The sequence below is a fragment of the Caulobacter sp. FV1ye6ST genome, assembly GCF_058681225.1.
Window position 1 is genome coordinate 2,180,118 of the sequence record NZ_CM178733.1, and the last position, 224,125, is coordinate 2,404,242.

Annotated in this window: 212 protein-coding genes, 4 tRNA genes, 1 pseudogene and 1 riboswitch (2 of these 218 only partly in view); of the genes and pseudogenes, 136 read left to right on the forward strand and 81 right to left on the reverse strand. The window is 67.1% G+C overall.

Annotation, left to right across the window (positions count from 1 at the left end; genetic code table 11):
• Nucleotides 1–903: the 3' portion of a serine hydrolase domain-containing protein gene (locus ACW175_RS10740; RefSeq protein WP_492104466.1), read on the forward strand. It extends 387 nt beyond the left edge of the window; 903 of the gene's 1,290 nt are visible here — the last part of the coding sequence; the start codon falls outside the window, past its left edge; its stop codon occupies nt 901–903.
• A 61-nt stretch (nt 904–964) separates the two neighbouring features.
• Here the strand turns inward: ACW175_RS10740 and ACW175_RS10745 are convergent, their stop codons facing one another.
• A complete protein-coding gene (locus ACW175_RS10745) occupies nt 965–1,237 on the reverse strand; it encodes a hypothetical protein (RefSeq protein ID WP_492104467.1) in 273 nt (90 codons plus the stop codon).
• A gap of 156 nt (nt 1,238–1,393) precedes the next feature.
• A complete protein-coding gene (locus ACW175_RS10750) occupies nt 1,394–2,896 on the reverse strand; it encodes a Ppx/GppA phosphatase family protein (protein WP_492104468.1) in 1,503 nt (500 codons plus the stop codon).
• A 179-nt stretch (nt 2,897–3,075) separates the two neighbouring features.
• Here ACW175_RS10750 and ACW175_RS10755 point away from each other — a divergent pair, with 179 nt between their 5' ends.
• Nucleotides 3,076–4,101 (forward strand): phosphotransferase, encoded by a 1,026-nt coding sequence (locus tag ACW175_RS10755; protein WP_492104469.1) that lies wholly within the window; start codon nt 3,076–3,078, stop codon nt 4,099–4,101.
• A gap of 107 nt (nt 4,102–4,208) precedes the next feature.
• Here ACW175_RS10755 and ACW175_RS10760 read toward each other — a convergent pair whose 3' ends face one another.
• From ACW175_RS10760 to ACW175_RS10795, 8 genes and pseudogenes are all read right to left on the reverse strand, one after another.
• Nucleotides 4,209–4,595 carry a hypothetical protein gene (locus tag ACW175_RS10760; protein WP_492104470.1) on the reverse strand — a complete coding sequence of 129 codons (387 nt, stop codon included), beginning with the start codon at nt 4,593–4,595 and terminating at the stop codon, nt 4,209–4,211.
• Entirely contained in the window at nt 4,592–6,835 is a 2,244-nt protein-coding gene (locus tag ACW175_RS10765) for an RNA degradosome polyphosphate kinase (protein WP_492104471.1), read from the reverse strand. Before ACW175_RS10765 ends, ACW175_RS10760 begins: the two co-directional genes overlap by 4 nt.
• Before the next feature lie 121 nt (nt 6,836–6,956).
• Nucleotides 6,957–7,040, reverse strand: a pseudogene (locus ACW175_RS10770) (hypothetical protein); the annotation flags it as partial.
• A gap of 46 nt (nt 7,041–7,086) precedes the next feature.
• Complete coding sequence (gene hdaA, locus ACW175_RS10775; RefSeq protein WP_492104472.1) at nt 7,087–7,776, reverse strand: DnaA regulatory inactivator HdaA; 690 nt, start codon at nt 7,774–7,776, stop codon at nt 7,087–7,089.
• Nucleotides 7,777–7,866: 90 nt separating this feature from the next.
• Nucleotides 7,867–8,424: a hypothetical protein gene (locus tag ACW175_RS10780; RefSeq protein WP_492104473.1), complete on the reverse strand. Its 558-nt coding sequence runs from the start codon at nt 8,422–8,424 to the stop codon at nt 7,867–7,869.
• Nucleotides 8,411–9,292, reverse strand: coding sequence for a DUF4747 family protein (locus ACW175_RS10785; protein ID WP_492104474.1), 882 nt, complete (start codon nt 9,290–9,292; stop codon nt 8,411–8,413). The genes ACW175_RS10780 and ACW175_RS10785 overlap by 14 nt, the downstream gene beginning before the upstream one ends.
• Nucleotides 9,293–9,472: 180 nt before the next feature.
• Entirely contained in the window at nt 9,473–9,817 is a 345-nt protein-coding gene (locus tag ACW175_RS10790) for a hypothetical protein (RefSeq protein WP_492104475.1), read from the reverse strand.
• A 120-nt stretch (nt 9,818–9,937) separates the two neighbouring features.
• The gene (locus ACW175_RS10795; RefSeq protein ID WP_492104476.1) at nt 9,938–10,456 is read right to left on the reverse strand and encodes a hypothetical protein; all 519 of its coding nucleotides are present in this window, start codon (nt 10,454–10,456) and stop codon (nt 9,938–9,940) included.
• Nucleotides 10,457–10,568: 112 nt separating this feature from the next.
• On the opposite strand from ACW175_RS10795, the gene ACW175_RS10800 reads away from it, so the two are divergent.
• Nucleotides 10,569–11,315, forward strand: a complete 747-nt coding sequence (locus ACW175_RS10800; protein ID WP_492104477.1) for an EcsC family protein — start codon at nt 10,569–10,571, stop codon at nt 11,313–11,315.
• 26 nt (nt 11,316–11,341) lie between these two features.
• Nucleotides 11,342–11,497, forward strand: a complete 156-nt coding sequence (locus ACW175_RS10805; protein ID WP_492104478.1) for a hypothetical protein — start codon at nt 11,342–11,344, stop codon at nt 11,495–11,497.
• Between the two features lie 687 nt (nt 11,498–12,184).
• On the opposite strand, the gene parE is transcribed toward ACW175_RS10805, so the two are convergent.
• From parE to ACW175_RS10820, 3 genes are all read right to left on the reverse strand, one after another.
• Nucleotides 12,185–14,296: a DNA topoisomerase IV subunit B gene (gene parE / locus ACW175_RS10810; protein ID WP_492104943.1), complete on the reverse strand. Its 2,112-nt coding sequence runs from the start codon at nt 14,294–14,296 to the stop codon at nt 12,185–12,187.
• A gap of 117 nt (nt 14,297–14,413) precedes the next feature.
• Nucleotides 14,414–15,766, reverse strand: coding sequence for an amidohydrolase family protein (locus tag ACW175_RS10815; protein ID WP_492104479.1), 1,353 nt, complete (start codon nt 15,764–15,766; stop codon nt 14,414–14,416).
• Complete coding sequence (locus tag ACW175_RS10820; RefSeq protein ID WP_492104480.1) at nt 15,766–17,247, reverse strand: amidohydrolase; 1,482 nt, start codon at nt 17,245–17,247, stop codon at nt 15,766–15,768. The genes ACW175_RS10815 and ACW175_RS10820 overlap by 1 nt, the downstream gene beginning before the upstream one ends.
• 124 nt (nt 17,248–17,371) lie before the next feature.
• Between ACW175_RS10820 and ACW175_RS10825 the strand changes: the two genes are divergently transcribed.
• Nucleotides 17,372–17,725, forward strand: a complete 354-nt coding sequence (locus ACW175_RS10825) for a Kazal-type serine protease inhibitor family protein (RefSeq protein ID WP_492104481.1) — start codon at nt 17,372–17,374, stop codon at nt 17,723–17,725.
• Between the two features lie 56 nt (nt 17,726–17,781).
• Complete coding sequence (locus ACW175_RS10830; protein ID WP_492104482.1) at nt 17,782–18,183, forward strand: putative quinol monooxygenase; 402 nt, start codon at nt 17,782–17,784, stop codon at nt 18,181–18,183.
• 61 nt (nt 18,184–18,244) lie between these two features.
• Here ACW175_RS10830 and ACW175_RS10835 read toward each other — a convergent pair whose 3' ends face one another.
• The 3 genes from ACW175_RS10835 to ACW175_RS10845 all read right to left on the reverse strand — a co-directional run bounded on the left by ACW175_RS10835 (nt 18,245) and on the right by ACW175_RS10845 (nt 22,510).
• Nucleotides 18,245–20,422: a TonB-dependent receptor gene (locus ACW175_RS10835; protein WP_492104483.1), complete on the reverse strand. Its 2,178-nt coding sequence runs from the start codon at nt 20,420–20,422 to the stop codon at nt 18,245–18,247.
• Nucleotides 20,423–20,714: 292 nt separating this feature from the next.
• Entirely contained in the window at nt 20,715–22,124 is a 1,410-nt protein-coding gene (gene glnA, locus ACW175_RS10840) for a type I glutamate--ammonia ligase (protein ID WP_492104484.1), read from the reverse strand.
• Between the two features lie 47 nt (nt 22,125–22,171).
• Entirely contained in the window at nt 22,172–22,510 is a 339-nt protein-coding gene (locus ACW175_RS10845; RefSeq protein ID WP_047405922.1) for a P-II family nitrogen regulator, read from the reverse strand.
• Between the two features lie 234 nt (nt 22,511–22,744).
• On the opposite strand from ACW175_RS10845, the gene ACW175_RS10850 reads away from it, so the two are divergent.
• From ACW175_RS10850 to ACW175_RS10865, 4 genes are all read left to right on the forward strand, one after another.
• Complete coding sequence (locus ACW175_RS10850; RefSeq protein ID WP_492104485.1) at nt 22,745–24,295, forward strand: acetyl-CoA acetyltransferase; 1,551 nt, start codon at nt 22,745–22,747, stop codon at nt 24,293–24,295.
• Between the two features lie 3 nt (nt 24,296–24,298).
• Nucleotides 24,299–24,862 (forward strand): histidine phosphatase family protein, encoded by a 564-nt coding sequence (locus tag ACW175_RS10855; RefSeq protein ID WP_492104486.1) that lies wholly within the window; start codon nt 24,299–24,301, stop codon nt 24,860–24,862.
• A gap of 24 nt (nt 24,863–24,886) precedes the next feature.
• Complete coding sequence (locus ACW175_RS10860; protein ID WP_492104487.1) at nt 24,887–26,338, forward strand: NAD(P)H-hydrate dehydratase; 1,452 nt, start codon at nt 24,887–24,889, stop codon at nt 26,336–26,338.
• Between the two features lie 70 nt (nt 26,339–26,408).
• The gene (locus ACW175_RS10865; RefSeq protein WP_492104488.1) at nt 26,409–26,876 is read left to right on the forward strand and encodes an ion channel; all 468 of its coding nucleotides are present in this window, start codon (nt 26,409–26,411) and stop codon (nt 26,874–26,876) included.
• Between the two features lie 5 nt (nt 26,877–26,881).
• Here ACW175_RS10865 and ACW175_RS10870 read toward each other — a convergent pair.
• Nucleotides 26,882–26,964, reverse strand: a tRNA-Leu gene (locus tag ACW175_RS10870).
• Nucleotides 26,965–27,198: 234 nt separating this feature from the next.
• Between ACW175_RS10870 and tig the strand changes: the two genes are divergently transcribed.
• The 3 genes from tig (at nt 27,199) to ACW175_RS10885 (ending at nt 29,789) form a co-directional block, all read left to right on the forward strand.
• The gene (gene tig, locus ACW175_RS10875; RefSeq protein WP_492104944.1) at nt 27,199–28,557 is read left to right on the forward strand and encodes a trigger factor; all 1,359 of its coding nucleotides are present in this window, start codon (nt 27,199–27,201) and stop codon (nt 28,555–28,557) included.
• A 171-nt stretch (nt 28,558–28,728) separates the two neighbouring features.
• Nucleotides 28,729–29,370, forward strand: coding sequence for an ATP-dependent Clp protease proteolytic subunit (locus tag ACW175_RS10880; RefSeq protein WP_492104489.1), 642 nt, complete (start codon nt 28,729–28,731; stop codon nt 29,368–29,370).
• Nucleotides 29,371–29,483: 113 nt separating this feature from the next.
• Nucleotides 29,484–29,789 carry a hypothetical protein gene (locus tag ACW175_RS10885; RefSeq protein ID WP_492104490.1) on the forward strand — a complete coding sequence of 102 codons (306 nt, stop codon included), beginning with the start codon at nt 29,484–29,486 and terminating at the stop codon, nt 29,787–29,789.
• A gap of 35 nt (nt 29,790–29,824) precedes the next feature.
• On the opposite strand, the gene ACW175_RS10890 is transcribed toward ACW175_RS10885, so the two are convergent.
• Entirely contained in the window at nt 29,825–30,496 is a 672-nt protein-coding gene (locus ACW175_RS10890) for an HAD-IB family hydrolase (protein ID WP_492104491.1), read from the reverse strand.
• A gap of 339 nt (nt 30,497–30,835) precedes the next feature.
• Between ACW175_RS10890 and clpX the strand changes: the two genes are divergently transcribed.
• The 6 genes from clpX to ACW175_RS10920 all read left to right on the forward strand — a co-directional run bounded on the left by clpX (nt 30,836) and on the right by ACW175_RS10920 (nt 38,009).
• A complete protein-coding gene (clpX, locus tag ACW175_RS10895) occupies nt 30,836–32,098 on the forward strand; it encodes an ATP-dependent Clp protease ATP-binding subunit ClpX (RefSeq protein WP_492104492.1) in 1,263 nt (420 codons plus the stop codon).
• 398 nt (nt 32,099–32,496) lie between these two features.
• Nucleotides 32,497–34,896: an endopeptidase La gene (gene lon, locus ACW175_RS10900; protein WP_492104493.1), complete on the forward strand. Its 2,400-nt coding sequence runs from the start codon at nt 32,497–32,499 to the stop codon at nt 34,894–34,896.
• A 142-nt stretch (nt 34,897–35,038) separates the two neighbouring features.
• Nucleotides 35,039–35,317: an HU family DNA-binding protein gene (locus ACW175_RS10905; RefSeq protein WP_125158573.1), complete on the forward strand. Its 279-nt coding sequence runs from the start codon at nt 35,039–35,041 to the stop codon at nt 35,315–35,317.
• A 111-nt stretch (nt 35,318–35,428) separates the two neighbouring features.
• A tRNA-Val gene (locus tag ACW175_RS10910) sits at nt 35,429–35,503 on the forward strand.
• A 139-nt stretch (nt 35,504–35,642) separates the two neighbouring features.
• Nucleotides 35,643–36,530, forward strand: a complete 888-nt coding sequence (locus ACW175_RS10915; protein WP_492104494.1) for an SPFH domain-containing protein — start codon at nt 35,643–35,645, stop codon at nt 36,528–36,530.
• Nucleotides 36,531–36,797: 267 nt separating this feature from the next.
• Complete coding sequence (locus ACW175_RS10920) at nt 36,798–38,009, forward strand: glycosyltransferase family 4 protein (RefSeq protein ID WP_492104495.1); 1,212 nt, start codon at nt 36,798–36,800, stop codon at nt 38,007–38,009.
• Here the strand turns inward: ACW175_RS10920 and ACW175_RS10925 are convergent.
• The 3 genes from ACW175_RS10925 to ACW175_RS10935 form a co-directional block, all read right to left on the reverse strand.
• The gene (locus tag ACW175_RS10925) at nt 38,006–38,998 is read right to left on the reverse strand and encodes an LLM class flavin-dependent oxidoreductase (RefSeq protein ID WP_492104496.1); all 993 of its coding nucleotides are present in this window, start codon (nt 38,996–38,998) and stop codon (nt 38,006–38,008) included. The two genes, ACW175_RS10920 and ACW175_RS10925, sit on opposite strands and share 4 nt — an antisense overlap.
• An 82-nt stretch (nt 38,999–39,080) precedes the next feature.
• Nucleotides 39,081–39,157, reverse strand: a tRNA-Asp gene (locus ACW175_RS10930).
• 72 nt (nt 39,158–39,229) lie between these two features.
• Nucleotides 39,230–39,306, reverse strand: a tRNA-Asp gene (locus tag ACW175_RS10935).
• Between the two features lie 312 nt (nt 39,307–39,618).
• Here ACW175_RS10935 and ACW175_RS10940 point away from each other — a divergent pair.
• The 27 genes from ACW175_RS10940 to ACW175_RS11070 all read left to right on the forward strand — a co-directional run bounded on the left by ACW175_RS10940 (nt 39,619) and on the right by ACW175_RS11070 (nt 64,304).
• Nucleotides 39,619–39,996 carry an NADH-quinone oxidoreductase subunit A gene (locus tag ACW175_RS10940; RefSeq protein WP_125158569.1) on the forward strand — a complete coding sequence of 126 codons (378 nt, stop codon included), beginning with the start codon at nt 39,619–39,621 and terminating at the stop codon, nt 39,994–39,996.
• Nucleotides 39,966–40,580 (forward strand): NuoB/complex I 20 kDa subunit family protein, encoded by a 615-nt coding sequence (locus tag ACW175_RS10945; protein WP_492104497.1) that lies wholly within the window; start codon nt 39,966–39,968, stop codon nt 40,578–40,580. The genes ACW175_RS10940 and ACW175_RS10945 overlap by 31 nt, the downstream gene beginning before the upstream one ends.
• On the forward strand, nt 40,577–41,215 hold the full coding sequence (locus ACW175_RS10950) for an NADH-quinone oxidoreductase subunit C (RefSeq protein ID WP_492104498.1): 639 nt from the start codon (nt 40,577–40,579) through the stop codon (nt 41,213–41,215). Before ACW175_RS10945 ends, ACW175_RS10950 begins: the two co-directional genes overlap by 4 nt.
• Nucleotides 41,216–41,218: 3 nt before the next feature.
• On the forward strand, nt 41,219–42,469 hold the full coding sequence (locus tag ACW175_RS10955) for an NADH-quinone oxidoreductase subunit D (protein ID WP_492104499.1): 1,251 nt from the start codon (nt 41,219–41,221) through the stop codon (nt 42,467–42,469).
• A complete protein-coding gene (locus tag ACW175_RS10960; protein ID WP_492104500.1) occupies nt 42,466–42,813 on the forward strand; it encodes a nuclear transport factor 2 family protein in 348 nt (115 codons plus the stop codon). The genes ACW175_RS10955 and ACW175_RS10960 overlap by 4 nt, the downstream gene beginning before the upstream one ends.
• A 10-nt stretch (nt 42,814–42,823) precedes the next feature.
• Complete coding sequence (gene nuoE / locus ACW175_RS10965; protein WP_492104501.1) at nt 42,824–43,513, forward strand: NADH-quinone oxidoreductase subunit NuoE; 690 nt, start codon at nt 42,824–42,826, stop codon at nt 43,511–43,513.
• Nucleotide 43,514: 1 nt separating this feature from the next.
• Nucleotides 43,515–43,739, forward strand: a complete 225-nt coding sequence (locus tag ACW175_RS10970; protein WP_492104502.1) for a hypothetical protein — start codon at nt 43,515–43,517, stop codon at nt 43,737–43,739.
• Nucleotides 43,736–44,002 carry a hypothetical protein gene (locus ACW175_RS10975; RefSeq protein ID WP_492104503.1) on the forward strand — a complete coding sequence of 89 codons (267 nt, stop codon included), beginning with the start codon at nt 43,736–43,738 and terminating at the stop codon, nt 44,000–44,002. Before ACW175_RS10970 ends, ACW175_RS10975 begins: the two co-directional genes overlap by 4 nt.
• 3 nt (nt 44,003–44,005) lie before the next feature.
• Nucleotides 44,006–45,325, forward strand: coding sequence for an NADH-quinone oxidoreductase subunit NuoF (nuoF, locus tag ACW175_RS10980; RefSeq protein WP_492104504.1), 1,320 nt, complete (start codon nt 44,006–44,008; stop codon nt 45,323–45,325).
• 5 nt (nt 45,326–45,330) lie between these two features.
• A complete protein-coding gene (gene nuoG, locus ACW175_RS10985; RefSeq protein ID WP_492104505.1) occupies nt 45,331–47,391 on the forward strand; it encodes an NADH-quinone oxidoreductase subunit NuoG in 2,061 nt (686 codons plus the stop codon).
• On the forward strand, nt 47,392–48,453 hold the full coding sequence (gene nuoH / locus ACW175_RS10990; protein WP_492104945.1) for an NADH-quinone oxidoreductase subunit NuoH: 1,062 nt from the start codon (nt 47,392–47,394) through the stop codon (nt 48,451–48,453). It abuts the gene before it with no gap.
• Complete coding sequence (locus ACW175_RS10995; RefSeq protein ID WP_492104506.1) at nt 48,453–48,692, forward strand: hypothetical protein; 240 nt, start codon at nt 48,453–48,455, stop codon at nt 48,690–48,692. The genes nuoH and ACW175_RS10995 overlap by 1 nt, the downstream gene beginning before the upstream one ends.
• Nucleotides 48,693–48,766: 74 nt before the next feature.
• Nucleotides 48,767–49,258: an NADH-quinone oxidoreductase subunit NuoI gene (gene nuoI / locus ACW175_RS11000; protein ID WP_056051151.1), complete on the forward strand. Its 492-nt coding sequence runs from the start codon at nt 48,767–48,769 to the stop codon at nt 49,256–49,258.
• A 178-nt stretch (nt 49,259–49,436) separates the two neighbouring features.
• Nucleotides 49,437–50,054: an NADH-quinone oxidoreductase subunit J gene (locus ACW175_RS11005; RefSeq protein ID WP_099577600.1), complete on the forward strand. Its 618-nt coding sequence runs from the start codon at nt 49,437–49,439 to the stop codon at nt 50,052–50,054.
• Nucleotides 50,051–50,356: an NADH-quinone oxidoreductase subunit NuoK gene (gene nuoK / locus ACW175_RS11010; protein WP_099577602.1), complete on the forward strand. Its 306-nt coding sequence runs from the start codon at nt 50,051–50,053 to the stop codon at nt 50,354–50,356. Before ACW175_RS11005 ends, nuoK begins: the two co-directional genes overlap by 4 nt.
• An 8-nt stretch (nt 50,357–50,364) precedes the next feature.
• Nucleotides 50,365–52,440 carry an NADH-quinone oxidoreductase subunit L gene (gene nuoL / locus ACW175_RS11015; RefSeq protein ID WP_492104507.1) on the forward strand — a complete coding sequence of 692 codons (2,076 nt, stop codon included), beginning with the start codon at nt 50,365–50,367 and terminating at the stop codon, nt 52,438–52,440.
• The gene (locus ACW175_RS11020) at nt 52,437–53,939 is read left to right on the forward strand and encodes an NADH-quinone oxidoreductase subunit M (protein ID WP_492104508.1); all 1,503 of its coding nucleotides are present in this window, start codon (nt 52,437–52,439) and stop codon (nt 53,937–53,939) included. Before nuoL ends, ACW175_RS11020 begins: the two co-directional genes overlap by 4 nt.
• 7 nt (nt 53,940–53,946) lie before the next feature.
• The gene (gene nuoN / locus ACW175_RS11025) at nt 53,947–55,392 is read left to right on the forward strand and encodes an NADH-quinone oxidoreductase subunit NuoN (protein ID WP_492104509.1); all 1,446 of its coding nucleotides are present in this window, start codon (nt 53,947–53,949) and stop codon (nt 55,390–55,392) included.
• Nucleotide 55,393: 1 nt separating this feature from the next.
• Complete coding sequence (locus tag ACW175_RS11030; protein ID WP_492104946.1) at nt 55,394–56,149, forward strand: biotin--[acetyl-CoA-carboxylase] ligase; 756 nt, start codon at nt 55,394–55,396, stop codon at nt 56,147–56,149.
• Nucleotides 56,146–56,931 carry a type III pantothenate kinase gene (locus ACW175_RS11035; protein WP_492104510.1) on the forward strand — a complete coding sequence of 262 codons (786 nt, stop codon included), beginning with the start codon at nt 56,146–56,148 and terminating at the stop codon, nt 56,929–56,931. Before ACW175_RS11030 ends, ACW175_RS11035 begins: the two co-directional genes overlap by 4 nt.
• Nucleotides 56,931–58,610 carry a ribonuclease J gene (locus ACW175_RS11040; protein ID WP_492104511.1) on the forward strand — a complete coding sequence of 560 codons (1,680 nt, stop codon included), beginning with the start codon at nt 56,931–56,933 and terminating at the stop codon, nt 58,608–58,610. Before ACW175_RS11035 ends, ACW175_RS11040 begins: the two co-directional genes overlap by 1 nt.
• Nucleotides 58,607–59,851, forward strand: a complete 1,245-nt coding sequence (locus ACW175_RS11045) for a radical SAM/SPASM domain-containing protein (RefSeq protein ID WP_492104512.1) — start codon at nt 58,607–58,609, stop codon at nt 59,849–59,851. Before ACW175_RS11040 ends, ACW175_RS11045 begins: the two co-directional genes overlap by 4 nt.
• Nucleotides 59,852–59,862: 11 nt before the next feature.
• Complete coding sequence (gene mce / locus ACW175_RS11050) at nt 59,863–60,294, forward strand: methylmalonyl-CoA epimerase (RefSeq protein ID WP_492104513.1); 432 nt, start codon at nt 59,863–59,865, stop codon at nt 60,292–60,294.
• A complete protein-coding gene (locus tag ACW175_RS11055) occupies nt 60,294–60,560 on the forward strand; it encodes a DUF1467 family protein (protein WP_492104514.1) in 267 nt (88 codons plus the stop codon). The genes mce and ACW175_RS11055 overlap by 1 nt, the downstream gene beginning before the upstream one ends.
• A 441-nt stretch (nt 60,561–61,001) precedes the next feature.
• A complete protein-coding gene (proS, locus tag ACW175_RS11060) occupies nt 61,002–62,330 on the forward strand; it encodes a proline--tRNA ligase (protein ID WP_492104515.1) in 1,329 nt (442 codons plus the stop codon).
• The gene (locus tag ACW175_RS11065) at nt 62,330–63,610 is read left to right on the forward strand and encodes a lipoprotein-releasing ABC transporter permease subunit (protein ID WP_492104516.1); all 1,281 of its coding nucleotides are present in this window, start codon (nt 62,330–62,332) and stop codon (nt 63,608–63,610) included. The genes proS and ACW175_RS11065 overlap by 1 nt, the downstream gene beginning before the upstream one ends.
• Nucleotides 63,603–64,304 (forward strand): ABC transporter ATP-binding protein, encoded by a 702-nt coding sequence (locus tag ACW175_RS11070; RefSeq protein WP_492104517.1) that lies wholly within the window; start codon nt 63,603–63,605, stop codon nt 64,302–64,304. The genes ACW175_RS11065 and ACW175_RS11070 overlap by 8 nt, the downstream gene beginning before the upstream one ends.
• Nucleotides 64,305–64,317: 13 nt before the next feature.
• On the opposite strand, the gene ACW175_RS11075 is transcribed toward ACW175_RS11070, so the two are convergent.
• Complete coding sequence (locus tag ACW175_RS11075) at nt 64,318–65,526, reverse strand: hypothetical protein (RefSeq protein ID WP_492104518.1); 1,209 nt, start codon at nt 65,524–65,526, stop codon at nt 64,318–64,320.
• Between the two features lie 65 nt (nt 65,527–65,591).
• The gene (locus tag ACW175_RS11080; protein WP_492104947.1) at nt 65,592–66,551 is read right to left on the reverse strand and encodes a nucleoside hydrolase; all 960 of its coding nucleotides are present in this window, start codon (nt 66,549–66,551) and stop codon (nt 65,592–65,594) included.
• 168 nt (nt 66,552–66,719) lie between these two features.
• Between ACW175_RS11080 and sidA the strand changes: the two genes are divergently transcribed.
• From sidA to ACW175_RS11100, 4 genes are all read left to right on the forward strand, one after another.
• On the forward strand, nt 66,720–66,809 hold the full coding sequence (sidA, locus tag ACW175_RS11085; protein ID WP_099577629.1) for a cell division inhibitor SidA: 90 nt from the start codon (nt 66,720–66,722) through the stop codon (nt 66,807–66,809).
• Between the two features lie 35 nt (nt 66,810–66,844).
• Nucleotides 66,845–70,276, forward strand: a complete 3,432-nt coding sequence (gene dnaE / locus ACW175_RS11090; protein ID WP_492104519.1) for a DNA polymerase III subunit alpha — start codon at nt 66,845–66,847, stop codon at nt 70,274–70,276.
• A gap of 111 nt (nt 70,277–70,387) precedes the next feature.
• On the forward strand, nt 70,388–70,738 hold the full coding sequence (locus ACW175_RS11095; RefSeq protein WP_492104520.1) for a GFA family protein: 351 nt from the start codon (nt 70,388–70,390) through the stop codon (nt 70,736–70,738).
• A 585-nt stretch (nt 70,739–71,323) separates the two neighbouring features.
• Nucleotides 71,324–71,956, forward strand: coding sequence for a class I SAM-dependent methyltransferase (locus ACW175_RS11100; protein WP_492104521.1), 633 nt, complete (start codon nt 71,324–71,326; stop codon nt 71,954–71,956).
• A 42-nt stretch (nt 71,957–71,998) separates the two neighbouring features.
• Here the strand turns inward: ACW175_RS11100 and ACW175_RS11105 are convergent, their stop codons facing one another.
• Nucleotides 71,999–72,649 (reverse strand): haloacid dehalogenase-like hydrolase, encoded by a 651-nt coding sequence (locus ACW175_RS11105; RefSeq protein WP_492104522.1) that lies wholly within the window; start codon nt 72,647–72,649, stop codon nt 71,999–72,001.
• Nucleotides 72,650–73,006: 357 nt separating this feature from the next.
• Here ACW175_RS11105 and rpsB point away from each other — a divergent pair, with 357 nt between their 5' ends.
• The 15 genes from rpsB (at nt 73,007) to lpxB (ending at nt 87,929) form a co-directional block, all read left to right on the forward strand.
• On the forward strand, nt 73,007–73,891 hold the full coding sequence (gene rpsB, locus ACW175_RS11110; RefSeq protein WP_492104523.1) for a 30S ribosomal protein S2: 885 nt from the start codon (nt 73,007–73,009) through the stop codon (nt 73,889–73,891).
• Nucleotides 73,892–74,039: 148 nt separating this feature from the next.
• Entirely contained in the window at nt 74,040–74,978 is a 939-nt protein-coding gene (gene tsf / locus ACW175_RS11115) for a translation elongation factor Ts (protein ID WP_492104524.1), read from the forward strand.
• A gap of 186 nt (nt 74,979–75,164) precedes the next feature.
• A complete protein-coding gene (gene pyrH, locus ACW175_RS11120) occupies nt 75,165–75,905 on the forward strand; it encodes a UMP kinase (protein WP_099577639.1) in 741 nt (246 codons plus the stop codon).
• Between the two features lie 28 nt (nt 75,906–75,933).
• The gene (frr, locus tag ACW175_RS11125; protein WP_492104525.1) at nt 75,934–76,500 is read left to right on the forward strand and encodes a ribosome recycling factor; all 567 of its coding nucleotides are present in this window, start codon (nt 75,934–75,936) and stop codon (nt 76,498–76,500) included.
• 50 nt (nt 76,501–76,550) lie between these two features.
• Entirely contained in the window at nt 76,551–77,330 is a 780-nt protein-coding gene (gene uppS, locus ACW175_RS11130; RefSeq protein WP_492104526.1) for a polyprenyl diphosphate synthase, read from the forward strand.
• Nucleotides 77,308–78,138, forward strand: coding sequence for a phosphatidate cytidylyltransferase (locus ACW175_RS11135; protein ID WP_492104527.1), 831 nt, complete (start codon nt 77,308–77,310; stop codon nt 78,136–78,138). The genes uppS and ACW175_RS11135 overlap by 23 nt, the downstream gene beginning before the upstream one ends.
• The gene (gene dxr, locus ACW175_RS11140; protein ID WP_492104528.1) at nt 78,126–79,325 is read left to right on the forward strand and encodes a 1-deoxy-D-xylulose-5-phosphate reductoisomerase; all 1,200 of its coding nucleotides are present in this window, start codon (nt 78,126–78,128) and stop codon (nt 79,323–79,325) included. The genes ACW175_RS11135 and dxr overlap by 13 nt, the downstream gene beginning before the upstream one ends.
• A 21-nt stretch (nt 79,326–79,346) precedes the next feature.
• Complete coding sequence (locus ACW175_RS11145; RefSeq protein ID WP_492104529.1) at nt 79,347–80,543, forward strand: M50 family metallopeptidase; 1,197 nt, start codon at nt 79,347–79,349, stop codon at nt 80,541–80,543.
• A gap of 17 nt (nt 80,544–80,560) precedes the next feature.
• On the forward strand, nt 80,561–82,927 hold the full coding sequence (gene bamA / locus ACW175_RS11150) for an outer membrane protein assembly factor BamA (protein WP_492104530.1): 2,367 nt from the start codon (nt 80,561–80,563) through the stop codon (nt 82,925–82,927).
• 2 nt (nt 82,928–82,929) lie between these two features.
• A complete protein-coding gene (locus ACW175_RS11155) occupies nt 82,930–83,568 on the forward strand; it encodes an OmpH/Skp family outer membrane protein (protein WP_492104531.1) in 639 nt (212 codons plus the stop codon).
• A 50-nt stretch (nt 83,569–83,618) separates the two neighbouring features.
• On the forward strand, nt 83,619–84,644 hold the full coding sequence (gene lpxD / locus ACW175_RS11160; RefSeq protein ID WP_492104532.1) for a UDP-3-O-(3-hydroxymyristoyl)glucosamine N-acyltransferase: 1,026 nt from the start codon (nt 83,619–83,621) through the stop codon (nt 84,642–84,644).
• On the forward strand, nt 84,641–85,120 hold the full coding sequence (gene fabZ, locus ACW175_RS11165) for a 3-hydroxyacyl-ACP dehydratase FabZ (RefSeq protein WP_492104533.1): 480 nt from the start codon (nt 84,641–84,643) through the stop codon (nt 85,118–85,120). The genes lpxD and fabZ overlap by 4 nt, the downstream gene beginning before the upstream one ends.
• Entirely contained in the window at nt 85,117–85,908 is a 792-nt protein-coding gene (gene lpxA / locus ACW175_RS11170) for an acyl-ACP--UDP-N-acetylglucosamine O-acyltransferase (RefSeq protein ID WP_492104534.1), read from the forward strand. Before fabZ ends, lpxA begins: the two co-directional genes overlap by 4 nt.
• Nucleotides 85,909–85,917: 9 nt before the next feature.
• Nucleotides 85,918–86,760, forward strand: a complete 843-nt coding sequence (lpxI, locus tag ACW175_RS11175) for a UDP-2,3-diacylglucosamine diphosphatase (RefSeq protein WP_492104535.1) — start codon at nt 85,918–85,920, stop codon at nt 86,758–86,760.
• Entirely contained in the window at nt 86,760–87,929 is a 1,170-nt protein-coding gene (gene lpxB / locus ACW175_RS11180; protein ID WP_492104536.1) for a lipid-A-disaccharide synthase, read from the forward strand. Before lpxI ends, lpxB begins: the two co-directional genes overlap by 1 nt.
• On the opposite strand, the gene ACW175_RS11185 is transcribed toward lpxB, so the two are convergent.
• Entirely contained in the window at nt 87,888–89,630 is a 1,743-nt protein-coding gene (locus ACW175_RS11185) for an ATP-binding protein (protein ID WP_492104537.1), read from the reverse strand. The two genes, lpxB and ACW175_RS11185, sit on opposite strands and share 42 nt — an antisense overlap.
• A gap of 118 nt (nt 89,631–89,748) precedes the next feature.
• On the opposite strand from ACW175_RS11185, the gene fliK reads away from it, so the two are divergent.
• Nucleotides 89,749–91,491, forward strand: a complete 1,743-nt coding sequence (gene fliK / locus ACW175_RS11190) for a flagellar hook-length control protein FliK (protein ID WP_492104538.1) — start codon at nt 89,749–89,751, stop codon at nt 91,489–91,491.
• Nucleotides 91,488–91,751: an EscU/YscU/HrcU family type III secretion system export apparatus switch protein gene (locus ACW175_RS11195; protein WP_099577655.1), complete on the forward strand. Its 264-nt coding sequence runs from the start codon at nt 91,488–91,490 to the stop codon at nt 91,749–91,751. The genes fliK and ACW175_RS11195 overlap by 4 nt, the downstream gene beginning before the upstream one ends.
• A 57-nt stretch (nt 91,752–91,808) precedes the next feature.
• Here the strand turns inward: ACW175_RS11195 and gltA are convergent, their stop codons facing one another.
• Together gltA and gltX are read right to left on the reverse strand one after the other, a co-directional pair.
• Entirely contained in the window at nt 91,809–93,089 is a 1,281-nt protein-coding gene (gene gltA, locus ACW175_RS11200; protein ID WP_099577656.1) for a citrate synthase, read from the reverse strand.
• Nucleotides 93,090–93,172: 83 nt separating this feature from the next.
• Entirely contained in the window at nt 93,173–94,600 is a 1,428-nt protein-coding gene (gene gltX / locus ACW175_RS11205) for a glutamate--tRNA ligase (protein WP_492104539.1), read from the reverse strand.
• 162 nt (nt 94,601–94,762) lie between these two features.
• Here gltX and ACW175_RS11210 point away from each other — a divergent pair, with 162 nt between their 5' ends.
• Together ACW175_RS11210 and ACW175_RS11215 are read left to right on the forward strand one after the other, a co-directional pair.
• A complete protein-coding gene (locus ACW175_RS11210) occupies nt 94,763–96,904 on the forward strand; it encodes a ComEC/Rec2 family competence protein (RefSeq protein WP_492104540.1) in 2,142 nt (713 codons plus the stop codon).
• 72 nt (nt 96,905–96,976) lie between these two features.
• The gene (locus tag ACW175_RS11215; protein ID WP_492104541.1) at nt 96,977–97,732 is read left to right on the forward strand and encodes an isocitrate lyase/PEP mutase family protein; all 756 of its coding nucleotides are present in this window, start codon (nt 96,977–96,979) and stop codon (nt 97,730–97,732) included.
• 73 nt (nt 97,733–97,805) lie between these two features.
• Here ACW175_RS11215 and lexA read toward each other — a convergent pair whose 3' ends face one another.
• From lexA to ACW175_RS11245, 6 genes are all read right to left on the reverse strand, one after another.
• Nucleotides 97,806–98,510, reverse strand: a complete 705-nt coding sequence (lexA, locus tag ACW175_RS11220) for a transcriptional repressor LexA (RefSeq protein ID WP_492104542.1) — start codon at nt 98,508–98,510, stop codon at nt 97,806–97,808.
• A gap of 171 nt (nt 98,511–98,681) precedes the next feature.
• Nucleotides 98,682–99,473, reverse strand: a complete 792-nt coding sequence (locus tag ACW175_RS11225) for a class I SAM-dependent methyltransferase (protein ID WP_492104543.1) — start codon at nt 99,471–99,473, stop codon at nt 98,682–98,684.
• A gap of 76 nt (nt 99,474–99,549) precedes the next feature.
• Complete coding sequence (locus ACW175_RS11230) at nt 99,550–100,116, reverse strand: lysophospholipid acyltransferase family protein (RefSeq protein WP_492104544.1); 567 nt, start codon at nt 100,114–100,116, stop codon at nt 99,550–99,552.
• A 110-nt stretch (nt 100,117–100,226) separates the two neighbouring features.
• On the reverse strand, nt 100,227–101,015 hold the full coding sequence (trpC, locus tag ACW175_RS11235; RefSeq protein ID WP_492104545.1) for an indole-3-glycerol phosphate synthase TrpC: 789 nt from the start codon (nt 101,013–101,015) through the stop codon (nt 100,227–100,229).
• Nucleotides 101,012–102,037, reverse strand: coding sequence for an anthranilate phosphoribosyltransferase (trpD, locus tag ACW175_RS11240; RefSeq protein WP_492104546.1), 1,026 nt, complete (start codon nt 102,035–102,037; stop codon nt 101,012–101,014). Before trpD ends, trpC begins: the two co-directional genes overlap by 4 nt.
• 7 nt (nt 102,038–102,044) lie before the next feature.
• Nucleotides 102,045–102,641 (reverse strand): anthranilate synthase component II, encoded by a 597-nt coding sequence (locus ACW175_RS11245; RefSeq protein ID WP_492104547.1) that lies wholly within the window; start codon nt 102,639–102,641, stop codon nt 102,045–102,047.
• A gap of 116 nt (nt 102,642–102,757) precedes the next feature.
• Here ACW175_RS11245 and ACW175_RS11250 point away from each other — a divergent pair, with 116 nt between their 5' ends.
• Nucleotides 102,758–102,967 carry a hypothetical protein gene (locus tag ACW175_RS11250; protein ID WP_492104548.1) on the forward strand — a complete coding sequence of 70 codons (210 nt, stop codon included), beginning with the start codon at nt 102,758–102,760 and terminating at the stop codon, nt 102,965–102,967.
• Nucleotides 102,968–102,995: 28 nt separating this feature from the next.
• Here ACW175_RS11250 and trpE read toward each other — a convergent pair whose 3' ends face one another.
• Both trpE and ACW175_RS11260 read right to left on the reverse strand, forming a co-directional pair.
• Nucleotides 102,996–104,531 (reverse strand): anthranilate synthase component I, encoded by a 1,536-nt coding sequence (gene trpE / locus ACW175_RS11255; protein ID WP_492104549.1) that lies wholly within the window; start codon nt 104,529–104,531, stop codon nt 102,996–102,998.
• Nucleotides 104,531–106,492 (reverse strand): peptidylprolyl isomerase, encoded by a 1,962-nt coding sequence (locus ACW175_RS11260; protein ID WP_492104550.1) that lies wholly within the window; start codon nt 106,490–106,492, stop codon nt 104,531–104,533. Before ACW175_RS11260 ends, trpE begins: the two co-directional genes overlap by 1 nt.
• A gap of 139 nt (nt 106,493–106,631) precedes the next feature.
• On the opposite strand from ACW175_RS11260, the gene tpiA reads away from it, so the two are divergent.
• Nucleotides 106,632–107,393 carry a triose-phosphate isomerase gene (tpiA, locus tag ACW175_RS11265; protein WP_492104551.1) on the forward strand — a complete coding sequence of 254 codons (762 nt, stop codon included), beginning with the start codon at nt 106,632–106,634 and terminating at the stop codon, nt 107,391–107,393.
• A 132-nt stretch (nt 107,394–107,525) separates the two neighbouring features.
• Nucleotides 107,526–109,364, forward strand: coding sequence for an aspartate--tRNA ligase (aspS, locus tag ACW175_RS11270; RefSeq protein ID WP_492104552.1), 1,839 nt, complete (start codon nt 107,526–107,528; stop codon nt 109,362–109,364).
• A gap of 88 nt (nt 109,365–109,452) precedes the next feature.
• Here aspS and ACW175_RS11275 read toward each other — a convergent pair whose 3' ends face one another.
• The 3 genes from ACW175_RS11275 to ACW175_RS11285 all read right to left on the reverse strand — a co-directional run bounded on the left by ACW175_RS11275 (nt 109,453) and on the right by ACW175_RS11285 (nt 113,724).
• Nucleotides 109,453–110,325 carry a pentapeptide repeat-containing protein gene (locus ACW175_RS11275; protein WP_492104553.1) on the reverse strand — a complete coding sequence of 291 codons (873 nt, stop codon included), beginning with the start codon at nt 110,323–110,325 and terminating at the stop codon, nt 109,453–109,455.
• 94 nt (nt 110,326–110,419) lie between these two features.
• Nucleotides 110,420–110,911 carry a pentapeptide repeat-containing protein gene (locus ACW175_RS11280; protein WP_492104554.1) on the reverse strand — a complete coding sequence of 164 codons (492 nt, stop codon included), beginning with the start codon at nt 110,909–110,911 and terminating at the stop codon, nt 110,420–110,422.
• 71 nt (nt 110,912–110,982) lie between these two features.
• On the reverse strand, nt 110,983–113,724 hold the full coding sequence (locus ACW175_RS11285) for a TSCPD domain-containing protein (protein WP_492104555.1): 2,742 nt from the start codon (nt 113,722–113,724) through the stop codon (nt 110,983–110,985).
• A 279-nt stretch (nt 113,725–114,003) separates the two neighbouring features.
• On the opposite strand from ACW175_RS11285, the gene ACW175_RS11290 reads away from it, so the two are divergent.
• Nucleotides 114,004–114,399: an NADH:ubiquinone oxidoreductase subunit NDUFA12 gene (locus ACW175_RS11290; RefSeq protein WP_492104556.1), complete on the forward strand. Its 396-nt coding sequence runs from the start codon at nt 114,004–114,006 to the stop codon at nt 114,397–114,399.
• A gap of 5 nt (nt 114,400–114,404) precedes the next feature.
• On the forward strand, nt 114,405–115,070 hold the full coding sequence (locus ACW175_RS11295) for a DUF2155 domain-containing protein (RefSeq protein WP_492104557.1): 666 nt from the start codon (nt 114,405–114,407) through the stop codon (nt 115,068–115,070).
• Here ACW175_RS11295 and aat read toward each other — a convergent pair.
• From aat to aroQ, 4 genes are all read right to left on the reverse strand, one after another.
• A complete protein-coding gene (gene aat / locus ACW175_RS11300; protein ID WP_492104558.1) occupies nt 115,007–115,660 on the reverse strand; it encodes a leucyl/phenylalanyl-tRNA--protein transferase in 654 nt (217 codons plus the stop codon). The two genes, ACW175_RS11295 and aat, sit on opposite strands and share 64 nt — an antisense overlap.
• Before the next feature lie 13 nt (nt 115,661–115,673).
• Nucleotides 115,674–117,020, reverse strand: coding sequence for an acetyl-CoA carboxylase biotin carboxylase subunit (accC, locus tag ACW175_RS11305; RefSeq protein WP_492104559.1), 1,347 nt, complete (start codon nt 117,018–117,020; stop codon nt 115,674–115,676).
• Nucleotides 117,021–117,025: 5 nt separating this feature from the next.
• Nucleotides 117,026–117,535 (reverse strand): acetyl-CoA carboxylase biotin carboxyl carrier protein, encoded by a 510-nt coding sequence (gene accB, locus ACW175_RS11310; protein ID WP_492104560.1) that lies wholly within the window; start codon nt 117,533–117,535, stop codon nt 117,026–117,028.
• 61 nt (nt 117,536–117,596) lie between these two features.
• Nucleotides 117,597–118,037 carry a type II 3-dehydroquinate dehydratase gene (aroQ, locus tag ACW175_RS11315; protein WP_492104561.1) on the reverse strand — a complete coding sequence of 147 codons (441 nt, stop codon included), beginning with the start codon at nt 118,035–118,037 and terminating at the stop codon, nt 117,597–117,599.
• 78 nt (nt 118,038–118,115) lie between these two features.
• Here aroQ and thiS point away from each other — a divergent pair, with 78 nt between their 5' ends.
• A complete protein-coding gene (thiS, locus tag ACW175_RS11320; protein ID WP_492104562.1) occupies nt 118,116–118,316 on the forward strand; it encodes a sulfur carrier protein ThiS in 201 nt (66 codons plus the stop codon).
• A 45-nt stretch (nt 118,317–118,361) separates the two neighbouring features.
• Nucleotides 118,362–119,186 (forward strand): thiazole synthase, encoded by an 825-nt coding sequence (locus ACW175_RS11325; protein ID WP_492104563.1) that lies wholly within the window; start codon nt 118,362–118,364, stop codon nt 119,184–119,186.
• Nucleotides 119,187–119,296: 110 nt separating this feature from the next.
• Here the strand turns inward: ACW175_RS11325 and ACW175_RS11330 are convergent, their stop codons facing one another.
• The 4 genes from ACW175_RS11330 to ACW175_RS11345 all read right to left on the reverse strand — a co-directional run bounded on the left by ACW175_RS11330 (nt 119,297) and on the right by ACW175_RS11345 (nt 124,563).
• Entirely contained in the window at nt 119,297–120,037 is a 741-nt protein-coding gene (locus ACW175_RS11330; RefSeq protein WP_492104564.1) for a DsbA family protein, read from the reverse strand.
• A 48-nt stretch (nt 120,038–120,085) separates the two neighbouring features.
• Nucleotides 120,086–121,501: a M48 family metalloprotease gene (locus ACW175_RS11335; RefSeq protein ID WP_492104565.1), complete on the reverse strand. Its 1,416-nt coding sequence runs from the start codon at nt 121,499–121,501 to the stop codon at nt 120,086–120,088.
• A 142-nt stretch (nt 121,502–121,643) separates the two neighbouring features.
• Nucleotides 121,644–124,421: an Rne/Rng family ribonuclease gene (locus tag ACW175_RS11340; RefSeq protein WP_492104566.1), complete on the reverse strand. Its 2,778-nt coding sequence runs from the start codon at nt 124,419–124,421 to the stop codon at nt 121,644–121,646.
• Nucleotides 124,345–124,563: a hypothetical protein gene (locus tag ACW175_RS11345; RefSeq protein WP_099577706.1), complete on the reverse strand. Its 219-nt coding sequence runs from the start codon at nt 124,561–124,563 to the stop codon at nt 124,345–124,347. Before ACW175_RS11345 ends, ACW175_RS11340 begins: the two co-directional genes overlap by 77 nt.
• 437 nt (nt 124,564–125,000) lie before the next feature.
• Here ACW175_RS11345 and ACW175_RS11350 point away from each other — a divergent pair, with 437 nt between their 5' ends.
• The 3 genes from ACW175_RS11350 (at nt 125,001) to prfB (ending at nt 130,054) form a co-directional block, all read left to right on the forward strand.
• Nucleotides 125,001–126,197 carry an N-acetylmuramoyl-L-alanine amidase family protein gene (locus ACW175_RS11350; RefSeq protein ID WP_492104567.1) on the forward strand — a complete coding sequence of 399 codons (1,197 nt, stop codon included), beginning with the start codon at nt 125,001–125,003 and terminating at the stop codon, nt 126,195–126,197.
• Nucleotides 126,198–126,369: 172 nt separating this feature from the next.
• Entirely contained in the window at nt 126,370–128,736 is a 2,367-nt protein-coding gene (locus ACW175_RS11355; RefSeq protein WP_492104568.1) for a penicillin-binding protein 1A, read from the forward strand.
• A 195-nt stretch (nt 128,737–128,931) separates the two neighbouring features.
• Nucleotides 128,932–130,054, forward strand: a protein-coding gene (gene prfB / locus ACW175_RS11360) for a peptide chain release factor 2 (RefSeq protein WP_492104569.1) whose coding sequence is annotated in 2 segments (ribosomal slippage) — nt 128,932–129,000 and nt 129,002–130,054 — 1,122 coding nt in all. Because the reading frame shifts where the segments join, the coding sequence is not laid out codon by codon here.
• Between the two features lie 86 nt (nt 130,055–130,140).
• Here the strand turns inward: prfB and ACW175_RS11365 are convergent.
• From ACW175_RS11365 to ACW175_RS11385, 5 genes are all read right to left on the reverse strand, one after another.
• Nucleotides 130,141–130,632: a bactofilin family protein gene (locus tag ACW175_RS11365; RefSeq protein WP_492104570.1), complete on the reverse strand. Its 492-nt coding sequence runs from the start codon at nt 130,630–130,632 to the stop codon at nt 130,141–130,143.
• The gene (locus ACW175_RS11370) at nt 130,613–131,764 is read right to left on the reverse strand and encodes a M23 family metallopeptidase (RefSeq protein WP_492104571.1); all 1,152 of its coding nucleotides are present in this window, start codon (nt 131,762–131,764) and stop codon (nt 130,613–130,615) included. Before ACW175_RS11370 ends, ACW175_RS11365 begins: the two co-directional genes overlap by 20 nt.
• A gap of 248 nt (nt 131,765–132,012) precedes the next feature.
• Nucleotides 132,013–132,474, reverse strand: a complete 462-nt coding sequence (locus ACW175_RS11375) for a peroxiredoxin (RefSeq protein WP_492104572.1) — start codon at nt 132,472–132,474, stop codon at nt 132,013–132,015.
• Nucleotides 132,475–132,551: 77 nt separating this feature from the next.
• On the reverse strand, nt 132,552–133,889 hold the full coding sequence (gene tyrS, locus ACW175_RS11380; RefSeq protein ID WP_492104573.1) for a tyrosine--tRNA ligase: 1,338 nt from the start codon (nt 133,887–133,889) through the stop codon (nt 132,552–132,554).
• Between the two features lie 93 nt (nt 133,890–133,982).
• On the reverse strand, nt 133,983–134,033 hold the full coding sequence (locus ACW175_RS11385; protein WP_492104948.1) for a hypothetical protein: 51 nt from the start codon (nt 134,031–134,033) through the stop codon (nt 133,983–133,985).
• 43 nt (nt 134,034–134,076) lie between these two features.
• Here ACW175_RS11385 and ACW175_RS11390 point away from each other — a divergent pair, with 43 nt between their 5' ends.
• Nucleotides 134,077–135,183: an anhydro-N-acetylmuramic acid kinase gene (locus tag ACW175_RS11390; protein ID WP_492104574.1), complete on the forward strand. Its 1,107-nt coding sequence runs from the start codon at nt 134,077–134,079 to the stop codon at nt 135,181–135,183.
• Nucleotides 135,184–135,186: 3 nt separating this feature from the next.
• On the opposite strand, the gene ACW175_RS11395 is transcribed toward ACW175_RS11390, so the two are convergent.
• Entirely contained in the window at nt 135,187–136,482 is a 1,296-nt protein-coding gene (locus ACW175_RS11395; RefSeq protein ID WP_492104575.1) for an NAD(P)/FAD-dependent oxidoreductase, read from the reverse strand.
• A 126-nt stretch (nt 136,483–136,608) separates the two neighbouring features.
• Nucleotides 136,609–137,259, reverse strand: a complete 651-nt coding sequence (locus ACW175_RS11400; protein WP_099577728.1) for an alpha/beta hydrolase — start codon at nt 137,257–137,259, stop codon at nt 136,609–136,611.
• A 180-nt stretch (nt 137,260–137,439) separates the two neighbouring features.
• Here ACW175_RS11400 and ACW175_RS11405 point away from each other — a divergent pair, with 180 nt between their 5' ends.
• From ACW175_RS11405 to ACW175_RS11445, 9 genes are read left to right on the forward strand one after another with little or no spacing between them, the layout of a single operon-like run.
• The gene (locus ACW175_RS11405; protein WP_492104576.1) at nt 137,440–137,901 is read left to right on the forward strand and encodes an Rrf2 family transcriptional regulator; all 462 of its coding nucleotides are present in this window, start codon (nt 137,440–137,442) and stop codon (nt 137,899–137,901) included.
• Nucleotides 137,898–139,037 carry a cysteine desulfurase family protein gene (locus tag ACW175_RS11410; protein ID WP_492104577.1) on the forward strand — a complete coding sequence of 380 codons (1,140 nt, stop codon included), beginning with the start codon at nt 137,898–137,900 and terminating at the stop codon, nt 139,035–139,037. The genes ACW175_RS11405 and ACW175_RS11410 overlap by 4 nt, the downstream gene beginning before the upstream one ends.
• Nucleotides 139,037–140,506 carry a Fe-S cluster assembly protein SufB gene (gene sufB, locus ACW175_RS11415; protein WP_492104578.1) on the forward strand — a complete coding sequence of 490 codons (1,470 nt, stop codon included), beginning with the start codon at nt 139,037–139,039 and terminating at the stop codon, nt 140,504–140,506. The genes ACW175_RS11410 and sufB overlap by 1 nt, the downstream gene beginning before the upstream one ends.
• 2 nt (nt 140,507–140,508) lie before the next feature.
• Nucleotides 140,509–141,258 (forward strand): Fe-S cluster assembly ATPase SufC, encoded by a 750-nt coding sequence (gene sufC, locus ACW175_RS11420; protein ID WP_492104579.1) that lies wholly within the window; start codon nt 140,509–140,511, stop codon nt 141,256–141,258.
• Entirely contained in the window at nt 141,255–142,283 is a 1,029-nt protein-coding gene (gene sufD / locus ACW175_RS11425) for a Fe-S cluster assembly protein SufD (RefSeq protein WP_492104580.1), read from the forward strand. Before sufC ends, sufD begins: the two co-directional genes overlap by 4 nt.
• Nucleotides 142,283–143,509 carry an aminotransferase class V-fold PLP-dependent enzyme gene (locus tag ACW175_RS11430; RefSeq protein ID WP_492104581.1) on the forward strand — a complete coding sequence of 409 codons (1,227 nt, stop codon included), beginning with the start codon at nt 142,283–142,285 and terminating at the stop codon, nt 143,507–143,509. The genes sufD and ACW175_RS11430 overlap by 1 nt, the downstream gene beginning before the upstream one ends.
• 8 nt (nt 143,510–143,517) lie before the next feature.
• On the forward strand, nt 143,518–143,877 hold the full coding sequence (locus tag ACW175_RS11435) for an SUF system Fe-S cluster assembly protein (protein ID WP_492104582.1): 360 nt from the start codon (nt 143,518–143,520) through the stop codon (nt 143,875–143,877).
• A 14-nt stretch (nt 143,878–143,891) separates the two neighbouring features.
• Nucleotides 143,892–144,296, forward strand: a complete 405-nt coding sequence (locus tag ACW175_RS11440; RefSeq protein WP_492104583.1) for a HesB/IscA family protein — start codon at nt 143,892–143,894, stop codon at nt 144,294–144,296.
• Nucleotides 144,296–144,496, forward strand: a complete 201-nt coding sequence (locus ACW175_RS11445) for a hypothetical protein (protein WP_492104584.1) — start codon at nt 144,296–144,298, stop codon at nt 144,494–144,496. The genes ACW175_RS11440 and ACW175_RS11445 overlap by 1 nt, the downstream gene beginning before the upstream one ends.
• Here ACW175_RS11445 and ACW175_RS11450 read toward each other — a convergent pair.
• Nucleotides 144,493–145,287, reverse strand: coding sequence for a lysophospholipid acyltransferase family protein (locus ACW175_RS11450; RefSeq protein WP_492104585.1), 795 nt, complete (start codon nt 145,285–145,287; stop codon nt 144,493–144,495). The genes ACW175_RS11445 and ACW175_RS11450 overlap by 4 nt on opposite strands.
• Before the next feature lie 13 nt (nt 145,288–145,300).
• Nucleotides 145,301–145,861 (reverse strand): TetR/AcrR family transcriptional regulator, encoded by a 561-nt coding sequence (locus ACW175_RS11455; RefSeq protein WP_492104586.1) that lies wholly within the window; start codon nt 145,859–145,861, stop codon nt 145,301–145,303.
• A 99-nt stretch (nt 145,862–145,960) separates the two neighbouring features.
• Here ACW175_RS11455 and ACW175_RS11460 point away from each other — a divergent pair, with 99 nt between their 5' ends.
• From ACW175_RS11460 to ACW175_RS11470, 3 genes are read left to right on the forward strand one after another with little or no spacing between them, the layout of a single operon-like run.
• Nucleotides 145,961–146,935 (forward strand): glycosyltransferase family 9 protein, encoded by a 975-nt coding sequence (locus ACW175_RS11460; RefSeq protein WP_492104587.1) that lies wholly within the window; start codon nt 145,961–145,963, stop codon nt 146,933–146,935.
• Nucleotides 146,936–147,340 (forward strand): DUF6165 family protein, encoded by a 405-nt coding sequence (locus tag ACW175_RS11465; RefSeq protein WP_492104588.1) that lies wholly within the window; start codon nt 146,936–146,938, stop codon nt 147,338–147,340. It begins immediately after the preceding gene.
• Nucleotides 147,337–147,744, forward strand: coding sequence for an ACT domain-containing protein (locus ACW175_RS11470; protein WP_492104589.1), 408 nt, complete (start codon nt 147,337–147,339; stop codon nt 147,742–147,744). The genes ACW175_RS11465 and ACW175_RS11470 overlap by 4 nt, the downstream gene beginning before the upstream one ends.
• Here the strand turns inward: ACW175_RS11470 and ACW175_RS11475 are convergent.
• Complete coding sequence (locus ACW175_RS11475) at nt 147,731–148,546, reverse strand: enoyl-CoA hydratase/isomerase (protein ID WP_492104590.1); 816 nt, start codon at nt 148,544–148,546, stop codon at nt 147,731–147,733. The genes ACW175_RS11470 and ACW175_RS11475 overlap by 14 nt on opposite strands.
• 153 nt (nt 148,547–148,699) lie before the next feature.
• A complete protein-coding gene (locus tag ACW175_RS11480; protein ID WP_492104591.1) occupies nt 148,700–149,761 on the reverse strand; it encodes a GGDEF domain-containing protein in 1,062 nt (353 codons plus the stop codon).
• Nucleotides 149,762–149,953: 192 nt separating this feature from the next.
• Between ACW175_RS11480 and ACW175_RS11485 the strand changes: the two genes are divergently transcribed.
• Together ACW175_RS11485 and ACW175_RS11490 are read left to right on the forward strand one after the other, a co-directional pair.
• A complete protein-coding gene (locus tag ACW175_RS11485) occupies nt 149,954–151,411 on the forward strand; it encodes a coniferyl aldehyde dehydrogenase (RefSeq protein WP_492104592.1) in 1,458 nt (485 codons plus the stop codon).
• A gap of 46 nt (nt 151,412–151,457) precedes the next feature.
• The gene (locus ACW175_RS11490) at nt 151,458–152,609 is read left to right on the forward strand and encodes a glycosyltransferase family 61 protein (protein ID WP_492104593.1); all 1,152 of its coding nucleotides are present in this window, start codon (nt 151,458–151,460) and stop codon (nt 152,607–152,609) included.
• A 13-nt stretch (nt 152,610–152,622) separates the two neighbouring features.
• Here the strand turns inward: ACW175_RS11490 and ACW175_RS11495 are convergent, their stop codons facing one another.
• The 5 genes from ACW175_RS11495 to ACW175_RS11515 form a co-directional block, all read right to left on the reverse strand.
• Nucleotides 152,623–152,946: a hypothetical protein gene (locus ACW175_RS11495; RefSeq protein WP_492101776.1), complete on the reverse strand. Its 324-nt coding sequence runs from the start codon at nt 152,944–152,946 to the stop codon at nt 152,623–152,625.
• Complete coding sequence (locus ACW175_RS11500) at nt 152,943–154,049, reverse strand: IS5 family transposase (RefSeq protein ID WP_492101777.1); 1,107 nt, start codon at nt 154,047–154,049, stop codon at nt 152,943–152,945. Before ACW175_RS11500 ends, ACW175_RS11495 begins: the two co-directional genes overlap by 4 nt.
• Nucleotides 154,050–154,125: 76 nt before the next feature.
• Nucleotides 154,126–154,398 (reverse strand): hypothetical protein, encoded by a 273-nt coding sequence (locus tag ACW175_RS11505; RefSeq protein WP_492104594.1) that lies wholly within the window; start codon nt 154,396–154,398, stop codon nt 154,126–154,128.
• Between the two features lie 118 nt (nt 154,399–154,516).
• The gene (locus ACW175_RS11510) at nt 154,517–155,479 is read right to left on the reverse strand and encodes a hypothetical protein (protein WP_492104595.1); all 963 of its coding nucleotides are present in this window, start codon (nt 155,477–155,479) and stop codon (nt 154,517–154,519) included.
• A 154-nt stretch (nt 155,480–155,633) separates the two neighbouring features.
• Nucleotides 155,634–157,295 carry a DEAD/DEAH box helicase gene (locus ACW175_RS11515; RefSeq protein WP_492104596.1) on the reverse strand — a complete coding sequence of 554 codons (1,662 nt, stop codon included), beginning with the start codon at nt 157,293–157,295 and terminating at the stop codon, nt 155,634–155,636.
• A 203-nt stretch (nt 157,296–157,498) separates the two neighbouring features.
• Between ACW175_RS11515 and ACW175_RS11520 the strand changes: the two genes are divergently transcribed.
• Complete coding sequence (locus ACW175_RS11520) at nt 157,499–157,792, forward strand: FAD assembly factor SdhE (protein WP_492104949.1); 294 nt, start codon at nt 157,499–157,501, stop codon at nt 157,790–157,792.
• 4 nt (nt 157,793–157,796) lie between these two features.
• Nucleotides 157,797–161,264: a transcription-repair coupling factor gene (mfd, locus tag ACW175_RS11525; protein ID WP_492104597.1), complete on the forward strand. Its 3,468-nt coding sequence runs from the start codon at nt 157,797–157,799 to the stop codon at nt 161,262–161,264.
• 698 nt (nt 161,265–161,962) lie between these two features.
• On the opposite strand, the gene ACW175_RS11530 is transcribed toward mfd, so the two are convergent.
• Complete coding sequence (locus ACW175_RS11530; protein ID WP_099577774.1) at nt 161,963–162,478, reverse strand: GNAT family N-acetyltransferase; 516 nt, start codon at nt 162,476–162,478, stop codon at nt 161,963–161,965.
• A 141-nt stretch (nt 162,479–162,619) separates the two neighbouring features.
• Between ACW175_RS11530 and secG the strand changes: the two genes are divergently transcribed.
• From secG to ACW175_RS11590, 12 genes are all read left to right on the forward strand, one after another.
• A complete protein-coding gene (gene secG / locus ACW175_RS11535) occupies nt 162,620–163,174 on the forward strand; it encodes a preprotein translocase subunit SecG (RefSeq protein WP_492104598.1) in 555 nt (184 codons plus the stop codon).
• A 112-nt stretch (nt 163,175–163,286) separates the two neighbouring features.
• Complete coding sequence (pyrG, locus tag ACW175_RS11540; protein ID WP_492104599.1) at nt 163,287–164,939, forward strand: CTP synthase; 1,653 nt, start codon at nt 163,287–163,289, stop codon at nt 164,937–164,939.
• A gap of 115 nt (nt 164,940–165,054) precedes the next feature.
• Nucleotides 165,055–165,237: a 50S ribosomal protein L32 gene (gene rpmF / locus ACW175_RS11545; RefSeq protein ID WP_010919589.1), complete on the forward strand. Its 183-nt coding sequence runs from the start codon at nt 165,055–165,057 to the stop codon at nt 165,235–165,237.
• A gap of 219 nt (nt 165,238–165,456) precedes the next feature.
• Nucleotides 165,457–166,368 (forward strand): aspartyl protease family protein, encoded by a 912-nt coding sequence (locus ACW175_RS11550; RefSeq protein ID WP_492104600.1) that lies wholly within the window; start codon nt 165,457–165,459, stop codon nt 166,366–166,368.
• Nucleotides 166,369–166,484: 116 nt separating this feature from the next.
• Entirely contained in the window at nt 166,485–167,765 is a 1,281-nt protein-coding gene (eno, locus tag ACW175_RS11555; protein ID WP_492104601.1) for a phosphopyruvate hydratase, read from the forward strand.
• Nucleotides 167,766–168,124: 359 nt separating this feature from the next.
• Nucleotides 168,125–168,427: an FtsB family cell division protein gene (locus ACW175_RS11560; RefSeq protein WP_099577786.1), complete on the forward strand. Its 303-nt coding sequence runs from the start codon at nt 168,125–168,127 to the stop codon at nt 168,425–168,427.
• A gap of 166 nt (nt 168,428–168,593) precedes the next feature.
• Complete coding sequence (gene pdhA, locus ACW175_RS11565) at nt 168,594–169,625, forward strand: pyruvate dehydrogenase (acetyl-transferring) E1 component subunit alpha (RefSeq protein ID WP_492104602.1); 1,032 nt, start codon at nt 168,594–168,596, stop codon at nt 169,623–169,625.
• On the forward strand, nt 169,622–170,980 hold the full coding sequence (locus ACW175_RS11570) for a pyruvate dehydrogenase complex E1 component subunit beta (protein WP_492104603.1): 1,359 nt from the start codon (nt 169,622–169,624) through the stop codon (nt 170,978–170,980). The genes pdhA and ACW175_RS11570 overlap by 4 nt, the downstream gene beginning before the upstream one ends.
• A 143-nt stretch (nt 170,981–171,123) precedes the next feature.
• Nucleotides 171,124–172,413 (forward strand): pyruvate dehydrogenase complex dihydrolipoamide acetyltransferase, encoded by a 1,290-nt coding sequence (locus ACW175_RS11575; protein WP_492104604.1) that lies wholly within the window; start codon nt 171,124–171,126, stop codon nt 172,411–172,413.
• A gap of 24 nt (nt 172,414–172,437) precedes the next feature.
• Entirely contained in the window at nt 172,438–172,914 is a 477-nt protein-coding gene (locus ACW175_RS11580) for a glutathione peroxidase (protein WP_492104605.1), read from the forward strand.
• Nucleotides 172,915–172,997: 83 nt separating this feature from the next.
• Nucleotides 172,998–174,398, forward strand: coding sequence for a dihydrolipoyl dehydrogenase (gene lpdA / locus ACW175_RS11585; RefSeq protein ID WP_492104606.1), 1,401 nt, complete (start codon nt 172,998–173,000; stop codon nt 174,396–174,398).
• Nucleotides 174,399–174,418: 20 nt separating this feature from the next.
• Complete coding sequence (locus ACW175_RS11590; RefSeq protein WP_492104607.1) at nt 174,419–175,882, forward strand: DUF6880 family protein; 1,464 nt, start codon at nt 174,419–174,421, stop codon at nt 175,880–175,882.
• A 66-nt stretch (nt 175,883–175,948) separates the two neighbouring features.
• On the opposite strand, the gene ACW175_RS11595 is transcribed toward ACW175_RS11590, so the two are convergent.
• Together ACW175_RS11595 and ACW175_RS11600 are read right to left on the reverse strand one after the other, a co-directional pair.
• Nucleotides 175,949–177,502 carry an AMP-binding protein gene (locus ACW175_RS11595; protein WP_492104608.1) on the reverse strand — a complete coding sequence of 518 codons (1,554 nt, stop codon included), beginning with the start codon at nt 177,500–177,502 and terminating at the stop codon, nt 175,949–175,951.
• 108 nt (nt 177,503–177,610) lie between these two features.
• Nucleotides 177,611–178,645 carry an alpha/beta fold hydrolase gene (locus ACW175_RS11600; RefSeq protein WP_492104609.1) on the reverse strand — a complete coding sequence of 345 codons (1,035 nt, stop codon included), beginning with the start codon at nt 178,643–178,645 and terminating at the stop codon, nt 177,611–177,613.
• A gap of 83 nt (nt 178,646–178,728) precedes the next feature.
• Here ACW175_RS11600 and lipA point away from each other — a divergent pair, with 83 nt between their 5' ends.
• Together lipA and ACW175_RS11610 are read left to right on the forward strand one after the other, a co-directional pair.
• Nucleotides 178,729–179,706 carry a lipoyl synthase gene (lipA, locus tag ACW175_RS11605; RefSeq protein WP_492104610.1) on the forward strand — a complete coding sequence of 326 codons (978 nt, stop codon included), beginning with the start codon at nt 178,729–178,731 and terminating at the stop codon, nt 179,704–179,706.
• 4 nt (nt 179,707–179,710) lie between these two features.
• Nucleotides 179,711–180,163, forward strand: a complete 453-nt coding sequence (locus ACW175_RS11610) for a type II toxin-antitoxin system RatA family toxin (protein ID WP_492104611.1) — start codon at nt 179,711–179,713, stop codon at nt 180,161–180,163.
• Here the strand turns inward: ACW175_RS11610 and ACW175_RS11615 are convergent.
• From ACW175_RS11615 to ACW175_RS11625, 3 genes are read right to left on the reverse strand one after another with little or no spacing between them, the layout of a single operon-like run.
• Entirely contained in the window at nt 180,160–181,275 is a 1,116-nt protein-coding gene (locus tag ACW175_RS11615) for an FUSC family protein (protein ID WP_492104612.1), read from the reverse strand. The genes ACW175_RS11610 and ACW175_RS11615 overlap by 4 nt on opposite strands.
• Nucleotides 181,275–181,766, reverse strand: coding sequence for a CinA family protein (locus tag ACW175_RS11620; protein WP_492104613.1), 492 nt, complete (start codon nt 181,764–181,766; stop codon nt 181,275–181,277). Before ACW175_RS11620 ends, ACW175_RS11615 begins: the two co-directional genes overlap by 1 nt.
• Nucleotides 181,767–181,801: 35 nt before the next feature.
• Nucleotides 181,802–182,950, reverse strand: a complete 1,149-nt coding sequence (locus ACW175_RS11625; RefSeq protein WP_492104614.1) for a bifunctional 2-C-methyl-D-erythritol 4-phosphate cytidylyltransferase/2-C-methyl-D-erythritol 2,4-cyclodiphosphate synthase — start codon at nt 182,948–182,950, stop codon at nt 181,802–181,804.
• 178 nt (nt 182,951–183,128) lie between these two features.
• Between ACW175_RS11625 and dusB the strand changes: the two genes are divergently transcribed.
• From dusB to hflX, 8 genes are all read left to right on the forward strand, one after another.
• On the forward strand, nt 183,129–184,136 hold the full coding sequence (gene dusB / locus ACW175_RS11630; RefSeq protein ID WP_492104615.1) for a tRNA dihydrouridine synthase DusB: 1,008 nt from the start codon (nt 183,129–183,131) through the stop codon (nt 184,134–184,136).
• Nucleotides 184,133–185,260: a two-component system sensor histidine kinase NtrB gene (locus tag ACW175_RS11635; protein ID WP_492104616.1), complete on the forward strand. Its 1,128-nt coding sequence runs from the start codon at nt 184,133–184,135 to the stop codon at nt 185,258–185,260. Before dusB ends, ACW175_RS11635 begins: the two co-directional genes overlap by 4 nt.
• The gene (locus ACW175_RS11640) at nt 185,257–186,678 is read left to right on the forward strand and encodes a sigma 54-interacting transcriptional regulator (RefSeq protein WP_099577817.1); all 1,422 of its coding nucleotides are present in this window, start codon (nt 185,257–185,259) and stop codon (nt 186,676–186,678) included. The genes ACW175_RS11635 and ACW175_RS11640 overlap by 4 nt, the downstream gene beginning before the upstream one ends.
• Before the next feature lie 103 nt (nt 186,679–186,781).
• Nucleotides 186,782–189,025 carry a sensor histidine kinase NtrY-like gene (locus ACW175_RS11645; protein ID WP_492104617.1) on the forward strand — a complete coding sequence of 748 codons (2,244 nt, stop codon included), beginning with the start codon at nt 186,782–186,784 and terminating at the stop codon, nt 189,023–189,025.
• The gene (gene ntrX, locus ACW175_RS11650; protein ID WP_099577821.1) at nt 189,022–190,410 is read left to right on the forward strand and encodes a nitrogen assimilation response regulator NtrX; all 1,389 of its coding nucleotides are present in this window, start codon (nt 189,022–189,024) and stop codon (nt 190,408–190,410) included. The genes ACW175_RS11645 and ntrX overlap by 4 nt, the downstream gene beginning before the upstream one ends.
• A complete protein-coding gene (locus ACW175_RS11655; protein WP_492104618.1) occupies nt 190,411–191,274 on the forward strand; it encodes a D-amino-acid transaminase in 864 nt (287 codons plus the stop codon).
• A gap of 156 nt (nt 191,275–191,430) precedes the next feature.
• Complete coding sequence (gene hfq / locus ACW175_RS11660) at nt 191,431–191,679, forward strand: RNA chaperone Hfq (RefSeq protein WP_013079113.1); 249 nt, start codon at nt 191,431–191,433, stop codon at nt 191,677–191,679.
• A gap of 12 nt (nt 191,680–191,691) precedes the next feature.
• Complete coding sequence (hflX, locus tag ACW175_RS11665; protein ID WP_492104619.1) at nt 191,692–193,029, forward strand: GTPase HflX; 1,338 nt, start codon at nt 191,692–191,694, stop codon at nt 193,027–193,029.
• A gap of 21 nt (nt 193,030–193,050) precedes the next feature.
• Here hflX and mazG read toward each other — a convergent pair whose 3' ends face one another.
• The 3 genes from mazG to cobU form a co-directional block, all read right to left on the reverse strand.
• A complete protein-coding gene (gene mazG, locus ACW175_RS11670; RefSeq protein ID WP_492104620.1) occupies nt 193,051–193,890 on the reverse strand; it encodes a nucleoside triphosphate pyrophosphohydrolase in 840 nt (279 codons plus the stop codon).
• Nucleotides 193,847–195,259, reverse strand: coding sequence for an MFS transporter (locus ACW175_RS11675; protein ID WP_492104621.1), 1,413 nt, complete (start codon nt 195,257–195,259; stop codon nt 193,847–193,849). The genes mazG and ACW175_RS11675 overlap by 44 nt, the downstream gene beginning before the upstream one ends.
• 801 nt (nt 195,260–196,060) lie before the next feature.
• Nucleotides 196,061–196,579, reverse strand: a complete 519-nt coding sequence (gene cobU, locus ACW175_RS11680) for a bifunctional adenosylcobinamide kinase/adenosylcobinamide-phosphate guanylyltransferase (RefSeq protein WP_492104622.1) — start codon at nt 196,577–196,579, stop codon at nt 196,061–196,063.
• Nucleotides 196,580–196,615: 36 nt separating this feature from the next.
• Nucleotides 196,616–196,806, forward strand: a riboswitch (cobalamin riboswitch).
• 148 nt (nt 196,807–196,954) lie between these two features.
• On the opposite strand from cobU, the gene ACW175_RS11685 reads away from it, so the two are divergent.
• Genes ACW175_RS11685 through ACW175_RS11730 form a run of 10 tightly spaced genes read left to right on the forward strand, consistent with a single transcriptional unit; the run spans nt 196,955 to nt 207,185 of the window.
• Nucleotides 196,955–198,907: a TonB-dependent receptor plug domain-containing protein gene (locus tag ACW175_RS11685; RefSeq protein WP_492104623.1), complete on the forward strand. Its 1,953-nt coding sequence runs from the start codon at nt 196,955–196,957 to the stop codon at nt 198,905–198,907.
• A gap of 4 nt (nt 198,908–198,911) precedes the next feature.
• Nucleotides 198,912–199,925: a threonine-phosphate decarboxylase gene (locus tag ACW175_RS11690; RefSeq protein WP_492104624.1), complete on the forward strand. Its 1,014-nt coding sequence runs from the start codon at nt 198,912–198,914 to the stop codon at nt 199,923–199,925.
• Nucleotides 199,922–200,758 carry an ABC transporter substrate-binding protein gene (locus tag ACW175_RS11695; protein ID WP_492104625.1) on the forward strand — a complete coding sequence of 279 codons (837 nt, stop codon included), beginning with the start codon at nt 199,922–199,924 and terminating at the stop codon, nt 200,756–200,758. The genes ACW175_RS11690 and ACW175_RS11695 overlap by 4 nt, the downstream gene beginning before the upstream one ends.
• Nucleotides 200,755–201,753: a FecCD family ABC transporter permease gene (locus tag ACW175_RS11700; RefSeq protein WP_492104626.1), complete on the forward strand. Its 999-nt coding sequence runs from the start codon at nt 200,755–200,757 to the stop codon at nt 201,751–201,753. Before ACW175_RS11695 ends, ACW175_RS11700 begins: the two co-directional genes overlap by 4 nt.
• On the forward strand, nt 201,750–202,520 hold the full coding sequence (locus ACW175_RS11705) for an ABC transporter ATP-binding protein (RefSeq protein ID WP_492104627.1): 771 nt from the start codon (nt 201,750–201,752) through the stop codon (nt 202,518–202,520). The genes ACW175_RS11700 and ACW175_RS11705 overlap by 4 nt, the downstream gene beginning before the upstream one ends.
• Nucleotides 202,510–203,481: an adenosylcobinamide-phosphate synthase CbiB gene (cbiB, locus tag ACW175_RS11710; RefSeq protein WP_492104628.1), complete on the forward strand. Its 972-nt coding sequence runs from the start codon at nt 202,510–202,512 to the stop codon at nt 203,479–203,481. Before ACW175_RS11705 ends, cbiB begins: the two co-directional genes overlap by 11 nt.
• A complete protein-coding gene (locus ACW175_RS11715; protein ID WP_492104629.1) occupies nt 203,469–204,929 on the forward strand; it encodes a cobyric acid synthase in 1,461 nt (486 codons plus the stop codon). Before cbiB ends, ACW175_RS11715 begins: the two co-directional genes overlap by 13 nt.
• The gene (gene cobT / locus ACW175_RS11720) at nt 204,926–205,951 is read left to right on the forward strand and encodes a nicotinate-nucleotide--dimethylbenzimidazole phosphoribosyltransferase (protein WP_492104630.1); all 1,026 of its coding nucleotides are present in this window, start codon (nt 204,926–204,928) and stop codon (nt 205,949–205,951) included. The genes ACW175_RS11715 and cobT overlap by 4 nt, the downstream gene beginning before the upstream one ends.
• Nucleotides 205,952–205,953: 2 nt before the next feature.
• Nucleotides 205,954–206,709 (forward strand): adenosylcobinamide-GDP ribazoletransferase, encoded by a 756-nt coding sequence (gene cobS, locus ACW175_RS11725; protein ID WP_492104631.1) that lies wholly within the window; start codon nt 205,954–205,956, stop codon nt 206,707–206,709.
• A gap of 56 nt (nt 206,710–206,765) precedes the next feature.
• Nucleotides 206,766–207,185 carry a tyrosine phosphatase family protein gene (locus ACW175_RS11730; RefSeq protein ID WP_492104632.1) on the forward strand — a complete coding sequence of 140 codons (420 nt, stop codon included), beginning with the start codon at nt 206,766–206,768 and terminating at the stop codon, nt 207,183–207,185.
• A gap of 1 nt (nt 207,186) precedes the next feature.
• On the opposite strand, the gene ACW175_RS11735 is transcribed toward ACW175_RS11730, so the two are convergent.
• From ACW175_RS11735 to ACW175_RS11745, 3 genes are all read right to left on the reverse strand, one after another.
• Entirely contained in the window at nt 207,187–207,777 is a 591-nt protein-coding gene (locus ACW175_RS11735) for a DUF2939 domain-containing protein (protein ID WP_492104633.1), read from the reverse strand.
• Between the two features lie 48 nt (nt 207,778–207,825).
• Nucleotides 207,826–208,884, reverse strand: coding sequence for an alginate lyase family protein (locus tag ACW175_RS11740; RefSeq protein ID WP_492104634.1), 1,059 nt, complete (start codon nt 208,882–208,884; stop codon nt 207,826–207,828).
• 154 nt (nt 208,885–209,038) lie between these two features.
• Nucleotides 209,039–209,419 carry a hypothetical protein gene (locus tag ACW175_RS11745; RefSeq protein WP_492104635.1) on the reverse strand — a complete coding sequence of 127 codons (381 nt, stop codon included), beginning with the start codon at nt 209,417–209,419 and terminating at the stop codon, nt 209,039–209,041.
• A 349-nt stretch (nt 209,420–209,768) separates the two neighbouring features.
• On the opposite strand from ACW175_RS11745, the gene ACW175_RS11750 reads away from it, so the two are divergent.
• Nucleotides 209,769–209,993 (forward strand): hypothetical protein, encoded by a 225-nt coding sequence (locus ACW175_RS11750; RefSeq protein ID WP_492104636.1) that lies wholly within the window; start codon nt 209,769–209,771, stop codon nt 209,991–209,993.
• Nucleotides 209,990–210,175, forward strand: a complete 186-nt coding sequence (locus tag ACW175_RS11755; RefSeq protein ID WP_492104637.1) for a hypothetical protein — start codon at nt 209,990–209,992, stop codon at nt 210,173–210,175. The genes ACW175_RS11750 and ACW175_RS11755 overlap by 4 nt, the downstream gene beginning before the upstream one ends.
• Nucleotides 210,176–210,179: 4 nt before the next feature.
• Here the strand turns inward: ACW175_RS11755 and ACW175_RS11760 are convergent, their stop codons facing one another.
• The 3 genes from ACW175_RS11760 to ACW175_RS11770 form a co-directional block, all read right to left on the reverse strand.
• The gene (locus ACW175_RS11760; RefSeq protein WP_492104638.1) at nt 210,180–210,377 is read right to left on the reverse strand and encodes a hypothetical protein; all 198 of its coding nucleotides are present in this window, start codon (nt 210,375–210,377) and stop codon (nt 210,180–210,182) included.
• Between the two features lie 62 nt (nt 210,378–210,439).
• Nucleotides 210,440–211,255, reverse strand: coding sequence for a transglutaminase-like domain-containing protein (locus tag ACW175_RS11765; protein ID WP_492104639.1), 816 nt, complete (start codon nt 211,253–211,255; stop codon nt 210,440–210,442).
• A gap of 15 nt (nt 211,256–211,270) precedes the next feature.
• Nucleotides 211,271–212,233, reverse strand: coding sequence for a transglutaminase family protein (locus ACW175_RS11770; protein WP_492104640.1), 963 nt, complete (start codon nt 212,231–212,233; stop codon nt 211,271–211,273).
• A gap of 35 nt (nt 212,234–212,268) precedes the next feature.
• On the opposite strand from ACW175_RS11770, the gene ACW175_RS11775 reads away from it, so the two are divergent.
• From ACW175_RS11775 to ACW175_RS11790, 4 genes are all read left to right on the forward strand, one after another.
• A complete protein-coding gene (locus ACW175_RS11775) occupies nt 212,269–213,021 on the forward strand; it encodes an N-formylglutamate amidohydrolase (RefSeq protein WP_492104641.1) in 753 nt (250 codons plus the stop codon).
• Nucleotides 213,022–213,075: 54 nt separating this feature from the next.
• A complete protein-coding gene (locus tag ACW175_RS11780) occupies nt 213,076–213,420 on the forward strand; it encodes an ElaB/YgaM/YqjD family protein (protein WP_492104642.1) in 345 nt (114 codons plus the stop codon).
• Between the two features lie 240 nt (nt 213,421–213,660).
• Nucleotides 213,661–214,182: a hemerythrin domain-containing protein gene (locus ACW175_RS11785; RefSeq protein ID WP_492104643.1), complete on the forward strand. Its 522-nt coding sequence runs from the start codon at nt 213,661–213,663 to the stop codon at nt 214,180–214,182.
• A 244-nt stretch (nt 214,183–214,426) separates the two neighbouring features.
• The gene (locus tag ACW175_RS11790) at nt 214,427–214,720 is read left to right on the forward strand and encodes a DUF1003 domain-containing protein (RefSeq protein WP_492104644.1); all 294 of its coding nucleotides are present in this window, start codon (nt 214,427–214,429) and stop codon (nt 214,718–214,720) included.
• Here the strand turns inward: ACW175_RS11790 and ACW175_RS11795 are convergent, their stop codons facing one another.
• Together ACW175_RS11795 and ACW175_RS11800 are read right to left on the reverse strand one after the other, a co-directional pair.
• Nucleotides 214,721–215,626 carry an NAD(P)/FAD-dependent oxidoreductase gene (locus ACW175_RS11795; protein WP_492104645.1) on the reverse strand — a complete coding sequence of 302 codons (906 nt, stop codon included), beginning with the start codon at nt 215,624–215,626 and terminating at the stop codon, nt 214,721–214,723.
• 14 nt (nt 215,627–215,640) lie between these two features.
• Nucleotides 215,641–217,836 (reverse strand): catalase, encoded by a 2,196-nt coding sequence (locus tag ACW175_RS11800; RefSeq protein WP_492104646.1) that lies wholly within the window; start codon nt 217,834–217,836, stop codon nt 215,641–215,643.
• A 136-nt stretch (nt 217,837–217,972) separates the two neighbouring features.
• Between ACW175_RS11800 and ACW175_RS11805 the strand changes: the two genes are divergently transcribed.
• The gene (locus ACW175_RS11805; protein WP_492104647.1) at nt 217,973–219,601 is read left to right on the forward strand and encodes an ABC-F family ATP-binding cassette domain-containing protein; all 1,629 of its coding nucleotides are present in this window, start codon (nt 217,973–217,975) and stop codon (nt 219,599–219,601) included.
• 11 nt (nt 219,602–219,612) lie between these two features.
• Here the strand turns inward: ACW175_RS11805 and ACW175_RS11810 are convergent, their stop codons facing one another.
• Nucleotides 219,613–220,827 carry an NAD(P)/FAD-dependent oxidoreductase gene (locus ACW175_RS11810; RefSeq protein WP_492104648.1) on the reverse strand — a complete coding sequence of 405 codons (1,215 nt, stop codon included), beginning with the start codon at nt 220,825–220,827 and terminating at the stop codon, nt 219,613–219,615.
• A 790-nt stretch (nt 220,828–221,617) separates the two neighbouring features.
• Between ACW175_RS11810 and ACW175_RS11815 the strand changes: the two genes are divergently transcribed.
• Nucleotides 221,618–222,997, forward strand: coding sequence for an IS1182 family transposase (locus ACW175_RS11815; RefSeq protein ID WP_492102944.1), 1,380 nt, complete (start codon nt 221,618–221,620; stop codon nt 222,995–222,997).
• A gap of 830 nt (nt 222,998–223,827) precedes the next feature.
• Here the strand turns inward: ACW175_RS11815 and ACW175_RS11820 are convergent.
• A protein-coding gene (locus ACW175_RS11820; RefSeq protein ID WP_492102035.1) for an IS1182 family transposase crosses the window boundary here: on the reverse strand, nt 223,828–224,125 show its final stretch. 1,139 nt of this gene lie beyond the right edge of the window; the window shows 298 of its 1,437 coding nt (coding positions 1,140–1,437); its start codon lies off the right edge, out of view — the gene reads right to left on this strand; it ends in the stop codon at nt 223,828–223,830.

Below are 224,125 nucleotides of genomic sequence, written 5' to 3' on the forward strand. Positions count from 1 at the left end.
TCGAGCCTCAGCGCCCGGCTAGCGGCCGATGGAACCCTGTCGCTGACCGAGCCGCTGGTGGCCTTCAACACCAGCCTGCGCCTGCCGGGTGACGCGCAGAACTCCCTGACCGTCGAGGAACTGCTGTCGCAGCGCACGGGCCTGGGCAAGAACGCCTATGACGGCCAGCTGGAGGACGGTGTCGATCCGGCCAAGATCCGCGGCTCCTACGGCGCGCTGAAGACCGTCTGCCCGCCCGGCACCTGCCACAGCTACCAGAACGTCGCCTATGACACGATTACAGAAGTCATCCAGGGCAAGACGGGCGAGCCCTATGCCGCGACGGTTCAGCACAAGCTGTTCGGGCCGCTGGGCATGACCGGCGCCTCGATCGGCATGGCCGGCCTGACCTCGGCCGAGCGCTGGGCTAGGCCCCACGACCGCGCCCGCCGCGAGCTGAAGTTGTCCGAGGCCTATTACCGCGTGCCCGCCGCCGCGGGCGTCAACTCGACCATCGTCGATCTGGCCACCTGGATGCAGGCTCAGATGGGCCTCAAGCCCGATGTGCTGTCGTCGACCGTGCTGAACGAGGTGCAGCGTCCCCGCGTGGCCACCGGCAGGCCCTATGGCCGCCTGAACATCGCCCGCGAGCTGAAGAACCCCGCCTATGGCCTGGGCATGCGTAGCTTCACCTACAAGGGTCACCGTCTGGTCGGCCACAGCGGCGGGGTCTCGGGCTATCGCTCGACCATGATGTTCGACCCGGCGACCAAGACCGGCATCGTCATGCTGTGGAACAGCGACGCCAACCTGCCTTTCCGCTTCCAGGCCGAGTTCTTCGACCGCGTCTATCGGATCCCGTTCACGGACTATCTGGACCTGGACTCGGGTCAGCCGGGCGCGGAGGCCTCGCTGTCGGATTGAGGGTGAGGCGCTTACCGAAACCCTCTCTCAGAGAGAGGGAAGCGGTATGCGCCCCAGTATTCTAGTGATGCGCGAACTGGCTGAGCGCGCCGCCGGCGGCCAGGCCCAGGGCGCAGAAGACGCCGAGGTGGAAGACGACGCCGATGGCGACGGTGCGGCGGACCGACCAGGTGTTTTCCTGGGCGAAGACGCGGCCGATTTCCGATTGCAGGGTGCGGGCGGCGCTGGCCACCGGCGCGTCGTGATCGTTGGCGATGTGGAGCTCGGGACGCTTGCGGGCACTGGGAGCCGGAGCGATAGCATCCAGGTAGTCGACCTTACGCTTCAACATCACTGACCTCCGTTTATTTCGTTGAGGTCACGCTACGTAAGTAGTGTTAACGAAATGTGCAGTGTCGATGCCGATAGTCCGCGACAACTTGTCGATTTCCCCGTATCGGGGAAATTCAGAGCCGGTTAAGCATAAGGTCTGTCGGGTCTATACCTGAATTTACGCCGCGATAATCTTTGTCTTCAGGTTCAGGTGTTGGGCGGCGGTATTGGCGCGCTTGCTGGTCTGTTCGCCCAGCAGCAGATTGGCATAGCCGGGCTCGGCCGCCAGGATCAGATGCGTCTTGTCCAGGGTCAGGCGCGAGCGGGCCAGCAGGCTGGGGCTGCGGCCCGAAAGGTCGCAGGCCAGGCGGATCGTGGCGCCCAGGGCGCGGGCCCGCTTCAACTGGGCGGGGCTGAGCAGGCGCTCCAGGGTCGGCAGTTCGGGCGGGTGGAAGTTGGTGGCGTGGCGGGCGTGGGAGGCGACGGCCACGAAGCAGCGCTCGGCGTGGGTCTGGCCGGCGATCGGGGCGCGCAGCACCTGCTCGAACACCAGGTCGGCGCGATGGTCCGGGTGCAGGCGCGCGCCGACGTCCGACAGGCGGCAGGCGGCCGATACCAGGATACCGTCGCGCTCGCCGAACAGCGGGGGCAGGGTGCGGAAGGCCGGGGCGATCCAGGCGTCCAGGGCGGGGCCCAGCTCGTCGGCGACGCCCTGGCGGTGGCCCAGAGCGTAGCAACCCTCGATCAGCGGATCCAGGCTCCGCACGCGTGGCGGCATGGCCTCGAACAGCAGGCCTTCGCGCACGCCATAGGCCGAGATCTCGATGCGCTTGAGGTGCAACTGCTCGATCAGGGCCTCCAGCACCACGGCGGCGTAGGGCAGGGTCTCCGAGCGCTTCTTGCTCATGCCCTCGATACGTTCGAGCGAGCTCTTGGACTGGTGGGCGACCAGGCGGGCGGCGTCCATCGCCTCGCTGGCGCTGATCTCGTACTGGTGGACCACGTGCAGCGGGTAGCCGGACAGCCGCATGTGCAGTAGGGCGAGGTTGCGCCAGGCGCCGCCCACCGCGTGGAAGGTGTCGCTGCGGAAGTCGGCGGCCACCGGGGCCAGGCGCTCGCGGCACAGGCGGCGGGCGCGCTCGCCGTCGAAGCCGCCATTTACCGCGCCGTTGGGTCCGGCCAGGCTGAACGGGCCCAGCGGCAGGGTCACGCCGCGGCCCGCGCCGGTGGACGACAGCCGGACCAGTTCCAGGCTGGCGCCGCCCAGGTCGCCGACCACGCCCTCGGCGTCAGGGGCGCCGGCCAGCACGCCGACGGCGGCGTAGTGGGCCTCTTCCTCGCCGCTCAGCACGCGGACGGTGAAGCCGGTCTCGTCGCGGACGCGATCGATGAAGTTCTGGCCGTCCTTGGCGTCGCGGGCCGCGGCGGTGGCGACGACGAAGGTCTCGGCCGGATTAACCGCCTCCAGTACGGCGCGGAAGCGCTTCAGCGCCTGAAGGGTCTGGATGACGCCCTCGGGCGACAGGCTGCCGGTCTTGGCCAGGTCGCGGCCGAGGCCCGCCAGGACCTTCTCGTTGAAGACCGTCCAGATGGCGCGGCCTTCCAGCCGGTACACCACGAGGCGGACCGAGTTTGAACCGATATCGATCACAGCCGCGTCGCGCGGCGCCTGGAAGGGCATGGGGACGGTTTAGCGCATTCGCGGGTGGGGGGAAGCGTTCACGATCGTTTTCGATGGGGAAGAACGCGCGGAAAGGCTTGTCGGAAAACGCCTTGATGATTTTCGCCATTATTGCCCGGGTGATATTGACTCATATTATACCCGGGTAAATAAGGGGCGAGCTTCGAGAGGTTCCGCCGATGTCCGTTTCCCCCGATCCACTTTCCCCCGATCCACTTTCGCCCGATCAGCATCCCGATGTCCGCAAGGCCTTGCGCGCCACCTTCGGGACCGAGGTTCTCGACGGCTGGACGCCGGTGTCCGGCGGGCTGTCGGGGGCGGGGGTCTACAAGGTCCGGGTCGGCGGCATCGCCTATCTGCTGCGGGTCGAGGCTGGGCGCGAGGGGGCTGGGCGTGACGGGCCGCGCGATCCGCATCGCGGCTATGCCTGCCTGAAGCTGGCGGCGCTCGCCTGCCTGGCGCCGCGCGTGCGCTACGCCGATCCGGATGACGGGGTGGTGATCAGCGACTTCATCGAGGCCCGTTCCCTGGCCCTCGACTATGCCGGAACCCGCGCCGACCTCGTGGTCGAGCTGGCCCAGGCGGTGCGAGCGCTGCACGCCGTCGAGGGCTTTCCGCCGCTGGTCGACTATCTGGACGGTCTCGACGCCCTGGTGGGCGAGGCGGCCCGCGCGGGCGTGGTCCCGGTCGGGACCTTCGACGACTGGGCGCGCTTGCGGGAGGTGTGCAAGCGCCTGGCGCCGCAGCCGGTGTCCAGCCACAACGACCTCAATCCCGGCAACCTTGTCTATGACGGCCGGCGCATCTGGCTGGTCGACTGGGAGGCGGCGTTCCAGGCCGACCGCTATGTCGACCTGGCCGCCCTCGCCAACACCTACGCCGCCGATGCGGACGGGGAGGGCCTGCTGCTGCGGACCTATTTCGGGCGTGAGGCCAGCGCGGCCGAGCGGGCGCGGCTGTGGCTGTTCCGGCAGGTCAGCCACGTCTTCCACGCGGCGGTGTTCATCGCCCGTCTCGCGGGGCAGGCGAGGGCGGAGCATCTGGACGGGCCGGACCTCGACGCCCTCCACCAGCGCCTGGCCCTGGGCGAGCCGCTGCTGGCCACGCCGGAGGGGCGGCTGGCCTATGGCCTGGCGCGATTGCGGACGGTGGGGGCGAACCTGGCGTCCAGCGCCTTCGCCGAAGCCATAACCCTCGCACGCTGAGGTCCCGAAACCTCGCCCTTCGACAGGCTCAGGGTGAGGTTTCTACTTTCGGCCTCAGCCATGATCCTCATCCTGAGCCTGTCGAAGGACGAGGATCACGCACGGCCTCAAGGATTCACCCGGCACGCCACCGTGCGCCAGCGCGGGCCCTCGCGGCGGTGATAGCAGGTGCCGTAGCTGACCTGACGGCCGTGCGCCCGCTCGCCGCCCTTGGTCAGGGCCCAGGGCTCGGGGCCAAGCAGCAGCATGTCCGTGGTGTCGGCCCGGCGCGGGCACGGACCCCACCAGCGGATATGGTAGCCGCCGACCACGCCCGGGCCGTAGACCTCGGCGACCGCCTGGGCCTTTTGCTCGACACCGGGCGGGACGCCGAAGCGGTCGACGCCGGGGCGGGCGGGCAGGGCCTGGACGGCGCAGATCCGCGCCTGCCGCCCTGGCGCCGGTCCGCAAGCGGCCAGCAGTCCCAGGAGCGGCAGGACGAGAAGCGTCCTCAACGCTTGCGCTTGGTGCCGACGTGGTCGAAGGCCCGGGGCATGTCATTGGTCTTGTGGCCGCGGCCCGACAGGCTGGGATTGGTCATGAAGTAGTCGTGGGCCGAGAAGGCGCCCTTGGTCTTCCAAGCCGGATCGCGGGCATAGTCGCCCTCGCTGTCGAGGCGCCAGCTCTGGGCCTCGTCATTGAGGTTGGCGACCATGATCTGGTCCAGCACCTGCTGGTGCACGGTCGGGTTTTCCAGCGGCACCAGGGTCTCGACGCGGCGGTCCAGGTTGCGCGGCATCCAGTCGGCCGAGCTCATGAACAGGCGCGTCTGGGCGCTGGGCATGGCCGCGCCGTTGGCGAAGGCGATGATGCGCGCGTGCTCCAGGAAGCGGCCGACGATCGACTTGACCCGGATGTTCTCCGACAGCCCCTTGATCCCCGGACGCAGGCAGCAGATGCCGCGCACGACCAGCTCGATCTGCACGCCGGCCTGGCTGGCGGCGTAGAGGGCGTCGATGATCTGCGGGTCGACCACCGAGTTCATCTTGGCCCACACGCCGGCGGGCTTGCCGGCCCGGGCGTTGTCGGCCTCGGCCGCGATCATCTTCAAGAGGTCCGGCTTCAACGTCGTCGGCGAGAACGACAGCCGCTCCAGATGGCCCGGCTGGGCGTAGCCGGTGATGAAGTTGAACAGCTTGCCCCCGTCGCGGCCCAGGGCCGGATCGCAGGTGAAGAGGCTCAGGTCCGTATAGATCCGCGCCGTCTGCGGGTGATAGTTGCCGGTGCCGAAGTGGCAGTAGGTACGCAGGCCCTCGCCCTCGCGGCGGACCACCACCGACAGCTTGGCGTGGGTCTTCCAGTCGACGAAGCCGAACACCACGTGCACGCCCGCCCGCTCCAGGTCGCGCGCCCACTTGAGGTTATTCTCCTCGTCGAAGCGCGCCTTGATCTCGACCAGAGCGGTGACGTTCTTGCCGTTGTCGGCCGCCTCGATCAGGGCCGCCACGATCGGGCTGTCCTTGGAGGTGCGGTACAGCGTCTGCTTGATGGCCAGCACGTTCGGATCGCGCGCGGCCTGGCGGATGAACTGCACCACCACGTCGAAGCTCTCGAACGGGTGGTGAACCAGAATGTCCTTCTCGCGGATCGCCGCGAAGCAGTCGCCGCCGTGGTCGCGCACGCGCTCGGGGAAGCGGGCGTTGTAGGGCGGGAACTTCAGGTCCGGACGGTCCGGCGGGATCAGCTCCGACATCTGGGCCAGGCCCAGCTTGCCGTCGACCAGGATCACGTCCTCCGGCTCGGCGCGCAGGCCCTCGATGATGAACTCGCGCAGGTCCGGTGGCATGGTCGTCTGGATCTTGACGCGCACCACGCGGCCCAGGCGACGCTTCTTCAGCCGCGCCTCGAACTCGCGCACCAGGTCCTCGGCCTCTTCCTCGATCTCGAGATCGCTGTCGCGGTTCAGGCGGAACAGGCCCCGGCCCTCGACCTCGTAGCCGGGGAACAGGTGGTCCAGGAACAGGATGATGAAGCTTTCCAGCGCCATGATCTTGCGCTGGCGCTTGCGGCCGCGCGAGACGACGGAACTCAGCTCCCAGAACCGCCGCACCTGCGAGGGGATCGGGGCCAGGGCGTACAGGTGCTTGTCGTCGGCGATCCGCCGCAGCTTCAGCGCCAGGCAGAAGCCCAGGTTCGGGATGAACGGGAACGGATGGGCCGGGTCGATGGCCAGCGGCGTCATCACCGGGAAGATCTGATTGAGGAAGATCTCCTCGGCCTTGGCCCGATCCTCGGCCTCGATGTCCTTGGCGTCGAGCAGCTTCAGCCCCTCGTCCGACAGCTCGGTGCGGACCTGGCGCCAGATCTTCTGCTGCTCGCCCATCAGCTCGGCGGCCGAGGCGTTGATGCGCGCCAGCTGCTCGCCCGGCGTCAGGCCGTCCTGGCTGACCACCCGCACGCCCTCGCGCACCTGGCCCTTCAGGCCGGCCACGCGGACCATGTAGAATTCGTCGAGGTTGTTGGCGCTGATCGACAGGAACCGCAGGCGTTCCAGCAGCGGGTGGCGCGGATTGGCGCTCTCTTCCAGCACCCGCTGATTGAAGGCCAGCCACGAGGTCTCGCGATTGAAGAACCGCTCGGGCGAGGCCAGCAGCTCGCCGTCGAGCGTCAGGCCGGTCTGCGGGGCGGGGATCTCGGGCGCGGCGGGGGCCAGCGGCGCCAGGGGCGGGGTCGGAAGAGCGGCGGCGTCGGTCATGGGCCTCAGTCTAGCGCAGAGTTTTCCGCAGGGTGAACGCCCAATGGTGAAGGAAGGGCGTGACGCGGTGACGACAGTGTGTGTGCTGAGCAATCAAGGCTCATCCCTCATCCCTCACGTCGTCATCCCGCGCTTCATGCGCGGGACCCATCGTTCCGCCGCGGGTGCGGAGCGCAATAGTCCTCTCACGGGGAAGCTGAACCATGGGTCCCGCGAACATGTCGCGGGATGACGGGTGAGAGGCGGAGGGCCTACTCCTCCCCCTCGAACGCCCCCAGCACTTCCCGCGCCAAAGCCTTGTTCATCTCGCGATGGCCATCCGCCGCCGCCTCGGACAGCAGGGCCGCCGCCGCCTGGGCCTCGGCCGCCGAGCGGGGCAGGCGCGCGACCAGATAGGGATAGAGGTCCGGCTCGGGGTTCCAGAACGCCGCCGCGAAGGCCCGCTTCAGCACCGCCGCCAGCACCAGGTCGTCGGGCTCGTCGATCGCGGCGACCGACAGGGCGTTGAGCCGCGAGCGCAGGTCGGGCACGCCTGCGTCCCAGCCCAGCGGCGGCGTGCGGCCGGTCAGCAGCACGGTCCCGCCGTCGACCCCGGCCATGTTGAGGATGTGGAACAGCGCTTCGTCGCTGAGGCAGGCGCTTTCCGATCTCCGGTCGGCGTCCTCGACCAGCACGGCCCGGCCGCGCAGGGTGGAGAGGTCCACGGGCGGGGCCAGCGGATCGGCCGCCTCCACCGTCACCGCCCCGACGGCCCGCGCCCAGTCCCGCGCCAGGTGGGTCTTTCCGCACCCGGACGGCCCGATCAGCGCCAGCCGCCCCTCGGCCCAGTCCGGCCAGCCATCCAGCCGCGCCACCGCCGCCGCATTGCTCGGCGAGACGGCGAAGTCCTCCCGGGCATAGGTCGGCGGCGCGGCGAGCGGCAGTTTGAACTGGGTGGACAATCCCGAGGGTCCGGCGTGGTGAACGTCAGGGTAGGGATATAGGCCGCTGCGGCGGGAAGGGCGAGCAGGAGGGGCTGGGGATAGTGGGGATTAGGGTTGTGCGGGTGTGGAGGGAGTCTGTGGAGGCCCAGGCTGAGGCCGGATTTCCATCATCGTGAACACGGTGAGGACAGACCCGATAACCAAAAGTATTCCGTAGTTCATTGTCGCGACGCCGACGGCTGAAACCGCGACGTTCACATAGAATGCAAACCGCTCCGCGCCTTCAGGTGTCGGAAACGGTTTCGATGAATAAACTAAAGATATTAAAATCCCAATCGCTTGAACAATGGTCGCGTGTATAACGGTGCTTACGATCATGAGGAGGGGTGATCTTCCCTGATATTGCTGCTGCGGTTTTCGAAGCAAATTCTTGTGCTTGTCGCTGAGAGCGGAAAATATCAGCGCGTAGGCAGCGATGGAAAATCCTGCCAAGGTAGGCAGTATGGTTCGAGCCATTTCTGCCCACTTTTCGTCTGACCAAAGGCGCCATTCCAGGGTGCCTAGAGCGCCAGCAATTATAAAGTATGGCGATTTTACTAGGGCGCTCCATCCGCCATATTGATGGTAAAGGCGGTTCCAATTGGAGGGCTTCTTATTCTTGGCCACGAACTTGAGCTCTCGCGCTGCGAATTTTCTCGAATATATCACCCGCCATGCGAACAAAGAGGTTGAGGGCTGAATCGTCCGATTTGTGCTTCGTTACCTCCCTCAATGGTATTTCATCTGTTGAATGGGGCGTTACAACGCCGTTCTCAATTGTTTTAACTGAAAAAGTGCCATTTTCAGAGGCGACTTTCGCCAGTTTGTAGGATCGATCATTTGGAATGATCGAATCTTTATCTTTTGACTTTATAACTTCTTCATATTCATCGGCGTTTTGCTCGAAAAGAATATTCTCAATAAAATCTGCCAGCCCATTGTCGATATCGTCCGGATTTGGGCGTCGAATAATGAATCTTATTTCCTTCAATTTGGGGAGTCCTAGAAGCGAATCCGCTCCGTCGTAGCTTTTGATAATATCGGCCTGAACGTCTCCATACTGGGAAGAAACTTCCTTCCATTGGAGCGCATTTTTAAAATATTGCTCTACAGATCGTGTGCTCAATCCCTTTGACTCTGAGTAGAGTTCAAATGCGAGCGCATGTAGGTCGTTGTTTATCTTGAAATAAAACGCGGCGTGATTTGGGCGCAACTTTTCAGGTATGCTGATGGCGTTTTTATCTTCTGTTGATGCTCTGGAAAATTTTTCGAGATTAAACCAATCACCTTTTATATCTATCTCTGTATACTTAGAAAAAGTTCCAACGCGAGTTGCTTCGTTAAAGCTTTGAATGGCAACAAAAGTATCGCCATGAACTCTTACGCCTCTACGTAGGGAGGTTAGAAGAATTATCAGGCCTATATAATCTCTGTTTGCGTTACTTGGGATGCGTAGATTTATAGCCGCAACTTCGGTCTTAGAGTCTCTAGCCAATGGATCTTCCCTCCCCCAGAGGGCATATGATTCTTTTGCAATTTTCTCGCGAATTTTATCTGACGCGCAATCGATTTTTGTTCCTGTGCGCTTCTATTCCCCTCACTCCGGCATGAGCCGGACTCTTGTGTCACTAGACAATCAACACCTCGATTGACGGTGTTTGCGAGTTGGATTCGCCTAGGCATTCAGTATCTGCCTCAACACCAACAACACCACCCCCACCACGATCACCGGCCCGAACACCCGGAACGTGTGCCGCGTGCAGCGCTCCGGGAAGAAGGTGTCGTAGGGGCCGTCCTTGGTCGCGCCGTACTTCACGGCGACGGCGGTCAGGGGGCATTTGAAGCCGCAGGCGGCGAAGACGGCGCTCTCGATCGCCGTCAGGCCCAGCGCGACCCACAGCCAGGGACCGCGCGCCCCGGTGATCCCGGCGGCCAGCACGACCAGGGCGGCGCTGGCCATCACCACATAGATCACCGTGTGGACGGCGCGGACGAGGGTCAGGCGCTGGGCGTCGGTCATGGCGGGAGGGTAGCGGATGGCGCTGGCGGGGCCATTGCGGAAACGCCCTTAAGCTTACCCACGCTTGTCATCCCGGCCGCCAGGTTGCACGCGCGCTGAAGAGGGGAGCGTTCCGGCCGGCTACATCATCGCTTCGCAGTCGCCGAAGTTCGTGAACTCGAAGCGGGCGACCAGGTAGGTCTCGGTGGCCGAGACGGCGTCGGTCTCGAGCGTGATGGTCCGGACATCCGTCGGCAGAGTCGCGCCGCTGAGGAAATCCCACGACGCGACGGGCTTGCCGTCCTTTGCGTAGGTCCGGGAGGCGCCGTATTGCTTGTCCAGGGCGGCCCTCTGGATATCGAAAGCCGCGCGGACGCCGGCGCCGCTGGCGTCGTTATTGTGATAGCGACCAAGCGCGGCGACCCGGCAAACCCCCGTCTTGGCGCTGGCCGTCAGCATCAGAAGCTCAAACTCCGGGTGCGGCTTGGGAAGCGTTTCCAGCAGGTACTGCCGGACGGGCTTGCCGGCGTTCTCCGGCTGGAGTTCGGCGCCCAGCGCGGCCGGGTTGGAGCCCATTTTCACGCCGAAGGCGTCCGCCCATGCGGGCGAGGCGATCGCCAGGGCCAAGGCCACGCCGCCGCCGATCAACATACGTCCCATAACACTTCCCCCCAGACGGGTTGGCGAGGATGATCGACGGCCAACCCGATTCCGACCCGAGCTAAATCTTAGGTAGGAGGGTGCCGCCTGCAACCACCTTTGTTGGTCCCAAATGCCTCTCTCCCCCGACCTCCTCGCCTGGCGCGCTGACCTCACCAAGCCCGCCGGCCCGCTGAACGGCCTCGCTCGCGCCACCCAGACGCGGATCAACCGGATCATTCCCGAGAAGATCCACGCCGCCATCACCGCCGCCATCGAGGGGATGACGCGGGCCTTGCTTACGGGCGCGGACTTCACGACCGGCTCGCCGCTGGTCGGCCTCACCCTGGACGAGCGCCGGGCCAGGGCGGCCAAGGCGATCGACGGCTGGAAGAAGGCGGCGGCGGCCGAGGGCGGGGTCACCGGGTTCGGGGGCTTCCTGGCGGCGGCGGCCGACTTCCCGCTGCTGATGAGCTTCAAGATCAAGCTCTTGTTCGAGATCGCCGCCGTGTTCGGCCACGACGGGACGGACCTGCCCGAGCGGCTCTACATCCTGCACATCTTCGAGTTGGCGTTTTCGGACGGCATCCACCGCGCCCGGGTGCTGGCGGCCATGGACGACTGGGACGCCAAGGCCCATCCGGCCCACCTGGACGACTTCGACTGGCGGGCCTTCCAGCAGCAGTACCGCGACCACATCGACCTGGCGAAACTGGCCCAGTTCCTCCCCGTGGTCGGCGCGCCGCTGGGGGCCATCGTCAATTGGCGGCTGGTCGAGCGGCTGGGGCATACGGCGGTGATGGCGTATCGGATGCGGGCCGAGCAGGGGGCTGCTTCCGAAGCCCTCTCTCATGAAGAGAGGGAGGGGCCCGCCGCGTAGCGGTGGGAGGGTGAGAGGTTTCACCAGTGGCCGGCTTCTACCTTCCCCCTCTACAGTACAATTCTTGTCATCCCGGCCGCAGCGAAGCGGAGAGCCGGGACCCAGGGGCAACCGCGATGCGCCGGCCCCTGGGTCCCGGACAGCCTCCGCGAGGCTTCCGGGATGACAAGGGGGGGGATTGAGGGCGCTCTATCCCCGGCGTTCGCGATATGGAAATCCACGAAATCAAGTGTTTGTCGATTTTTCGCGCCCCTGCATCATCCGCGTTGAATCCGCCCCGATACTCAATGCGTCCCCGTCGCGGGGGAGGGCGTTTGGATCCGGCCCAAAACGGCGGCGGGGGTAGGTTGAGCGGGGCCGCTGGCGGTTCCCGGCGGTGTCGTCAGGTCGTGCGGCTTACTCTTTAGGAGCGCGTACGGGTGACGGGATCGTTGGGGCCAAAGCCGGCAGCGGAGCGACAGGGCGGTGATCGTACAAGCCGCCTATCGTGGATCGTCGGGGTCGAGACGGATGTAGCCGATCGACTTGGTCCGCGCCCGTCCGGGGGCAAATGGGGTCCCGAGCTGAAATACGCTCACGCCCCCCATCCTCACGGGCAAGAACAACCTGGCGGAGCGGTCAGCGAGCCGAAACACGAACAAACCTCACGGTATCCGGGTTCGCCCGGCCGCTCCGTCGCCTCCCCATACGCCTTCAGCGGCCGCGCCGCGTGAAGCGGCGGACGCATGTCTGACTCAGCACTGGCCCCCACCTGACCTGCTCACGCAGGTCTGTCCGCCCCCAAGCGGGGCGGAGAGGGGACAGGGAGCCTCTCCTCCCCCTTTTGGGGGAGGGGGACCGGCGAAGCCGGTGGAGGGGGTCGGCTCCGCCTACAAATCCAGATCCGCCGAAGCGAACTCCGCATTCTCCTGAATGAACCGGAACCGCAGCTCGGGCTTCCGCCCCATCAGGGTCTCGACCAGGCTTTCCACCGCTTCCTCGGAGCGCGGCAGGGTCACGCGGGCCAGGGTGCGCTTCTTCGGATCCATGGTGGTCTCCTTAAGCTGGGAGGCCATCATCTCGCCCAGGCCCTTGAAGCGGCCGATCTCGGGCTTCTTGCCCTTGAACACCGTGGCCAAGAGCTCGTCCTTGTGGGCGTCGTCGCGGGCGTATTCGCTCTTGCCGCCGTGGGCGATGCGGTACAGCGGCGGCAGGGCCAGATACAGGTGCCCCTGGCGGATCACGTCCGGCATGGTGCGGTAGAAGAAGGTGATCAACAGGCTGGCGATGTGGGCGCCGTCGACGTCGGCGTCGGTCATGATGATGATGCGGTCGTATCGCAGGTCTTCCTCGCGATACTTGTTCCCGCCCTGGGCCCCCAGGGCCAGCATCAGGTCCGACAGCTCCTTGTTGGCGGTGAACTTCTCGCCGGACGCGGAGGCCACGTTCAGGATCTTGCCGCGCAGGGGCAGGATGGCCTGGTACTTGCGGTCGCGGGCCTGCTTGGCCGAGCCGCCGGCCGAGTCGCCTTCGACGATGAACAGTTCGGCCCCGTCGACCGCGCTGCCGGCGCAGTCGGCGAGCTTGCCGGGGAGACGCAGCTTGCGGGTGGCGCTGGCGCGGGTGACTTCCTTGTCCTTGCGGCGCTTGAGGCGTTCCTCGGCCCGCTCGATGACGAACTCCAGCAGGGCCTGGGCGTTCTTCGGGCTGGAGCTGAGCCACAGGTCGAACGGGTCGCGCAGCGCCGCCTCGACGAAGCGCTGGGCCTCGGAGGTGGACAGCTTTTCCTTGGTCTGGCCCTGGAATTCGGGGTTCTTGATGAACACCGAGATCAGGGCGCCGGCCTGGGCGACGACGTCGTCGGCGGTGATGATCGTCCCGCGCTTCTCGCCCTTGAGGTCGGCATAGGCCTTGAGGCCTCTGGTCAGGGCGGCGCGGAAGCCGCTCTCGTGGGTGCCGCCTTCGGGGGTGGGCACGGTGTTGCAGTACGACTGCATGAAGCCGTCGTGCTCGCCGAAGCCCTGGGGCGTCCAGCTGACGGCCCACTCGACCGCGCCGGCCTCGCCCTGGCGCTCGATGCGGCCCGAGAAGCTCTCGGGCGTGACGGTGTTGAGCCCCTTGGTCCGCTCGGCCAGGAAGTCGGCCAGGCCGTTGGGGAAGTGGAACGTGGCCTCGGGCGGGGTCTGGTCATGGATGCGGGAGGGATCGCAGGACCATTTGATCTGCACGCCGCGGAACAGATAGGCCTTGGAGCGGGCCATGCGGTACAGGCGCGCCGGCTTGAAGCCGACATTGTCGCCGAAGATCTCGTCGTCGGGCTTGAAGCGCACCATGGTGCCCTTCTTTCGCGACGGGCCCAGTTGCTCGATCGGACCCAGCGGCTTGCCGCGCGAGAACACCTGCAGGTGCTCGAAGCCGTCGCGCCAGACGGTGACCTCGACGCGCTCGGACAGGGCGTTGACCACGGAGGCGCCGACGCCGTGCAGGCCGCCGGAGGTCTCATAGGCCTTGCCGGTGAACTTACCGCCGGCGTGCAGGACGGTCATGATGACCTCCAGCGCCGACTTGCCGGGGTACTTGGGGTGCGGGTCGACGGGCATCCCGCGCCCATCGTCCTTGACCGACAGGTATCCGTCGGCGTCCAGCTTGACCTCGATGGTCTTGGCGAAGCCGGCCACGGCCTCGTCCATCGAGTTGTCCAGCACTTCGGCGAACAGGTGATGCAGCGCCCGCTCGTCGGTGCCGCCGATGTACATGCCGGGGCGCTTGCGGACGGGCTCCAGCCCTTCCAGCACCTCGATGTCGGCGGCCGAGTACTCGCCCGGCGCGCTGACCTTGGCCGGCGCGGACGGCGGGGCCGGCTTGCTGGACGGCGGCGGGGGCGGCATCGGACGCGGAGTCGGCTCGACGTGCGGCTCCACGCTGGCCTGGAACGGCGCGGCGGGGACGGGCGCCAGGGCGTCGTCGTCGAACAGTGAGGGGGTCTTGTCGGAGGACATCAGGAGGAGTCTTAAGCGATTCGAACGCGGGGGCCTCGTATGGCCTCGCGACCGTCCCCTGAAAAGCAAAATCCGCCCCCAGCTTGGCCGGGGGCGGATCGCTAGGACCAGGCGGAAAGCCTAGCGGTAGGCGGGCGGATAACCGCTCTGGTCGGTGGCCGCGTAGCGGTCGCGCAGCTGGGTTTGGCGGCTGTCCTGCGGCTGCTCGACGCCGCCGATGAAGACGTTCAGCGGCCAGCTGGTGGTCTCCAGCGGATCGCCGTTCCAGACCACGACGTCGGCCAGCTTGCCCACTTCCAGCGAGCCGATCTTGCCGTCCTGGCCCCAGATCTTGGCCGGGACCAGGGTCACGGAGGCCAGGCCGGCCGCGTAGGGCAGGCCGTTGGCGACCGCCAGGCCGGCGTTCAGCCGCTCCTGACGCAGGTTGTTGAAGTCTCGCGAGCCGTTGATCGCCACCTTCACGCCGGCGGCGTTCAGGCGGGCGGCGTTGTCCAGCCGCGAGGCGAGGGTCTCGAAGCTGTCGGGCAGGTCGGCCTGCGGATCGACGATGACGGGCGCGCCGGCCTTGGCGATCTCGGCGGCGACCAGCCAGCCCTCCTCGACGCCTTCGAGGATGACCTTGATCTTCTCGTCGGCCGCCAGCTTCAGCGCCTGACGGATGTCGGCCGCGCGGGAGACGCGGATCAGCAGCGGGGTCTTGCCCTGCACGACGGGGATCAGGGCCGCCAGATCCAGGCGCGAGAGGCCGAAGTCCCGGGTCGCGCCCTGCTCGAAGGCCGCACGGCGGCTGGCGAAGGCGCGAGCATCCTCCAGGGCCGAGCGGATCAGGATCAGGTCCGCGCCGCGAGAACCGCCGGCCGCCCGCGCGCCGCTCTCGCCCAGCGAGACGGTGACGGCCAGCCTGGAGGCCTCGACGATGTCGCTCGCCCCGGACTTCAGGCGGATGAACGCCGCCTGGCCGCCGAACAGCGACGGGTCGCCGTCACCGGTCTTACCGGCGGTCATCTCCTCGACCACGCCGTCGTCGGCATGCTCGTGAGCGCCGCCGCCGGTCCCCGACAGCACGGGCACGACGGCCGAGCTGGTGATGCCCCCGTCCCGGGCGAACGGGATGAAGGTCGAGGCGGGGTTGATCGCGTAGCTGATGTCGAAGGCGGCGCTGAGCGCGTTGCCGGTGCCGTCGTCGCGGGTCTCGCGCACGCCGCTCACCTCGGACGCGCCGAGGTTCGAGGACGAGGCGACCAGGCCGGGGGTGACGACCCCGCCCTTGGCGTCGATCACCTTGGCGCCGGCCGGGACGGCGACGCTGGCGCCCAGGGCGGCGATCTTGCCGTCCTTGATGACCAGCGTGCCGGTCGGGATCGTGGGACCCGAGACTGGCTCGATGCGGGCGTTCGTGATGGCGACCGTCTCGGCCGCCGCGGGGAGGGCCAGCGCGCAGGCGGCGCTGGCGAGAAGCAGTGACCGGATCATCAGTTGAACGCTCCCTGGCCGGGTTGGCCGAGCTCGAAATCGGACTTGGGCTGGAAGCGCGCGTCCTTGCGGTCGTAGATCAGCGCGCCGTCGATGAAGACCTTCTCGGCCTGGGCGTAGACGCTGAATGGGTCGCGGCTCCAGACCACCAGGTCGGCGGCCTTGCCAGGTTCGATCGAGCCGGTCTTGTCGCCGATGCCCATGGCCTTGGCCGGGTTGGCGGTGATCCACTTGATGGCCTCGGCCCGGCTGATGCCGTAACCCAGCTTGTTGCCGGCGGTCATGGCGATGGCGGCCTCTTGATTGAGCCGCTGGGTCATGATCGGGTCGTCCGAGTGGATGACCACGCAGGCGCCGTTCTTCCACAGGATGGCGGCGTTGGCGTCGATGCCGTCCAGGCTTTCCATCTTGAAGCCCGTCCACGAGGCCCAGGTGGCCGAGCAGATGCCCTCCTTGGCCAGCAGAGGCGCGATCTTGTAGCTCTCCACAGCGTGGTGGAACATCGTGATCTTGTAGCCAAACTCCTTGGCGATATCGATCATCGTGGCTTCTTCGTCGGCGCGGTAGCAGTGGTTCTGCACCAGGATGTCGCCCTTCAGCACGCCGGCCAGGGTCTCCATCTGCAGATCGCGCTTCGGCGGATCGGCCTTTTCGCCCTTCTGCTGCTTGGCGCGGAAGTCGTCCCACTTGCGGGCGTAGTCCGCCGCGTCGATCCAGGCCTTGCGGTACCCGAAGACGTTGCCCATCGCCGTGGAGGGCGAACGACCCTTGCCACCGTAGACGCGCTTGGGGTTCTCGCCGCAGGCCATCTTCAGGCCGTAGGGGGCGTCGGGGAACTTCATGCCCTGCATGGTCAGGGCGGGCACATTCTTCAGCGTCACCGAGCGGCCGCCGAACAGATTGGCCGAGCCTGGGAGGATCTGCAGCGTGGTCACGCCGCCGGCGCGGGCCCGGTTGAAGCCGGGATCCTGTGGCCAGACCGAGTGCTCCGCCCAGACCTGGGCGGTGTTCGGGTCGGTGGCTTCGTTGCCGTCCGAGCGAGCCTGAACGCCGGGCGAGGGATAGACGCCCAGGTGGCTGTGGGCGTCGATGATGCCCGGGGTCAGCCACTTGCCAGTGGCGTCGACCTTGACGGCGTCGGCCGGGATCGCGGTGTCGGGGCCGCCGACGGCGACGACCTTGCCGCCCGAGGTGACGACCACGCCGTTGTCGATCTGCTGGCCGGTGGCGGTCAGCACCGTGGCGCCGACGAAGGCCGTGGCCCGCGAGGGGAAAGGCTTGTAGGTCGACGGGAAACCCGTCGACGCCTGACCGTCGAGACCCTTGGGCAGCGGCTTGGGCTCGACCTTCTCGGCTGGCTTGCCGCCCTTCTGGGCCGTCGTGGACGGTTTGGCGGGACCCCCGGTCCCGGTAGTCGCGCAGGCCGAAAGCCCCAGCGCGAGCAGGCTCACGGCCATCGCCGTGTAACGCCATCTGATCATGAAAAACCCCGACTCTCGAAGAGGCGGGAAGGACAGACGAAAAGAACCCCGTTATCAAGTTAAAGGAGATCGAGCCGACCTCCTCGTCGGCAAAATTGTTGCGCTTGTCCCAGGGAGGTCGTCCATGCGCCGTCTGCTCGCCTGTCTCGCCGTCGCGCTGCTGACCGCCTGCACCGCGCCGACCTCGCCGGGACCTTCGGGACCGCCGCGGCAGTCGCCGCGCGCCCCGGTCGCCGAGGGCGGCATGTGCGGCGGCTTCGCGGGCTTCCAATGCCAGTCTGGCCTGACCTGCCAGATGGAGGCCGGGGTCTGCGGGCGGGTCGCCGATGCGGCGGGCGTCTGCCGCAAGACGCCGCGAGCCTGCACGCGGATCTATCAGCCGGTCTGCGGCTGCGACGGCAAGACCTATGGCAACGCCTGCGAGGCGGGCGCCGCGGGAGTCAGCGTGTCGGCTCAGGGCGCGTGCAAGGCGAAGTAAGCTGCTGCCACTATCCGGACCGCGCTGACGCAAGGTGGGGCCGAGGGGAGAAGCCCATGACCCAAATCATCCGGCGTGACGTGCTGGCCGGCGGCCTTGCCGTCGTCGCGTTCGCGCCCGCCGCCCACGCCTCGAGTGTTTTGGTCCAGGAGAAGACGCCCATGTACGGACTGATCGGACAGATGCTGGCCGCGCCCGGCAAGCGCGACGAGCTCTTGGCGATCCTGGGGGAGGGGACCAACGACATGCCCGGCTGCCTCAGCTACGTGATCGCCAAGGATCCGACCAACGCCGACGCGTTGTGGATCACCGAGGTCTGGACCGACAAGGACGCCCACGCCGCCTCGCTGAAGCTGCCCTCCGTGCAAGCGGCGATCGCCAAGGGGCGGCCGATCATCGCCGGCTTCCCACAGCACTTCGAGACCATCCCCGTCATCGGCCACGGCCTGAAGGCTTAGAGACCAAAAGAAAAGGCCGCGGATCGCTCCGCGGCCTTTCCAGTCTCGGGACCCGAAGGTCTTAGAAGTTGGCGTTCAGCGAGACGCCGACGACGCGCGGTTCGTTGACGAAGGCGGTCAGGTTGTTGAAGTCGATCGCGCCCTTGATGTTGGCCTCGTTGGTGATGTTGCGGGCGAACGCCGCCAGCTCCCAACCGGCTTCCTTGTCGGCATAGCCTACCTTCAGACCGCCCTCGAAGTCGCCCTTCGTGTAGAACTCCTTCGACTGATAGAGGAACAGGTTGGTGTAGCCCTGAACCTTCCAGTCGGTGAAGGCGAACAGCTCGCCCGAGGCGATCGGGATCGAGTAACGGGCCGTGAAGTCGAAGGTGTACTTTGGCGCGTTCGGGAACGGGTTTCCGTCCACCAGCGCCAGGCCGGCGGCGTTCAGCTTGTCGGTCACGGTGCAGGCGGCGCAGGGGGCGACGGCCAGCGTGCTGTCCTTGATCTTGGTGTGGGCGTAGCTGTAGCCGGCCGTGACGACGAAGTTCGGGGTAACCACGAACTCGCTGTCCAGTTCCAGGCCGTAGGCCTCGCCCTTCTTGGCGTTGATCAGGCGGTTGGAGTTGCTGCCGCCGCCGACCGCGCTGAACTGCGGGTCATCGATGGTGTAGGTGAAGACGGCGCCGTTCAGGCGGACGCGACGGTCGAACAGCTCGCTCTTCAGGCCCAGTTCGTAGGACAGGATCGTTTCGGACTTGGCCGCCGAGGCCGGCGAACCGAAGGCGATATCGCGGCCTTGGATCGACGGACCGCGGAAGCCCGAAGCGACCTTGGCGTAGACGCTGACGTCCTCGTCGATCTTGTAGAACGCCGACAGGTCCCAGGTGACCTTCGAGTCCGAGACCGACACCGACGGGGCGGGGTTAGGGCCAGAGACGACGTTCATGTCCTTGTCGTCGTCGGTGTAGCGCAGGCCGCCGGTCAGGGTCAGCTGGTCGGTGACCTTGTACGAGGCCTGACCGAACGCGGCCCAGGCCTTGTTCTTCTGACGCAGCGTGGTGGCGGGCATGAAGAACGGGTCAGTGCGGATGTCGTACTTGGTGTCGAAGTAGAAGCCGCCGACCTGCCAGCTCAGCGGGCCGTCGGTATCGCTGGCCAGGCGCACTTCCTGCGTCCACTGGAAAAGGTTCTTGATGCCGTCCTGGGTGCTCGACTGGAAGGGGATGAAGCCCGGGCCGGTCGGGTTGCCCCCGTCGATGTCGCCCAGGCTGTAGCCGTGTGTGTTCTCATAGGCGGTGATCGAGGTCAGCTTCACGCCGTCGAAGTCGTAGCCGATGTTGGCCGAAGCGCCGTAGCCCTTGTACTTCTGCGGGTTGTTGGCGGTGTTGTCGAAGGCGACCTTGTCGCGCTGGTAGTTGCCGTTGAGCTTGTTCGAGCCCTTGGTCAGCACGTTGGCGCGGAACACGGCGGCGGTGCCGTCAAGGTCGCGGCCGTGGACGTTGAACAGGGCGCTCAGCTTGTCGTTCGGCGTGACCAGCAACTGAACACGAGCGGCCTTTTCATTGAAGCCGCCCAGGGCGTTTTCCTGCTTGGTGTAGGTGTTGTCGATATAGTCGTCGCGACGCTGGAGCAGGAACGAGGCGCGGACCGCGACCTTGCCCGGGACGATGGCGCCGCCGTAGCCGCCGTCCAGGGTGACGGTGTTGTAGCTGCCGTAGGTAGCCGCCAGGCGGCCCTTGGTCTCGTCGCTCGGCTTGATGGTGTCGAACTTGACGATGCCGGCCGTGGTGTTGCGACCAAACAGCGTGCCTTGCGGGCCGCGCAGGACTTCGACGTGGTCGAGGTCGTAGATCGGCGAGCTCTTGAGGACCACGTTCTCCAGGACGACGTCGTCCTGGATGATCGACACCGGTTGCGAGGCGGCCAGATCGAAGTCGGCGTTGCCCAGGCCGCGGATGTAGAAGCGCGGGGCGGCGCGGCCGTTCGAGGACTCGGCGTAGAGGCCAGGAGCCTTGCCCGACAGGGTCAGGATATCTTCGCCAGCGGCGAAGACCGACTGCAGGCGCTCACCGCTGATGGCGGCGACCGAGACCGGCACGTCCTGCAGGTTTTCGCTGCGCTTCTGGGCGGTGACGACGACTTCGCCGACGGTGGTGTCCTGCGCCATGGCGGCCGAGCTGGCGGCCAGCGAGGCCACGAGGGCGGTCAGGCCGCACGACACCGTGAGGGCGCGGCGGAAGGAGCGGTTGGGGTGCATGGAGACATCCTGTGCTGATGCGCGCCGTTCGCCGACTCTGACTGGGGCGTTAGCGACGCTTCTATTGCGCTGCGATAGGCGCAACTGAGGGGCTCCGGATATCTCGTGTGGCTGGAAAACGGCCGTTTGGAGCCGATTACGTCGGTTCTGTTGCGAACTTGCGACAATTTTGTTCAGGCGGCGCCTAGTAAGTAATAAGTCATTCTACTTACGAGCGGCCGATGACTTGGCGGCGCAACGAAAAGGGCCGGAGATCGCTCTCCGGCCCTTCGTTCGTCTGAGCGTTACGCGATCAGCACTTGTAATACATGTCGAATTCGACCGGGTGCGGGTGCAGTTGCAGACGCATAACCTCTTCCATCTTCAGCTCGATGTAGCTGTCGATGAAGTCGTCATCCATGACGCCGCCGGCCTTCAGGAAGGCGCGGTCCTTGTCCAGGCTTTCCAGGGCTTCGCGCAGCGAGCCGCAGACTTCCGGGATCTTCTTCTGCTCGCGGGGCGGCAGGTCGTAGAGGTTCTTGTCGGCCGGCGCGCCCGGGTCGATCTTGTTGATGATGCCGTCCAGGCCGGCCATCAGCAGAGCGACGAAGGTCAGGTAGGGGTTGCCCATCGGATCGGGGAAGCGGGCTTCCAGGCGCTTGGCCTTGGGCGAATCGACGTGCGGGATGCGGATCGAGGCCGAGCGGTTGCGCGAGCTGTAGGCCAGCTTCACCGGGGCTTCGTAGCCGGGCACGAGGCGCTTGTACGAGTTCGTCGTCGAGTTCGAGAACGCGTTGATCGCCTTGGCGTGCTTGATGATGCCGCCGATGTAGTACAGGCAGTCCTGCGACAGGCCGGCGTACTTATCGCCGGCGAACAGCGGCTTGCCGTCCTGCCAGATCGACTGGTGCACGTGCATGCCCGAGCCGTTGTCGGCGAACATCGGCTTGGCCATGAAGGTGGCCGTCTTGCCGTAGGCGGCGGCGACGTTGTGGATGACGTACTTGTAGAGCTGCATCCGGTCGGCCATGACGACCATGGTGTCGAACTTCAGGCCGAGTTCGTGCTGAGCCGGGGCCACCTCGTGGTGGTGCTTTTCCGGCTTCATGCCCAGTTCGCCCATGACGGCCAGCATTTCGCCGCGCAGGTCCTGAGCCGAGTCGACCGGGTTCACCGGGAAATAGCCGCCCTTCGGGCCAGGGCGGTGGCCCATGTTGCCTTCCGGATATTCCTTGCCCGAATTGCTCGGCAGTTCGCTCGAGTCGTACGAGTAGCCGGTGTTGTTCGGCGCGGTCGACCAGCGGACGTCGTCGAAGATGAAGAACTCGGCTTCCGGACCGAAGTAGACGGTGTCGCCCACGCCGGCCGACTTGACGTAGTTCAGCGCGGCCTTGGCGATCGAGCGCGGGTCGCGGTTGTACGGGGTGCCGTCATCCGGGTTCACGACGTCGCAGAACAGGGCCAGCGTGGTCTGCTGATAGAACGGGTCGATGATGGCGCTGTCCAGGTCAGGACGCAGCTTCATGTCCGACTCGTTGATGGCCTTCCAGCCGGCGATCGACGAGCCGTCGAACATCGTGCCGTCGTTCAGGAAGTCATCGTCGACCAGGTCGATGTCGAACGTGACGTGCTGCAGCTTGCCGCGCACGTCGGTGAAGCGGACGTCGACATACTTGACGTCCTTTTCCTTGATCAGGTTCAGGATATCCTTGGCGGTAGTCATTCCGTATCCCCTTTGTAGGCTCTCTAAGTGTTTGACGATCCGGCCCTTTAGACGGCGGCCGGGCCGTTTTCTCCGGTTCGGATGCGGATCACTTCGGTGATCTCCGAGACGAAAATCTTGCCGTCGCCGATGCGGCCGGTGCGGGCCGCGCGGGTGATGGCTTCCAGAGCGGGCTCCAGCTGGCTGTCCTCGACGACGACCTCGACCTTGATCTTGGGGAGGAAGTCCACGACGTACTCCGCGCCGCGATACAGCTCGGTGTGGCCCTTCTGGCGGCCGTAGCCCTTGGCTTCGAGGACGGTCATGCCCTGGACGCCCATGTCCTGCAGGGCCTCCTTCACCTCATCCAGCTTGAACGGCTTGATGACGGCTTCGATCTTCTTCATCGGTTCCACTTTCGGGCCCGGGCGGCGAACCGCTTCACTGAGCGGGCAAGCATCACGCTGGCCCCAGCGCCGCAAGCGAACGCCACGGACATTCATGACCGTTTGGTTGTCTCGCGAGCATGTGTTCGAAATCTAGGCGCCCGGCGCCGTGGAAATATACATTTCCGGAATGGCCGCCAAATGGCCTTGCGACGCGACGTTTCGCGCCTACGATCGCGCCCAACGAGCGTTTGAATGGGGGCGGAGATGCGCGACGATACACCGGTTTTGATCGGCGCTGGCCAGTTCACCTATCGGGGCGACGCGGCGACTTCACCGTCTCCGCTGGAACTGCTGAAAGTTGCGGCGGAAAAAGCGGTGCTGGATGCGGGCCTCAAAGGGTCGGTTCTTGCCGATCTCGATGCTTTGGCGGTCGTGGCGTTCAGTATCGATGCGCCGGGAGGTCTGTCGAAGCTGCCGCTGCCCCGGCTGGCCGATCCGCCGGCCTCGCTTGCGCGGGCTTTGTCGGCCTCGCCGGCCTGGAGCGTCTACACCGAAACCGGCGGCAACAGCCCCCAGCAGGCGGTCAATGTCGTCTGCGAGCGGATCGCGGGCGGCGAGTCGGACTTCGCCCTCATCACCGGAGCCGAGTTCCTGGGCTCGCTGATGAAGCGGATGAAGGGCGGCCAGGGCTTCGAAGGTTGGGGCGATGACATGACCAGCACGCCGCAACGGATCGGCGACCCGCGCCCCGGCGTGACCCGGCAGGAGGCCGCGCACGGCCTCGGCTATCCGGTGAACACCTATCCCCTGTTCGAGAACGCGCTGCGGGCGCGGGACGGACGATCGCTGGCGGAGCACCAGAAACAGCTGGGCGAATTCTTCGCGCCCTTCACCAAGGTCGCCGCCGCCAACCCCTACGCCTGGTTCCCGGTCGAGCGTTCGGCCGAGGAACTGGTCACGGTGACCGACCGCAACCGGATGGTCGGCTATCCGTACCCGAAGTACCTGAACGCCATCATGGAGGTCGACCAGTCGGCCGCCGTCCTGATCGCCAGCGTCCGCAAGGCGCGCGAGCTGGGCGTGCCCGAGGACAAGTGGGTCTTCCTGCACGGCTGCGCCGACGCCTCGGACCTCTGGTATCCGCTGGAGCGCCAGGACTATCACTCCAGCCCGGCGATGCGCCTGACCGGCGAGCGGGCCCTGGAGATGGCTGGGATCGGCGTCGAGGATCTCGACGTCATCGACCTCTATTCGTGCTTCCCGTCGGCGGTGAGGGTCGGGGCAGAGGAGATAGGCTTGGCGCTGGACGACCCTCGCGGCCTGACCATCACCGGCGGCCTGCCGTATTTCGGCGGACCGGGAAACAACTACGCCCTGCACGCCATCGCCGAGATGGTTGGCAAGCTTCGCGCGCGGCCCGGCGCCTACGGCCTGTCGACCGCCAACGGCTGGTTTCTGACCAAGCAGTCGGTCGGCATCTATTCGACCAAGCCGGTAGAAGGAAAATGGCGGCGCCAGCCGCCATCGGTGCTGCAAGCCCAGATCGACGCCTTGCCGCATCCCGAGATCGTCGAGCGCCCGGAGGGCAGGGCGACCATCGAGACCTATACCGTCGTCCACGGTCGCGAAGGCGTTCGGATGGGGATAGTCATCGGCCGGGACGGGCAAGGCCGGCGCTTCGTGGCCCAGACTCCAGACGATCCTGACGCGCTGCGCGATCTGGAAAGCCGCGAGGGCGTGGGGCGTACGGGCGCGGTCGGCCCGCATCCAGACGGCGTTCGCAACCTGTTCATCCCGGATTGAGCCATGGCCGTTGTTCACGTCATCCGCCACGGAAAACCCGCCGCGACCTGGGGCGAGAGCGACGAGGATCCTGGCCTCGACGCGGTCGGCAAGGCGCAGGCGAACGATGCCGCCGAGGCGATCCTGGCTCTGCCCGAGCGGCCGACCCGTGTGGTGTCATCGCCCCTTCGCCGGTGTCGCGAGACCGCCGAGCCGCTGGCGCGGGCGCTGGGGGTCGGGTTGATCATCGACCCGCGCGTCGGCGAGATCCCGACCCCGGCGGCGCTGTCGCATGACGAGCGGCCCGCCTGGTTGAAGCGGGCCTTCGAGGGGCGTTGGGACGAGATCCAGGGCGATCTCGACTACGTCGGCTGGGCGGAGGGCGTGGCGGCCGCGCTGCGAGAATATGCCGGCGCGGCGGTGTTCAGCCACTTCGTCGCCTTGAACGCGGCGGTCGGTGTCGCGACAGGCCAGGCTGAGGTCATGACGTTCCGGCCCGACCACTGCTCCCGCACCGTTTTCGAGATCGGCGGCGATCGCTTGATCCTGGTGGCGAAAGGGCGCGAAGCTCAGAGTCAGGTCCTTTAGGGCCAGTGCTTTGAAGGAGTAGGCGTGGCGCGAGAGATCCTGACCGTCGCCCAAATGGCCGCGGCCGACCGCGCCGCCGTCGCGGGGGGCGCGCCGACCCGCGCGCTGATGGAGCGCGCTGGCGACGCCGTGGCCGAGGCCGTCCGCGCCCGCTACTCCCGAACTCCAGTGGTAATCTGGTGCGGCCCCGGCGACAACGGCGGCGATGGCTATGTCGCGGCCCGCCACCTGCGCCGACGCGGCTGGCCGGTCGTGGTCGAGGCGGCTTATCCCCCGTCCAGCGACGCCGCCCGTTGGGCCGCCTCGCGCTGGAAGGGGGAGGTGCGGCCGCTGTCGCCCGCTCTCGCGCCGGGGACACTCTATATAGACGCCCTGTTCGGCGCGGGCCTGTCGCGTCCGCTGGAAGGGGAGGTCGCGAGGCTGGCGCGCGCGAGCCAGGAACAGCCGCTGACGCTTGTCGCGGTCGACACGCCGTCGGGAATCCATGGCGACACCGGCCGTCCGCTGGGCGATGCGGCGTTTCGCGCCGGCCTGACCGTCACCTTCCATCGCCGCAAGCCGGCTCACGTCCTGATCGAAGGTCGCAAGGCCTGCGGCGAGGTCGTGCTGGCCGATATCGGACTTTCGCCCAGCGAAGGCGTCGATCTGTTCGAGAACGGGCCAGACCTGTGGAGCAAGCGCTTCCCCTGGCCGGCGCTCGACGCCCACAAGCACACGCGCGGCCGGCTGAAGGTGGTCAGCGGCGAGATGTGGAGCACCGGGGCGGCGCGGCTGGCGGCGCGTGGGGGCTTGAGAGTGGGCGCCGGGGCGGTGACTGTCCTGTCACCGCCGGGAGCCTTGGTGGTGAACGCCGCCCATCTCGAGGCGATCATGCTGGCGCCGTTCGGCGCGGAGGCCGATCTCGCCGTCGCCGCCGAGGAAGCCGACGCGGTGATCATCGGTCCGGCGGCCGGGGTGGGGGAGGCGACCGCCCGCAACCTCCAGGCCCTGGCGAGCACGGGCGCCGCCCTGGTCGTCGACGCCGACGCCCTGACCAGCTTCCGCCACGACGTTGAAAGCCTGTTCGCGTGCCTCGACCGCGATGACGTGCTGACCCCGCATCCCGGCGAGTTCGAGCGAATCTTCCCTGGTCTGCTGGCGAGGTCGCCGGAGCGGATCACCGCGGCGCGCGAGGCCGCCAGGAGGGCCGGGGCCGTCGTCCTGTTGAAAGGTCCCGACACGGTGATCGCCGCGCCGGACGGACGGGCCGCCGTGTCGCTCAACGGAACGCCGTGGCTGGCCACCGCCGGCTCCGGCGATGTGCTGGCCGGCTTCATCGGCGGCCTGATCGCGCAGGGCATGGAAAGCTTCGAAGCCGCCTGCGCCGGGGCCTGGCTTCACGCCGAGTGCGGCGTGCGCCATGGGCCTGGATTGATCGCGGAGGACCTGCCGGGGCTTGCGCCGTCCGTGTTGGCCGCGCTTTACGCGAGGCGCTGATGCGAGGTCTCGCTTACGCCGCGATTGGAGCGCCAAAGCTCGCCGGGTCCATGCCTCCGGAAAACGCGCGATGAACATCACCGAGGGTCTGTGTCTCGCGCTTGTGGTCAGTTGCCTGGCGGTGCTCGTCCACTACGAGGCCTTGCGGCTGATCTCGACCTCGGTGATCGACCGAGGCGGCGTCTCGCGTCTGCGGGTCCTTGGCGTCATCTTCAGCCTGCTGGCGGCGCATGCGCTGGAAGCTGGCTTGTTCGCCGGGGGGTTCTGGCTGGGCGCGGATGTGCTGCACTTTGGGCGGTTCATCGGTCGCGCCCCGACGGACGTTTTCCAGTACTATTCGTTCGCCCTGGAAACCTACACCACGCAGGGCGTGGGCGATCTCTATCCGATCGGCGGCCTGCGTCTGCTGGCCAGCATCGAGCCATTGGTCGGGTTGATTCTGATCGGGTGGTCGACGTCGCTGACCTTCATGGTCATGGCGCGGGACTGGCGCGTGAAGCTTTCGCCGAACGCCCAAGGTGGTCCGAATCTCGATTGAAGGGATGGTGCGGCTAGAGGGACTCGAACCCCCACGGTCTCCCGGCGGTACCTAAAACCGCTGCGTCTACCAATTCCGCCATAACCGCGCGGAGGTCGACTTAGCGCGGGGTGAGGAGATTATCCATGGAAATTTGGCGGCGCCCACGGCGGGGCAGGCGGGACTTCAGTTTTCTCGCCGCCGCTCTTGGATGCTCGCGCACGTCGTGACATAAGGGCGGTCTTTCGCCGCCCCCGGCTCTCGCGGGCGGCGTCGATCTTTTGGACCCCCAGGGCGGAGCTCGGGCGCGCGGCGTCCCGGACCCGAGAAAATAAGAATGTCGATGCAGATCGTTGAAAAGTCGGGCGAAGGCCTCAGCCGCGTTTTTAGCGTCACGGTGCCCGCGAGTGAACTGGCCACGCGCCTGGAAGCGCGTATCGCCGAAGTCGCCCCGCAGATGAACGTGAAGGGTTTCCGTCCGGGCAAGGTGCCCGCCGCCCACGTGCGTCGCCTGTATGGCAAGGGCCTGATGGGCGAAGTCATCGAGCAAGCCCTGAACGAGACCACCCAGAAGGTCCTCGACGACAACAAGCTGCGTCCCGCCGGCCAACCCGAGCTGAACCCGACGTCGGACATGGACAAGGTCCTGGACGGCGGCCTCGACCTGGCGTTCGACCTAGCCGTTGAAGTGATGCCGGAATTCGAGCCGATCGACCCGACCACCATCGAGCTGGTCAAGCCGGTCTACAAGGTCGGCGACGAGGAAGTCGACGAGGCCCTGGAAGAGCTGTCCAAGCAGGCGCGCACCTATGAGCCGCGCACCGGCAAGAGCCTGAAGGCCAAGGATGGCGACCAACTGCTGATCGACTTCGTCGGCACGATCGACGCCGTCGAGTTCGCCGGCGGCAAGGCCGAAGGCGCTGAACTGGTCCTGGGTTCGGGTCAGTTCATCCCGGGCTTCGAAGAGCAACTGGTTGGCGCCAAGCCCGGCGACGAGATCGTCGTGAAGGTGAAGTTCCCGGAAGACTACCAAGCCGCTGAACTGGCCGGCAAGGACGCCGAGTTCGCCACCAAGGTCACCGAAGTCCGCGCTCCGGTCGACGGCAAGGCCGACGACGAGCTGGCCAAGCGCCTGGGTCTGTCGGACCTGGCGGCCCTGAAGGACCTGCTGCGCTCGAACCTGGGTAGCCGCTACGAGAACAGCTCGCGCTTCAAGCTGAAGCGCGCCCTGCTGGACGTGCTGGACACCAAGCACGACTTCCCGCTGCCGCCGCGCATGGTGGACGCGGAGTTCGCCGGCATCTGGCAACAGGTCGAGGCCGACAAGGCGCGGGGCGGTCTGCCGCCGGAAGACGCCGACAAGACCGAAGACCAGCTGAAGGACGAGTACCGCAAGATCGCCGAGCGCCGCGTGCGCCTGGGCCTGGTGCTCGCCGAGATCGGCCGCAAGAACGACGTGGTCGTGACCGACCAGGAACTGACCGACGCCATCATGCGCGAAGCTCGCCAGTACGGCGCGCAAGCCCAGCAGGTGTTCGACATGTACCGCCAGCGCGCCGACCTGCAGGCCGCTCTGCGCGCCCCGATCTATGAAGACAAGGTCGTCGACCTGATCTTCAACAAGGCCAAGGTCGAGGAAAAGGAAGTTTCCAAGGACGAACTCCTGGAAGAAGACGACCTGCCGGAAGGCTACGGCGGCTAAGGCCAGCCGAGGCTGAAAGAAACGAGGCGCGGTTCGCAAGGACCGCGCCTTTTTTCATGCCGCCACGAAACCGCCGGCTCCTTGCAACCTGTTAATCGCCACGCGATATGCGATAGCGACGGCGCGCGGGGGCTGATTCGTTTTCGCGCCGCCCAGCAAACACGACGAAGGGTGATCCCGATGATGTACGATCCGATGGCGACGGCCATGAATCTGGTTCCGATGGTGGTCGAGCAGACCAGCCGCGGCGAGCGCGCGTTCGACATCTTCTCGCGCCTGCTGAAGGAGCGGATCATCTTCCTGACCGGTCCGGTGGAAGATGGCATGGCGAGCCTGATCTGCGCCCAGCTGCTGTTCCTGGAGTCGGAGAACCCCAAGAAAGAGATCGCCATGTACATCAACTCGCCGGGTGGCGTGGTGACGTCGGGTCTCGCGATCTATGACACCATGCAATACATCAAGAGCCCGGTCTCGACGGTGTGCATGGGCATGGCCGCTTCGATGGGCTCGCTGTTGCTTCAAGCTGGCGCGCCGGGCCAGCGCATCGCGCTGCCGAACGCCCGCATCATGGTGCACCAGCCCTCGGGCGGTTTCCGCGGCCAGGCCTCGGACATCGAGCGCCACGCCGAAGACATCATCAAGACCAAGCGCCGCCTCAACGAAATCTACGTCAAGCACACGGGCCGCACCTATGAGGAAGTCGAAAAGACCCTCGATCGCGACCACTTCATGAGCGCGGACGAGGCCAAGGCCTGGGGTCTGGTCGACCATGTCTACGACACGCGTGAAGCGGCCGAGGCGGGCGCTGAATAAGCTCACCCTCTAAGACACGGAAGGCCGCCGGTCATCAGACCGGCGGCCTTTTTCGTGCGCGTTGCACGGCCTTCGCCCTCGACTTATAGTCGTATTGGTTGGGAGGGCGTCAGATGTGGAATGGGGCGAAGGCGCTGGCGGTTATCTTTGCTTCGGTCAGTCTGCTGGCGACGTCGGCCAGCGCGCAGTGTTGCATGTGGTGTCCGAACGGCAGCGGACCGGCCGAGTTCGCGACGGTCCAACGCGCCCAGGCCGGATGCCATGGTGACGAGATCGTCTGGGTTCAGGACCGCCCGCGCGTCTATCACAAGGCCGGCTGGCCAAAGTTCGGCAAGACGCCGGGCGGCAGCTTCATCTGCAAAACGTCGACGAAGCGGGTCGGCCTGCGTGAGGCCAATCTCTTCCAGCGCTTCCTGTAGCTTCCGGTCAGCCTCCACCCCTGCGACAAAAGCGCTCAGGTGGCGGGTTTGCCTCGGAAGATGCGGTAGCCCTTCTCGTCGGCGATCGCGAGCATCTCGATGTCGCCCGAAGTGTCGCCATAGGCGGCGGTGAGGTGAACGTCGGGGCCGAACACCTCGCGTAGGCGCTGCACCTTTTCCTTGGCCCGGCAGTTGTTTCCGTCAAGACCGCCCAGGATGCGGCCGTCCTCGTTGCTCATCAGCCGCGTGCCGATCAGCATGTCGGCTCCCAAGCCGCGCGCGAAGGGGGCGACGGTGATCTCTGGCGAGGCCGTCACGATCACAAGCTTCGCGCCCCTGGCGCGCCATGCGCGCCAGACGGCCAGGGCGTCTGGACGCAGCAGGGACCGCGCGTGGGTCTCGGCGAAGGTGCGGGCGTCGGTCTCGATCTGGGTGATCGTGGCGCCCTTCATGAACTCGCGTATCGCGGCGGCCTTGAGTTTGGCGCGGTTGCGATCGAACACATAGGCGATCAGCGACGGGGTCAGGCGGATGACGCCCCGCGTCCACCGGCGGCCCGCCCGCCACTTCAGGAACGCGTTGAAGCTGTCCTTGACGGTCAGGGTGCCGTCGAAGTCGAAGGCCACGAGCGCCGGCTCGAGGCCCATCTCGCCGGTCATCGGGCGCGAAGCGCTCAAACCCTTGGCCATCCACGAACGCTTGCCCATCGACCTTCCCAAAGAGCGCGTTTCCGCGCTCGACCTCGCATACGATTCCTGGCTTCGTCTTACGGGGTTCCACGGGCGGCGGTAAGGCCCAAGGCGCTCGACGCTTGCGCCGGAGCGCCAATCGCCCAAATTAGATGACGAGGCCATGACACGATCCGGCCGGTTTGGACGTTTGGCGCTTCAAAGGAGCCGCCAAGGGTTGTGAACCGCGCCCGGATCGGGGAATGTCAAGGATTAGACAACTCCCGGCGTATATCCTGTCTGCTTCGGTGGCGGTGTATGCGCTCGGAGGGGCGCCGCGGCGTTAAGCCGTAAGGCGCCATAGTGTGAGAAGCGATCATGACGAAAGCCGCGAGCGGCGACACCAAGAGCACCCTGTACTGTTCTTTCTGCGGAAAGAGCCAACATGAGGTGCGCAAGCTCATCGCGGGACCGACGGTGTTCATTTGTGATGAATGCGTCGAGCTCTGCATGGATATCATTCGCGAAGAGCACAAGATCGCTTTCGTGAAGTCCAAGGACGGCGTTCCGACGCCGCGTGAGATATGCGAGGTTCTGGACGACTACGTGATCGGGCAAGGTCACGCCAAGAAGGTGCTCGCTGTCGCGGTGCACAATCACTACAAGCGCCTGAACCACGCTTCGAAGAACAACGACGTCGAACTGGCCAAGTCGAACATCCTGCTGGTCGGTCCGACCGGTACGGGCAAGACGCTGCTGGCCCAGACGCTGGCCCGAATCATCGACGTGCCCTTCACCATGGCTGACGCCACGACGCTGACCGAAGCCGGTTACGTTGGTGAAGACGTCGAGAACATCGTGCTGAAGCTGCTGCAAGCCGCCGACTACAACGTCGAGCGCGCCCAGCGCGGCATCGTCTATATCGACGAAATCGACAAGATCAGCCGCAAGTCCGACAATCCGTCGATCACCCGAGACGTGTCGGGCGAAGGCGTGCAGCAGGCCCTGCTGAAGATCATGGAAGGCACTGTCGCCTCCGTGCCGCCGCAAGGCGGGCGCAAGCATCCGCAGCAGGAATTCCTGCAGGTCGACACGACGAACATCCTGTTCATCTGTGGTGGCGCGTTCGCCGGGCTCGAGAAGATCATCTCGGCGCGCGGCGCGGCGAAGTCGATCGGCTTCGGGGCCAAGGTGACCGACCCGGAAGAGCGCCGGACGGGCGAAATCCTGCGGAATGTCGAGCCCGACGATCTGCAGCGTTTTGGCCTGATCCCGGAATTCATCGGCCGTCTGCCCGTGGTCGCGACCCTGGAGGACCTAGACGAGCCCGCCCTGGTCAAGATCCTGACGGAGCCGAAGAACGCCTTCGTCAAGCAATACCAGCGCCTGTTCGAGATGGAGAACATCGGCCTGACCTTCACGGAGGACGCCCTGCACGGCGTCGCCAAGAAGGCCATCGTGCGCAAGACCGGCGCGCGCGGCCTGCGCTCGATCATGGAAGGCATCCTGCTGGAAACCATGTTCGAGCTGCCTAGCTACGAAGGCGTCGAGGAAGTGGTGGTCAATGCGGAGGTCGTCGAAGGCCGCGCCCAACCGTTGCTGATCTACGCCGAGAAGAAGGGCGGGGCGGCTTCGGCCTAAACTCCAAGCTTCATCGCGAAATCGAGGCGCGCCTTTTTGGACAAAGGCGCGCCTTTTTCGTGGATAAGCCGGCTTTGCCAGTCTGATGGACGACGAGTGAGGCTTCGGCGCCACGGAGAGCTTGAGCGAGCGAAACTCGCGAAAGGTCTAGGCCTTGGATGAACTTGCCCGTGTTACCGGTATTGGGGGCATGCGGGCGCCAGCTTCGCCGGTGGCGCGCGACTTGTCGCCGCTGTCAGGCGAGCGCGCTTGAACCCTGTTGTAAAACGTCCACATAAATAACGACCATTCGCCCAGTCCCGGGCGGACGGGTCGTTCGACTCAGGCGCATCGTCTGATGTTACGGCGGCCCGCATGGCCAGGCGTGCGAAAGCGCCGAGGCCGGGAGTATTGAGCACATGTCCGAACTACGTACGCTTCCTGTGTTGCCACTGCGGGACATCGTTGTGTTCCCGCACATGGTGGTGCCGCTCTTCGTCGGCCGCGACAAATCCGTGCGCGCCCTCGAGGAAGTGATGCGCGGCGACAAGCAGATCCTGCTCGTCACCCAGAAGAACTCGGCGGATGATGATCCGGCGCCGGGCGACATCTTCGACGTCGGCGTTCTGGCCACCGTCCTGCAGCTGCTGAAGCTGCCCGACGGCACGGTCAAGGTGCTGGTCGAAGGCAAGGGCCGCGCGGCCGTCGTGAAGTTCACCGACCAGGAGTCCTTCTACGAGGCCCAGATCGGCGAAGTCAGCGAAGACGAAGGCGTCGGCCCCGAGGCAGAGGCCCTGTCGCGCGCGGTCGTCGAGCAATTCGAAAACTACGTCAAACTGAACAAGAAGGTGCCGCCGGAGGCCCTGGCGTCGATCCCGCAGATCGCCGAACCCGGCAAGCTGGCCGACAGCATCGCCGCTCACCTGTCGGTGAAGATCGGCGACAAGCAGCACCTGCTGGAAATCTTCGACGTCGTGAAGCGCCTGGAAAAGGTCTTCGCCCTCATGGAGGGCGAGATCTCGGTGCTGCAGGTCGAGAAGAAGATCCGCTCGCGCGTCAAGCGCCAGATGGAGAAGACCCAGCGCGAGTATTATCTGAACGAACAGATGAAGGCGATCCAGCGCGAGCTGGGCGACCCTGACGACTCGCGAGACGAGCTGATCGATCTCGAAAAGCGCATCAAGAAGACCAAGCTCTCCAAGGAAGCTCGCACCAAGGCCGAGAGCGAGCTTAAGAAGCTGCGCAACATGAGCCCGATGTCGGCCGAGAGCACCGTGGTCCGCAACTATCTGGACTGGCTGCTGTCGATCCCGTGGGGCAAGGCCAAGACCAAGAAGATCGACCTGCTGGAGGCCGAGGAAATTCTCGACGCCGACCACTACGGCCTGGACAAGGTCAAGGAGCGGATCCTCGAGTACCTGGCCGTCCAGGCCCGGACCAACTCGCTCAAGGGCCCGATTCTGTGCCTCGTCGGCCCTCCTGGCGTCGGCAAGACCTCGCTGGGCAAGTCGCTGGCCAAGGCCACCGGTCGCGAGTTCGTGCGCATGAGCCTCGGCGGCGTGCGTGACGAAGCCGAGATCCGCGGTCACCGCCGCACCTACATCGGCTCGATGCCCGGCAAGGTCATCCAGTCGATGAAGAAGGCCAAGACCACGAACGCCTTCGTCCTGCTGGACGAGATCGACAAGATGGGCAGCGACTACCGCGGCGACCCAGCTTCGGCGCTGCTGGAAGTGCTCGATCCGTCGCAAAACTCGACCTTCGGCGACCACTATCTGGAAGTCGACTACGACCTGAGCCAGGTGATGTTCGTCACGACGGCCAACAGCCTGAACATGCCCCAGCCGCTGCTGGACCGCATGGAGATCATCCGCATCCCCGGCTACACCGAGGATGAAAAGCTGGAGATCGCCAAGCGGCACATCCTGCCGAAGCTGTCGAAGGACCACGGCCTGAAGCCGGCCGAGTTCATCGTTCCTGACGCCGCGATCCGCGACCTGATCCGCTACTACACCCGGGAAGCCGGCGTGCGGTCGCTGGAGCGGGAACTGGGCGCCCTGGCGCGCAAAACGGTGCGTGACCTGGCCCGCGAGAAGCTGGCCACGATCACTATCGACGACGAGCGCCTGGCCAAGTACGCGGGCGTCAAGAAGTACCGTTACGGCGAGACCGACGAGGTCGACCAGGTCGGCATCGTCACCGGTCTGGCCTGGACGGAGTTCGGCGGCGACATCCTGACCATCGAAGCCGTGAAGATGCCGGGCAAGGGTCGCATGCAGATCACCGGCAACCTCAAGGACGTGATGAAGGAGTCCATCGCGGCGGCCAACAGCTACGTTCGTTCGCGGGCGGTGCAGTTCGGCATCAAGCCGCCGGTGTTCGAGAAGACCGACGTGCACATCCACGTGCCGGATGGCGCCACGCCCAAGGACGGTCCGTCCGCCGGCGCGGCCATGGGCCTGGCTATCGTATCGGTTCTGACCGGCATCCCGATCCGCAAGGATATCGCCATGACCGGCGAGATCACCCTGCGCGGCCGGGTCACGGCCATCGGCGGCCTGAAGGAAAAGCTGCTCGCGGCTCTGCGCTCCGGCGTGAAGACCGTGCTGATCCCGCAGGAAAACGAGAAGGACCTCGTCGACGTGCCCCAGAGCGTCAAGGGCGGCCTGGAAATCATCCCGGTCTCGACCATGGACGAGGTGCTCAAGCACGGTCTCACCGGCCCTTTGACGCCGATCGAATGGAACGAGGCCGACGAGCCGATTGCTGCGACCGCGAAGAAGGATGAGGGCGACAGCGACGCTGTCCTCACCCACTAAACGCAACTAATCGTTGATAACTTAGGCGGCGCGGGAGATTCCCGCGCCGCTCTCGTTTGACGAGGCTTTTTCAACAGCCATAATCCCCGACGAGCCAAGCGCGGTAAGCAAAACGCGGCGCTGCTCAGGCTGGGAGAAAAACATGACCACAAAAGCCGAGCTCGTTACGGCGATCGCCGAGAAGGCGGGCATCAACAAGAACCAAGCCAAGGACGCTCTGGAAGCCTTCATCGACGCCGTCACCGACTCGCTGAAGTCAGGTTCTGACGTTCGCCTGGTCGGCTTCGGCACCTTCAAGGCCGTGACCCGCGCCGCCGGCACCGCCCGCAACCCTCGCACCGGCGAGACCGTGAACCGCCCCGCATCCAAGACCGCGCGTTTCCAGGTCGGCGAAGGCCTGAAGTCTTCGCTGAACGGCTAAACAGTTTCCGTTTAACAGAGGCGGGACGTCATCCTGGGGGCTGACGTTCCGCCTTTTCGTTTTTCGCGCTTTGCGTGAAGCGCTAGGGCGGCTAGACACGCCAACCCGAGAGGGCAGTTAGCTCAGCGGTAGAGCGTCTCGTTTACACCGAGAGGGTCGGGGGTTCGATCCCCTCACTGCCCACCAATCCCCTTCGATCATGCGCATCGTTTCCTTACGGCCAGGGCCAGGGTCAGAGCCGGCGCCGGCGCCGCATGGCCACGCTTCTACTTGTCGCCTGCGATCAAAGTGATATCATTTTGATCGCAACGCTGGAGGAGCGTCCATGTCCGAGACTCGCACCATCAATCCCACCACCGAGCGCGCCCATGGCGGCATGGCAGGCGGCCTGCCGCTACTGGCGCTGCCGCTCCTGCTCGCGGCCGGGGCCTGGGCGTTCACGCAGGCCGATAACGGTCCGGTCTATCCGGCGATCGGCGGCGCGCTGATCTTCCTGTTCGCCATGGTCGCCTGCGGCTTCTACGCCCTGCAGCCGAACGAGGCCTATGCGATCACCCTGTTCGGATCGTACGTCGGCACGGATCGCAAGACCGGCCTGCGCTGGATCCTGCCGTGGTACGGCCGCAAGAAGATCAGCCTGCGGGTGCGCAACGTCACCAGCGAGACCCTGAAGGTGAACGACAAGCGCGGCAACCCGATCGAGATCGCCGCCAACATCGTCTGGCGGGTGCGGGACTCGGCTCAGGCCCTGTTCGACGTCGACGACTACATCGCCTTCGTGAACATCCAGATCGAGACCGGCCTGCGCGAGGTCGCCTCGCACTACGCCTATGATCACGCGGAGGAGGGCGAGCCGACGCTCCGCGCCCACGCCGAGGAGGTCGGCGACCGGTTGCAGAAGGACCTGCAGCAGCGCACGGCCGTGGCCGGCGTGGCCATCGACGAGGCGCACCTGATGCACCTGGCCTACGCGCCCGAGATCGCCGGCTCGATGCTGAAGCGCCAGCAGGCCGAGGCCGTGCTGGCCGCCCGCCGCACGATCGTCGCCGGCGCCGTCGACATGGTCGAGAGCGCGCTGAGCCAGCTCAGCGAGCGGGGCGTCGTCACCCTGGACGACGAGCGCCGCGCCTCGATGGTGTCCAATCTGCTGGTGGTGCTGTGCGCCGACCGCGAGGCCCAGCCCGTGGTCAACACCGGCACACTGTACAGCTGACGTGGCGGGCGATCCGGCTGAACCGAAAAGCGGGCGGCGCGCGTTCCTGATGCGCGTCCGTCCCGAGGTGCTGGCTGCTGTCGAGCGCCTCGCCGGCGCTGAGTTGCGCAGCGTGAATGCTCAGGTAGAAGTACTGCTGCGAGAAGCGCTTGGGCGACGCGGTGTGTCCCTGAAATCGTCCGGGAACGGCGAGGAACCGTGAGTGTCGCAAAAGCTTTATCGTTCCAGGGCCGAATGGGGGGCCTAGGGTAGCGACGAGGAATCGGTGTGACGGATACGAGATCGACCCGGCCGGTCGGCCTGCGTGGTTTTCCTTCCGACATCGCTCCGTCGACTGACGGCGCCGTACGCCTCGTCGACACCACCATGCTCTACGCCCCGCGCAGTGGCGGCGTGCGTCGTTATCTGGCCTCGAAGCGCGCATGGCTGGCCGCCAATCGCCCGGACGTCCGCCATACGCTAGTGGTGCCGGGCGCGCGCGATTCCTATGACGGCCAGGGCCGGGTCTCGATCTACGCGGCGCCGCTGCCGTTCGGGGCCGGTTATCGCTGGCCCGTGGTCAAGGCCGCCTGGATGGACCGCCTCATCCGCCAACGTCCCGACATCATCGAGGCGGGCGATCCCTATACGCCGGGCCTGGCGGCGTTGCGGGCGGGCGACGCCCTGGGCGTGCCGGTCGTCGGCTTCTGCCATACCGACCTCGGCGCCTTGGCCGCCCTTCACATCGGCGAGTGGGCCGAAAAGCCGGTGCAGAAGCGCTGGGCGGCGATCTATCGCCAGTTCGATCAAGCCGTGGCGCCGAGCCGCTTCATCGCCGGCCGCCTGATCGAGGCCGGGGTTCACAACGCCATCGGTCTGCCGCTGGGCGTGGACACCGACCTCTTCCATCCCGCCCGGGGGGACCGCGACGCCCTGCGCAGGCGCCTCGGCATCGCGTCCGACGAGCGCCTTCTGGTTTTCGCTGGCCGCCCGGCGCGCGAGAAGAAGCTGGAAGTGCTGGTGGGGGCGGTCGAAAAGCTCGGCGCGCCCTACAAACTGCTGTTCGTTGGGGCCGGGGGCGGCGCGCCGGTCAGCGATCGCGCCATCTGCCTGGATTATGTCCGCGACCCCGCCGAACTGGCCGGGGTGCTGGCCAGCTGCGACGCCTTCGTTCACGCCAACGACAACGAGCCGTTCGGCCTGATCGTCTTGGAGGCCATGGCCTGCGGCTTGCCCGTGGTCGGCGTCGCCGCCGGCGGGGTGGCCGAGTCGGTCGACCACGAGGTCGGCCAATTGGCGCCCCGCTCCGAGCCCGCCGCCCTCGCCGAAGCGATCGAGGCCCTGTTCGCGCGCGACCTGGCCGCCGTGGGCGTCGCCGCCCGCCGCCGCGCCGTCGAGCGACACGGCTGGGACGCGGTGTTCCGCCAGCTGTGCGCCATCTATGGCGGCTTGAGCGGTCGGAGCGCCTTCGGTGGGCTGGCCCCTCTAAGGGACCACTAGGCTTTCAGACCCGCCAGGATCTCGTAGCTGTGCTTGCGGGCGCTGTGGTCGTAGATTTGCGAGGCGAACATCAGCTCGTCGGCTTCGGTCAGCTTCAGCACCTGTTCGACCTTGCGCTTCACGGCCTCGGGCGAGCCGATCGCGGAATACTGGAAGGTATGATCCAGGCCCGCCAGCTCGGCCGGCGAGGCATAGTCGCGGATGTCGTCGACCGGCGGCGGCAGCAGCCCCGGTCGTCCGCGCCGCAAAGCCAGGAACTGTTGTTGCGTCGAGGTCGCCAGGCGAGTCGCTTCGGCGTCCGTGTCGGCCGCGCAGACTCCGATGCAGACCATGGCGTAGGGCTTGTCCAGAACCTCCGACGGCTTGAAGTGCCGGCGATAGAGGAGGAGGGCGTCCAGCAGCGAGTCGGGGGCGAAGTGGGCGGCGAAGGCGAACGGCAGGCCCAAGGCCGCGGCCAACTGCGCGCTCCAGGTCGAGGAACCCAGCAGCCAGATCGGCACGTCCTGGCCTTCGCCCGGGACAGCGCGGACGCTCTGCTCGGGATCGGCCGGCTTGAACCAGTGCTGCAGCTCGACGACGTCCTGGGCGAACGAATCGACCGCCCCAGCATAGCGGCGCAGGGCGCGCATCGTCGGCTGGTCGGTGCCCGGCGCGCGGCCCAGGCCCAGATCGATTCGGCCGGGATAGAGGGCGGCGAGCGTGCCGAACTGCTCGGCGACCATCAGCGGGGCGTGGTTGGGGAGCATGACGCCGCCCGAACCGACCCGAATCGTCTTCGTCCCGCCGGCCACGTGGCCGATCACGACCGCCGTCGCGGCGGACGCGATTCCGGGCATGTTGTGATGCTCGGCCAGCCAGTAGCGGTGGAAGCCGAGGGATTCGGCGTGGCGCGCCAGATCCAGGCTGTTGTTCAGGGCTTGGCCGACGGGCGTGCCTTGCGGAACGGGCGCGAGGTCGAGGACGGAGAACGGCGGGTAAGCGGATGTCATGTCCGCTACATGGCGTGTGCTGACAGCAACTCAAGGCGTTGCTGAAACCATTGTCGATCTGGGAGGAAGAACCACTGGACGGTGGCGCGAATGACGGGACTCGAACCCGCGACCTCCGGCGTGACAGGCCGGCGCTCTAACCAACTGAGCTACATCCGCATCGTTGCGCCTGGGCGCGACGGTCGTCCGTAAACCGAGGGGAGGGTGCTTTCCGACCCCTTTTTTAAGGGGTGGCGCGAATGACGGGACTCGAACCCGCGACCTCCGGCGTGACAGGCCGGCGCTCTAACCAACTGAGCTACATCCGCATATCCCTTCGCCGAAGCGAAAGTGCGACCCGCCCTGCGGCGAGGGGCGTCTGATATGTCGGGCGAAGACTCGTGTCAACGGCCATATCGAAGAAGCGCCAAATAGCCCGGCGGGGCTGGGAGATTTCATGTGGATGGAGCCGAGCCGGGCCGCCGCGTCGGTCCTTTGAGGCACAGACGAAAGCCTTCGCGTGCAATCGATCGCCGTTAGGGGAAACAACTCTAGTTGCGATCGTTTCTCAATGTGGTTCCGGCGTTTGAAGCGCTGGCGACAGTGGGCTACAACCCGCTCGATTCAAGCCAAGGGCTGTCATGACCGCCTTCCTCCTCCAGTATCTTCCGATCGTGATCTTCCTAGGGATCGCGGCGGCCATCGGTATCGTCTTCATTCTCGCTGCCGCCGTGCTCGCGCCGAAGGCGCCGGACCCGGAAAAACTGTCCGCGTACGAATGCGGCTTCAACGCCTTCGACGATGCGCGCATGAAGTTCGACGTCCGGTTCTATCTGGTGTCGATCCTCTTCATCATCTTCGACCTTGAAGTGGCGTTCCTGTTCCCCTGGGCGGTCACGCTGATGAAGCTGCCGCACGACGTGGCCCAGTTCGCCTTCTGGTCGATGATGACTTTCCTGGGCGTGCTGACCGTCGGCTTTATCTACGAATGGAAGAAGGGCGCCCTCGAATGGGAGTGATCGTTCCCGCCAACTCGTCGCCCATCGGGTCTGGCGTTCCGGCGCTGTCTGGCGGCCGTTCGACGGTCGAGGGCTATGACCCCAAGCTGCACGACCCGTTCTTCGACGGCGTCTCGCAGCAACTGGCCGACAAGGGCTTCATCACGGCCGCCGCCGACGACCTGATCACCTGGGCCCGCACGGGCTCGCTGATGTGGATGACGTTCGGCCTGGCGTGCTGCGCCGTCGAGATGATGCACTCGGCCATGCCGCGTTACGATCTGGAGCGCTTCGGCTTCGCGCCGCGCGCCAGCCCACGCCAGTCGGACGTGATGATCGTCGCCGGCACCCTGACCAACAAGATGGCTCCGGCCCTGCGCAAGGTCTACGACCAGATGCCGGAGCCGCGCTACGTCATCTCGATGGGCAGCTGCGCCAACGGCGGCGGCTACTACTATTACAGCTATAGCGTCGTGCGCGGCTGCGATCGCATCGTGCCGATCGACATCTACGTCCCGGGCTGCCCGCCTACCGCGGAAGCCCTGGTCTATGGCGTGCTGCAGCTGCAGAAGAAGATCCGTCGCACGGGGACGATCGAGCGATGACCGACGTGGTTCCGACTGAAATCGCTATCTCGCCGCTGGAGGCCTTGGGGCAGGACATCGTCGCCCGCGCACCCGGCGTGCTGGGCCATTCGGTGGCCTTCGGCGAACTGACTATCGTGGCCAAAACCGCGACCGTGGTCGAAACCCTGACCTTCCTGCGGGACGACGCGGCCTGCCGCTTCCACCAGCTTGTCGACCTGACGGGCGTTGACTACCCCGAGCGCGCCGCGCGCTTCGACGTCGTCTATCACCTTCTGTCGATGGTGAAGAACGCCCGCATCCGCCTGAAGGTGATGACGGACGAGGACACGCCGGTCCCCAGCGTCACGCCGGTGTTCCCGGTCGCCGACTGGTTCGAGCGCGAGGCGTTCGACATGTACGGCATCTTCTTCGAAGGCCATCCGGACCTGCGCCGGATTCTGACCGACTACGGCTTCCACGGCCACCCGTTGCGGAAGGACTTCCCGATGACGGGTTATGTGGAAGTGCGCTACGACGACGAGCTCAAGCGCGTCGTCTACGAACCCGTCAAGATCACCGAGTTCCGCGCGTTCGACTTCCTGTCTCCGTGGGAGGGCGCCAAGTACGCCCTGCCGGGCGATGAGAAGGCCGAGAAGCGGCCAGGGGGCGCCTAAGCCATGACTGGAACGAACGCGCCCGCCGCGGCGACCGACTTCTTCCGCGACGAACCGACGACTCCGGCCATCCCGGAGACGCCGGTCCGCAAGTTCAATATCAACTTTGGTCCGCAACACCCGGCCGCGCACGGCGTGCTGCGCCTGGTGCTGGAGCTGGACGGCGAAATCGTCGAACGCGTCGATCCGCACATCGGCCTGCTGCATCGCGGCACCGAGAAGCTGATGGAAGCGCGGACCTATCTGCAGAACATCCCGTACTTCGATCGCCTCGACTACGTGGCGCCGATGAACCAGGAACATGCGTTCTGTCTGGCCATCGAGAAGCTGCTGGGCGTCGAAGTGCCCAAGCGCGGCCAGATCGTGCGCGTGCTGTTCTGCGAGATCGGCCGCATCCTCAACCACCTGCTGAACGTGACGACCCAGGCCATGGACGTCGGCGCCCTGACGCCGCCGCTCTGGGGCTTCGAGGAGCGTGAGAAGCTGATGGTGTTCTACGAGCGCGCCTGCGGCGCTCGCCTGCACGCCAACTATTTCCGTCCGGGCGGCGTCCACCAGGACCTGACCCCCAGCCTGATCGACGACATCGAGACCTGGGCGAAGGCTTTCCCCAAGATCTGCGACGACATCGAGGGCCTGATCACCGACAACCGCATCTTCAAGCAGCGCAACGTCGATATCGGCGTCGTGACCAAGGAAGACGCCTGGGCCTGGGGTTTCTCGGGCGTGATGGTGCGCGGTTCGGGCATCGCCTGGGACCTGCGCCGCAACCAGCCTTACGAGAACTACAACGAGTTCGAGTTCGACATCCCGCTGGGCAAGAACGGCGACTGCTACGACCGCTATCTCTGCCGCATGCAGGAGATGCGTGAGTCGACGAAGATCATCCTGCAGGCCGTCGCCATGCTGCGCGGCACGCCGGGGCCTGTGCTGACCGAGGACAACAAGGTCAGCCCGCCCCGTCGCGCCGAGATGAAGCGCTCGATGGAAGCCCTGATCCACCACTTCAAGCTCTATACCGAGGGCTTCAAGACGCCGGAAGGCGAGGTCTACGCGGCCGTCGAGGCGCCCAAGGGCGAGTTCGGCGTCTACGTGGTCAGCAACGGCACCAACAAGCCATACCGCTGCAAGATCAAGGCGCCGGGCTTCTCGCACCTGGCGGCCATGGACTGGATGAACCGCGGCCACCAGCTCGCCGACGTCTCGGCCATCCTGGGCTCGCTCGACATCGTGTTCGGCGAGGTCGACCGGTGAGTCTTGAAGCCCCTAATCTCGAAAGGGTCGCCCAAGCTCAGCTGGACGCCTATAACGCCCAGGACCTGGACGCGCACTGCGCCCACTTCGCCGACGACGTCGTCGTGGCGGGGCTGAATGGCGACGTGGCGCGCACGGGCCTTGACGCCTACCGCGCCTTCTACGCCAAGACCTTCGCCGAGTTCCCCAAGAACCAGGCCAAGCTGCTGAACCGCATCGTGGTCGGTGCGAACGTGATCGACCACGAGCATGTCGACCGCGGCAACGGCGAAGCGCCGTTCCAGGTCGCCGCCATCTACACCTTCAAGGGCGACAAGATCGCCCGCGTGGATTTCGCCCGATGAGCGCCCCCCAATGAGCGTACGCCGTCTCGCCAAGGAACAGCCCGCCAGCTTCGCCTTCTCGGTCGACAGCCAGGCCAAGGCCGACTGGTGGAAAGCCAAGTATCCCGCCGCCCGCAAGCAGTCGGCGGTGATCCCGATGCTGTGGTTGGCCCAGAAGCAAGAAGGCTGGATTTCCGAGCCGGCGATCCAGGAGATAGCCAAGCAGCTCGAGATGCCGGTCATCCGCGTGCTGGAAGTGGCCACCTTCTACGTGATGTTCCAGCTGCAGCCGGTCGGCAAGGTCGCCTTCGTGCAGCTGTGCGGCACCACGCCGTGCCAGCTGCGCGGCGCTCTGGACCTGAAGGCCGTGCTGAAGGCCAAGATCGGCGACGCCAACCACGTCTCGGCCGACGGCAAGTTCAGCTGGGAAGAGGTCGAGTGCCTGGGCGCGTGCTGCAACGCCCCGATGGCCGCGATCAACGACTACTACTACGAGGACCTGACGCCGGAGAGCCTGGCCCAGATCCTCGACGACTTCGCGGCCGGCAAGGACCCGAAGCCCGGCAGCTACGACGGCCGCGGCGCCTCGGAGCCGAAGGGCGCGATCCACACCCTGACGGATCCGAAGCTCTACGACGGTTCGTACGCCAAGAAGATAAAGATCCCTAACCTGCCCGAGAAGCCCAAGGCCACGAAGGCCAAATCGGAGCCGACCGCCTAACATGACCGCCGACGCCGCCCTTCAGAAGAAGCGCCTGACCGCGATGCTCGCCATCGACGTGGTCTGCTTCCTGCTGGCCGGCGTCTCGATCTATGGCGCGGTGTCGCTGGGACTGGGATGGGCCAAGCCCGTCTTCGTCCTGGCCATCGTGGCGGGCCTTGGGGCGCAAGTCTGGTTCATCCTGGGCTGGATGCGCGCGACCAAGGCGGAGGGCGCTTCGTCATGATCGACGACAGCGAACTCAACACCCGCCGCGCGGCCTATGCCGACACCATCCGGGGCCTGCATCGCCGTGAACGCGGCGTGGGCTTCGTGGCGTGCCTGCTGGGCGCGATCCTGCTGATCTGGGGTCGCACCGTGCAGGGGGCGCCGTTCTGGGCGGTCATCGCTGGTCTGGTCACGATTGCCGCCGGCTGGCTGCTTTTCGCCTATGTCATCATTCGTCGGACGCGCTATGTGCGCGCCCATCCATTCGATCCGCAAAGCTGAGTCATGGTCGGTATCCTCGAAGACAAGGACCGCATCTTCACGAACCTCTACGGTCTCCACGATTGGGGCCTCGAGGGCGCGAAGAAGCGCGGCTGCTGGAATGGCACCAAGGACATCCTGGACGCCGGGCGCGACTGGATCATCGACAACATGAAGAACTCCGGCCTGCGCGGCCGGGGTGGGGCGGGCTTCGGCACCGGCCTGAAGTGGTCGTTCATGCCCAAGGAAGTGAAGGACGGTCGTCCGCACTACCTCGTGGTCAACGCCGATGAATCCGAGCCGGGCACCTGCAAGGACCGGGAGATCATGCGGCACGATCCGCACCTCCTGATCGAGGGCTGCCTGATCGCCTCGCGCGCCATGCTGGCCCACGCCTGCTACATCTATATTCGCGGCGAATACGTCCGTGAGCGCGAAGTGCTAGAAGCCGCTATCAAGCAGGCCTACGAGGCAAAGCTGATCGGCAAGAACAACATCCACGGCTGGGACTTCGACCTCTACGTCCACCACGGCGCCGGCGCCTATATCTGCGGTGAAGAGACCGCCCTGCTCGAAAGCCTGGAAGGCAAGAAGGGCCAACCGCGCCTAAAGCCGCCGTTCCCGGCCGGCGCGGGCCTCTACGGCATGCCGACCACGGTCAACAACGTCGAGAGCATCGCCGTCGCCGGCACGATCCTTCGTCGCGGCGCCGCCTGGTTCGCCGGCTTTGGTCGTCCGAACAACGCCGGCACCAAGCTGTTCTGCGTCTCGGGCCACGTGAACCTCCCCTGCAACGTCGAAGAAGCCATGAGCATCCCCTTCCGTCAGCTGATGGAAGATCACTGCGGCGGCATCCGAGGCGGCTGGGGCAACCTGAAGGCCGTCATCCCGGGCGGCTCGTCCGTGCCGATGATCCCGGCCGAACAGTGCGAAGACCTGCCGATGGACTTCGACGCCCTGCGCAATCTCAAGTCGGGCCTGGGCACCGCCGCTGTCATCGTCATGGACAAGGACACCGACCTCGTCCGCGCCATCGCCCGCCTGTCGTACTTCTACAAGCACGAGAGCTGCGGCCAGTGCACGCCGTGCCGCGAAGGCACCGGCTGGATGTGGCGCGTCATGGAGCGCATGGCGACCGGCGAGGCCGATCCGAAAGAAATCGATACTCTGCTGGACGTCACGACCCAGGTCGAAGGTCACACCATCTGCGCCCTGGGCGACGCGGCCGCCTGGCCGATCCAGGGTCTGTTCCGCCACTTCCGCCACGAGGTGGAAGACCGGATTGCTTCCTATCGTAGCGGTCGCCTGCACGTGCAGGGCGCCAAGCTGATCGCGGCGGAGTAACAATTATGGCTATCGCCAAGGTCAACGGCGTCGAGGTCGAGTTCGAACCCGGCATGACGGTTCTGCAGGTCGCGGAATTGGCCGGGGAAGAGATCCCGCGCTTCTGCTATCACGAGCGCCTGTCCATCGCCGGCAACTGCCGGATGTGCCTGGTCGAGGTGAAGCCCGGTCCGCCGAAGCCGCAGGCGTCTTGCGCCCTGCCGGCCGCCGAGGGCCAGGAGATCTTCACCAAGACGCCGATGGTCAAGAAGGCCCGCGAAGGGGTGATGGAGTTCCTGCTCATCAACCACCCGCTGGATTGCCCGATCTGCGACCAGGGCGGCGAGTGTGACCTGCAGGACCAGGCCGTCGGCTACGGCCGCGATGACAGCCGCTACGACGAGAACAAGCGCGCGGTCGAAGAGAAGGCCATGGGCCCGCTCATCAAGACCGTGATGACGCGCTGCATCCAGTGCACCCGCTGCGTCCGCTTCATCACCGAAGTCGCCGGCTCGCCCGAAATCGGCCTGATCTCGCGCGGCGAAGACGTCGAAATCACGACCTATCTGGGCGCGGCGGTGACGTCGGAGCTCAGCGCCAACGTCATCGACCTGTGCCCGGTCGGCGCCCTGACCTCCAAGCCCTACGCCTTCGAAGCCCGTCCGTGGGAGCTGAAGAAGACCGAGAGCATCGACGTCATGGACGCGCTGGGCTCGTGGATCCGCGTCGACAGCCGCGCCGCCGCCGTGCTCCGCGTGCTGCCGCGCAACAATGACGACGTCAACGAAGAGTGGATCTCGGACAAGACGCGCTACGCCGTCGACGGCCTGGGCCGTCAGCGCCTGGATCGTCCGTACGTCCGCGTCGGCGGCGGCCTGAAGCCGGCCACCTGGTCCGAGGCCTTCGCCGCCGTCGCCGCCAAGATCAAGACGGCCGCGCCCGAGCGAATCGGCGTCATCGCCGGCGACCTGCAGGACGCCGAAAGCCTGAAGGCGACCAAGGATCTCTTCACCGCCCTGGGCGTGAAGAACCTCGACAGCCGTCAGGACGGCGCCGCCCTGGGGGTTGGCCCGCGCGAAAGCTGGTTGTTCAACTCGACGATCGCCGGCATCGAGAACGCCGACGTCGTGCTATTCGTCGGCGCCAATCCGCGCATTGAGGCCCCGGTCCTGAACGCCCGCTTCCGGAAACAGTGGATCGCCGGCAAGACGCGCTTCGGCGTCATCGGCGAGCAGGCCGACCTGACGTTCGACTACGACTACCTCGGCGCGGGCGCCAAGACCCTGTCGGGCCTGGCCAAGAGCAAGAGCGACTTCGTCGCGGCCCTGAAGGCCGCCGAGCGTCCCGCCATCATCATCGGCCAGGGCGCTCTGGCACGCGCCGACGGCGCGGCGATTCTCAAGGCCGCCGCCGGCCTGGCCAAGACCGTCAAGGTCGTCCGTGAAGGCTGGAACGGCTGGAACGTTCTGCACACCGCCGCCGCGCGCGTCGCCGGTCTCGACATGGGCTTCGTCCCGGCCGAGGGCGGTCTGGCCACGGCCGACATGCTGAAGCCGGGCGCCCTGGACGTCCTGTTCCTGCTGGGCGCCGACGAGTGTGAAACAGCCGCCTCGGACGCCTTCAAGATCTATCTCGGCACGCATGGCGACAACGGGGCCCACAAGGCCGACGTCATCCTGCCGGGCGCGGCCTACACCGAGAAGAACGGCCTCTACGTGAACCTCGAAGGCCGGGTCCAGATGGGCCGCCGCGCGGTGTTTCCGAAGGGCGAGGCCAAGGAAGACTGGTCGATCCTTCGTGCTCTCTCCGAAGTGCTGGGCTGCAAGCTGCCTTATGACAGCCTGGACCAACTGCGCGCCAAGCTGTTCGCCGACCATCCGACCTTCGGCCAGATCGACTACGCGCCGGGCTCGGTCGCGACCTCGTTCGATGTTGGAGACCTGGGCGCCGACGGCGAGATCTCCGACGCGCCGTTCGAAAGCCCGATCAAGGCTTTCCACCTGACCAACCCCGTCGCGCGCGCCAGCGTGACCATGGCCGAATGCGCGGCCGTGGCGTCCGGCGCCGCCAAGATCGCCGCGGAGTAAATCGTGGGCTCGACTTCTCCGCTTCTCTGGTTTGGCCTGACGACCGGCGGCATCCTGCTCGTCGTGATCTGGGTCCTGCTGAGCCTGGCCTTCCTGCTGCTGGCCGACCGTAAGATCTGGGCTGGCGTTCAGATGCGCAAGGGCCCCAATGTCGTGGGTCCCTTCGGCCTGCTGCAGTCCTTCGCCGACTTCCTCAAGTTCGTCTTGAAGGAGATCGTGATCCCGGCCGGCGCAGACAAGATCGTCTTCATCCTGGCGCCGCTGCTCAGCCTGGTCCTGGGCTTCGTGGGCTGGGCCGTCGTGCCGTTCGCGCCGGGCTGGGTCGTTTCGAACCTCAATGTCGGCATCCTGTACCTGCTGGCGATGAGCTCGCTGGGCGTCTACGGCATCATCATGGGCGGCTGGGCTTCTAACTCGAAGTACCCGTTCCTGGGGGCGCTGCGTTCGGCGGCGCAGATGGTGTCGTACGAAGTCTCGATCGGCCTGATCATCATCACCGTGATCCTGCTGGCCGGTTCGATGAACCTGTCGACCATCGTCGAGAAGCAGTCGGGCTGGTTCTGGAACTGGAACGTCTTTGGCGGCGGCCTGAAGAACCTGGTCCTGCTGCCGATCATGGTCGTCTCGATGGGCATGTTCTACATCTCGGCCCTGGCCGAGACGAACCGCCCGCCCTTCGATCTTCCGGAAGCCGAATCCGAACTCGTGGCGGGGTACCAGGTAGAGTACAGCTCGACCCCGTACCTGCTGTTCATGGTGGCCGAGTATTCGAACATCGTCCTGATGTGCGCCATGATCAGCGTTTTGTTCTTCGGCGGATGGAACCTGGGTATTCCGGTCGATCTGGTGGCCATGTGGGGATGGTGGGGCAAGTTCGCCCTGGCCTTGGTCTTCTACGCCAAGATCTGTTTCTGGTTCTTCATGATCGCCATGGCGAAGGCCATCGTGCCGCGCTACCGCTACGACCAGTTGATGCGCCTGGGTTGGAAGGTGTTCCTGCCCACCTCTCTGGTGCTGGTTGCCGCGGTCGCCGCCTGGCGCGTGTTCGGTCCGGGGGCCTGATGCGTCGCGCCGCGATCCTTGTGCTGGGTCTTTCCGGACTTGCCCTGACGGCCTGTGCGGGTGTCGCGGCGACGGATCGGTCCTATTCGCTGGGCGACGGGGTTGTCAGTTATGACGACCTCCGCCGCGAAGGCGACAAGTGCAAGGCCTCGGGCGGCGTGATCCAGGCCAAGCAGGACGGGGGCGACCCCGCTCAGCTGTCGAACTACACCTGCGTGATCCCGCGCGGGCCGAAATAGGGGCTTCAACGCCCAAGTCGAGACGGGGAGGGGCCAACGCACCTCCTCGGAAGTATAGGTTTAGGAGAGCTCTGGTGTTCCAGCGCATCACTCAAGCGGTCAAGGGCGCGGCCCTTCTGGACTTCGCGGGCGCCTTTGGCCTCGCCATGAAGTACATGATCGCGCCGAAGAAGACGGTGATCTATCCGAACGAGCGCGGCCCGCAGTCGCCTCGCTTCCGGGGCGAGCACGCCCTGCGCCGCTATCCATCGGGCGAGGAGCGCTGCATCGCGTGCAAGCTCTGTGAAGCCATCTGCCCGGCCCAGGCGATCACCATCGAAGCCGAACCGCGCGAGGACGGCAGCCGCCGCACGACCCGCTACGACATCGACATGGTCAAGTGCATCTACTGCGGCCTTTGCCAGGAGGCCTGCCCGGTGGACGCCATCGTGGAAGGTCCGAACATCGAGTTCGCGACCGAAACCCGCGAAGAACTCTACTACGACAAGGAACGTCTTCTCGATAATGGCGACCGCTGGGAGCGCCTGATCGCGAAGAATCTGGAGTTGGACGCGCCCTACCGCTAAAGACGGGCGCGAATCCGAAGGAGCGTGATAGCCGAAAGTGTTCGCGGTTTCGGCGACCATCACGCTCCCACTAAGCAACTGGGAATTTGCCGGCTCATAGAGCCGGAAAATTCCTAAAGGCGTTGCGCCGTAAGGCGTAGCGTCATCGACCGTAAGATTTCAGGGGAGCCCTGGGCCAATGCCCTTGCAGGCGATCGCTTTCTATCTGCTGGCTTTCACGACCATCGCGGCGGGCTTGCTCGTCGTGTCGGCTCGGAATCCCGTGCACTCGGTGCTCTTCCTGATCACCGCCTTCTTCTCGGCCGCCGGCCTCTTCGTCCTGCTGGGCGCGGAGTTCCTGGCGATGCTGCTGATTGTCGTCTACGTCGGCGCGGTCGCGGTGCTGTTCCTGTTCGTCGTGATGATGCTCGACGTTGACTTCGCCGAGCTGCGCCAAGGCTTCGTGCAGTACCTGCCGTTCGGCGGGGCGATCGCCCTGGTCATCGCCACCGAGATGGTGATGGTCGTGGCTGCGGTCGCCACCAACGGCGCGGCTTCGCGGAACGCCCTGCCGAACGCCTCGCCGGGCGGCGTCCCCAACACCGAGGCGATCGGTCGCGTGCTCTACACCGACTACGTCTTCTTCTTCCAACTGGCGGGTCTGGTGCTGCTAGTCGCCATGATCGGCGCCATCGTCCTGACCCTGCGCCACAAGCCGGGCGTCAAGCGCCAGGACATCGGCAAGCAAGTCGCCCGTACGCCGAAGACCGGCATGGAACTGGTCCAGATCAAGCCGGGTGAGGGGATCTCCGAATGATCGGCCTGTCGCACTATCTCGTCGTCGCCGCGATCCTGTTTACGATCGGCGTCTTCGGCATCTTCGTGAACCGCAAGAACGTCATCGTCATCCTGATGTCGATCGAACTGATCCTGCTCGCGGTGAACATCAATCTCGTGGCGTTCTCGTCCTTCCTGCACGATGTGGCGGGACAGATCTTCGCCATGTTCGTGCTGACCGTCGCCGCCGCCGAGGCGGCCGTGGGTCTGGCCATTCTCGTCACCTTCTTCCGAAACCGCGGCGACATCGCGGTTGACGACGCCAGCATGATGAAGGGCTAAGCGACGTCATGCAGACGCCAGTCACCCACATACTTGTCACCATTCTCGTTTTCGCGCCGATCATCGCCGCGGCCATCGCCGGCCTGTTCGGCCGCCGCATCGGCGACTTGGCGTCGCAGTCGGTCACCACCGGCGCGCTGATCCTGGCCTGCGGTCTCAGCTGGTACACCTTCAGCCAGTGGACGTGGGGGCACATGGAGGCCTTCACCGTCCACCTGCTGCCGTTCATCGACATCGGCGACTTCCAGGCCGACTGGTCGATCCGTATCGACGCCCTTTCGGCGACCATGCTGATCGTGGTCACGACGGTCTCGGCCCTCGTGCACATCTATTCCTGGGGCTACATGGCCGAGGACGACAGCAAGCCGCGCTTCTTCGCGTACCTGTCGCTGTTCACATTCGCCATGTTGTCGCTGGTCACCGCGGCCGACTTCATGCAGCTGTTCTTCGGCTGGGAAGGCGTGGGCCTGGCCTCGTACCTGCTGATCGGCTTCTGGTACAAGAAGCCGTCGGCGAGCGCTGCGGCCATCAAGGCGTTCGTGGTCAACCGGGTCGGCGACTTCGGTTTCGCTCTCGGCATCATGACCACCTTCTGGGCGTTCGGCACGATCCAGTTCGCCGAGCTGTTCCCGATGATCGCCAGCCACGCCGGCAAGACCTGGGAGTTCGCGGGCCACACCTGGCCGCTGATGGATATCGCCTGCTTCCTGCTGTTCATCGGCGCGATGGGCAAGTCGGCGCAGTTCTTCCTGCACACCTGGCTTCCGGACGCCATGGAAGGCCCGACCCCGGTCTCGGCCCTGATCCACGCGGCCACCATGGTGACCGCTGGCGTTTACATGCTGTGCCTGCTGTCACCGATGTTCGAATACGCCCCGGTGGCCAAGAACATCGTCACGGTGATCGGCGCGGTGACGGCCCTGTTCGCCGCCACGGTCGGCCTGACACAGAACGACATCAAGCGCGTGATCGCCTACTCGACCTGTTCGCAGCTGGGCTACATGTTCTTCGCGGCCGGCGTCGGCGCCTATCAAGCGGCCATGTTCCACCTGTTCACCCACGCCTTCTTCAAGGCGCTGCTTTTCCTGGGCGCCGGTTCGGTTATCCACGGCATGCATCACGAACAGGACATGCGGAAGTACGGCGCCCTGGCCAAGCTGCTGCCGGTGACCTTCATCGCCATGACGATCGGCACGATCGCCATCACGGGCCTCGGCTTCCCGCCGCTGCACCTGGGCTTCGCCGGCTTCTACTCGAAGGACACCATCATCGAAGCGGCCTTCGCGGTCGGCCAGAACAACGGCATCGGGATGTTCGCCTGGGTGATCGGCGTGCTCGTCGCTGGCCTGACCTCGTTCTACTCGTGGCGCCTGGCCTTCTTCACCTTCAACGGCAAGGCGCGCTGGGGTCATGACGACCATCACGCCCACGGTGGCGCCCCCGCCGCTCATGGTCACGACACCCACGCGCACGATGACCACGCTCATGACGATCACGGCCATGGTCACGATCACAAGCCGCACGAAAGCCCGTGGGTGATGCTGTTCCCGCTGATCGTGCTGTCGCTGGGCGCGGTCTTCGCCGGCTTCGTGTTCACAGACTACTTCGTCGGCCACCACCAGGAAGAGTTCTGGCGCGGCGCGATCTATAACGCCCCGACCAACCACGTGCTCCACCAGGCGCATGAAGTGGCCGAGTGGGTGAAGTGGAGCCCGCTGATCGCCTCGATCCTGGGCCTGTTGGTCGCGGTCTACGTCTATCTCTTGAAGGGCGACGAGCGCCTCGGCCTGAAGATGGCCGAACGCAAGGGCCCGCTGTACGTCTTCTTCTACAACAAGTGGTTCTTCGACGAGCTTTACGACGCCACCTTCGTGCGCTTCGCCAAGTTCCTCGGCGACCTGTTCTGGAAGGGCGGCGACCAGAAGATCATCGACGGCCTCGGCCCGGATGGCGTCAGCAGCCTCTCGTATGAGGTGGGCAAGCGCACCGGCAAGCTGCAGACCGGCTATCTCTATCACTACGCGTTTGTCATGCTGCTCGGCGTCGCCGGCCTGCTGACCTTCGCCCTGTACGCCTTCCGTTGAGGGGGACGGAGCTCATGAGCGGCCTTCTCAGCCTTACGACCTTCGCGCCGATCATCGGCGTCGCGGTGATCCTCGCCGCGCGCCTCTTCAGCGGCGCGAGCGAAAAGACCGACACCCTGGCCAAGTGGATCGCGCTCGCGACCACCCTGGTCACGTTCGGCCTGTCGATCGTCCTGACCCTGCAGTTCGACCCGAAGAACCCGGGCTTCCAGTTCGTGGAAGACTTCGCCTGGTTCGCGGGCCTGCATTACCGCATGGGCGTGGACGGCATCTCGGTGCTGTTCGTCCTGCTGACCGCGTTCCTGCTGCCGATCTGCATCATCGCCAGCTGGAAGTCGGTCGAGAAGCGCGTCGTCGAATATCTGATCGCCTTCCTGGTCCTGGAGACCCTGGTGATCGGCGTATTCTGCGCGCTGGACCTGGTGCTGTTCTATCTGTTCTTCGAGTTTGGCCTGGTCCCGATGTTCCTGATCATCGGCATTTGGGGCGGCAAGCGCCGGGTGTACGCGGCCTACAAGTTCTTCCTCTACACGCTGCTCGGCTCGGTGCTGATGCTGGCGGCGATCCTGGCGATGATCTCGATCTCGGGCACCTCGTCGATCCCCGACCTGATGCACTACAAGTTCGCGCCATGGCTGCAGACCTGGCTGTGGCTGGCCTTCTTCGCCTCGTTCGCGGTGAAGATGCCGATGTGGCCGGTGCACACCTGGCTGCCCGACGCCCACGTCGAGGCGCCGACGGCCGGTTCGGTCATCCTGGCGGGCATCCTGCTGAAGATGGGCGGCTACGGCTTCATGCGCTTCAGCCTGCCGATGTTCCCCAACGCCTCGGAGATGTTCCAGCCGCTGGTGTTCGCGATGTCGGCGATCGCCATTGTCTACACATCGCTGGTCGCCTTCCGTCAAACCGACATCAAGAAGCTGATCGCCTACTCGTCGGTCGCCCACATGGGCTTCGTGACCATGGGCATCTTCTCGGGCAATGCGGCGGGCGAACAGGGCGCTTTGTTCCAGATGCTGAGCCACGGGGTGATCTCCGGCGCGCTCTTCCTCTGCGTCGGCGTCGTCTACGACCGCATGCACACCCGCGAGATCGCTTTCTACGGCGGCCTGACCAACCGGATGCCGCACTACGCCTTCGTGTTCCTGCTATTCACGATGGGCAATGTCGGCCTGCCGGGCACCTCGGGCTTCGTCGGTGAAATCCTGACCATGACCGGCGTCTACAAGGCGTCGACATGGACGGCGATCGTAGCGGCGACCGGCGTGATCCTGTCGGCCATGTACGCCCTGACCCTTTATCGTCGGGTCATGTACGGCGAGATCACGAATCCCGAGCTGAAGACCATCACCGATCTGGATGCGCGCGAAATCGTGCTGTTCGTGCCGCTGATCGCGATGACCCTGCTGCTGGGCATCTATCCCAATCTCGTGTTCAACCTGACCGCGACGTCCGTCGACGCGCTCGTCGGCGCTTGGCGCGCCGCCGTGGGCGGGTGAGGAGCCTATGACCTTTTCCGCCCACTTCACGCTCGTCCTGCCTGAGATCGTTCTCGCGATCGCGGCGCTCGTCCTGCTGGTCGCCGGCGCCTTCCGGGGCAAGGTCGGGGCCATCTTCACCCTGGCCGCCGTCGCCGCGCTGATCGCTGCCGCCGCCACGGCGGTGCTGGGACCGCACGGCCGCGCCTTCGGCGGCGTCTACGTCGCCGACGCCGCGGCGACCTACGCCAAGGTCGCCATCTATATCTCGAGCGCCATCGCCGTGGTGCTGGGCGACCGCTGGCTGGCCCAGCGCGGCGACCAGAAGTTCGAGTACGCCGTCCTGGTGATCCTGGCCGCACTCGGCATGGGCGTCACCGCCTCGGCCGGCGACCTGATAAGCCTCTATGTCGGCGTCGAGCTGCAGTCGCTGGCTCTCTATGTGCTGGCCGCCATGCGCCGCGATGACGCCAAGTCGTCGGAAGCGGGCCTGAAGTACTTCGTGCTGGGCGCGCTGTCGTCGGGCCTGCTGTTGTACGGCGCCTCGCTGATCTACGGCTTCACTGGCTCGACCCATTTCAGCCAGATCGCCCTGGCCGCCGCCCATGGCGGCGCGCACGGCACGGGCCTGCTGTTCGGCCTGGTGTTCCTGATCTGCGGCCTGGCGTTCAAGGTCTCGGCCGCGCCGTTCCACATGTGGACCCCGGACGTCTATGAAGGCGCCCCGACCCCGGTCGTCGGCTTCTTCGCCGCCGCCCCGAAGCTGGCCGCCATGATGATGTTCGCCCGCGTGCTGGGCGACGCGTTCCCGGCCGCCGGCGACCAATGGCGCCAGATCCTGGTGATCGCGGCCTTGCTGTCGATCTTTGTCGGCGCCTTCGCGGGCCTGGCCCAGACCAACCTCAAGCGCCTGTGGGCCTATTCCTCGATCGCCAATGTCGGCTACGCCCTGCTGGGCGTCGCGGCCGGCGGCGAGGTCGGCCTGCATGCGATGCTGGTCTTCATGGTCCTCTACATGGTCGACGTCACCGGCTTCTTCGCCTGCCTGCAGGCGCTGAACCGTGACGGCAAGCCCATGGAGACGATCGAGGACATGGCGGGCCTGATCAAGCAACGTCCGGGCGTCGCCCTGGCCATGACCGCGTTCTCGCTGTCGGCCCTGGGCCTGCCGCCGTTCTCCGGCTTCTGGTCGAAGTACTATGTGTTCAAGGCCGCCCTAGGCGCGGGCGACGTGGTCCTGCAATGGGCCGCCGTCCTGGGTCTGGTCGGGTCGGTCGTCGCGGCGTTCTATTACCTGCGCCTGATCAAATCGATGTGGTTCGACGCGCCGGCCGGCTCGGTCGACGCGCCGTCGCCTTCGGCTCAGGCCGTCGGCATCGCGGCGGCGTTCTTCTCGTTCCCGATCGTGCTCGTGGCTCTGGTCTGGCTGGATCCCGCCGCCAGGGCCGCCGCGGCCGCCTTTGGTCACGCGTGACGTGACGGGCGTTTCGCCCGTCGTCGTCCCGCCCATCGTCGTTCTCGACGAGATCGACTCCACCAACGCCGAAGCCCGTCGCCGGGCCGAGGCGGGCGAGGCCGGCCCCATTTGGCTGGTCGGCCTGCGCCAGACCGCCGGCCGAGGCCGGCGCGGCCGGGCCTGGGAAACGGGCGAGGGCAACCTCGCCGCCACCCTGCTTTTTCGTACCGACCGGCCCCCGGCAGAGGCCGCTCAGGTTTCGTTCGTGGCCGCCCTGGCCGTGGCGGACATGCTGGGCCAGTACGTGCCAGATTCGCTCGTCAGCCTGAAATGGCCCAACGACCCGCTGCTGGGCGGGGTGAAGGTCAGCGGTATCCTGATCGAGTCCGGCGCCTCACCCTTGGGCGGTCTGTGGCTAGCCGTCGGCGTGGGGGTCAATCTAGTCCGCGAGCCGGTCGACAGCGAGCGTCCCGCGACCTCGATCGCCACTCATCGCGAAATCCCGCCGCCGAGCGCGCCCGAGGCCGCCCAAGCCCTGGCCGAGGCGTTCGAACGCTGGTCGCGGGTCTGGACCTCGCTGGGCTTTCCCTCCATCGCCGACGCCTGGACGGCTCGCGCCCATGGGCTGGGCGAGCCTTGCGTCGCGCGCCTGGGGGCCGAGACGGTCGAAGGCATCGCCGAGGGACTGGACGGGGACGGGGCTCTGCGGCTTCGTCTGGATGACGGCCGGGTCCGCAGGATCACGGCCGGCGATGTATTTTTCGGAGGCGCGTGATGCTTCTCGCCATTGAACAGGGCAACACCAACACCATGTTCGCCATCCACGACGGACAGTCGTGGCTGGCTCAATGGCGCGCGGCCACCGAGAGCACGCGGACCGCCGACGAGTACGTGGTCTGGCTCTCGCAACTCCTGTCGATGCAGGGCATCGGTTTCCGGGCCATTGACGCGGTGATCATCTCCAGCGTCGTCCCGCAGTCGATCTTCAACCTGCGCAACCTGTCCCGGCGCTATCTCAACGTCGAGCCGCTGGTGATCGGCGAGAACGCCAGGCTGGGCATCGATGTCCGCATCGAGAAGCCCTCCGAGGCCGGCGCCGACCGTCTGGTCAACGCCATCGGCGCGGCGATGATCTATTCTGGGCCGCTGATCGTCATCGACAGCGGCACGGCCACGACCTTCGATATCGTGGCGGCCGACGGCGCGTTCGAAGGCGGGATCATCTCGCCGGGCATCAATCTGTCCATGCAGGCCCTACACGAGGCGGCGGCCAAACTGCCGCGGATCGCCATCCAGCGGCCCGCCGGTAACAGGATCGTGGGGACGGACACCGTCTCGGCCATGCAATCGGGCGTCTTCTGGGGGTATATCTCTCTGATCGAAGGGCTCGTGTCGCGCATCAAGGCTGAGCGCGGCGAGCCCATGACCGTTATCGCCACCGGCGGCGTCGCCTCGTTGTTCGAGGGCGCCACCGACAGCATCGACCACTTCGACTCCGACCTGACGATACGGGGTCTTCTCGAAATCTATCGTCGAAACACCATTTCCGAGACCTGATGAAAAAATCCAAGAGCGACGAGCTCGTCTTCCTGCCGCTGGGCGGATCGAACGAGATCGGCATGAATTTCAACCTGTATGGCTTCGGGCCGGCGCACGATCGCAAGTGGGTCGTCGTCGACCTGGGCGTGACCTTCGGCGACCAGACGACGCCCGGCGTCGAGATCATCCTGCCGGATCCGTCCTATATCGAGCCCTACGCCAAGGACATTATCGGCATCGTCCTGACCCACGCCCACGAAGACCACCTGGGCGCGGTCCACTGGCTGTGGCCGCGCCTGAAGGCGCCGGTCTACGCCACGCCGTTCACCGCCTTCCTGCTGCGTGAAAAGCTGCGGGACGCGGGCATACTGGACGACGTGCCGATCACCGAGGTGCCGCTGGGCGGCCGTTTCTCGCTGGGTCCGTTCGACCTGGAACTGATCACCCTGACGCACTCGATTCCCGAGCCGAACGGCCTGGCGATCAAGACGCCGCTGGGCACGATCCTGCACACCGGCGACTGGAAGATCGATCCCGAGCCGCAGCTGGGCGCGCCGACCGATGACGCCGCCCTACGCCGCCTGGGCGACGAGGGCGTGCTGGCCATGGTCTGCGACAGCACCAACGTCTTCGTCGAAGGCGAGGCCGGTTCGGAAGCGGGCGTCCGCGAGGCGCTGGGCAATCTGATCAAGAGTCTGTCTGGCAAGATCGCCGTGGCCTGCTTCGCCTCGAACGTGGCCCGCATGGACACCGTGATCCGCGCCGCCCAGGCGTGCGGCCGCAAGGTAAGCCTGGCCGGCCGTTCTATGCACCGCATGGCCGCCGCGGCGCGGTCGGTCGGTCTGCTGCAGGGCCTCGAGCCCTTCATCAACGACGACCAGGCCAAGCACCTGCCCGAGGACCAAGTCCTGTTCCTCTGCACCGGCAGCCAGGGCGAGGCCCGCGCCGCGCTGTCGCGCATCGCCGACGGCAGCCATCCGCACGTTAAGCTGGGGCAGGGAGACCACGTCATCTTCTCGTCGCGGGTCATCCCGGGCAACGAGATCCCGATCCGCAACCTGCAGAACAAGCTGGCCGACCGAGGCGTGCGTCTGCACACCGAGCGCGACACGCCCGGCATCCACGTCTCGGGTCACCCGTGCCGTGAAGAACTGCGCCAGATGTATGCGTGGGTGCGTCCGACGATCGCGGTGCCGACCCATGGCGAGCGCCGTCACCTGATCGAGCACGCCGCCTTCGCCAAGGACCTGCAGGTCCCGCACGCCATCTCGCCGCGTAACGGCGACATGGTGCGCCTGGCGCCGGGGCATCCAGAGATCATCGACGAGGTGCCAGCCGGGCGCCTGTATGTCGATGGCGGCGTGGTCACCCCCGAGAACGGCGACGCCCTGCGCGAGCGCCGCCACGCGGCGTTCAACGGCATGCTGGTGGTGTCGATCGTCCTGGACGGTCGCAACAAGATTGTGTCGGGTCCGCAAGTGCGCGGCATCGGTTTGGCTGGCGACGAAGAGTACTCGCTGGACGACGCGCTCGACGATCTCGCCGAGGAAGCCGAGACCGCCTACAAGAAGCTGGGCGGTGACACCCGGGAGCAGGACGAGGCGATCGAGAGCGCCATCTCCCGCGCCGTGAAGAAGGCGGCGTTCCGTATCTGGGAACGCAAGCCGGTCGTCGAAACCACGGTCCTGCGCCTGTGATCTTCCGCCGTGGCCGTTCCGCCGAGCCCCAGACGTCGGCCTCGCCGACCCCGGGGGCCGGCGAGTACGGCTACGCGGTCCAGATCGTCCGCCACCTCTATCAGGATCTGCTCAAGCGCGAGCCGGATCCCGACGCCCTGGCCGCCTGCGTGGCCTGGATGGAGCGTGGCGCGACGATCGAGGACATCAAGACCGAGATCGTCGGTTCGCCGGAATATCGCGAGCGTGTCTCCGGGCATCCGATCGCCAAGTTTCCGGCCATCTACCGTCCGGAGCGGATCTCCTACTTCACGCACCGGGGCCGTTTCCGTCCGCTGGCGATCAGCATCGAGACGGTCAATATCTGCAACAACGACTGCGTGATCTGCCCGTACTCGATCCAGACCCGCAAGAAGCAAGGCATGGACATGGCGGTATTCGCCAAGGTCGTGGCGGACTACGCGGCCCTGGGCGGCGGCCCAGTCACCCTGACGCCGATGGTCGGCGAAGTGTTGCTGGACAAACAGCTTCTGGAACGCCTGCGGCTGCTGCGCGCGACGCCGGCGATCTCCCGCGTCTCGGCGATCACCAACGCCACCATGGCCTATCTTTATACGGACGAAGAGCTGGCCGAACTGGCCGGCTATTTCGACCGCATCACCGTGTCGGTGTACGGCCTGGACGCCGAAGAATTCGCGCTGATGACCCGCAAGGACCAGTACGACCGGTTCATGGACTCGCTGGGCCGGCTGATCCGCATCTTCGGCGTCGCCAAGGTCGGGCTGGGCGCGCGGCACCTGCGCGAACGCACCGCCGACGAGATCGAGGCGTGGCTGGCGGACGTGGCGCGTCGCGCCGGCGTCGCGCCAAGCTTGCTATCTCTGCCGGGCACCAAAACCTATGCCAACTGGACGGTGTTCGACACGTCCAAGCCGCTGCCGCTGGACGCCGAGTGGATGCCGCCGCGGCGCAACACCGAGCAGTGCGCGCTGCCGCTGGTCAGCCTGCAGGTGCTCTCGAGCGGTCAGGTGTCATTCTGCGGCTGCGCCGACTTCGACGGCAAGACGGCCTTGATGCTGGGCGACATCCGCGACGCCAGCCTGGCCGAACTGCTGGGCTCGGATCGCGTCAGGGCCCTGTGGGATTGGCAGGGGCGCGGTGTGCCCGAGCCTTGCAAGGGCTGCAGCTTCTACATGCCGATCAGCAAGCTGAATGATCTGCACTCGGCTTTCAGCGATCCGATTGGTACGTTCGGGGGCTAGGGAGAAAGACCATGATCGGCAAGCTGAACCACGTCGGCGTCGCGACGCCTTCGATCGACGACTCGGTGAAGATGTATCGCGACCTGCTGGGCGCGACCTCGGTGACCGAGAAGTGGGCGATGCCAGAGCAGGGGGTCTGGGTCTGTTTCGTCAACCTGCCCAACAGCCAGATCGAGCTGATCGAGCCCTATGGCGAAAACTCGCCGATCCACGGCTTCCTGGCCAAGAACCCCAAAGGGGGGCAGCACCACATTTGCTTCGAGGTGGAGAACATCTACGACGCGCGCGATGATCTGGTGGCCAAGGGCGCGACCGTGCTGGGCGAACCCCGCATCGGGGCCCACGGCACGATGATCATCTTCGTCCACCCCAAGGACATGGGCGGCCTGCTGGTCGAGCTCATGGAAACGCCCCAAAACACTGCTGGTAAGGATGCTCACTGATGAGCCCGATCACCTGGTTCGCGATCTACCTGACCATCTGGTGGACGGTTCTGTTCGCCGTCCTGCCGCTGGGCTCGCGCAGCTACCACGAGGCTGGTATCAAGACGCCGGGCGGGGGCGATCCGGGCGCGCCGATCAATCCGAACCTCAAGCGCAAGTTCATCACCACGACGTGGGTCTCGGCCGTGGTGTTCGTGCTGTTCTTCCTGGTCGTGCACTTCAACCTGGTCACGCTGCCTGATCTTCCTCAGTGGGGTAAGGCCTAGCGGACGTGCGAATGCACAAGCCTTGGGCGCGGGGTGAGCAATCTGCCCTCGAACGCCCAAGCCTTGGGCGAACGGTCTCATTGTGAGCGCTTCCCTCGCATGGCCGTGCCCCAACAGATGTTTGGTTGGTAAGGTCACTTCATGAGATCGGCCTTGCCGGTCTCGCTCTGTGGCGTCTTCCCCGACGATGACTTGAAAGGCCGCGCGGCGATCCGCGCGGCCTCTCTTTTATTCGTGTCGGGAGCCATACTTTAGTCCAAAGCGTGACAGCAGAAAGTGGATGCCGGTTTCTGCGATCGTCACGCTTCGACTCCTTGGTGGACGAGCCCTCTAACCCGGTTCAGATCAAAGATCTGAACCGGGCGGGCTCTACCGCGTTGCCAAGCTGTCGGACGAGAGGCTATCTCAGGCCTCCTTGAATTCCCCGGAGTTTCCACGCGCATGCGCTTGTCGCGCTATTTCCTGCCGGTGCTGAAGGAAGCACCGTCCGACGCCCAGATCGTTTCGCATCAGCTGATGCTTCGCGCCGGCATGATCCGCCAGGAAGCGGCGGGCATCTATGCCTGGCTGCCACTGGGCTTCCGCGTGCTGAAGAAGATCGAGCAGATCGTCCGCGAGGAAATGGATCGCGCCGGCGCCATCGAGCTGCTGATGCCGACGCTTCAGCTGGCCGACCTGTGGCGCGAGTCGGGTCGCTACGACGCCTATGGCCCGGAGATGCTGCGCATCACCGACCGCCACGAGCGCGAGCTTCTGTACGGGCCCACCAACGAGGAAATGATCACCGAGATCTTCCGCGGTTCGGTGCGCAGCTATCGCGACCTGCCCAAGAACCTCTACCACGTGCAGTGGAAGTTCCGCGACGAGACCCGTCCGCGCTTCGGCGTGATGCGCGGCCGCGAGTTCCTGATGAAGGACGCCTACAGCTTTGACCTCGACGCCGAGGGCGCGCGCAAGGCCTACAACCGCATGTTCGTGGCCTATCTGAACCTGTTCGAACGCATGGGCCTGAAGGCCGTGCCGATGCGCGCCGACACCGGTCCGATCGGCGGCGACCTGAGCCATGAGTTCATCGTCCTGGCCGAGACGGGCGAAAGCGCCGTATTCTGCCACAAGGATCTGGTCGAGATGCCGGCGCCGGGGCCGGACGTCGACTGGTACGGCGACCTGCAGCCGCTGGTGAACCAGCGCACGGCGCTGTACGCCGCGACGGAGGAAATGCACGACGAAGCCGCCTTCGGCGCCCTGCCGGAAGGTGACCGCCTATCGGCGCGCGGCATCGAGGTCGGCCACATCTTCTCGTTCGGGACCAAGTACTCCGAGCCGATGAAGGCCGTGGTCACCGGTCCCGACGGCAAGGACGTGCCGGTGCAGATGGGCAGCTACGGCGTCGGCGTCTCGCGCCTGCTGGGCGCGATCATCGAGGCCAGTCACGACGAGGCCGGGATCATCTGGCCGGAAAGCGTCGCGCCGTTCGATGTCGGCATCGTCAACATGCGCCAGGGCGACGCCGCGTGCGACGCGGCCTGCGAGACGGCCTATGCCGCGCTCAAGGCCGCGGGCAAGGATGTGCTGTACGACGACACCGACGCCCGCGGCGGCGCCAAGTTCGCCACCATGGACCTGATCGGCCTGCCCTGGCAGCTGGTCATCGGCCCCAAGGGCATCGCCGAGGGCGTGGTCGAGATCAAGAACCGCAAGACCGGCGAGCGCCACACCGCCTCGCTGGAATCGGTCCTCGACGGCCTGACCAAGAGCAAGACCGCCTGATGCCAGACGTCCGCGCCGCCGGTCCCTTCAGCCGTTGGGAGCGCTCCGTCGCTCGCCGGTATCTGTTCGCCAAGCGCAAGAACGGCGGCGTGGCGCTTATCGCGGTCATCTCATTCAGCGCGGTGATGTTGGCGGTCTTCGCCCTTATCACCGTGATGAGCGTCATGAACGGCTTCAGGGCTGAACTGCTGGGCAGGATCGTGGGCTTCAACGGCCACCTCTACGCCCAGTCGCCGCTCATAAATGGACCGGACCGGGACGCCATCATTCGTCGCATCAAGGGCGCGCCGGGCGTGATCCAGGCCGCCCCGATGGTCGAGGCGCAGGCCATGGTCATCGGCCCGACACAGGTGACCGGCGCCATCGTGCGCGGGGTTACGCCCGGCGACCTGCGGCACATGTCGCTGATCTCCAGCAACATCAAGAAGGGCTCGCTGCAGGGCTTCGGCCAGGGCGAGTACGGCGGCGATATCGTCCTGATCGGCGACCGCATGGCCCAGACCCTGGGCGTGCAGCCGGGCGATCCGATCACCCTGATCTCGCCGACGGGACCGGCCACGGCGTTCGGGACCTCGACCCGCGAGAAGAACTACATCGTCGGCGGCCTGTTCAGCGTCGGCATGAGCCAGTTCGACGAGGCCTTTATCTACATGCCGCTGGAGCAGGCCCAACTGTTCTTCGGTCGCGACACCTCGGTCGACTATGTCGAGATCAAGGTCGACGACCCGGACAAGGCCAAGGAATACAAGCACGACGTCGAGGTCGCCTCCGGCCCCGGCGCGCTGGTGACCGACTGGCAGGACAAGAACCATAGCTACTTCACCGCGCTCCAGGTCGAGCGGAAGGTGATGCGGCTGATCCTGTTCTGCATCGTCGCCATCGCCACCCTGAATATCATCTCCAGCCTGGTCATGCTGGTGAAGAACAAGGGCAAGGACATCGCCATCTTGCGCACCATGGGCGCCAGTCAGGGCGCTGTGCTGCGGATCTTCGTGATGGCGGGCGCCTCGATCGGCGTGGCCGGCACGCTGTGCGGCCTGGCCCTGGGGGTGGTGTTCTGCGCCTATATCACCCCGATCCAGAACTTCGTGGAATGGGTCACCGGCACGGCCGTGTTCAGCGCCGACGTCTACATGCTCTCGCACATTCCGGCCAAGATCGACTGGACAGAGGTCGGTGGGATCGTCGCGCTGTCGGCCCTGATGAGCGTGCTGGCGACGCTGCCGCCGGCCATGCGCGCCTCGCGCCTCGATCCGGTGGAGGCGCTTCGCTATGAGTGATCCGATACAGCCTTCGCCGATTTTGGCCCTGCGCGGGGTCGAGCGCGTCTACAAGACCGAGGCTGGCGCCCTGCCGGTGCTGCGCGGCGTCGACATCGACGTCTATCCGGGCGAGGTCGTCGGGCTGATTGGTCCCTCGGGGTCGGGCAAGTCGTCGCTGTTGCACTCGGCGGGCCTGCTGGAGCATCCCGACGCCGGGCTCGTGGCCCTTGAGGGCCGCGACTGCTCGAAGCTGTCAGAACGCGCCCGCACGCGCATCCGTCTGGGCACGGTCGGTTTCGTCTATCAGTTCCACCACTTGCTGCCCGAGTTCTCGGCCCTTGAGAACGTGGCCATGCCGCTGTCCATCGCTGGCAAGAGCCGTCGCGAGGCTGAAGCGCGCGCCAAGGAGCTGCTCGAAGGCCTTGGCCTTGGCCCCCGTATGAACCACCAGCCGGCCCAGATGTCCGGCGGCGAACAGCAGCGCGTGGCCATCGCCCGCGCCCTGGCCAACCGCCCCAAGCTGCTGCTTGCCGACGAGCCGACCGGCAATCTCGATCCGGCGACGTCGGCGACGGTGTTTCAGGCCCTGTACCAGACCTGCCGCCAGCAGGGCGTGGCGGCCCTGATCGCCACGCACAACATGGAGCTGGCGCGCTACATGGACCGCGTTCTGGCCCTCAAGGATGGACACCTGGAAGCCCAACGCGTCTAGACGTGCGTTTCGGCTAGAACTGATGGCGGAAGGCCGTTTGCAGGACCGTCTGGTCCTGGGAGGGCGCAAGGCCCAGTCGCGCGCGGTCGCGGCGGAAGCTGTCGATATAAAGAGCTTCGAACACGATCTGGGCGTTGGGCCGGACGTCCCATCGATAGGCCGCCAGCGCCGACCAGCCATGCTCGGCATTGTTGTCCGTGGCCTTGTTGGTGCGGTCGGTTGTCGAGAAATGGTCGTAGCGCACAGTCGCCGACCCTGGCCCAAGCGCCTTGGTCGCCGAGACATAGGCCGCCTCGAACCCCATGTCGGCCCAGAGGCCAAGGGCGTTCGAATAGCCCATCAGGGTCTCGCCGGTCATGACCTGGGCCTTGAGCGCGACGGCGTCGAGATCCAGCCGTATCCCGAGGTTCCAGAACCGCGTTTCCCACGACCATTCGCGGCGGGTGTCGACGCTGGTTCGGTCGCCCTCGTTATCATAGCGGAAGAGGTCGAAGGCCAGTCGCGAGGTCGGCCGCCATTCGAGGCGGCCGTAGTAGCCGATCCGCCCGTCGATCTCGGCCAGGGGCGTGGTCGACGGCGCCTGCCGCGTGGCCATCTTGGCGCTCAGCGGCGGCAGAGGGAAACGGCCGAACACCGGGGACTTCAGATCGTGCAACGCCCAGCCTCGGAATGTCAGCTCCGTACCTGATGTGTCGCCGTTCTTGAAGGCCCCGGCGGTCAGGCTGAAACTCTGGCCGGCGATCGTGCGGCGGATCGTGGCCTCGCCCCCGACCACCTTGGTCTCCTCGGCCACCCAGGTGTTGATCGCCGAGGGCGTGATGGTGTCGGGCACGGACCAGTCCAGGCCGTCGTGCTCCAGCGAGATCGGCGGATAGAACACGCCGGCGCGCGCCGAGAGCCGCAGGGATGCGCCGGGCCGCGATCGATAGGCCAGATAGCCTTCGCCCAGATCAACCAGATGCCTTTGGCCGTCCTGGCTGTCACCGACGACCACGGCCGAGACGGTGTCGGAGAACCGGGGGTTCCAGACCAGGGCCGCTTCGCCCAGGCGCAGGCCCTGATGGTCATCGCCGAACCGGGCCTTGCCGACCGCGCCGTCAACCCACGACCTCTCGCCGTCGGCCGCGACCAGGCGCAGGTCGACAAGGCCGGAAATCGTATCGCGAGAGAAGAAATCCGTCTGGGCATGCGCCGCGCCGACGCTCGCCAAGCTTAGCCACAAGATCAGTATCGCGGTGGCTTGCTGTCCCATGGCCCGAAAACTGGACCCGACCGGCTACGATGAGGTTAAAGCAGAGTGTTCTTCATGGCGGTGAAGAAACCGGCCTGGTCGATCTTCTTGACGACCCTTGCGTTGGGTGGTCGACGTTTGAGGGCAGGGTCGGCGATCTCGATATCTGGCAGTATCGCGTGCGACACGCTGAGATAGCCGCGGGTCAGCTCGCCCATCGTCTCGACATCGACCACGCAGTCCTCGGCCTCCAGGATCAGCTGTTCGTCGAGCGCGATGGCGCAGGTCAGGGCGTCTGGATGCAGGCTGCCGTCCAGCCCCTCGGTTTCGCGGGCGAAGGCGAGCGAGGCGCGGTTCACGTCGGTGAAGAACCGGGCCTTGTCCGTGCCCAGCGCCTCCAGTTCCGCCAGTTGCGCCGTGCTCCACAGGCCGTCCTGAAGGGTGAGGGTCCAGGTGGCGATCGACAGGTTGAAGCCGGCGTTGACGACGATCTTGGCGGCTTCCGGATCGACATAGAAATTGTATTCGGCCGCCGGTGTGACATTGCCGACGCCGTTGTCCGTGCCGCCCATCACCCACAGATGCTTCAGCGCCTTGGCGATGCGCGGCTCACGCAGATAGGCCAGGGCGACATTGGTCAGCGGCGCCTGGGCGATCAGGGTGATCTCGCCGGGCGCGTCCATGATCCGCCGGACCAGTTCGTCGACGGCGTGCCCCCCGGCGGGACGTTGGATGGTCCTGGGAAAGCCGCTGTCGCTCATCCCGTCGTGGCCGAAGACATAGGCCGCGTCGAGCGGCGCCCGCGTGAACGGCGTCTGGGCGCCCAGATAGACGGGGACTTCGCCGGCCTTGCCGCACCGCTCCAGCGTCACCAGCGCGTTCTCGGCATGCTGGACGAAGCCGACATTGCCGTGAGCGATCGTGATCGCCTCGACGGTCACGCCAGGCCGGGTGAGGGCGAGCATCAGCGAGAAGACGTCGTCGCCGGCGGTGTCGGTGTCGATGATCAGGCGCATGGCCTCGATCTGAACCGATCCGCTCGCCTTGGCCATATCGAAAGTCGCTACGCGCGGCTGCCTATCGAGTGACTCGGGCCAGGAAAATGCGGTGGAACGTCGCGGAACATCTTGTGAACGGAACAAAAGCGGAATATGGAACAAAACAAGAAATCTGTGGAGGCTCCTATGATCCGTATCGCCCGTGAGTCTTTGGCCCTTGTGTCGGTCGCCAGCTTCGTCTGGATGATGTGTACGGTCGCCAACCTGGTGGCTTGAGTCGTATGACGGCGGTCGTCTAGCGGAGGTTGGTCATGGCGGACGAGGAGGGGCAGGGTTTCGTCCACCTGCGGGTTCGCTCCGCCTATTCGCTGCTGGAAGGCGCGATCAAGGCCGACCAGATCGGCAAGCTGGCCGCCGGGATCGGCATGCCGGCCGCGGCGATCGCCGACCGCGCCAATCTGTTCGGCGCGCTTGAATATTCCTCGTACGCCAAGGATGCGGGGGTCCAGCCGATCATCGGCTGCGCCATTCCGATCACCGGCATTGGCGGCGGGCCGACCGAACGCTGGGCCCGGGCCCCGACGATCGTGCTCCTTGCCCAGAACGAGCGAGGCTATCTCAACCTCTCCGAACTTTCGTCCATCGCCTATCTCGACAGCGCCGAGCTGCCCGAGCCGATCGTCCCCTGGGCCAAGGTCATCGAGCACAACGAAGGCCTGATCCTGCTGTCGGGCGGCACGGACGGTCCGGTGGACGCGCTGTTCGCCGCCGGCAAGGCGGCCGAGGCCTCGGCGGCCTTGGCCGAGATGCAGCGCGTGTTCGGCGATCGCTTCTATGTCGAGCTCCAGCGCCACGGTCTGCCCAAGCAGGCCGCGGCCGAGCCGGGTCTGGTCAATTGGGCCTACGAGCACGACGCGCCGCTGGTCGCCACCAACGACGTCTATTTCGCCAAGGAGAGTTTCTACGCCGCCCACGATGCATTGCTGTGCATCTCGGACGGCTCCTTCGTCGGCCAGGACGAGCGGCGGCGGGTAACGCCCGAGCACTGGTTCAAGCCGGCGGCTGACATGCGCAAGCTGTTCTCCGACCTGCCGGAGGCCTGCGACAACACCCTCGATATCGCCCGCCGCTGCGCCTTCATGGTGCACAAGCGCGATCCGATCCTGCCCAGCTTCCCGACCGGCGACGGTCGCAACGAGGCCGAGGAGCTGGAGCACCAGGCGCGGGAAGGCCTGAAGGCGCGCTTCGTGGGCCTGACCTTGTCGGCGCCCGAGGAGGAGTACTGGAAGCGCCTCGAGTTCGAACTCGACATCATCAAGAAGATGGGGTTCCCCGGCTACTTCCTGATCGTGTCGGACTTCATCAAATGGGGAAAGACGCACGGCATTCCGGTCGGTCCGGGACGGGGGTCGGGCGCCGGTTCGCTTGTCGCCTGGGTCTTGACCATCACCGACCTCGACCCGCTGCGCTTCGGCCTGCTGTTCGAGCGCTTCCTCAATCCGGAACGGGTTTCGATGCCCGACTTCGACGTCGACTTCTGCCAGGAGCGGCGCGAAGAGGTGATCTCCTACGTGCAGGAGAAGTACGGCCGCGACCGCGTGGCCCAGATCATCACCTTCGGCAGCTTGCAGGCGCGCGCCGTGCTGCGCGACGTCGGCCGGGTGATGCAACTGCCGCTGGGTCTGGTCGACCGTCTCTGCAAGATGGTGCCCAACAACCCGGCCGCGCCGGTGACCCTGGCCCAGGCCATCGACCTTGAGCCGCGTCTCAAGCAGGCCAAGAAGGAAGACGCCAACGTCTCGGCCTGTCTTGACGTGGCCCTGCAGCTGGAAGGCCTGTTCCGCAACGCCTCGACCCACGCCGCTGGCGTGGTGATCGGCGACCGGCCGCTGACCCAGTTGACTCCGCTGTACAAGGATCCACGCTCGGATCTGCCGGCCACCCAGTTCAACATGAAATGGGTCGAGAGCGCTGGCCTGGTGAAGTTCGACTTCCTGGGCCTCAAGACCCTGACGGTGCTCGACCGGGCGGTGAAGCACCTGAAGAAGCGCGGCTTCGAGATCGATCTCGGCAAGCTGGCCTTCGACGACACCAAGACCTACGAGCTGCTCGCCTCCGGCCAGACGGTCGGGGTGTTCCAGCTTGAAAGCCAGGGCATGCGGGACACGCTGCGCAAGATGCGCTGCGGCTCGATCGAGGAGATCACCGCGCTGATCTCGCTCTATCGTCCGGGGCCGATGGACAACATCGACACCTTCGTCGACTGCAAGTTTGGCCGCAAACCCGTCGACACCCTGCATCCGTCGCTGGAGACGGTGCTGAAGGAGACCTACGGCGTCATCGTCTATCAGGAGCAGGTGATGCAGATCGCCCAGATCCTGGCCGGCTACAGCCTGGGCGAGGCCGACCTTCTGCGTCGCGCCATGGGCAAGAAGAAGAAGGAGGAGATGGATCTCCAGAAGATCCGTTTCGTCTCCGGCGCCAAGGAAAAGAACGTCCCCGAGGAGCAGTCGGGCTCGATCTTCGAACTGGTGGCCAAGTTCGCCGGCTATGGCTTCAACAAGTCGCACGCCGCCGCCTATGCCTTCATCTCGTACCAGACGGCCTGGCTGAAGGCGAATACGCCGGTCGAGTTCTTCGCCGCCTCGATGAGCCTGGATCTGTCGAACACCGACAAGCTCGCGGTCTTCCACCAGGACGCCCGCAAGTTCGACATCACGGTGCGGGCCCCGGACGTCAATGTCTCGGGCGCCGACTTCGAGGTCGAGAACGGCGAGGTGCTCTACGCCCTGGGCGCCATCCGCAATGTCGGCCTGGAGGCCATGAAGCACCTGGTGGCGATCCGCGAGGAGGGCGGGCCGTTCCGCGACATCTTCGATTTCGTCGAGCGGATCGATCCCAAGCAGGTCAACAAGCGCGCCATCGAGAATCTGGCCCGGGCGGGGGCTTTCGACCAGATCCACAAGAACCGCGCCCAGATCGTGGCCTCGGCCGACGTGCTGATCGCCCATGCCCAAAGCTGTCACGCCGACCGCCAAGGCGGGCAGGGCGGCCTGTTCGGCTCCGACCCGGGGGCGGGGCGCCCGCGCCTCTCGAAGACGGAGAACTGGAACCAGGTCGACCTGCTGGACGAGGAGCTGTCGGCCGTCGGGTTCTATCTGACCGGTCACCCACTTGAAGACGTGGTCGGCATGCTGCGCCGTCGGCGCACCGTGATGCTGACCGAGGCCATGGCCCAGGCCGAAGCCGGCATGGAGGCCCTGCGCATGTGCGGCGTCGTGCGTCGCCGCCAGGAGCGCGCCTCGCAAAGCGGCGAGAAGTTCGCCTTCGTCTCGCTGTCGGACCCGACCGGCGAATACGAGGTGCTGTTCCCGCCGGAATCGCTGCGCAAATGTCGGGACGTGCTGGAGCCGGGCAAGGCTGTCGTCATCAAGGTTCGCGCCAAGGCCCGCGACGGCGAGGTCCGCTTCTTCGGCGACGACGCCGAGCCGATCGAGAAGGCCATCGAGAATGTGGTGGCCGGCCTGCGCGTGCACCTGTCACCGTCGGCCACCGAGATCCAGGCGCTGAAGCGTCGCCTCGAACCCGCCCAGGGCCAGAAGGGCGGTGAGGTGACCTTCGTGGCCGCCATCGGCGGCGGTCGCGAGATCGAACTGCGCTTGCCGGGCCGCTACACGCTGGACGCCGCCCTCCGGGGGGCGCTGAAGACCGCGCCGGGCGTGGCGTTGCTGGAAGATGTGTAGGAATATATTCCTATTTCTTGTGCTGGTAGCGGGAATCCGCTGCTAGGGGGGGCGCCGCCAGCGGCTGCCTTGGTCGGAGACCCTCTGAGGGGCTAACTGGGGAGAAGGCCGATGGCCAATCACGAAGGCGGTTGCCAGTGCGGGCGCGTGCGCTACGCGGTCGATGTCGAGCTGGATGGACTTATCAGCTGCAACTGTTCCCGCTGCGGCAAGCTGGGCGCGATCCTGGCCTTCGCGCCGGAAAGCGCCTTTGAACTGAAGAGCGGCCAGGACGCCCTGACCGAATACCAGTTCAACACCCACAAGATTTCGCACCTGTTCTGCGAAACCTGCGGCATTCAGTCCTTTGGGATGGGCACGGCGCCGGACGGCCGCAAGATGGCGGCGATCAATGTCCGCTGTCTTGACGGCGTCGACGTCTTCGCCTTGAACCCGCGTCCGGTGGACGGCAAGTCGTTCTGAGGCGCGAGGGCGGCGGCGCGTCAAAGCGAAAGATTGGAGCATTTCATCGATCTAGTGGGATCGGAAAGTGCTCCGGCGCTGATCGACGGTCGGTGGGGCGAATGGGGGCGACCTCTTAACCCGCCCGAAATCGCCGGGGCCGGCGGAATGGGCGCGGCTAGAGCATTTTCCGACGAAGTGGGTACCGGTTCGTCGTCAGAAAATGCTTCAAAACAATAGCCTAGAGCATTTCACCGATCCAATTGGATCGAAAAATGCTCTAGCGTTCGGATGGTAAGCTTCGATCGATGAACGGATCTCCGGCGCCGCTTGGGGTTGCGCTTTCGCCGGGATGATCTGCGTCGAATTCCGAGCTTGATCCTGCCCCGGGAGGGCGTTTGGACGTGCGGAGGCCGGGATGCTGGCTGAGGGAACTGGGAGCGAGACAGGCTGCCCCTTGAGAGCGCGGATCGGCGAACGAGCGCCGCGGGCGATGGTTCGCTTCAGTCCTATAGCCGTTGTCCTGAACCGGATGGCAATGGCTGTCCCTCGCCGCGCGCCGGGCGGCCGTTGCTCCGCCGTCGCGCCTTCGCTTAGATGCGGCGCATGAAATCGTCAGCCGCCGCCTCGCCAGGGTCCGCCGCGTATGATGCGCCGACGCTGCGGTTCTATGCCGGCGCGGCTCGGGCCTACACCACGACCAGACCGGATGGCGTGAGCCGGCATTTGGACGGGTTTTTGGAGCGTCTCGCGCCGGGTGCGCGGGTTCTGGAGCTGGGGTGCGGCGACGGTCGAGACAGCGAGGCGATGCTGGCGCGGGGCTTCGACGTCGACGCCACCGATGGGGTCCCGGCGATCACCCGCGAGGCCGAGGCGAGGATCGGTCGCCCGGTTCGGGTGATGCGGTTCGACGAACTTGACGCCGCGCGAGCCTATGATGGGATCCTGGCCAATGCCAGCCTGCTGCACGCGCCCAGGCCGGCGCTCACGGATATTCTGTCGCGCGTTTTCCGAGCTCTGAGGCCGGGCGGCGTTCATCTCGCCAGTTTCAAGGTCGGCGACGCCGAAGGGCGCGATAGCCTGGGGCGGTATTTCAACTACCTGTCGGCCGGCGCCGTGGAGGCTGCTTATCGCGGCGCGGCGGACTGGGAGATCCTGTCGATCAACGACTATATGGGCGGCGACTATGAAGGCGGGCAAAGGCCGTGGGTCGTCATTACCGTACGCAGGGGGGTCTGAGATCCAGGCGGCCGCGCCGCGGCGCCCGATGGAGCGGTGCGATCACCAGGCCGCGGCGCGTCCGTTCGCCAGGCCAGCCCGGAACAGCCGCCGCGCGGCCTTCTCGCCGCCCTTGACGATCACGGGCTTCTCCGCGCCGCGGAGCAGGGGCAGGTCGTCGAGGCTGTCGGTATAGGCATAGGCCCAGCGCGCGCCGTGGCCCGCTTCGGCCAGGGCTTGGCATTTGCGCTGGTGGCGGCAGTGGACGTCGGCGACCCAGCCGCCGCCGCGGCGCTTCAGGGAGGTGCCCAGCACCTCGATCGGATGGCCGAGCGGGCCGATCAGGGCCTGCGCCAGGATGGCCGGCGCGGCCGTGACCACCACGACGCGGTCGCCGGCCTCCAGATGCGCTTCCAGCGCCGCGAGCCCTCCAGCGCGCCAGGCGAGGGCGCTGTCGCCGGCCCGGAAGGTGTCGCCGAACCGCGCGCAGGACTCGCGTAGGGCTCGTTCGGTCAAGCCCGCCGTCGCGATCCACAGCAGGATCGACGCGCCAAGTCGGCGCGTGCGCGGGATCATCACCAACGGCGCGGCGAACGGGGCGACCGCCAGGACCGCCAGAGCGCGCAGGGGCGAGCGCCTGACCCGCCCCCAGAGCCACAGGCCCGTGGAGTCGCCGTCCAGCAAGGTTCCGTCCAGATCGAAGACCGCGAGCATGACGTCCTCCAGCTATGCCGTTCAGAACGACGACGCCGGGTGGATTGGGCCACATCACTATGTCGGTACGGCGACGGTTTTCCGCTCGTCCTGTGGAGGGACGGGGGATGCTGGCCCGGTTCGGGGATGGGTGTCGCGGTCGCCGCCGTCACGATGGATCAACCTTGCGGCCGGCGCCGGTCCTCACGGCGAGGACTTGCTTTTTCTCCGCTGAGAGACTATCTGCGCGGCCATTCCACACGTGGACGTTCGGTTGCACCGGGGAGACATCCCGGCGTCGCCGTTCCGGTCCCGCTCCAGAATGGTCTGGAACGGGGGTGTCCGCGGAGGTTCAACCGGAAAAAGGATATAGGCCCGATGGCTCTTCCCGAATTCTCCATGCGTCAGCTCCTGGAAGCCGGCGCCCACTTCGGCCACCAGACGCACCGCTGGAACCCGAAGATGGACCGCTACATCTTCGGCTCGCGCTCGAACATCCACATCATCGACCTGTCGCAGTCGATCCCGCTGCTGCACCAAGCCCTGGTGAAGGTCCGTGAAGTCGCCGCCGCCGGTGGCCGCGTGCTGTTCGTCGGCACCAAGCGCCAGGCCAGCGACCCGGTCGCCACGGCCGCCAAGCGCTGCGCCCAATACTACGTGAACCACCGTTGGCTCGGCGGCACCCTGACCAACTGGCGTACCGTTTCGGGCTCGATCGCGCGTCTGCGCGAGCTGGAAGGCGTTCTGGCCGGCGAAGGCCAAGGCCGTTCCAAGAAGGAACTGCTGCAGCTGACGCGCGAGCGCGACAAGCTGGAACTGTCGCTGGGCGGCATCAAGGACATGGGCGGCATCCCCGACATCATGTTCGTGATCGACACCAACAAGGAAGCGATCGCGATCCTGGAAGCCCGCAAGCTGAACATCCCGGTCGTCGCCATCCTCGACACCAACTGCGATCCGGACGGCATCACCTACCCGATCCCGGGTAACGACGACGCCGCCCGCGCTCTGCAACTGTACTGCGACCTGATCGCTGACGCCGTCCTGGACGGTCTGGCCGCTGGCCAAGCCGGTTCGGGCGTCGACCTGGGCGCCGCCGTGAACCCGACCGAGCCGGCCCTGGCGCGCGCTCTGGCTCCGGAACCTGAAGCCGCTCCGGCCGTCGCCGAAGTTGCTCCGGTTGCTGAAGCCGCTCCGGAAGTGGCCGCCGAGGCCGCCCCGGAAGCCGCTGTCGAAGCTGCTCCGGAATCGGCCGAAGGCTGATTCCCTACGCGCCTCCGCCCCGGTTCGCCGGGATGCCGAGGCCGTCGCGACCCTGACATGCGACCGGGCTAAAAGCCCGGTCGCTACTCTTTATGGATTAGGCGGGCGACAAGCCCGGTCGCTAACCGTTTGAATATGGAGATTTTCCATGGCTGAGATCACGGCTGCGCTGGTTAAAGAACTGCGCGAAAAGTCCGGCGTCGGCATGATGGACTGCAAGAAGGCGCTGTCGGAAAACAACGGCGACATCGAAGCGTCCATCGACTGGCTGCGCGCCAAGGGCCTGTCCAAGGCCGCCAAGAAGGCCGATCGCGCCGCCGCTGAAGGCCTGGTGGCCATCGCCACGGCCGACCAGGGCGCGGGTGAAACCGCCACGGCCGTCGAAGTGAACGCCGAAACTGACTTCGTGTCGCGCAACGACCTGTTCCAGGGCGCTGCTCGTCAGATCGCCGGCGCCGCTCTGGGCACCGACGGCTCGGTCGACGCCATCACCGCCGCCAAGCTGGCTGGCGGCGAGAGCGTGCAGGATCACCTGACCAACCTGATCGCCACGATTGGCGAGAACATGATGGTTCGTCGCGCGGCCAAGCACACCGTCGAGAACGGCGTCGTCGCCTCTTACATCCACAACGCCACCGCGCCGGACCTCGGCCGCATCGGCGTGCTGGTGGCCCTGGAGTCGACCGGCGACAAGGCCGCCCTGCGCGACCTGGGCCGCAAGATCGCCATGCACGTCGCCGCGACCGCCCCGCTGTCGCTGTCGCCGGACGATCTGGACCCGGCCGCCATCGAGCGTGAAAAGGCCGTGTTCACCGAGCAGGCTCTGGAGTCGGGCAAGCCGCCGGCGGTCGTCGAAAAGATGATCGAAGGCCGTATCCGCAAGTTCCTGGAAGAAGTCGTGCTGCTGAAGCAGGCCTTCGTCATGAACCCGGACCAGACCGTCGAGCAACTGGTCGCCGAGACCGGCAAGACCCTGGGCGCCCCGATCGCCGTGAAGGGCTTCACGCGTCTCGCCCTGGGCGAAGGCGTTGAAAAGAAGCAGGACGACTTCGCCGCCGAAGTCGCCTCGATGACCGGCCAGGCCTAAGGCTTGATCGCCAGGACCTTCGGGCCCCGGCGAACAATCAGGGCGCGGCGCGTCTAGACGCGCGCCGCGCCCTTTTTGCGCCTGCCGTTCGACACCCCGTCAGAGGGTGAGGACGGTTGGCAAAACCCTCCCCACTTCTGTAGAACGCACGTATGTGCGTGCCGACGACTCAGGAATAGCGGTCCAATGTCCGATACCAGCGCGCCCCAGAAATATCGCCGCATCCTGCTGAAGGTGTCCGGCGAGGTCCTGATGGGCGACACGCCCTACGGTATCGACACCAACACCGTTCAATCCGTCGCCGACGACGTGGCCGAGATCGTCAAGTCCGGCGTCGAGCTGTGCCTGGTGATCGGCGGCGGCAACATCTTCCGCGGCATGGCCGGCGCGGCCAAGGGCATGGAGCGTTCCAGCGCCGACTATATGGGCATGCTGGCCACCGTGATGAACGCCCTGGCCATGCAGGACGCGCTTGAGCGCATCGGCGTCGAGACCCGCGTGCAGTCGGCGATCCCGATGGCCACGGTCTGCGAACCCTACATCCGCCGCCGCGCCCAGCGTCACCTCGAGAAGGGGCGCGTGGTGATCTTCGCCGCGGGCACCGGCAACCCGTTCTTCACCACAGACACCGCCGCGGCCCTGCGCGCCGCCGAGATGCAGTGCGACGCCCTGTTCAAGGGCACCAGCGTCGACGGCGTCTATACGGCCGACCCCAAGAAGGATCCGAAGGCCGAGCGTTACGACCGCCTGACCTACATGGACGTGCTGGCCAAGGATTTGCGGGTCATGGACGCCTCGGCCGTGGCGCTGATGCGCGACAGCAACATTCCGATCGTGGTCTTCTCGATCAAGGGGCGCGGCAATCTGCTGACCGTCCTGCGAGGCGAGGGGACCCACACCGTGGTCGCCGCCGACCGCGCCGCCTGAAGATAGAGAACCGCGAGGAGAGCCCGCCATGGCCGCCGCCGAGAAACCCGTCCTGTCGCGTTACCGCGAGCGAATGGACAAGACCATCGCCGCCCTGAAGGAAGAGTTCGCCAGCCTGCGCACGGGCCGGGCGTCCGCCAGCCTGCTGGACCAGGTGATGGTCGAGGCCTACGGCTCGACCACGCCGCTGAACGCGGTGGCGTCGGTCAGCGTGCCCGAGCCGCGCCAGATCAATGTCAGCGTCTGGGACCGCGGGGTCGTCGTTTCGGTCGAGAAGGCCATCCGCGCCTCGGGCCTGGGCCTGAACCCTGTCGTCGAAGGTCAGAATCTGCGCATTCCGATCCCGCCGCTGACCGAGGAGCGCCGCAAGGATCTCTCCAAGATCGCCGGCAAGTACGCGGAACAGCAGAAGATCGCCGTCCGCAACGTCCGCCGCGACGCCAACGACGACCTGAAGAAGGCCGAGAGGGACGGCGCGATCGCCGAGGACGAGCGCAAGAAGATGGAAACCGAGGTCCAGAAGATCACGGACGAGGCCATCAAGCGCGTCGACGAGGCCTTGAAAATCAAAGAACAAGAGATCATGCAGGTCTAATCGCCCCTCCTGCGAGTTGATGGGGGAGCGACGAGGGAAGGTTGAAGCGAATGCCGGCGACCACCGGTCCGCAGAACGTGTCGGGGCGCGCCGGGGGCGAGGCGGCCGACCAACGTCTGCACGTGGCCATTATCATGGATGGCAACGGCCGCTGGGCGAAACAGCGGGGGATGCCGCGCGTCCTCGGCCATCGCGCCGGGGTCAATGCGCTGAAGCGCACCGTCGAGGGCGCTCAGGCTCAGAACGTCGGTGTTCTGACGGTGTTCGGCTTCTCGACCGAGAACTGGCGCCGGCCGGCGCACGAGGTCTCCGAGCTGATGAACCTGCTCAAGGCCTATGTCGAATCGGACCTCGAGCGCTTGGCCAAGGCGGGTGTGCGCGTCCGTATCATCGGTCGCCGCACGGGCCTGTCGGCCGACATCGCCGAGGTCATCGACCGGGCCGAGAAGCGCACCGAGGGCAACACCCAGTTCACGCTGCAGGTGGCCTTCAACTACGGCGGCCAAGCCGACATCACGGATGCGGCCCGCGCCTTCGCCGAGAAGGTCGAGCGCGGCGAGGCCAGGGCCGCGGATCTGACAGAAGAAACTTTCGAGCGTTTCCTGTCGACCGCCTCGGCGCCCGCGCCGGACCTGATCGTGCGCACTAGCGGCGAACGCCGAATCTCGAATTTCCTGCTCTGGGAATGCGCCTACGCCGAGCTCGTCTTCCAGGACGTGCTGTGGCCCGACTACGGGCCCGAGGCGCTGGCGGCGGCCATCGCCGAATATCGCCGTCGGGATCGACGCTACGGAGGGGTCGCTGCCGATGACGTCGCCGTCGCCGGCTAAGCGCTTCAACTGGAGTAACCTGAAGACGCGCGTGGTTTCGGCCACCGTGCTCGTGCCTATGGTCGTGGCCGCCGTCTGGCTGGGGAACTTCTGGTTCCTGGCCCTGGCCCTAGTCTGCACGGCGCTGCTGGCGCGCGAGTGGGGCAAGATCAGCGCGCCCAAGTCACCCAACGCCGTCGGCGCCGTGGTCGGCCTGTTCTGCGCGGTCGCGGTCATCGCCGCCTACCTGCATCAATTCCTTATCGCCTGGTCGGTCGTGCTGGCCGGGGCCTTCCTGGCCGGCTTGATCGCGCGCGGCGCGGTCGAGCGTCGGGCCGACGCGGCCTATGGCGTCGTCTATATTGCCCCGGCGGTCATCGCGCTGGTGTGGATCCGTTCGTTGCCGGCCGATGGTCTCTGGTGGACGCTGTTACTGTTCGTGGTGACCTGGTTCGCCGACATCTTCGCCTATGTGGCGGGCAGCATCTTCAAGGGGCCGAAGCTGTGGCCCCAGATTTCGCCCAACAAGACCTGGGCGGGCTTCGTCGGCGGTTTGGTGGCGGCGACGATCGGCGCCGTTCTGGTCGCGCATTTCGCCCACCTGAAGCTGATCTGGCCCGCGGCGGCCCTGATCGGCTTCCTGGGCGGCCTGGCGACCATGGCCGGCGACCTTTGGGAGTCGATCCTTAAGCGCCGCTTCGGGGTCAAGGACAGCGGCGACATCATCCCCGGCCATGGCGGCCTGTTGGATCGCGTGGACGGCCTGATGTTCGCGGCGATCGTCATCGCCGCCGTCCGGTTGATCGACCACTTGGGATGGGCGCATTGACCTTACCCCGCAAGGTGGTGGTGCTGGGCTCGACCGGATCGATCGGCCTTTCGACCTTGAGCCTGTTCGAGGAGTCCGGCGTCGAGGTCGAGATTCTGGCCCTGACGGCCGGGCGCAATGTGGAGCGCCTGATCGAGCAGGCCCGCCGCTGGAAGCCCCAGGTCGCTGTCATCGAGGACGAGACCAAGTTTCAGGCCCTGAAGGATGGCTTGACCGGAACCAGCGTGCGGCCCGCCGCCGGCGCGGCCGCCGTGGCCGAGGCCGCCGCCATGGGCGCGGACTGGGTGATGTCGGCCATCGTCGGCGCGGCCGGCCTGGCGCCGACGGTGGCGGCGGCTCGCACGGGCGCGATCATAGCCCTGGCCAACAAGGAGAGCCTCGTCTGCGCCGGTCCGGCCTTGCTGGCCATCGCGCAGTCGGCCGGCGGCTCGGTGATCCCGGTCGATTCCGAGCATTCGGCCATCTTCCAGGTGCTGCAGCCGGCGTGCGCCCATCGCGTGGCGCGACTGATCCTCACCGCTTCCGGCGGGCCTTTCCGCACCTGGGACAAGATCGCCATGGCGGCGGCGACCCCGGAGCAGGCCATCGCCCACCCGAACTGGAGCATGGGCGCCAAGATTTCGGTCGATTCCGCGACGATGATGAACAAGGGGCTCGAGATGATCGAAGCCTCCTACCTGTTCGGAACGCCCGAGGACCGCATCGACGTCGTGATCCACCCCCAGTCCGTCATCCATAGCCTCGTCGAGTACGCCGACGGCTCGACCCTGGCCCAGCTGGGACCGCCGGACATGCGCGCGCCGATCGCCTGCGCCTTCGCCTGGCCGGACCGCCTGCCATGGCCCGCGCCGCGCCTGGATCTGGCCGCCTACGGCCAGCTGACGTTCGAATCACCCGACCTGGATCGCTTTCCGTCGATCGGAATCGCCCGCGAGGCCCTGCGCCTTGGCGGGGGCGCGCCGACGGCGATGAATGCGGCCAATGAGGTCGCCGTCGCTGCTTTCCTTGACCGGCGGATTGGCTTTCTTGATATTGCCGCCTCGGTGGCGGGAACCCTTGAGCGTATGAACAGTCTGGGCAACCTCGCCGTGGCGGAAAGTGACGCTGTCGACAACGCGATGATGATCGACGCCAGCGCTCGCCGCATTGCGGCCGAGGTTGTCGCGCAAAAGCATCGCCGGCTCTGATCCGGGGGACCGGCCAACCTTATGACTGACGTCTTGATCTTCATCCTGTCCACGGCCTTCGTGCTGTCCGTCGTGGTGACCATCCACGAGCTGGGGCACTACTGGGCCGCGCGGGCTTGCGGGGTCGCCATCGATTGTTTCTCGATCGGCTTTGGCCCGCCGCTGCTGTCCTGGCGTGACAAGCACGGCGTCGAGTGGCGCGTCGCGTCGATCCCCCTGGGCGGCTATGTCCGCTTCTCCGGCGACGAAAACGCCGCCAGCGTGCCGGACCAAGACAACCTGGCCGCCATGCGCGACTCGATCGTGCGGCGTGAAGGCGAGGAGGGGGTCTCCAAATACTTCCATTTCAAGCCGGTGTGGCAGCGGGCGATCATCGCCGTGGCCGGTCCGGCGTCGAACTTCGTCCTGGCCATCCTGATCATGGCCGTCTTCCTGGTGCTGATCGGCACGCCGCAGCGCGCCGCCAGCGTGAACGGTGTCGTGCCGGGCGGCGCGGCCGCCGTGGCCGGCTTCAAGAAGGGCGATATCATCGTCGCGGCCGACGGCCGCAAGATCGGCACGTTCCAGGATCTGCAGGGCTATGTCTCTCTGCGCGCCAATCTGCCGATCGACTTCACGGTCAAGCGGGGCGCGCGGCAGGTCCACCTGACCGCCACGCCACGCCTAGTCGAGATCAACGACAAGATCAGTGGCCGCATGAAGACCGGGCAGCTGGGCATCGAGAACGCCGGGGTCACCCAGTTCAAGCGCTCCAGCGTGCTGACCGCCATACCCGACGCCACGGTCGAGGTCTGGAACATGATCAAGACGATCGGCTTCTATCTGGGCCGCCTCGTCACCGGTCAGCTGCCCGCCGACCAGATCAGCGGCCTGATCGGTATCGGCCACACCGCTGGCGCGGTGACCAAGGCCAGCGCCGCTGGCGCGCCCGACGTCGCCACCATGGCGCTGCGGGTCTTCATCTCGTCCATGCTGCTGATCGCCAGCCTGTCGGTCAGCATCGGCTTCATGAATCTGCTGCCGATCCCGGTCCTCGATGGCGGACATCTGTTGATGTACGCCTATGAAGCCGTGGCCAAGCGGCCTCTACGGGCGGATTTCCAGGCGGCGGGCTTCCGTGCGGGGCTTGCCTTGATCCTGGGTTTCATGCTGTTCGCGGCGTGGAACGACCTCAACCGCTACGACGTGTTCAAATTCATCGGCGGCCTGTTCACGTGAACGCCCGCTCTTCGTCCATGATTGGTCCCATGCACAAACTTCGCGCCCAAAGCGCCGCGTTCGCCACGGGTATGGCGCTGCTCCTCGGCTCGACGGCCCTGGTGGCTCCGCATCAGGCTTTCGCCCAGGCCGCTGCTCAGACCGGCGTGGTCCAGCGCATCGTCGTTCAGGGCAATGAACGCATCGAGCAGGGCACGGTTCTGTCCTATCTGCCGATCCAGCCCGGCGACACCGTTGATGCCCAGCGCCTTGACCTGGCGCTCAAGACCCTGGCCCGCACCGACCTCTTCGCCGACGTGAAGATCGAGATGCAGGGCGGCGATCTGGTGGTGAAGGTCGTCGAGAACCCGATCATCAACCAGGTGGTCTTCGAGGGGAATTCGTCCCTGAAGGAAGACAAGCTGAAGGACGAAGTGCAGATCCGCCCGCGCGGCATCTTTACCCGCGCCAAGGTGCAGGCCGACGTTCAGCGGATCATCGAACTGTATCGCCGCTCGGGCCGTATCTCGGCGACCGTGACGCCCAAGGTGGTGGAACTGCCGCAGAAGCGCGTCGACCTGGTCTTCGAAATCAGCGAAGGCCCCAAGAGCGGCGTGCTGGGGATCAATTTCCTGGGCAACAGCGAGTACTCGGACAACGACCTGCGCGACGTGGTCGTGACCAAGGAAAGCCGCTGGTACAAGATCCTGACCAGCAACGACAATTACGACCCCGACCGGATCGAGTACGACCGCGAGCAGCTGCGCAAGCATTACCGCAACCGCGGCTTCTTCGACTTCCGAGTCGTCTCGTCGGTCGCCGAACTGGCGCCGGACAAGAACGGCTTCGCCGTCACCTACACTCTCGACGAAGGCCCGAAATACAAGTTCGGCAAGGTCACCGTCGAAACCGAACTCAAGAAGCTGGACGGCAACCTGCTGGCCCAGATCCTGCCGATCCGCGCCGGCCAACTCTATGAGGACGAGCGCATCGAGCAGGCCACCGACGCCCTGACCTTCGCGGCGGGCGCGGCCGGCTTCGCTTTCGTGGACGTGCGTCCGCGCTACGTGCCCAACCGCGAGACCAAGACCGTCGACGTGGTCTTCCAGGTCCGCGAAGGCCCGCGCGTCTATGTCGATCGCATCGACATCGTCGGCAACACCCGCACGCTGGATTACGTCCTGCGCCGCGAACTCGAAGTGGCCGAGGGCGACGCCTATAACCGCGTGCTGGTCGACCGCTCGAAGAACAACATCCGCCGCCTCGGCTTCTTCAAGGAAGTCGATATCGAGGACACCCCCGGCTCGGCTCCCGACCGCACCAGCCTGAAGGTGAAGGTCGAAGAGCAGCCGACGGGCGAGCTGTCGTTCAGCGCCGGCTACAGCTCGGTGGACAAGCTGGTGCTCGATGTCGGCATCACCGAGCGCAACTTCCGCGGCCGCGGTCAGAACCTACGGGCGCGCGCCTCGGTCGGTTCGCTGCGCCAGCAGATCGACTTCGGCTTCAGCGAGCCGCGCTTCCTGGGTCGCAACCTGGTGGCGGGCCTCAACCTGTACACCTTCCGTTATGACCTGTCGGACTACGCGGCCTACGACACCAAGTCGGTCGGCGGCGACGTGCGCCTGGGCTTCCCGCTGACCAACGACTCGTCGATGAGCCTGCGCTACACGCTCCGCCAGGACGACGTCAGCGTGGCCGACAGCCTCTGCACCAGTGGCTCGGTCTCGCAGATCCTCTGCCTGCAGCGCGGCGCCTACATCACCTCGCTGATCGGCTATGGCCTGCGCATCGACAAGCGCAACGACCCGATCAACCCGACTCGCGGCTGGTTCGCCGACCTGAACCAGGACCTGGCCGGCATCGGCGGCGACGTGAAGTACCTGAAGACGGAAGCCGACGCTGGCTGGTACTGGGGCTTCACCAAGGACCTGGTGTTCAGCGCCACGGGCTCGTTCGGCTATATCGAGGGCTGGGGCGGCGACAATGTCCGCATCAACGACCGCTTCTATCGCGGCGGCACCTCGTTCCGCGGCTTCGAGATCGCCGGTATCGGTCCGCGCGACATCTCGAGCACCAACAACTCGATGGGCGCGAAGCTCTACGCCATCAGCACCTTCGAGCTGACCATCCCGACCTTCCTGCCCGAGCAGTACGGCATCAAGGCCGCCCTGTTCAGCGACGTGGGCACGGCGGGTCTGCTGGATGATGTGGATCGTCAGAAGTCGCCTGGCGTCTTCGATCCGAACATCAAGGATAACCTCGGCCTGCGTGCGACGGCTGGTATCTCGATCGACTGGAAGTCCCCAATGGGCCCCATCCGATTCGATATCAGCCGCATTTTGGCCAAGGAAGACTACGATCGAACCGAAACCTTCCGGTTCTCCACCTCCACAAGGTTCCAATAAACATGTCCAAGTTCCTGTCCGCGGCCGCGTCCAGCGTCGTCGCTCTCGCCCTCGCGACCAGCGCCTCGGCTCAGACGGCTCCGGCCGCCGCTCCCGCGGCTCCGGCTGTCACGCACGGCCCGGCCCTGACCGGCGTCTGCATCTTCTCGAGCCAGGGCGCCGTCGGCAACTCGCTGGTGGGTAAGGCGGTCGACGCCCGCCTGAAGACGATCATCCAACAGGTCAACGCCGAGCTGACCGCCGAGCGCACCGGTCTCGACAACGAAGCCAAGGCCCTCGACGCCAAGAAGGCGACCCTGGCCCAGGACGCCCTGGAACAGCAGGCCTCGGCTCTGCAGGTCAAGGCCAACGCCTGGCAGCGCAAGGGTCAGCTGCGCCAGAAGGAAGTCGAAGCCACCGAGCAGAAGGCGCTGGCCCGCGTCTATCAAGAACTCGATACGCCGATCCGTCAGGTCTATCAGGCGCAGAAGTGCAGCATCCTGTTCGATCGTGAATCGGTGATGCTGGCCAACCCGTCGATGGACATCACCGGCACCGTGGTCGCGGCGCTCGACGCGCGCATCAAGACCCTGACCTTCGATCGCGAACGTCTGGACCAAGGCGCTCCGGGCGCCGCTGCCCTGCAACCGACCAATAAGTAAGCGAATCGTCTCCTTTAGGATTACCTAGGGGAACTTATTCGTGAGGAGCCATGCCGGACCCCCGTTTCTTCGACAACCTGGGTCCGGCATCGCTTTCCGAGTTGGCCCGGGCCGGCGCAGCCGAACTGGCTGACGCCGCCCTGGGCGACCGGGCCATCGCCCATGCCACGCCGCTGGATAGCGCGGACCTCGGGGCGATCACCTTCTTCTCCGACGCCAAGCGCAAGGACGCCGCCGGGGCAACCCTGGCGGGCGCCTGTTTCGTGCGTCCGGAGCATCGCGACTTTCTGCCGGCGGCCTGCGGCGCGCTGATCACCAGGCATCCGCAGGCCGCGTGGGCCTCGGCGGTCAACCGCCTTCACGCGCCGCGTCGCCATGATCCGACGGCCCCCGCGATTCATCCCGAAGCGGCGCTGGAAGACGGCGTCCTGCTGTCGCCCAACGTGACGATCGGGCAGGGGGCGAGGATCGGGCGCGGCACGCGGATCGGTCCTGGCGTCGTGGTCGGTCCGGGCGTGCTGATCGGCCGGGACTGCGTGATCGGCGCCAACGCCGTGATCGGCTTTGCCGTGCTGGGCGACCGGGTGTCGATCTCGGCTGGCGCGGTGCTGGGCGAGGCGGGTTTCGGCGCCGCCGTCGGGCCACGCGGCATGGTCGACATGCCCCAGCTGGGCCGGGTGGTGATCCAGGACAACGTCACGATCGGCGCCAACAGCTGCGTCGACCGGGGCGCCTTCGCCGACACGACGATTGGCGAGAACACCAAGATCGACAACCTCGTGCATGTCGCGCACAACGTCCGTGTAGGACGCAATTGCGTCCTGGCGGCCTATACCGGGCTGTCGGGCAGTACGATCGTCGGTGACGGTGTCGCGTTCGGCGGCAAGGCCGGCGTCGCCGACCATTTGAACATCGGCTCGGGCGCGAGCATCGGGGCGGCCGCCTCGGTGTTCAAGGACGTGCCGGAAGGCGAAACTTGGACGGGATTCCCGGCGCGGCCGCTCAAGCGGTGGCTTCGGGAGACCGCATGGCTGTCGCGCATGGCGGGCGGTCGAGGCACGAGGGGCAGACCATGAGCGAGAACACCGAGCAAACGGTGCGAACCGACATCGACATCGCGGAAATCCTGGCGCGCATCCCGCACCGCTATCCGTTCCTGCTGGTCGACCGCGCCGAGGACTACAAGCCCGGCCAGTCGATCGTCGGCATCAAGTGCGTGACGATCAACGAGCCGTTCTTCCAGGGCCACTTCCCGGGCAACCCGGTGATGCCCGGCGTGCTGATCATCGAAGCCCTTGCCCAGACGGGCGCGGTCCTGATGAGCAAGACGCTGGAAGTCGACACCGAGGGCAAGACCATCTTCTTCATGTCGATCGACGGCGTGCGCTTCCGCAGTCCGGTGCGGCCCGGCGACGTGATCCGGATGGAGGTCGAGGTGGTGCGTGCGCGCTCGTCGATCTTCAAGTTCAAGGGCGTGGCCAAGGTCGGCGACAAGGTGGCGGCCGAGGCCGAGTTCGCCGCCATGGTGGTCGAGACGGGGCCCAAGGCATGATCATCCATCCCACCGCGATCATCGCGCCCGAGGCCAAGATCGCTTCGGACGTCGAGATCGGGCCCTACAGCATCGTCGGTCCGGACGTGACTCTCGAGGCCGGCGTTCGCCTGCTGTCGCACGTGGTGGTGGAAGGCGCGACGACGATCGGCGAAAATTGCATCGTCCATCCTTTCGCCAATCTGGGCGGGCCGCCGCAGCATCTGGGCCACAAGGGCGAGAAGACCGAACTGCTGATCGGTCCGCGCAACATCATCCGCGAGCACGTGACCATGCACACGGGTACGGCCTCGGGTAAGGGCGTGACCACGATCGGTTCGGACGGCCTCTACATGGTCGGTTCGCACGTGGCGCACGACTGCACGGTCGGCGACTTCGTGGTGCTGGCCAAGGGCGCGACCCTGGGCGGTCACGTGGCGATCGGTGACTACGTGTTCATGGGCGGCCTAGCCGCCGCGCACCAGTTCTCCCGCATTGGCCGCTACAGCTTCATCGGCGGCCTAGCCGCCGTGACCAAGGACGTCATTCCGTACGGCTCGGTCTGGGGGAACCACGCCCATCTCGAGGGCCTGAACCTGGTGGGCCTCAAACGCCGGGGCTTCTCGCGCGAGACGATCAACGCCCTGCGCGCGGCCTATCGCCTGATGTTCGCCGACGAGGGCACCTTCCAGGAGCGGCTCGACGACGTGGCCGAGACCCACGCGGCGATCACCGAGGTCATGGAGATCGTCGACTTCATCCGCGCCGACGCCAACCGCCCGCTCTGCCTGCCCGAGCGCGAGGTCTAGGATCGGGTGATGCGCAAGCTCGGTCTGATCGCAGGCGGCGGGGCGCTTCCCGTCGAACTGGCGGCCCATTGCGAGGCCGCCGGACGCGCCTTCGCGGTCATGCGCCTGCGCGGCTTCGCCGATCCGGCCCTGGCCCGCTATCCTGGCGCCGAGGTCGGCATCGGAGAATTCGGTAAGGCTTTCAAGGCGCTGCGGGCCGAGGGCTGCGAGGTCGTCTGCTTCGCGGGCGACGTGAAGCGTCCGGACTTCGCCGCCTTGATGCCGGATGCCCGCGGCCTGCTGATCGTGCCCAGCCTGATCAAGGCGGCGCGCCAGGGTGACGACGCCTTGCTGCGTCGGGTGCTGGACGAGTTCGAGAAGGAAGGCTTCGAGATCGAGGGCGCGCACGAGGTGGTCGGTGAGATGACCCTGCCGCGCGGCCGCCTGGGCAAGTTCTATCCGCGCGACGACCACATGGCAGATATCGACAAGGCCCTGCTGGTGGCGCGTGAGATCGGCCGACTGGACGTCGGCCAGGGGGCCGTGGTCTGTGACGGCCTCGTGCTGGCCGTCGAGGCCCAGGAGGGCACCGACGCCATGCTGCGCCGGGTCGCCGAGCTGCCCCAGGCGATCCGGGGTTCGGCCGAGCGTCCGCGCGGCGTGCTCGCCAAGGCGCCCAAGCCGATCCAGGAAACCAAGGTCGATCTGCCGACTATCGGCGTCGCCACCATACAGCGCGCCGCCCGTGCGGGTCTGGCCGGCGTGGTCGGCGAGGCCGGCCGTCTGCTGGTGGTCGACCGAGAGGCCGTGACGGCCTGCGCCGACGACCTGGGCCTCTTCGTGCTGGGGGTCGATCCGCAGGGGCGGACCTGATGCTGAAGGTCATGCTGGTCGCCGCCGAGGCCTCGGGCGACGCCCTGGGCGCCAGCCTGGCCAAGGCGCTGCGATCGAGGCTGGGCGACAAGGTCACGTTCGTCGGTGTCGGCGGAGCCAAAATGGCGGAGCAGGGGGTCGTTAGCCCCTTCGACATAGCCCAGCTGTCGATCCTGGGTATCGTGGAGGGGCTTAAGGCCTATCCGACGGTCGTCGCTCGCCTGAAGGATACCGTCGCCCTGGCGGCCCGGGAAAGACCCGACGTGGCGATCCTGATCGACAGCTGGGGTTTCAACATTCGCCTGGCCCACGCTCTGCGAAAGCTGGATCCCAAGTTGCCGCTGGTGAAGTACGTCGCGCCGCAGGTGTGGGCCTATCGCCCCGGCCGCGCCCGGGGCTTGGCCAAGTCCGTCGACCTGCTCCTGTCGATCCAGCCGATGGACAAGCCCTATTTCGACGCCGTGGACCTGCCCAGTGTGTTCGTCGGCAATTCGGCGCTGGCCAAGCGCTTCGACCATGCCGACGGCGCGAGGCTGCGCGCGGCGATCGGCGCCTCGGCCTCTGATCCGGTCCTGCTCGTGCTGCCGGGCAGCCGCCCGTCCGAGATCGAGCGCGTCCTGCCCGCCTTCGAGGACGCCGTGCGCCGCTTGAAGGCCGAGCGGCCGGAGCTCGAGATCGTCGTGCCCGCCGCCTACACGGTGGCCGAGGCGGTCAAGGCCCGCGTCGCCGGTTGGCCGTTCCGGGCTCACGTGATCGAAGACGAGCCACTGAAGGACGACGCCTTCGTCGCCGCCGACGTCGCCCTGGCGTGCAGCGGCACGGTGACGACCGAGTTGGCCTTGGCGGGGGCCCCGATGGTGGTGGGCTACAAGACCGCGCCCCTAACCTACGCCATCCTCAAGCGCCTGATGAAGCCGCGCTGGGTCACGCTGTTCAACATCGCCGCCGACCGGGAGGTCGCGCCGGAACTGTTGCAGGACGCTTGCGAGGGCGAGGGACTGGCGCGCGAGGTGGAGCGGTTGCTCGACGATCCGGCGTTGCGCGCGCTTCAGGCGGCCGAGCAATGCGCGGCGTTGGACAAGATGGGCCGCGGCATGCCCGATCCGTCGGAAGCCGCCGCCGACGTCCTAGTCGACTTCCTGGGGGGCCGGGGTCTGGCTTCGGCCTGAGACCGCCCGGTCGAGCGCGCCCAGCAGTTGGGCGACATCGATCGGCTTGCCGACATGGTCGTCCATACCGGCCTCTATCAGTAGCTCGATCTGGTGGCGCATGGCGTTGGCCGTCAGGGCGATCACGGGCGTGCGCGGACGCCCTTCCTCGACCTCCAGGCGGCGAATCTCCTTAAGCGCGGTCAGGCCGTCCATGACGGGCATGTGGATGTCCATGAGCACCGCGTCCCAGCGCCCCGCGCGCCAGGCGGCGAGGGCCTTGGCGCCATCGTCGACGATGACGGGCTCGACGCCGGCCTGGCGCAGCACCGAGCGCAGAACCAGCTGGTTGGTCGGATTGTCCTCGGCGGCCAGGATCCGCAAGTCCAGCGCCGCGTCGGGCGTGGTCTCGGCCTCGGCCTCCGCGGGCGGGGCAACCTTGGTCAGCGGCAGAACGACGGTGAAGGCGCTGCCTTCGCCGGGGCGGCTGAACAGGGTGACGTCGCCATCCATGCGGCGCGCCAGCTCTCGACTGATAGCCAGGCCCAGGCCCGCGCCGCCGTGGCGGCGGGTTTCGATGTCGTCCAGCAGCACGAAGCGGCCGAACAGACGTTCCTGCTCGCTGGCCGCGACGCCGGGACCGGTGTCGGCGATGGTCAGCTCAAGCCGGCCCGCGGCGTAGTCGGCCACGATCGAGACGCCGCCCCGTTCCGTGAATTTCACGGCATTGGACAGCAGGTTGTGCAGGATCTGCCGCAGCCGCCCAGCGTCGCCCAGATAGGCGCCCTCGGCGGTCGCGGCGATCGACAGGTCGTGGCTCAGGCCCTTGCCCTCCGCCAGGGCGGCGAAGGTCTGGCCGCAGCCGATCAGCAGCCCGCGCAAGTCGAACGGTTCGGGACGCAGCTCCAGCTGGCCGGACTCGATGCGCGCCAGGTCCAGCACGTCGTTGAGGATTTCCGTCAGGGCCTTGCCTGACTGGCGAACCACGCCCAGGCGTTCGCGCTGGGCTGGGGACAGTTCGTCGGCCTGCATCACCTGAGCCATGCCCAGGATACCGTTCAGCGGCGTGCGGATCTCGTGGCTCATGGTCGCGAGGAACGCGGTCTTGGCCCGGTTGGCGCTGGCCGCTTCGGCCTCGCGCGCCTGGGCCAGGGCGGTGGCTTCCGCCATCTGCCGGACCGTCGCCTCGCGGTGCAGGGCGTAGCGCAGGACATAGGCGAAGAAGCACATCACCGCGACCAGGGAGAGCGCCAGCTGGACGATGCCGGTCGAAGGAATGGACAACGCCGCGCCCAGCAGCACCTGCAGCACCACGGCGGCCAGGGCGGCAAGGCCGATCCGGCGCGAGATCACGAACTCGGCCGTGCAGCTCAGCGCGATGGCGCCCATCATCGCGCCTCCGGCCAGCACGGACGCGCGCGTGCCGAGCAGCACCAGGGCCGACGGCAGGCTGGCATAGACAAAGGTATAGACCAGGGTGAAGGCCGCCAGCACGGTTTCCAGGACGGGCGCATCCTGGCCGCGCTTGGCGATGAAGTGGCAAAGCAGCTGGCTGGCGGCGATCAGCACCAAGGCGGCGGCCAACCAGACGGCGCAGATCCGGGGATCAAGCCAGGCGCAGCTCCCGGCGGCCGCCAGCAGGGTCATCGGCACGATGGACAACAGATCGCGGCGGCGATGCTCGACGATGCTCAGCCACCGCGTATCCAGAACGCACCTCACACGCCGAAATAGAGCTCGTCCTTAGGGCGAGACGCCGAGAGTTCATACTTTGAAGGTTAACCAGCGATTTACGCCAGGGGGCTAACCTATCCATAACTGTCGCTGTGGAGCCGTTGTCGTGGCTATCGACCCGACCACGCCCGTGACCCCGATCCTTCCAGCGCCCGGCGCTGGGACGGGGGCCGATTCTGTCGCGACTTTGCAGGCCATGGCGCGCCAGGCGCTCGCCAATTCGACCGCTCAGCTGGGTGAGATCGTCGGCCGTCCGTCTACCACTCAATCCAAGGCCGGCGCGCCCGTCGAGCAGGCTGGGCAGGCCGGAACCCAGGACGCCGGTCACACCGCCGATACGCCCGGCGCCAAGGCCGTTTCACCGGCGCTTCAGCAAACCGCTCTGGCCAGGCCCGAGACACGGCTGGTCCGCGCGGTGCGCGCCGCCGCCGCCGAAGCCGTGCCGCGCCAGGCGGGCCTGGCTCCGCTGATGGCCAATGTCCGCGCCATCGTCGAACGTCCCGACATGCCGGCCGAGGTGCGCGAGGCGGGCAGGGCGCTGCTGGCCAAGGTCTCCTCGGCCGCCGAGATCGCCACGCCCCAGGGCCTGCGCCAGGCCGTCGAGCGTTCCGGCGTGTTCCTGGAGGCCCAGATGGCTCGGGCGGCCGCCACGCCGGCCCAGGAGGGTTCGCCGCGCTTTCCCGAGGCAGGCGACATGAAGGCCGCTCTTCTGGTCTTCCGGGGCGCGCTGTCGAGCTGGCTGGCCAAGACGTCGCCGCAGCCGGTCTTCGATGCGGCCGGCGCCGAGACGGTGTCGATACGCGCGGCCGAGGAAGACGCGGAAACGCCGTCGCCCACCTCGCTTCGCGGCGCGCCATCGGTCGCGGCGTCGACAACCCAGCGCCCGCTCACCGCCGCCAATCCGGCGACCATCCAGCCCGGTCTTGAGGCCGCGCCCGAAGTGTCGCCGGCCGTCGCGCAGCGGCTTCAGCCGCGCGAATCTCCCGATATCGCGCCGGCGACTCTACCAGCGAGCGCCAAGGCTCCGGAGCCGCCTCCAGAGGACGACGGCCTTGCCGCCCGCTTTGGCGCCTTCGTCGCCGCGCCCAGGCCGTCCGCGCCCGTCCAGACGCCCGTCCGGGCCGCGATGTCGGCGCTGGTTCAGTTGGGCCTGATCGCCGAGGAGGCTCTCGCGGAAGATCCGGTCGCCGTTGCGCCCACCGAGCCCAGGCCGTTGACCGCAGGGGGCTATGGCGCGGCGCCGGCCGAGGTCGCGCGTTCCAAGGTTCCGCCACCGCCCTACGCCGGCGGCCCGATGGCCGGCCAGAAGCCCGCCGCGCCCGAACTCCCCATCGACCAGTCCCCCACCGAACTGGTGCGTCGCCTGCTGAAGGGGGCAAACGGCGCCCTGGCCCGTCAGGACCTATTGCAGATCGCCTCGCTGCCCGAGGCGCACGAGCCCGAGACCGTCGAGGCCCGACCGCAACAAGCCGGCCGGCTGAACCTCGACCTGCCGTTCATGACGCCCCAGGGCATGGCCGTCGCCCAGTTCGAGATCAGCCACGATGGCGGCGGCTCCGGGGGCGGCGTGGTCGGTCCGGCCGAGCGCACCTACAAGGTGCGCTTCTCGATCGACCTCGAGCCGCTGGGTCCCGTCCACGCCCTGGTGACCCTGACGGGGTCGCGCACGCGCGTGTCGCTGTGGGCCGAGCGGGCCGAGACGATCGCCCGCCTGCGCGCGGGCGAGGAGAGCCTGGGCGCGGCCCTGCGCCAGGCCGAGCTGTCGCCCGAGGTCGCCGTCCATTCCGGCGCGCCGATCAGTCCGAGCAGCGCGAGTCCGCTGGGCCACTTCGTGGATCAGGCCTCATGAGCGGGATCACCGGACCTTCCGCGCGGCCGCGCATCGCCGTGGCGCTGCTCTACGAAGACCCCAACGCCCCCAAGGTCGTGGCGTCGGGCCAAGGCTGGCTGGGCGAGAAGATCATCGAGACCGCGCGCGAGCATGGGGTTCCGATCGAGGAAGACCCCGTCCTGGCCCAGGCCCTCTCGACCCTGGAGATCGACGAGGAGATCCCCGAGGCCCTCTACCGCGCCGTCGCCGAGGTCCTGAGCTTCCTGCTAAAGCGCTAGAAACGAAAAAGGCCCCGCCGAAGCGGGGCCTGATCCGTGTCTCCGAGGGAGAAGCGCCTAGCGCTTTTCGACCGGGACGTAGTCGCGTTGCGTGGCGCCCGTGTAGAGCTGACGCGGACGACCGATCTTGCGGGTGGGGTCCTCGAACATTTCCTTCCACTGGCTGATCCAGCCGACGGTGCGGGCCAGGGCGAACAGCACGGTGAACATGTTGGTCGGGAAGCCCATCGCGCGCAGGGTGATGCCCGAATAGAAGTCGATGTTCGGGTACAGCTTGCGATCGATGAAGTACGGATCGCTCAGGGCGACCTTTTCCAGTTCCTGGGCGACCTGCAGCAGCGGGTCGTTGTTGTGGCCCAGTTCCGCCAGCACTTCGTGGGCGGTCTTCTGCATGACCTTGGCGCGCGGGTCGAAGTTCTTGTACACGCGGTGACCGAAGCCCATCAGCTTGTACTTGCGGTCCTTCACGCCCTGGACGTAGTCCGGGATGTTCTCGACCGAACCGATGGTCTCCAGCATCTCCAGCGCTTCCTGGTTGGCGCCGCCGTGCGACGGGCCCCACAGACAGGCGATGCCAGCGGCGATGCAGGCGAACGGGTGCGCGCCCGACGAGCCGGCCAGACGGACGGTCGAGGTCGAGGCGTTCTGCTCGTGGTCGGCGTGCAGGATGAAGATCCGGTCCATGGCGCGGGTCAGCACCGGGTTCGGCTTCCAGTCCTCGGCCGGCACGGCGAAGCACATGCGCAGGAAGTTTTCCGAATACGACAGGTCGTTGCGCGGCGACACGAACGGCTGGCCGACCGTGTACTTGTAGGCGCGGGCGGCGATCGTCGGCATCTTGGCGATCAGGCGATGGGCGCTGATCTCGCGCTCACGCGCGTCGTCCACATTTATGCTGTCGGCGTAGAAGGCCGACAGGGCGCCGACGGCGCCGGTCATGACGGCCATCGGGTGCGCGTCGCGACGGAAGCCCTGGAAGAAGGCGTCGAACTGCGCGTGCAGCATCGTGTGATAGGTGATGTTCTTTTCGAACTGGGCGAACTCGTCCGCGCTGGGCAGTTCGCCGTTCAGCAGCAGGTGGCAGACCTCGAGGAACGAGGACTTCTCGGCCAACTGGTCGATGGGATAGCCGCGGTGCAGCAGAATGCCCGCGTCGCCGTCGATATAGGTGATCTTGCTTTCGCACGACGCGGTCGAGGTGAAGCCCGGATCGAACGTGAAGTGGTCGCTTTCGGCGTAGACTTTCCGGATGTCGAGGACGTCCGGACCCGTGCTGCCCTTGAGGATCGGCAGGTCGTAGCTCTTGTCGCCGATCGTCAGCGTGGCTTTATCGGTCATACTTAGACCCCTTCATAAATTGGCCCCGTTCATAAGTGGAATGGGCAGTCCAACTTTCGTTTTTGCAGGTGCGTTATAGCGCCTCATGCGCGCGGCGCCAGGGCGTCGTCAAGGCGCCCCAAACTCTCTTCGCGGGAGAGTGCTGCCATGGTCTTGTTAAGATCCGGCGCCTGGGCGCCGCCGGTCAGAATGCCGCGCAGGGCCGGACCGAACTTGCCAAACCCGACGCCTTCCGATTCCGCGAACGTTTTCAACACGGTTTCCAGCGTCGCCGCATCGAAGGCCGGGGCGGCGGCCAGTTGATCGCGCAAGCGCTTGAGGCGCTCGACGGTTTCTTCGGTCAGCTGCTTTTGGGTTTTCTCCTCCAGCGCGAACGGTCGGACCTTCAGTGCGAACGCACAATGGTCGACCAGCTCCAGGATGGTCTTGGCGCCTTCCTTCACTTCCGGAACCGTGCGGGCGATGCGCTCGCGGGCGTCGGCGGGCAGGGGCTCGCCACGCTTTTGAGCGGCTTCGAGTGCGAGATCCGTCAGGCGTGCGTCGTCGGCCTTGCGCAGGTGCTGGGCGTTCGTGTGGTTCAGCTTGGCCCAGTCCAGGCGCGCTGGCGCCTTGACCACGTCCTTGACGTCGAACCAGCTGATCGCCTGTTCGTCATCGAACACTTCGTCGTCGCCATGGCCCCAACCCAGGCGCGCCAGGTAGTTGCGCATGCCTTCGGCGATATAGCCAAGATCGGCGAACTCACCGACGGCCTGGGCGCCGTGGCGCTTGGACAGCTTGGCGCCGTCGGGGCCGTGGATCAGCGGGATGTGGGCGAAGGCCGGCAGGTCCCAGTCCATCGCCTGATAGATCAGGCTCTGGCGGGCGGCGTTGTTCAGGTGGTCATCGCCGCGGATCACGTGGGTGACGCCCATGTCGTGGTCGTCGACCACCACGGCGAGGTTGTAGGTTGGCGCCCCGTCAGCCCGGAGCAGGACCAGATCGTCCAGCTCGATGTTCTTGAACGTCACCGGACCCTTGACCAGGTCGTTGACCACGGTCTCGCCGTCCAGCGGGCCCTTGAAGCGGATCACGTGCGGGACCGCCAGATCGCCTTCGGGCGCATCACGCCAAGGCGAGCGGATCGCCTTGCCTTCGGCGCGCGCCTTCTCACGGGCGACTTCCAGTTCCTCGACGGTCATCCAGCAGCGATAGGCGCGGCCCTTCGCGAGCAGTTCGTGGACGACCTCGACGTGACGCGGGGCGCGGGTGTGCTGGAAGACGACCTCGTCGTCCGATTCCAGGCCCAGCCAGTTCAGGCCCTCGAAGATCGCCGCGACAGCGGCCTCGGTCGAACGTTCGCGATCGGTGTCCTCGACGCGAACAAGGAACTTCCCTCCCGTATGGCGCGCATATAACCAGTTGAACAGCGCCGTGCGGGCGCCGCCGATATGCAGGAAGCCGGTGGGCGAGGGGGCGAAGCGCGTGACGACGCCCGTCGCGATGGGGCCGGTGGGAGTGGGGTTCGACATGAGCTTCAAGACTGTGGGGCTGGACGCCGAAATGGCGTTGACGAGCACGAACCGCAAGGCGGCTTGGGCGGCGCGTCTTAGCACGCCGCTTCGTGCCGGACCTAGCGGTTTTCCGACGCGCGGCGATCTTGGCTCCTCCGTCAAAACCGCAAGGGTTTCCGGGTGTTAGGCGTAGAAGTCGCCGAGACGGCGCCGTCGGCCTCCGCGCCGCGCCTGTCGTGGTCCGCCGTGAAGGCCACGCTGCTGGCGGAAGGACGAGTCAATCTGGAGCGGGCGTTCCTGTGGACGCCCGTGGCGTTCGGTCTGGGGGCGGCGGGCTATCTGGAGGCCGGCGCCGAACCCGCGCTCTGGATGCTGGCCTTGGCGACCGGATCGCTGGCGGCGATCTGGTGGGTCTTTCGGCGGTGGAACGCGCCGCGCGGCTTCGTCGTGCTGGCCAGCCTGGCCGCGTTCGGGGCCGCCGGCGGTCTGGCCGCCAAGATCCGCGGCGACCGGGTGGCGGCGCCCCTCGTGGGCGGTGAGAGGGTCGTGCGACGGGTGGACGGCTTCGTGGTCGATGTCGTCAGTCCCGGCGCGGGCGGACCGCGCCTGCTGATCGCGCCCGTGGCGGTCTCGGGCTTGTCGGCCGACAGAACGCCGCGCCGGATCCGGGTGACGATCGGTGAGAATGAAACGCCAGCGCCGGGGCAGGCGGTTCGACTGCGGGCGATGTTGGGACCGCCGCCGCCGCCCGCCGCGCCGGGGTCCTACGACTTCGGTCGCGACGCCTGGTTCGACTCGATCGGAGGCGTCGGCTTCGTGATTGGCGAACTGGGGATGGCGCGGCTGGATCCGCCGCCGTTGAGCCTGCGAGCGACCATGGCGGTCAACGCTTTCAGATGGCGCCTGGCTCAGCGGATCCACGCCAGGATGGGCCCGACCAGCGGCGGTCTCGGCGCGGCCATGGTCACGGGCCATGAAGCCTGGATCACCCAGGATCAGACCGACGCCATGCGGGCGTCCGGCCTGGCGCACATCATCTCGATTTCCGGGCTGCACATGGCCATTGTCGGCGGCTTCATGTTCGGCGCGGTCCGGCTGGCCGTCGCCGCCTGGCCTTGGCTGGCCCTGCGCGCGCCCGGCAAGAAAATCGCCGCGGTCGCGGGGCTCGTCGCCGTGCTGGGCTATCTGGTCATCTCCGGCGCGCCGCCGCCGGCCGAGCGTTCCGCGATCACCGCCAGCGTGGCGTTCCTGGCCATTCTGTTCGATCGGCGGGCGATCACCCTGCACGGCTTGGCGCTCGCGGCGCTGGTGATCCTGGCCATGAAGCCCGAAACCGCCGGCGAGCCGGGATTCCAGATGTCGTTCGCCGCCACCGCCGCCCTGGTGGCCTTGGCGGAGGGCTGGCCGCGACCGGTCAAGGAGATCTCGACGCCGTGGTGGATCCGCTGGCCGCAGGCGGGGCTGACCTGGCTGACGGCCTCGGTCGCGACCAGCCTGGTGGCGGGCCTGGCGACCGCGCCTTTCGCCATGCAGCATTTCAACCGCGTCGCCGTCTGGGGTCTGCCGGCCAACCTGGCGGTCGCGCCGCTGTCGTCGTTCGTGATCATGCCGTTCCTGGCGGTCGGAACCTTGCTGGAGCCGTTCGGCCTGGGCGCGCCCTTCCTGACGGTGGCCGGCTGGGGCGTCGACGGTATGGTCGGGATCGCCCATGGCTTCGCCGACGCCCAGGGCGCCCAGCGGATCGTGGCCAGCGCGCCGCCGCAGGTGTTGGTGGTCGCCTTCCTGGGCCTGATGATTCTTTGCCTCTGGCGCGGCCGTCTGCGCTGGATCGGCGCGCCGCTGGCCCTGGCGGTCGCGCTTTGGCCAAGACCCGCCGCGCCGGACGCCTGGATCGCCGCCGACGGAGCAACCGCCGCCGTCCGCTCGGGCGACGCCGCCGTGCTGCTGCGCACCGACGCCAAGCGGTTCGGAGCGGAGCTATGGGCGCGACGGCGCGGCCTGACGCCGGCGACCTGGAGCCTCTATGCCTGCGACAAGAGGATTTGCGCGCCGGAACCGGGCGCCCCCGTGCGGCTGTCTCTGGCCTGGAGCCGCAAGACGCCCGACGCCGAGACGCTGTCGAGCCTGTGCGTCCGAAGCGAGGTCGTGGTGATCCGCGGGCCGGCTCCTGCTCGAACCCCGCCGCTGTGCGCCGACACCGTGCTGCTGACCGCCGAGGATTTCGAACAGGGTGGGGCAGCCGAGCTCTATCGCCGTTCCGATGGCTGGCGCATCGTCTGGGCTCAGCCCCTGCGCGGCGACCGGCCTTGGAGCCGTCCGTAGGCGAGCCGCCTGCTGACAGCCGATGTCACTAGCGGGGGCTAGAGCTTCAGCAGCACTCTAGGAGACGCTGTCATGCCAAACCCGTTCGCCGCCCGCCGCGCCGACTTCCGCGCCCTGCACGCCGACGGCTGCTTCACTCTGCCGAACCCTTGGGACGGCGGCAGCGCCAAGCGGTTGCAGAAGCAGGGGTTCAAGGCTCTGGCCTCTACCAGCGCCGGCATGGCCTGGTCCATGGGCAAGGACGACGGCCAGGTCACCCGCGACGAGGTCATCGCCCATCTGCGCGTGCTTTGCGCCGCCACCGACCTGCCGGTGAACGCCGATTTCGAGGCCGGCTTTTCCGACACGCCCGAAGGCGTCGGCGAGAGCGTGACCCTGGCCATTGAGGCTGGTGTGGCGGGCCTGTCCATCGAGGACTGGTCGGGCTCGGCGCTCTACGATCTCGCGGTCGCGGTGGAGCGCCTCAAGGCCGCCCGCGCGGCGATCGACGCTTCGGGCCAGGACGTGATCCTGGTCGGCCGCGCCGAGGGCTATCTGCGCGGCAACCGCGATCTTGCCCCGATCCTGGAGCGGCTCAAGGCGTATGCGGAGGCGGGCGCTGATTGCCTTTACGCGCCAGCGGTGACCGATCCGGACGAGATCCGCGCGATCGTCCAGGCCGTGGCGCCCAAGCCGGTCAACGTCCTGCTCTGGGGAGCGGATATGTCGGTCGCGAGCATGGGCGCTCTGGGCGTGCGCCGGGTCAGCACGGGCGGATCGCTGGCGGCGGCGGCCTGGGCCGGCTTCGACGTGGCCGCCAAGCGTCTGGCGGAGGAGGGCCGGCTCTAAGCGTCACCTCCGTACGAAAAGGCCCCGATCCTCGGATGAAGATCGGGGCCGAATTTCGAGCGCTCTGGAACGCCTAGTGATATCGGCGGATTAGGCCCACCAGCTTACCCTGCACCTCGACCTGGTCGGGGCCGAAGATGCGGGTCTCGTATTTCGGATTGGCGGCTTCCAGGGCGATCGAACCGCCCTTCTTGCGCAAGCGCTTGAGGGTGGCTTCCTCGCCGACCAGGGCGACCACGATCTCGCCCGAGGTGGCGGTGTCGCCCTTCTTGATGATCACATAGTCGCCGTCGAGGATGCCGGCCTCGATCATCGAGTCGCCTTGCACCTCGAGGACATAGTGCTCGCCATTGCCCAGCATCGATTCAGGCACCGGCAGGCGCTCGCGCTCGTGCTGGATGGCGTCGATCGGCGTGCCGGCGGCGATCTTGCCCAGGATCGGCAGTTCGCGGCTGTCATTGGCCGGCGGGGCGGATGCGGGAGCCGACGACGGCGCGCCGCCGCCTTCGAACACCTGCGGCCGGAAGGCGCCGCGCCCCTTGGGCGGAGCGGCCGTCGTGGCCTGCTGCGGCAGCTTCACCACTTCCAGCGCGCGGGCGCGGTGCGCGAGACGGCGAATGAAGCCGCGTTCCTCCAGGGCCGTGATGAGCCGGTGGATGCCCGACTTGGACGCCAGGTCCAGGGCCTCCTTCATCTCGTCGAAAGACGGGGAGACGCCGGTCTCCTTGATCCGCTCGTGGATGAACATCAGCAGTTCGTGCTGCTTGCGGGTAAGCATGTCGACCTCGGCTGGAGCGCGGAACAAACCGCAAACCTCGCGAATGTTCTCTAGGCGTTCTTCCTTAAAGTCAAGTCGAGCGTCGCCGCTGGTCAAAAGTCGAGGAAATTCAAAGGCTAGAACTTCTGAGAGTGGAAAAGACGACCAGAATCAAAAGCTTAACGAAAGCTTTCAAGCGCGCTTGCGGGCGATGATGATGTCCTGGTCCTGCATCGGCTGGCGGCGCCAGACGCCAAGGGCCTGGTTCAGCACGTCGAAGCCCAGGGCCTCGTACTGCGCCAGGATCGGCTTCAGGTCGTAACCGATCACCGCCTCAGGCAGGTCGGGGGTCGCGGTCCAGCAGCCGTCCAGGGCGTGGACGAAGTCGAAGGCGATATCGCCGTTTCCGGTATTGGCGCGGGCCTCGTCGTCGATCAGGTACCAGGAGACGATGCTGGTCCCGCCCGGCTTCAGCACCCGCGCGATCTCGCGGGCGAACTGGGCCTGATCGGCGGCCAGCAGGTGGGTGAACACCGAGCCCAGCCAGACATAGTCGAAGCTGGCGTCCGGATAGGGGAAGACGAAGGTGCTGGCCGGCCGCGAGCCCTCCGGATTGTACCGGTCGCTGTGCATGTCGGCATGGGTGAAGTCGAAACGCGGGTCGCCGACGGCGATGTTGGCTTTGCACCAGTCGATGGCCTGGGTCATGACGTCGAAGCCGGCATAGCGGCCTCTCGCGTCGAGGTAGTCGACCAGGGGCGCGGCGGCGCGGCCGATGCCGCAGCCGACGTCGAGGATGGCGTGATGCGGCTGCAGGCCGGCGGCGACGAACAGTTCCTTGAACTGCTGGCCCACGCGGATGAAGTCGGCGTCGGCGGCGCCGACGAGGTGCCAGAGCTCCTGTGGAGCGGCGACGGCGTCGGACGGCGGCGGCGCTGGCGTCAGCGACATGGCGCGCCGTAGCTTGGAGAGAAAGGCCCGCATCCGATTCCTTTTTGGGTAGAGCGGCCCGGACCCTAGCGAGCGGTCAAGCTTCAGCCAACCCGGCCGTTGATCCACCCTAGAGGATGGTCTTCAGTTCCGGATGCTTGGGCGTGACCGGCGCATAGAACGCCGCCAGCGCCGCCAGGTCCTTCTCGTAGTCGCCGCTGGGAATCATCGCCGGACCCAGGCCCACGACCTTGCGCTTGTAGTCCATGAAGCCAGGCACCATCGGCACGCCCGCCTTAAGGGCGATGTTGTAGAAGCCTGTCTTCCAGCCGCCAGCCTTGCCGCGCGTGCCCTCGGGCGAGATCGTCAGCATGAACTCGTCGCGGCGGGCGAACTCGTCGGCCATGGCCTGGACCGTATCGCGCGACTGGGAGCGGTCGATCGGCACGCCGCCCAGGTCCTTCATAAGCTTCTCGAATGGCCAGCGGAACAGCGAGGCCTTGCCCATGAAGCTGAGCTTCAGGTTCAGCGCGTCGGCCGCCCCCAGGAAATAGACGAAGTCCCAGTTGCTGGTGTGCGGCGCGGCGATGATCACGAACTTGCGCGTCGTGGTCGGCGCCGAGCCCTCGATCGTCCAGCCCTCGCGCTTGAAGAAGGCGACGAGGGACCAATTCACCACGCGGGCGACCCAATGCATTCGCGCTTCCTCGCGTGGCGTCCGCCGACGTCCTGACGCGGCGGCTTTTCTTGTTGAGGGGACTGTGAGCGGGCGAGGGGGAAAACGCCAGATGGCGCGTACCCAAACCGTCAGCCGAGCAGGGCCTTGGTGGCGGCCGTGACGTCGGCCTGGCGCATCAGACTTTCGCCGACCAGCATGGCCTTGGCCCCGGTCGCCTCCATCAGCACCACGTCGTCGTGGGTGAAGATGCCGCTCTCGGTGACCAGCAGGGCGTCTTTCGGCGCCTGGGCCGACAGCCGTTCGGTGACGGCCAGATCGACGACGAAGCTCTTCAGGTCGCGGTTGTTGATGCCCACCAGGTCCGCGCCCAGAGCGCCGGCGCGGGCCATCTCGGCCTCGTCGTGGACCTCCATCAGGGCGTCCATGCCCAGGCGCTTGGCCTCGGCCATCAGCTCGGCGGCCAGGACGTCGTCGATCATCGCCAGGATGACCAGGATGGCGTCGGCGCCCAGGGCGCGGCTCTCGGACACCTGCCAGGGATCCACCAGGAAATCCTTGCGGATGCAGGGCAGGCTGACGGCCGCGCGGGCGTCGATCAGATAGGCGTCGGCGCCCTGGAAGCTGGGTCCGTCGGTCAGCACCGACAGGCACGCCGCGCCGCCGGCCTCGTAACTTCTGGCCAGGGCCGGCGGATCGAAGTCGGCGCGGATCAGGCCCTTGGAGGGCGAGGCCTTCTTGATTTCGGCGATCAGCGACAGCTTGCCGGGCGCGTGGCCTTGAGCAAGCGCCCGCTTGAAGCCGCGCGGCGACGAGGCGTTGCGGGCCGCGGAGTCCAGGGCGGCCTGGGTGCGGCGACGCTTGCGGTCGGTGACCTCGTCGCGCTTGTAGGCGGCGATCTTGGCGAGGATGTCGGTCATGCGGCGGCTTCCGTATTCGTTGCGGCCACCAGGCCGGCAAGGGCCGCCTTGGCGCGGCCTTCGTCGATGATGTCGGCGGCCAGCGCGATGCCCTCGACCAGGGTCTCGACCTTGTCGGCGACCAGGAAGGCGGCGGCGGCGTTCAGCAGCACGATGTCGCGATAGGCGCCCTGTTCGCCGTCGAACAGGCGGGTCAGGGCGGCGGCGTTGAAGTCGGGGTCGCCGCCGGTGATGTCCGACAGCGAGGCGCGCGGCAGGCCTACGGCCTCGGGCGTGATCTTGAAGAGATGGATGCGGCCGTCGCGCCATTCGGCGACCTCGGTCTCGCCCGTGGTGGTCAGTTCATCCATGCCCGAGCCGTGCACCGACCAGGCGCGCTCGGCGCCCAGCGCGCCCAGCGCCTTGGCGATCGGCTCGACGAAGCGCGGGGCCGAGACGCCGACCACCTGTCGCCTGGCGCCGGCCGGATTGGTCAGCGGGCCCAGCAGGTTGAAGATGGTGCGGAAGCCCAGCTGTTGGCGGATCGGCGAGACGTGCTTCATCGCGCCGTGATGGGCCTGGGCGAACAGGAAGCAGATCCCGGCCTCGTCCAGAGCACGCCGCTGCTGCTCGCGCGTGGCGTCGATATTGACGCCCAGGGCGGTCAGGACGTCGGCCGTGCCGGACTTGGAGGTGATGGCGCGGTTGCCGTGCTTGGCGACCTTGAGGCCTCCACCGGCGGCCACGAAGCCGACGGCGGTGGAGATGTTCAGGGTATGCAGGCCATCGCCGCCGGTGCCGCAGACGTCGATGACCTCGTACGGATGCTCCAGCTGCACGGCCGCGCGGCGCATGGCGCGGGCGCAGGCGGCGATCTCGCCCACGGTTTCCCCGCGCAGGCGCATGGCGGTGACGGCGGCGGCGACCTGGGCCGGGGTCGGCTCGCCGCGCAGGCACGCCGCGAAGAAGATCTCCGCGTCGGCGTCGTCCAGGGTCTGGCCGTCGGCCAGCTTGGCCAGCAGCGGCTTGAAAGCGTCGGACATGGCTCGGCTAGACCCAGATCGCCGCGTCGCGCTTGACGCCCGACAGGTCCATGAAGTTGGCCAGCATCTGGTGGCCGCCCTCGGTGGCGATCGACTCCGGGTGGAACTGGACGCCGAACACGGGGCGGGTCCTGTGCTGCACGCCCATGATCTCGCCATCGTCGGTCCAGGCGGTGACCTCCAGCTCCGGCGGCAGGTCTTCGCGGCGGACCGCCAGGCTGTGATAGCGCGTCGCTGTGAAGGGGTTGGGCAGGCCCTTGAAGATGCCCTTGTCGTCGTGGCGGACCTTGCTGACCTTGCCATGCATCACGGCCTTGGCGCGGATGACCTCGCCGCCGTAGGCTTGGCCGATGGCCTGGTGGCCCAGGCAGACGCCCAGAATCGGCAGATCCTCGGGCGCGGCGCGCAGCAGCGGCAGGCAGATACCGGCCTGGTCCGGGGCCTTGGGGCCGGGAGACAGCAGCACGGCGGCCGGCGCCAGGCCCAAGGCCTCCTGCACGGTCAGCGCGTCGTTGCGGTAGACGACCGTCTCGGCCCCCAGCTCGTTCAGATAGTGGACGAGGTTGTAGGTGAAGCTGTCGTAGTTATCGATGACCAGGATCATGACGCCGCCTTTCGGAGGTCGGTTCTAGCCTGCGCGGGCCTGATGTGTAGCGGCATTTTCGCGCGCGGCTTTCAGTTACGGTTACAGCGGTCGCGGTCTTCAAGCATCATATGGGGATGGACCCGCGTGATTCCGCCCTGGACCCCGTCGCCGTCGCCTATGTCCGCGCGCTGCTGCGGCGCAAGAACCGTATCCAGAAGATGGGGCCGGTTCTGGTCGCCGCGGCTTTCGCCGCGATCTGCGCGCTGGCCTTCGCCACGGTGATGGTGTTGGCGCCGCCGGCGGTCACTCAGCACCTCCCGGACGACCGGCTGGGCGGTCCTTAGTCCAAAGGGAAGACGTCAGCCCTAAGGCTCAGCTGAATCGCCAGGCTTCCTCGGCCGCGCGCTTGAGGGCGCGGGACTTGTGCAGGGTCTCGTCATATTCCGCGTCCGGATCGCTGTCGGCGACGATACCGCCGCCGGCCTGGACGTACATCATGCCGTCCTTGACCAGCGCCGTGCGCAGCACGATGCAGGTGTCGACCGAACCGTCGGCGCCGAAGTAGCCGACAGCGCCGGCATAGCCGATGCCGCGCTTCTCGACCTCGAGCTCGTCGATGATTTCCATGGCCCGCACCTTGGGCGCGCCCGACAGCGTGCCGGCGGGCAGGGCGGCCATCAGCACGTCGACCGGATCGACGCCGTTGGGCGCCGTGCCCTCGACGTTCGAGACGATGTGCATGACGTGGCTGTAGCGCTCGATCTTGAAGCTCTCGGTCACGCGAACGTTCGGACCCTTGGGACGCTCAGCGGGAGCATTGCGGCCCTGGTGGTTCAGCATGGCCACGCGACCCACGTCGTTGCGGCCCAGATCCAGCAGCATCAGGTGCTCGGCGCGTTCCTTGGGATCGGCCAGTAGTTCGGCTTCCAGCGCCGCGTCTTCCTCGGGCGTGGCGCCGCGCGGACGGGTGCCGGCGATCGGCCGGATGGTGATCTTGTTGTCGCGCAGGCGGACCAGGATCTCGGGGCTGGAGCCGACCAGGTTGAAGCCGTCCAGGTTCAGGAAGAACAGGAACGGCGACGGATTGGTCCGGCGCAGCGAGCGATAGAGCGCGAACGGCGGCAGGTCGAAGGGCGCGCGGAAGCGGTGGCTGGCCACGACCTGGAAGATGTCGCCGGCGGCGATGTAGTCCTTGGCCTTGGCGACGACATCGGCGTAGTCGGCGCGGCTGACCGGAGTCGTGAAGTCCATCGGCCCCCGGGGAGCGCGCGGCGCGTCGTGGGCCAGCGGCCGGTGCAGGTCGGCCATCACCGTCTCGATCCGCGCGCGGGCGGCGGCGTAGGCGTCGTGGGCCGAGACGCCGGCTTTCGGGCGTACGGCCGTGGTCAGGATGATCTCCTGGGCGATGGCGTCGAAGACGGCGACGATCGACGGGCGGGTCATGATCCCGTCCGGAAGGCCCAGAGTGTCCTCGTTGATGTCGGGCAGGCGCTCGACCAGGCGCACCAGATCGTAGCCCAGGGCCCCGAACACGCCGGCGGCCATGGGCGGCAGGCCCTTGGGCAACTCCATCCGCGCCTGAGCCACCAGGTCGCGCAGACTGTCCAGAGCGCCGCCCGGCTGGGGCGTGTAGCGCCCGGCGGCGATGTCGTCGCCCTCGGCGAGCTCGGCCTGGTCGCCGCGACAGCGCCACACCAGGTCCGGGTTCATGGTCACGATCGAGTAGCGACCGCGCCAGGCCCCGCCTTCGACGCTCTCGAACAGGAAGCTGTAGGGACGCGCTTGGGCGATCTTCAGATAGGCCGAGACGGGGGTCTCGAGATCGTCGATCAGGCGGGTCCAGACGACTTGCTGCCGTCCGGAATCATAGATTTCCGAAAAGGCGTCGAACGCGGGCTCCAGACTCATTACTCGGCTTTCTTTCCGCCCTTGGCGGCTTCCGCCTTGGCCAGGGCGTCGGTGTCGACGCCGATGGCCTGGCGCGCCAGGGTCAGGTTGCTCTTGGTCTTAAGCTGGACCTTGGCGGCGTTGCGGGAGGCTTCGCCGAGGTCGCGCATCAGGCTTTCACCCGACTGGGCGCCCGCCATGGCGGCGATCTGGGCGATGGCGGCGGTCGGGGCCGAACGGATGGCCTCCAGCTTGGCGACGACATAGGCCTCGCCCTGCGGACCAGCGCGGGTGGCGAAGGCCTCATTGTTCTTGGCCTGGAAGGCGGCGCCAAGGAACTCGCGGCCCAGGCCCATGTGCTGCTGGGCGTTCTGGCGCGACAGGCCCGGCACCTTCTGGACCTTGGACTGCACCGAAGCGGCGACAGCCTCGATCGACTCGCCCTTCTTGACGCGAGCGACCAGTTCGTCGGCCTTGGCCTTCAGGCGCTTGCTCAGTTCCTGGCCCATCCAGACGGCGGTCAGTTGTGGCTTGATCTCGGCGAGGGGCGGCAGGGCTGCCGGGACGACCTTCTCGACCTTCACGGCGTAGTATTCGCCCTTGCCGGCCTCGATCAGGTCGCTTTCGCCGCCCTGCGACAGGCCGAAGGCGGTCTTGACGATGTCCGGCGTCAGGCCGGCGACGGGTTGGCCCGTCTCGTCCGCGCCTTGGGCGGTGATCGGGGCGGTCGTCAGCACCAGGGCGCCGGCCTTGCTAGCCGCGGCGACCAGGTCGGCGCCGGCGTCATGGGCGTCCTGATAGACCTGGGTCTGGTCGTAGGCCTTGGTCTGCGAAGCCTGGGTGCGCACCTCGGCCTCGATCTGCGGGCGCACGCTCTCCAGCGAGGCGGTCGAGCCCGGCGTGACCTTGACGATCTTGATGACCGAGACGCCCAGCTCGCCCGTGATCGGGCCGCTCACCTGACCGGCGGCCAGGCTGAAGGCGGCGTCGGCGACCTTGCGGTCCGGAACGGCGGTCTTGGGCTTGTCGTTCAGAACCAGCGGGGTCTTGCCGAACGTCTTGGCGACAGCGACGGGATCCTCGCCCTTGGTCAGGCGCTGCGAAATGGTGGCGGCCGCCTTGGCGTCCGGAGCGACGATCTGGATGATCGTGCGGGTCTCGGGCTTGGCCAGGCTGTCCTTGCGGAAATCATAGGCCTTCCGCACGGCGGCCGGATCGATGGCGACGGTCGGCTCCAGCGCCTTGGCGCTGACGCGCATGATCGACAGCACGCGGGTTTCCGGACGAGTCAGGCGCTCGGCGTTTTCCTTCATGAAGGCGGTCAGCTGGGCGTCGGTCGGCGGGGCCGGGCGCTCGACCGAGGCCGGGTTCACGGCGAAGGCGGCGACGTCGCGCGCTTCCAGCACATAGGCGCCTTGCAGGGCGGCATAGATGCGCGGGGCCTTCAGGCCGCCGGCGACCGCGGAAAAGAAGTGGGCGTTGGCGATCTCGTCGCGCAGCGAAGCTTCGTAGTTCGCCGGTGTCAGGTTGTTCTGGGCCAGGAGGCCGGCATACATCTGCGGGTCGAACTTGCCGGTGATCGGGTTGAACGGCCGCTGGTTGGGCGGCAGCTGGCTCATCTGCTGGTGCACGATGTCGCCGACCAGCTTGTCCGACGGCTTCACGCCCATCCCCTGGATGGCCGCGGCGATCGATTCCTGCAGAGCCAGTTCCTGGACGATCTGGCGGTCGATGCCCTGCTCGACAGCTTGGTCGGGCGTCAGGGCCTGGCCGCTGCGTTGTTCCATGCCCTTGCGGTAGTTGTCGAAGCGCAGCTTGAAGTCCTGGGCGGACAGTGTGCGCGAGCCCGCGCTGATCACGCCTGAGCCCTTGGGACCCTTGAAGACGTCGCTGATGCCGAAAATGGCGAAGCTGACGATCAGCAAGCCAAACAGCAGCACCGCGAACGGCGATTTGGCGAAGGAGCGGAAACCGGCGAGCATGCGTTCGAAAACCTTCCAGGCGGATCGCCGCGCGAATGAGCACGGCGGTCGAGAGCAGCGGGTATAGTAGAGCCGTGTGCGCGTGGGCAAGCGGCGTGGACTTGACTTCCCAGGGGACCGTGACCCCAAGAAGGCCTTCATGACCTTATCGAACACGACTCCCCGGCCGCTGATCGCCGGAAACTGGAAGATGAACGGCCTCTCCGCCGCGCTCGACGAGGCGTGCGCGGTCGCCGCGGGCCTGGAGCGTCAGCCCGCCGGGGCCCGCGTGGCCATCTTCCCGCCCGCCACCCTGCTGCACCGCCTCGCCGAGGCGGTCGAGGGTTCTCATCTCCTGACCGGCGGTCAGGACTGCCACGGCAAGGCCAGTGGGGCGCACACCGGCGACATCTCGGCCGAGATGATCGCCGACGCCGGCGGAACCCTGGTCATCGTCGGCCACTCCGAGCGGCGCACCGATCACGGCGAAACCTGCCAGCAGGTCGCCGCCAAGGCCGAGGCCGCCATCGCCGCGGGCCTGGAGCCCATCGTCTGCGTCGGCGAGAGCCTGGCCCAGCGGGAAGCGGGGGAGGCGGTGTCCTTCGTCGTCGGCCAGTTGCACAACTCCCTGCCGCCCTGCCTGGCCGGCAAGGCCTTCAATGTCGCCTATGAGCCGCTATGGGCGATCGGCACGGGCCACGTGGCCTCGGTCGACAACATCATCGAGATGCACGCGGCGATCCGCGCCGAGCTGGTCGCTCTGTTCGGCGAGCATGGCGCCGCCGTCCAGATCCTCTACGGCGGCTCGGTGAAGCCCGAGAACGCCCGGGAGATCCTGGCCGCGCCGGACGTCGGCGGGGCCCTGGTCGGCGGCGCCTCGCTGAAGGCCAAGGACTTCCTGGCCATCGTCGAGGCCGCTTAGGGCTGAAAAGCGTCCGCGGACGGGCCGTGCGAGTGCAAGGCCCGTCCCATTGGCCGTCCCAGAATCCTTGACATCATGGCGCCCACGTGCGCCTTACCGCGCCTTGCAAATCACCGCGTATTCAAGACTTTCATGACCTCCATGCACGCCTATCGCACCCACAACTGCGGCGCTCTGCGCGCCTCCGACACCGGTTCCTCGGTGCGCCTGTCGGGCTGGATCCACCGCAAGCGCGACCACGGCGGGCTGGTCTTCATCGACCTGCGCGACCACCACGGTCTGACGCAGCTCGTCCTGCACCCGGAGACCCCGGGCTTCGCGATCGTCGAGCGCCTGCGCGCCGAAAGCGTGATCAAGATCGACGGCGAGGTCGTCGCCCGTGACGCCAGCGTCGTGAACCCGAACCTGCCGACCGGCGAGATCGAGATCCGCGTCTCGGCCGTCGAGGTGCTGTCCGAGGCCGCCGAGTTGCCGCTGCCGGTCTTCGGCGAGCCGGACTATCCGGAAGAAATCCGCCTCAAGCACCGCTATCTCGACCTGCGTCGCGAGACCCTGCACAAGAATATTGTCCTGCGCTCGCGCGTGATCCAGTCGATCCGCAACCGCATGTTCGCGCAAGGCTTCAACGAGTTCCAGACGCCGATCCTGACGGCCAGCTCGCCGGAAGGCGCGCGCGACTTCCTGGTGCCTTCGCGTCTGCACCCCGAGAAGTTCTACGCCCTGCCGCAGGCGCCCCAACAGTTCAAGCAGCTGCTGATGGTCTCCGGCTTCGACCGCTATTTCCAGATCGCCCCGTGCTTCCGCGACGAAGACCTGCGCGCCGACCGTTCGCTGGAATTCTACCAGCTCGACGTCGAGATGAGCTTCGTGACGCAGGAAGACGTGTTCGCGGCCATCGAGCCGGTGATGCACGGCGTGTTCGAGGAATTCTCGAGCGGCAAGCCGGTCTCGCCGATCGACGGAACCCACACCTTCACCAACGATTTCGGCCAATCGTTCGAGCACCAGGGCTTCGAGCGCCTGACCTATGCCCAGTCGATGGCCTGGTACGGCAGCGACAAGCCGGACCTGCGCAACCCGATCAAGATGCAGGACGTCTCGGAGCACTTCCGTGAGGGCGGCTTTGGCCTGTTCGCCAAGATCCTGGGCGCGGACGCCAAGAACCAGATCTGGGCGATCCCGGCGCCGACCGGCGGCAGCCGCGCCTTCTGCGATCGCATGAACAGCTGGGCTCAGGGCGAAGGCCAGCCGGGCCTGGGCTACGTGTTCTGGTCGGAAGACCAAGGCGGCTGGGGCGGCCCGATCGCCAAGAACCTGGGCGAGCCGACGCAGGCCCTGATGGAATCGCTGGGCCTCGGCGCCGGCGACGCCGCCTTCTTCGTGGCCGGCGATCCCTCGGTGTTCACGAAGTTCGCTGGCCTGGCCCGCACGCGGGTCGGCACGGAGCTGAAGCTGGTCGACGAGAACCAGTTCAAGTTCTGCTGGATCGTCGACTTCCCGATGTTCGAGTGGAACGAGGAAGAGAAGAAGGTCGACTTCTCGCACAACCCGTTCTCGATGCCGCAAGGCGGTCTGGAGGCTCTGGAGACCCAGGACCCCCTGACCATCCGCGCCTATCAGTACGACATCGTCTGCAACGGTTACGAGCTGTGCTCGGGCGCGATCCGGAACCACAAGCCCGAGATCATGCTGAAGGCCTTCGCCACCGCCGGCTATGGCCCGGAAGTGGTCGAGGACCAGTTCGGCGGCATGCTGAACGCCTTCCGCTATGGCGCCCCGCCGCACGGTGGTCTGGCTCCTGGCATCGACCGTATCGTCATGCTGCTGGCCGACCAGGTCGCCATCCGCGAAGTCATCGCCTTCCCGCTGAACCAGCAGGGCCAGGACCTGCTGATGAACGCGCCGGCCAACGTGCTCGACAAGCAGCTCAAGGAGCTGCACATCCGCACCGCGCCGCCGATCAAGGTTTAGTGCGCGGGCGGTAGAGCCCAGAAACAAAGAAGCCCTCCGGTCTAAAGATCGGAGGGCTTTTTCTTGGTCGGCTGGCCTTGAGCGACGATCACCACTTCTTGGGCGCTGGCGGGGCAGGGGGCGCGGGCGGGGCCGGCGGGGCCTTGGGAACCTCCCGAAGGAGCATGAAGCGTCCGCCCTTGATCCCGTTGCACGGCCGGACGGTCAGGCCCGACGGCAGGCGGGTGGAGCTGTCGCCGCAGGCCTCGTCCAGTTGATCCTGTTCCAGGCCACGGGCGCTCGACAGATCGGCGGCGCTGAGATTGACCATGGTCAGGTCGGCGTTGCGGAAGTCCGCGCCGTTGAAGATGGCGCCGCGCAGGTTCGAGCCGGTCATGTCGGCGTTGCGGAACCGGGCGCCGTCGAAGCGCGCGCCCTGGAAGTTGGCGTGGTTGATGTCGGCGTTCGAGAAGTCGGCGTCACGAGCGTTTGCGCCCGACAGGTTGGCGGCGATCAGCTCGGCGTTGGCGAAACGCGCCTTCTGCAGGTTGGCGCCGGTCATCTGGGCGGCGTGCAACTCGGCCGACGAGAGGTCGACGCGGAGGAGGGTGGCTTGGGTGAAGTTGGCGCCGCTGCTCTCGATGCCGGACATGCGGGCGTCGGTGAAGTTCGCGCCGGTGAAGTTCGCGCCGCGCATCTCGGCGCCGCGCAGGTCGGCGCGGCTCAGGTCTGCCCAGCCGAAGTCAGAGCCGTAGAACATCGCGCCGCGCAGGTCGGAGCCGATCAGTATGGCCCTGACGAACCTGGCGCCGGCGAACTTGGCGTTCATCAGCTTGCGGCCCGCGAGATCGCAGTTGGCGCACATCCCGCCGAAGGAGGTCAGCTTGGCGACGTCCTTGTCTTCGATCGAGGCCTGGGCCTGGCCGGACATGGCCAGCAGGCTCAGGGTCAACGCGGCGATGGAAGCGCCCAGGCGGGACATCAAGTTCTCCGTTCAGTCCATACGCGACTGTGTGAGTTACGGTTTGAACCGACGGCCCGCTGGAAGCCACTTAAATTGCGGTAATGACGGGGATTTAACGGCAGAGCGGGATGCGCAGCTTGCCCGGCAGATAGGTCGACCCGTCGCCGCACGCCTTGTCCAGCTGCGCCTGGGTGAGGCCGATCGCACGGTCCATTTCGGCGCCCGAGAAGTTGGCTCCCGATAGTCTGGCCCCGGAGAAATTCGCGCCCTGCAGATAGGCCCCGACGAAGCTGGCGTTGGTCAGGTCCGCGCGGACAAAGCTGGCGCCGGTCATGACCGCGCCATAGGCGTTGACGTCGCGCAGGTCGCCGCCGGTGAAGCGGGTGCGGTTCATGATCGCCGTCGAGAAGTCTGCCTGACGCAGGCGCGCGCCCGTCAGGTTCTTGTTCTTCAGCTCCAGGTTCGACAGGTCGGCCTGGAACAGGTTGCAGCGCGGGCAACTGGCGCCGTTGCGGACGGCCGAGATCTGGCCGGCGTTCTGGGCGGCGGCCGAACTGGCCAGGACCAGCACGGCGAGGGCCGGAAGAAGAGCGATCGGTTTCATTCTGGCGCGGGTCCTACGCGAAAGGGGCGTTCGCACCCTGCCGAAGCAAGCTTAACGCCAACCGAACGCGATCAAGACGAGGCTATCGGTCCCGGGCGGTCCGACTGGGCCCCGCAGGTGTCGCAGACGGTCATGCCGCCGCGCTTGGTCAGCGAGAGGTCGCCGCAGGCCGGGCACATCTCGCCCTCGGCGCCGGGGCGATCCTGGCCTTCCACACGGCGGCGGCCGAACGAGGCGAAGACCAGGTTGTCATGCGCGGCTCCGCGCGAAAAACCTTTTGAAATGAACAGGCTGGCTGGCACTGGAGCAGGCTCGGCTTCGTCGAACTCGTCGCCCGGTCGACCCTTGCCCGCGCCCAGGCCGTCGGCGTTGAACTCGCCCGGATCGCCATTGGCCAGGTCGTCGCGTCCCAGGTACGACACGCCTAGCTCGCGGAAGACGTAGTCCAGGATCGAGGTCGCCGACTTGATCGAGTCGTTGCCGGTGACCGGACCCGCCGGTTCGAACTTCGTATAGACGAAGGCGTCGACGAACTCGTGCAGCGGCACGCCGTGCTGCAGGCCCAGCGACACGGCGATGGCGAAGTTGTTCATCAGGCTGCGGAAGGCCGCGCCTTCCTTGTGCATGTCGATGAACAGCTCGCCAAGCTCGCCGTCCTCGTACTCGCCGGTGTGCAGATAGACCTTGTGGCCGCCGACGGCCGCCTTCTGGATGTAGCCCTTGCGGCGATCGGGCAGGCGGCGGCGCGAGCGGTCGCGCTCGACGATCTTCTCGACCACCCGCTCGGTGACGACGGGTTCGCGGGCCATCTGTTCGCGAAGGGGCGAGGCGGCGCGCGGCGCTTCGGCGGCGGGCTCGTCGGGCAGGTCCAGCTTGAAGTCCGCCGGCGCGGCGGCGCGTTGCAGGCGCAGCGCTCGAATGCCCGAGCGGGCGGCGGCGGCCTGGGCGCGCACGGCGTCGGCCGGGCGGCTGTCGAAGGCCACGGAGATGGAGACCGCTGTCGGCAGGCAGGCGAAGGCTTCTACGGCGGCCAGCATGGCCAGGCGATCGGCGAGGGCCGGGGCCTCGACCGATTTGAAGGCCTCGCGCAGTTCGGGATTGAGCGCGTCGCAGTCGTTCAGCGAGCCGGCGCCCAGGGCGTGACGCTCGGCGGCGGCGATCTCGGTCGCCGAGAAGTCGGCGAAGGCCAGGGTGTCGAAGTCGCGGCGGGCCACGTCCTCGGCCGAGGCGCCCAGCACGTCACGCAGGAAGCCCGCGCCAATCACGGCCGGGGCGAAAGCGGCGCGCAGGCCGTGGTTCTCGCGAAGGGCGTGCTCGGCCTTCTCGATCTCGTGGGCGGTGAAGCCGCGGGCCTGCAGCATGGCGTGGTCGATGGCCGGGCTCTCGGCCAGCGAGCCGTGGCCCAGGGCGTGGCGGCGCGCGGCGTCCAGGTCGACGCCTTCGCTCGACAGCGCCTCGAAGGCGGCGGGGCTGAAGGTCGGGAGCAGGAAGCCGTCGGCGGTTTGGGCGACCGATACCGGGGACATGGCGCCTGCCGGACCGACCGGAGCGCCGCCGAGGCGTAGGGTGGCTTCGGCGTCCTCGAACGGACCGACCAGGGCGGCGGAGCGCAGGCCGTGCTTGCGGGCCAGGGCGTGGGCGGTGGCCAGGGCGGCGGCGGCCTCCGTGGCCAGGGCCGAGCGCAAGGCGGCGGCGCGGACCCGGCGCTCGGCCAGGGTCTTGAGCACGCTTTGCTTGTCCTGGGCGAAGGCGGCGTCCGGACCCATGACGGCGGCGGCCTCGGCGCTGGCCGACAGCGCGGTGCCCACCGCGAGGGCCCACAGGACGGCCGCGCCGTCGCGGCCTTCGGTGCTGGTCTGGGCCCAGCCCTGGCTGAGCAGGCAGTCGCCGACACCGGCCAGGCCCAGGCGGGCCGGGCGCTCGCCGCGCTCCAGCTCCAGGGCCGTGGCCCACAGGTGGCAGACATAGGTGAAGCGCTCGACGTCGAAGCCGTCGGCGTCGAGGAAGGCGCTGGCGTCGATGGCCGCGCCGATCTCGACGCCGCGCGCCAGGAGCTCCGCGTCGACCGGCGACAGGGCCAGGGTGAGGGCGCTGGTCTCCCAGCCGACCTGGGCGGCGAAGGCGGCGGCCTCGTTGCCCGCGGCCACGTCCTGACGCGACGCCGAGGTGACCATCGCCATCTCCGCCACGACCGGCGGCTCGGCCAGCGGCGTGCGCGGGGCGTCGGCCGTGGCGATGGCGTCGAGGATGGTGCGGTCGTCGGCGCCCAGTTCGCGGGCCTTGCGGGCGGCGCGGGCCAGGGCCGGGTTCTTGCGGACGTCGGCGCAGGCGCGCGGATCGCCGGAGCAGCGGCGGACCGCGTCGGCCACCTGGGCCAGGGCGGCGTCCAGCCGCGCCGAGGCCTGAGCGGCCAGGGCGCGGCCACGGCGACGGCCCAGGCTCTGTCTGACGATGCTTTGGAACTCGAACTCAGCGATCTCGGGCAAAAGGTCCAGACCCGCCTGGCCGCCGGTCGGCGTGGCGATCCCCGACAGCATGGTCGCCAGCAGGGCCTCGCGGAAGGCGCTGGCGTCGGCCTTGTCGCCGAACAGGCCGCGCGCCAGGCCGGCCTGCGCCACGCGTTCGGCGTAGCGGGCAGGGCCGCCGCCCAGGGCCGCCTTTGGCTCGATCTCGCCGGCCCAGTCCAGCCAGGCCTCGACTCGGGCGTCGCTCCACGCGCTGGGCGCCGAGACCACGACGATCTCGTCGGCGCGCTCGAGGTCGCGCCACTCCATCGCGGGAACACTTCCGGCGGCTTTGGCGGGGGTGCGCATGGGCGAGTTCCGGATCTGGTCGGCCAGTCTGATTGTCTTACCAAATTCCTAACGGCTGATTCCGTGCCGCCGGGATGCGCGTAAGGTCGCACCCCACGCTAGAACCTTGATCGCCGAGCCTCAATAGATGTTGCGGGTGTGGGGGCTCTAATCCACAAGATGTTGAAGTCGCGGCCGATGGCGCGACGCTGGACGCTGAGGGCGCGAAACCCTATAGTCCGGCCGCTTCGCCGTGCGTGTCGCGGTCTGCGAAGCCTTATAAATTCGGGTGCGAACGTAGTGCTGAAAGCGATCTTCACGTGGTGGAACGGCGCGACCATTGGTCAGCGTTTCCACATCGGCCGCCGCGGCCTGTTTGTCGGCAAGGACGATTACGGCAACAGCTACTTCGAAGCCCGCGACAACAGCGACAGCTATGACGCGCGCAAGCGCCGCTGGGTGATCTACAGCGGCTATGCCGAGGCCTCCAAGGTCCCGCCGGACTGGAGCGGCTGGCTGCACTACACCTTCGACGAGGTCCCGACCCAGACGCCGCTGAACCGCCGCGACTGGGAGAAGGATCACATCCCGAACCTGACCGGCACCGTGCACGCCTGGCGCCCGAAGGGGTCGCTGACCCGTGGCGGCGAGCGCGCGGCCGCGACCAGCGACTACGAAGCCTGGAAGCCGGAATAATCCCGATGGCCCGCCGGGCGTTGCTGGTCGCCACCGCTGCGGTCCTGTCCGGCCTGGCCGCGACGGGCGCCGCCGTGGCGCGCCAGAACAGCGCTCCGCAGGCCCAGACCCCGCCGGCCGCCGTCCAAGCCCCGGTCGCGCCGGCTCCGCGCCCGGTAGCGCCGGCGCCGACGCCGGGCGAGTTGCGTCCGGCTCAGCCGACCACGGTCTCGCCCGCGGTCGCCAATCCCGTTCCCCCGGCTTCACCGCCGCCCGCCGCGACGACCCCGCCGAAGGCCGCCGCGACGACCCCGGTCAAGCCGCCGGAGCCGGCCAAGCGCCAGCGCTACACGATCGCCATCCTGCAGGCCCTGGACAAGGTCACGACCGAGACCATGCGGTTCGAGGTCCCGGTCGGCCAGCCGATCCGCTACAAGACCCTGATCTTCACGGTCCGCGCCTGCGAGACGGCCGCCGCCGATGAGGTGGCCCCGGAAACGGCGGCCTATGTCGTGGTTGACACCCAGCCCAAGGCCCAGGCCGGACGCGCCGCGCCGCCCGGACGTCAGGTCTACAAGGGTTGGATGTACGCCAGCTCGCCGGGCCTGAACCCGCTGCAGCATCCGGTCTATGACGCCTGGCTGATCGCCTGCAAGCAGTCGATCCCGGTCGCGCCGCCCGCCAAGCCGTAGAAGTCGCCCTGGACCGCCAAGGCCTTGGCTAGCCGCCGGCGGTAGTCCGCGCGGCTGATCTCGACCGTGCCGAACTGCGTCAGGTGATCGGTCAGGAACTGGGTGTCCAGCAGCTGATAGCCGCCGGCCAACATCCGCGCCACCAGATGCACCAGCGCCACCTTGCTGGCGTCTCTCGCGGTCGAGAACATGCTCTCGCCGAAGAACGCCCCGCCCAGCGATACGCCATAGAGGCCGCCAACCATCTCGTCGCCCAGCCAGGTCTCGACGCTGTGGGCCAGGCCGCGCGCGTAGAGCTGGCCATAGAGGCGTTGGATGGGGTGGTTGATCCAGGTCTCGACCCGCCCGGGCCTTGAGGCCGCGCAGGCTTCGACGACCGTGTCGAAAGCCGTGTCGATCCGCACCTCGTACGGCCCGTTGCGGACCGTGCGGGCCAGGCGCTTGGGAATATGAAAGTCCCCGAGCGGCAGGACGCCCCGCCGCTCGGGATCGATCAGGAAGAGGCTTTCGTCCTCGCGGGCGTCCGCCATGGGGAAGACGCCGCGCGCGTAGCAGGCGATCAGATCGTCGACCGTGAAGGCGTCGTCCATCGCTGTTCGGGACCTACGCCTCTTGCGCTTTGATCCAGCGTTCCAGCCAGTGGATGTCGTAGTCGCCGGCCAGGATGTCGGGCTGAACCAGAAGGTCCTGGAACAGCGGGATCGTGGTCTCGATGCCGCCGACGACCATCTCGCCCAGGCAGCGCTTCAGGCGCGCGATGCACTCGGCGCGGTCCCGGCCGTGCACGATCAGCTTGCCGATCAGGCTGTCGTAGTAGGGCGGGATCGCATAGCCGGTGTAGATCGCCGAATCCAGGCGAACGCCCAGGCCGCCCGGGGCGTGGAAGTCGGTGATCACGCCCGGCGAGGGCGTGAAGGTCCGCGCGTTCTCGGCGTTGATCCGGCACTCGATCGCGTGGCCCTCGAAGACGACGTCTTCCTGGGTGAACGACAGCGGCAGGCCGGCGGCGATGCGGATCTGCTCGCGCACCAGGTCGATGCCGGTGATGGCCTCGGTGACCGGGTGCTCGACCTGCAGGCGGGTGTTCATCTCGATGAAGAAGAACTCGTCGTTCTCCCACAGGAACTCGATGGTCCCGACGCCCAGGTAGCCGATGGCCTTGACGGCGTCGACGACCACCTTGCCGATCTTGGCGCGGCCTTCGGCGGACAGGGCGGGCGAGGGGGCTTCTTCCAGCACCTTCTGGTGGCGGCGCTGCAGCGAGCAGTCGCGTTCGCCCAGGTGCACCACGTTGCCATGGCTGTCGGCGATGACCTGCAGCTCGATGTGGCGCGGCTTCTGAAGGTAGCGCTCCATATAGACCGTGTCGTCGCCGAACGCGGCGCGGGCCTCGGCGCGAGCCGTCGAGACCGCTTCGGCCAGGTCTTCACGCGTCTGGGCGACCTTCATGCCGCGACCGCCGCCGCCGGAGGCGGCCTTGATCAGCACCGGGAAGCCGATCTCGTCGGCGGCCGCGAAGGCCTCTTCCTCGGTCGAGACGCCGCCGTTAGAGCCGGGGACGACCGGGATGCCGGCGTCCTTCACGGCCTGCTTGGCGGTGATCTTGTCGCCCATCATCCGGATGTGCTCGGGCTTCGGGCCGATGAAGGTGAAGCCGTGCGCGCCGACGATCTCGGCGAAGCGGGCGTTCTCCGACAGGAAGCCATAGCCCGGGTGGATCGCCTGGGCGCCGGTAATCTCGGCCGCGGCGATGATCGACGGGATGTTCAGGTAGCTCTTGGCGGCCGGCGCGGGGCCGATGCAGACGCTTTCGTCCGCCAGGCGCACCCACATCGAGTTGCGGTCGGCCTCGGAGTGGACGGCCACGGTGGCGATGCCCATTTCCTTGCAGGCGCGGTGAACCCGGAGCGCGATCTCGCCCCGGTTCGCGATGAGAATCTTGTCGAACATGAGCGTTACTCGATGACGACGAGAGGCTCGCCGAACTCGACGGGCTGGGCGTCGGCGACCAGGATTTCGACGACCTTGCCGGCCTTCGTCGCCGCGATCGGGTTCATGGTCTTCATGGCTTCGACGATCAACAGCGTCTGGCCGGCCGAAACGGTGTCGCCAACCTTCACGAAGGCGTCCGCGCCCGGTTGGGGCGACAGATAGACCGTGCCGACCATCGGCGACTTCACGGCGTCGCCACGGGCGGCGGCCGGAGCCGGAGCTGCCTCGACGGCGGCGGGCGCGGCGGGCGCGGCGGCGGCGACCGGAGCCGGGGCATAGGCCGGAGCCGCGGCCTGGACGTAGTTGACCGGGGCCGCGGTCAGTTCACGGGCCACGCGGATCTTCAGGCCGGCGTGCTCGACCTCGATCTCCGTGAGGCCCGTGTCCTTCAGGATGTCCGCGATCTTGCGGACCAGACGGGCGTCGATGGCCGGAGCTTCGACCGGATCGGCGGGGGCCTTGGGGTTCGACATGGAAGCTTACCTTGTTCTCTTGAGCGCCTCGGCGGCGGAAAAACGCCGGGCGTTATCGTTGTTAAACGCGGATCAGGCCGAAAGCAGCCTCGATCGCCAGTTCATAACTCGCCGCGCCGAAGCCGGAGACGATCCCGGTCGCGGCCAGCGAAACGAAGGTGTGGCGGCGGAATTCCTCCCTCGCCGCCGGGTTGGACAGGTGGCACTCGATCACCGGAATGCTCAAGGCCTTGAGCGCATCCAGAAGCGCGATCGAGGTGTGGCCGTAGCCGGCCGGATTGATGATCAGCGCCGAAGCCGACTCACGCGCCTCGTGCACCCAATCGATCAGCACACCCTCATGGTTGGACTGGCGGAAGACCACCTCGACGCCACGCGAAGCCGCCCGCGCCTCACAGCGCGTACGGACATCCGCGAGCGTGTCCTTGCCGTAAATCTCAGGCTCGCGGGTCCCCAACAGGTTGAGGTTGGGTCCGCTCAGCACGTGGATCGGTTTTACCATGCGGCTCCGCCGTCGATTCCGAGGGTCTTGTATAGCCGGTTCCGCCGGGTCACAAGCACGGCTCGCTTCGGAGGTGAGATGAGGCTTTTACTGAACGGGGAAGAGCGGGACGTGGCCGACGTCGTCACGATCGCCGATCTGGTGGGCGCCCTGGGCCTGGACGCCCGCAAGGTGGCGGTCGAGCGCAACCTCGAGATCGCGCCGCGCTCGACCTATGCCGGCACGGAACTGGTCGAGGGCGACCGCATCGAGATCGTGACGTTTATCGGCGGCGGTTGATCCTCCGCATTTGAAACGCCGGCTTCCCGGGCGTAAACCAGCCGCATGAACGCGCATGTTTCCCCCGACACCGTCTCGACGCCTCAGGTTTCTGGGGACACCGAAGAAACCTGGACCGTCGCCGGCCGCACCTTCCGCTCGCGCCTGATCGTCGGTACGGGCAAGTACAAGGACTATGCGACCAACGCCGCCGCCGCTCGCGCGGCCGGGGCCGAGATCGTCACCGTGGCCGTGCGCCGCGTGAACCTGACGGACCCGACGCAGCCGCTGCTGGTCGACTACGTCAAGCCCAGCGAATTCACCTATCTGCCCAACACGGCGGGCTGCTTCACCGGCGAGGACGCGGTGCGCACCCTCCGCCTGGCGCGCGAGGCCGGCGGGTGGGACCTGGTCAAGCTGGAGGTCCTGAGCGACCCCAAGACCCTGTTCCCGGACATGGAAGAGACCCTGCGCTCGCTGAAGCTGCTGGTCGCAGACGGCTTCCAGGTGATGGTCTATTGCTCCGACGATCCGGTCTATGCCCGCAAGCTTGAGGAGGCCGGCGCCGTGGCGATCATGCCGCTGGGCGCGCCGATCGGCTCGGGGCTGGGCATCCAGAATCGCGTGAACCTGCGGATCATCGTCGAGAACGCCGGCGTGCCCGTGCTGGTCGACGCCGGTGTCGGCACGGCCTCGGACGCCGCCATCGGCATGGAGCTGGGCTGCGACGCCATCCTGATGAACACCGCCATCGCCGAGGCCAAGGACCCGATCCGCATGGCCAAGGCCATGAAGCACGCGGTCATCGCCGGGCGTGAGGCGTATCTGGCCGGCCGGATGCAGAAGCGCCTGTACGCGGACCCGAGCTCGCCGCTGGGCGGGCTGATCTGACCTCGGACGCTGAAAACCTCGCCCTTCGACAAGCTCAGGGTGAGGTTTTCAAATGATGCGCGGGTGAAGTCGCCCTCATCCTGAGCTTGTCGAAGGACGAGGGCGTCTCCTCAGCCCGCCTTCGCCTTGGCCGCGCGTGTCTGGTCGATCGCCAGCTTCAGCGCGTTGATGTCCGCGCCGGGGACCAGGGTGTCGCCGACGATGAAGGCCGGGGTGCCCGACAGTTGCAGGGTCTTGGCCAGGGTGTCGGTGTCGGCCAGGTGCTGGGTGACGGCCTCGCTCTCGCCGGCGGCCTTGGCCCTGGTCATGTCGATGCCAAGACCGGCGGCGATCCGTAGGGCGGCGGCGGCGTCCAGGGCGTTCTCGGCCATCAGCGCCTTGTAGAGTTCCAGGCTCTTGCCCTGGTCCTTGGCGCCCAGCGCCAGGCGGGCGGCGGCCTCGCTGTCGTGGCCGAAGATCACGAAGTCCTTCAGCACCAGGCGGACGTCGGGGTTCTTCTGGACCAGCTCGACGATCTCGGGCGCGGCGTGACGGCAATAGCCGCAGCGATAGTCGAAGAACTCAGTGACGGTGATCGAGCCGTTCGGGTTGATGACGATGTCGCGCGGGTCGCGCTCGATGGCCTGACGGTACTGGCCGATGGCCTTCTGGGCCGAGGCGCTTTGCTGCGCGGCCTGCTTCTCCTGAAGCTTCTGACTGGCCTCCATCAGCACCTCGGGGTGCTCCAGCAGATAGGCGCGGACCTTTTCACCGAACGCCTTGTCGGGCTTGGCCGGGCCGCAGCCCGCGAGAACCATGCCGGTGACGGCCAGGGGGAGGGCGAGGGTCGCGACGCGACGAAGCAGGGTCATGAAGATCTCGAACGTGGAAGAGGAGGCGGCCTATAGGCCGAGGTTGGCCTAGTGGCTAAGGCTGGATTGCGCCACGCTGTCCTTGGCCAGGTCTTTCAGGTCCTGGTTGGACGGGCGTGAGGCCAAGATGATGTCGGTGGCGCGGCGCCAGTCGGGGGTGTTCTTGCCCAGGAGTTCACGGGCCCGCATGGCGAAGACCTTGGCCTCGCGCACGGCGCCCATAGAATAGTACTGCTCGGCCGTGGCCAGGCGCGCCTCGCCGTCCTTCTTCTGAGTGTCGTAGGCCTGGGCCAGCAGGCGCCAGGTCACCGAGTTGTCGGGGTCGTTCAGCAGGCTGCGCTTCAGCTCCTGGACGCCTTCCTCGATCTTCTTGGGATCGTTCAGATTGATCAGGGTCTGGCCCAGATTGACCCGCAGCAGGGCCGCGTCGGGCTTCAGCTGCACCGACTTGCGCTGCGGCTCCTCGGCCAGGGCCACCCGGTTGAACTCGAACAGGATCTGGCCCTTCAGCTCCCACAGATAGGGATTGTCGGGGTGGTCGGCGATCAAAGGCTCCAACAGCTGCAGGGCCCGGTCGGGCTCCTTCATCTGGTAATAGGCGATGGCGCGGGCGTAGCGAGCCGGAAAGCCGGTGTCGCTCTCCTTGTACTTCATCAAGGCGATCTGCGGGTTCAGGAACCCTTCCAGCTTGGCCTTCATAATCTCGTGCTGGGCCAGGTCTTCAGGCGTGTCGACGGCGCTGTAGTGCGGCTGGCGCTCGACGCGGCTGCGCAGCACCTCGATCCGTTCGGACGACAGGGGGTGGCTGCGGAAATATTCGTAGCGGCGGGCCTGATCGAAGACTTCCTGGTAGCGGAAGTTGTCGAAGAACTCGACGAGACCCCGGCCCGACTGGCCTGTCGCCTCCAGGAAGCCGGCGCCGGCCTGGTCGGCGCGTGATTCCTGCTCGCGGCTGTACCCGAGAGCGCCCAGCGCGCCAGCGTACTGGGCGTTGCCCAGCAGCACGGCCGCGCCGTCGGCGGATCCGGCCAGGGCGGCGAGGACGCCCAGGCCCATGGTCAGGATCATGGGCTTCAGACCCGCGCGGGTCATCTCGCCCGACCGGATCGGGTGGCCGCCGGCCAGGTGTCCGGTTTCGTGGGCGATGACGCCGCGCAGCTGGTTTGGATTTTCGGTCTGCAGAATCAGGCCGGTGTTCAGGCCCATCTGCAGGCCCTGGGTCGCGAAGGCGTTCAGCGACTTGTCGCCGACGATCAGGATGCGCACGGTCCTGGGATCCAGGCCCGCCGCCGCATAGATCGGGTCGGCGTCGTGGTGGAGGATCTCCTCGATCTCGGTGTCCCGGATCAGGGAGGGGCCGTCGTCCTGGGCCAGGGCGGCCTGGGGGACGCCGGACGCGAGCACCGCCAGCGCGGACAAAGCCACGCCGAGTCGCCTCCCAGCTTGCCCGCTACGCGAGGTCATTGAGTGATCTCCAGATCGCGCCCCCGCGAACTACGACCAGTCTAACTTGGAAGTCGGAGGCGAGGGAACAAGGGTCTCGCTTCGGCTTCGCGACGATTTAGGCCCGCGCATCTTTCGATGCGCGGGCCGCCATCAGGTCAGCCTACCGGCGCCACCAGCCCTTGCGGGGCTTTTCGGGCGGGGTGGTGATCTCGTTCGGATCCGGTTCGGCGGGAGCGGCCGGGGCCGTTTCCACCACCGGTTCCGGCGGCGCCTCCACGGCCGGCTCGGGCGCGGTCTCGACGACCGGCTCGGGGGCCGGCGCTTGAACCGGTTCGGGAGTCGGTTCCGGCGGGACCACGGCGACGCTTTCGGTCACGGTTTCGGCGACAGCCTCGACCGCCGTTTCGGGAGCGGCTTCCGGCGCGGCCTCTTCGGCGACGGCCTTCTTGCTCCGCGAACGGGCGCGCTTGGGCTTCTTCGGCGCTTCCTCGGCCTCGGGCAACTCGACCCAGACGTCGGACGGCGGCCCGGAGATCACCGGCGGCGCCAGGATCGGCGTTTCGTAGGGCTCGGCCGGTTCAGCGGGGCTGATCGCGTCGATGGCGGCGGTCGCTTCGGCCGAAGCCTCGACCAGGGGAGCCTCGTCACGGTTGCGGCGACCACGGTCACGGCCACGACGGCCGCGTTCGCGGGCCGGGCGTTCCTCACGCTCGGCGCGTTCCGGACGTTCGGTGGTTTCTTCACGCTCGGCGCGGGCTTCCGGCGCCGGGCGGCGCGGTTCGCTATTGCCGCCGACCAGAGCCGCCGGGTCGTGCCAGGTGAAGACGTTCTCGCCGAACGGGACGCGCGGACGGATCCAGACGAAGGCGTCGGCCGGACGATCGCCGTCCTCGCGACCGCCACGACGGCCGCCACGGCGACCACGACGGCGACGGCGGCGGGCACCGTCATCGTCATCGCCGAACTCGGCGCGGTCTTCGGCGTCGCCTTCGAGCTCGTCTTCGTCGCCTTCGGCCTCGGCTTCGGCCGGAGCCTCGCCTTCGGTCTCGCGTTCGTCACGACGACCCCGACCGCGACCGCGATCGCGGCGGCCACGGCGGCCCTTGCGGTCGCCGCGATCGTCTTCGCGGGCCTGCTTGCGGGCCGCGGCGTCGTCGTCGTCGGTATCCTCGCGCTCGAGGCTGTCTTCGTCCTCGTCGTCGATGATTTCGTCTTCTTCTTCGTCCTCGTCCTCGAAGGCCGCGGGATCGAAGTCGTCGTCTTCGTCGACATAGGGAGCGGGGGCGATGGCGATGCGCTCACCCAGTTCGGTGCGCTCGATCTCCTGGTCGCCGGCGTGCAGGCTGTCATCGACCACGACAGTGATGTGCAGGCCGTGCGTCTCCTGCAGGCGCTGCAGATAGGCGCGCTTTTCGTTGAGGATATACAGGCCGACCGAACGCGAGACCTTCAGGATCACCGCGCCGCTGCCCTTCAGGGCCTCGACCTCGACCGCGCGCAGGGCCGCCAGGGCGCTGGACTCGACCGAGCGGACGCGGCCGGTGCCTTCGCAGTGTTCGCAGACATGGGTCGTGCCTTCCAGGACGCCGGTGCGGCGACGCTGGCGGCTGATCTCCATCAGGCCAAAGCCCGAGATCTTGCCCATCTGGATGCGGGCGCGGTCGTCCTTGAGCGCGTCCTTGAGGACCTTCTCGACCGTGCGGTTGTTCTTGCCTTCATCCATGTCGATGAAGTCGATGACGATCAGGCCGGCCAGGTCGCGCAGACGCAGCTGGCGAGCGGCTTCCTCGGCGGCCTCGACATTGGTCTTGAGGGCCGTGGCCTCGATATTGCGCTCGCGCGTGGCCTTGCCCGAGTTGACGTCGATGGCGACCAGGGCCTCGGTCTGGTTGATCACCAGATAGCCGCCCGAACGCAGCGGCACGACCGGCGAATAGATCTGGGCCAGATGGTCCTCGATCTTGTGCTTGACGAACAGCGGGGTCGGGTCGCGGTAGTTGAAGACCTTCTTGGCTTGGCTTGGCATCAGCATGCGCATGAAGTCGCGCGCTTCTTTATAGCCGGCGTCGCCCTCGACCCAGATGCCCTCCAGGTCCTTGTCGTACATGTCGCGGATGGCGCGTTTGACGAGGTCTTCTTCCTCGTAGATCAGCGCCGGCGCGACCGAGTGCAGCGTGTTGTCGCGGATGTTTTCCCACAGGCGCAGCAGATATTCGTAGTCGCGCTTGACCTCGGCCTTGGTGCGCTTGGCGCCGGCCGTGCGGACGATCAGGCCCATGCCCTGCGGCACGTCCAGGCTGTTGACCACGCTCTTCAGGCGGCGGCGGTCCGACACCGCGGTGATCTTGCGGCTGATGCCGCCGCCCCGGGCGGTGTTGGGCATCAGGACGCCGTAGCGGCCGGCCAGCGACAGGTAGGTGGTCAGGGCCGCGCCCTTATTGCCGCGCTCTTCCTTGACGACCTGGACCAGCATGATCTGCCGGCGGCGGATAACTTCCTGGATCTTGTACTTGCGCATCAGTCGGCGCTTGCGACGCGCCAGCTCTTCTTCGACGTCATCATCGTCGTCGTCGACCGCGTGGCCGCCGTTGACGTCGTCCTCGTCGTCGCCGCCCGAGGCGCGACGCGAGACCGGGGTGTCGTCATCGTCGTCGCCCGAGTCGTCACGCATCAGCGCTTCACGGTCGGCGACCGGGATCTGGTAATAGTCCGGGTGGATTTCGTTGAACGCCAGGAAACCGTGGCGGTTACCGCCGTACTCGATGAACGCGGCCTGGAGGCTGGGTTCAACGCGGGTCACCTTGGCGAGGTAGATATTTCCGCGAAGCTGTTTGCGAGTCTGGCTTTCGAAATCGAACTCTTCAACCCGGGTTCCGTCCACGACGACCACACGCGTCTCTTCGGCGTGTGCTGCGTCGATCAGCATCTTCTTCGACATTAAGGAAGTCTCCACGGCGCGCGGCGGGCGCGAGGCCCGGTCGCCGTTCTGAATGAAGGGCGCGCGCGTCGCCGACCGTCGCACCGTCAGCGCGGTTGCGAAGGGTCGGGTGCCAAAGGCGGTCGGGTGCGGCGCAGCCCATTGGGGGTTTCGTTTTTCCCTACCGCGCCTGAAGCGCGGACTGGATGGTTTGCCTGTCGCGTCACGAATGGCGCGAGGAGGTGGTGTTGTCGCGCCGGATGGCGCGGATCGGATGGCGCGTCGTCGCCAAAAAGGCGTTTGAGCCCGACGCGAGCCCTAGATCCGGCGTCTCGGTAGGCTTCTCGCCCGCCAGATCGGCCGTCTCTCGAACACTATCTAGTCTGCCGCCTCCGCGCCGGAAGAGGTTCAGGACCACTTTCGAGGCTCGGGCGGCCCGCACGGAGTCGTGACGATCACGGCATTCGCGCACCACGGGACTGTAGCCACATCGACGCACAAAAGAAAAGCTTTCGACGGATGATCTGGACTTAACCCTTTGGCTACCGCCCCGGGAGATATTGACGTTCAGTTCACCAGTTTCGGATTACGCGGGCGGGAATGCGTAAGTTTCTTATCAGTTTGGCCCGCATGGGCTGGGTCAGGGCGGCCCTGATTGTCGGGGGCCTCACGGTCGCCGGCGTCGCCGTGGCCACCGCCCAGGGTCCCGCCGCGCCCGCCGGCGTGCAGAAGGTCCGCTTCGGCGGCGACCGCAACGAGACCCGCGTCGTCATCGACCTGGACCGCGCCGCGGCCGGCAAGCTGATTTCCGACGGCATGAGCGACCAGCGCCTGGTCATGGCCCTGCCGAATGTCCTGGTGTCGGGCGACCTTCAAGGGTCCGGCCAGGGCCTGGTCAAGCGCTGGGTGATCGACGAGGCCGCCGGCGGCGCCCGTCTGCGCCTGGACCTGACCGGCAAGGCCGAGGTCCGCCGCCGCTTCCTGCTGCCGCCGGGCGATGGCGCCACCGCCTATCGTTATGTCATCGACCTGAAGGCCGTGGACGCCGCGCCCTTGGTCACCGCCCCGCCGGCGCAGCGCCTGACCTTCGCCAGCGCGCCGGTCAAGGCCGCGCCGTTGCGCCTGAAGAAGGTGATCGTCATCGACGCCGGCCACGGCGGCAAGGATCCGGGCTCGCTGGGCGCCAACGTGTTCGAAAAGGACGTCACCCTGGCCGCGGCCAAGGCGCTGAAGGCCCGCCTGGAGCGCACCGGCCGCTTCCAGGTCGTGCTGACCCGCGAGACCGACACCTTCATCCCGCTGGAAGGCCGCGTGCAGATCGCCCGCCGCGCCGACGCCGATCTCTTTATTTCTCTTCACGCCGACTCGGGTCCCGACGTCAGCACGCGCGGCGCTTCGGTCTACACCGTGTCGGACAAGGGCTCCGAGCGCGTCGGCCTCGTCCTCGACAAGGACGACTGGCTGATGAAGGCCAACCTGCCGGGGCGCGACCGCGCCGTCAGCCAGATCCTGCTGGACCTGTCGCAGCGCGCCACCAAGAATCGCTCGGCCGCCTTCGCCCAGCTGCTGCTGGCCAGCGTTGGCGAGGAAACCACCCTGCTGCGCCGCAGCCACCGCGACGCCGGCTTTATAGTGCTGCTGGCGCCGGACGTGCCGGCCGTGCTCCTGGAGATGGGCTTCATCACCAATCCGGAAGACGAAGCTTTCCTGACCACCAAGGCCAGCCGCAACCGCCTGGTCGACGCGGTCGGCGACTCCATCGAGGCCTATTTCTCGGCGGGTCTGCGCAAGTCCTGATATTCCGAAGCGGGGAGCGGCTTTCCCTTTTGCCTGTCGCCCTCTAATCACAGGGGTGATCGTTCGTGCTTCGCCTCGCGAGGTGCGACCGCAAAACCGCTTACGGTTCGGCGCCAAGCGATCTAGTGAAGTGTGTGCGGCAGGCGAGGGGGCCTGCCTCGACGGAGGTCGCGTGGATCTGAAACCCACCGAACGATGGATGGCCATCGCGGGCGTGGCGGTGCTTTCGGCCATCGCGGTCGCGGGTTTCGCGATCGCGATTTATGCCGCCTGGCTGTTCCACGACATGCCCGACGCCGGCGAGTTGCAGGACTATCGTCCGCCGACGGCGACGCGCGTCTATGCCTGGGACGGCACCCTGATCGGCGAGTACAGCAAAGAACGCCGGATCTTCATCCCCTACGACCAGATCCCGCCGCAGCTGGCTCAGGCCTTCCTGGCGGCCGAGGATCGCAACTTCTTCCAGCACGGCGGCGTCGACGTCTCGGGTCTCTCGCGCGCCATGCTCAAGAACGTTGGCAACGTCGTTCGCGGCAAACGCCTAGAGGGCGGCTCGACCATCACCCAGCAGGTCGCCAAGAACGTTCTGCTGACGAGCGACGCCACGGTTGGTCGCAAGTTCAAGGAAGCGATCCTGGCCCACCGCCTGGAGCAGTCGCTGACCAAGCAGCAGATCCTCGAGCTTTATCTGAACGAGATTTGGCTGGGCTATCGCTCGTTCGGCGTCGGCGCGGCCGCCTACAACTATTTCGGCAAGTCGCTGCCTGACCTGACTCTGGCCGAATGCGCCTTCCTGGCCTCGCTGCCCAAGGGACCGGACAACTACCATCCGATCCGCAACAAGGCCAAGGCCATGACCCGGCGCAACTGGGTGCTGGGCCAGATGGCCGAGCAGGGCTGGGTGTCGAAGGCCGAGGCCCAGAAGGCCATGGCCGAGGATCTGGTGGTCCAGGCCGCGCCCAAGCGCGCCGCCTATCGCGACGCCGACTACTTCGTCGAGGAAGTGCGCCAGCGCGGCGTGGCGACGCTGGGCCCACGCCTCAACGAGGGCGGCTACTACATGCGCACCACGCTGGATCCGCGCCTGCAGACGGCCGCGCGCTCGGCCCTGATGGACGGCCTGGAGAAGTACGATCGCCGCCACGGCTGGCGCGGAGCCTGGGGTCATGTCGAATCGACGGATCTGGCCTGGGAAAAGACCGCCCTGGCCAAGGCCCCGCCGGCGGAGCGCGGCAAGTGGCGTCAGGCCCTGGTCACCTCCAACGACGGGCGCGTCCGTCTCGTCAAGGACGAGGGTGAAGGCCAGATCGTCGGCGAGGACCTCACCTGGGCCAAGAACGGCAAGGGCCTGAAGGCTGGCGATCTGGTGTTCGTCGAGAAGACCGACGCCGGCTATCGCCTGCGCCAGGTTCCCGCGGTCAACGGCGCCCTGGTCGCCATGGAGCCCTATACGGGCCGGATCGTGGCGCTGGTCGGCGGCTACAGCTACTCGCTGTCGAACTTCAACCGCGCCACCCAGGCGATGCGCCAGCCGGGCTCGTCGTTCAAGCCGTTCGTCTACGCCACGGCGCTGGAGAACGGCTACACGCCGGCCAGCGTGGTCGTCGACAGCGCCATCACCTTCAAGGGCGCGAACGGCCAGGACTGGAGCCCGGAGAACTACCACAAGGAGTTCTACGGGGCGCAACCACTACGCAAGGGCCTGGAGCTGTCGATCAACGCCATGACCGTGCGTCTGGCCCAGGGCGTCGGCATGAAGAAGGTCGTCGACTTCGCCCAGCGCGCCGGCGTGACCAAGAGCATGGATCCGGTCCTGGCGATGGCCCTGGGGGCGGGCGAAACGACGCCTTTCAAGCTGACGGCCGCCTATGCCGCCTTCGTCAATGGCGGTCGCCGCGTCGATCCGCACCTGATCGAACTGGTGCAGGATCGCGAGGGCAAGGTCATCTTCCGGGCCGACAAGCGCGACTGCGAGCGCTGCGACGCCGGCTTCAACGGCGATGAGAGCCCGCGTTTCGCCGCGCCGGGAGACCAGATCATGGACCCGGTCACCGCCTATCAGATCACCTCGATGCTGCAGGGCGTGGTGCAGCGTGGCACCGCAGCGGCCGTCAGCTCCCTGGGGCGTCCGCTGGCGGGCAAGACCGGCACGACCAACGAGTACCGCAGCGCCTGGTTCGTCGGCTATTCGCCGAACCTGGTGGTGGGGATCTTCGTCGGCTTCGACGACAACCGCTCGCTGGGCGAGGGCGAGACGGGCGCGGTCGACGCGGTGCCCGTGTTCATGGACTTCATGAAGGTGGCGCTGGACGGTCAGCCGGTCGTCGACTTCAAGCCGCCCAAGAACGCCAAGTTCGCCATGGTGCGCGGCGTCCGCGAGGCCTTCCGCCCGGGCACCGAGCCCAAGGTGGAGGTCGCGCCCACCGGACCGATCCCGTACGAGCAGATCTCGCCAGGCCTGCCGCAGCCGGTCCAGCAGGCCCCTCAGCCGGGCAAGCCGCCGCCGCAGAAGGTCGATCCTCTCAGTGGGCTCTATTAGGGCGGGCTCTACGAACTCTCATTGCGCGGGAGCGCGACGCGCGTTAGAGCCTGCCCGGTTCAGATTTTTCGATCTGAACCGGATCAGCGGGCTCTAGACTCGAAAGTTGGAGCGCGCCCGGGCGGGTTGACCGCGCACACTTAACCCTGGCGCGCTCTGCTCCCGCGCCCTTCAACACTGTCACGGAGTAACGTGATGCGACCGGATGTCGAGGCCGCCGCGGCTGACATCGAGCAGTCCATTGGACTGCTCAGGAGGCGTCTTTGACTGGGATGTCGCCCTCCGAAAGCTCGATGAGCTGAACGCCCGGGTCGAAGACCCGACCCTCTGGGATCGCCCGACCGAGGCCCAGGCCGTCTCGCGCGAGCGCGCCGCCCTGGCCGCCAAGGTCGAGGCCGTGCAAGGCATCGAGCGCGACGTCAAGGACGCGCTGGAATATGCCGAGCTGGCCGACATGGAGTCCGACGAGGATTCCCTGAACGACGCCCGCGCCCAGCTGAAAGCCATCAAGGAACGCGCCGGCCGCGCCGAACTCGAGGCCCTGCTCTCGGGTGAGGCCGATGGCAACGACGCCTATATCGAAATCAACTCCGGGGCCGGGGGCACCGAGTCGTGCGACTGGGCCGGCATCCTGCTGCGCATGTACACGCGCTGGGCCAACGCCCACGGCATGACGACAGAACTGATCGAAGAGACCGACGGCGACCAAGCCGGCATCAAGTCCGCGACCTTGCTGGTCAAGGGGCAGAACGCCTATGGCTGGCTGAAGACCGAGGCTGGCGTGCACCGTCTGGTGCGCATCAGCCCCTACGACAGCAGCGCCCGCCGCCACACCTCGTTCGCCTCGGCCTGGGTCTATCCCGTGGTCGACGACACGATCGAGATCGAGATCAACCCGGCGGACGTGCGCACCGACACCTACCGCGCCTCCGGCGCCGGCGGTCAGCACATCAACAAGACCGACTCGGCCGTGCGTCTGACGCACATCCCGACCGGCATCGCCGTGGCCTGCCAGGCCGGGCGCTCGCAGCACCAGAACCGCGAAGAAGCGTGGAAGATGCTGCGCGCCCGTCTCTACGAGGCCGAGCTGCAACGGCGTGAAGCCGCCCAGCAGGCGCTGGAAGACCAGAAGACCGACATCGGCTGGGGTCACCAGATCCGCAGCTACGTCCTGCAGCCCTACCAGATGGTCAAGGACCTGCGGACCAATGTCGAGACCTCCGACACCGCCGGCGTCCTCGACGGCGACCTTGACGCCTTCATGGGCGCCTCGCTGGCCCAGCGCGTCGGCGCCACGCGCGACGCGGTCGAGGGTTAGAGACAGACCGGCCCGAAATACGAAAAACGCCCCGGAGCGATCCGGGGCGTTCTTGTATCTGAAGCCTATATCGAAGGGCTGAAGCCTCAGCCTGCGGCGGGCTTGGCCTGGGCGATGGCCAGCTGCTCAGGCTGCGGCGCCGGCTGGGCGGCCGGAGCGGGGCGCTGGAACTTCAGGCTGCGGCCCTGGAAGAAGGCTCCGGTTTCCATGGCCAGCTGCTCGTGGGTGATGTCGCCATCGACGTACGAGGTGCCGTAGAGGCGGACCTGCTTGGAGGTGATCGCGCCGACCACGCGGCCGCGCACTTCCACGGCCTCGGCGTAGACGCCGCCTTCGACATGGCCGGTCTCGCCGACGGTCAGGCGGCCGACGCGGACGTCGCCCTTGACCACGCCGTCGATCTGCAGCTCGCCTTCGCCGGTGACGCAGCCCTCGATCGTCAGGTCGGCCGACAGCAAGGACGCCACCTTCGGCGGTCCGCGACGGGCCGGGTCGACAGGGGCGGCCGCCATGGGAGTCGGCAGGGGTTCGATGCGAGCCGGGGTCTTGGAGCTCGACTTAGCTTGCTTGCTGAACATACTCACCAGCCTTCAAGAAGCGATTGGGATTCTGGGCCTTACCATTGACCCAGACTTCGTAGTGGAGATGCGGACCGGTCGAGCGGCCGGTCGAGCCCATGGCCGCGATGCGCGAGCCGATGGTGACGCGCTCGCCGACGCGGACGCCGATCGTGGCCAGGTGGGCGTAGCGGGTCTTGAAGCCGCCGCCGTGGTCGATCTCGACCGTATTGCCGTAGCCCGAGCGGACGCCCGTGAACGAGACGACGCCCGGAGCCGTGGCCATGATCGGGGTGTAGTAGGCGCCGGGGAAATCCAGGCCCGAGTGGAAGGCGGGCCTGTGCGTGAACGGGTCGAAGCGGACGCCGTAGCTGGACGACAGGGCCGGGTTTCCGGTCGGGCGGTAGAAGGGCAGCTTCTTGGCGGCCGCGCCCAGCGAGCGCATGTCCGACATGTCGTTGGCCGCGTGCTGGATGCGGCTGGCGAAATCCTCGTCGACGTCGAGGACGGCCGCGAGGGCGCGCGGATCCTTGGCCTCGATCAGCGGGCCGCCCAGCGATACGCCGCGGCCGGTGAAGTTGCCGGCGTCCAGGCCCGCCATCCTCATGGCCAGGCGCAGGCGCTCGGCGCGGCTCTTGGCGAAGCTTTCGGCGGCGTCGATCAGGCGCTCCTGGTCCATCCGGGTGGCCTGGATGCGCTGAACGGGGCTGGCGGCCAGCAGGCGCGGCTTGGCGACGGTCAGGGCCTGGGCGGCGCCGGGCACGCCCTTGAAGTCGGAAACGAGGAGGGCGAGGGCGGCGTGGCGCTTCTCGACCGAAGCGGCCAGATCTTCGAGCGAGCCGTTGGTGGCCGACAGCTGGGCCACGGCGCTGTTCAGGCGGGCCTGGCGATCGGCGTTGAGGCGCTCGTAATAGGCCTTCTGGCGAATGACTTGTTGGTCGGTCGAGCTGACCGCCAGGGCGTTGACCGCCATCGAGGCAGTGCAGACGCCCATCCACAGCGCGGTGACGGCGACGACGGACGCGCCCAGCAGCTGCTTGTTGGTGGAAAAGACGTAGCCGCGCATCTCGCCGCCGGAGCGGATATAGATGTGGCGTTCGGGAAATAGGGCTTCGAGAGAGTGCCGCAGTCGCTTAAAGCGCTTGATCGCCATCGCCCAAGAAACCCCCCGTTTCAGGTCTGGGGGATATGCTATGAGAAAGCGGAAACGCGCAAGACCGTTCGCGCCCTAAGTGAGCGCGAGTCGCAAAATATAATCTTGCGCTACGTTCCTTAACGATTTCTGACCGCGACGGCCACGTTCACGGTGGCGCTTGCGCGAAAAGGTCACAGGGAGCGGCGCCGATACAACACGTCGGCGACCAACCGGTTCCCCTGAGAGACGAAAAGCCAGGCGAAATTCTACTTGATGGCCTTGGCGGCGGTCATCACGGCCTTGATGTGGCCGGGGACCTTTACCTTGCGCCAGACCTCGCGGACGACGCCCTCGCGGTCAATGAGGAAGGTCGAGCGATCGATGCCCATGTACTTGCGGCCGTACATGCTCTTCTCGACCCAGGCGCCATAGGCCTCGACCACGTCGCCCAGAGGGTCGGCGGCCAGGTCGATGGTCAGGTCATGCTTCTTGCGAAACTTGGCGTGCGAGGCGACGCTGTCCTTGGACACGCCGACGATGACCGCGCCCAGCTTCTGGAATTCCTCGACTTCCGACGAGAACTGCAGGGCCTCGGACGTGCAGCCGGCCGTGTCGTCCTTGGGATAGAAGTACAGAACGACGTTCTTGCCCTTGAAACCGGCCAGGCTGACGCGGCCGGTGTCGGTCGGCAGGTCGAAATCGGGGGCCTTGTCGCCGGGCTGCAGCATCGAACGCGTCTCCAGGTAGAAAGGGGGGAGCCCCGGCCCTTGGCTACGCCAGGGCCGGGACACGGATCAACCCATAACTAAACAGGCTTCACCAACACGATCTTCTTCTTGCCAGCCGCCAGCTTGACCACGCCCTCGACGAGGTCCGCCGAGGTGATCACCCGGTCCGCGCTAGCCTCGGCCTTGTCGTTGACCTTGAGGCCGCCGCCCTGGGCCAGACGACGGGCCTCGCCGCGCGAGCCGGCCAGACCGGCGTCGGTGAACAGGACCGCCAGCACGATGCCCGCATCCAGTTCGGCCGCCGGGACTTCGAAGGTCGGCAGGTCGGCCGAGAGCGCGCCCTGCTCGAACGCCTTCTCGGCGGCGTCGCGGGCCTTGCGAGCTTCCTCGTCGCCGTGGGCCATGCGGGTGGCCTCGTCCGCCAGCACCTTCTTGGCGTCGTTGATCTGGGCGCCTTCGAGGGCTTCCAGCTCGGCGATCTTGTCCAGCGGGAGGTCGGTGAACAGCTTCAGGAACCGGCCAACATCGGCGTCTTCCGTGTTCCGCCAGAACTGCCAGTAGTCGTAAGGGCTCAGCTGCTCGGCGTTCAGCCACACAGCGCCGGCCATGGTCTTGCCCATCTTGGCGCCCGAGGCGGTGGCCAAAAGCGGCGTCGTGAGGCCGAAGGCGGCCTTCTGGTCGACGCGGCGCGTCAGCTCCACCCCGTTCAGTATGTTGCCCCACTGGTCCGAGCCGCCCATCTGCAGAACGCAATTGTACTTGCGGTTCAGCTCCAGGAAGTCGGTGGCCTGCATCAGCATGTAGTTGAATTCGAGGAAGGTCATGGGCTGCTCGCGCTCGAGCCGCAGCTTCACCGAATCGAAAGCCAGCATCCGGTTGACCGTGAAGTGCACGCCGTAGTCGCGCAGGAACTGCACGTAGCCGAATTTGCTCAGCCACTCGTCGTTGTCGACCATGATGGCGTCGGTCGGGCCGTCGCCGAAGATCAGGAACTTGGCGAAGACCCGCTTGATGCCGGCGATGTTGGCGGCGATGTCGGCGTCCGACAGCAGCTTGCGGCTCTCGTCCTTGCCGGTGGGGTCGCCGACCTTGGTCGTGCCGCCGCCCATCAGGACGATCGGCTTGTGGCCGGCCTGCTGCAAGCGGCGCAACATCATGATCTGGATCAGGCTGCCGACGTGCAGGCTGGGCGCGGTGGCGTCGAAGCCGATGTAGGCGGTGACGATCCCGCCGGCGGCCGCTGCGTCCAGTTCATCCGGATGGGTGATCTGATGGATGTAGCCACGCGCCTCCAGGGTTCGCAGGAACTCCGACTTGAAGGGCGACGCGGCGGACATGGCTCGACTCTCTATTCTGGGCGTGGCGCCGTCTAGCACGGCGAGGTCGGCCAAATCGAGGGAATGTGAGGGTTTCATTGCAAACTCCAGGCGGGGAGCCGGAGCGCATGATCGACTGGATGAGAGCGACCCCGGCGAGGCGGGGTGGCGACGTGGCTGGTCGTCCTCCCGCTATGGCAGCGGGCGGTAATAGGGACGGGCCAGGACGCGAGCATCGATCATGGGGCCTAGCTACCGTTTGCCGACCGTGGCAGTCAACGTCTCCATGAAGATCCTGGGATTCATGACCGGCACCTCTCTCGACGCGGTCGACATGGCGGTGCTGGAAACCGACGGCGAAGAGATCCAGGGCTTTGGCCCGGCGGGCGAGCGCAAGCTGCGCGAGGCGACCCGCGATCTGCTGCTGAAGACGACCGACATCGCCCGCGCCTGGCCGCGTGGCGAGCCCGAGCCGGCGATCTTCGATGAGGCTCGCCAAGCTGTCGCCGATGAGCACTTCCACGCCGCCGGGAGCTTCCTGGAAGAGCACGGCCTGGCCTGGAGCGAGTTCGACCTGCTGGGCGTCCACGGCCAGACGGTGCTGCACGAGCGGCCGACCGCCGAGCGTATGGGACGCACGGTTCAGCTGCTGGATGCAGAGCGTCTGGCGAAGGCCTGTGGTCGGCCCGTCGCCTACGACTTCCGCACCGCCGACGTCGCGGCCGGCGGGGAGGGGGCGCCGCTGGCCCCGATCTATCACGCCGCCCGCGCCCGGGCCTCGGGCCTAGCCGCGCCGGTGGCGGCGCTGAACGTCGGGGGGGTGGCCAACATTACCCTGATCGGCTCGGACGGGAGCTTGCTGGCCTTCGACACCGGCCCCGGCAACGGCATGATCGACCTGATGCTGCAGGCGCGCGGCATCGCCCGCTTCGACAAAGATGGCAAGCTGGCCTTGGTCGGCCGGGTCGACGAGCTGGCCTTGAACGCCCTGCTGTCGAGCCCGTATTTCGACGCGCCGGTTCCCAAGTCGCTGGATCGCTACGACTTCTCGCTGGAGCCCGTGGCGCACCTGTCGCCCGAGGACGCCGCCGCGACCCTGGTGGCCTTCACCGCCGAGGGCGTGTTCCGCGCCTTCAGCCAAGGCGGCCAGACGCCCGGGGCCCTGATCGTCTGTGGCGGCGGCCGGCACAATCCGGCGATCATGAAGACCCTGGCCGAGCGCGCGCCGGTCCCCGTGCAGGCCGCCGAGGCCTATGGCTGGCGCGGCGACAGCATCGAGGCCGAGGCCTTCGCCTATCTTGCGGCGCGAACGGCCAAGGGGTTGCCGATCAGCTTCCCCGGGACGACGGGGGTGAGGGCGGCGATGACGGGCGGGCGGGTCGTTACGCCCTGAGGGCTAATGCAGCTTCAGCCGTCCCGACACCCGCTGCTGCAGCAACCTCGCCAGCGCCAGGGTCGCCGTGCGGCCCACGCCCAGGATCGCCCGGTGGTGATCCAGGTGCAGCGACATGTAGGCCCACTTGGCGATCAGGCCCTCGACGAAGAAGTTCGGTCCGCCCAGGCCGCCCATCAGCGCGCCGACGCCCTTGTTGTCACCCAGCGAGACCAGCGAGCCGAAGTCGCGATAGACGAACGGGGCGTCGATCCGGCCCTGGTGCAGTCGGGCGATGAGGGCCCGCTCCAGATAGCTGGCCTGCTGGTGCGCGGCCTGGGCGCGGGCGGGGATGGTCTTGCCGTCCTTCCACGGCGCGGCGGCGCAGTCGCCCAGGGCCCAAATGTCAGGGGCCGAGGTCTCCAGATGGTCGTTGACCACGAACTGGTTGCCGCGATTGGTCTCCAGGCCAAAGCCGGCATTGGCCTCGGCCGCCTTGATGCCGGCGGCCCAGACGATCAGGTCGGCCGGAATGTCGCCCTGGCTGGTCTCCAGCCGGTCGGCGTGGACGGCCAGAACCTTGGCGTCCGTTCTGACCGCCACGCCCTTGCGCTCCAGGGCCAGAGTGGCCTTGTCGGCGATCTTTTGCGGCAGGCCGTTGAGGATGCGCGGCGCGGCCTCGACCACGCTGATGTCCAGGCGGAAGCGCTGCTCGTCGCCCAGGCTGTCCAGCAGCTCGCGGTGCGCCTCGATCAGCTCGGCCGACAGCTCGACGCCCGTCGCGCCGCCGCCGACGATGGCCACGCGCATGATCTTCTCGGGCGAGAACGAGGCCTTGGTGAAGGCGGCCAGCAGGCGAGCGTGAAAGGCCTCGGCGTCCTCGGTGCGTTCCAGCAGGTGCGCTTGCTCCGCGCCGGGCGTGCCGAAGAGGTTCGAGCCCGAGCCAATCGCCAGCACGCCATAGGTGAAGGTGATGGCCCGCTCGGGCGCCAGCAGCTGGCCGTCGTCGTCGGTGATGGCCTTCAGGGTCAGGCGCTTGGCGGCCGGATCGAAGGCAGACAGTTCGCCGAGTAGGAAGTTGAAGCCGTTCGAGCGGCCCAGGATCGAATAGGAGACGCCTTCCTGATGGACGTCCAGCGTGCCGGCCGCCACCTCGTGCAGGGTCGGCTTCCAGATGTGAAAGCTGGAGCGATCGATCAGCAACACGCGGCGCTTGCCCCGATGGGGTGTGCCGTGCCGGCCGCCCAGCCGACGCCCCAGCCGCGAGGCCAACTCCAGGCCGCCGGCGCCCCCGCCGACGATGACGATGTCGTAGTGCATCACCGCATCCTTGATATTCATCAATTGGTGAAAATATAGGATCGCGACCGATGTTACGCCAGGAACTTGATCTCGCCCCGCGCAAACGAAAAAGGCCTCCCCGGAGGGAGGCCTTCTTGACGTCGTCTAGATCGGGTTTTCCGCGATACGCTTGTCGAGATACTCGCTGACGCTCTTCTCGACGCTGGGCAGGTGCTCGGTCCAGAAGTGGCTGGCCTTGTCGATGACCTCGTAGTCGATCGTGATGCCCTTCTGGGTCCGCAGCTTGGTGACCACGCGCTCCACCTCGACCGGCGGGGTGATGGTGTCGGCCGAGCCCGTCAGGAACAGGCCGGAGGCCGGGCAGGGGGCCAGGAAGCTGAAGTCATACATGTTGGTCGGCGGCGACACCGAGATGAAGCCGTCCGTCTCCGGGCGACGCATCAGGAGCTGCATGCCGATATAGGCGCCGAAGTCGAAGCCGGCGACCCAGGTCTGGCTGGCGGCCGGGTTGGACGTCTGCAGCCAGTCCAGCGCCGTCGCCGCGTCGGCCAGTTCGCCGATGCCGGCGTCGAACTCGCCCTGGCTGCGGCCCACGCCGCGGAAATTGAAGCGCAAGGTCGCGAAACCGCGCTTCATGAACAGGTGGTACAGCTGAACCGACACGGGGTGGTTCATGTGCCCGCCGGCCTTCGGGTGCGGGTGCAGGATCAGCGCGATCGGCGCCGTCTCGGTCTTGCCCGGAGAATAGCGACCTTCGATCCGCCCGGACGCGCCGGTCAAAATCACATCAGGCATGTCGTTCCCTTGAGCTCGCGAGCGGTCCGCCATCCGACGATTTGGGGCGTCGAATACTTGACTACTGCGCTTGGTCTTCCTAGATCGCAACCAGTCGCGGGCTGGAGGGCCCGCGCGCGAAGTCGCGGCTTGTAGCACACGCAAAAGCCGATGCGCGCGGAATCTGCAAGGGGTAAGGCGATGCGCCTGAGCACCAAAGGTCGATACGCGGTCATGGCGATGACCGACCTGGCCAAGCGCCAGGACGAAAGCGAGGGCCGCGCCGTGGCCCTGGCCGAGATCGCGTCGCGTCAACAGATCTCGCTCTCTTATCTGGAGCAGCTGTTCGCGCGCCTGCGCCGCAAGGGTCTGGTGATCAGCGCCCGCGGACCCGGCGGTGGCTATCGGCTGGCCAAGGCGTCGGCCGAGACCTTTATCTCCGACATCGTTCTCGCGGTCGACGAACCGCTGCGCGCCACGCGCTGCAACTTCACCAAGGGCCAGGCCAAGGGCTGCATGGCCGGTGGTGAGCGCTGCATGACCCACGGCCTGTGGGAAGAGATGGGCCGTCAGATCCACGGCTACCTGGCCTCGGTCTCCGTCGCCGACGTCCTGGCGGGCAAGCTGCGCCCGGTCGGCCCCCTGGAGATCGCGGCCGAGTGAGCATGTCCCGCACATCGGTCTATCTCGACTATAACGCCACGGCCCCGATGCGGCCGGAGGCGCGTGAGGCGCTGCTGCGCGCCCTGGGGAGCCCGGCCAATCCCTCGTCGGTCCACGCCGCCGGCCGCGCCGCGCGCGACGTGGTCGAGCGCGCCCGGGCCGAGGTCGGGGCCCTGGTCGGCGTGCCCGCTGGTTCCGTCACCTTCGTCAGCGGCGGCACGGAGGCCAACGCCCTGGCCATCGAGAGCGCCAAGGTCGCGGGCGTCCAACGCGTCATCATCAGCGCCATCGAGCACGACGCGGTGACCGAGACGGCGAAGGCCTCGGGTCTGCCGGTCGAGGTTCTGCCGGTCGATGGCAATGGCGTCACGGATCTGACCTGGTTGGCCAAGGCCCTTGAAATTCCTGGCAAGACCCTGGTCTGCGTGATGCTGGCCAACAACGAGACCGGCGTCATTCAGCCGGTGGCGGAGGCCTCCAGCCTGGTCCGCGCTCACGACGGGTTGCTGCACGTCGACGCCGTTCAGGCGGCCGGCAAGATCGCCGTCGATTTCTCGGCCCTTGGCGCCGACACGATGGCGCTGTCGGCCCACAAGTTGGGCGGTCCGCAAGGCGTCGGGGCCCTGGTCGCCGGAACGCGCGCCACAATCACCCGCCGCCAGCACGGCGGCGGTCAGGAGCGCGGCCGTCGGGCCGGCACCGAGAATGTCGCGGGGATCGCGGCCTTCGGCGCGGCCGCCAGGGTTGCCCAGGAAAGCCTTGCCTCGATGGCCGAACAGGCCCAATGGCGCGACGCCTTGGCCCAGCGGCTCCAGGCGGAAGGCGCGGTCGTGCTCGGCGAGAGCGCTGATCGCTTGCCGCAAACCCTGTGTTTCGCCGGCGAGGGCTTCGGCTCCGAGGTCCAGGTCATGAACATGGACCTGGCCGGAGTCATGGTCAGCGCCGGCAGCGCCTGCTCGTCGGGCAAGGTCAAGGCCAGCCGCGTGGTGGAAGCCATGGGCCGGTCCGATCTCGCCCCGTTCGCTCTGCGTGTGAGTGGCGGCTGGGCGAGCACGGAAGACGATTGGAACAAGTGCGGCGACGCCTGGCTCGCCGCCTGGAAGCGTATCGGCGCACGGCGCCGGGAGGTGGCGTAGTGGCCGCGGTCAAGGAAACTGTCGAAACCGTCGCCGCGCTCGAAAAGTACGAGCACGGCTTCACGACCGATATCGCGCAGGAGTTCGCCCCCAAGGGTCTCTCCGAGGATATCGTCCGCTTCATCTCGGCCAAGAAGGACGAGCCGCAATGGATGCTGGACTGGCGGCTGGAAGCCTATCGCCGCTGGCTTGAGCTGGAAGAGCCGACCTGGGCGAAGGTGAACTTCCCCAAGATCGACTACCAGGACAGCTACTACTACGCCGCCCCCTCGACCAAGGAAGGCCCCAAGAGCCTGGACGAGGTCGATCCCGAGATCCTGGCCGTCTACGCCAAGCTGGGTATTCCGCTTAAGGAACAAGAGGTTCTGGCCGGAGTCGAAGGCGCGCCGCGCTATGCCGTGGATGCGGTGTTCGACAGCGTGTCGGTCGTGACCACCTTCAAGAAGGAGCTGGCCGCCGTCGGCGTCATCTTCTGCTCGATGAGCGAGGCGGTCCGCGAGCATCCCGAACTGGTGCGCCAGTATCTGGGCAGCGTCGTGCCGACCTCGGACAACTATTTCGCCTGCCTGAACAGCGCCGTCTTCAGCGACGGCTCGTTCGTCTACATTCCGCCGGGCGTGCGCTGCCCGATGGAGCTGTCGACCTATTTCCGGATAAACGCCAAGGATTCCGGACAGTTCGAGCGGACTTTGATCATCGCCGACAAGGGCGCCTATTGCTCGTACCTGGAGGGCTGCACGGCCCCGATGCGCGACGAGAACCAGCTGCACGCGGCCGTGGTCGAGCTCGTCCTGCTCGAAGACGCCGAGATCAAATATTCGACCGTCCAGAACTGGTACCCGGGCGATCCCGAGACCGGCAAGGGCGGCATCTACAACTTCGTCACCAAGCGCGCCGACTGCCGGGGCGACCGCTCCAAGGTCTCGTGGACCCAGGTCGAGACCGGCTCGGCCATCACCTGGAAATACCCGTCCTGCGTGCTGCGCGGCGAGGGTTCGTCGGGCGAGTTCTATTCGATCGCCGTGACCAACGGCCATCAGCAGGCCGACACCGGCACCAAGATGATCCACCTGGGCGCCAATACGAAGTCGCGGATCGTCGCCAAGGGCATCAGCGCCGGCAAGTCGACCAGCACCTATCGCGGTCTGGTCAGCGCTCACCCCAAGGCCAAGGGCGCGCGCAACTTCACCCAGTGCGACTCCTTGCTGATCGGCAAGGACTGCGCGGCCCACACCGTGCCCTATATCGAGGCCCGCAACGGCAAGTCGGTGTTCGAGCATGAGGCCACGACCACGCGGCTGTCGGACGACCAACTCTTCTACTGCCAGCAGCGCGGCCTTTCCCAGGAAGAGGCCGTGGCCCTGCTGGTCAATGGCTTCGTCAAGGACGTGCTGCAGCAACTCCCCATGGAATTCGCCGTCGAGGCCCAGAAGCTAGTGGCGATTTCTCTCGAAGGATCAGTCGGTTAAAGATGCTTTCTATCCAGAACCTTCACGCCCGCGTCGAAGACAAGCCGATCCTGAAGGGCGTCACGCTGGACGTCCCGGCCGGCGAGGTCCACGCCATCATGGGCCCGAACGGGGCCGGCAAGTCGACCCTGTCCTACGTGCTCTCCGGCCGGGGCGGCTATGAGGTCACCGAGGGCTCGGCGAGCCTGAACGGCGACGACCTTCTGGCGCTGGAGCCCAATGAGCGGGCGGCCAAGGGGCTGTTCCTGTCGTTCCAGTATCCGCTTGAAATTCCTGGCGTTCCGGCCCTGACCTTCATCCGCACCGCCCTCAACGCCCAGCGCCGCGCGCGGGGCGAGGACGAGGTCGCCGCGCCGGCCTTCCTGAAGCTGGCCAAGGAGAAGGCCGCGGCGCTGAAGATAGACTTCGAGATGCTCAAGCGCGGCCTGAACGTCGGCTTCTCGGGCGGCGAGAAGAAGCGGATGGAGATCTTCCAGATGTCCATGCTTTCGCCGAAATTCCTGATCCTGGACGAGACCGACAGCGGCCTCGACATCGACGCCCTGAAGATCGTCTCCGAGGGCGTCAACGCCCTGCGTTCGCCCGAGCGCGGCTTGCTGGTCATCACCCACTACCAGCGCCTGCTGGACTACATCAAACCCGACAAGGTCCACGTGCTGGCCGCCGGCCGCATCGTCGCCTCGGGCGGTCCGGAACTGGCTCTGCAGCTGGAAGCCGAGGGCTACGACAAGTATGTGAGCGTCGCGGCGTGACCCTTTCGACCGCCCTCAAGACCGGCGACCTGACCGCGCTCCCCTCGCGGCGCGACGAGGACTGGCGCTGGACCGACCTGCGGGGCCTGCTGCGGACCTTGCCGCCGGCCGCGCCGGGGCATGACGGTGAGGTTCCCGCCGGTCCGTTCGCCGGGCTCGCCACGACCGAGACCCTGTTCGTCAATGGCCGCCGCGTCGCCGGCGCCGAGACCGCCTCAGGCGTTGTGGCTCTGCGCTTCGTCGCCCTGGCCGACAAGGTCTCGCAGACCGCCAGCCACGCCCTGGTCGTCAAGCCGGGCGAGACCCTGGTCCTGCTGGAAAGCCACGAAGGCCGCGCCGCCGGCTATGTGTCCGACGTCACGCTCGACATCGCCGTGGGCGAGGGCGCTTCGGTCGAGCGCATCATCCTGGTCGAGGATGATGCGGAGGCCATCAACGTCGTCACCGCCGAGGTCGACCTCGCCCCCGGCGCGACCTATGCCCAGACCGTCCTGACCTCGGGCGCGCGCCGCCAGCGGATCGAGACGCGGGTCAACCATCCCGGCGCCCACGCCCAGGTCCGCCTGGACGGCGTCTATCTGCTGGACGGCCAGCGCCACGCCGACCAGACCACGGTCGTCACCCATGCCGGCGTCGACGGCGTCACCAGCCAACTGACCAAGGGCATGGTCAATGACCAGGCGCGCGGCGTCTTCCAGGGCCGCATCGTGGTCTCGCCCGGCGCCGACCAGACCGACGCGCGGATGGGCCATCACGCCCTGATCCTGTCGGACAAGGCCGAGATCGACGCCAAGCCCGAGCTTCTGATCTTCGCCGACGACGTTTCGTGCGCCCACGGCAACACGATCGGCGCCCTGGACGAGGAAGCGATCTTCTACGCCCGCCAGCGCGGCATCCCGGAGCTCGAGGCCAAGGCCATGCTGACCGTGGCCTTCGTCGGCGAGGTGGTCGAGCGGATCGGGCACGAAGGCGCCCGCGTCATCGCCGCCGCCTGGGTCGCCCGAAAGCTGGGGAGTCCCGCGTAATGGCCTTTGACGCCCCCTTCGATGTCGCCGCGATCCGCCAGCAGTTCCCGATCCTGCGACGCACTGTACACGGCAAGCCGCTGATCTATCTGGACAGCGCCGCCAGCGCCCAGAAGCCCGACGCGGTGCTGGACGCCATGATGGGCCTGGCTCGCACATCCTACGCCAACGTCCATCGCGGCCTGCACACGCTCGCCAACGAAACGACGGAAGCCTATGAAAAGGCGCGCGAAACCGTCGCGAAGTTCATCAATGCCGAGCCGACCGAAGTCGTCTGGACCAAGAGCGCCACCGAGGCGGTGAACCTGGTCGCCAGCTCGTTTGGCCTCTCGCTGAACGCCGGCGACGAGATCGTGCTCTCGGAGATGGAGCACCACGCCAACATCGTGCCCTGGCACTTCCTGCGCGAGCGCAAGGGCGTCGTCCTGAAGTTCATCCCGGTGCTGGACGACGGCCGGCTCGACATGGAGGCTTTCAAGGGCCTGCTGTCCGAGCGCACCAAGATGGTCGCCGTCACCCACATGTCGAACGTGCTGGGCACGGTCAACGAGGTGGCCGAGATCGTCCGCCTGGCCCACGCGGCCGGCGCGCCGGTGCTGCTGGACGGCTGCCAGGCCATCGTCCACGCCAAGGTCGACGTGAAGGCGCTGGACGTCGATTTCTACGTCTTCTCCGGCCACAAGCTCTACGGTCCGACCGGTATCGGCGTGCTCTATGGCAAGGCCGAGCGGCTGGCCGCTCTGCCGCCCTATCAGGGCGGCGGCGAGATGATCGGATCGGTGTCTATGGACCGCATCACCTACGCGGATCCGCCGCATCGCTTCGAGGCCGGCACGCCGGCAATCCTGGAGGCCGTAGGCCTGGGCGCGGCGATCGAATGGCTGAACGGCCTGGATCGCGACGCCGCCTTCGCCCACGAGCACGCGCTTTATGAGCGCGTCGCCGAGCGGCTGCGCGGCGTCAACGGCGTGCGGATCCTGGGCGAGGCGCCCGGCAAGGGCGCGGTGCTGTCGTTCACGGTCGAGGACGCCCACGCCCACGATATCGCCCAGGTGCTAGACCGCTACGGCGTCGCCGTGCGCGCCGGGACCCATTGCGCCGAGCCCTTGATGCGCCGTTTTGGCGTGACCTCGAGCGCCCGGGCCTCCTTCGCCCTATATAACACCGAAGCCGAAGCCGATGCGTTCGTGGACGCGTTGGCCAAGGCGCGTAGCTTCTTCAGTTGAGCCGACCGATGACCGACGCCGCCGCTTCCTCCGAGCCCGTGACCGCCCTCTCGAAGGACGAGCTCAACCGGTTGACCGATCAGCTGATCGAGAAGCTGAAGACCGTCTACGACCCGGAAATCCCGGTCGACATCTACGAGCTGGGCCTGATCTACAAGGTCGACGTCAGCGACGACAAGGACGTGGCCATCGACATGACCCTGACCGCCCCGGGCTGCCCGGTGGCCGGGGAAATGCCGGGCTGGGTCCGCGACGCGGTGATGGAAATCCCCGGCTTGAAGTCGTGCAATGTCGAGCTGGTCTTCGAGCCGCCGTGGGATTCCTCGCGGATGAGCGACGAGGCCAAGCTGCAACTGAACATGTTCTGATCGGTTCAAAACCCATGGAAGCCGCGATCACCGCTCGTCCCCGCCGTCCACGCCCCAAGGTCGTCACCCTGACCGACGCCGCGGCCGCGCGCGTGAAGGAGATCATGGCCCGGGCGGATAAGCCCTATGCGGGGCTGCGCGTCGGCGTGAAGAACGGCGGCTGCGCGGGTTCGGAATACGTCTTCGAATACGCCGCCGAACGCGGCCCGATGGACGAGGTGGTCGAGGACAAGGATGTCACCATCCTGATCGAGCCCAAGGCCGTGCTGTTCCTGATCGGGACCGAGATCGACTACGAGATCACCAAGCTGTCGTCGAAGTTCGTGTTCCACAATCCGAACGAAACCGACGCCTGCGGCTGCGGTGAGAGCGTGACGATCCAGCCGGCGCCGGAAGGCCCCGAAGCGAGCGAGCACTGATGCTGGCTCGCACGCCGTCCTGCGTCGAATGCGGCCTGGCCTGGGGCGCGCCGCGCTTCAAGCACGAGGACGAGGCGCCACTCTACTGGTCGGACACCGGCCTGCTGTGCTCCTCGACCTGCGCCCAGACCCACTTCGCCAAGCGCCGCGCCGAGGGGACCTTCGTGGCGATCCCGGTGGAGTGTCCGGTCGAGGTTTAGGCCGAGGCTTCCGCCGCCTTTGGCGCCGTGGCTATGTTCTTCCGGCCATCCCACTCCACCAGCACCGACGGTTTTACCGGCTCGCCGCGCGCCAGGGCGATCAGCTCATTCGTGCGGCCTTCGATCGCCGCTTCCATCCGCGCCATGAAGTCATCCTTCTCCAGGCCCTGGGGCAGGGGCGGCAGGAACTCGACGGTGGCGGCGCCGGGCGTCTTGGCCTTCTGCTGCTGCTTCCAGAAGCAACCCAGGTTGGTCGCCACCGGCACCACCGGCAGGCCGAAGTCCTTGCTCATGTAGTAGACGCCGGTGCGATAGCGGAAGCGCTCGCCCGGCGCGGCCAGGTGGCCCTCGGGATAGATCAGGATCCGCCGGCCCTCGGCCGCGACCTGGGCGGCGCTTTCGGACAGCGCCTTGCGCGCCTCGGGACCGCCGCAACTGTCGACGACGATGGCCCCGAACTTCTTCAGGATCGCCCCGACGAGCGGGAACTTCTCCAGGTGGTCGCCGGTGACGAAGCTGAGGTTGTCGACATGGGCGAACATCACGAAGCCGTCGCCCCAGCTGTGGTGCTTGGCGGCGATGATGCAGGGGCCCTCGGGCAGGTTCTCCTGGCCCTTCAGCTGCACCTTCACGTCGGCGAAGAACCCCAGCGCCCACAGCATCCGCCGGCTATAGAGCCGCAGCGTGAAGGTCACGGCCTCGCGTCCGGGCGCGAGCGCCGCGAACGCCGCCGACAGGCCATAGAAGATCGACAGGACCCAGTAGTAGGCGTTGAACAGCGCGCTGCGCATGGGATTGGTCTCTCTAACGAGCGAAGAGCACGGCCTTGACGGCCGCCGTCATCAGGGGAGCGTGGGCCGACAGGGCGTCGTCGCCCAGACGGCCATAGGCCTTGTTCTGCGCGGTCTGGGTGATGACCCCGATGGCCATGGCCGCCAGCACCCGGGGATCGCCCGGCGGCAGCTGGAGATCCATCATGGCGCGCTTGATGATGGTCTCGACCAGGGTGACCGGGTCGCGCCCGTCCTCCTGGTAGTAGGGCAGGAAGTGATGCAGCTGCAGCAGGTGGAACGAGAACAACAGCCAATCCTCATCGGCCACGGCGCAATAGGCGCGCACCAGGGCCTCGGCCTTGGCTTCGACCCCGTGAACCGCGCCGGCCTCGTCCTCGATCAAGCTCGACAGGCGTCTGTGGCAGTCCATGAACAGGCCAACGGCCAGGGCGTCCTTGCTCTTCCAGTGGCGATAGATCGCGCCTTCCGACACGCCGGCGCGGGCGGCGATGGTCTTGGTGGTGGCCGCGTCGACGCCTTCGACGACGAAGGCCTCGAGGGCAGCCCGTTCGATGCGAGGCTTGGCGCTCATGAGGCGAGCATCTCACACCGCCTTCAAAGCGCAAGTGAGCGTTCACTTACATTTCCGTGATCGGCTTGACCCCGGGCGGCGGGGCGGCGACACACGGCCATGGTCCAGACGGTTCTGATCTATTCGATGGGCGAGGTGATCGGCGACGGCCTGATCAAGCTGCCCTTCATCGCCGGCCTCCGCGCGGCCTTTCCCGAGGCCCGCATCAGTTGGTGCGCGGCCAAGGGCGAGACGGTCTACGCGGGGCCGCTGAAGGCCGTGGTCGCCGGCTACGTCGATGAGGTGATCCTGGACGGCCGTAACGGCGCCAGGCCGCTGGACGGTCTGCCGTGGTCCAAGCCGTTCGACGGCCGCAAGTTCGACCTCGTCATCGACACTCAGGAGAACCTGCGCCGCAGCGGTGTCGCCCATCGCGGTGCGGCTGGACGCTTCGTCTCGGCCGCCCGCCATGCGCGCGACAAGGACTGGCCGGCGGCCGTCACCGACCGTCTGGCGCGGCTGCTGAACTTGGCCACGGACGGGCAGGGCGCGCCGACGCCACTGGCGCTGAACAACCCCGACGCCTTCAAGGCCGCCGAGGCGCTGCTGCCGACCGGCCCGACCTATGTCGGCCTGGCGCCCGGCGCGGGCGGCCAGGACAAGCGCTGGCCGCTGGAGAACTATCTGGAGCTGGCGCGCCGGATCGTCGCCAAGGGCTGGACGCCGGTCTTCCTGTTCGGCCCCGACGAGGCCGAGGACGCCGCCGTGGCCGCGCGGGAGGTCCCGCAAGCGCTTCAGCCCGAGCGGAACCGTACGGACGGCCTCACGGCCGTGAAGGGGCCGCTGCTGGTCATCGCCATGGCGGGACGGCTGGCGGCGGGCGTCGCCAACGACGCCGGCCCGGGCCACATGCTGGCCGCCGGCGGCGCGCCGCTGCTGTCTCTGCAACAGGACCGCCGCAAGTCGGTGAAGTTTCGCCCGGCCGCCCGTCGGCTTGAGATGCTGGTCGCCGAGGACTACGGAAGCGGAATGGGCGCCCTGCCGGTCGACGTGGCCTGGGCGGCGCTGGAACGTCTGGTCACGGGAGCCGCCTGAATGTCCATCCTCGCGCCGATCTCGGCGGGCGAACTGGTCGACAAGATCACCATCCTGCGGGTCAAGGCCCAGCGCATCGGCGATCCGGCCAAGGAAGCCAATGTCCGCAAGGAGCTGGCCCTGCTGGAGGCCACGGCCGCCGAGCACCTGCCCGACAATGCCGACATCGCCCGCCTGACCGACGAACTGACCACCGTCAACGCCGCGCTGTGGGACATCGAGGACGGCAAGCGCGACTGCGAACGACGCCAGGACTTCGGCCCGGACTTCGTCGCCCTGGCCCGCCGCGTCTATATCGACAACGACAAGCGCGCCGCCATCAAGCGCGCCATCAACGAAGCCGCCGGCTCGGAAATCGTCGAGGAGAAGAGCTACAAGCCCTATCTCGCGACGTCCGGAGAATGACCCAAGTCGTTCGCGGCGCTCGGGAAATGGTGGCTGGCATGACGCCGGACCTGAAGCCCGGCGCCTATGTCTTCTGCGCCGCCGGCGACCGCGACTGGGCGGGGCTTGAGCCCTTGGCCATGTTCCGCGAAGCCGAGGGCGTGAGCCTGATCCTCGAGCGCGACGCGGCGCGAGCCGCTGGCTTTCCGGTCGAGGCGCCGATGGCTCTGATCACGCTGAACGTCTACTCGGCCCTCGACGGCGTCGGCCTGACGGCCGCCGTGGCGACGGCCCTGGCCGAGGCCGGGATCGCCTGCAACATGGTCGCGGCGCTGAACCACGACCACGTCTTCGTGCCAGCGGATCGCGCCGACGAGGCCCTCGAGACCCTGCGCCAGCTACAGGCCGCCGCTACCGCCCCTTGAACGAGGCCGCGCGTTTCTGGAGGAAGGCGGCGACGCCCTCGAGGAAGTCTTCGGTCTTGCCGGCGAATTTCTGGGCCTTGCGCTCGGCGTGCAGCTGGCCGGTCCAGTCGCTGTCGAGGCTGTCCCACACCAGCTTGCGGATGGCCCCCAGCGCCGCCGGGCCTCGGGCCAGTTCCAGGGCCAGGGCCCGGGCCGTCGGGATCAACTCGGCGTCCGGGACGCAGCGATTGACCAGGCCCCATTCCAGGGCCTTGGTCGCCGGAATCTTGTCGCCCAGCAGCATCATCTCCATGGCCCGCGCCTTGCCGATCAAGCGCGGCAGCAGGTAGGTCGAGCCGCCGTCGGGAACCAGGCCGATGCGGCGGAAGGCCTGCAGGAAATAGGCGCTCTCGGCGGCGACGATGATATCGCCCATCAGGGCGATGGAGCAGCCGACACCGGCCGCCGGACCGTTCACCGCCGTGACGATCGGCAGCGGGAAATCCTTCAGCAGGGTCATCAGAGGATTGTAGGTGCTTTCCAGCGCCGAGCCGGCGTCCGGCTTGCCGTCGACGTCCAGTTCACGCCCGGCCGCGCCGCCGCCCGACAGGTTGGCGCCCGAGCAGAAGCCGCGGCCTTCGCCGGTCAGGATCACCGCGCGGGCCTCGATCTTGCCGGCCGCGGCCCCATGAGCGATTTGGGCGAAGGCGTGGGTCAGCTCGCGGGCGATCTCCAGGCTGGCGGCGTTCAGCGTGGAGGGATCGGCGAGGGTGACGGTCGCGATGCCGTCTTCGGTCGAGACTCGGATCTTCTGATAGTCCACGGCGCGGTCCTCCCTTGGTCTTTGGGGAAGTCTAGGCGCCTTTGCCCCTTGGGAAGGCCAGTGGAATTTTCCAAAGAAGTTGGAATCTTCACATGAGAACGCCGCCGATCGTGAGACCGGCGGCGCCTAAGGTAGGTCTTCTGCTGAAGAGGTTCAGGCCGCGTTGGCCGAGGCCGGCATGGACTCCGCCGCGGTGACGCGATTGCGGCCGCCACGCTTGGAGGCGTAGAGCGCCACATCGGCGCGTTCCATGAGAGAGTGTCCGCTCTCGCCCGACTTTCGCTCCGCGAAGCCCGACGAAATGGTGATGGCGCCCAGGTCCTCGTTGGTCGAACGGCGCTTGAGCATGCGCGAGGAGACCTCGACGCGGATCTCTTCCAGGGTGGTGGCGACGGTCGCGGCCGACTCGCGCGGGAAGATCATGGCGAATTCCTCGCCGCCGTAGCGGGCGGCGAACCGCGGCGGGGCGGCGACGCGGCCGATCACCGAAGCGACGTAGCGGATGACCTGGTCGCCGGTCTGGTGGCCCCAGGTGTCGTTGAAGCCCTTGAAATGGTCGATATCGAGCACGGCCAGGCAGATGCTGGCGTTCTGCTCGTCGCCCTCCGCGCAGGCGCGCTCCAGCTCTTCGTCGAAGGCCTTGCGGTTGGCGAGGTTCGTCAGACCGTCGGTGGTGGCGTCGCGGCGAACCTGTTCCAGGTGCTCGCGCAGGCGTTCGACCTCGGCGGTGGAGTCGGCCAGGCGCGTTTCCAGCGACTGGTTTTCCTTGTGGACGCGGCGGGTGGCGTCGGCCAGACCCGAAACGAGCGTCTTGATGGCATCGACGTCGGTCGGCGCATCCAGGCTCTTGCTGGCGCCGGCCAGCTGCTTGCCGAAGGCTGCGTTGGACTTCTGAGCGTTCTGGATGGCCTTGGAGACCGCTTCCAGTTCTTTCGACAGAAGGTCGCCGGCGTCGCGAATCTGTTCGTTCAGGCGCGCCTTGGGCAGGTAGGTCGCGGCCAGTTCTTCGCTGACCAGTTCGGTCATCGGCTCGCCTAGCGAGATCAGGCGGGTCAGTTCACGGGCCAGGGCGCCGTCGGGATCGGCCACATAGTGGGTCCACAGTTCGAAGTTCAGCGCGGTCGGCCAAACCTGGTGGCGCTCCATGAGCTCCAGAGCACGTGCGGCGATCTTGTACGCTTCGGGACCGCGCAGCGTGGTTTCGACGTCCGACATCTCATCTTCCCCCGTTCAGCGGTTCCCCTGGCGGAAACGCCGACGCTTGGAGCGCCACCCTAGTGCCGAGAGTTCTTACGAGGCGTTAAGACCGACGTTCTCTTGCGTAGGAAACGACCAAGCGTCATGGTTATCATTGATAAGATGAGCACCGCGCCGCCATGGCCGGGCCAGGGTAGGGAGGCGAAAATCATGAACGCACCGGTCAATCTGTCGTTCGACGCCCACAAGGCCGCGATGACCGACGTCCTGCGGCGTCAGAAGGCCGCGCATCTGCGCGATGGCGCGCCCAGTGTCGAGAAGCGCATCGACTGGCTGAACCGTTCGATCGACCTGCTGGTCGGCCATCAGGCGCAGATCGCCAAGGCGGTGAACGAGGATTTCGGCTCGCGCTCGCCCGAGGCGACGGCCCTGACCGATGTCGCGGGCTCGATCGGGCCGCTGAAGTTCGCGCGCGAGAACGTCGCCAAGTGGGCTAGGCCGGAGAAGCGCAAGACGACCCCGGCGATCCTGGGCCTGTTCGGCGCCAAGGCGACCGTGCAGTGGCAGCCCAAGGGCGTGGTCGGGGTGATCAGCCCCTGGAACTTTCCGGTCAACCTGACCTTCGCCCCGCTGGCCGGCGTGTTCGCCGCCGGCAACCGGGCGATGATCAAGCCGTCGGAATTCACGCCAGCGACCTCGGACCTGCTGAAAGCGATGTTCGCCAAGGCGTTCTCGGAAGAGGAGGTCGCGGTGTTCGTCGGCGGGCCCGAGGTAGGCCAGGCCTTTTCGGGACTGGCCTTCGACCATCTGGTGTTCACCGGCGCGACCTCGGTGGCGCGCCACGTGATGCGGGCGGCGGCCGAAAACCTGGTGCCGGTGACCCTGGAGCTGGGCGGCAAGAGCCCGGTGATCCTGTCGCGCGGGGCCGACATGGCCACCGCCGCGGCGCGGATCATGAACGGCAAGACCCTGAACGCCGGCCAGATCTGTCTGGCGCCGGACTACGTCCTGGCGCCGCAGGAGGACGTTGAGAGCTTCGTCAAGGAAGCCCAGGCCGCCGTCGGCCGCTATTTCCCGACGATCAAGGACAATCCCGATTACACGGCTGTCGTCGCCCAGCGTCACTACGACCGGGTGAAGGGCTATGTCGACGACGCCCGGGCCAAGGGCGCGCGGGTGATCGAGATCAATCCGGGCGGAGAGGACCTGTCGCAGCAGGAGCACCGCAAGATCGCCCCGACCCTGATCCTGGATCCCACCGACGACATGACGGTGATGCAGGAGGAGATCTTCGGTCCTGTCCTGCCCGTGAAGGGCTACAGGACCGTCGATGAGGCCGTGGCCTATGTGAACGCGCACGATCGGCCACTGGCCCTCTACTGGTTCGGGACCGACGAGGCCGAGAAGGATCGCGTGCTGGCGGGCACCACCAGCGGCGGCGTGACGGTCAATGACGTGATCTTCCATGTCGCTCAGGAGGACCTGCCGTTCGGCGGCGTCGGGCCGGCCGGTATGGGCGCCTATCACGGCCACGACGGCTTCCGCGAGTTCAGCCACCGCAAGGCGGTGTTCCAGCAGCTGAAGAAGGACATCGCCCCGATGCTGGGCCTGCGCCCGCCGTACGGCGAGGGGATCCGCAAGTACCTGGCGGGGCAGATCAAGAAGTAGGGCTCAAGACGTAGCCAAGCGCGGCGGGTCATGCTCCAAGCGGCGCATGACCGCGCCGCTGTCCCTGCGCCCCATCGTCGAAGCTCGCGACCTGCCGCCCATGCTGACGGCGGAGCTGCGTGAGCGGTTCGCGCGGGGCGAAGCCGGGGTGGCGTTCGCGCCGGAACATGACGCCTCCATCGGCGCGCCGCCGGGAACGCTGGCGGGACCGCGGGCGGCCGCCTGGCCTCACGACATCGCCGCGCCCCTGCCGGTCAATGTTCCGGCGCTCTGCGCGGTCGGCGAGAGCTGGTGGATTCCGCGGTTCGGCGGGCTGATCGGCGTCGACGGCGCGCTCTACAACGCCACCATCGGCGAGGCCCGGCATGGATCCGGTGATCTGTCGGCCCTTCCGGGCGTGCTGGACAAGGCCACGCGCTTCGTTCCACCGGCGTCCGCGCCCGAGATCGAGGCCGGGGCGGTGTTCCTGCCGTGGGGCGGGACCTTCAACTACGGTCACTTCGTCATCGACGCCCTGCCATCGCTATTGGCGCTGGAGCAGGCCGGGCTGCTGGACGGGGTGCCGGCCCTCGCGCCCAAGCTGACCGCCTGGCAAAGCGACCTGATCGGCATGGCCTTTCCGGATCTAGAGATCCGCGAGGTCGCCGCGCCGGTCGCGCGCTTGAAGCGGGCAGTATTCGCCACCAGCATGGACCACTTCCTGCACCACCCCAACGGCCTGGTCGCCGATGTCGCCCAACGCGTGCTGGAGCGCGCGCCGGCTGGGCGCGGCGTCAAGCGCGTCTATCTCTCGCGACGCGGTCAGTCGATGCGGGTGATGGTCGGCGAGGCGGCGTTCGAAAAGGCGCTGGCGGCGCGCGGCTTCACGATCGTCCGGCCCGAGACCTTGAGCGCTGGCGAGCAGGTCGCGCTGATGCGCGAGGCCGAGGTGCTCGTCGGCGCCAGCGGCGCGGCCCTGGCCAATGCCGTCTTCCTGCCCAAGGGGGCGCGGGTCGTGGAGATCCAGCCGCTGAACTTCACCAGCCAGTGGGTGCGAGCGGCCTGTCGCCAGGTCGGAGTCGACTGGCGCGGCTATGTCTGCGCCTCACCGGCCCCGGCGCGGCAGGCGCCGGTGCTGGCGAGACTCCGTAGAGGTTTCAAGTTCGCCTTCAGGCCGCCGCTGGACGACCTGCTGAGCGTCGTGGACGCCGTTCTTTAGAAATCAGGGCGCTCTAGCAGGCTGTTGAAGAAGCCTCCCGTCTGGCGATGAAGTTGGCTTCGTCGCCGCCGTGGAAGCAGATCTGGCCCTTGAGGGAGCCGTCGGGCTGGAGTTGAGCCCATCCGTCGCCCTGGGCCTCATCCATTTCGTCGTTTCCGCGCCAGTCGAACTGCACGGCGTCGTGGTCGCCGGCGGCGGCGAAGGCGCCAGTGACGCAGCCGAAGGCGAACTGGCCATGGGTGGCTTCGAAGAGGATGTAGGCGGGCTCCATCATGTCCCGATAGTCGTCAGTGTAGTCGGGCGTCTGGACGATGCGCCACTGGCCCAGGACGCTCATGCCGGGGCCGCCAGGAGCTTGGGCAGACGGATCAGGTTGTAGGCCGCCAGCGCCAGGGTGAAGGCGGCGTCGACCTTGGCGCGGCCGCGCACCTTGACCTTGGCTAGGCCGGCCGAGCCCTTGATCCAGCCGAACACCTCTTCGATGCGCTTGCGACATCGCTGGCTGATCGCATAGCCGGGGTGGCGCTTGGTGCGGCCGTCAATGGCGGTCGAGCGCGGCTTGCCCAGCTTGGACAGGTGGCCATCGACGGCGATGTGCGGTGTCACCCGGCGCGCCCGAAGTTGGCCAATGAAGTCGCGCACGTCATAGGCCTTGTCGGCGCCCAGGGTGATCCGACGCCGGCCGCTTCTTCGGTCCAGCATCGCCACAGCCGCCTCGCGCTCGGCTGTGCCCGTGGCCAGGGTCACCCCACCATCCGTCACCAGGCCATGGCGGTTCTCCATCAGGGCGTGGCCCATATAGCAGAGCCTCGCCGGCTGGCCGTCGCCCTTCTTATAGAGCCGAGCCTCAGGATCGGTGGTGCTGCGGTGCGTCTGGTTGGAACGCTTCTCCTTGTGGAAGCCGCGCTCGGCGTTGCGACCCGGCCCCTCGGGATCGCTGTCGTCGCCATCGACCCTGCGGAAGCTCTTGGTCGACGCCCAGGCTTCGATCAGCGTGCCGTCCACCGAGAAGTGGTCTGACGACATCAGCCGCTTCACCCGAGGCTGGGCCAGCACCGCGCGCAGGAACTTGCCGGCGATCTCGCCCGCCAACAGCCGGTCGCGGTTCTTGGTGAAACTGGAATGATCCCAGGCCGCATCGTCCACGCCAAGACCTACAAACCAGCGGAACAGCAGGTCAAACTCCATCCGCTCCATCAACTGGCGCTCCGATCGGATGCCGTAGAACGCCTGCAGCAGCATGGCGCGCAACAACCGTTCCGGCGGGATCGACGGACGTCCCAGCCTCGGCGGATAGAGCGCCGCGAAGTCCGCGCTCAAATCCCCAAGCGCCCCGTTCGCGATCTCCAGGATCGGCCGCAAGGGATGATCGCGCCGAACCCGAGCATCCAGATCTACATATGAGAACAGCGACCCCGTCCGCTCGTCCGACCCGCGCATCCACCCCTCCAGAGCTCCCGCCCAAAGAGTGAATCATGTCGAACTCCGCCCCGCTACGGACTTCTTCAACAGCCTGCTAGAGGATGCCCTTGCGGCCCGGCGCCCATGGGTCGAGCGATTGCTGCTCCTCGCGCTTGACCATGCCATAGTAGCCGGCGACCCAGACGATCACGAAGGTGACGAGGCCGCCCCAGAAGCCGCCCGGCGTGGCGAACCATACCGTGAAGGCGCTGATGCTTGAGGCCAGGCCCAGCATCGCCCAGCGCAGCAGCACCGAGAACGCGTGATAGGTCTTCTCATGCGCGATCAGCACGGCTTGCTTGTCGAGTTCGGGTTCGATGGCGGCCATGTTCAGTCCTCCCATTCTTGTTGGGCGCGACCGAGCCGGACTCCGGCGCGATCGAGCCGAAAACAGACTGTATGATAACAGCGTTCCGCGAGGTGGGCTACGCCGCCGTCGGCGCTGATCACGGCGTGTAGCCGCAGAGTTCGTTCTTGAAGCCCTTGGCGTCGCCCTGGATGGAGAATTCCAGGTGATCCGGGTTGGATCGCGACTGGCCATCCTCGCTGGCGACGAAGTGCATGGGCACGCGGATACGTCGGACGCATCCATCCTCGCGATCCGACGACGGAACGCTCAAGCCCAGGACGATCGAGGGCGCGATATCCTTTTCGAGAACGGATATGATCTCCTGGCGGCGCTTCGAGGATAGCCCGGGGATGGTGAAGGACAGGTGGCCGTAGGTCGACGTCTCGCTCAACAATTGAACTAGCCCCCGCCCCTGGATGTCGAGCTTGAACGTGACGCCGTAGGTGTAGGGCTCGTTGGCCTCGGGCTGCGAGAACCATTGTCCGTCGGTAGGCGGCGCCTCTGGGTCGGGCGCCTTGCCGATTGGCAGGAACTCCGCGCCGTTCGGGTTTGGCTTGACGGCGTAGCTGATGGGCGCCTCGATCCTGAGCCCACCTGGCGCGGGCTTCAGCGTGGCCTCGTAATATTCCTCGCCGACGAAGAGCGCCAGCTTTCCGACGCCGCCGGCGGGCAGCTCCGGAAATGGTCCCACGAAGCCAGGGAAGGCGGTCGGAAGGGGATCCGATTTCTCCGGATCTCCGACCATGGGAACCTCGAGAAGGAAGTTCACCAGGCCTACTGGCTTAGAGAGGTCCGCACCCGAAATGACGCCGATCAGGAGGGCGGCCTGGGTGCGGCGCAGGTCCGCCTCGGCCTGTTCCGCGGCCTGCGCGGCGAGTCTGCCTTTCTCCGCGTCACGATGGGCCTGATAACCGGAAATCCCGCCCGCCACGATGATCAGGACGACAGCCATCCAGCCGACGCCGCGTATCTCGTTGATCTGACCGTCCTTGGCGAAGAAGACGCCAGCCAGGCCAGACGCCATGACGATCGCGATGGCGAGATATTTCCAGGCGTCCATGATCGCGCACCCTATTTGCGCGAACATCATGGCATATGCGTCCTGGAGTTGCTAAGGGATTTGCCCGAGCTTCGGCCGCCCCCGGCGTCGCGCCAAAGGAAAAGCGCCGGACGAGAGCCCGGCGCTTCTGCTTTTTTGAAAGATCGGCCCGGGCCTATTTGCCGCGCGGCGGACGCACCAGGAAGGCGGGGACGTCGTTGCCGAAGCCGACCACGCGACGGTCGTCGTCGTCGCGATCGCGGATCGGCTGGACCCCGCGCACTGGCCGCTCGGGACGTTCGCCGCGCTCAGGACGGTCGCTGACGCGTTCGCTGCGTTCCGGACGGTCGGCGCGTTCAGCACGATCGGGACGTTCGGGGCGAGCCGGACGTTCCGTGCGTTCGGGACGCTCGGTCTCGGCGGCCGGGGCGGCGGCGCGGGGTTCGCGCTCGGCGCGGGGCTCGCGTTCACGGCGCGGGCGGCGCTCGCGGGCGGGACGTTCCTCCGCGACGGCGGCTTCGGGAGCTTCGGCGGCGACAACGGCGGCCTCGACCGGCGCCTCGGCGGCGGCTTCCTCGGTGCGGCGGCCACGGGCGCGCGGCGCCGGACGTTCACTACGGTCGCCACGTTCGGGGCGGTCGCGATCACGGGAGCCACGCTTGCGGTCGCGGTCGCCTTCGCGCTTCACCGTCACGGCGTTCGAATAGTCGAGGTCGAGCTTCTCTTCGTCCGGGGTCGAGCCGATCAGCTTGACGACCTTGTCGAAGCCCTTGTCGTCGCCCGGGGTGACCAGCATGTAGGTGATGCCGGTGCGTCCGGCCCGGCCGGTGCGGCCGATGCGGTGGACGTAGTCGTCGGCGTGGTGCGGGACGTCGTAGTTGAAGACGTGGCTGACGGCCGGGATGTCCAGGCCGCGCGCGGCGACGTCCGAGGCCACCAGGATCTTCAGCGCGCCCGAGCGGAAGTCCGCCAGGGTCTTCGTGCGTTGCGACTGGTCGAGGTCGCCGTGGATGGCGGCGGCGTCGAAGCCGTGCACGCGCAGCGACTTGGCGACGATGTCGACTTCGGTCTTGCGGTTGCAGAACACGATGCCGGTCTCGATCTGGGCCTTCTCGATCAGCGCCCGCAGCGCCAGGCGCTTGGCCTTGGGATCAGAGGAGGGAACCTTGACCAGCAGCTGGGTGATGTTGGCGTTGGTCGTCGCCGGCTTGGCCACCTCGATCCGGACCGGATCCTTGAGGAACTGTTTGGTCAGGCGGGTGATTTCCGGCGGCATGGTCGCCGAGAAGAACAGGGTCTGCTTCTTGGGCGGCGTCATCTTGAAGATGCGCTCGATGTCCGGGATGAAGCCCATGTCCAGCATGCGGTCGGCTTCGTCGACGACCAGGAACTGCACGCCGGTCATCAGGAGCTTGCCGCGCTCGAAGTGGTCGAGCAGGCGGCCGGGGGTGGCGATCAGCACGTCGACGCCGCGGTCCAGCTTCTTCTCCTGGTCGCCGAACGACACGCCACCGATTAGCAGCGCCCATGAGAGCTTGGTGCCCTTGGCGTATTTCTCGAAGCTGGAGGCGACCTGGTCGGCCAGCTCGCGGGTCGGGGCGATGACCAGGGCGCGCGGCATGCGAGCCTTGGCGCGGCCGTTCATCAGCTTGTCGATCAGCGGCAAGGTGAAGGCGGCGGTCTTGCCGGTGCCCGTCTGGGCGATGCCGAGGACGTCCTGGCCCGCCAGGGCGACCGGGATGGCCTGGGCCTGAATGGGGGTCGCGGTGGTATAGCCGGTATCGGCGACCGCCTGCAGGGTCGTGGGCGAAAGCCCGAGGTCGGAAAATTCGGTCATTTACACGCTGGTCTGAAACCCGGAGCCGCCCGTGCTTGGGCGAGCGGGCAGCGCGGATTCGCCAGACCTGCTCCGAAGCTGGGGATAAATAAGCCGAAAGTCGCCAAAGTCAATCTAGGCAAGGTGATAGGCGCACTGGGAGCGTCATGTTGGGTCATCATGGAGTGGCGCGAGCCCTGACGCCGCTCTATATCGGCCGGCACATGACCATCGACCACGACTCCCGCCTAAGGCGCCTTCGTTTCCGCGCCTGGCATCGCGGCTTCCGGGAAGCGGACCTCATTCTGGGCCCGTTCGCGGACGTCCATGGCCCGAACCTGACTCCTGAGCAGATCGACACCCTGGAAACCCTGCTCGAGGAGTCGGATCGCGAGATCTATGCCTGGATCGTCGGTCAGGAGCCGACCCCGGAAAAGTTCGAAACGGACGTGCTGGCGATGATCCGCGCGTTCCGGTTCGACGCGCACGCTTCGCGCCCGGTGGGGGATGGCGCTTAAGAGCATGGCCTACGACGCTAAACAGATCGCCAAGGCCGCCGGCGGCCTGACCCTGGCCGGCGCGCCGGAAGGCTTCGACGCGCTGGTGATGGCCGACATCGCCCGGGCGCGCGGCGGCCTGACCGCCTTCGTGGCCCGCGACACCGCTCGCGCCAACGCCTTCGTCGACGCCTTGAAGTTCTTCGCCCCCGAGATCGAGGCGGTGCTGCTGCCCTCGTGGGACTGCCTGCCTTACGACCGCATCGGCCCGTCCTCGGGCGTCTCGGCCACGCGGATGGCGACCCTGTCGCGCCTGGCCCGGGGCCTGGGCGACAAGAAGCCGGCCATCCTGGTCCTGCCCGCGCCGGCCCTGCTGCAGCGCGTGCCGACCAAGGACGTTCTGCTGCGCGCCAGCTACAGCGCCAAGGTCGGCAATGTCGTCGATATCAAGGATCTGGAGCGCTATTTCGCCGTCAACGGCTATGCCCGCGCCTCCACCGTCTCCGAGCGCGGCGAGTTCGCGATCCGCGGCGGGGTCATCGACGTCTACCCGCCGGCCGCCGAGGAACCGGTGCGCCTCGATCTTTTCGGCGACACCTTGGAGAGTATTCGGGCCTTCGATCCCGAGACCCAGCGCTCGACCAAGCAGCTGAAGGAAATCGACCTGCTACCGGTCAGCGAGGCCCTGCTGGACGCCGAGGGCATCTCGCGCTTCCGCAAGGGCTATGTCGCCGAATTCGGCGCGCCGGGGGATGATCCGCTGTACGCCGCCGTCAGCGAAGGCGGCCGACGCGCCGGTCTCGAGCACTGGCTGCCGCTGTTCTACGAGCGGATGTCGAGCCTGTTCGACTATCTGCCCGCCGGATCGCTGATCGGGGTAGACCACCAGACCACCGAGTCGCGCGACGAGCGCCTGGCCATGATCCTGGACGCCTACGAGGCCCGGGCCAGCGCCGACCGCAAGTCGGCCTATCGCCCGCTGGCGCCGCGGGCCCTGTACCTGACCGCCGCAGAATGGGACCGCGAGCTCACCGAGCGCACCCATCGCCTGTTCACGCCGTTCCAGCCTCAGGGGCTCGATGTCGTCGACATGGGCGCCAAGCTCGGCCGGGTCTTCGCCGCCGAGCGCGCCCAGGACAGCGTCAACCTGTTCGAGGCCACCGCCGACCACGCCAAGGCGCTGGCCGCCGCCGGCAAGCGGGTGCTGTTCGGCTCGTGGTCCGAGGGCTCGTCCGAGCGTCTGGGGACCATGCTGGCCGACCACGGCCTGAAGAAGATCCCCTATGCCGCCTATTGGCAGGCGGCGAAGGCCAATGACCCCAAGGTTCCGCAGCGCGTCGTGCTGCCGTTGGACCACGGCTTCGAGACCGAGAGCCTGGCGGTCATTTCCGAGACCGACATACTGGGCGACCGTCTGGCCCGCCCGCGCAAGAAGCGCCGCGCCGCCAACTTCCTGGCCGAGGCCAGCGCCCTGACGCCGGGCGACCTGGTCGTCCACATCGACCACGGCATCGGCCGCTACGAGGGCCTGAAGACTCTCGACGTCCAGGGCGCGCCGCATGACTGCCTGGACCTGCTCTATGGCGGCGAGGCCAAGCTGTACCTCCCGGTCGAGAACATCGACCTTCTGACCCGCTACGGCGCGTCGGATCCCGAGACCGTACAGCTGGACAAGCTGGGCGGCGCCGCCTGGCAGGGCCGCAAGGCCAAGGCCAAGGAACGCCTGCGGGTCATGGCCGAGGGCCTGATCCAGATCGCCGCCGCCCGCCAGCTAAAGTCCGTCGAGGAAACCGACGCGCCGCAGGGCGTGTTCGACGAGTTCTGCGCCCGCTTCCCCTACGAGGAGACGGACGACCAGCTCAGCGCCATCCACGACGTGCTGGAGGACCTGTCGTCCGGCAAGCCGATGGACCGCCTGATCTGCGGCGACGTCGGCTTCGGCAAGACGGAAGTCGCCCTGCGCGCGGCCTTCGTGGTGGCGATGAGCGGCAAGCAGGTGGCCATCGTCTGCCCGACGACCCTGCTGGCACGCCAGCACTACAAGACCTTCAAGGACCGCTTCCAGGGCTGGCCGGTCAAGGTCACGCGCCTGTCGCGCCTGGTCACCGGCAAGGAAGCCGCCGAGACCCGCGAGGGCCTGGCCAATGGCCAGCTTGAGATCGTGGTCGGCACCCACGCCATCCTGTCCAAGCAGGTGTCGTTCAAGGACCTGGGCCTGGTCATCGTCGACGAGGAGCAGCACTTCGGGGTCAAGCACAAGGAGAAGCTGAAAGAGCTTCGCGCCGACGTGCACATGCTGACCCTGACCGCCACGCCCATCCCGCGCACCCTGCAGATGGCGCTGTCGGGCATCCGCGAGATGTCGATCATCGCCACCCCGCCGGTCGATCGCCTGGCGGTGCGGACCTATATCAGCCCGTTCGACCCGGTGACCCTGCGCGAGGCCCTGCTGCGCGAGAAGTACCGCGGCGGCCAGTCCTACTACGTCGTGCCGCGCATCAAGGACCTGGAGGATATCGAGAAGTTCCTCCGCACCCAGGTGCCCGAGGTGAAGTACGTCGTCGGCCACGGCCAGATGGCCGCCACCCAGCTGGAAGACGTGATGACGGCCTTCTACGAGGGCCAGTACGACGTGCTTCTTGCGACGACGATCGTCGAAAGCGGCCTCGACATCCCGTCGGCCAACACCCTGATCGTCCACCGCGCCGACATGTTCGGCCTGGCCCAGCTCTATCAGATCCGGGGCCGCGTCGGCCGCTCCAAGGCCCGCGCCTATGCCTATCTGACCACGCCGGTCGAGAAGTCGCTGACCTTGTCGGCCGAGAAGCGCCTGCAGGTGCTGCAGTCGCTGGACAGCCTGGGGGCCGGCTTCCAGCTGGCCAGCCACGACCTGGATCAGCGCGGCGGCGGCAACCTGCTGGGCGACGAACAGAGCGGCCACATCAAGGAGATCGGCGTCGAGCTCTACCAGCAGATGCTGGAGGACGCGGTCGCGGAGCTGCGCCAGCGGCAGGGGCAGGAGGCTTTGCTGGAGGACCGGGGTTGGTCGCCGCAGATCAACACCGGCGCGGCTGTGATGATCCCGGACGAGTACGTCCCCGACCTGAACGTGCGCCTGTCGCTCTATCGCCGCCTGTCCGACGCCGAGAAGGCCGCCGACCGCGAAGCCCTGGCCGCCGAGATGATCGACCGCTTCGGCCCGCTGCCGCCCGAAACCGACAGCCTGCTCAAGGTCGTCGCCATCAAGGGCCTGTGCCGCGAAGCCAATGTCGCCAAGATCGATGTCGGGCCCAAGGGCGCGGTGGCCAGCTTCAGGAATGATAGTTACGCCAATCCGCTGGGGCTGATGCAGTACGTCGGCAAGAACAGCCTGATCTGGAAGGTCCGCCCCGACCAGAAGGTCGTCATCAAGGGCGAGTGGGACACCCCGGCCCAGCGTCTCGACGCGGCGGAGAAGATCCTCACCGTGCTGGCCAGGCTGGCCAAGGAGTAGGGCAGGGCGCTGATCCCGTCGGCGCGCGGGTATTGAATCCCTCTCTCATAGAGAGAGGGAGGGGCCCGCGCTGCGGGCGTGGGAGGGTGAGTGGTTTCACCGGTGGCCTCGAAAACCGATATTATTCAACCGCTTACTGGGTCATTGCCCTGTCCGGATAGTTTGTAACCTCTCACCCTCCCATGCTGCGCATGGGTCCCTCCCTGTCTCAAAGAGAGAGGGTTTCATGCGGATTCGACGAGCGTTCGCCACCCCGCGTCCCCGGCTTTAAAACCTGCCGTATTCTCTCTTCACCTTGTCGCGAGGAAAGGGCGCATGGCCAGCGACCGTTGCGGCGACGAGGGGCGATCGAGCGGGCGCGCTCGTCGGCGCGGGGAAACTCCGCAACTGCACCATCCCCGAGGTAGTCGACCCTGGAACACAGAAACGACGGTGGATGCAGGCCGAGGAGAGCGACAGGGGGGCCGAAAGGCTCCTGACCGGGACCAGGCTTCGCGGCCTGGCCCGCCCGTCGGAGGCTTCAAGGGCGTTGGGGTGCGAATAGCATCACGAGGTCACGCTTCCGGATGACGACCGCGCGGAGCGTTGGGCTTCGTCGAAACGGTATTTCTATTTCCAAACTCCGGACGCTGTCCGGCGCTCCGCATCCCTTTCCACACCTTCAGCGGCCAGCCGCGTGAAGCGGCGGAGCCGTGCGTCTACAGCCGCAGCCCGTACAGCCGTCGATCCCGCCGCTCGCCGTCGCGGTGCACCGCGCCCTTCAGGTAGCCCTCGGCCTTGAAGCCCAGCTTGTCCAGCAGGCGCTCGGCGCGGTTGTCGCCGACGTGGATGCTGGCCACCAGGCTCTTGAGGCCGCTGCCGGCGGCGTGGGCCAGGAGGGCGCTGACCGCTTCGGCGCCGAAGCCCTGGCCCCAGCCCTTGCGGTCGATGACGAAGCGAATCTCGGCCCGATCGTGACGCCGGTCGATGTCGACGAATTCGCAATAGCCCAGGTACTGGCCGCCCTGGGTGTGGCGGATGCTCCAGTAGGCGGCGTCGCCGGCGCTCATCTCGTCGACCTGGGCGGCGACGCGGCTGGCCACCTCGTCGGGATCCTCGATCGGCTCCTGGTCGAGGTTGGACATCACCTCGGCGTCGCTGAGGAACGGATAGATCAGGGGCGCGTCGTCGACCGTCAGCGGCGTGAGGGTCAGGCGTTCGGTCTCGAGGATCATGCGATGGAGCGGTCTGGCTTTCGGGGTTGCGTTTGGCGTCGCGCTTCCCAGCTATGGCGCGGAGCGCTCGCTAGTGGTAGAGGGGCCGCTTCGTTTTTAACGCGGCATTTCGCCCGCGCCCGGATCGAGAATACATTCCACATGCTTATCGGCGTCCTGCTGGCCATCAATATCGTCGTCTGCCTCTGTCTGATCGGGGTGGTGCTCATGCAACGCTCCGAAGGCGGCGCGCTGGGCATGGGCGGCGGCAACACCGGTTTCATGACCGCCCGCGGCGCCGGTGACCTGCTGACCCGCATCACCTGGATCCTGTTCTCGGTCTTCCTGCTGATCAGCCTGACCCTGACCATCCTGACGGGGCGCGCCAATACCGGCGGTTCGGTGGCCGACCAGGTCAAGGGCCTGGACGCCAAGACCCTGAACGCGGCCCCGGCCCCCGTGGCGCCGACGCCCGGTTCGCTGAATTCGCTGCCGGCCTCGCCGGATAGCCAGCCGGGCGCCATCCAAGCCCCGACCCCGCAGATCAACACGCCGGCCCCGGCCGCCACGCAGCCCGCGCTGCTGGCTCCGACCCCGTCGGCCCCGAAAGCCGAAGCCAAGAAGCCGGCGGCCAAACCGGCCGCCACGGCGCCCGCTGCGGCAGCCCCGGCCCCGACGGTCGCGGCCCCGCCGGCGGAACAGCCCAAACAACAATAACCGTCCCAGACGGACTTCAACCGACCCCCGAGGGCAACCTCGGGGGTTTAATCTTGTTGATGAACGCAGGTCTTTTTCCGGCGTCGTCGAATCACGGGTAAGCTGATCGCCCATGACGCGGTACATTTTCATCACCGGCGGCGTGGTTTCCTCGCTTGGCAAGGGTTTGGCCTCGGCGGCGCTCGGCGCGCTGCTGCAAGCGCGTGGCTACACGGTTCGCCTTCGGAAGCTCGACCCCTATCTCAACGTCGATCCGGGCACGATGAGCCCGTATCAGCACGGTGAGGTCTTCGTCACCGACGACGGGGCGGAAACCGACCTCGACCTGGGTCACTACGAGCGCTTCACCGGCGTGTCGGCCAAGAAGGCCGACAACATCACGACGGGCCAGATCTACAAGACGATCATCGAGAAGGAGCGCCGCGGCGACTATCTCGGCGCGACCGTCCAGGTGATTCCGCACGTCACCAACGAGATCAAGGACTTCGTCCTGTCGCCGGCCATGGACGAGACGGGCAAGAAGCCGGTCGACTTCGTGCTGGTCGAGATCGGCGGCACGGTCGGCGACATCGAGGGCCTGCCGTTCTTCGAAGCCATCCGCCAGCTGCGCCAGGACCTGCCGCGCGGCCAGAGCTGCTACCTGCACCTGACCCTGCTGCCGTTCATCAAGACGGCCGGCGAGATGAAGACCAAGCCGACCCAGCACTCGGTCAAGGAACTGCGCTCGATCGGCATCCAGCCGGACATCCTGCTGTGCCGTTGCGAGCAGGAGATCCCGGCCGAGGAAAAGCGCAAGATCGCCCAGTTCTGCAATGTCCGCCCCAGCGCGGTCATCCAGGCGATGGACTCCTCGTCCATCTACGCCGTGCCGATCGATTATCACGAGCAAGGCCTGGACGCCGAAGTCCTCGACGTCTTCGGCATGCAGGACGCGCCAGAGCCGGACTTGGCGCGGTGGAAGACCATCGACGACACCGTCCAGCATCCCGACGGCGAGGTCACCATCGCCGTCGTCGGCAAGTACACGGTGCTCAAGGACGCCTACAAGTCGCTGATCGAGGCGCTGCACCACGGCGGCCTGGCCAACAAGGTCAAGGTCAACCTGGACTGGGTCGAGAGCGAGACCTTCGAGGGCGACGAGGGCGCGGCCGCGGCCCGCCTGGAGAACGCCCACGCCATCATGGTGCCCGGCGGCTTCGGCGAGCGGGGCGCGGAGGGCAAGATCCGCGCGGCCCAGTTCGCCCGGGAGCGCAAGGTGCCGTACTTCGGCATCTGCTTCGGCATGCAGATGGCGGTCATCGAGACCCTGCGGAACGTCGCCGGCATCAAGGACGCCAGTTCGTCCGAGTTCGGCCCCACCGAGCGTCCCGTGGTCGGCATCATGACCGAGTGGATCAAGGGCAACGAGACCGTCCAGCGTCGCGCCAACGACGACCTGGGCGGCACCATGCGCCTGGGGGCCTACGACGCCGTCCTGACCTCGGGATCGAAGGTCGCCGAGATCTATGGCTCGACCGAGATCAGCGAGCGCCACAGGCACCGCTACGAGGTCAATATCGGCTACGCCCACCTGATGGAGGACGCCGGCCTAAAACTGACCGGCCGCTCGCCCAACGGCGTGCTGCCCGAGATCGTCGAGCGGGACGACCATCCGTGGTTCATCGGGGTGCAGTATCACCCGGAGCTGAAGAGCCGTCCGTTCGCCCCGCACCCACTTTTCGCCAGCTTCATCGCCGCGGCCAAGGAGCATGGTCGACTAGTCTGAAGCACGGTGTTGCATCCCCGAAGAGATTCGGGCATAAGCGCGCCCTCACGCGGCGACCTGGGCACCCCCGAGTCGCCGCTCTCGATTTTCACGCTCAACGAGCAGAGTCACTTCGATGGCCGTTCCTAAAAGAAAAACTTCGCCTTCTCGCCGGAACATGCGCCGGTCGCACCACGCCCTGGGCGCTAACTCGTTCATCGAGGACAAGGACACCGGCGAGCTGCGCCGTCCGCACCATGTCGATCTGAAGACCGGCATGTACAACGGCAAGCAGATCCTGACGCCGAAGGAAGACTAAGGTCTCCTTTCGTCATTGACGATTTCGGAAACGCCGCTTGGTTCGCCCGGGCGGCGTTTTTCGTCGTATTTTTGTCGTACGCGTAAAAAACGGTGTTAGCCTTCCGAGCTGGGAGGTACGCCCATGCTCACACGCCGAAATATCACGGCGGGACTGGGGATTTCGGGACTAGGGCTTTCTGGGGCCGCGTCGTCCGTCAGGGCCGAGGCCAACACTCCCGTGTCCGTCACTCAGACCCTGCCGCCAGCGACCGCGCCGACGCCGCCGGACGATGGCGTGCTGATCCTGGACGCCTCGCTGGACGATGACGACCGACTCACCGTCGACGTCGAGATCAACGGGCAGGGGCCTTTCAACTTCGTGGTGGACACCGGCGCCGGACGCAGCGTGCTGACGCCGGCCGTGGCCGAGAAGCTGAACCTACCGCCCGGTCCCCAGATCCTTATTCACGGCATCTCCAGCGCTATCACAAGTCCCACGGCGCGGATCGACAGCATGAAGGCCGGCGAAGCCCGCATGGGCGCGGCTGTCCTTCCCGTGCTGCCCTACGAAAGGGTCGGAGCGGACGGCCTGTTGGGCGTCGACATCCTGGACCGGCGCAACGTCGTCATGGACTTCCGCAAACGGCAGATCCTGATCCGCCGCAGCCAGTTCTTCTCGGAGATGACCCGCAGGGCGGACGAGATTTCGGTGCCGGCCGACGCCCGCTTCGGACGCCTGACCCTGACCGACGCCCGGATTTCCGGCACGCGCTCGGTGGCCTTCATCGATTCCGGCGGCGGCGTCTCGATCGGCAATCTGGCGCTCCAGCGAGCGATCGCCGCCAAGCGTCGTCGCACGTCGGACATCGTCAAGCCGGCGCGCCTGTTGACGGCCGGCGGCGAGGTCTATCTGGGCGAGTTCCGCGTCGTGCCGTCGATCACCATGGGCAATCTGCAGCTGACCAACATCCCCATGGCCTTCGCCGACGTGCACATCTTCGACGTCTGGTCGCTGAACGACCGGCCGGCGGCCTTGCTGGGCGTGGACGTGCTGAAGCTGTTCGCCAAGGTCGAGCTGGACTTCGGCTCCGACCGCGTCCTGTTCAAGCTGGGGCAGAAGAGCGGGCTGACGCCGATCTACAACGTCTGAGCTCAGCTTCCGACTTCGTGACCGGTGATCAGTCGCTCGCCGAAAGGGAAGTCAAGTTGCGCCCGAAGCGCATGGCGGCTAAAGCCACCGCGCCTTTTGGCCTCTAGGAGCAGCTCATGACCGAGATCGTCGACATCATCGCCCGCGAAATTCTCGACAGCCGGGGCAACCCGACCGTCGAAGTCGACGTGATCCTGGACGACGGCGCGTTTGGTCGCGCCGCGGTGCCGTCGGGCGCCTCGACCGGCGCTCACGAAGCCAACGAGAAGCGCGATGGTGACAAGGCCCGCTACGGTGGCAAGGGCGTCCTGCAGGCCGTGGACGCCGTCAATGGCGAGATCTTCGACGCCCTGTCGGGCGTGGACGCCGAGGACCAGCGCCGCGTCGACAACCTGCTGATCGAGCTGGACGGCACGCCGAACAAGTCGCGCCTGGGCGCCAACGCCATCCTGGGCGTCTCGCTGGCGACCGCCAAGGCCGCCGCCGAGTCGGCCGGCCAGCCGCTCTACAAGTACGTCGGCGGCGTGAACGCCCGCGTGCTGCCGACCCCGATGATGAACATCATCAACGGCGGCGCCCACGCCGACAACCCGATCGACATCCAGGAATTCATGATCCTGCCGACCGGCGCCCCGAGCTTCCGTGAAAGCCTGCGCATGGGCGCCGAGATCTTCCACGCCCTGAAGAAGGCCCTGAACGACGCCGGCCACAATACCAACGTCGGCGACGAGGGAGGCTTCGCCCCGAACCTGGCGTCGGCCGAAGCCGCGCTGGACTTCATCGTCAAGGCTGGCGAGAAGGCGGGGTACAAGGCCGGCGAGGACTTCGTCCTGGGCCTGGACGTCGCCTCGACCGAGTTCTTCAAGAACGGCAAGTACGAGCTGGAAGGCGAGGGCAAGTCGCTCGACCCGGCCCAGATGGTCGACTACCTGGCCGGCCTGGCCTCGAAGTTCCCGATCCTGTCAATCGAGGACGGCATGGCCGAGGACGACTTCGACGGCTGGAAGCTGCTGACCGACACCCTGGGCAAGCAGGTCCAACTGGTCGGCGACGACTTGTTCGTGACCAACCCCAAGCGCCTGCGGATGGGCCTGGACATGGGTCTGGCCAATTCGATCCTGGTGAAGGTCAACCAGATCGGCACGCTGTCGGAAACCATCGACGCCGTCGATCTGGCGCACCGCCACGGCTACACCAGCGTCATGAGCCACCGCTCGGGCGAAACCGAGGACAGCACGATCGCCGACCTGGCCGTCGCCCTGAACTGCGGTCAGATCAAGACCGGCTCGCTGGCCCGCTCGGACCGCACCGCCAAGTACAACCAGCTGCTGCGTATCGAGGAGATGCTGGACGATCAGGGCGTCTACGCCGCTCGCGCGGCGCTGAAGGGCCGCTAGGTCCTTCCAGATCGCTGAAACGGGTGAAGGCGCGGCTTCCAAAAGGAGCCGCGCCATTTACTTTTCGGGTGCGATTCTCGCCGCCGGACCGAACGACGAACGCGTTCCCTCGGTCCGCGATCGCGTTAACCCACAAATTTTCTAAAAGCACGACGGTGGTTTCAAACGAGACCATTTTTCGGCTGTTCGCGGTCGCGAAATGGCTTCGGCGGCGCAGTATCTAGATGCGCGTGAAACGATCTCACGTGAAAGCATCGTTCGCCTGACTGGCGAACTACCAAAGACCCTGCTCAATGCCTGGATTTAGAAGGCGTTAAGCACGGTCGGCGATCCTACGAATCCCTCTCTAGGGCCCTGAGATGTTCGCCCGACTGCAACCCTTCCTGCCGACCGCGGCGATCTTTTTCCTGATTTTCTACTTCGCCTTTCATGCTCTGACAGGTGATCGAGGCCTGCTGTCCATTTCGCAGCGCAATGCGGACCTCGCAGCAAAAACAAAGGAACTCAGGAAGATACGCGCGGAGAGGATGGACCTTGAGGCCCGTGCTCGTCTATTACGCAACGGCAGTCTGTCGGCTGATCTCCTGGAAGAGCGCGCGCGTTCCCTTCTAGGATATGCCGACCCGAGGGACTATGTGATCCGGGTCAAGCGTCCGAGCTGACGGGTCGCCTATTCTTGGAATCGGCTGTCGGTCAGCTCGTGGATCACCCGGTCCCGGATTGATCTTGGCGAGACACCAGGGCGCTCCCCACGCGGAACCGACGTTTTTTCGGCGGGTGGCGCTCTTAGGACGAAGGCCGCGATGAAGATTGGCCAGGGAGATTTGAATGGCGCGTACGCGCAAGGCTGAGGCCTCAGAGGGGAAGGCGGTAGACACCGGTGTCAACGCCTTCGTCGGCAAAGACGAACTCCTGAAATTCTATCAGGACATGCTGCTGATCCGCCGTTTCGAGGAGCGCGCCGGCCAGCTGTACGGCATGGGCCTGATCGGCGGCTTCTGCCACCTGTACATCGGTCAGGAAGCCATCGCGGTCGGCATGCAGTCGATCTCGCAACAAGGCGACCAGATCATCACGGGTTACCGTGACCACGGCCACATGTTGGCCGCAGGCATGGATCCCCGCGAAGTCATGGCCGAGCTGACCGGCCGCGCCGGCGGTTCGTCCAAGGGCAAAGGTGGGTCGATGCACATGTTCGACGTCGCCACCGGCTTCTACGGCGGCCACGGCATCGTCGGCGCCCAGGTGGCGCTCGGCACCGGCCTGGCGCTGGCCAACCACTACAAGGGCAATGGCAATGTCTCGTACGCCTATATGGGCGACGGCGCGGCTAACCAGGGCCAGGTCTACGAGAGCTTCAACATGGCCCAGCTGTGGAAGCTGCCGGTCGTGTACGTGATCGAGAACAACCAGTACGCCATGGGCACCAGCGTCGAGCGCGCCGCCTCGGAAACCGCGTTCCACAAGCGCGGTACCTCGTTCCGCATTCCGGGCGAGGAAGTCGACGGCATGGACGTCGTCGCCGTGCGTGAAGCCGGCGCCCGCGCCACCGAGCACGCCCGCAGCGGCCAGGGCCCGTACATCCTCGAGATGAAGACCTACCGCTATCGCGGCCACTCGATGTCGGACCCGGCCAAGTACCGCACCAAGGAAGAGGTCGACGAGGTCAAGACGACCCGCGACCCGATCGACCACATCAAGGAACGTCTGGCCGCGGCCGGCGTCACCGAGGACGACCTGAAGAGCGTCGACGCGGACGTGAAGCGCATCGTCGCCGAGGCCGCCGAGTTCGCTCGCACGAGCCCCGAGCCTGATCCCTCGGAACTGTATACCGACGTCTACCTGGAGGCCGCCGAGTGACGGACATCCTGATGCCCGCGCTTTCCCCCACGATGGAGGAAGGCACCCTGGCCAAGTGGCTCGTCAAGGAAGGCGACACCATCAAGGCCGGCGACGTGATCGCCGAGATCGAGACCGACAAGGCGACCATGGAAGTCGAAGCCGTGGACGAGGGCGTGGTGGAAGCCATCCTGGTCCCGGCCGGCAGCGAGAACGTCAAGGTCAACACCCTGATCGCGCGCCTGAAGGGCGAGGGCGAAGCCTCGGCTCCGGCCGCTCCGGCCGCTACCCCCGCCGCTGAAGCCGCCCCGGCTGCGGTCGCGGCCGCTCCCTCTGGCGGCCCGATCTCGGCCGCCTCGACCTTCGCCGATCCGGAAATCCCGGCCGGCACGCCGATGAAGAAGATCACGGTTCGCGACGCCCTGCGCGACGCCATGGCCGAGGAGATGCGCAAGGATGACCGCGTTTTCCTGATGGGCGAGGAAGTCGCCCAGTATCAGGGGGCTTACAAGGTCAGCCGCGAGCTGCTGCAAGAGTTTGGCGACAAGCGCGTCATCGACACCCCGATCACCGAGCACGGCTTCGCCGGCATGGGCGTCGGCGCGGCGATGGCCGGCCTGAAGCCGATCGTCGAGTTCATGACCTGGAACTTCGCCATGCAGGCGATCGACCACATCATCAACTCGGCCGCCAAGACGCTCTACATGTCGGGCGGTCAGATCAAGTCGTCGATCGTGTTCCGCGGCCCGAACGGGGCGGCCTCGCGCGTCGGCGCCCAGCACAGCCAGGACTACGCCGCCTGGTACGGCAACGTTCCCGGTCTCAAGGTCATCGCGCCCTACGACGCGGCAGACGCCAAGGGCCTGCTGAAGGCCGCGATCCGCGATCCGAACCCGGTCGTCTTCCTCGAACACGAGATGATGTACGGCCACGAGTTCGATATCCCGGACGTCGAGGACTGGGTCGTGCCGATCGGCAAGGCCAAGGTCCGTCGCGAAGGCTCGGATGTTACGCTGGTCGCCTACAGCCGCATGGTGGGCTTCGCCCTGAAGGCGGCCGAGGAACTGGAGAAGGAAGGCATTTCGGCGGAGGTCGTCGACCTGCGCACGATCCGTCCGATGGACCACGCCACGGTCCTGGAAAGCGTCAAGAAGACCAACCGTCTGGTCACGGTCGAGGAAGGCTGGGGCCCGATGGGCGTCGGTGCCGAGATCGTCGCGCGCATCACCGAGTTCGGCTTCGACTATCTGGACGCCCCGCCGCTGCGGGTCTGCCAGGAAGACGTGCCGCTGCCTTACGCGGCCAACCTGGAAGCCCTGTCGCTGCCTTCGGTCGAGAAGATCGTCAAGGCGGCCAAGGCGGTCAGCTACCGCTAAGAACGGCGCGGCTCTTGCTCCAGACGGGCAGGGGCCGCATCGTCCTGGCCAACGAATTCATCCCGCTTCAAGCGGGGTATCGCGGACGGCGACCCAGTACACCGTGGGCCGACATAGTCCCGAACGATTGAGGAAAAAGCTCAATGTCGATCGACATCCTGATGCCCGCCCTGTCGCCCACCATGGAGGAGGGAACCCTCGCCAAGTGGCACGTCAAGGTTGGCGACACCGTCAAGGCCGGCGACGTGATCGCCGAGATCGAGACCGACAAGGCGACGATGGAAGTCGAAGCTGTCGATGAAGGCGTGATCGAAGCCATCCTGGTCGACGCCGGGACCGAGAACGTCAAGGTCAACGCCCTGATCGCCAAGCTGGCGGGCGAGGGCGAAAGCCCCGCGCCGGCGCCCAAGGCGGAAGCGCCCAAAGCGGCAGCCGCCGCTCCGGTCCCGACCTCGGCCGCTCCGGCTCCCGCCGCGCCCGCGCCGGCCGCTCCGGTCGCCGCTGACGGCTCGCGCGTCTTCGCCTCGCCGCTGGCCCGCCGCCTGGCTTCGGCCGCCGGCCTGGACCTGAAGGGCATCAAGGGCACCGGCCCGCACGGCCGCGTGGTCAAGACCGACGTGGAAGCCGCCAAGTCTGGCGCCCCGGCCGCCAAGGCTGCTCCGAGCGCGACGCCTACCGCCGCCGCTCCTGTCGCCGCTGAGCCGCGCAAGGTCCAGTCGCTGGAGCAGATGGGCATTCCCGCCGGCTCCTACGACCTCGTTCCGCTTGACGGCATGCGCAAGACGATCGCGCGCCGGCTGACGGAAAGCTTCCGTGACGTGCCGCACTTCCCGCTGACGATCGATCTGGAGATCGACGCCCTGCTGGCCGCGCGCGCCAAGATCAACCACCTGCTGGAAGGCCAGGGCGTGAAGGTGTCGGTCAACGACATCATCATCAAGGCTGCGGCCGTGGCTCTGAAGCGCGTGCCGGAAGCCAACGCCTCCTACACGCCGGAAGGCATCGCCATGCACAAGCATGCCGACATCGCCGTGGCCGTGGCCATCGATGGCGGCCTGATCACCCCGATCGTCCGCGCCGCAGAGACAAAGGGCCTGGCCCAGATCTCGGCCGAGGTGAAGGATCTGGCCGCCCGCGCCAAGTCCAAGAAGCTGAAGCCCGAGGAATTCCAGGGCGGAACCTTCTCGGTCAGCAACCTCGGCATGTTCGGCATCAAGGCCTTCGCCTCGATCATCAATGAGCCGCAGGGCGCGATCATGAGCGTCGGGGCCGGCGAGCAGCGTCCGGTGGTCAAGGACGGCCAGCTGGCCGTGGCCACCGTGATGACCGTGACCCTGACCTGCGATCACCGCGTGGTCGACGGGGCCATCGGCGCCAAGTTCCTGGCGGCCTTCAAGCCGCTGATCGAAGAGCCGCTGACCCTGATCGTCTGATCCGGTCGCGGTAAGGGGACGGCTATGTCGGTCTACGACTATTCGGCCAAGACGCTGGACGGCCAGGACGTGAGCCTTGCCGACTATCGCGGCCAGGTGCTGCTGATCGTGAACACCGCCAGCAAGTGCGGGTTCACACCTCAGTACGAAGGCCTCGAGGCGCTCTACAAGACCCACAAGGATCGTGGTTTCACGGTCCTGGCCTTTCCCTGCAACCAGTTCGGCGCTCAAGAGCCGGGTAACGCCGAGGAGATCGCGAACTTCTGCTCGCTGACCTACGACGTGACCTTCCCGGTGATGAGCAAGATCGACGTCAACGGCGCCGACGCCCACCCGCTCTACCGCTACCTCAAGAAGGCGCAGAAGGGCCTGCTGGGCACCGAGGCGATCAAGTGGAACTTCACCAAGTTCCTGATCGGCAAGGACGGCGAGGTCGTCGAGCGGTTCGCGCCGACCGTGAAGCCCGAAGACCTCAAGGTCGCGGTCGAGGCGCTGCTGTAGTTTCCCCCGGATCGGCTCGCTGGCCGATCGATCTAGGCCGTCCGGCTTCCCACGGACGACGTCCAAGCTAGGGTTAGATGAACATGTCCACGGAATTCGATGTCGTCGTCATCGGCGCCGGTCCTGGCGGCTATGTGGCCGCGATCCGCGCCAGCCAACTGGGTCTGAAGACGGCGATCGTCGAGCGCGAGAACCTGGGCGGCATCTGCCTGAACTGGGGCTGCATCCCCACCAAGGCCCTGCTGAAGTCGGGCGAGATCTTCGAGCAGCTGTCGCATCTGGACAGCTACGGTCTGTCGGTCGAAAAGCCGGCCTTCGACTTTACCAAGATCATCGAGCGTTCGCGCGGCGTGGCCAAGACCATGTCGGGCGGCATCGCCTTCCTGATGAAGAAGCACAAGATCGAGGTCATCGAAGGCGAGGCCAAGCTTGAGAAGGGCGATCCCGCGCCCAAGCTGGTCATCGCCCTGAAGGCCGGCGGCAGCCGCACGGTCCAGGCCAAGAACGTCATCCTGGCCAGCGGCGCCCGCGCGCGCGAGATCCCGGCGATCGGCGCGGTCTCGGACGGCGACAAGATCTGGACCTATCGCGACGCCCTGGCGCCAAAGACCATGCCCAAGTCGCTGGTCGTGATCGGCTCGGGCGCCATCGGCATCGAGTTCGCCAGCTTCTACCGGGCTCTCGGCGCCGAGGTGACCGTCGTCGAGGCCCTGGACCGCATCATGCCGGTCGAGGACGTCGAGGTCTCCAAGGCCGCCCAGAAGGCGTTCGAGAAGCGCGGCATCAAGTTCCGCATCGGCGCCAAGGTCAGCAAGGTCGAGAAGACCAAGGATGGCGTCTCGGTCACCGTCGACGTCGGCGGCAAGATCGAGCAGCTGACGGCCGAGAAGTGCATCGTCGCCGTCGGCATCGCGCCGAACAGCGAAGGCCTGGACGCCGTCGGCCTGAACCTGGACCGCGGCCACGCGGTCACCGACAAGCATGGCAAGACCAACGTCCCGGGGCTCTACGCCATCGGCGATATCGCCGGCGCGCCCTGGCTCGCCCACAAGGCCAGCCACGAGGGCATCCACGCCGCCGAGGCCATCGCCGGCTACAAGACCCCGAACGTCCACTCGCCGATCCCAGGCTGCACCTATGCCAACCCGCAGGTCGCCTCGGTCGGCTATACCGAGGCCGGCGCCAAGGCGGCGGGCATTGAGGTCAAGGCCGGTCGCTTCCCCTTCAAGGTCAACGGCAAGGCCGTCGCCGCGGGCGAGACCGAAGGCTTCGTGAAGACCGTGTTCGACGCCAAGACCGGCGCCCTGATCGGCGCCCACATGATCGGCCACGAAGTGACCGAGATGATCCAGGGCTTCGTCACGGCCATCACCCTGGAGGCCACCGAGGAAGACCTGCACGGCATCGTCTACGCCCATCCGACCATGTCGGAAGCCATGCACGAGGCTGCTCTGGACGCCTACGGACGAGTCCTGCACATCTAGGCCTCGCTTGAGGACATTGGATGGCGCGCAAGGCCGCGACGACAACGGATGACGCTCCGGACAAGGTGAAGCCGGCCAAGGCTCGGAAGGGATCGAAGACGACCCTTTCCGAGGCCAATCTGGTCGACCTCGGTCCAGAGCGCCTTGCCACCATCCTGCTCGACCTCTCCAGCGACAGCCACGTCAAGCGCGTGCTGCGGCTGGAGCTGTTCGCCGAGTCGAACACCGAGGGCTTGGCGCTGGAGATCTCCAAGCGCCTGACCGCGATCGGCAAGTCGTCGTCCCGCATCAACTGGCGCAAGCGCGCGGCCTTCGCCAGGGACCTCGACCTGCATCGCGGGATGATCGAGCGGCTGGCGCAGGACGACGCCACCGCGGCGCTCGACTTGATGCTGGACCTGCTGGATCTGGCGACGCCGACCCTGGATCGCCTCAGTCAGGCCGAGGGTCCGATCGGCGACGTGTTCCTGGCCGCGCGCGACGGGGTCGGCGCGATCGCCGCCGGGGCCATGCCGGACCCTATTGTCCTCGCCGACCGTATCGTAAACTTGCTGCGCCGCGACGACTACGCCCAGTTCGGACCCGTGGTGAACGCGCTGGGACCCTTGCTCGGCCAGAAGGGGCAGGCCCACCTCCGCGAGACGCTGGAGAAGCTGCTGGCCGCGCGCACCATCCGCGACGCCCGCAGCGGGATCTACAAGGACGCCCTGCGCCGCTTGGCCGACGCCAGTGGCGACGTCGACGCTTTCGAGGCCACCTTCGCGCCGGAGCTTCGCCGCACGCCCTTGGTCTCGGCCGAGATCGCGCGTCGCTTGCTGGAGGCCGGCCGCGCCGAGGACGCGCTGGCGACCCTGCATGCTGGCGCCCCCAGCGATCAGCGCGGCCGTCACCAGAGCTCCTTGGAGGAACGGTCGGCCTGGGAAGAGGCGATGCTCGACGCGCTGGAGGCAACGGGTCACCACGACGAGGCCCAGAAACGCCGCTGGGCGGAGTTCGAGCGCACCCTGTCCATCCCGCGCCTTCGGACCTACCTGAAGGGCCTGCCGGACTTCGACGACGTGGAGGCCGAGGATCAGGCCAAGGCTGTCGCCAAGCGCTTCCCTCAGTTCGACAGGGCGCTGGCGTTCCTGGTCTCCTGGCCCGACCTGATGGCCGCCTCGCGCCTGGTGCTGGCCCGCGCCGGCGAGATCAACGGCGCCGACGACACCTTGATGGCCGAGGCGGCGCGCCGCCTGGAAGGCGCCTACCCGATGGCCGCGACGCTGCTGCTGCGCGGTTCGATCCAGTACGTCCTGACTTACGGCGTAGCGGCCCGCTACGCGGAGGCGGCGCGTCAGCTACTGGAAGCGGAGTCGCTGTCTGCGATGATCGGCGATTACGGCGAGTATCCCGATCACCAGGCCTTCGTGGCCGACCTGCGCGCCATGCACGGCCGCAAGCAGGGCTTCCGCGCGGAGCTCGAAGCCCTCGGCGGCGTGTTCTAGGAAGCGCTTCAAGACCTGAAGACAGGAAGGTTCCGGCGAAGCCTGATCCGCTTCGCCGGATTTGACCTAGGCGGCGCGCGCGTCGGTCTCGGCCATCCTCTGGATGGCGACATAGTCGGTCTTGCCGCTGCCCAGCACCGGCACTTCCTGCACCTTGAGGATCTTGCGCGGCACGGCCAGTTCGGGCGCGCCAATCGTCTGGGCGTGGGCGACAAGCGACGCCACGGCGGCGTCGGGACGGTCGGTGACCAGAACCAGCTTCTCGCCCTTCTTCTTGTCGGGCATCGAGATCACGGCGTGGCGGCCGTCGGGCCACACGGCGGAGGCCAGGTCCTCGGCGGCGGTCAAGGAGACCATTTCGCCGCCGATCTTGGCGAAGCGCTTCACGCGGCCCTTGATGGTGATCCACAGGTCATCGGTGACGGTGACGACGTCGCCCGTGTCGTGCCAGCCGCCCTGGGGCGCATCGACTCCGCCATCCTCGCGCAGGTAGCCGGCCATGATGTTGGGGCCGCGCACCAGCAGGTTGCCGCCCTCGGGAATGCCCTCGACGGGCTCGATCTTCCATTCCTGGCCCGGCAGCAGGCCGCCGACCGTCCCCCGGCGATTGTCGTTGGGCTTGTTGACCGCGATCACCGGCGAAGCCTCGGTCGCGCCATAGCCTTCCAGCACCGGCACGCCGCCGAATTTCTCGGCGATCAGGTTATGCGTCTCTTCGCGCACCTTCTCGGCGCCGCAGACGATGAACTTCAGGCCCGACATCTCGTCGGGTTCGGCGGAGCGGGCGTACTGGTTGACGAAGGTGTCCGTCGCCAACAGCACCGAGGCGCCGACGTCCTTCATCAGCGGCGGGATCTGCTTGGTATGCAGCGGCGAGGGGTACTGGAACGCCTTCATGCCGGTCATCAGCGGCAGGATCACCCCAGCGGTCAGGCCGAAGCAGTGGAAGACCGGCAGCGGGTTAAAGAACACCCAGGCCGGATCCAGCGCGATGTGGGCGGCGATCTGCTGAGCGTTCGACACCAGGTTGGCCTGGGTCAACACCACGCCGCGCGGCGCGCCGAAGCTGCCCGAGGTGAACAGCACGACGCCCTTGTCAGACGGCTTGGCCTGGGCGCGGAACTGGCGCGGGAAGAGGCCGGCGGCGGCCGCGAACAGCTTGTCGCCCAAGCCGATCGTGCCGCGCACGTCTTCCAGATAGGTGACCTCGGCATGCTCGCCGATCGCATCGACGATGTCGTGCAGCTTGCCCAACTCGATGAACTTGTGGGCCGTCAGCACGCGCTTGATCTTGGCCAGCTTGCAGGCGGCCTTGATGTTCCGCAGACCCGCCGTGAAGTTCAGCATCGTCGGCACGCGACCGAAGGCGTGCAGGGCGAAGAAGGTCACGACGGACCCCGAACCCGACGGCAACAGTACGCCGACGTGCTCGCCTGGCGCGGTCATGGACGCGATCTTGCGACCAAGCGCGAAGCTCGCCCGGATCAGGTCCGTGTAGCTGAGCGGATTGCGATCCTGGTCCTCCAGGATCGGTTTCTTGGCGCCATACTTGTCGCGGGCGTCGATAAGGGCGTCAAAGATGGCCTTTTCGCCAGCTTGCGCGTCGTAAGCTACCGCCATACCGGCGAAACCTCCCCGTAGAGCGAAAGCGCGCTCCCGTTTTGAACGCCGAGTCTGCCGGGGAAGGTCCAGCTTTGCAAGAAAGAGTCACAAACCGTGAGGTTCACCCTAGCGGGGCAAGGACCTGGCGGTTGTCCGAGCGCGCGTGAAATCTATGATCGCCGCCAGCCAGGCTTGGCGAACAGCGTCCGATTCCATGTGCAGGTCGTGTCCCGACTTCGGGTAGCGGGTCTCCTGACAAGTGACCATGGCCGCGCAAAGCCTATCCTGGGGCGTGGCTGAAACGGCCTTGTCCTGGTCGGCGGTCAGCATCAGCGTCGGGACGTTGAACTTGCGAACATCCCGCGCGGCGGCCTCCGACGCGTCGAAGAAGGCCGCGAACCAGCCCAGGCTCCGTCCGCCCATGCGCAGGTCCGGATTGGCCAGCATCCAGGCCGCCTGAACCTTGCCGCGGACCGGGTCGTGGGTCAGCCCGTCGCCGGGTGCGTCGCGCCGCCAGCCGAGCTGGTCCGGCGTCTTGATCCAGCCCAGGCGCAGGAACCGCATCGTCGGCGTGAACTTGGCGAAGTCGGCGCGCGGGCGGGGCAGGGCGGTCAGGCCGAAGGCGGGCGAGGACAGGACCAGACCGTCCATCGCCACGCCTTGCTGGGCGGCGCGCAGAGCCACGAGGCCGCCCTCGGAATGACCCAAGACGACCAGCGGCGTGTCAGGCCTGGGCCGTATCACCCCCCGGACAAGGGCGCGGACGGCCGCGACGTCCGGATCGAAGCTGTCGATGTGGCCAAGGTCCCGCCAGGGCGTCTCGCGCTCGGAGCCGCCCTGGCCCTGGCGCTCGAGCACCCAGACCGAGAAGCCCTGGCCTGTCAGGTCCGTGACGGTCTCGAACCACTTCTCCGCGCTTTCGCCATAGCCGGTCAGAATCAGGATCGTCGCCTTGGGCGCGACGGGCGGCGCGGTGACGCCGTAGCGCTGCACCAGATCCTCGCCGCTCCGGATGTAACCCCAGGCCCAGCCCGGAGGTGGGTAGAACCGCGCGCTCAGTGACGGCGGCGTACGGCTTTCGGCGAAAGGCGCGCGCGAGCCCCCGTCGCCACAGGCGGAAACGGTCAGGGCTAGGGCGATAGCTGGGAGGCGGAGACGCATACCAGCACAGTCATTTCGCGCGTTGCTGACTTAAGCAAGATCGAGCGCTTGATCCGCGAGCCAAGAAGACCGATTTAGGCGCCATGGCCACGGTGATCGACACCCTCAAGGCTCGCGGCCCGGATGACCGGGCGGTGCGCCATCCCGAAAAGCAGAACCGCCCGGACACGCCGGTTCTCCGCAAGCCCGAGTGGCTGCGAGTCCGCGCCCCCGGCTCGGGTCAATACAACGAGACCAAGGGCATCGTGCGCGAGCACAAGCTGACCACGGTCTGCGAGGAGGCGGCCTGTCCGAACATCGGGGAGTGCTGGAGCCAGAAACACGCGACCATGATGATCATGGGCGAAATCTGCACCCGCGCCTGCGCCTTCTGCAATGTCACCACCGGCCTGCCGACCCAGCTGGATCCCGACGAGCCGCGCCGCGTGGCCGAGGCTGTCGCCAAGATGGGCCTCAAGCACGTGGTCATCACCTCGGTGGACCGCGATGACCTTCTGGACGGCGGCGCCCGCCACTTCGCCGAGGTGGTCACGGCCATCCGCGCTGCCGCCCCGGGCACCACCATCGAGATCCTGACACCGGACTTCCTGCGCAAGGATAGCGCCGAGAACGCGGTGATCGACTCCAAGCCGGACGTCTTCAACCACAACCTCGAGACCGTGCCGCGGCTGTATCTGAAGATCCGTCCGGGGGCCCGCTACTACAACTCCCTGCGCCTGCTGGACCGCGTGAAGCAGCGCGACCCCTCCCAGTTCACCAAGTCCGGCCTGATGGTCGGCCTGGGCGAAACAAAGGAGGAGGTCATGCAGGTCATGGACGACATGCGCTCGGCCGGCGTCGACTTCATCACCATCGGCCAATACCTGCAGCCGACCCGCAAGCACGCCGCCATCGACCGCTTCGTGACGCCGGAAGAGTTCAAGGCCTATGAGGCGATTGCCCGGGCCAAGGGCTTCCTCATGGTGTCGTCCAGCCCGCTGACCCGCTCGTCGCACCATGCGGGCGAGGACTTCGCCAAGCTGCAGGCGGCCCGCCGGGCCCTCGACGCCCGCACGGCGTAAAGCCTTGCATCGGCATACCGTAACGCGCGTGCTGCCGTACGCGCCTGAGCAGCTGTTCGAGCTCGTCGGCGACGTCGAGGCCTATCCGAAGTTCGTGCCGTGGATCACCGCCATGCGCACCTGGAATGACCGCCTCGACGGCGCGGTCAGCACGGTCGACGCCGAGGCGCAGGTCGGCTTCTCGTTCCTGCGCGAGAAGTTCGCCACGCGTGTTCGCCGCGATCGCGAAGCACTGAGTATCGATGTCAGCCTGCTCTATGGACCGTTCAAACGCCTGGCCAATGGCTGGCGCTTTGTGCCGGAAGGCGATGTGACCCGCGTCGAGTTCGTGATCGATTTCGCCTTCAAGTCGGCGCTGCTCGACGCCATGCTGGCCGCCAATATCGACAAGGCCGCCAACAAGCTGATCGCCTGCTTCGAGGATCGCGCGAAACAGGTCTACGGCGCGAAGGCCTAATCCTTCTTCGCGACAGCCTCCTCGATCCGCTCCTCGAAGTCGCCGAGATTGCCGAACAGGTTCTCGATCGCGAAGACCAAGCCGAACACCCGCGCGGCGTCGTCGAACTCCAGTTCCCGGGTTAGGCCCTTCTCGCGCAAACCCTCGACGCAGGCCTGGAAGGTCTGATGGACTTCGGCGAAGGCTAGGCGGTCCGGGCGTGCGCCGCCGGCAAGAAGATCGGCCGTGCCGCGCAGGAACTTGGCGCTGGCTTCCAGCATGTCGGCGGCGGCCGGAGCTAGGCCTTCGGCCGGAAGGGGCTCGCGAAGGGTCCGGCCGACCATCACCGTGTCGTTACGCAGCCGCCACAGCGTGCGGGGCAGGGCGTCGGACACCGATCGCTCGCTGAGCTTGGTGGCGTTCTCGCGATCGGCCTCGGTCATGGCCGTCTGCAGCTTGGCCAGAGCCGCGCGCAACTCGTCCTGCGCCTTGAGGTAGTCGGTCGGCCCCGGCGTGCCGCGCAGCATGAGGATATAGCTGTCGAGAATGTGGGCCTGAAGGCCGGCGATCTTCTGGACGCTTGTGACCACCGAGGCATGGGCGCGAGCCGGGAAGATCAGCAGGGTGGCGGCGACGCCGACGAGGCTGCCGACGGTGATCTCGGCGACCCGCAGGCTGGCGGCGACCAGCGGATCCATATGCGTCGCCTGGCCGATCAGCATGATCACGGCGGTGACCGGCGCCACCTTCAGCGCCGGCCGCACCGAGACCACGAACGCCAGCAGCGCGACCGTCACGCACAGGATCAGCCCGCCGAACTCTGGCCACTTTGTGTGGAAATAGGCCGCTACGGCGCCGGCCAGCGCCCCGACGACCGTGCCCATGAAGCGCTCGATGGAAGCGGTGATGGTCGCGCCCAGGCTGGACTGCACGACGATCACGGCGGTGAACACCGCCCAATAGCCTTGCGGCAGGCGCAGCAGCGTCGCCAGGGCGAATGCCGCGCCGACAGCGGCCGAAACGCGAATGGCGTGGCGGATCTCGGTCTTGCGGGCCGCCGCGGCCTTCAGCGCCTTCTGCGAAAAGCCGACACCCGCGAAGCGCCGCCAGTCGCTGGGCGCGGTCTCGGGCACTAGGCCACCGCCTCTCGCAGCATTTCGAGGGCTGTCCGCACCGCGGCCAATTGCACGGCCCCACGCGTCTCGCCGGCGAAGTGCTCGTGCCGATGGACGACCGAGCGGTTGGCGCGGGCGACGGCGAAGTGGACGGTGCCGACCGGCTTCATCGGCGTGCCGCCGCCCGGGCCGGCGATGCCGGTGATGGCCACGGCGACATGGCCGTTGCTTTCGCGGAGCGCGCCTTCGGCCATCATCCGCGCTACGGGTTCGGAGACGGCGCCGTGGTCGGCGATCAGGTCGCCTGGCACGCCCAGCATCTCGGACTTGGCGCGGTTGGTGTAGGTGACGAAGCCGCGCTCGAAGACGTCGGACGCACCGGAGATCGCGCAGATCGCGCCAGCCACCAAGCCGCCGGTGCAGCTCTCGGCCGCGACCAGGCGCAGCGACTTGCCGCGCGCCTCGTCGATGAGCAGTCGGGCCAGGGTCTCGATTTCCAGCGGGAACATCGGCGTCTCCGGTTTCGTCTTCAGCTTAGCCCGTTTCAGGCCGGCGTCTCGACCGCCACGACGGCGGAGGCCGCGAGACCTTCGCCGCGGCCGGTGAAGCCCATCTTCTCGGTCGTGGTCGCCTTGACGCTGACTCGGTCCAGCGGGAGAGCCAGGATCTGCGCCAGCTTCTCGCGCATGGCCAGCCTATGCGGTTTGATCTTGGGTCGCTCGCAGATCAGGGTCACGTCGACATTGATGATGGCGCCGCCCTTGGCGGTGACCAGTTCGGCGGCGTGCTTCAGGAACTGATCCGAGGCCGCGCCCTTCCACTTCGGGTCGGTCGGCGGGAAGTGGTCGCCGATGTCGCCTTCGCCGATCGCGCCCAAGATGGCGTCGGTCAGGGCGTGCAGTCCGGCGTCGGCGTCCGAATGGCCGACCAGGGTCTCGTCGTGCTTGATGGCCACGCCGCACAGCCAGACCTCTTCGCCGGGACCCCAGCGGTGAGCGTCGAAGCCCTGGCCGACTCGGGTGATGCGCGCGGCGCCGGCGAGCCGTTCGGCCATGGTGAAATCCTCGGGATAGGTGAGTTTCAGCAGGAGCGGGTCGCCCGGCGCGATGGCCACGCGGCCGCCGGCGGCTTCCACCACCTGGGCGTCGTCGGTCGGTTCGTGACCGGTCCAGACGGCATAGGCGGCAAGCAGGACGTTACGACGGACGGCCTGAGGAGTCTGGGCGCGCCACAGATGTTCCCGCGACGTCGTGATCGGGTTTTGCCCAGGTTCGGCGCGCTTAAGCGTATCGGCGACGGGCAGGGCGGGGAGAGCGGCGTCGGCGGCGTCTAGCGCCCGCAGCACGCCGTCGATGGTTGCGCGACTCACGAACGGACGCGCGGCGTCGTGGATCAGGACCGGCTCGTCCTCTGGACGATCGGCCAGGGCGGCCAAGCCGGACCGCACCGACAGGGCCCGAGTCGCGCCGCCAGGCGCCGCGCGCCAGCCCGAAAGGCCGGCCAGCACATCGATCAGCGCCTTTTCCCCATCTTGCGTTGTCACGATGACGATGTCAGACGCACCGGCCGCCATGAAGGCTTCGACCGACCAGCGCAGGACCGGCTTTCCGGCGACAAGCCGCCACTGCTTGGCCTGGCCCGGACCGGCTCGGCTTCCCGAACCGGCGGCGACGATCACGACGGAAAAGGTCATGGCGGCTGTTTAGTCCGGTAGCCGCTCTTGTCCATAGCTCGTCCCGAATGGGATCAGCGGTCTCTTTGAGTCAGCGAGCTTCCCATCCAGTCGAAACGATCGGGGAAAGCCTCTGGCGATTGGGCTTTACTGCGCTGCACAATGTGCCTAAAAAGAATGCTGTGGGGATGATCATAAAATGAGCAACACGCTCGATATCGGCGGGGTCGAAGTTCCCGGTCGGGTGTGGATCGCGCCCATGACCGGGGTCTCGGACCTGCCCTTCAGAGAAACGGCCACGGCGCTCGGCGCGCCTTATGTGGCGACGGAAATGGTGGCCTGCGCCGAGTTCGCGCGTGGGCGGCCCGATGTCGTGCGCCGCGCCGCGGTGGGTGAGGGCCTGCCGCTGATGGTGGTCCAGCTGGTCGGACGCGATCCGGGCTTCATGGCCAAGGGCGCGCGCATGGCCGCCGACGCCGGCGCCCAGATCGTCGATCTGAACTTCGGCTGTCCCGCCAAGGAAGTGTCAGCCGGCCAGCAATCGGGCTCGGCCATCATGCGCGAGCCTGACCTGGCCGAAGCCTTGGTCAGCGCGGCTGTCGAGGCTGTCGACATTCCCGTCACCGTAAAGATGCGGCTGGGCTGGGACGACAATCTGCGCAACGCCCCCGACATCGCGCGTCGAGCCGAGGCGGCTGGCGCCAAGGCGATCACGGTTCATGGCCGCACGCGCAGTCAGTTCTACAAGGGCGTCGCCGACTGGAGCGCCGTCGCGGCGGTCAAGAAGGCCGTCTCGATCCCCGTCCTGGTCAACGGCGACATCGTTGATGGCGACACCGCTCGCATGGCCTTGGAGCAGTCTGGCGCGGACGGCGTGATGATCGGCCGGGGCGTCTATGGTCGCCCTTGGATCGCCGGCGCCATCCAGGCCGCGCTCGAAGGTCGCGACTTCGTCGAGCCCCAGGCCGAGGAACGCCTGGCGATCGCGCTCACCCACTTCCGCCGCAGCCTAGCCTTCTATGGGGAGCCGCTGGGCCTGAAGATGTTCCGCAAGCACCTGGCCTCGTACATCGAGGCCGCGCCCTGGCCGGAGACGGCCGAGGCTCGCCGGACCGCTCGCGCTACGCTGTGCCGCCTTGAAGATCCCGCCGCCGTTGAGGCCGCCCTGCGCGACCTTTGGCTGGCGGGCGGGAGACTAGCCGCATGACCGACCGCGCCCGCGTCCTGGGTGGTGTCACCCCCGAGGCCCTGAAGGCGGCCGCCTTCGACCTCAGTCCCGAACCCGCCCTGGTGGTCGATCGCGACGGCGGGCTGGTGGCGGTCAACGAGGCCGCCGAGGCGCTGTTCGGCCACGGCCTGTCGCTGCTGGCGCGCGGGCGTTTTCGCGCCGCCTTGCCGCCGGGCTCGGTTCTGGTTTCGCTTCTGGATCGCGCGATCTTCGAAGGCGCTCTGGTTCGCGAGCACGGGGTCGAGGTCAACCTGTTCGGCCAGCCGCCGTTCGAGGCCGACGGCGCCGCGGCGCCCTTGGGCGACGGTTCGGTGCTGCTGACCCTGCACGTCAAGGGCGTCCTGGGCGTGGACAAGGCCGCCGACGCGGCCGGTCTGCGTTCGGTCGTTGGTCTGGGCAAGATGCTGGCCCACGAGATCAAGAACCCATTAGCCGGCATTCGCGGCGCGGCCCAGTTGCTCAAGACCGGCGCTAGCGCCGTCGATCAGCCGCTGGCCCAGCTGATCGTCGACGAGACCGACCGCATCCGCCGCCTGGTCGACCGCATGGAGGCCTTCTCCGAAGAGGCGCCGACCCCGCGCGAGCCGGTCAACATCCATCAGGTGCTGGACCGCGTCCGGGCCCTGGTCGCCAACGGCGTCGCCGACGGCCTGACGCTGAAGGAAAGCTACGATCCGTCCCTGCCGCCGGTGTGGGGCGACGAGGACCACCTGATCCAGGTCTTCCTCAACCTGACCAAGAACGCCGCCGAGGCCGCCCATATGCGGGGCGATGATCGCGGCCAGATCTCCATTCACACCGCCTGGCGCCCGGGCGTCCGGGTGCGCGGCGCGGACGGCAAGACCGCCAGCGGCGCGCCGATCGAGGTAAAGGTGATCGACAACGGTCCCGGCGTGCCGGCCAGCCTGCGCGACCATCTGTTCCAGCCCTTCGTGACCACCAAGGCCAATGGCACGGGTCTCGGCCTGGCGTTGGTCACCAAGCTCGTCACCGCCCATGGCGGTCTGATCGATTTCGAATCCGAGCCCGGCCGCACCGTCTTCCGCGTGCTGCTGCCCGTCGCGCCCGCCCTTGATATCGCCCCCGGAGACGCCCGAGCATGAATGCCGCGAGCAAGAAGATCCTGATCGCCGACGACGACAGCTCTGTCCGGCTCGTCCTGAGCCAGGCCTTCACCCGTCTTGGCTACCAGGTCCGCGCCACCGGCAACGCCACCACCTTGCTGAAGTGGGTCACGGACGGCGAGGGCGATCTGGTCGTCACCGATGTGATGATGCCGGACGAGAATGTGTTCGACGTGCTGCCGCGCATCCGCAAGGAGCGGCCCAAGCTGCCGATCATCGTGATGAGCGCCCAGAACACCCTGCTGACAGCGGTCAATGCCGCTGACGCGGGCGCTTTCGAATATATCTCCAAGCCCTTCGATCTCGACGACGTAACGGCCGCCGCGCGCCGGGCCCTGTCGCGCCCGGCCGACGCCGAGGCTTCAAAGGCCCAGGCTCGCGCCATGCGTGACGAGCGCCTGCCGCTGATCGGCCGCTCGGCGCCGATGCAGGAGGTCTATCGCACCATCGCCCGCCTGGTCGGAGCCGACCTGACGGTCCTGATCCTTGGCGAAAGCGGCACCGGCAAGGAGCTGGTCGCCCGCGCCCTGCATGAGTTGGGGCGCCGTCGCGACGGCAAGTTCGTGGTCATCAACCTGGCCGCCGTGCCGCGCGAGCGGGTCGAAGCCGAGCTGTTCGGACGTGGCGAGGGCGACAACGGCCGCCTGGTGGAAGCCGACGGCGGCACGCTGTTCCTGGACGAGATCGGCGATATGCCGCTGGACGCCCAGACCCGCCTGCTGCGCGTCATCGACGGCACCGAGCCGGTGATCAATCCCAAGACCGGCCGCCGGCCGAACGTGCGGATCATCGCCGCCACCAATCGCGACCTGCGCGGCCTGATCCAGCAGGGCCTCTTCCGCGAGGACCTGTTCTTCCGCCTGAACGTCGCGCCGGTGCGCCTGCCGCCGCTGCGCGATCGCGTGGAAGACATCCCGGACCTGGCTCGCACATTCCTGCTGCGCGCCGCCCGGGAAGGCCTGCCGTCCAAGACCATCGACCAGAGCGCGTTGGATCGCCTGAAGACCCATCCGTGGCCGGGCAATGTCCGTGAGCTCGAGAACCTGATGCGCCGGATGTGCGCCCTCTATGCCGAGGAGCTGATCACCGCCCGCATCGTCGACCGCGAGTTGCAGGATCACACGCCGGCCGTCCGGTCGGAGGAGGGGCCACTCACTCTGTCGATGCTGGTCGAACGCCATCTGGCCTCGCACTTCGCTGACCAACCCGACGGCGTGCCGCCGCCCGGCCTGTACGACCGGATCCTGGAAGAGGTGGAGCGTCCGCTGATCCAGCTGACCCTGTCGGCGACGCGTGGCAACCAGGTGCGCGCGGCCGAGATCCTCGGCCTGAACCGCAACACCCTGCGCAAGAAGATCCAGGATCTGGGCGTGGAGATGACGAGAGGTCGCCGATAGCTTTGAGCGCTGCCGCGCTCGCGGTCGCCGCCAGCAAGCGCGCTGAAGCTTTCTCGGCACATAGCTGTTGAATTTAGGACACACGCTCCTAAACTCGTCGGCGATGTCTTCAGTGGCTTACGCGACAGGATCGGAAGACCCGCCGACCCGGTTCAGCCGGGCCTGGTGGCGGGAACTCCTGCGGTCGCGCTACCTGACGGGCGGCGCCTACGCCCTGGCGGTGATCCTGACCGTCGCTAGCGTCGCCCTGGCCTCGTCGCCGCCCAAGACCGATTCGATCAGCACGGCCTCGACGGTCATCCTGGTGGTGCTGGGCTTCAACCTGGTGTTGATCCTGGGCGTGGCCACCGTGGTGGGCTTGCGCCTCTATGACCTGATCGACGCCCGGGCCAGCGACGCCGGCGCCCGTCTGCACCTGCGCTTCGTCGGTCTGTTCTCGCTGGCGGCGGTGGCCCCGGCGGTGATCGTCGCGCTGTTCTTCGGCGTGCTGGTCAACAGGGGTGTGGACGGTTGGTTCAGCCAACGCGTCCAGACCGTCGTCGGCAACTCGGCCAAGGTCGCCATCTCCTACGTCGAACAGCAGAAGAACTACATCTCTGAACACATCGGCCCGATGGCCGCCAACCTGAATGAGGCCGCTCCGGCCCTGGCCCATTCGCCGGTGGCGTTCGGACACTTCCTGGCCGACGAAACCAAGAACAACGGCTTCGCCGCCGCCTACATTCTCGACCGTGACGGCCGCGTCCTGGCGCGTGCCGAGTTGCGGGACGCTCCGCCTTTCCTGGCGCCGCCGCCGTCCAGCTACCAAGCCACCGACAGTGGCGAAGTCACCGCCCAGCGCTTCGTCTCGACCGATCTATTCCGGGCTCTGTACAAGCTGAACGGCTTTCAGGATGCCTATCTTTATGTCGTCCGGCCGATCGAGAAGGGCATTCTCACCCACCTGATCGAGACCCAGGACGCCCTGGTCTCGTATCGCGACGCCGAGCGCAGCCGCGGACGAATCCAGGCGATCTTCGGCCTCAGCTACCTGGAGACCGCGCTGCTGGTTCTGGTGGCCGCCATCTGGGTCGGCATAGCCGCCGCCAACTCGATCGCCGGTCCGGTGGCCGGCCTGGTCGAGGCGGCCGGTCGCGTCTCCGGCGGAGACCTCGACGCCCGGGTGGAGGCCGACACTGGCCCCGAGGAAATCCGGGCGCTGTCCAACGCCTTCAACATGATGACCAGCGAACTGCAACTGCAGCAGGCCGCGCTGAAAGCCGCCAGCCTCGACGCCGAGAGCCGACGCCTGTTCATCGAGACGGTGCTGTCCGGGGTCAGCGCCGGCGTCGTCAGTCTGGACGAGCACGGCAAGGTGTCGGCGGTGAACCGCCGCGCCGTGACCCTGCTCGGCTTGCCCGACGGCGCCCTTGGGACCGACCTCATTGAGCTGGCGCCCGAGTTCGAGACGGTGATGGAGGCGCTGCAGGAAAGCCGCCCCGACACCGACGTCGAGGTCGACATCCAGCGCGAGGGCGAGACCCGCCGCCTGCGGGTCCGCGCCGCCGGCCACGTGGCCGAGGGCCTCGTCCTGACCTTCGACGACATCACCCGCCTGATGGCCGCCCAGCGCAACGCCGCCTGGAAGGACGTGGCGCGTCGCATCGCCCACGAGATCAAGAACCCCCTGACCCCGATCCAGCTTTCGGCCGAGCGCCTGCGCCGCAAATACCGCAAGGAAATCGCCAGCGACCTGGAGACCTTCGACCGTTGCACCGAGACGATCATCCGCCAGGTCGGCGACATTGGCCGGATGGTCGACGAGTTCTCCGCCTTCGCCCGCATGCCGGCGCCGCGCTTCGAGCCGGCCAACCTGACCGAAATGCTACGCCAGGCGGTCTTCGCCCAGCGGTTCCAGGACGCCGAGATCGAGGTCAAGCTGCAGGAGCCGGGCGGCGAGGACGTCTGGATCACGTGCGACGAGCGAATGATCGGTCAGGTTCTGACCAACATCCTGAAGAACGCCGGCGAGGCCGTGGGCGCGCGCCGCCTCGCCGATCCCGACCTGAAGGGCCGCATCACGGCGATCCTCGGCGCGGACGCCGACGAGCTGTGCGTGACGATCGAGGACAACGGTGTCGGTCTGCCCGCCAAGGACCGAGATCGCTTGACCGAACCCTATGTGACCACCCGCGAGAAGGGGACAGGCCTGGGCCTGGCCATCGTCAAGCGGATCATGGAGGACCATGGCGGCGGCCTGGCCCTGATCGACGCACGCGAGCTCCCCGGAGCCCGCGTGATCCTGAAATTCCCGACGACCGTACGACTGCACGCCGCTATCCGTAGCGGCGCTGAGGAGATGATATGAGCGCCGACGTTCTTGTGGTCGATGACGAAGCCGACATCCGCGAGCTGGTGGCCGGCATTTTGGAGGATGAGGGCTATGCGGTGCGCACGGCCGCCGACTCCGACCAGGCCCTGGCCGCGATCCGGGCCCGCAAGCCGGCGCTGCTGGTGCTGGATATCTGGATGCAGGGCGGCGGCATGGACGGCCTGGAGCTGCTGGACATGGTCAAGGGGTTGGACGCCGACCTGCCGGTGATCATGATCTCGGGCCACGGCAATATCGAGACCGCGGTCAGCGCCATCAAGCGCGGCGCCTACGAGTTCCTGGAAAAGCCGTTCAAGTCCGACCGCCTGCTGATGATCGTCGAGCGGGCGCTGGAGGCGGCCGGGCTGCGCCGCGAGAACCGTCGCCTGCGAACCCAGACTCTGACGCCGGACGGCCTGATCGGCAAGTCGGCGCCGGCCCAGGCTCTACGGCAGTTGATCCTCAAGGTGGCGCCGGCCAATAGCCGCATCCTGGTCTCGGGCCCGCCGGGTTCGGGCAAGGAACTGGTGGCGCGCCTGATCCACGGGGCAAGCACCCGGGCCAAACAGGAATTCGTGGCGGTCAGCGCCGCCGGCATGGCCCCAGAGCGCCTCGACGTCGAACTGTTCGGCGAGGAAGGCGAGGGCGGTCGTCCGCGCAAGATCGGCGTGTTCGAACGCGCCCATAACGGCACCCTCTATCTCGACGAAGTGGCCGACATGCCGCGCGAGACGCAGGGCCGTATCCTGCGGGTTCTGGTCGAGCAGCGCTTCCGCCGGGTTGGCGGCGACAATGACGTCCAGGTCGACGTGCGGGTGATTTCGTCCAGCTCTCGGGACTTGCGTGACGAGATCACCAGCGGTCGCTTCCGTGAAGACCTGTTCCACCGGCTGAACGTGGTGCCGGTCCGCGTGCCTGGCTTGGCCGAACGTCGCGAAGACATTCCCGAGCTGATCGCCTACTTCGTCGACAAGATCAGCGAGGCCACCGGCCTGGCGCGCCGCAAGCTGGGCGAGGATGCGCTCGCCACGCTGCAGGTGCAGACCTGGCCGGGCAATGTCCGCCAGTTGCGCAACAACGTCGAGCGCATGCTGATCCTGGCCTCGGGCGAGCCGGGCGAGGTGATCACCGCCGATATGCTGGCCGGCGCCGACCAGCCAAGCGCCGGCCATGCTGGGGCGATCGGAGCCGAACGGATCATCGCCCTGCCGCTGCGCGAGGCCCGCGAGCTGTTCGAGCGTGAATATCTGAACGCCCAGATCCTGCGGTTCGGCGGCAATATCTCGCGCACCGCCAATTTCATTGGCATGGAGCGCTCGGCGCTGCACCGGAAGCTGAAGTCCCTGGGCGTGGCCGGCGCCCGGGCGGAGGAGGAAGAGTAGATGTCGCGTTTCGCCTATGTGAACGGCCGCTTCGTGCGTCATGGCGAGGCCGCCGTGCATATCGAGGATCGCGGCTATCAACTGGCTGACGGCGTCTACGAGGTCTGGGCGGTGTTTGACGGCAAGCTGGCCGACGCCGAAGGACACTTCGCCCGCCTGTGGCGCAGCCTCGACGAACTGCGCATCGCCCATCCGATGAGTGAGGCGTCATTGACCCTGGTGCTGCGGGAAGCCGCGCGTCGCAACAAGGTCAAGGAAGGGCTCTGCTACATCCAGATCACCCGCGGCGTCGCCAAGCGCGACCACGCCTTCCCGAACCCGGCCGTCCCGCCCTCGATCGTGATCACCGCCAAGTCGCTGGACCGCGCCGCCACCGAGGCCAAGGCCGCCAAGGGCGCGTCGGTGATCTCGGTTCCCGAGAACCGCTGGGGCCGTTGCGACATCAAGTCGATCGGCCTGCTGCCCAACGCCCTGGCCAAGCAGGCGGCCCGCGAGCGCGGCGCGATCGAGGCCTGGTTCGTCGACGACATGGGTCTCGTCACCGAAGGCGCCTCGTCCAACGCCTGGATCATCGACGCCGAGGGCATGCTGCGCACACGCGACACCAACGCCAACATCCTGCGCGGCATCACCCGCTCGACCCTTCTGGAGGTGATCCGCGAGACCGGCCTGCCGTTCAGCGAAAAGCCCTTCACGATCGCCGAGGCCCAGGCGGCCAGGGAGGCGTTCATCACCGGGGCCGGTTCGCTGGTCACGCCGATCACCCAGGTCGACGGCGTCAAGCTGGGCGACGGAGCGCCGGGGCCGGTGGCGATCGGCCTGCGGCGTTCCTATATCGAGCTGGCGCGCCAAAAAGCCGTCTGAGATCGGAGCGATATTCGATCGACGCGCCTTTGGGCCGCGCGGTCTTGCGGAAATTTTCCCTGCGCGCTTGTCGCTTTCGGCGAAAAATCCTCTAGCATGGCCTTGTTTGTGTGGGGGGCGTGTTGCCCCCTGATAACAATGAGAGGGGAACCCCCGATGTCCGCCGAAAAGAAGCAAAACCTTCAGGACACCTTCCTGAACAGCGTGCGCAAGTCGAAGACGCCGCTCACCATCTTCCTGGTCAACGGCGTGAAGCTGCAGGGCGTGGTCAGCTGGTTCGACAATTTCTGCGTTCTCCTGCGTCGCGACGGCCAGTCGCAACTGGTCTACAAGCACGCCATTTCCACCATCATGCCGGCTCAGCCTGTTCAGCTCTATGAGCCCAGCGCCGACTCCGACGACTGAATTTAGAGACGCTTGTCCAAATCCACATCCAGGTCGATTGACCACGCCGCGCCGATCCTGAAGGCGCTCGTCATCCATCCGGCGCGGCAGCTGCGCGGCCAGGCGGCCCTCGAGGCCCGGGATCCCAAGGCCCGGCTCGAGGAAGCCGTCGGCCTCGCGATCGCACTCGATCTCGACGTCGTCGAGACCGTGATCGCGCCTTTGCGCGCCGTCACGCCGGCGACCCTGTTCGGCAAGGGCAAGATCGAGGAGTTCGCGGTGATCTGCGAGGTCGAGCACATCGACGTCGCCGTCTTCGACGATCAGCTCACGCCGATCCAACAGCGCAACCTCGAGAAGGCGCTGGAGGTGAAGGTCGTGGACCGCACCGGGCTGATCCTGGAGATCTTCGCCCGCCGGGCCCGAACCCGTGAAGGCCGTCTGCAGGTCGAGCTGGCCAGGCTCGAATACGAACGCTCACGCCTCGTCCGCACCTGGACCCACCTTGAGCGCCAGCGCGGCGGCACGGGCAACACCGGCGGCCCTGGCGAAACCCAGATCGAACTGGACCGCCGGCTGATCCGCGACAACATTCTCAAGCTCAAGAAGGAGCTGGAGGAGGTGCGCCGCACGCGGACCCTGCACCGCAGCGCCCGCAAGAAGGTTCCGTATCCGACCGTCGCCCTGGTCGGCTACACCAACGCCGGCAAGTCCACGCTGTTCAACCGCCTGACCGAGGCGGAGGTCCTGGCCAAGGACATGCTGTTCGCGACGCTGGACCCGACCTTGCGCACCGTGAAGCTGCCCGACGGGCGGCCGGCGATCATGTCCGACACCGTCGGCTTCATCTCCGACCTGCCGCACGAACTGGTCGAGGCCTTCCGCGCCACCCTCGAGGAGGTGCAGGAGGCCGACGTGGTCTTGCACGTCCGCGACGTGGCCAACCCTGACAGCGAGGCCCAGGCCCGCGACGTCCAGACCGTGCTGGCCGAACTGGGCGTGACGTTCGACGAGGGCAAGACCGTCGTCGAGGTCTGGAACAAGGTCGACCTGCTCTCCGAAGACGACCGCGAGGTCGTCGAGGGTCATGCCCGCCGCAAGGAAGCTTCGGCCGTCTCGGCCGTCACGGGCGAGGGTTGCGAAGCCCTTCTGCGGCGGATCAGCGGCCTGATCGACGACTCGCCGCCCGTCGAGATCCAGCTGAAGGCCCAGGATGGCCAGGCCATCGCCTGGATCTATCGCAACGGCCGGGTGCTGAACCGCTACGACGGTCCGGACGGCGACGTCATGATCGTCACCCGGCTCGACAGTCAGGCGCTGGGCCGGTTCGAGCGCCAATATCCTGGCGCCCTCGTCGGGACTGTTGACTAAAATGGGCGACTAGAAGGTCGACTAGCCCTTCTTCTCGGCCGCCTTGGCGTCGTTCCACAGGGCGTCCATTTCCGCCAGATCGGACTGGTCGGGCGTCTTGCCGCGCTCGGCCAGGCCCGCCTCGACGAAGGCGAAGCGGCGAGCGAACTTGGCGTTGGTGGCGCGCAGGGCGTCCTCGGGGTCGACGTCCAGTTTGCGAGCCAGGTTGGCGCAGACGAACAGGATGTCGCCCAGCTCCTCGCGGGCCTTGGCCATGTCGCCGGCCTCTATCTCGACCTCGATCTCGGCGGTTTCCTCGCGCAGCTTGTCCAGCACCTCGCGGGCCGAGGGCCAGTCGAAGCCGACGCGGGCCGCGCGCTTGGTCAGCTTCACGGCGCGGGTGAGGGCAGGCAGCCCCGCCGGCACGTCGTCCAGCACCCCGGTCTTGGCCTTGGCCTTACGCTCCTGGGCCTTCAGTTCCTCCCAGCCGGCGACCTGGGCCGAGAGGTCCTCATAGGCGTGGTCGCCGAACACGTGCGGATGCCGGCGGATCATCTTGTCGGAGATGGCCGCGGCCACGTCCTTCAGGTCGAAAGCGCCCTGTTCCTCGGCCATCCGCGAATGGAACACCACCTGCAGCAGCAGGTCGCCCAGCTCGTCGCGCAGCTCCGGCAGGTCGTTGCGTTCGATGGCGTCGGCGACCTCGTACGCCTCCTCGACCGTGTAGGGCGCGATCGTCGCGAAGGTCTGCTCCAGGTCCCATGGGCAGCCGCCATCCGGATCGCGCAGCTTGGCCATGATCTCGACCAGGCGGAAGATCGGGTGGCCATCCTCGCCTTCATTCGGCGGGGCCAGGGGCGGGGACTTGCTGGGGGAGGACATGGGCTTCCGGCTCCGCTGCGGGGGCGTCCCCCTCGGCCGCATCCCGCGCCGTGAGCTGGCGCTGAATCTCGGCGACGCGGGTCGCATCCAGCGGATAGCGCAACATGACGGCGGCGACCACCAGTCCCATCGTGGCCGGGACGACCGCGTACATGGCGATCAACGCGTTGTCGCCGGCGACGGTCGGAACCTTGGGGTCGAAACCCATCCATTGCAGGACGGGGAAGGCCCCGATCGCCAGGGCGTAGCCCAGCTTCACCGTGCCGGTCAGGATGGCGTAAAGCAGGCCGGTCCGGTCAACGCCGCTGGTCAGCCTCTCCTCGTCGCCGATGTCGGCCATCATGGCGCGCACCAGCACCGGCGCGGCCGTGTAGGGGATGCCGGCCAGGATCAGGACGAGCGTGCCGATTCCGGAATTGCCGACCGGCGTGAACACGGTGGCGACCTGGACGATGGCGTAGATCACGGCCGCGACGGACAGGGCTCTGTGCTTGCCGATGCGCTTGGCCAGCAAGGGCCAAAGCGGCGCGCTGAGCAGGCCGGCCAGGAAATAGATCAACAGCAGCACGCCCGACTGCGTCTTGTCGAAGTGCTTCACCCGCTCGAAGAAGAACAGGAACAGCGCCCCGGCGATGCCCGGCGCCAGGCCCATCAGCAAGTCGGCCAGCAGCAGCATGCGCACCGACGGACGGCGCAGCAGCGCAAGATACTGCTTGATGCCGGCCGCGTGCCGCACGACCGGCGCGGCGGGCTCGCCGACGACGCGAACGGCCATCAGGATGGTGATCGGCAGCAGGGCGACGATGAACCAGCCCATGGCGCGTACGCCCTCGGCCTGGTCGGTCTTGAAGACGCCCACCAGCAGCGGCGGCAAGCACAAGACCAGAATCATGCCGACCATGTTGCCGGCCTGCCACCATCCATAGATCCGAGAGCGCTGCTGATAGTCGCTGGACAACACGCCGCCCCAGGCGGTGTGCGACAGCACCACCATCGAATAGCCGGCATAGGTGAGCAGAAGCCAGCCCCACAGATAAAAGGCGCTGGCGCCAGGCTGGCCCATGAACAGGGCCAAGGCTCCGATTCCCACCACCGGCATGCCGCCCAGCAGCCAGGGCCTGAAGCGTCCGAGCTTGGTGCGTGTGCGGTCCATGATCCCGCCCAGGAACGGATCCAGGGAGATGTCGATCAGGCGCACGAAGAGGAAAGCCGCGCCGACCGCCGCCAGCGAGAGCCCGATGGTGCTGACATAGAATTCGGGCAAGTACACGACCAGCGGCAGGCCGAGCGCCGCGATCGGGATATTGGGCGAGGCGAAGGCCGCCAGGGCCCACGAAGACCGTCGTTGAGTTGATGGGCTCTCGGACATCTCTTTACTCCTCCCCGCGCTGTTGGCCGCGCTCGGACACCAAGGCCGCTGAACGACCGTTTGAATGAGTGTGCGAGCATTGTCCGCCGAGCGCCAGCCTCTTCCTTTTACGACGCACGGCGCCGCCGCTTCACGCGGCTGCCCGCTGAAGGTGTGGAAAGGGACGCGGAGCGCCGGACAGCGTCCGGAGTTGGAAAATAGAAATACCGTTTCGACGAAGCCCGACGCTCCGCGCGGTCGTTATCCGGAAGCGTGACGCCGCGATGCTGTTCGCACCTCGACGCCCTTGAAGCCTCCGACGGGCGGGCCAGGCCGCGAAGCCTGGTCCCGGTCAGGAGCCTTTCGACTCCCCTGTCGCTCTCCTCGGCCCGCATCCACCGTCGTTTCTGTGTTCCAGGGTCGACTACCTCGGGGATGGTGCAGTTGCGGACCCAAGTCGCCTTGAGCCCGCGCCGACGAGCGCGCCCGCTCGATCGCCCCACGTCGCCGCAACGGTCGCTGGCCATGCGCCCTTTCCTCGCGACGAGGTGGGAAGACTGTACGACAGGTTTTGGGACGGGGGACGCAGCGCGGCGAATGCTCGTGCGCCACCCAAACCCTCTCTCTTAGAGAGAGGGAGGGGCCCATGCGAAGCATGGGAGGGTGAGTGGTTACACCGCCTGCCGATAAATCCAGAAAATTCAGCAACATGTGCGAACCTTCAACCGGCTTCGCCTAACCACTCACCCTCCCACGCCTGCGGCGCGGGCCCCTCCCTCTCTCAAAGAGAGAGGGATTCAGATCTCGCACATCGACGGGAATTCACCCCTGCGGCTTCAGCTTCAGCGGCAGACCGGCGGCGATGAAATAGACCTCGTCCACGGCCTGGGCCAGCCGCTGGTGCAGCCGTCCCGCCTCGTCGCGGAAGCGGCGCCCCAGCGGCGTCTCCGGCACGATCCCCAACCCCACCTCGTTGCTGACCAGCCAGAGGCGGGCAGGGCAGGCGACGATGGCTTCAGCCAGGGCGGTCGCCGCCGCCTCGACGTCCCGCTCGTCCAGCATCAGGTTCGACAGCCACAGCGTCAGGCAGTCGACGACCGCCACCGCTTCGGCGGGGAGGGCGGCGATCGCCTCGGCCAGGGCCAGGGGCGCCTCCACCGTCCTCCATGATTCGCCGCGGTCGGCCTGGTGGCGGGCGATGCGCTCGGCCATCTCGTCGTCGAAGGCCTGGCCGGTGGCGATCAGCACCGGCGAACCCGACAAGACGGCGTTTTCCGCCGCTTTCTGGGCGAAGGCGCTCTTGCCGGAACGGGCCCCGCCCAGCACCAGGATCGACGTCATGGAAGCTCCACATTGACCGTAAGCGGCGCAGTCTATAGGGCTGCCCCCGCACCAGGCTCCTCGAAAGAGGATTAAAAGGGAACGAGGTTCAAGACCTCGGCTGCCCCCGCAACTGTAAGCGGCGAGTTCTAGCGTCACATGCCACTGGGGTCTTTTCGACCCTGGGAAGGCGACGCCAAGAGCGATGACCCGTGAGCCAGGAGACCTGCCCGGCGCAGTCGTTCATCGCTCGGCCGGGGTGCGCCGAACGAACGGGATCTCCCGCGAAACGACAGTCAAAGGGCCGCGCGACGGTCCGGGGCGTACGCGTGGCTTTCCAGCTGGCGGGTGCGCCGCGGTCAGCCGCGCGGGTCGTTCAACTGGGAAGATTGAAACATGATCCGAACGTTCCTGAGCTCCACCGCGCTCGCAACCCTCCTTGTGTCTGGTTCCGCTCTTGCCGACGAGCAGAAGGCCCCCGAGGCCGATGTCGCCGGCGCTGTCGGCGCCAATGGCGTCGCCGAACTGATCGTCACCGCCACCCGCACCGCCCAGCCGATCGAGAAGGTCGGCGCGTCGGTCACCGTGCTGACCCAGGCCGCCATCGAGGCCAGCCAGGCCATCTCGGTCACGGAGCTGCTGGCCCAAACGCCGGGCGTCAGCTTCACCCGCAACGGCGGGCCGGGCACGGCCACCAGCCTCAACATCCGCGGCGCCGAGACCCAGCACACCGTGGTGCTGATCGACGGCGTCAAGCTGAATGACCCGTCCTCGACCCAAGGCGGCTTCAACAGCGGCAACCTGCTGATCGGCGACATCGCGCGCATTGAGGTGCTGCGCGGCGCCCAGTCGACCCTGTGGGGCAGCCAGGCCGTCGGCGGCGTGGTCAACATCGTCACCGCCGATCCCACCGTCCCGTTCACCAGCTCGATCGAGGCCGAAGGCGGCGCGCGCAAGACCGGCTACCTGCGGGCCGGCGTGGGCGGCGCTTCGGAAAAGATCACCTGGCGCCTGGCCGGCGGCTACTACACCACCGACGGCTTCTCGGCCTACAAGCTCGGCCAGGAGAAGGACGGCTACCAGAACACCGGTCTGTCGGGCCGCGTGCGCGTGGCGTTGGCCGAGAACGTCTCGGCCGAAGTCCGGTCGGTCTATTCGAAGGGCAAGAACGACTTCGACGGCTTCAACGTCGACAGCGCCGAGTTCGGCCGCACCGAGGAACTGGTCGTCTATACGGGCCTGAACTTCGCCCTGCTGGACGGCCGCTGGAACAACCGCCTCGGCTACGCCTATACCGACACCGACCGCGAGAACATCAATCCGGCCCGTCCGGCCGCGCCGCTGACCTTCGACGCCGCCGGCAAGAACAAGCGCTTCGAATACCAGGGCGTGTTCGCGATCTCGGACATCTGGACCGCCACCTTCGGCGCCGAGACCGAGAAGGCCCGCATGCGCACGCGCTCGCCGACAGTCGCCAAGCCGAACCCCGCGTTCAGCACCGGCCGCGTCGGCGTCGACAGCCTCTACGGCCAGTTGCAGGTCGAGCCGGTCAAGGGCCTGACCCTGACGGGCGGCCTGCGCCACGAGGATCACGACACCTATGGCTCGCACACCCTGGGGCAGGTCGCCGCCGCCTGGGCGCTGAACGAGGGCGACACCGTCCTTCGCGCCAGCTTCGGCCAGGGCTTCCGCGCCCCGGGCCTCTACGAGCTCTACAGCGAGTACGGCAACCTCACCCTGTCGCCGGAAAAGTTCGACAGCTGGGACGCCGGCGTCGAGCAGCGCTTCTTCGGCGGCAAGGCCCGCGCCTCGGCCACCTGGTTCCACCGCGAGGCCGACAACGAGATCCGCTTCTTCTCGTGCGCCTCGGGCTCGACGACTGTCCTGTGCAATCCGAACGGCGCGTTCCGGTTCGGCTATTACGACAATGTCCAGAAGACCAAGGCGCAAGGGGTGGAGCTGATCGGCGAGGTCAAGCCGGTCTCGGCCCTGACCATCACCGGCAACTACACCTACACCGACGCCGAGTCCGACTCGGGCGCCAGCAAGGGCAAGCAGCTGACCCGCCGTCCGAAGAACATGGGCAACCTGTCGGCCGCCTATCGCTGGCCGGTGGGCCTGACCACGACGGTGGCGGTGCGTTATGTGGGCAAGACCTACAACAACGACGCCAACACCCAGGTGGTGAAGGACTACACCCTGGTCGACCTGCGCGCGGCCTATCCGATCAACGAGACCCTCGAGATCTTCGGTCGGGTCGAGAACGCCTTCGACAAGGACTACCAGACCATCCTGAACTACGGGACGCCGGGACGCGGGGCCTTCGTGGGCCTGCGGGCGCGGTTCTAGGCTGATGTCGGCGTCGATTTCCACGATCGGCGCCTTCCGGCACGGCGGCCGTCTCCGCGAGGCGATGGCCGCTTTTCCGGACGCGCCGCGTCCCTGGCTGGACCTGTCCACCGGGATCAATCCCGAGCCCTGGTCCGGCCAGCGGGCGCGGGCCGACGCCCTGCGCCGGCTGCCCGATCCGCTAGAGCTGGCCGAACTCGAAACAGTCGCCGCGCGGGCGTTCGGCGTCGCTGACGCTGGCCGCGTGGTCGCGACCTCCGGGGCGGAGGCGGCGCTTCGCCTGCTGCCTGGCTTGATCGGCGGCGGGGAGGTCGCGCTGCTGGGCCCGATCTATGGCGGCCATGCCGAGAGCTGGGCGGCGTCGGCGCCGAGCCTCATCACGTCGCTGGAAGACCCCAGAGCCGCCGGCGCCGACGTGCTGGTGCTGGTCAATCCGAACAATCCCGATGGCCGGCGGAGCGAGCGGAGCGCCTTGGCCGCCCTGGCGGCGGAGCGGTCGGACGCGGGACGCTGGACGGTCGTCGACGAGTCCTTCGGCGAGGTCGCGCCCGAGCTCAGCGTCGCCGACCTGGAGATCGACCGGCTGGTGATCCTGCGCTCGTTCGGCAAGTTCTATGGCCTGCCGGGCGTTCGACTTGGTTTCATGATTGGAAACAATATCTTCTCGCGGGAATTTCGCGTACTTCTGGGCGACTGGCCTGTCGGCGTCGACGCCCTGGCGATGGGGCTGGAGGCCTATGCCGACGGCGCCTGGCGAACTCAGGCCCGGATCCGGCTGGCGGCCCAGGCCGGCGCGGTCGACGCAGTTCTGGCCAGGGCGGGCCTCAAGCCCGTTGGCGGCTGCGATCTCTTCCGCTGGGTCGAGGCGCCGAACGCGCACGGCCTGTTCACGCGGCTCTGCGCCCAGGGCGTGCTGACGCGGCCCTTCGCCGAGCGGCCGGATAGACTTCGGATCGGCTTGCCTTCGCGCAATGAATTCAATCGCTTTGAACAGGCACTTCGCGCGGTGACGTCATGAACCGCCGCGAGGTCGTGGCTGGCGCCCTGGCGATGACGGCGGGCGGTCCGCCGCCGCTTCCAAGACGCATCGTGTCGCTCAACAGCTGTCTCGACGCCATGCTGGTCCACCTGGCGGACCGGAGCCAGATCGCCGCCCTCAGCCACTATGCCCGTGAGGCCCAAGCCTCCACCGTCGCGGCCCAGGCCCGGACGCTGCCCTATACGTGGGAGAGCGCCGAGGAGGTCATCGACCTGATGCCCGACCTCGTCCTGGCCAGCCAGCACTCGGCGCTCGCGACGCGCAATGCGCTCAAGCGACTGCATGTGCCGGTCCAGCGCTTCAAGGTGCCCAGGTCGATCGACGAGAGCCTGGGCCAGGTTCGCAAGCTGGCCAGGCTGGTCGGCCATCCGGATCGCGGCGAGGCCCTGGTCGCCCGCATCGAGGCGGCGATCGCGGCCGCCAGGCCCGCGCCGGGCGCGCGGCGGCTGACGGCGCTGATCTACCAGCCCAACGGCTTCGCGGCCGGTCCTGGCACCCTGGTCGACGAGATGATGGACCACGCCGGCTTCGACAATGTCGCCCGCCGCTTCGGCCTGAAGACCTGGGGCAATGTCGGGCTGGAGCGCCTGCTGGCCGATCCGCCTCAGGTGCTGCTGGTCGGTGTCTCCGCGCCCGGCGCGCGCAGCTGGGCCGACCGGATCATGACCCACCCGGCCCTGAAGGCCGTGTCGGGGCGGATGCGCCAGGCGTCACTGCCCGAGAAGCTGCTCTACTGCGGCGGCCCTGTCCTGATCGAGACCGCCGCGGCCATGGCCCGGGCGCGAGCCCAAGCTCTGAAGGAGGGCGCATGAAGCCCCGATCTCCCCACGTGAAGCCGTGGGCGATCCGCGGCGTCTTGCTGGCGCTGCTGGTCTTGCTGTTCGGCGTCAGCCTGTGCGCCGGACGCGTCTGGGCGCCGTGGAGCGCCTGGACCTCGGGCGGCGCCGACCCGCGCTGGGCCATCGTCTTCGGCCTGCGCCTGCCGCGCGCCATCCTGGCCATCCTGGTCGGCGGGGCGCTGGGCCTCTCCGGCGCGGCGCTGCAGGGCTATACCCGCAACCCGCTGGCCGATCCCGGCGCCCTGGGCGTCTCGGCGGCGGCGGCGCTGGGCGCGGTGCTGACCCTCTATCTCGGCGCGGCGGGCGAGGCGACCTGGATCCTGCCGGCCGCCGCCATGGTCGGGGCGGGCCTGGGCGTCGCGGCGCTGCTGGGCCTGGCGGGCGTCACCTCCAGCATTGTCACCTTCATTCTGGCGGGCTTTGTCATCCAGACGGTCTGCGGGGCCGGCATCGCCCTGGCCCTGAACCTCGCGCCCAACCCGTGGGCCGTGAACGAGATCGTCAACTGGACCCTGGGCTCGCTGGCCGACCGCGGCGTCGACGAGGTCAAGCTGGCCGCGCCGGGGATCATCGCCGGCGGCGTCCTGCTGCTGACCCTGGGCCGCTCGCTGGACGCCCTGACCCTGGGCGAGCAGGGCGCGCGCTCGCTGGGCGTCGACCTGTCGCGCACGCGCCTGCTGATGGCCGTCGGCGTCGCCGTGGCGGTCGGGTCCAGTGTGGCGGTGACGGGCGTCATCAGCTTCGTCGGCCTGATCACCCCGCACCTGCTGCGACCGCTGCTGGGCTCACGGCCGAGCGCGATCTTGCTGCCGTCATTCCTGGGCGGCGCGGCCCTGACCCTGGCCGCCGACATCCTGGTGCGCCTGACCCCCGCCGCCAGCGAGGTCAAGCTGAGCGTCGCCATGGCCATATTGGGCGGGCCCTTCTTCCTGGCCATGCTGATCTCGATGCGCCGGAGGCTGGCATGATTTCGGCCCGGAACGTGACCCTGGCCCTGGGCGGCCAAGCGGTGCTGGACGGCGTATCGGCCGATTTCGCCAAGGGCGGCGTGATCGCCATCGTCGGCCCCAATGGCGCGGGCAAGTCGACCTTGCTGGCGTGCCTGGCCGGCCTGCGGCGTCCGGACAGCGGCGCGGTCACTCTGGACGGCGCGGCGGTCGCGACCCTGCCGGGCCGCCAGCGCGCGAGCCGCATCGCCTTCCTGGCCCAGACGCCGGAGATCGCCTGGGACGTGGATGTGCGCGCCTTCGTCGGCCTGGGGCGGACGCCGCATCTGGGCGCCTTCGGGCCCAGCGCCGAGGACCAGACGGCGATCGACGCCGCCATCGCCGCCGCCGGCCTAGAGGCCTTCGTCGACCGCGCCGTCACCCGCCTGTCGGGCGGCGAGCGGGCCCGCGCCCTGATCGCCCGGGGGCTGGCCGGCCAAAGCGACTGGCTGCTGGCCGACGAACCGCTGACGGGCCTGGATCCCGGCCACGCCCTCGACGCCCTGGCCCTGTTCCGCCGCATGGCCCACGACCAGGGCAAGGGGGTGATCATCACTCTGCACGACCTGAACCTGGCCGCGCGCTTCGCCGACCGGGTGCTGGTGCTGAGCCAAGGTCGCCTCGTCGTCGACGGCGCGCCCGCCACGGCCCTGACGCAGGAAACCCTGTCGGACGTCTATGGTGTCGTCGTCCGCCTTCACGCGGGCGAAGGCGGTCCGCTGATCGAGGTGCTGGGCCGTGCCGGCTAGACTATCGTCCACCAGCCCCTGGATCGTCCTGGCGGCGGCGATCGTGGAGGCCGCCGTCGGTTATCCGAGCGCCCTGCACCGGCGCGTGCCGCACCCTGTCGTCTGGATTGGAGGACTGATCTCGGCGCTGGAGGCGGGGCTAAACCTGCCGGGTTTCGGCGCGATGGCCCGCCGCCTGCTGGGCGTCGTGACCCTGCTGACCATCGTCACGATCAGCGCCCTGGCGGGTTGGATGGTCGCGGCGCTTGGCGGCGCTTGGGCGATCGTGCTGGTCGGCACCCTGGGCCTGGCCCAGCGCAGCCTGTTCGACCATGTCCGGGCCGTCGCTAAGCCTCTGGCGGCGGGCGACCTGGATAGCGCCCGGATCATGGTCGGCCACATCGTCGGCCGCGATGTCGCCCGGCTGAGCGAGACCGACATCGCCACGGCCGCTATCGAGAGTCTGGCCGAGAGCTTTTGCGACGGGGTCGTCGCGCCGCTATTCTGGTTCGTGGTCGCCGGCCTGCCGGGCCTATTCGTCTACAAGGCGGTCAACACCGCCGACAGCCTGATCGGCCATCGCGAGCCGCGCTGGCGGGCGTTCGGCTGGGCCTCGGCGCGCTTCGACGACCTGATGAATCTGGTCCCGGCGCGGCTGGCGGGCGTGGTCATAGCTCTGACGGGACGCGGTGGCTGGAAGGTCATGCTGCGCGACGCCGGCAAGCACGCCTCGCCCAATGCCGGCTGGCCCGAGGCGGCCATGGCCGGAGCGCTGGGCGTGCGCCTGGGCGGTCCGGCCTGGTATGACGACGCGCTTTCCCAACGTCCGGTGCTGGGCGAGGGCCGGGCGGCGACACCCGCGGATCTGGGCCGCGCTCTGAGGATCTATCTTGTCGCCTGCGGGCTGCTCTGGGTGATGCTGGCGACCGCCGGATTCGTCTGGGCAGGGTTCGTCTGGGGAGGATTCGCATGGCCGCTTTGATGATCCAGGGCTGCGGCTCCGACGTCGGAAAGTCGGTGCTGGTCGCCGGTCTCTGCCGGCTGTTCGCTAACCGAGGCCTCAGCGTCCGACCGTTCAAGCCGCAGAACATGTCCAACAACGCCGCCGTGACCGCCGACGGCGGCGAGATCGGCCGCGCCCAGGCCTTGCAGGCCATTGCCTGCCGCGTCGCCCCGACCGTCGACATGAACCCGGTCTTGCTGAAGCCGCAGAGCGACGTCGGCGCCCAGCTGATCGTGCGCGGCAAGATGGTCGGGACCTGGAAGGCGCGCGGCTATCAGGAGGGCAAGGCGGCGCTGCTAGACACGGTAATCGAGAGCTTCCGCGCGCTGGAGGCGCAAAGCGATCTGGTCATCGTCGAGGGGGCCGGCAGCCCGGCCGAGATCAATCTGCGCGCCGGCGATATCGCCAATATGGGCTTCGCGATCGCCGCCGACGTGCCCGTCGTGCTGGTCGGCGACATCGATCGGGGCCACGTGATCGCCGCCCTGGTCGGCGCCCACGTGGTTCTGGACGACGCTGATCGCGCGATGATCAAGGGCTTCCTGATCAACAAGTTCCGGGGCGATCCCAGCCTGTTTCAGGACGGCCGGACCGAGATCGTCCGCCGAACGGGTTGGGCCGACCTCGGCATGGCCCCGTGGCTGGCGGCGGCGCGACGCCTGCCGGCCGAGGACGCCGTGGTGCTGGACCGCGCCGTCGTCGCCGACGATCGCAAGGCGCGGATCGTCGTGCCGATGCTGTCGCGGATCGCCAATTTCGACGAGTTCGACGCCCTGCGCACAGAACCCGAGGTCGAGTTCGCCTTCGTGCCACCAGGCTCAGCTCTGCCGGGCGACGCGGACCTGGTCATCCTGCCGGGGACCAAGGCGACGCTGGCCGATCTGGCCTTCCTCCGCGCCCAAGGCTGGGACATCGATCTGGCCGCCCACGTCCGGCGCGGCGGCCGGGTGCTGGGCGTCTGCGGCGGCTACCAGATGCTGGGCCGGCGGGTGTCGGATCCGGACGGGGTCGAGGGGCCGCCGGACTCGGTCGAAGGCCTGGGCCTGCTCGACGTCGAGACGGTGATGACCGGCGACAAGACCCTGCGGCCTGTCGCTGGGCGGTTAGCGGGAGGCGCGCGGTTCGAGGGCTACGAGATGCATGTCGGCCGCACCACGGGCGCGGTCTCGCCCATGCTCACCTTCGACGAAGGCGTCACCGACGGCGCCGTCTCGGTCAATGGTCTGGTGCGCGGCGCCTATGTCCACGGCCTGTTCGACCGGGGCGAGGCGCGGGCGGCCCTGCTGGCTGAGCTAGGCGCGGTCTCCGACGCGATCGACCAGGCCGTCCGCGTCGACCAGGCACTGGACGAGATCGCCGCCGCGCTGGAGCAGGCCTTCGACATTCCCGCCCTGGCCGCCATCGCCGGCCTGGAGAATTTCCGATGAATTTGCCGCCCGTCACGCCCGTGGACCATGGCCAGGCGGGGCGGCCGCGCGCCCTGATCGACGGCAAGGCCAAACCGCCGGGGGCGCTGGGGCGGATCGAGGACCTGGCCGTGCGCCTGGCCCTGATCGCCGGCGAGCGACCGCTGGACAGGGCGCTGCTGCTGGTTTTCGCAGGCGACCACGGCCTGACCGCGGAGGGCGTCTCGGCCTATCCGTCCAGCGTCACCCAGGCCATGGTCGCCACTTTCCTGGCCGGCAAGGCCAGCGCCAACGCCTTCGCCCACGCGGTCGGGGCCGGGCTGCGGGTGGTCGACGCCGGGGTCGACGCCGAGTTGCCCGCCCATCCGAACCTGCTGGCGGAAAAGGTGCGGCGCGGGACGCGCAATGCCGCCCTTGAGCCGGCCCTGACCGCTGGCGAGGTGGCCCAGGCGCTGGAGACCGGGGCGCGGATCGCCAGGGATGCCGCCGCCGAGGGCTTCGAGATCCTGGCGCTGGGCGAGATGGGCATCGGCAACACCGCCTCGGCGGCGCTGCTCATGCACCGCCTGGCTCCGGCGCCCCTGGCCGAATGCGTCGGTCGCGGGACCGGCCACGACGATGCGGGCCTGGCCCGCAAGCTGGCGGTGCTGGAGCGCGCTGCGGCGCGATCGGGCGCCACGGAGCCCGCCGCCGTCCTCGCCGAGTTCGGCGGGCTGGAGATCGCCATGATGGCCGGCGCGGTGATCGGCGCGGCGTCGGCGCGCGTTCCGGTGCTGGTCGACGGCTTCATCGCCTCGGCGGCGGCGCTGGCGGCGATCCGCTTGGTTCCTGCCGCCAAGGACTACTGCGTCTTCTGCCACCGCTCGGCCGAGCAGGGACACCAGCGGATGCTGACGGCTCTGGAGGTCGAGCCGCTTCTGGATCTCGGCCTGCGCCTGGGCGAGGGCACGGGCGCGCTGCTGGCCCTGCCGCTCGTTCGCGCCGCTTCGCGGCTGCTCGGCGACGTCGCCAGCCTCGACGACGTCCTGAACGGGCGGCTCTGAGCATGGGCTGGCTCGCGCTTCAGGTTCGGCTGCTGGTTTGCGCGGTCCAGTTCCTGACGCGTATCCCGACGCCGACGCTCAAGGCCTTCGAGCCCGAGTGGATCACTCGCTCGGCCCGCTATTTTCCGCTGGTCGGGCAGGGCGTAGGGGCGGTCTGCGCCGGGGTGCTGCTGATCGGAGACTGGCTGTGGAGCGCGCCGGCCGGGGCGATCCTGGCCATAACCGCGGGCCTGCTGATCACCGGCGCCTTCCACGAGGACGGCCTGGCCGACACCGCCGATGGCCTGGGCGGCGGTCAGACTCCCGCACGGCGGCTCGAGATCATGAAGGACAGCCGCATCGGGACCTATGGCGTCTGCGCCCTGGTCGGGGTGTTGGCGCTGAAGGCCGCCGTACTGGCCGAGACGCCGGTCGCCGCCGTCCTGCTGCTGGCCGCCCACGGCCTGGGCCGCGCCGCCGCTGTCGTGGTCATGCGCCTGACGCCCTATGCCCCCAGCGGCGAGGCCGGGAAGTGGAAGCCCGTACCGCGAGGCGTGCGGACCGGCGAGGTGATCGTCGCCGTGCTGATCGCCGCCTGGCCGCTGGTTCTGCTGCCGCCCGGGGCGGTGCTGGCGGGTTTGGCGGGGGGCGCGCTGCTGGCCAGCTTGCTGACCCTGACCGCCCGGCGGCTGATCGGCGGCCACACCGGCGACGTGCTGGGGGCGGTCGAGCAGGTGTTCGAGCTCGGCTTCCTGCTCGGCGCGGCGGCGTTGGCATGAGGCTGCTGGTCGGTCCGATCACGGCGGTCGCGCGGTTGGCCGGAGAGGCCGATCATGTGCTGTCGCTGATCTCGCCCGACGCAGCGGAACCGGTCTTAACGCAGACAAAAACGCTGTTGCGTTTCAATGATATCACCGAACAACGTGAAGGCTTGATCGCGCCCTCGGCGGCGATGGTCGAGACCATCCTCGCCCTCCGCGAGGCGCCGACGCTGTTGATCCACTGCTTCGCCGGCGTCAGCCGCTCGACGGCGGCGGCCTATGCCCTGGCGTGCGCGAGGCGTCCGGCGGGCGAGGAACAGGCGCTGGCCACGCAGCTCCGTTCGCTCTGCCCAGAAGCCACGCCCAACGCCCTGATGGTGGCGCTGGCCGACATGATCTTGGATCGCGCCGGCGCCATGTCCCGCGCCATCGCTGGGATCGGTCGCGGGATCGACGCCTATGAAGGCAGGGTGATCGACTGGCGGCTGGACTAGCCTAGACCAGGCCGGGCAGCTCGATCTTCACCAGCTTCCATTTGAAAAGTCCGCGACGCTCCAGCACCAGGCCGAACGGCTCCTGATCGCCGTCCTTGCGGTTGCGATAGGTGGCGCGGAAGTGATCGAGGTCCACGTAGCCGTAGTGGACCTCGGTCTCGGACTTCGCCTTCGGTTTCGTCGCCTCGGGCTGGGGCTGTTCGGCCGCTGGACCGCCCGGCGGGGCGCCGATGCTTTTCGGCGGCTCGTTGGTGGCCACCATGTTGGCGATGGCGTCGGGCGTCGCATAGGTCTCGACCGCCTTGTCCACCACGCCGACCAGCAGCATCTGGCCGAAGGCGGCGAAGGGGTTGTCGCGCAGCTTGGGGTCTTCCTCCAACTTGCGCGTCATGCTGGCCTTGAGCTGGCTCTTCAGGCTCTCGCGCACGGCCGGAAAGTCGACCGCGCTCTCCAGACCGGCCTTGTCGCCGGCCTTGGCCGCCGCCGTCAGGCCCCGCAGAGCGAGGACCGGCGAGGCCAGATAACCGGCGATCAGCGCCGCCACCAGCACAGCAGCGCCGGCGCCAATCAGAATACGGTTCGAGCGAGTCATCGGGTCCTCCTGACCTGGATCAAGTCAGGCGGGGGGAGCGGGGTCAACTCACGGCCGCGAGGCGCGCAGGATATCGGTCCACGGCGCCGGCTTCTTGCCCGTGCGCTTCACCAGATCGTCGCGCAGCGGCAGGTACCTGGCGTCCAGCAGGCTGGCCAGGGTGTAGGTGCTGACGCCGTTGGAGACGTCCCAGTCGTGCGCCGCATATTCTTTCTGGCCGGAATTGGCGCGGTCGCGGTCGAACTGGATCTTGGAGTTGACGAACTCGCTGTGGGTCTTCTCGCCCCGCGCGAAGGCCGCCAGCCAGTCCAGCGAATGGGGCAGGCTGGACCCCGTCGGGCTCTTCCAGCTGAACCAGTCCTCGCCGTGCGCCTGGGCCGACAAGGCGGCCATCATCAGCGGATCCAGATTGTAGGTCACGTAGTGCAGGGCGTCGCGCTCGTGGAAGTCGTAGGTCGAGCCGTCGGCATACAGGTTGACGCCAATCTGCTTGCGGAACGCCTCACGGGCGCGAGCGATCAGCTTGGCGTCGCCGGTCTGGTAGGCGGCCAGGGTCGCCATCTTGATCCGGTGGCTCTGCCAGTTGGTCTCGGCGTGGGTCGGACCCGCGTCCATGGCGTCCAGATAACCGACCGCCATCCTGCGCCAGAAGGCGTCGACCTTGGCGCGGAGCGGGGCGGGCAGGTCGCTCTCCGTCAGGTCGGTGGCCATGAGCAGGGTGTCGAAGCCGGTCTCGTCGATCGGGTTGAACGAGATCTGATAGATGTCCGCCCAATTCTCGAGATAGCGGCCCGCGGCCTCCAGGAACCCGCGGTCGCCGGTCAGGCGGTAGGCCAGCGCGAAGTTCAGCACGATCGGCTGGTCCTCGCGGGCCTTGATGCTGATTTCGCGGATGCCTTTGCCGGGCAGGGTGCCTTCGGTATGCGCGTGGGGGATGGCGCCGGGCGGACGATCCAGGGTCGCGACGGCGCGCGAGACGATGGCCTCCTTCAGCGCGGGCGATACCGCGCCCTTGCCGTAGTTCGGCCCGAGCAGACCGTAGTCCGCGGCGTGCGCGGCGGACGCGACGGCCATCAGGGCGCACGCGGCGAACCATGCGGTCTTCATAGGAGCCTCCCAAGCCTTACTGGTCGCCGCGCTTCTCGCGGCGTTGAGCAAGATATCTGGCCAATCGGGAGGCTTGTCAATTATTGGTCATGTCAATTTTGGCGACTGGTCCGACCGAGGCCGATGGCGGCGCCGCCCATCGCGGTCCGCCGTCTTAGGTCGGGTCGTCGAGCGGATCGGCTCGGCGCCAGGCGCGGATCGCGAGGCTTACGCTCCACAGCGCCGCCAGGACCGCCGAGACGATGAGCAGGGCGTTGAAGCCCCGCGCCAGTAGCAGGCGTTGGTCCACGGCCCTGAGAGTGGGAAGGGTCGCGCAATCGCCTTCCGCCCTGGGCGGCGAGGGATGTTTCAGGGCCTCTCGTTCGGCCAGGCGCTCGCTGGTGGCGCGCACCTGGACGCACCGCGTCCAGTCGTCGCCGGGCGCGATGACGTAGGATTTCAGGGGCGGATCGAGCAGGAGATCCCCGACTGAGAACCCGATGGCGCCGGCATAGGCCACCGCGCACAGCGCTAGCAAAGGGCTTGGTTTGATCACGTCGGCTATCCAATTCTGCGGGCGGCGGCGAAGCGCGGAGAGCGTCGCCGGGGCATGAGCCGTGGCGGTGGATCATGATGGTGGGGTGTTCGGTTCCCGGCTTCGGGACCGTGGGACCGTCCCGTTGGGAACCTGCCCGAATGGCGTGACTGCGCGCCGCGTGAGAATCCTAGCACGGACCGTCGCCTGGACGGGAATGATTGCGACATGGGGAGCCATCGTCTCCGCGCCGCGCTATCCTATCCGAGCCACGGATCATCCCGCGTCATGCGGAATCGTCGGCCCGAAAGGACGTCATGTCCGCCATCTCGAACAATCCAGCCCAAGTGTCCCCGGCTCTGGCGTCTCGATGAGCCCGTGGAGAGCGTTGCTGGCGAGTTTTGGCGCGCGCCGGGCGTCGCCGCGGGAGGTGCGGGCCGAGGCGTTCTTCCTGGGCAGCCGCCACAAGGGTGAGATCCGGGAAGGCGCGGAAAAGGAACTGCTGGCGCCCGACCTCAGTGCCGATCGCGCCGCCCTGCTGCGCGCGGTCATCCGCATGACGCCTGACCCCGCCAGCCGGGGGACGCGCCCATGACCGACGAAGACGCTCAGTCGATGCGTCGCGAGAACGCCTATCTCAAAAGTCGAAACGCCCAACTGCAAGGCGACGTCACCAGCCTCAGCGGCCAGGTCCTGCGCATGCAGCAGGAGCTGGAGCGCTTGAGCGGCCGTCACTCTGGCCGCGCGCCCGATCCGCTCGTCGGTGGTCAATCCTAGGCGGCTAGGTCTTCTTGCGATCCGTGGACTTCAGGAACTCCGACCCCGCGGCGGTGATTTCCCAGCCCTGGGCCTTCCGCTCCGCCAGGCCGAGATCGGTCAGGACGCGCGCGGCGGCGATATTGATGTAGGGGACCTCTTTACCCTGACGCTTGCGTTCCAGGTTTTCGAGGGCGTGTATTTGGGCGTCGGTCAGGGTCATGCCGGAACAACGCCCGGCCAGCCGCAAAAGTCCAGCACCTTGTCCGTGACGACGTTCGGGGCTCAGGTCGGCGCCATGATCTCATCGGTTCTGACGACGAAGCTTTTCAGGAGCGCGGGGCCGAACGAGGTGGTGATGGCCGCGTCGGTCGCGTCGCGCCCGCGCGCCATCAGGATGCGCGCGATGCGCGGGGTGTTGTGGCGCGCGTCGAAGGTGCGCCATTCGCCGTCGAGATAGGCCTCGAACCAGGCGCTGAAATCCATCGGCGCGTCGACCGCCGGAACCCCGATGTCGCCCAGATAGCCGGTGCAGTATCGCGCCGGGATGTTCATGCAGCGGCACAGGGCGATGGCCAGGTGGGCGAAGTCGCGGCAGACGCCGCGCCGCTCTTCGTTGGCTTGCCACGCCGATTTCGTGGCCCGGGCGTGCGCATAGCCAAATTCGATGCGCTGGTGGGTGTAGTCGACGATCGCCTGCACCCGCGCCCAGCCCGGCGGGGTGTCGCCGAAAAGCGACCAGGCCAGATCGCTCAGGGTGTCGGTCTCGCAGTAGCGGCTGCCCAGCAGGAAGACGAGCGCTTCGGGCGGCAACTGCTCGACCCCGCACGCGTGGGCGTCGGGCAGGACGGGATCAGGCGCGCCGCTGTCGCGGATGACGAAATCGGCCGACAGCACCGAACGCCCCGCCGGCAGCACGACGCGACTACAGCGGTTCCCGAAGCCGTCGATATAGGCGTCGATCGGCGCGCCGCTGTCGATATGGATGGTGTCAGGCGTCTCGAGGTCGGCCTCGCGCTCGGGCCGGACATTCAGCATCAGCAGCATCGGCGTCGGCGCCGGGCAATCGTAGGTGATCTCGAAACCGGCTCGTATGCGCATGGAATGTCCTGACGGCTAACTGGCCAAGGCAACGTCCTCTTGGGCGGGCGGTTGCGCCGCATGCATCGTCGCCAGCGCGCCGAGGCGATCATGCTCGCTCAGCACCTCGACCTCGACGTCCATGCCTAGATAATCGCCAGACTCTCCCGTCCAGCCGCCCGACAGGGGCAGGGCCTGGCGAGGATCGCGGGCGATCGCCACGCGGATAAGGTCGGCGTTGCCGACGATGCCGTTGGTCGGATCGAACTCCACCCAGCCGCAGAGCGGCAGGTAGACCCGCACCCAGGCATGGGTGTGTCCGCCGCCGAGCTTGGCGGGCAGGCCAGCCGGGCGCGGCGGGCAATAGAGGTAGCCGGAGACGAACTGGGCGGCCAGGCCCAGGGACCGGACCGCCTCCATCATCAACACCGCGAAGTCTCGACACGTGCCGCTGCGCCAGGCCAGGGTCTCCGTCGGGCTCTGCGCCGCGCCGTGCAGACGCGTGGCGTAGCGGAAGTCGCTGTAGATGGCCTGAGTCATCTCGGCCAGCAGGGTCTGAAGGCTGGTGCGGCCGTCATGGCGCAGGAAGCTGCGCGCCCAGCGTTCCAGCGCGCCGTCGGGATCCGGATGCTGCCGCTCCATCGACCGCAGCAGGTCGGGCATGTCCTCCGGGCTGTAGGCGAACGGCATCGAGCCGCCATAGGCCTCGATCTCGCCGTCGACGCCGGCGAAGGCGGGCAGGGGCCGATGATCCAGCGTCACCCGGCTCTCGAAGGACAGCTCGCGTGCGCGCTCGCCGAAGCGCGCGATGGTCACGCAATTGCCGAACACGTCGTGGACGTTGCGGATCAGGCTGGGCTCGGGTCCGATGACAAGGTCGGCGCTGACCAGGCGCTGGTCGTAGCTCTCCAGCGGGCGGAACATCATCCGGTGCTCGCCAAACCCGACGGGCTTGCGATAGCGGTAGCGCGTCAGGTGACGGATCGAGAGGATCGACATTGAACCAGCGTGACCTGAGCCGGGATGATCCGTCGATGAGGCTGCTGGTCGCAGGCGATATCGATCCGGTGGCTGTCGATAATCCGGGCGGTTCCTCGCCGTTTCTGTTGCTGGGGGATCATGCCGGTCGCGCCATTCCCCGGCGACTGGGGGCGCTGGGTCTCGCGAATCACGACCTGGCGCGCCACATCGCCTGGGACATCGGCGTCGAGGGCCTCGGCACGCGGCTCGCCCGGCGCCTCGACGCGACCTTCGTACGCCAGACCTATTCGCGGCTCGTCATCGATTGCAATCGCGCCCCGGGATCGGAAGGCTCGATCGCCACCGTCAGTGACGGAACGCCCATCCCCGGCAACCAGGACCTTGACGCGGCGAGACGTCACGCGCGGGCGGCCGAGATCTTCACGCCCTACCACGACCATATCGCCACGACGCTTGATCGTCGTCGGGGCGCGACGATCGTCATCTCTCTGCACAGCTTCACGCCGGCGCTCAGCGGACAGGCCCGGCCCTGGCGCTATGGCGTTCTGCATCGCGGCGACTCCCCCTTCTCGAACGCGGTCCTCGCGGCGCTCAGGGCGCGGGTGGGGGAGGGCCTGGTGGGCGACAACGCGCCCTATGCGATGGACGGCACCGATTTCACCATCCCGCATCACGTCGATCCGCGCGGCCTGGACTATCTCGAGCTGGAGGTTCGCCAGGATATTATCGCTGATCCGATCGGACAGGACGCGGTGGCCGAAAGCCTCGCTGAAGTCTTCCCAGCACTTGTTCAGGAACGCCAATAGCGTTCGCGGATTGAGTTGGCGCGTCGCCCTTCGGCGGCTAACGGAGGATTACCGATGGACGATCAAGTGATGGGCGTCGCGAGGCAGGGCGTGGGCCGGGTTCAGGACGCGATCGGCGGCTTGACCGGCGACGGCGCCACCCAGGCCAAGGGCAAGCTGAACGAAGCCGTGGGCAGCGCCCAACAGGCCTATGGCCAACTGGCCAGCGGCATGCGCGACGTGGTGGGCGGCGGCCTGGAGACGGTGCGCGGCGAGATCCACGACCGCCTCGACACGGTCGAGAGCTATGTGAAGGGCAAGCCGCTGCCGGCCGTGGCCATCGCCGCGACGATCGGCGTGGTTCTGGGTCTGCTCCTGCGCGGGCGCGGCAAGACCGTCTATCTCCGCGACCCTCGCTGACCTTCAGCATCGCGTGGTTCAGATCGGAGGGCTCGGCGTCACGCGCCGGGCTCTTCGCACGTCAGCGGCAAGCCTGGCGGCAATCGCCGAACCAGAGTTCGTCGCCGATAGTCTTGAGTGTCTAGTATCCGACGCTCCCGGCTCCGCGTAACGCGAACGTCTCGCAAGTAATATCCTGTTCGGAACAGTTGTCTCCGGCCTCCGTTGCTTGTCTCAACAAGTCTCATGGAGATCAAGACGATGGCCCAAGCCGCTAAACTGGACGCCGTGGCCCTGCTCAAGGCCGATCACCGCAAGGTCGAGGATCTGTTCGCCAAATTCGAGGCCGCCACGGGCGACGGCAAGAAGAAGGCCCTGGCCGAGCAGATTTGCATGGAACTGACCGTGCACACCAAGATCGAGGAGGACATCTTCTATCCGGCCTGCGAGGGCAAGGTTGAGGAGGATCTGCTGAAGGAAGCCTATGTCGAGCATGACGGGGCCAAGGTGCTGATCGCCGAGATCGAAGCGGGCGGTCCGGACGACGAATTCTACGACGCCAAGGTCAAGGTTCTGTCGGAGATGATCGAGCACCACGTCAAGGAAGAGGAGCAGCGCGTCGAGGGCATGTTCAGCCAGGCCCGTAAGGCCGGTCTCGACATGGACGCCCTGGGCGAGCAGATGGCGGCCGAGAAGGCCGAGTTGATCGCGACCTACAAGGCCGGCGGCCTGCCAGTTCCCGAGACCCCCACCTTCGGCGGTACGGAGCTCGCGGCCCACTGACGGCTGTGCGCGCGATGGCCTCGGAGAGCGGCTTGAGCGACCACGTCGCCGAGTCCGTCGAGGCCGTTGCCGATTTCCACCGCGAGCACTACCGCGGCGCCAGCGCCGCACAGCGCGCCATCGACGCCGTCACCGACCGCCTTGGGCGGCCGGTGGCGGTGTTCGTCCTGTTGATGGCGATCGCGGGTTGGGCAGGCTTCGCGGCCTGGCGGGGCGGCGGGCGGGTGGATCAGCCATCGTTCGCGTGGCTGGAGTTGGCGGCCACCTCGCGGCCCTGCTGGTCTCATTCCTTATCCTGGTCACCCAGCGACGGGAGGACCTCCTGGCCGACCGCCGCGCCCAGGTCACCCTGGAACTGGCCCTTCTCGCCGACAAGAAAAGCGCCAAGATCATCAAACTCCTCGAAGAGCTGCGTCATGACGAGCCCAGCTTGGTCGACCGTTCGGACCCGGAGTCCGAGGACATGGCTAGGCCGACCGACCCGGCCGCCGTCGCCGCCTCGATCGAGTCTAAGTCTATCGACCGAAGAGAGACATGATCAGCGCAGCAACGGCGCCAGGGCGGCGAGGTCGTTGCGGAGGGTGGTGGCGGCGACGCCGGCTTCGCCCATCGCGTGGCTGATCTGATCCAGCCCCAGCACGACGTCGCCGGCGGCGTAGAGGCCGGGAAGGCTGGTGCGCTGGTGACTGTCGACCTTGATGCAGCCCTCCTCGGTGACCGCCGCGCCCAGGGCGCGCGCGAGGTCCGAATGGATGTCCGATCCCAGTGACGGATAGACGGCGTCGAACCGCGGGCGTCCCGCCGTGCAGGTCACCACAAGTCCGTCGCTCTCGAGATGGAAATCATGAACCGGTCCGGCGAAACGCTTGACCCCGATGATGTCGAGACGAGCCCGTGCGGCTTCATCCAGGCCGTCCTCTCCCGTCAGGCCGATCAGGCTGACATCGGCGGTGTAGCCGCGCAGGAACTCCGCCTCACGAGCCGCTCGCGGGCCACGGCCGACGACCGCCACGACTTGATCGGTGACCTCGTAGCCGTCGCAAACCGGGCAGTAGCGTAGACGGCCCTGCCGGAGCGCCTCGGCGTGAAGATCGTCATCCATCAACGGGCGGCGGTTCGTCACGCCGGTAGCCAGCAAGACGGCCCGGGCCGAAATCTCGCGATCGGCCAGCGTGGCTTTGAAGCCCTGCGGAATGGGCCTCAAGTCCGTAACCCGGCCCGCGACCAGTTTCGTTCCGTAGAGGGTCGCCTGCTCACGCATGCGCTCCAGCAACGCCACGCCGGATATCCCTTCGGGAAAGCCGGCGTGGTTGCGGGTGAGGGGGATTTGCGCGGCGCGGCTATCGCCAGCGTCGACCACCTGGACGGACAGGTGGAAGCGCGCGGCGTAGATGGCTGCGGTCAGGCCGGCGGGCCCGCCGCCGATGATCAGGCAATCGATCATGCGAGATACGGCGCTCAGGCCGCCGCGGCGGTGGGCTTGGGCGGCGGACGCACCAGGGGCTCGCGCGCCCAGATGCGGCCCGCCGAGGCCGCGGCGATGAAGTCGTCGAGGCTGGCGTCGGGCAGGGCGATCAGGCCCGCGTCGTCATCCGGCCCCACGTCGACGATGCCGCCCGCCGCGAACAGCGGCGCGGCCGAGGGCAGGTAGGCGATGACCTTCAGGTGGCCATAGGCGTCGCGCAGGAAGTTGACCGCGGCCGCCTCGATCGCCAGCTGCTCGCCGCCGTCGTCGGACGGCAGGATCGCCACCGCGTCGAACAGCACCGAGGGACCGCCGTCGATCTTGTGGTCGACCGGCAGCAGCGCCCCGCTGGCCGTGGTCACGCCATAGATGGTCGGGCCGATGATCTGTAGCTTGGCGCCCGCCGCCTCGACGGCGGTCTTGAGCTTGGCGACCAGCTTATCGTCGCAGCCGTCGCTGACCAGGGCGCCGATCTTGCGGCCCTCCAAGGTCGGCTCGGCCTTGGCCAGCAGGCTGAGCATGGGCGAGGGATCCATGTCCTTGGCCGGGATCGGGGCGGGGGCCGGGACGATCTTGCCCGGGAAGCCCAGGCCCTCTGCCACCGACTGGGCCAGGAACGCATCGATATGGATCAGCCGCGACAGCACGGCCTCGCGGACGCGCGGCGTCACGCACTTGCTGAGCTCGAAGACCAGGGCCGCGACGATGTGGTCCTGCTCGGGCTTGGTCTGGCTGGCGAAGAACAGCCGCGCCTGAGTGTAGTGGTCGGCGAAGGTCTCCGGCCGCACGCGCAGTTGTTCGCCCGCCTCGGGGTTGGGGAACGTGTGGAAGCCGGTCTCCAGCGACTCGCGCGCCACGTCGGCGCCCAGGCTGGACGGCTCGTAGTTCACCTGGCCCTTCGGGACGCCCATCTGCATGTGGCCGTCCCGCTGCAGGTTGTGGAACGGGCACTTGGGCTGGTTGATCGGGATCTGGTGGAAGTTAGGTCCGCCCAAGCGCTTGAGCTGGGTGTCCTGGTACGAGAACAGCCGGCCTTGCAGCAGCGGGTCGTTGGTGAAGTCGATGCCCGGCACGACGTGCGCGGCGCAATAGGCCACCTGCTCGGTCTCGGCGAAGAAGTTGTCGGGGTTGCGGTCCAGCACCATGCGGCCCACGACGCGGAGGGGGACGACCTCCTCCGGGATCAACTTGGTGGCGTCCAGCACGTCGAAGTCGAAGCCGTCGGCCTGTTCCTGGGTGAAGGTCTGCAGGCAGAACTCCCACTCGGGGAAATCGCCGCCTTGAATAGCCTCCCACAGGTCGCGGCGGTGGAAATCGGGATCGGCGCCGTTGATCTTCAGCGCCTCGTCCCAGACCACTGACTGGGCGCCCAGCTTGGGCCGCCAGTGGAACTTGACGAAGGTGGAGTCGCCGGCCGCGTTGACCAGCCGGAAGGTGTGGACACCGAAGCCCTCCATCATCCGCAATGAGCGCGGGATGGCCCGGTCGCTCATCGCCCACATGATCATGTGCATGCTCTCGGGCGTCAGCGAGATGAAGTCCCAGAAGGTGTCGTGGGCGGTGGCCGCTTGCGGGAATTCCCGGTCGGGATCCTGCTTGGCCGCATGGATCAGGTCCGGGAACTTGATGGCGTCCTGAATGAAGAACACCGGCATGTTGTTGCCGACCAGATCGAAATTGCCCTGCTGGGTATAGAACTTGACCGCGAAGCCGCGCACGTCGCGCGGCAAGTCGGCCGAGCCCTTGTTGCCGGCCACGGTCGAGAAGCGGGTGAACACCGGGGTGCGCTCGCCCGGACGCTGCAGGAAGTCGGCGCAGGTGACGTCGGCGCAGGACTCCAGGCACTCGAAGAAGCCGTGCGCGGCCGAGCCGCGGGCATGGACCACGCGCTCGGGAATGCGCTCGTGGTCGAAGTGCATGATCTTTTCGCGCAGGATGAAGTCCTGCAGCAGCACCGGCCCGCGCGCGCCGGCCTTCAGCGAATTCTGATTGTCGGCGATCGGCACGCCCTGGTTGGTGGTCAGCTGGGTGGCCGGACCATCGGCCTGCTGGTGAGTCTCGCCGCCGGGCGCGACCAGGACCTCGCCCTGCGTCGAGGGACCGGCGGGCTGGGGGACCTGCGTCGAGGTCGGGGGCTTGGCGCTGGCGCGCGGGGCCGTCTTGGCCTTGGTTTTCGCCGGGGTGGCCATGAGCGTCTTCCGATTGTTTGGATGTGGGAGGCTAACGCCGGCCGGAAGACGAGGTTGCGGTCGCCAAGTCGACACAGGACAGAAGCGCGCCTCCAAGGCTGGCGTTCTGGCCCCAAGCGCGTTAGCAGACCGCCCCATGATCCGCCTCGACAATATCTCCAAGCAGAACGGCCACCAGATCCTGTTCATCGAAGCCTCGATGGGCATTCAGAAGGGCGAAAAGGTCGGCCTCGTCGGCCCGAACGGCGCCGGCAAGACGACGCTGTTCCGCATGATCACCGGTCAGGAGCAACCTGACGACGGGCTGGTTTCGATCGATCCCGGCATGACGATCGGCTATTTCAGCCAGGACGTCGGCGAGATGTCGGGTCAGAGCGCGGTCTCCGCCGTGATGGATGGCGTCGGCCCTGTCAGCGCTCTGGCCGCCGAGATGGCCACGCTCGAGGCGGCCATGGTCGATCCGGACCAGGCCGACACGCTTGACGCCGTCATGGAGCGCTATGGCGAGGTTCTGGAGCGCTTCCAGGAGTTGGACGGCTATGCGCTGGAGGCGAGGGCGCGCGAAGTACTGGCCGGCCTGAGCTTCAGCCAGGAACGCATGGACGGCGATGTCGGCCTGCTGTCGGGCGGCTGGAAGATGCGCGTGGCGCTGGCCCGCATCCTGCTGATGCGCCCCGATGGCATGCTTCTGGACGAGCCCTCCAACCACCTGGATCTGGAAAGCCTGATCTGGCTGGAGGCGTTCCTCAAGAACTATGAGGGCGCGCTGCTGATGACCTCGCACGATCGCGCGTTCATGAACCGCATCATCGGCAAGGTGGTGGAGATCGACGGCGGCTCGCTCATTACCTATTCGGGCGATCTGGACTTCTATGACCAGCAGCGCGCGCTCGGCGAGGCGCAACGCCAGGCGCAGTACGAGCGCCAGCAGGCCATGCTGGCCAAGGAAATCAAGTTCATCGAGAAGTTCAAGGCGCGCGCCTCCCACGCCGCCCAGGTCCAGAGCCGGGTGAAGAAGCTCGACAAGATCGAACGGGTCGAGGCCCCTCGCCGCCGCCAGGCGGTGCAGTTCGAGTTCCAGAGCCCGCCCCGGTCGGGCGAAGACGTGATCAGCCTGCGCGATGTCCACAAGGGCTACGGCGCCCAGCGGATTTATGAAGGCCTCGACTTCCTGGTGCGCCGCAAGGAGCGCTGGTGCGTCCTGGGCGCCAACGGGGCCGGAAAGTCGACGCTGCTGAAACTGGTGGCCGGCGCCACCGCCCCCGACCAGGGCAGGGTCAACATCGGCGCCAGCGTCAAGATGGGTTATTTCGCCCAGCACTCCATGGACCTGCTGGACGGCGAAGAGACGATCTTCGAGTCTCTGGAAAGCTCGTTCCCGCAGGCGGGGCAGGGCGCTTTGCGCACCCTGGCCGGCTGCTTCGGCTTCTCCGGCGACGATGTCGAGAAGCCTTGCCGCGTGTTGTCCGGCGGCGAGAAGGCGCGCCTGGTCATGGCCAAGATGCTGTTCGATCCTCCGAACCTGCTGGTGCTGGACGAACCGACCAACCACCTCGACATGGCGACGAAAGAGATGCTGGTCGCGGCGCTGGCGGACTTCGAAGGCACCATGCTGTTCGTCTCGCACGACCGCCACTTCCTGGCGGCCCTGTCGAACCGCGTGCTGGAGCTGACGCCCGAGGGTGTCCACCAGTACGGCGGCGGCTACACCGAATATGTCAGCCGCACGGGCCAGGAAGCGCCTGGACTGCACCCGGGCGGGTAGGGGGGCTCAAGTCACGACCTATAGAGACCCGCGTCCGGGTCTTTCTCGCCCCGCACCTCCGCCGCGACGACCTGCGAGGCGATGACCGAATAGGTGATGCCGTTGCCGCCAAAGCCCATGACGGCCCAGGTGTGCGCCATGTCCTCAACCGGCCCTATGCTGGGCAAGCCCGTCGCGCTTTCGCCGAAGGCGCCGGCCCAGCCATAGTCGATCTTGAACGCCACGTCGGGCAACAGCCGCCTTAGCTTGGTCGAGATGGTCTCGCACTTTCGCTCCAGCTTCGCCTTGTCCTGGTGCGCGGTGGCGGAGGCTTCATCCTCACCGCCGACAATCAGGCGGCCATCGCCGCCCATGCGCAGATAGAGATACGGGTCGGATGCTTCCCACACCAGCATCTCCCGCAGCCAGGCGGGACAGCGCTGGCGCGGCTTCGAGGCCATCGCCCAGGTCGAGATGATCTCCGCGCCCGGAGTTGGAACGCCCTTGGGGAATTCGTATCCGCAGCAGAACACCAGCGACTTGGCCCGCACCGCATGACCCGCGTCGGTCAGCAGCGTCACCCCGTCGGGATCGCTGACCGCGCTCAGGACCTCGACGGGCGACCAGACCTTCGCGCCACGCGTTTGGGCGCGTCTCAGCAGCCCCGCCGCCAGTCGGGCGGGGTCGCCGCTGGCCGAACCGCTTGAGAGGATGGCTCCGGTTCGATCCACGCCGAAGCGCTCGCGCAACGCCGCGGAATTCAGATAGCGGCTATCCAAGCCGATGGCCGCGCGCGCTTCCGCCTCGGCCTCCAGCGCGCGATGGCCGTAGGCGTCGCCGGCCAGGTAGAGTGACGACTTGTCCTTTAGTCCACAGGGGATCCGCTCTTCGGCCACGATCCGTTTCAGGGCGTCGACGGCCTGGCGAGACCTCAGATAGGCCCGCCTGGCGTTCGCCGCGCCAATCCGCGTGGCGAGCGCCGTGAGCGGCAGGTCGATCTCCCACTGCAGCAGCGCTGTCGAGGCCAGGGTCGACCCCATCAGCGGCGCGCGTCGGTCCAGCACCGCGACCGAGTGATCCTTCGACAGCTCATGGGCCATGAAGGCGCCGCTGATTCCGGCGCCGACGATGGCTACATCGACGCTGATCGCGGCGGTCAGCGGTCGCACCGGGACGCCCAGTCCAGGGCTGTCGGCCCAGAGCGAGCGGCCCGTCCTGAGATCGCGTTTGATCGTGGCGCCAGTCATCGAGGCCTCCCTGAAGCGGAGGCATAGCTCTTGAGGACGCTTCAAGTTCCTCCAGCGCCCGTCAGCCGACCTTCGTACAGTCCAGGGAGGACGCGTCGGCCGAGGCGTGGGGGGCGGCGCGTTCGTTGAGGGCCTGGGCGTATCGAGGAAACTCTGAAGGCGGTCGACTTGGGGTCAACGCGCCACGGCAACAAGAAGCGTGTCTTCACACATAATTCGCCAGTCCTTTCTTTCAGGCGGCGCACGAGCCGCCGAAGGCGAAGCCGCTGATCAGGCTGAGCGAGTGATCACGAAAGCGGCCGGTAGATCAGCGCCAGCGCTGGACCTGTGTCGAAATCCGGTTTGAGGCTGTCGCTCCAGGCGCATTTTGTCAGCCGCGGAAACGCGAAAACGTGGAAGGGCATGGCAACTCGTATCGGCGTAGCCGCGGCTCGCGGAAATAGGGAGTTCAGTGAAACCGTAGGGTCAAATATCCACTGTCTACGCCGCTTAGAGATGTCGCGGAGTCTGCCATTTAGAAATGTCACCTGGCTCTGCATTTGGGGTCGGGCGGCGGGCGGGCGCGGAGCCTTCACGGAGCGCAGAGCCCGACCGGCGACCGTGGCAAGGGCAGGGCGGCTTCGTCTTTTTGATCTCACCGAGCGCGCCGCCAGGCGGGCGAGGCTCTGACGGGTTTGCTCGCCGCGAGCGGACGTTCCGAACTTCTCAGAAGGGTGGATTGTGTTGAAAAAGGCCGTTGAGGCGGCGCCTGCGGCCTGATTCACTCCTGTTGTAGCAGGAGGTCGCGGCCATGATGGGCGAGCGTCGGATCGAGCAGCCGGCTCTGTTCTACGAGTTTTCGCTCGATGGGCACGTGCCCCAGGATCACCTGCTGCGCGCCATCGATCGGTTCGTCGATCTGGAAGGCGTGCGGGCCCATTTGGCGCCGTTCTACAGCGCGATCGGCAGGCCCTCGATCGATCCGGAGCTGATGATCCGGATGCTGCTGATCGGCTACTGCATGGGCGTGCGCTCCGAGCGCCGACTGTGCGAGGAGGTCCACCTCAACCTCGCCTACCGCTGGTTCTGCCGCCTGGGCCTGGACGGCGACGTGCCCGATCACTCCACCTTCTCCAAGAACCGCCACGGCCGCTTCCGCGACAGCGACCTGCTGCGCGAGCTGTTCGAGAGCGTGGTGCGCCGCTGCATTGCCGAGGGCTTGGTCGGCGGCGAGGGCTTCGCCGTTGACGCCAGTATCATCCGCGCCGACGCCAGCCGGCACAGGACCGCCGTCGATGGCGCCGCGGGCTTGCCGGCAGAGGCCGCCGGGCGGGCCATCGAGGAGTATCTGGCGGTCCTGGACGACGCAGCCTTCGGCGCGGCCACGCCCGTCATCCCCAAGTACATCTCACTGTCGGATCCGGCTTCGCGATGGACCGCCGCCCAAGCCGGGCCGGCCAGCTTCGCCTACTGCACCAACTACCTCATCGACCTGGATCATGCGGTGATCGTCGATGTCGAGCCTTCGACGGCGGTGCGTCAGGGCGAGCTGGCCGCCTGTCGCACCATGATCGAGCGCGCCAACGACCGCCTTGGTCTCTATCCCGAGCGCCTGGCCGCCGACACCGCCTACGGCACGGCCGAGATGCTCGACTGGCTGGTCCATGATCAGGGCATCGAGCCCCACATTCCTGTCTTCGACAAATCCCAGCGCGATGACGGGACCTTTTCCCGCGCCGACTTCAGCTTCGACCACCAGGCCGACGCCTACACCTGCCCGGGCGGCAAGCTGCTCAAGTCCAGCCGGCGCGCCTTCAAGGTTCCGCGCAACGCCCAGCCCGCCGACGACACCATCCGCTACCGCGCCAGCACCCACGACTGCCAGCCGTGCTCGCTCAAGACGGCCTGCTGCCCCAACCAGCCCTATCGAAAAGTGACCCGCTCGATCCACGAGGGCGCGCGTGACATGGCCCGCGACATCGCCAAGACCGACGCCTACATCACCTCCCGGCGCGAACGGAAAAAGGTCGAGATGCTCTTCGCCCACCTCAAGCGCATCGTCGGGTTGGATCGCCTTAGATTACGAGGCCCCAACGGCGCCAGAGACGAGTTCCTCCTCGCCGCGACGGCCCAAAACCTCCGCAAACTCGCCAAACTCGTCCAGCAGCAGCCTCACGCCTCACCAGCCTGAGCGACAACGGCTCTCATCGCTACCTAACGCCCGCCAGATAAGAGGCCTTTTTCAACGGCATCGGTGGTTGTCGGACATTGGCGGGGCTAGCTTCGCCTTATGAAAAGGCTCTGGATCGCCCTTGGGCTAATTGCTGCAGTGCTGGTCGCGGCTGTCGCCTACATCCGCTTTTCGCCGACGGTCGCTCAGGACACGTGTCTCGACGGTGGCGGTGCGTGGCATGCTGGACAATGTGTTGGCCGAAGGCCCAACGGCTAAACCAACACCGGACCTTTTTAGCGTCGCCGACGGGTGGTTAGGAGACATTCTACCCGCTGGTAAGCACTGCGTCCTTTCGCGCTCCTGCCGCGAGGCTGCGCAGCTGAGGCACCAGCCGATCAATTGCCGCGTAGCTAGTCATTAGCTTTGCCTTCAATCTGCAGGACGGATCGTCCGGGTCTGCAATCTCCACGCGGACCTCTAGGGTGCCCAGGCTTCCCACTGGCCGGACTTCGACTGCTAGCCGCAGGTCGTCACCGTCACCCATTCCGTAAGCGAGTTGCAGTCTTGGCGGTTCGCCCGCCCGAATTGGATACGCGGAGAGCTGATCAGCGAAGTCGCTGAAACTCTCGGGGGAGCCCCATGACCAGCCCCTCCCACTGAAAGTCTCTGTTTCCAAGTGCGCATGCACTTGCCAAACACCGTCACCGTCCGGCGTAACGCTGAAAGAGAGTTGGCCCATCCGCCAAAGCTAGCCGTTACTGGCGAGTCCGCAATGGGTCGAGGCTGTGTAAAAACCCGCTGACGGCCGCAGCATGGCCAGACGGGGCGAGCGCGCGGCGAGGCCGGCGTCAGGCCTGGATCGCCTCCATGAGCGGCGCCACGCCCAGGATGGCGATCACCCGCTTGAGGTTATAGGCCAGAACGTGGAGGCCGATCTCGGTCTTCACATTGGGAAGGCGCTTCATCAGGAAGTGTGTGGATCCCATCCAGGCCTTGATCGTGCCGAAGGGGTGCTCGACGGTCCGCCTTCGCTGGCGCATGGCGCCGGGCGTCAGGTCCATCCGCCTTTGCATGGCGTCGATGACCGCCTCGTGCTCCCAGCGGGTCACCCGTCGGGTGATGCTCGGCGTGCACTGGGGCTTGAGC

Excerpts from the sequence above, each read along its gene's own strand:
- ACW175_RS11490 (WP_492104593.1), top strand. The coding sequence starts at position 151,458 with ATGACCGCGCCGCTGTCCCTGCGCCCCATCGTCGAAGCTCGCGACCTG.
- lon (WP_492104493.1), top strand. The coding sequence starts at position 32,497 with ATGTCCGAACTACGTACGCTTCCTGTGTTGCCACTGCGGGACATCGTT.
- ACW175_RS11495 (WP_492101776.1), bottom strand. The coding sequence starts at position 152,946 with ATGAGCGTCCTGGGCCAGTGGCGCATCGTCCAGACGCCCGACTACACT.
- ACW175_RS11785 (WP_492104643.1), top strand. The coding sequence starts at position 213,661 with ATGGCCCAAGCCGCTAAACTGGACGCCGTGGCCCTGCTCAAGGCCGAT.
- ACW175_RS11805 (WP_492104647.1), top strand. The coding sequence starts at position 217,973 with ATGATCCGCCTCGACAATATCTCCAAGCAGAACGGCCACCAGATCCTG.
- ACW175_RS10975 (WP_492104503.1), top strand. The coding sequence starts at position 43,736 with ATGATCGACGACAGCGAACTCAACACCCGCCGCGCGGCCTATGCCGAC.
- rpsB (WP_492104523.1), top strand. The coding sequence starts at position 73,007 with ATGGCTCTTCCCGAATTCTCCATGCGTCAGCTCCTGGAAGCCGGCGCC.
- ACW175_RS11625 (WP_492104614.1), bottom strand. The coding sequence starts at position 182,950 with ATGACCTTTTCCGTCGTGATCGTCGCCGCCGGTTCGGGAAGCCGAGCC.
- ACW175_RS11430 (WP_492104581.1), top strand. The coding sequence starts at position 142,283 with ATGGCCTTTGACGCCCCCTTCGATGTCGCCGCGATCCGCCAGCAGTTC.
- ACW175_RS11370 (WP_492104571.1), bottom strand. The coding sequence starts at position 131,764 with ATGGCGATCAAGCGCTTTAAGCGACTGCGGCACTCTCTCGAAGCCCTA.
- mazG (WP_492104620.1), bottom strand. The coding sequence starts at position 193,890 with ATGTCCTCCCCCAGCAAGTCCCCGCCCCTGGCCCCGCCGAATGAAGGC.
- ACW175_RS10820 (WP_492104480.1), bottom strand. The coding sequence starts at position 17,247 with ATGATCAGATGGCGTTACACGGCGATGGCCGTGAGCCTGCTCGCGCTG.
- ACW175_RS11080 (WP_492104947.1), bottom strand. The coding sequence starts at position 66,551 with ATGCGCCTGATCATCGACACCGACACCGCCGGCGACGACGTCTTCTCG.
- secG (WP_492104598.1), top strand. The coding sequence starts at position 162,620 with ATGCTTATCGGCGTCCTGCTGGCCATCAATATCGTCGTCTGCCTCTGT.
- ACW175_RS11445 (WP_492104584.1), top strand. The coding sequence starts at position 144,296 with ATGCTGGCTCGCACGCCGTCCTGCGTCGAATGCGGCCTGGCCTGGGGC.
- ACW175_RS11250 (WP_492104548.1), top strand. The coding sequence starts at position 102,758 with ATGGACCCGCGTGATTCCGCCCTGGACCCCGTCGCCGTCGCCTATGTC.
- ACW175_RS11580 (WP_492104605.1), top strand. The coding sequence starts at position 172,438 with ATGTCGGTCTACGACTATTCGGCCAAGACGCTGGACGGCCAGGACGTG.
- eno (WP_492104601.1), top strand. The coding sequence starts at position 166,485 with ATGACCGAGATCGTCGACATCATCGCCCGCGAAATTCTCGACAGCCGG.
- ACW175_RS11280 (WP_492104554.1), bottom strand. The coding sequence starts at position 110,911 with ATGAAACCGATCGCTCTTCTTCCGGCCCTCGCCGTGCTGGTCCTGGCC.
- ACW175_RS11690 (WP_492104624.1), top strand. The coding sequence starts at position 198,912 with ATGTCGGCGTCGATTTCCACGATCGGCGCCTTCCGGCACGGCGGCCGT.
- ACW175_RS11375 (WP_492104572.1), bottom strand. The coding sequence starts at position 132,474 with ATGCTGCAGCCCGGCGACAAGGCCCCCGATTTCGACCTGCCGACCGAC.
- ACW175_RS11695 (WP_492104625.1), top strand. The coding sequence starts at position 199,922 with ATGAACCGCCGCGAGGTCGTGGCTGGCGCCCTGGCGATGACGGCGGGC.
- cobT (WP_492104630.1), top strand. The coding sequence starts at position 204,926 with ATGAATTTGCCGCCCGTCACGCCCGTGGACCATGGCCAGGCGGGGCGG.
- dxr (WP_492104528.1), top strand. The coding sequence starts at position 78,126 with ATGGGCGCATTGACCTTACCCCGCAAGGTGGTGGTGCTGGGCTCGACC.
- ACW175_RS11640 (WP_099577817.1), top strand. The coding sequence starts at position 185,257 with ATGAATGCCGCGAGCAAGAAGATCCTGATCGCCGACGACGACAGCTCT.
- ntrX (WP_099577821.1), top strand. The coding sequence starts at position 189,022 with ATGAGCGCCGACGTTCTTGTGGTCGATGACGAAGCCGACATCCGCGAG.
- mce (WP_492104513.1), top strand. The coding sequence starts at position 59,863 with ATGATCGGCAAGCTGAACCACGTCGGCGTCGCGACGCCTTCGATCGAC.
- dusB (WP_492104615.1), top strand. The coding sequence starts at position 183,129 with ATGAGCAACACGCTCGATATCGGCGGGGTCGAAGTTCCCGGTCGGGTG.
- ACW175_RS11775 (WP_492104641.1), top strand. The coding sequence starts at position 212,269 with ATGAGGCTGCTGGTCGCAGGCGATATCGATCCGGTGGCTGTCGATAAT.
- trpC (WP_492104545.1), bottom strand. The coding sequence starts at position 101,015 with ATGACCGACATCCTCGCCAAGATCGCCGCCTACAAGCGCGACGAGGTC.
- aroQ (WP_492104561.1), bottom strand. The coding sequence starts at position 118,037 with ATGGTAAAACCGATCCACGTGCTGAGCGGACCCAACCTCAACCTGTTG.
- ACW175_RS11520 (WP_492104949.1), top strand. The coding sequence starts at position 157,499 with ATGACCATCGACCACGACTCCCGCCTAAGGCGCCTTCGTTTCCGCGCC.
- ACW175_RS11620 (WP_492104613.1), bottom strand. The coding sequence starts at position 181,766 with ATGTTCCCGCTGGAAATCGAGACCCTGGCCCGACTGCTCATCGACGAG.
- ACW175_RS11285 (WP_492104555.1), bottom strand. The coding sequence starts at position 113,724 with ATGCGCACCCCCGCCAAAGCCGCCGGAAGTGTTCCCGCGATGGAGTGG.
- ACW175_RS11800 (WP_492104646.1), bottom strand. The coding sequence starts at position 217,836 with ATGGCCACCCCGGCGAAAACCAAGGCCAAGACGGCCCCGCGCGCCAGC.
- ACW175_RS11065 (WP_492104516.1), top strand. The coding sequence starts at position 62,330 with ATGCCAGACGTCCGCGCCGCCGGTCCCTTCAGCCGTTGGGAGCGCTCC.
- sufC (WP_492104579.1), top strand. The coding sequence starts at position 140,509 with ATGCTTTCTATCCAGAACCTTCACGCCCGCGTCGAAGACAAGCCGATC.
- ACW175_RS11815 (WP_492102944.1), top strand. The coding sequence starts at position 221,618 with ATGATGGGCGAGCGTCGGATCGAGCAGCCGGCTCTGTTCTACGAGTTT.
- ACW175_RS11505 (WP_492104594.1), bottom strand. The coding sequence starts at position 154,398 with ATGGCCGCCATCGAACCCGAACTCGACAAGCAAGCCGTGCTGATCGCG.
- ACW175_RS10855 (WP_492104486.1), top strand. The coding sequence starts at position 24,299 with ATGGCCGTTGTTCACGTCATCCGCCACGGAAAACCCGCCGCGACCTGG.
- lpdA (WP_492104606.1), top strand. The coding sequence starts at position 172,998 with ATGTCCACGGAATTCGATGTCGTCGTCATCGGCGCCGGTCCTGGCGGC.
- tig (WP_492104944.1), top strand. The coding sequence starts at position 27,199 with ATGCAGATCGTTGAAAAGTCGGGCGAAGGCCTCAGCCGCGTTTTTAGC.
- ACW175_RS11635 (WP_492104616.1), top strand. The coding sequence starts at position 184,133 with ATGACCGACCGCGCCCGCGTCCTGGGTGGTGTCACCCCCGAGGCCCTG.
- cobU (WP_492104622.1), bottom strand. The coding sequence starts at position 196,579 with ATGACGTCGATCCTGGTGCTGGGCGGGGCCCGTTCCGGCAAGAGCGCC.
- lpxI (WP_492104535.1), top strand. The coding sequence starts at position 85,918 with ATGCGCAAGCTCGGTCTGATCGCAGGCGGCGGGGCGCTTCCCGTCGAA.
- tpiA (WP_492104551.1), top strand. The coding sequence starts at position 106,632 with ATGACCTTATCGAACACGACTCCCCGGCCGCTGATCGCCGGAAACTGG.
- ACW175_RS10970 (WP_492104502.1), top strand. The coding sequence starts at position 43,515 with ATGACCGCCGACGCCGCCCTTCAGAAGAAGCGCCTGACCGCGATGCTC.
- mfd (WP_492104597.1), top strand. The coding sequence starts at position 157,797 with ATGGCCTACGACGCTAAACAGATCGCCAAGGCCGCCGGCGGCCTGACC.
- ACW175_RS11400 (WP_099577728.1), bottom strand. The coding sequence starts at position 137,259 with ATGCCTGATGTGATTTTGACCGGCGCGTCCGGGCGGATCGAAGGTCGC.
- ACW175_RS11095 (WP_492104520.1), top strand. The coding sequence starts at position 70,388 with ATGGCCAATCACGAAGGCGGTTGCCAGTGCGGGCGCGTGCGCTACGCG.
- ACW175_RS11365 (WP_492104570.1), bottom strand. The coding sequence starts at position 130,632 with ATGTTCAGCAAGCAAGCTAAGTCGAGCTCCAAGACCCCGGCTCGCATC.
- accC (WP_492104559.1), bottom strand. The coding sequence starts at position 117,020 with ATGTTCGACAAGATTCTCATCGCGAACCGGGGCGAGATCGCGCTCCGG.
- glnA (WP_492104484.1), bottom strand. The coding sequence starts at position 22,124 with ATGACTACCGCCAAGGATATCCTGAACCTGATCAAGGAAAAGGACGTC.
- thiS (WP_492104562.1), top strand. The coding sequence starts at position 118,116 with ATGAGGCTTTTACTGAACGGGGAAGAGCGGGACGTGGCCGACGTCGTC.
- ACW175_RS11485 (WP_492104592.1), top strand. The coding sequence starts at position 149,954 with ATGAACGCACCGGTCAATCTGTCGTTCGACGCCCACAAGGCCGCGATG.
- aat (WP_492104558.1), bottom strand. The coding sequence starts at position 115,660 with ATGGACGACGCCTTCACGGTCGACGATCTGATCGCCTGCTACGCGCGC.
- rpmF (WP_010919589.1), top strand. The coding sequence starts at position 165,055 with ATGGCCGTTCCTAAAAGAAAAACTTCGCCTTCTCGCCGGAACATGCGC.
- nuoN (WP_492104509.1), top strand. The coding sequence starts at position 53,947 with ATGACCTTTTCCGCCCACTTCACGCTCGTCCTGCCTGAGATCGTTCTC.
- ACW175_RS10955 (WP_492104499.1), top strand. The coding sequence starts at position 41,219 with ATGACTGGAACGAACGCGCCCGCCGCGGCGACCGACTTCTTCCGCGAC.
- ACW175_RS10940 (WP_125158569.1), top strand. The coding sequence starts at position 39,619 with ATGACCGCCTTCCTCCTCCAGTATCTTCCGATCGTGATCTTCCTAGGG.
- ACW175_RS10790 (WP_492104475.1), bottom strand. The coding sequence starts at position 9,817 with ATGACCGACGCCCAGCGCCTGACCCTCGTCCGCGCCGTCCACACGGTG.
- ACW175_RS10915 (WP_492104494.1), top strand. The coding sequence starts at position 35,643 with ATGTCCGAGACTCGCACCATCAATCCCACCACCGAGCGCGCCCATGGC.
- ACW175_RS11515 (WP_492104596.1), bottom strand. The coding sequence starts at position 157,295 with ATGACCGAATTTTCCGACCTCGGGCTTTCGCCCACGACCCTGCAGGCG.
- ACW175_RS11810 (WP_492104648.1), bottom strand. The coding sequence starts at position 220,827 with ATGACTGGCGCCACGATCAAACGCGATCTCAGGACGGGCCGCTCGCTC.
- ACW175_RS10925 (WP_492104496.1), bottom strand. The coding sequence starts at position 38,998 with ATGACATCCGCTTACCCGCCGTTCTCCGTCCTCGACCTCGCGCCCGTT.
- ACW175_RS11345 (WP_099577706.1), bottom strand. The coding sequence starts at position 124,563 with ATGGGCTGCGCCGCACCCGACCGCCTTTGGCACCCGACCCTTCGCAAC.
- ACW175_RS11645 (WP_492104617.1), top strand. The coding sequence starts at position 186,782 with ATGTCTTCAGTGGCTTACGCGACAGGATCGGAAGACCCGCCGACCCGG.
- lpxA (WP_492104534.1), top strand. The coding sequence starts at position 85,117 with ATGATCATCCATCCCACCGCGATCATCGCGCCCGAGGCCAAGATCGCT.
- ACW175_RS11245 (WP_492104547.1), bottom strand. The coding sequence starts at position 102,641 with ATGATCCTGGTCATCGATAACTACGACAGCTTCACCTACAACCTCGTC.
- ACW175_RS11325 (WP_492104563.1), top strand. The coding sequence starts at position 118,362 with ATGAACGCGCATGTTTCCCCCGACACCGTCTCGACGCCTCAGGTTTCT.
- sidA (WP_099577629.1), top strand. The coding sequence starts at position 66,720 with ATGATCCGTATCGCCCGTGAGTCTTTGGCCCTTGTGTCGGTCGCCAGC.
- clpX (WP_492104492.1), top strand. The coding sequence starts at position 30,836 with ATGACGAAAGCCGCGAGCGGCGACACCAAGAGCACCCTGTACTGTTCT.
- lipA (WP_492104610.1), top strand. The coding sequence starts at position 178,729 with ATGGCCACGGTGATCGACACCCTCAAGGCTCGCGGCCCGGATGACCGG.
- ACW175_RS11480 (WP_492104591.1), bottom strand. The coding sequence starts at position 149,761 with ATGTCGGACGTCGAAACCACGCTGCGCGGTCCCGAAGCGTACAAGATC.
- ACW175_RS11225 (WP_492104543.1), bottom strand. The coding sequence starts at position 99,473 with ATGCGGGCCTTTCTCTCCAAGCTACGGCGCGCCATGTCGCTGACGCCA.
- ACW175_RS11405 (WP_492104576.1), top strand. The coding sequence starts at position 137,440 with ATGCGCCTGAGCACCAAAGGTCGATACGCGGTCATGGCGATGACCGAC.
- cobS (WP_492104631.1), top strand. The coding sequence starts at position 205,954 with ATGGGCTGGCTCGCGCTTCAGGTTCGGCTGCTGGTTTGCGCGGTCCAG.
- ACW175_RS10835 (WP_492104483.1), bottom strand. The coding sequence starts at position 20,422 with ATGCACCCCAACCGCTCCTTCCGCCGCGCCCTCACGGTGTCGTGCGGC.
- ACW175_RS11390 (WP_492104574.1), top strand. The coding sequence starts at position 134,077 with ATGAAGATCCTGGGATTCATGACCGGCACCTCTCTCGACGCGGTCGAC.
- lpxD (WP_492104532.1), top strand. The coding sequence starts at position 83,619 with ATGCCGGACCCCCGTTTCTTCGACAACCTGGGTCCGGCATCGCTTTCC.
- ACW175_RS10865 (WP_492104488.1), top strand. The coding sequence starts at position 26,409 with ATGAACATCACCGAGGGTCTGTGTCTCGCGCTTGTGGTCAGTTGCCTG.
- bamA (WP_492104530.1), top strand. The coding sequence starts at position 80,561 with ATGATTGGTCCCATGCACAAACTTCGCGCCCAAAGCGCCGCGTTCGCC.
- ACW175_RS11335 (WP_492104565.1), bottom strand. The coding sequence starts at position 121,501 with ATGACCTCGCGTAGCGGGCAAGCTGGGAGGCGACTCGGCGTGGCTTTG.
- nuoK (WP_099577602.1), top strand. The coding sequence starts at position 50,051 with ATGATCGGCCTGTCGCACTATCTCGTCGTCGCCGCGATCCTGTTTACG.
- ACW175_RS11575 (WP_492104604.1), top strand. The coding sequence starts at position 171,124 with ATGTCGATCGACATCCTGATGCCCGCCCTGTCGCCCACCATGGAGGAG.
- ACW175_RS11655 (WP_492104618.1), top strand. The coding sequence starts at position 190,411 with ATGTCGCGTTTCGCCTATGTGAACGGCCGCTTCGTGCGTCATGGCGAG.
- ACW175_RS11295 (WP_492104557.1), top strand. The coding sequence starts at position 114,405 with ATGGCCCGCCGGGCGTTGCTGGTCGCCACCGCTGCGGTCCTGTCCGGC.
- fabZ (WP_492104533.1), top strand. The coding sequence starts at position 84,641 with ATGAGCGAGAACACCGAGCAAACGGTGCGAACCGACATCGACATCGCG.
- ACW175_RS11500 (WP_492101777.1), bottom strand. The coding sequence starts at position 154,049 with ATGCGCGGGTCGGACGAGCGGACGGGGTCGCTGTTCTCATATGTAGAT.
- ACW175_RS11700 (WP_492104626.1), top strand. The coding sequence starts at position 200,755 with ATGAAGCCCCGATCTCCCCACGTGAAGCCGTGGGCGATCCGCGGCGTC.
- ACW175_RS11765 (WP_492104639.1), bottom strand. The coding sequence starts at position 211,255 with ATGCGCATACGAGCCGGTTTCGAGATCACCTACGATTGCCCGGCGCCG.
- ACW175_RS11450 (WP_492104585.1), bottom strand. The coding sequence starts at position 145,287 with ATGCGCAGCGCGCTGTTCAACGCCTACTACTGGGTCCTGTCGATCTTC.
- ACW175_RS11440 (WP_492104583.1), top strand. The coding sequence starts at position 143,892 with ATGGAAGCCGCGATCACCGCTCGTCCCCGCCGTCCACGCCCCAAGGTC.
- uppS (WP_492104526.1), top strand. The coding sequence starts at position 76,551 with ATGCCGGCGACCACCGGTCCGCAGAACGTGTCGGGGCGCGCCGGGGGC.
- ACW175_RS11560 (WP_099577786.1), top strand. The coding sequence starts at position 168,125 with ATGTTCGCCCGACTGCAACCCTTCCTGCCGACCGCGGCGATCTTTTTC.
- nuoL (WP_492104507.1), top strand. The coding sequence starts at position 50,365 with ATGCAGACGCCAGTCACCCACATACTTGTCACCATTCTCGTTTTCGCG.
- ACW175_RS11070 (WP_492104517.1), top strand. The coding sequence starts at position 63,603 with ATGAGTGATCCGATACAGCCTTCGCCGATTTTGGCCCTGCGCGGGGTC.
- nuoF (WP_492104504.1), top strand. The coding sequence starts at position 44,006 with ATGGTCGGTATCCTCGAAGACAAGGACCGCATCTTCACGAACCTCTAC.
- ACW175_RS11460 (WP_492104587.1), top strand. The coding sequence starts at position 145,961 with ATGGTCCAGACGGTTCTGATCTATTCGATGGGCGAGGTGATCGGCGAC.
- ACW175_RS10950 (WP_492104498.1), top strand. The coding sequence starts at position 40,577 with ATGACCGACGTGGTTCCGACTGAAATCGCTATCTCGCCGCTGGAGGCC.
- ACW175_RS11465 (WP_492104588.1), top strand. The coding sequence starts at position 146,936 with ATGTCCATCCTCGCGCCGATCTCGGCGGGCGAACTGGTCGACAAGATC.
- lpxB (WP_492104536.1), top strand. The coding sequence starts at position 86,760 with ATGCTGAAGGTCATGCTGGTCGCCGCCGAGGCCTCGGGCGACGCCCTG.
- ACW175_RS11135 (WP_492104527.1), top strand. The coding sequence starts at position 77,308 with ATGACGTCGCCGTCGCCGGCTAAGCGCTTCAACTGGAGTAACCTGAAG.
- ACW175_RS10945 (WP_492104497.1), top strand. The coding sequence starts at position 39,966 with ATGGAAGAAGGGCGCCCTCGAATGGGAGTGATCGTTCCCGCCAACTCG.
- ACW175_RS11395 (WP_492104575.1), bottom strand. The coding sequence starts at position 136,482 with ATGCACTACGACATCGTCATCGTCGGCGGGGGCGCCGGCGGCCTGGAG.
- ACW175_RS11100 (WP_492104521.1), top strand. The coding sequence starts at position 71,324 with ATGAAATCGTCAGCCGCCGCCTCGCCAGGGTCCGCCGCGTATGATGCG.
- ACW175_RS11760 (WP_492104638.1), bottom strand. The coding sequence starts at position 210,377 with ATGACCCTGACCGACGCCCAAATACACGCCCTCGAAAACCTGGAACGC.
- ACW175_RS10830 (WP_492104482.1), top strand. The coding sequence starts at position 17,782 with ATGACCCAAATCATCCGGCGTGACGTGCTGGCCGGCGGCCTTGCCGTC.
- ACW175_RS11455 (WP_492104586.1), bottom strand. The coding sequence starts at position 145,861 with ATGAGCGCCAAGCCTCGCATCGAACGGGCTGCCCTCGAGGCCTTCGTC.
- trpD (WP_492104546.1), bottom strand. The coding sequence starts at position 102,037 with ATGTCCGACGCTTTCAAGCCGCTGCTGGCCAAGCTGGCCGACGGCCAG.
- ACW175_RS10885 (WP_492104490.1), top strand. The coding sequence starts at position 29,484 with ATGTGGAATGGGGCGAAGGCGCTGGCGGTTATCTTTGCTTCGGTCAGT.
- ACW175_RS11040 (WP_492104511.1), top strand. The coding sequence starts at position 56,931 with ATGAAAAAATCCAAGAGCGACGAGCTCGTCTTCCTGCCGCTGGGCGGA.
- ACW175_RS10765 (WP_492104471.1), bottom strand. The coding sequence starts at position 6,835 with ATGACCGACGCCGCCGCTCTTCCGACCCCGCCCCTGGCGCCGCTGGCC.
- ACW175_RS10890 (WP_492104491.1), bottom strand. The coding sequence starts at position 30,496 with ATGGGCAAGCGTTCGTGGATGGCCAAGGGTTTGAGCGCTTCGCGCCCG.
- ACW175_RS11510 (WP_492104595.1), bottom strand. The coding sequence starts at position 155,479 with ATGGACGCCTGGAAATATCTCGCCATCGCGATCGTCATGGCGTCTGGC.
- trpE (WP_492104549.1), bottom strand. The coding sequence starts at position 104,531 with ATGAGTCTGGAGCCCGCGTTCGACGCCTTTTCGGAAATCTATGATTCC.
- ACW175_RS11780 (WP_492104642.1), top strand. The coding sequence starts at position 213,076 with ATGGACGATCAAGTGATGGGCGTCGCGAGGCAGGGCGTGGGCCGGGTT.
- ACW175_RS10800 (WP_492104477.1), top strand. The coding sequence starts at position 10,569 with ATGCCTCTCTCCCCCGACCTCCTCGCCTGGCGCGCTGACCTCACCAAG.
- proS (WP_492104515.1), top strand. The coding sequence starts at position 61,002 with ATGCGCTTGTCGCGCTATTTCCTGCCGGTGCTGAAGGAAGCACCGTCC.
- ACW175_RS10750 (WP_492104468.1), bottom strand. The coding sequence starts at position 2,896 with ATGCCCTTCCAGGCGCCGCGCGACGCGGCTGTGATCGATATCGGTTCA.
- ACW175_RS11750 (WP_492104636.1), top strand. The coding sequence starts at position 209,769 with ATGAGCCCGTGGAGAGCGTTGCTGGCGAGTTTTGGCGCGCGCCGGGCG.
- ACW175_RS11470 (WP_492104589.1), top strand. The coding sequence starts at position 147,337 with ATGACCCAAGTCGTTCGCGGCGCTCGGGAAATGGTGGCTGGCATGACG.
- lexA (WP_492104542.1), bottom strand. The coding sequence starts at position 98,510 with ATGCTTACCCGCAAGCAGCACGAACTGCTGATGTTCATCCACGAGCGG.
- ACW175_RS11715 (WP_492104629.1), top strand. The coding sequence starts at position 203,469 with ATGGCCGCTTTGATGATCCAGGGCTGCGGCTCCGACGTCGGAAAGTCG.
- ACW175_RS10825 (WP_492104481.1), top strand. The coding sequence starts at position 17,372 with ATGCGCCGTCTGCTCGCCTGTCTCGCCGTCGCGCTGCTGACCGCCTGC.
- gltA (WP_099577656.1), bottom strand. The coding sequence starts at position 93,089 with ATGACCGATAAAGCCACGCTGACGATCGGCGACAAGAGCTACGACCTG.
- ACW175_RS11340 (WP_492104566.1), bottom strand. The coding sequence starts at position 124,421 with ATGTCGAAGAAGATGCTGATCGACGCAGCACACGCCGAAGAGACGCGT.
- tyrS (WP_492104573.1), bottom strand. The coding sequence starts at position 133,889 with ATGAAACCCTCACATTCCCTCGATTTGGCCGACCTCGCCGTGCTAGAC.
- ACW175_RS11215 (WP_492104541.1), top strand. The coding sequence starts at position 96,977 with ATGCCAAACCCGTTCGCCGCCCGCCGCGCCGACTTCCGCGCCCTGCAC.
- ACW175_RS11435 (WP_492104582.1), top strand. The coding sequence starts at position 143,518 with ATGACCGACGCCGCCGCTTCCTCCGAGCCCGTGACCGCCCTCTCGAAG.
- ACW175_RS11145 (WP_492104529.1), top strand. The coding sequence starts at position 79,347 with ATGACTGACGTCTTGATCTTCATCCTGTCCACGGCCTTCGTGCTGTCC.
- ACW175_RS10815 (WP_492104479.1), bottom strand. The coding sequence starts at position 15,766 with ATGATCCGGTCACTGCTTCTCGCCAGCGCCGCCTGCGCGCTGGCCCTC.
- ACW175_RS11195 (WP_099577655.1), top strand. The coding sequence starts at position 91,488 with ATGAGCGGGATCACCGGACCTTCCGCGCGGCCGCGCATCGCCGTGGCG.
- aspS (WP_492104552.1), top strand. The coding sequence starts at position 107,526 with ATGACCTCCATGCACGCCTATCGCACCCACAACTGCGGCGCTCTGCGC.
- ACW175_RS11055 (WP_492104514.1), top strand. The coding sequence starts at position 60,294 with ATGAGCCCGATCACCTGGTTCGCGATCTACCTGACCATCTGGTGGACG.
- ACW175_RS11675 (WP_492104621.1), bottom strand. The coding sequence starts at position 195,259 with ATGTCCGAGAGCCCATCAACTCAACGACGGTCTTCGTGGGCCCTGGCG.
- ACW175_RS10845 (WP_047405922.1), bottom strand. The coding sequence starts at position 22,510 with ATGAAGAAGATCGAAGCCGTCATCAAGCCGTTCAAGCTGGATGAGGTG.
- nuoG (WP_492104505.1), top strand. The coding sequence starts at position 45,331 with ATGGCTATCGCCAAGGTCAACGGCGTCGAGGTCGAGTTCGAACCCGGC.
- ACW175_RS10995 (WP_492104506.1), top strand. The coding sequence starts at position 48,453 with ATGCGTCGCGCCGCGATCCTTGTGCTGGGTCTTTCCGGACTTGCCCTG.
- hfq (WP_013079113.1), top strand. The coding sequence starts at position 191,431 with ATGTCCGCCGAAAAGAAGCAAAACCTTCAGGACACCTTCCTGAACAGC.
- ACW175_RS10905 (WP_125158573.1), top strand. The coding sequence starts at position 35,039 with ATGACCACAAAAGCCGAGCTCGTTACGGCGATCGCCGAGAAGGCGGGC.
- ACW175_RS11795 (WP_492104645.1), bottom strand. The coding sequence starts at position 215,626 with ATGATCGATTGCCTGATCATCGGCGGCGGGCCCGCCGGCCTGACCGCA.
- ACW175_RS11275 (WP_492104553.1), bottom strand. The coding sequence starts at position 110,325 with ATGTCCCGCCTGGGCGCTTCCATCGCCGCGTTGACCCTGAGCCTGCTG.
- pdhA (WP_492104602.1), top strand. The coding sequence starts at position 168,594 with ATGGCGCGTACGCGCAAGGCTGAGGCCTCAGAGGGGAAGGCGGTAGAC.
- nuoE (WP_492104501.1), top strand. The coding sequence starts at position 42,824 with ATGAGCGTACGCCGTCTCGCCAAGGAACAGCCCGCCAGCTTCGCCTTC.
- ACW175_RS11735 (WP_492104633.1), bottom strand. The coding sequence starts at position 207,777 with ATGACTCGCTCGAACCGTATTCTGATTGGCGCCGGCGCTGCTGTGCTG.
- ACW175_RS11105 (WP_492104522.1), bottom strand. The coding sequence starts at position 72,649 with ATGCTCGCGGTCTTCGATCTGGACGGAACCTTGCTGGACGGCGACTCC.
- accB (WP_492104560.1), bottom strand. The coding sequence starts at position 117,535 with ATGTCGAACCCCAAGGCCCCCGCCGATCCGGTCGAAGCTCCGGCCATC.
- ACW175_RS11770 (WP_492104640.1), bottom strand. The coding sequence starts at position 212,233 with ATGTCGATCCTCTCGATCCGTCACCTGACGCGCTACCGCTATCGCAAG.
- ACW175_RS11230 (WP_492104544.1), bottom strand. The coding sequence starts at position 100,116 with ATGCATTGGGTCGCCCGCGTGGTGAATTGGTCCCTCGTCGCCTTCTTC.
- ACW175_RS11600 (WP_492104609.1), bottom strand. The coding sequence starts at position 178,645 with ATGCGTCTCCGCCTCCCAGCTATCGCCCTAGCCCTGACCGTTTCCGCC.
- ACW175_RS11705 (WP_492104627.1), top strand. The coding sequence starts at position 201,750 with ATGATTTCGGCCCGGAACGTGACCCTGGCCCTGGGCGGCCAAGCGGTG.
- ACW175_RS11260 (WP_492104550.1), bottom strand. The coding sequence starts at position 106,492 with ATGCTCGCCGGTTTCCGCTCCTTCGCCAAATCGCCGTTCGCGGTGCTG.
- ACW175_RS11740 (WP_492104634.1), bottom strand. The coding sequence starts at position 208,884 with ATGAAGACCGCATGGTTCGCCGCGTGCGCCCTGATGGCCGTCGCGTCC.
- ACW175_RS11005 (WP_099577600.1), top strand. The coding sequence starts at position 49,437 with ATGCCCTTGCAGGCGATCGCTTTCTATCTGCTGGCTTTCACGACCATC.
- dnaE (WP_492104519.1), top strand. The coding sequence starts at position 66,845 with ATGGCGGACGAGGAGGGGCAGGGTTTCGTCCACCTGCGGGTTCGCTCC.
- ACW175_RS11330 (WP_492104564.1), bottom strand. The coding sequence starts at position 120,037 with ATGACCCTGCTTCGTCGCGTCGCGACCCTCGCCCTCCCCCTGGCCGTC.
- gltX (WP_492104539.1), bottom strand. The coding sequence starts at position 94,600 with ATGTCGAACCCCACTCCCACCGGCCCCATCGCGACGGGCGTCGTCACG.
- ACW175_RS11530 (WP_099577774.1), bottom strand. The coding sequence starts at position 162,478 with ATGATCCTCGAGACCGAACGCCTGACCCTCACGCCGCTGACGGTCGAC.
- ACW175_RS11755 (WP_492104637.1), top strand. The coding sequence starts at position 209,990 with ATGACCGACGAAGACGCTCAGTCGATGCGTCGCGAGAACGCCTATCTC.
- pyrG (WP_492104599.1), top strand. The coding sequence starts at position 163,287 with ATGACGCGGTACATTTTCATCACCGGCGGCGTGGTTTCCTCGCTTGGC.
- ACW175_RS10795 (WP_492104476.1), bottom strand. The coding sequence starts at position 10,456 with ATGGGACGTATGTTGATCGGCGGCGGCGTGGCCTTGGCCCTGGCGATC.
- ACW175_RS11350 (WP_492104567.1), top strand. The coding sequence starts at position 125,001 with ATGCGTAAGTTTCTTATCAGTTTGGCCCGCATGGGCTGGGTCAGGGCG.
- ACW175_RS11595 (WP_492104608.1), bottom strand. The coding sequence starts at position 177,502 with ATGGCGGTAGCTTACGACGCGCAAGCTGGCGAAAAGGCCATCTTTGAC.
- frr (WP_492104525.1), top strand. The coding sequence starts at position 75,934 with ATGGCCGCCGCCGAGAAACCCGTCCTGTCGCGTTACCGCGAGCGAATG.
- tsf (WP_492104524.1), top strand. The coding sequence starts at position 74,040 with ATGGCTGAGATCACGGCTGCGCTGGTTAAAGAACTGCGCGAAAAGTCC.
- ACW175_RS10850 (WP_492104485.1), top strand. The coding sequence starts at position 22,745 with ATGGGGGCGGAGATGCGCGACGATACACCGGTTTTGATCGGCGCTGGC.
- ACW175_RS10755 (WP_492104469.1), top strand. The coding sequence starts at position 3,076 with ATGTCCGTTTCCCCCGATCCACTTTCCCCCGATCCACTTTCGCCCGAT.
- pyrH (WP_099577639.1), top strand. The coding sequence starts at position 75,165 with ATGTCCGATACCAGCGCGCCCCAGAAATATCGCCGCATCCTGCTGAAG.
- ACW175_RS11155 (WP_492104531.1), top strand. The coding sequence starts at position 82,930 with ATGTCCAAGTTCCTGTCCGCGGCCGCGTCCAGCGTCGTCGCTCTCGCC.
- ACW175_RS11590 (WP_492104607.1), top strand. The coding sequence starts at position 174,419 with ATGGCGCGCAAGGCCGCGACGACAACGGATGACGCTCCGGACAAGGTG.
- ACW175_RS11685 (WP_492104623.1), top strand. The coding sequence starts at position 196,955 with ATGATCCGAACGTTCCTGAGCTCCACCGCGCTCGCAACCCTCCTTGTG.